Source organism: Mediannikoviicoccus vaginalis, assembly GCF_928097925.1.
In the GTDB taxonomy this organism is placed as follows: Bacteria; Bacillota; Clostridia; order Tissierellales; family Peptoniphilaceae; genus Mediannikoviicoccus; species Mediannikoviicoccus vaginalis.
The window spans coordinates 1-230,686 of the sequence record NZ_CAKMRI010000001.1; the positions used below are offsets into that span (position 1 = coordinate 1).

Sequence of the window (230,686 nt, forward strand, 5' to 3'; positions counted from 1 at the left end):
TGCTGTTTTTATAAATGAGGGAATGGATGCAACTGAAAGGATAGAAAAATTAAATGCAATTGCTATTGAGCAAATGAGGATTCTAACAGAAAGTGAACGTATAAAAAAGTTAAAATAAAAGTTTTGTATATAAATTAGGCGATAGAAATATCGTCTAATTTTATGTAACAATTGCTTGACATTGTAGGGAAAATCAACATTACTTAGGTGCTTAAACCATTTAATACCGGAGTTCTATGATGGGATATTTAATGGCTATATCTTGGTAAATAGCAACAATATAGAAAACAAGAACATTGGAGAAGTTGGAGAATTGATTTCGTCCGTTTTTCAAGATCCAAGAAGTCAATTTTTTACAATGGAAAGCGATACGGAAGTATCTTTTGGACTTGAAAATAAAGGGTTAAGCCAGGAAATAATAAAAAGAAGAACAGAAGAAGCTTTTTCAAAATTTGGCTTGGAGTATTTGAAAAACAGGGAAGTATTCAAACTTTCAAGCGGAGAGCGTCAACTAATAGCGATTATGTCTGCTTGGGCAATGGATACGGATATTATTTTACTTGACGAGCCAACTGCAAACTTAGATTATTTAGCCATAGAAAAACTGAAAAATATCTTATTGCTTCTAAAAGAAGATGGAAAAACTCTAATAATCAGTGAACATAGGCTTTACTATTTGAAAGAGTTGGCTGATGAATATTGGCTTATAAAAAATGGAAGCTTTTATGAAAAGTATGATAAGGACGATTTTAAGATGTTTTCTAAGGATGAATTAAATAATTTGTGTTTACGAGTTACGGATTTGAAGCAGATTGAGGTTCAGAAGAAGTGTTCTAATGTTGTCAATGATAAATTAGAGGTAAAAAATATATCCTTTGGATATAAAAAACAATATATTTTAAATGATTTGTCGTTTACAGCTTATTTGGGAGAAGTGACTTGCTTGATTGGCAAAAATGGTTCAGGTAAAACCACCTTAGGAAAATGTGTATGTGGACTATTGAAACCAAAAAAGGGAAGAGTTTTTTTAAAGGAAAAAGAATTGAGCCATAGGCAGCTATCGCAGGATAGCCTATTTATTATGCAAGAAGCTGAATTTCAATTTTTTACAAATTCTGTATTATCTGAACTGAAGTACGGTGTAAATCGAAACAAATATGATGAGATAGAAGCTCTACTTAAAAAGTTTGATATGTGGAAATATCGTGATAGACATCCATTTTCTCTTTCAGGTGGGCAAATGCAAAAATTAACCTTAATGATGGCGTATCTTTCGGATAAAAGTGTGGTTATTTTAGATGAACCAACCTCAGGAATGGACAAAAAAAGTTTAGATACTGTAGTGGGATTGATAAACGATATGAAAAAGAAAAAAATCGTTATAACAATTAGCCATGACTTAGAATTTATTTCATCAGTTGCGGATAAATGTTTGGAACTTGATGATGGAACGATACAAAGGATTTGTGAAGTAAAAGAGAATAGAGATATTGAAAGCATTAAAAGTATATTTGAAAAAGATTTAGAACATCAACCTCCGGCAAAAAGAGAAAAAAATCTTTTAGATCCGAGAACAAATATTTTGTTTTGGCTTCTTTGTATGGTTGCAGTAGGAATCGACAATAAAAGTTTGATTTTTGAATGCAATTTATTAGCTCTCGTTTTTTCTCTTGCAAATAGAAGATATAAGACTTTAGGAATTACTTCTATCATTATAGGACTTATTTACGGTCTTGAAATCATATATCCGAATGAAATTACAATGTTTACGGCAAATTTGTTTCCTAGATTTATTTTAATATTTCTACTATTTCCTATTATTCTTGGAGGTAGAGGGGCAACAAATATGCTCGCGGGACTTAGAAAAATAAGAATACCTGAGAGGTTATTATTGATTCTTGCAGTTTCTTTCAGGTTTTTCCCGGTGCTAAGGAATGATTTTAAATTACTTAGACAGGTGCTTAGAAATAGAGGAAGTTGCAAGCATAAAAATATAATAAAAGAAAAAATAGATTATCTTGAGGCTCTGATTGTATCACTCATTTTTCGAGTGATAAGAATAGGGGAAACTTTATCAGCTTCAGCAGAAACAAGAGGAATTGCTTTAAATCATAAAAAATCATCTTATGTTACTTTACAGTTCAATTTATGCGATTACATATTGATGATTGGAATGATAGTAATTTTGATGATAAATATTTTATAAAAATAGGAGGACTTAATCATGAACAAAAACAAATTGAAAGCGAAAGATATCATTACAGTTACTTTATTATCATTGTGTAACATTTTGATATTTTCGATTGGAACATTCATGTATGCAACACCAATTACCATACTCTTAACACCGGTGCTTTACTCATTATTACAGGGTATTGTTTTCTATGTTATCGGAGTGAAAGTGAAAAAAAGAGGAGCGTTTTTTATATATTCCCTTATTCAAGGAGTGATAGCATTCTATCCACCATATATTTTGATGTTTGTAATTTCAGGATTGATAGCAGAGTTTTTATTATATAAAAAAGGTTATGGTAATTTAAAAGTTATTGGAGTCAGTTATGTTATTCAGCAAACTTTGGCTTCAATTGGAAGTGTAATTTATCCATATACAATAGCCTTGAATAAAACTATAGGAGCCATGAAACAAAAGGAATTAGCTTCAAATATTATAGCGGCAGGCAAAATGATTTCTTCTTGGGGAACGCTGATTTTACTTGCCTTAGTTATAGTTTCAGCAATCGCAGGAGCTTATATAGGTAGCAAGGTCGTAAGGAAACATATTTTAGAAAAAGAAGCTAATGCATAGGGTGAAGTCATGAAAAAAAAGAAAGAACCAAACTTTTTTAAAGAAATGGATTCGTTTATAAAGCCATACAAAAAAAGATATATTTTATCTGTTATGCTAAGTATGCTTTCTGTTCTATGCGAACTGTTATCCTACGCTTTTGTTGGAATTTTAGCGGGATATATCTTCAAAGGATTTCATGGAAACAACATGATATATGTCTTGATTTTCACTATAATCTGCAAAATATCAGGGGTGCTGCTTTCAAATATTTCAACACTTATATCTCATAAAGCAGCATACTTAACGCTAAAGGACTTAAGATATGCAATTTGTGATAAATTTGTTAGATTGCCGATGGGATATTTTGATATGAATCCTAGTGGAACATTAAAAACGATATTGGTAGATAGGGTGGAAGATATAGAAAAAACATTAGCACATCTACTTCCTGAGATGACTGCAAATTTATTGATACCTATTGCCATGATTGTTTGGATGCTTGCAGTTAATATTAAGCTTACCGGGATTATATTTCTTTGGGTTATATTTGGACTATCAATCGGAATGCTTATGATGATTGGATATAAGAAAAAATATGAGGGACAAGTACAGGCACAAAAGAATATGAATCAAGCGGTTATAGAGTATGTCAAGGGGATTGATGTAATTAAAACTTTCAATATGGAAGATAGCTCCTATGCTAAATATAAAAATGCAGTCATACGCCATGCGGAGTATGCTATAAACTGGATGAAAAGCTCACAGATTTATGCGTCTCTTTCCTATAGCATAGCTCCTGTATCTATATTTCCAACAATTGTTGTGGGATTGATATTTTTTAATAATGGGTTTCTTACTGAGCAAAGTTTATTTTTGTTTATGATGATTTCTCTTGGAATATTTAAACCGATTGTTAAAGCATCCAGTTATGTTGACCAATTGGCACAGATGGGAACTGTTACTAAGGAAATAAAAGGAATCTTAGATTATCCGGAACTTAAGAGAAGTGAGAATTCTAATGTAAAAGAAAAAATGACATACGACATAGCGTTTGAAAATTTACAATTTTCTTATGATGGGACAAAAAATGATGTTGATGATGTGAATTTAACCATTAAAGAAAAAACTATGACTGCAATTATTGGTACTTCAGGTTCAGGAAAATCAACTCTAATGAAACTTTTAGCCGGATTTTGGGATTTTGAGAAAGGAAAAATAAAAATAGGTGGTATAGAGGTAAAAGACCTTTCAATGAATGACCTGAATACTCTTATCTCCTATGTGGATCAAAATACATTTTTATTTGATGATACTATTTTGGAAAATATTAGAATAGGTAAAAAAGATGCAACGAATGACGAGGTGATAGAAGCTGCTAAAAGAGCCGGTTGCCATGATTTTATTGTAACTTTACCTGATGGATATGACACCATCGCAGGGGATAGGTTATCCGGCGGAGAAAAGCAAAGAATAGCTATTGCCAGAGCAATTCTAAAAAATGCTCCAATTATCATATTAGATGAAGCAACTGCAAGTACAGATATTGAAAATGAAGAAAAAATTCAAGGAGCGTTACTGGAATTTACCAAAGGAAAAACACTAATTGTTATTACACATAAAATTAAAACTGTCATAAATGCAGATAAGATCATATATATGGAAAATGGGAAAATCATTTGCGATGGAAAACATGAAGAACTTATTAAGTCGTGTTCTACGTATAAGCATTTATATGAAATAGCAAATTGATTGGAGGTGAGAATATGTTTGAAGCCATAAAAAGTGTATGGAACTTTAGTGAGAAAAGGCAAGGCAGTTTAGTCAAAATTTTAATTCTATCATTTATAGAAGGCATATTCGTTATGCTGAAAATGATAGCAATAATTTTAGCGGTAAACGCCATGTTTAATAGTAATTTAATGGACAATTATATTTATAAGGTAATGATACTCGGAATTGTATGTATCATCGGAGTATTTGGTCTTGGTTATTTCACACAACTGGGTTCTGTATCCGTTGGATTTGAGATGGCGAAAGATAAAAGGTTATATTTTGGCTCATTATTTAAAAAACTCTATTTAGGGTTCTTTAGCAAAAATTCAGTAGGAAATATAAACTCAACACTGACTACATCTATTTCAACTGTAGAACAAGTCGCACCAATCATTTTAATTCATGTGATAGGTGGAATTTTATCTGCTATATCAATAGTTTTAGGATTTGCTTACTATGAATGGCAAGTTTCCGTTGTAATATTTGCAGGCATATTAACATATTTGTTTGTAGTTAATTATCAAATGAAAATTTCAAGAAGCGAAGCTCCCAAAAGACAATTAGCACAAACAAAATTAACGGAAAGTGCTATTGAATTTATACAGGGAATAAGCGTAATTAAGGCTTTTGGTATGGGAGAAAAAGATGAAAGAGTAAAAAAAGATATAGATGGTAGTTGTGTTAATAATATAAATTTATCCGAAAAATCTATTCCCTCAAGCATAGGTGCCGGTCTTACGATACAACTGTTTGAAATTATGATTATTAGCTATGCGTTTTTTATGTGGAATAGTGGAGAAATTTCTCCTCAAAAAGCCATCAATTTATTGATTATGAGCTTTGTAATATTCCAGTCTGTAAGTCAAGCAGGTTCTATTCTTTCTATGATTGGGCTTTTAGATAGTTCACTAAAGGATATAAGCAGTATGGAAAATGCTGAAGAAATAAAGGTATTATCACCTATTCAAAATATAAAATCCAATGAAATAGAATTTAAAAACGTGAGTTTTTCTTACGGAAAAGGAGAAGCTTTAAAGGGAATATCAGTAGCTCTTAAACCGAACACACTTACAGCGATTATCGGACCTTCAGGTTCAGGAAAAACAACGTTTTGCAAGCTTATACCGAGATTTTATGATGTAAGCGAAGGAGAAATTCTGATTGGTGGAGCAAAAATAACAAATATCTCCACCGAAGAATTGATGAAAAATATAAGTATGGTATTTCAAAATGTGTATTTGTTTGAAGATACAATTATGAATAATATTCGTTTGGCAAAGCCAAATGCCAGTGATGAGGATATTATATCCGCTGCAAAAAAAGCGCGCTGTCATGACTTTATAAAAAGCTTGCAAAAAGGATACGAAACTAAAATTGGCGAAGCGGGTAGCACTTTATCCGGCGGAGAAAAACAAAGAATAGCGATAGCTAGAGCAATACTCAAAGATGCTCCCATTGTGATTTTAGATGAATTTACCAGTGCTTTAGATGTAGAAAATGAACGCCATATTTTGCAAGCCATCGATAATTTAGTACAGAATAAAACAGTTATTATGATTGCACACAGGTTAGAAACTGTTAGGAAAGCAGATAACATCATAGTTTTAGATAAAGGGGAAATAGCACAAGAAGGAACGCATAATGAGCTTATAACTCAAGATGGGATATATAAATCATTCATTTCAATAAGAGAGCGAGCAAATAAATGGAGTTTTAAGTAAATACATCTATTTTGATGTTTGACTAAATAGATGAGTATTTAATGGGAGATGACGATGTTTTTTGATAATAAAAGTTTTTGAAAGTAACTTTTAACACAAAAATTAAATAATTCAATAACAATAAGAGTTAATTTGATTGTTATTTTCGGAGGACTTTTTACGCCAAAGTGGAGAAGTCCTCCTTTTTTATTCTCAGAAAACCATGATGTCATACGCAATAAAGGCAGCAAAAGAATCCATAAATCTTGAAAAAGAAATAAGAAAAAAGGTGAATAATATTTAGAAAAAGCAAATGGAGTATGATTTTAAATAAGCCATAGCCAAGGTAAATAAAAAAGAAAAAGAAAGTATCATAGAAAAAATAAAAGAGTATAAGCAAGATAGTGATAAGTTTAATAAAAAAAGACAAATGACTAAAGACTTTTATAAAAATCAAGAAAGATAAGACCTGGTAAAAATATCTTATCCAAGCTATAATATGACCAAGAAAATAAAGGCAGATCTAGGAGGTAATAGAAGATGAATAAAAGGCAAGAGCTAATAGATGAACTCATAAAAGCAGATCAAGATGGAACATACAAAACATATAAAAGCACAGAAGAAATAAAAGAAATGAACAATGAAAAAATACAAGTTTTGTATTCCAACATGAAAAACTATCTATCAGACAAAAGAACACACATAAACTACTAAAGGTGGAAAGGCATTGTAAGCTATTTTAAGGTATAAAAGGTACAAATACCTAAGAAATATATAAAATCATCAAAATAAAGCATTCCACCACCAAGAACAACCAAATAAAAACAATCAAAGGGAAGTATAGAAAAATTAAAGTCTATACTTCCCTTTTTTTAATTCAAAAAAAGGAGATAAAACATGATAAACGAAGAAATAAGCAAAGAAGCTGGTCAAGCAGCACAAACCATAATAACATACACAATAAAAGCAGCAAAAGAATCAATCAACTTAGAAAAAGAAATAAGAAAAAAGATGAATGAAACTTTAGAAAAAGCAAACGGAAACCTAAAAAGTCTTATGGGCGATGAAATGAAAATAAAAGACCTCTACAAAAAAGGACAACTAGAAAATATAAGCATAGATCAAATCGACCTCAAAGACTTAAAAAAAGAACTAAATAAACTTGGAGTAAGTTTCTCAGTAATGAAAAACAAAGAAAGCCAAAACTATGAAATATTCTTCCAAGCCAAAGACATAAAAGTAATGGAATATGCCTTTAAACAAGTCATAGCCAAGGAAAATAAAAAAGAAAAAGAAAGTATCCTAAAGCAAATAAAGAAATATAAAGAGCTATCCAAGAACAAGGATAAGACAAAAGAAAAAGTCAAAAGGAAAGTAAAAGAAAAAGTAAAACCAAGTAAAAAAGATATGACCAGAGAAATTTAAGGGAGTAACGAAAAGTTACACCCTTAGATACTCAAAATAACAAGACTTCCGAAAAGCAGAAGTCCAGAATTCTGAAAATCGGAAATCAAGAATTTCGATTATTGAAAATCTGGAAAATATCAAGGCAGATAGGATATAAAATTGAATAAGTGCAAATTTTATGATAAAATAACACTGATAATTGTTATCAATAGGAGATGAAAATGTAAAAAAAATTTTTTGAAAATGTAAAAAATCCTAAAAATAATTTCGGTGGTCGTTTCATGGTGAAAGGAATGAACGTTGGTCACGAAAAATTGGCGAAATGGGGCAGATCCTTTCTGCATATTAAAACCTCGGATGTAGTTTTAGATCTAGGATGTGGTGGTGGACGTAATGTTCAATACTTCTTAACAAAGGCTAAAAAAGTATATGGAATGGACTACTCTAAAACAAGTGTAGATATAGCAAGTTCAGTAAATAGCGAAGCTATAAGAGATGGCAGGTGTAAAATTATTGAAGCAGACGTGGCTAAGTTACCTTTTGAAGATGGATCCATAGATATAGTAACTGCCTTTGAAACCATTTATTTTTGGAAGAATATAGAAGTATCTTTTAGGGAAATTCATCGTGTTCTAATTAAGGACGGTCAGTTTCTAATATGCAACGAAGGAGCATATAGAGAACATAAAAATATAAAAAAATGGGCGGATATGCTAGATTTTGAAGTTTATTCTCCCGAATATCTCACAGAAACATTGAATAAGATAGGATTTAAATGCGAATACCATCTGGACGAGGAAGAGCATCTAGTATTTTTAGCTAGAAAATTATAAAAAAATTTGTGAATAATGAAAAATAAATTTTAAGGAGAAGTAGAGAAAAAATCTGCTTCTTTTTTTATTGCAAGGAGGATTAGAATGGCAATAAACAAAAGATATTATTGGATAAAATTAAAAGAAGAATTTTTCACAGACAAAAGGATAAAAAGATTAAGAAGAATATCGGGAGGAGATACCTACACGATAATCTATCTAAAACTTTTATTACTAAGTCTAAAAGATGAGGGCAAACTCTATTATGATGGAGTAGAAAGTGATTTTATAAAAGAGTTAGCACTAACCATAGATGAAACAGACGATGATGTAATGGTTACAGTTAATTATTTAATCAATCAAGGCTTACTAGAAGTTGTAACAGAAAATGATGAATACTATTTAACAGAAATACCAAACTTAATCGGATCAGAAACAGCATGGGCAGAGAAAAAAAGAAGATACAGACAAAATAAACAGAGGACATTGTCCTTAATGAGTCCAACACATGTCCGACAAGAGATAGAGATAGAGAAAGATATAGAGATAGATAAAGAGAAAGAGGGAGAGATAGAAAAAGATAAAAAGTCCACCCCCATTTTTTATGGAGAATTCAAAAATGTAAGGTTAAGCCAAGAAGAATATAAAAACCTTAAAGAAAAATTAAACTCACACACAGAAATAATGATAAATAAACTATCCAGATACATGGAAAGCAGTGGTAAGACCTATCAAAACCACTATGTGACAATCTTAAAATGGTATGAAGAAGATAAAGAAAAACTAAGACATCAAGGAGGAAATAAAAAAATGAACTATGATGTAGGAGAATCTTTATAGGTAAAAAGAGGTGGAAAGGCATTATTAAAGACTTTAAGTCTAAAAGGTATCAAAGTATGCCAGAGATAAAAAAATATAAATATGACACTTTAAAGGCGATTAGAAAATTAAAGAAAAGCCAGAAGACTTTTAGATGTAAATGTCAACCCCAAAATGGTCCACAGTTATTATCGGAAAGTGGTCCACATATAGTAAAAAATTGATCACATATCTCTTTCCCCTAGGGGAAAGGCATTTTACACAGTCTCTTACAAAAATTTAAAGACCATCATATTTTATTTAAAATTTATGACAGAATAATTTTTTTCGACTAGACGATAAAAAAAAAGATGATATATTGATATTGATTATCAAATAGCACATAGAAAGAAGGTTAATATGAAACTTTATAAGAAATTATTTTCCTATATGCCTGAAAGAAAAATCCATGGAATACTTGCGGCGATGCTAGCTGTAGTTGGGAATTTGCTACAGTTCTATGCTTATTATTTAATTTGGATTTTGCTTAGAGATGTATTTTGTGGAGAAAATCTAATGAACCTTAAGATTTTCTCTATAAAAATTCTAGTTCTCTTTGCCAGCTGTAGTATCTTCTACTTTGGCGGGACATGGATGAGTCACTTAGCTGGATTTAGACTTGAAACTAGGCTTCGTGAAAAAGGACTTAGGCATTTACTTAGGGCTTCAAATACTTTTTTTGACACCCATAACTCTGGTGAGGTAAGAAAGATAATCGACAACAATGTGGAACAAACACACATGATTGTCGCCCACCTCATAACAGATCAAACTATGGCAGCTTTAACTCCTATACTCATGATAGCCTTGACCTTTGCAATTGACATCTATCTTGGAATATTTTTTGTAATCATCATTCTACTCAGTATGTACTTACTCTACAAAATGATAGGAGACCAATCATTTATGAAGAAGTACATGGAAAAGCTAGATGAAATGAATGCTGGGGCTGTGGAATATGTAAGAGGAATGCCAGTGGTGAAGATCTTCAACACGCCACTTATCGGTTTTACAAAACTTTACGACTCAATCATGGTCTATAAGGACATGGTCTACAAATATTCGATGTCCTGCAGGATTCCCTATGTCCTTTTCCAATGGCTTTTAAATATTTTTATAATCACGCCAGTCTTTCTAGCGATATTTATGGTTTCAAAAGGACAAGATCCTAATATCTGGTCGGCAAAAATTCTATTTTTCACTTTATTTATGGGATTATTTTTCGTAGATCTAATGAAGATTATGTATGTTTCCATGTATGTTTTTCAAGCTAACTCTGCTGTAGATAATCTTGAAAATCTGTTCACAGAGATGAAAGAAAAAGAAATAGTTTTTGGTACACAAAAAGATTTACAAAAGAAGAATATAATCTTTAAAAATGTTGATTTTTCATACGATGACAAGAATAAGATTTTACATAATTTTTCTTTAAATCTTGACGAGAACAAAGTATATGCTCTTGTAGGTAGCTCTGGATCTGGTAAGTCTACCATTGCTAAGTTAATCTCTGGACTATATCCTGTGGATTCTGGAGAAATTTTAATCGGCGACAGAAATATTTCTTCCTACGATGGAGAAAGCTTGATGAAAAATATCGGTATAGTTTTTCAAAATCCTAAACTATTCCAAGGAATTTCGATTTTTGAAAATGTAAAACTCGCAAATAAAGATGCAGATGATGAAGAGGTCTACAAAGCCTTAAAGCTTGCCCGCTGTGATGACTTTATAGATAAGTTCAAAGACAAGTACGATGCGATAATAGGTGCTGAAGGGATAAATCTATCTGGTGGCGAGAAACAGAGAATCTCCATTGCGAGAATATTTTTGAAGGATCCAAAGATAATTATCCTTGATGAAGCTTCTGCTGCTGCAGATCCAGAAAATGAATATGAATTACAGATTGCATTTAAGGAGCTTATAAAAGATAGGACGACAATTATGATTGCTCATAGGCTTTCTTCGATTCGTGGAGTGGACGAAATTCTACTGGTAGAAGATGGAAAAATTCTAGAGAGAGGAAGCCACGATGAACTTATGAGGGAAGATAGCAGATATAAGAAGTTTATTGAAATATACAATGAAGCAAATGAATGGAGGGTTGATCTATGAAGAACTATTTAAAAGATAGATTTGCACTTACAGACAAAGGTGCAGAAGGAACCATCGTTGCAACTAAATATTCTGCCTTAAAGAGTCTATCATACATGCTTCCTATGTTTCTTCTTATGTATGTAATGCAAGGTCTCTTGGGGCTAGGCAAGTTTAATCTTAAGATTTCTGTCATTGCATATATAGTAATTGCCCTTATAATGATTTTCGTAATAAATAAAGATTACATTACAACCTATAATGAAACCTATAAAGAATCTGCAAATTTAAGGATTGAACTTTCTGAAATAATAAAAGATCTTCCCCTTAGTTTCTATTCAAAAAGAGATTTAACTGATTTTTCTCAAACGATTATGAAGGATGTAGAGGCAATGGAGCATGGTCTTTCTCATGCAGTTTCAGGTTTTTATGGCTTTATAATAAACCTAGTTATTATTTCCATTTTGTTGCTAATTGGAAATGTAAAGCTTGGTCTTGCAGTTATAGCTCCAATTTATATTTCTGCTATTTTGAATTTGACTTCCACCAAAATCCAAAAGAAGGCGACGGCGACCTACTACAAAGAACAGAGAAAGTCTTCGAAGATGTTCCAAGAACTAATAGATCTATCCACTGAAATCAAATCCTACAATTTGACTGAAGAAAAGGAAAAAAGTGGCATTGACTTTGTTAGGTCCTTAGAAAAGAAACACATTAAGTCAGAACTGGGACAAGTTATCCCCATTGTTTCTGCAACAGTTGTGGCAAACTTATCCCTAGCCCTTGCAATATATGTTGGATTAAATAGCTTGATAAATGGAGAAATAAATATCTTGTATTTTGCAGGCTACCTATTTGCTTCAGCAAGATTAATTGATGGAGTTGCTGCCTTTAACCAATTTTATGGAGAGTTAATGTACATGGATTCTCCAATAGAAAAGATAAAGGCACTTAGATCAGAAGAAATCCAACCGGGAAGAGAAACAGAATTTAAATCATTTGATATAGAAGGAAAAAATGTAGAATTTTCTTATCTCGATGACAAAAAAGTCATAGATAATATTTCATTCAAGGCTTTGCAGGGAAAAACTACTGCTCTTGTTGGTCCATCTGGTTGCGGGAAGTCCACTCTAATAAAATTGGTGGCAAGGCTCTATGATTATGACAGAGGAGAAATCTTAATAGATAAAAAAGAGATAAATAAGGCGAGGACAGAAGATTTATTTAAACATATTTCCATGGTGTTCCAAGATGTAATTCTATTTAACGGTTCTGTAATGGAAAATATAAGGCTCGGCAGACCTACTGCAAGTGATGAAGAAGTGCTAGAAGCTGCAAGGCTAGCGAGCTGTGACGAATTTGTAAAGAAACTTGAGAATGGATACGATACGGAGATCGGCGAAAATGGATCTAACTTATCTGGAGGAGAAAGACAGAGAATATCCATAGCAAGAGCATTTTTAAAGGATGCAGAAATAATCCTACTAGATGAAATTGCGGCATCACTTGATGTGGAAAATGAAAAATATATCCAAGAATCTCTAAATAAATTAATTAAAAATAAGACGGTGATGATAGTTTCCCATAGGATGAAATCAATCAGAAATGTAGATCAAATCATAGTTATGAAAGATGGAAAGATAGAAGATTTTGGAAAACACGATGAACTTTTAAAAAGTAGCAAAACCTACCAAAAGATGATTGAATCATCTAAAAAATCTGAAGAATTTATATATTAAGGAGGAAAAAATGAATAAATTTGGAATTCGAGATTTAATAAATGCAGGAGTATTTTCACTATTAATTGTAATGACAACCTGGTGTGGAGGTATGATAGGTTTTATACCTGTCCTTATGCCACTAGTTCCATTTGCTTGCGGTTTAGTTTCAGGACCAGTATTTATGCTTTATTCAACAAAGATAGATAAATTTGGAATGGTCTTAATCATGGGAATAGTATTTGGACTTACATTTTCAATGTCAGGTCATGGAACGATAGTTTTTCCTGGAATAGTTGCCTTATCCTTAATTTGTGAGATGATATTAAAAAAGGGAGGCTATAAATCAATAAAAACTGCAAGACTAACCTACACAGTCTTTATGATGTTTGCAGCTGTAAATTTAATACCAATTTATTTTGCTAGAGATGCCTATTTACAATCCTTAATCGACAGAAATTATGGGGCTGAATATGCAGAAAAATTACTATCTGTTATGCCAAACTGGTCCTTTATACCTATAGTTCTACTAGGTATGCTCGGTGGATATATAGGATGTACCATTGGAATTAAAATCTTAAATAAACATTTTAAAAAAGCGGGAATGGCTTAATGAAAATTGATTTTAGGACAAAATTATTTTTGACAATCATCATAGGATTATCTGCCACAGAAGGCTCCATCGGTATGAATTATAAATACCTTGGAATTTTGTTAGCTATATTTCCATACCTACTTGCAATCCTAGATAAAAAATGGTCCCTTATTGGTAAGGGACTTTTTTATACTGGGATAGCGGTAGTAGGACAGATAGTAGCATCCAAGTATCCAAATTCTTATTTAGGGATGGTTTTTAATCTCTACTGCGGAATAATACTTAAAATACTTCCCGGAGTGATGATGGGTTACTACACTGTGACAACTACTAAGATGAGCGATCTCGTCTATTCACTAAAGAAAATCAAATTTCCAGACTATATAATCATACCAATTTCTGTAATGTTTAGATTTTTCTATTCTATAAAAGAAGATTACAAAATCATCGGAGAAGCTATGTACATGCATGGACTTACGATGAAAAACTTCTTTAAAAATCCGGCGAAGATACTGGAATATAGATTTGTGCCATTACTTATGATTGTATCTCAAACAGCGGACAATGTTGCGATATCTGCCATGACAAGAGGCATGAAAATGAATAAAGAGAGGTCTTCCATATCATGTGCAAGGCTTAAAACGGCGGACTATGTCCTACTTAGTTTCGGAATTTATATAATAATATTATTTATAAGGATAAAAATATGCTAGAATTTAAGGATTTTTCTCTTTCATTCAAAGAAGATGAGGGAGAAAATAGAATACTTGAAGATATAAATTTAAAATTTGAAAAGGGATCTATAAATGTCATCACAGGCAGATCTGGATGTGGTAAATCATCTCTAATCAAGACTATAAATGGAATTATACCAGAAGTTGATATGGCAAAGATGGAAGGGGATCTTTTATTTGATGGAGAAAGTATTTTGAAGTTGGATATAACCGACAGATCAAAATTCATCTCAACAGTCTTTCAAAATCCAAAAAATCAATTCTACGCCATTAATTCCCTAGATGAAATCGCATTTGCCCTAGAAAACAGGAATGTTTCTAGGGATAAAATTTATGAAAAGATAGAATATTTTTCAAAACTACTAAATAGTCAGGATCTTTTAGGCAATGATTTATTCAAACTATCAGGAGGGCAGAAACAGCTAATAGCCATAAATTCTGTGGCGGTTATGGACAATGAAATATATATTTTCGACGAACCATCCGCATCCTTAGACAGAGAATCCATAGAAAAATTGACCCACTGCCTAGAGGTTTTAAAATCCTTGGGCAAGATAATAATCATCGCTGAGCATAGACTCTACTATTTAAAAGAAATAATGGACAGACTACTTGTAATTGAAAATCGGAAAATTTTATCCTATAGTAAAGATAGAATCTCAGAAGAAATACTTGAAAAGCACAGACTTAGAACCCTTAAAGACATAGAAAAAGAAGAACTTATAAGTAAAAGCTACGAAGTGAAGAACCTATTCGACCACAGTTTCGATGAAGAAAAATCACTTGTATGTAGAGATTTTTCCTGCCAATATGAAAAAAATCCCAAGCTATTTGATTTTTCAATGAGCTTTGATCCGGGAATATATTTCATAATAGGAGCAAATGGAATTGGTAAATCTTCATTTATAAGAAATCTTTGCGGTCTTAATAAGAAGCAAAAGGGCGAAGTATTTTACAAAAATAGAAGAATAAAAAACCATGGAGACTATATTTCTCTAGTGATGCAGGATGTCAATTATCAGCTATTTACAGAATCCGTTTTAACGGAGATGAAAATAGTAACAGATGACGAAAAAAAGATTGAAGAAATATTAAAGAAACTAGAGCTCTGGGATAGGAGAGAAAGCCACCCACAGAAGTTATCTGGAGGAGAAAAACAAAGACTCGCTCTGGGACTAGCAATGGCAAGTCCAAAGGAAATCGTGGTGCTTGACGAACCTACATCTGGACTGTGTTTTGAAAATATGAAAAGACTAATTGGAATATTAAAAGGGATGAAAGATGAAGGAAAGACAATAATCGTCATAAGCCATGACTATGAATTTATAAAAAATTCGAAAGAAAATATAGTGGAGTTTGTATGAAAGAGAATAGACTTAAATCTTGGGGGTTCGAAGAATTTCCCACAGAGGATCCTAGAATTATAAATTATATAGGCTTAGAAAGCCCTGAAAATAAGATGACCTCTTACGAAATATTTCCGGGGGTCTTTGTACTCTACATCAGTCTAAAGAAGAAATACAACGCCCATAACTCTTCTACGGAGGGAAATAGAGGCTATAGGATAGGATACTGCTATGAAGGCAATCATTTCACTTACATAAACAATAGCAAAGTTCTCATAACTACAAATGAAATATTCGTAGGAAGATCAATACCAAATTCAAAATTTTCTTCCACAACAAGTCATCGAACCACGGCATTTAACATAGTAATAGCAGATAAAATCTTGGATAAAAATTCCCCCTACTTTCCATACATTGGAGAATTTATATATAAATTTAAAAATGTAAAAGACATGGGATGTGCCATTAAAAACGAAGATTTGGTAAAACTTGCAAATGAATTAATTCAAGCACTTAAAGAAAGGGATATGCTATTTATAAAATTAAAATCCTTGGAACTCATATATAGAATAGGAAAAGTTGGCATAAATCCAAGTAAGACCAATTATTTCACGCCCGGAGGGGATAAACTAATGGAAGAAGTAGAGAAATATATGAAAGAAAACCTGGATAAAAATCTAAACTTAGATCATCTAGCGAAAAAATTTAAAATATCAAAATCTACTCTAAACACAAAGTTCACAAGATCCTTCCAATACACACCGATGAAGTATATCCAAAGGTTAAAACTAATATATTCAGAAGATTTGCTTATAAACACAGATAAATCCATACTAGAAATAAGCAATGATCTAAACTTTCAGAATCCATCTAACTTCAACAGAGCATTCAAAGATTTCACAGGACTTAGTCCTAGCCAATATAGAAAACAAAACGAACCTGAATAATAAAATTTAGGTTCGTTTTAGATTTTTCATAACAGAATCCAAAAAATCTCATCTATTTTTTATTTCTAAATATAAAATGGTATAAAGAAGATAAAGATAAATTAAGACATCAAGGAGGAAATAAAAAAATGAACTATGATGTAGGAGAATCTTTATAGATAAAAAGAGGTGGAAATCCACTATTAAAGACTTTAAGTCTAAAAAGATATCAAAGTATGCCAGAGATAATAAAAATGTAAATATGACACTTAAAAGGCGATTAGAAAATTAAAGAAATGCTAGAAGACTTTTAGATGACAGTTACCAAGAGGGTCTAATTTTCACTGCTACTTATGCAGTGGGAATTGGACCTTTTTATATAAGCAAATTCTATTTCAAAATTGGTTACCAAGAAAGACTTCTTTTCACTGTTAAGTATAAGAGGGTAATTTTAAAGAATTTTGTTTCATCAAGATAAATATTTTCTGATGGTCAAATTTTAAAAAGATTAATAACTCTCGATAAATTTTGAACCTTAACAATTGAATAGACCAAGACAAGACGTTAATTATTTTTGGAGCGTAATAACCTATCCGCCAAGATCTTTCTGCTGAATAATTCGGCATAATAAGTACTGCTAAGCTAAAAGCAAGGGAAGAAGAAAGAGAGCGATAAGTAAGAGTTTGAATATAGGGAGGGATACCCTATCCGCTATGAAGAAAATGAGGATAATGATACTTCTAAGGTTGAAGCCGGCTCATCCGGAATAGAGGCGGAGGTGAGATTCCTATGTTGCTAATCCAAAGCACTTGTCAATGTCGTAAAACTTAATTAAACAAATAATTATTAGATATAAAACTTTAGAGAGAGGAGGTATATATTGGACAATGACTGGAATGGATTGGCTGATTTAATAGCAAATCTGATTGCAAAATATGCTGGTGTTTTAGATTTAGATAATCTGCCCGATCCAACGCCAGCAAAAAATCAAGAGATGAAAAATAGTTTAGACATGGCAAAAACACTAATTGAGACGGACTAATAAAAGTGTTATAATATACTTGAAATTATAGTCCAAACTTAAATTCAAAAATCAAAGTTTATATATGATATAGAAAGTTATATTGAGGTTAATGCTATGTCAAAAGAAAAAATAAAAGTATACCTCTATACACGAGTATCTACGTCAATACAGATAGAGGGGTATTCGTTAGAGGCACAAAAATCACGAATGAAAGCTTTTGCTATTTACAACGATTATGAAATTGTTGGAGAGTATGAAGATGCCGGAAAGTCTGGCAAGTCTATTGAAGGTAGAAAACAGTTCAATCGAATGATGGAAGATATAAGATCTGGAAAGGATGGAGTATCTTTTGTTCTTGTGTTTAAGTTATCAAGATTTGCAAGAAATGCCGCTGATGTTCTTTCTACACTTCAGATAATGCAGGATTATGGAGTTAATCTTATTTGCGTTGAAGATGGCATTGATTCATCTAAAGATGCCGGGAAACTAATGATTTCTGTTTTATCAGCTGTGGCTGAAATAGAAAGAGAAAACATTCGTATTCAAACAATGGAAGGTCGAATTCAAAAAGCAAGGGAAGGAAAATGGAATGGTGGCTTTGCTCCGTATGGATATAAACTTGAAGATGGAAAGTTGTTTATAAATGAGGAAGAGGCAGTTGCCATAAGAACGATTTTCGACCAGTATGTAAATACTACGATAGGAGCCAATGGGATATCTAAATACTTAGAGAATCATGGAATTAGAAAAATACCAAGACAAAATGGAAAAAATCCATTGTTTGACGCAGGTCTTATAAGAAAGATATTAAAGAATCCTGTATATAATGGGAAAATAGCATTTGGAAGAAGAACTTTAGAAAAAGTTCATGGTACAAGAAATGAATATAAGCAGGTTGAACAAGATGAGTATCTAATATCTGAAGGGATACATGAAGCTATAGTTTCTGATGAAGTTTGGCAAGCTGCTCAGGTTAAGCTAAAATCTCAAGCAAAGAAATATGAGCATGTGAATAAAGGAAAAGATACACGCACACACTTGCTTTCTGGAATTGTAAAATGCCCGATATGTGGAGTGGGAATGTTTGGAAACAAGTGTACCAAGAAAAAGAAAGATGGCACAAAATATAAAGATTTTTATTACTATGGTTGTAAACATAGGCAGATGATAAGAGGTCATAAGTGTACATTCCGTAAGCAAATTAGAGAAGAATTGTTAGATGATGCTGTTGCAGAGGTGATTGTCAAGATTGTAAGTAATCCGAAATTTGCTTCTATGATGCAAGAAAAAATCAACATGAAGGTGGACACCTCTGAAATAGAAAAAGAAATAGATAATTACCAAAAGGAATTGAGGAAGAGTCATTCTACAAAGTTTAAGCTAATTGAGGAAATAGATAATTTAGATGTTGAAGATAAGCATTATAAGAGAAGAAAACAGGATTTAGACGATAGACTTTATCGCATGTATGACAAAATAGATGAATTAGAATCATCACTAATTGATGCGAAAGCAAAGAAACAGACTATTGAAGCTGAAAAACTCACAGGAGATAACATATATAAGGTTCTGATCTATTTTGATAAACTCTATAAAGTCATGAATGATGTAGAGCGTAGGCAGTTAATTACAGCTTTGATTTCTGAAATTCAAGTTTATGAAGAAAAACAACCTAACGGACAATGGCTAAAATCAATTACTTTCAAGCTCCCAATTATAGACGATGATTTGAATATAAGTTTGGACAATAATGAACAAGTTGAGACTATAGCGTTGATACAAAAGATGTAAATATAGAAATCCTGCATTTTAAGCAGTTTTATAAGCATTTTGTCTTCGATAAAGATGAAGAAGGATACGTCAAAAAGACTCAAAAAAACTACATGGATGTGAGTGTAGTCTTGAGACTAGTATGAGGAAACACAAAAAATATAATTAACTCATTTTGTACTTTCTACAAGAGTAGCGTAAAAGGCTGCTCTTTTTTATTAAAGGGTGTAAGAATTCGTTACATCCTTTTTAAAAATGGAAAACTTATAAGCCAACTTTACATATTCGCTTTTACAATATATAATAAAAGCGAAGACGAGAGGAGGCGGACTATGAATACACTTAAAGAATATATACAAGAAAATTTAGTAATTACTAACAAAGAAGCAGAAGAGCTTGGATATACTAGGCATAATCTATCAGAATTAACAAAGAGCGGACAATTAGAAAGATTAAGACCGGGGCTATATCAATTAAAAGGAAAAGTAATAGACGATTTTGTTTTAATATCATCTAATAGTATTCGAATTATATTTTCCCATCAAACAGCCCTATACCTACACGACATATCAGACAGAACTCCAAATGTATTTCATATATCTGTACCCCAAGGCTATAATGCAAGTCATATCAAAAATAGATATAAAGACCTCCAAGTTCACTATGTAAAAAAAGACTTGTACGAGATTGGCAAGACACAAATAAAATCGCCCCAAGGCAATTTTATCCCAGTTTATGATATCGAAAGAACAATTTGCGACATCATAATCGACAGAGAAAAAATAGATAAGCAAATTTTTACAGATGCCATAAAAAGATACTTTAAATCACCAAATAAAAATCTAAGACGACTCATAAAATACAGTAGACTATTTAAAATAGAAGATGAAATTAGAAAATACATGGAGGTATTATCATGATTAATATCGAGAGTATAAAGGGCAAGATAAGAAGTCTGGCAGAGAAGAAAAATCTAAAGTCGCAAGAAGTTCTTCAAATATATTTTTTCGAAAGATTTTTAGAAAGGCTATCTAAATCACAATACAAAAATAATTTTGTAATTAAGGGAGGATTTCTTATATCATCTTTAATTGGGATTGAAAATAGAACAACTATGGATATGGACACAACCATTAAAGGCATAGCTCTAAAAGAAGAAAAAATAAAAGAAATAGTAGAAGAAATTATTAATATTAATGTAGATGATGGGATAAAATTTGAAATAAAAGACATCTCTTATATAAGAGAAGAGGATGAGTACGAGAACTTTAGAATTTCACTAATAGCAAATGTTAGGAAAACTAAAAACCCAATGAAACTAGACTTAACAACAGGAGATGCAATAACACCAAGGGAAATAGAATATACCTATCCCTGTATCTTTAGCAAAGAAGATATAAAAATAATGGCATATCCATTAGAAACAATATTAGCAGAAAAATACGAAACCATAATCAGAAGAAATATAACAACAACACGAATGAGAGACTTTTACGACTTATACACCCTCTACAAACTAAAAAAAGATGAGATAGATTATGAAATTTTAAAAGAAGCAATAGAGAGAACCTCAAACAAAAGAGGAAGTCAGGAGATAATTAAAGACTATGAGGAAATAATCGAGGACATAAAAGAAGATTCATACCTGAGATCCTTGTGGGAAGTATATCTCATTGAAAATAAATACATTGGAGATTTGATCTTTGATAAGGTAGTTGATGTAGTGACAATTCTATCAGATAGGATTAATGAGCTGTAATTTAACAGACACTGTCTGGCAAATCATAGGCAAGAAAATATTAAAGACTAAAGAAGTGGAATTAATCTAATTCTTTTTTACCTTTTGATCAGAGTATTTAAAACTAAGAAATTGTATGTCAATTGTTCAGCCTAAGTAGATAATAAAAAAGTGTAAACAATAAGGAGGTAGTATGGAAGTATTAAGAGCTCGCAGTTTATATGATTATATTAAAATTCTTAAAGAAAAAAATTTATTGGATGCATATTTTAGGGGAGAATCTAGGAAATATACAAATATTGCAGCATCATGTTATAGAGATAATTTTAATGACTCAGATAGATCTATAATTGATGAGATGATAGATGAATATTTCTATGAGGTTAGTGCACAATTAAGTGATATTGAAAAGTCAAATTTTATATCTTATTCACAACACCATGGATTGCCTACAAATTTAATAGATATTACAAGTTCAGCTTTAGTAGCTTTATACTTTTCATGTTGTGATAACTTTGAATACACAGGATATATCCATGTATTTAAGAAAAATAATTTCATAAAATTTAGTGATGAAATTTCAGGAAGAAAAATACAATACTTTTATAATGATTTAATCGAACAAAATGAAACAAAAGTTATGTTTTATAATAAATTATTAAAATTTTATAAGAATAATAGAAAAGGATTCATAATTTCATTATCTAATAATTTAAATATGATCAAAGTTTTATTAAAAAAAAGTAAACACAATGCATATACGTCTGAAATAATAAAAGCTGTAGATTGGTATGATAAGGGAATTAAAGAAGGATACATTATGGATAGGCCAAATGAATTAAATCAAAGGCTACTTCAAGTATTTCTTAAAAACAAAAATGAAGAGTTGGATATGTGGAGGGATATTTTTTTCCAATTATCAAAATTAAAAAATTATTCATTTGAACTAAAAATACAGAAATTAGAAGATTATGTAATAATATATTTAACAACTTTTATATATTTGTTAATTAAAAAGTATGGTAATAATATTTATGAAGTACCTGATTTTCCAATGATATTATATTACCTAATATTAATTTTGATAGAATGACATTACAATCTGGTAGATTTATTTATCAAAATATTTTATATTCACCATTTAATATTTTGAATAAACAAGAAAAGAGGATTATATACAGAAAATAGTTCTGATATTTCCATAGAAATTGAAAATAAAATAGAAATTGTAAAGATTTAGATTTATTAGGATAAATAGAAAAAATTATTTAACGATCCTGATAACATAGCTAAATATGTGTATAAAAAGAGTAAAGTAAGAAAATCAAAATTTGAATTACTAGAAGATTTTTATATAGAAGAGGTATAAGAAATTATCCTTTTATTTAAATTCTACATTAAACAAAGAAGATATTTAAAATTGAATCAGTGTTGGAGTCAAATACGATACTATAGAAAACTTTAAAGTAAGTAATTTTCAATTATTTATAAAGATGACGATGGAAATAAAGCTTATACCAATTGTTCAGCCTATGGAGATAAGATAAAAGATTTAGAGAATCTTAAACAAGGCGATTTTGTTAAAATCTTCGGACAAGTAAAAACAAGTATTGATAACAACGGGAAAGAACATAAAAATGTTCGTATTTTGTCTTCTAAGCTATTAAAAACAAAAGAACAAGTAAAGAGTCAAGAAAAGATAAAAAGTCCATATTAGGGTAAATAAAGAGCTTTAAGACAGATGACAAAGCTAGGTCAAATAAGAAAGACCATAGCAAAGGTGCAGAAAGATAAATAACGGCGGTCTTCGGACTGTCTTTATTTTTTTGCTCGTTTTAACGCAGTGAATCATATAATTGAAAGGAATCAGTGTTATATGCTATAATTAAATAATAAATCCATACGTTTAGAAAGGTAAAATATAGTATTGGAGAATGATATGGGATTTTCATATAATAAATTAAGGAAGTTATTAATAGATAAAAATATGAAAAAAAGACTTACAATGTGCAATAGCAACTACTCCCAAGACAATAGCCAAGATGGGAAAAGATGAAAATGTAAGTTTAGAAACATTAGGGAAGATTTGTGAGTATTTTCAATGTTATATTGGAGATATTATTGAATATAGGAGAAATGATAGAGATATATCTTAATATAAATCTTGAATATGATTTAGATTGTGCTTTTGATAATAGAAAGTTGTTAAAATTTAATTAGTAGAGGTAGTTAATGATGAAAGATTTTGAAACGCTAGAAATAAGTATTCCAGCGGATTCTGATGGTTATGTTTTATTAAAGTGCCCATCTTGTGGAGAGAGATTTATGCTTCTTGTAGATGATATAGAAGATGACACAAATTTAGATATTTGGTGTCCGAACTGTGGTTTAAAACACCAAGACTATTTAGATGATGAAACAATAAATCTAGCGGAGAGGATGATAGAGAACAAAGTAGCTGATATATTAAATGAATTTTCAGCCACTATGAAAAAAAGTTTCAAAAACTCAGAAATTAGAATTAAAACCGAGAAAATTAAAAAGCAGCCAGAGATACCCATAGGACGAAAAACTGGAGATTTTGAAGAAAAATATTATGAGTGTTGCAAGAAAAAAGCAAAAATTAGTAGCATAAAAAATCTTGAGGGTGGATATTGTCCTTTTTGTGGGGAGATTGTAGATGGAGATTAATAAGAAAGAACTAAGAAAAATCAGTAGAAAATTTAGAGGATTGGGTTCAGATGTAATTAATGCAGATTATAGGGAACAAATCGACCTCCTAAGAGAATTTATAGATTATGTAGATAAGACATCTTTGATAAAAAATTATATTGAAAGTTTCAAATATGATATAGGTGATTTAGAGGAAAGTATAAATAATGTATATTCATCTTATGGTAGACAATGTTTAGATTTGGGAAGTAATACTGGAAAAAGATTGTATCTTTTATACTCTACTTTTAAATACATTTTAGAAAATAATTTAAACACCATTAACTTTGGGTGGTTTTACGCTAATAGCAACAAGTATCAAGATATGGCACAAAGCTTTGGGAATAGAATGGTTTATCCATTTATTTCAGGGATTGAAGAATATATTAAAGATATAGCAACTGATATGGGTTACGATGACAATAATAAATATGAAATTAACATAAATAGTTCTGGTGTTCAGGTAAATTTAGCTAGTGATAATTCATCTATAGATGCAATACAAAATAATTACTTAAATAAGAATGAAATTGATGAAGAAATATCAAAATTGGAAATCCTATTGGAAAATATAGATGACGAAGATAAACGAAGTATTTTAATGGGAAATATGGAGTTGATAAAAGGAGAAGTAGTCAAAGCAAATCCTAACAAAAATCTATTAAAAACGAGCTTTAATTCGTTAAAATTTATGATCGGCTCCATAGCAACACTTCCAGATTTTATTGAAGGTATAAACAAATTAGGTTCATTACTAGGAATTATAAAGTAGGTTTAACTATGCTTAGTTATATAGAAAAAGGATATCTTGATGAATTATTTAATAGAGGTGGCTATGTTCTAGATTTTTCTACGAATGATTTTGATGAGTTTACATTTCAAAGTATAGGGATAAGATTATGTGAAAAATATCATTTGTCAAAAGGAAAGTCACTTAGAGAATTTACAAACGAGGGTGATTCTTATAAAATTGCTAAACTATATAAAGATCTTTTAGAGTTTTACTCTGTTTATTTTAGTGATGAGATAGAAGAAAATAAAAAAAATAATAGAGGAACTTCATTCAAATCTCTATACATTAAGTGTAAAGATATTATTAATCGAGAATTATCAAATAGCTCAAATCTTATGTCAGAAGCAGAAGTTTTGAAAATTAAATTCTCATCTGAATATATTAATTCTCAAATTGATTTAATGCTAGAAATGGTGGATAGAAATCCCACAGAAGCAATAGGAAAGTCAAAGGAACTACTTGAAAGTTGTTGCAAGGAAATTTGCAATAATTTAGGAGAGAATAAAAAAGATAACTTAAAATTAACACAATTAGTTAAAGAAACCTTTAAGTGTTTAAAAATTCCAAATGAAAGCATGATAATTGATGAAACTGAAGACAAAATAGTAAAGCAAATTACAGGGAGTTTAAATGGACTTGCTTCAGGAATTAACGATCTTAGAAATCATTATGGAAGTGGACATGGAAGAGAAAGGAATTTTAAAGCTTTGAGTAAAAAACATGCAGAACTTTCTGTGGGTGCGAGCATAACATTGACTAGATATCTTTGGGATTCTTTTAGAGAAATCGAAAATAGTAAAAATTTATAAGAGAAAGAAGTGAAGATGTTACCTCTCCACCTCTTTTCCATAATAATTTTCATAGTTTTTCCTATACTGAACAAGGTCGGAAAATTGTTCTTTATTCAAAGAATACTCTTGCATAAGGGTGTTCTTTTTTTCTTGCAATTTATCGAGGTTTGCTAGTATTTCTTTTGTGTTTGGTAGTTTTTTATAGTTTTCTAAAATTTCTTTAGCAGCTATTTTGTAGACGGAAAGTTCACTATAATATTCTTCTGCAAATTGTTTATCCTCAGGATTTTTCTTGTGGTATTTATAGATTTCACGATACTTATTTATAGTATTTATATTTTCCATATCTTGAGATAGACTCTTCATTTCAGCTTCAATTTTCTTTATTTCATCTAACAAGTCTTGTCTATCATCTGCAGATTTTTTAATAAGATCATCGAGTTGTGTAATTGAATTAATTCCTTGTTCTCTAAGTTTAATTATTGAATCAGCCATTGTTTTGATATTGTGTTTTCTTGCCCAAACTTCATAACCTTTAGAAGATTGTACTTTTTCATTAGTAGATATATCAATAACATTTCCCACTCGTTTTTTAGTAGGATTAGCTTTGTTTTTAATAGCTAAATCTATTCTTTCTTTGATTTTCTCTTCAGTATAATCTTCACCGATAGTCTTAGCTCTTGTAAATCTTTGCTTATCTTTATGACGAAAAGCAATATGTTTACCAAACTTAATTTCATAATCAAGAGACTTCATATTTTCTAAAAACTCTTCCCACGATTTAGACTTATTAATCATTCTATCTATATCAAATTGCAGTTTAGACTTCCAAGAATTTCCTTTCTTATTTTGGTCATATTCGTACCAAGATTTACCAGCAGTTTTGTATTTTCTTTTGTAAGCTTCATAATATTCATCAATGACTGAAAGCTTATTTTCTTTACATAATTCGTCACTTTGATACCTGATTTTATGGTAAGTTTTTTTGTTAGATTGGTAGCATTTACCAGTCTTGTAATTAACATTATTAAAAATAATATGGTTATGGATATGCCCTCTATCTATATGAGTTGCAAGAACAAATTCATAATCTTCTTTTAAAATTTTCTTACATAATTCCATTCCAATTTCATGAGCTTTTATAGGATCAACCTCTCCTGGTAGAAAAGATTGGATTAAATGTCTAGCTAAGACTGTACCTTTAGTATCATTGTCTTCTCGTGTTTTCATAAATTGAATATGGGCAGTAGATGGATAACATTTAAATGAAGATACCAAGACTTTTTCATTAGTTTTTTCACTCTTAGTTATATAATCTATTGCCAAATTTAGAGTTGATTTTATAGGATGTATTTTTGTAATTGCCATATTAGTCACCATAGCTTTCTTTTGATTTATTAAGAAGTAGGGAATGGATCTGCCATATTTCTCTTGATAAATTTTCTATCCGTTTATTCATCGATTCAATTTCATTTTTGTAAATAACACCAGTTGTATTAGTAGCTTTTGCAATCTGGTTTATATTATTTGTTGCATTCGAAAGTAGCCATTGGAGATCTCTAAATGGTTCTAAATCTACTACATAAATTTCTTTTTCTAATACGCATTTTCTAAGAAAATGGGACATAGTTTTGCAATTAGCAAGTTTCATTTTCTTTTCAAAAACTTCTTTTTCTTCTTTGGTTAGTTTTATTTCGATTCTTTCATTTCTAAATCTATTTGCCATTTTATTCTCCTTTATAAAATATATTTTGGGGTCTTAGGGTTCTCCCTAACAAGGTAAAAATTAAAAAAATGGAGCATTCCGTAAAGGTCTGCTCCATTAATTTTTTCGTAAGTGTCCGTACACTTACTGTGCTTGCTACAAAAGAAAGAATTAGATAGCAAGCATTAAGCAAGTTTTGAATTTATTATTTAATTATAACATAAAAGTCAATGTATGTATATCAATATCTTGACTTTTAAACACAACAAGTGCTATAATATAACTAAGTTATATTTAAAGGAAGGAGGGCAAATCATGGCAAACGGAGATTATGAAGTAACTCATAATAGGATTCTTAATAGCGGTAAGAAAATTTTCAAAGAACAAGGATTTGAAAAGGCAAATTTAAGAGCTATTTGCAAAGAAGCAGGTGTTACTACTGGGGCGTTTTATGGTCATTTTGATGATAAGGAAGCACTTTTTTCTGAGTTAGTTGAGCCGATTATAAGCCGAATACGAAAATACTATGCTATGTATGAGGATAAGAGTTTTGAGACATATAAAAAGGAAGTTCCGCTTGGGAAAGAAACCATTTATAAAATTTTAGACTCTAAAGCACATGGTGCTGTTAAGATGGTCTTGTATTTTTTTGAAAATAAAGATGCGTTTGAGTTATTAGTGTTTGGTTCTTATGGAACAAAATACAGTAATTTTTTAGATGAACTCGTGGAAATAGAAGATAAAAATCACATCAAAATATTAAGCATGATTTATGGTGAAGATGGTGTCGGTAGTGTAATAACCGATATGGGAATTCACTTAATTAACCATGCATATTATTATGCTTTATCTGAAGTTGCTGTTCATTCTAAAAGCAGAGAAGAAGTAGAATTAAATGCCAAACTAATTTCAAAATTCTTTAATGAAGGATGGGGCAAAATAAGAGGTTTGTAAAATGGAAAATTTTTTTGCATCAAATATAACTTAGTTATATTAAAGATTTAATTTTATACAAATTGGCAACATGCTGCTTTACAAGCAGATAAAAAATATTATATGTATTCAAGGAGGAGAAAAATGAATTTAAAAGGTATTGTAAAAATAGCAGTATTTTCTGTTATTGGATTTGTTCTTACGATGGGATTAGGATTTTTGACAGGTTCTTTTGGAATGATTCCGAGTTTGTATTTATCATCGGCACTTGCAACAATTATTGCCGCACCAGTTTTTGTAATAATGTGTAAACAAGTCGCACAAAGAGGAACAGCATTCTTATATTTCTTATTACTCGGCGTGTTCTATGCTCTTATGGGAATGTGGCCTGTAATAGTAGTTTGTGCAATTGCAGGAATATTAGCAGAGCTTGTGATTGGTAAAAAGGAAAATTACTCAGGCAATAATATGAAAGTAGGACTTGGTTTTGGTGCTGGTATGTTTATATATTCGCTTCATGCGATGTATTTCACATTCGTATTTGGAGTAGAAGGTCTTACAAAACAATTCCCTAAGATGTTTACAACAGACTATGCAACATTTCTTTATAATTTTTACACCCCTAAAAACATTGCAATTTGCGTAGTGATCGCAATCGTTGCATCAATTATTGGTGCTAATTTTGGAACATATATTTACAACAAATTCTTTAGCAACAGGAAGAAAAAAAGTGTTTTGTAAAGGTGAAAAAAACTATATAGAAGGATACCAACTATTAGATAAAATCAACCCACTTACTATAGTTGGGTTGATTTTACTATTTTCAGTTATTCTAACTGTTGGAGAGCAATCACAATATTTATTTTCCCTTATTTTTGTCTTAGGACTATTATTCTTATTTTCTATAAGAAAGGCATTTAGAACGATATGTTCATTGCTTATAGTATGGGGACTTATTTATTTGCTGAAACCCCACTTAGGAAATGTTTTGGTTGGTTCTATATATACAATGCTACTTATAGTGTTGAAATTTGCTCCACTTTTCATTTTGGGAAAAGTGCTGTCTTCATATAGTTCTTCGCATCTAATTGCTGCATTTAGAAAAATTGGTATTGATGGTGGAATAGGTATAGGAATCACACTGTTTTTTCGTTTTATTCCGGAAATTTCTATTAGGATGAAGGAAATAAACAATGGCATGAAAATTAGAGGATTTAAAGCAAGTATTTTCAAACCAATTAAAACATTTGAATTATATTTTGTTCCTCTTATGTATAAGTGCATAGATATAAGCGATACCTTAACTTGTTCAATCATATCAAAAGGCATTGAATATGATGGTAAAAAAACAAGTTTCCATGATGTAAAATTTACTTTTATCGATATTGTAATGTTAATGATTGGAATAATTTTGGTTTTGGTGAGTGTATGGAAAATATCTTAGAAGCAAATATACGCAAATTTTCATACGGAGAGGACTTAGTACTAAAAGACTTAAAACTGTCTGTAAAAAAAGGAGAGATAGTTGTATTAACAGGTCTTTCAGGATGTGGGAAAACAACATTTTTAAGACTTCTAAATGGACTCATTCCATATTTTTACGAAGGAAATTTAGAAGGTAATGTTGAGCTTTTGGGAAAAGAAATATCTTCGTATCAGAAAGGTGAACTTGCAAAATATATAGGAAATGTATTTCAAAATCCCAAGGATCAGTTCTTTTGCGATGTGGTTGAAGATGAAGTTGCTTTGGTAGGAGAAAATCTTGGGTTAGATGGGAACTTATTAAAAGAAAAGGTAGATAAAGCATTAAATTTACTGGAGATAGGTCATATAAGAAAAAAATCTATCTTTGAATTGTCTGGTGGAGAAAGACAAAAGGTGGCGATAGCAGGAACACTTATTTATGATACAGACATTATCTTTTTCGATGAACCTTCAAGTAGCCTTGATTATGACAGTATAAGGAAATTTGAAAACATACTTGTTAAGTTAAAAGCGATTGGCAAGACAATTGTAATAGCTGAACATAGATTGTATTACCTTAAAAATATTTTTGATCGTCTTGTCTATATGAAAGATGGAACGGTAGAAAATATTTTTAAAAAAGGTGAACTCGATAACCGGAAGTGTAAAGAACTGGAATTAAGAACATTAAATGAAAAAGAACTTGTGTCGGAAAAAGAGCCATTAAAAACCAGAAGCTATATAAAAGTCGACAATGCAAATATTCACCAAGGAAAAAGAACTTTGATAAAAGATTTGACTTTTGACATTAAAGAAAAAGAAATCATGGGAATTATTGGTTCTAATGGAATTGGGAAAACAGCATTAGCAAATTCTTTGTGTGGGCTTTCAGAAAAAAGATTAGATGTGAATTATGGAAAGAACAAGAAGGAACGATTGAAAAATTCTTATTTAGTTTTGCAAGATGTTGATGCTCAGATTTTTTTAGACACTGTGGAAAATGAGCTGATATTTTGTAAAGAAAAGAATACGGAAAGTGATTTAGAAGAAATACGAGATTACTTAAAGAAAACAAAGTTGTGGCATAAGAAAGTAAGCCACCCACAAAAATTGTCTGGTGGTCAAAAACAAAGACTTGCGATTATTACTTCGTTTTTATCCAATCGAAAATTGATAGTTTTAGATGAACCGACCTCTGGACTTGATTATAGAAGTATGAGTATTATATCTGATTTAATTACAGAAAAATCAGAGGAAGTTCCATTTATAATTATTACGCATGACTTGGAACTACTATTCAAAACTTGCCATTCTGTTTTAATGATTGGCAGAGAAAATTATAAAAAAATATCTGTAAAAGGAAATGAACAAGTCATTATGGATTTTATGGATAATAAAAAATCTTTGATTAAGGAGGAGAATGATGTTAAATAAGGTTTTTGAGTATGCTGGTTCGCATAAGAAAACAATACATTTAGCGAGTTTTATTATGCTATTAAGTGTCATTATGGGAGTTGTGCCATTTCTATTTGCTTATCAGATTATAAATCCTTTGATTTTAGGACAAAATTTGGAATTCAAAAGGTTAGTTATTTTGCTTGCCGGTATTTTGATATGTTTGGTTTTGCAAGCATTATTAGGTGGTTTGGCTCTTAATATGTCTCATAAGGCAGCATATAACACATTATTTGGACTTAGAACATCTCTACAAAAAAAGATGGAGAATCTTCCCTTAGGAGCTATTGAAGAAAAGGGAACAGGTGCTATTAAAAAGATGTTTGTAGATGATATTGGTAGTTTGGAAGTTCTTTTGGCACACTCATTGCCTGAAGGAATTGCCAATTTAATTGTGCCTGTAATGGTATATATTGCAATGTTTTTCGTTGACTGGAGACTGGCACTTATGTCTTTGGCATCCATTCCACTAAGCATTGTCGCTATGATGATTATGTATTCCGCGGGAATGAAAAAAATGGGACCATATTATATGGCGAGTGAAAAAATGAATAATACCATTATTGAATATGTGAATGGTATGGAAGTAGTAAAAGTGTTTAACAAGCAAACGGAATCTTATCAAAGATTTTCTAAAGATGTTGGAGATTATAGAGATTATGCACTCGCTTGGTATAAGACTGCATGGCCATGGATGGCATTGTATAGTGCCTTGCTCCCATGCACGATTATATTAACATTGCCGCTTGGCGGTTACTTTGCTTACATGGGCTATGTTAGTCTTTCTGATTTGATATTGGTATTATGCCTATCTTTGAGTATTGGCTTACCACTCTTAAAGGCTTTGGGATTTTTACCAACAATGCCACAGCTTAATTATAAAATATCTGCATTGGAAGATGCTTTAAATATAGAACCATTAAAACAAGGTGAAAACAGGTTTAAAGGTATAGATCATACTATTTCCTATGACAATGTTACATTTGGTTATCAACTAAGCAAGATGGGAGAAAATGGACAACCTGAAACATACATTAAAAATGTGATTCATAATGTGAGCTTTACAGCAAAAGTTGGAGAAAAGACAGCCATTGTTGGAGAATCAGGCTCAGGTAAAAGCACTTTAGCGAAACTCTTAATTCATTACTATGATGTTTTAGAGGGAAGCATTAGCATTGGAGGACAAAATTTACAGGATATGAGTCTTAAGGCACTGAATAAAGAGATTTCTTATGTATCTCAAGACCAATATTTATTTAATACTTCACTCTTAGAAAATATTCGTATCGGAAATTTGTCAGCTACCGATGAAGAAGTGATAGAAGCTGCAAAGAAAGCTCAGTGTATGGAATTTTTAGATAAGCTCCCAAATGGTATTTACTCTTTGGCTGGCGAGGCAGGAAAGATGTTATCAGGTGGAGAGAGACAAAGAATATCCCTTGCAAGAGCTATCTTAAAAAATGCACCGATTGTTGTACTTGATGAGGCAACAGCCTATGCAGATCCTGAAAATGAAGAAAAGATGGAAGCTGCGATTGCTGAACTTGTAAAAGGTAAAACATTGATTGTAATTGCTCATAAACTTCCGGCAATTGTAGATGCAGACCAAATATTGGTAATGAATCATGGTCGTTTAGTTGCAAATGGAAAACATAAGGACTTGTTAGAATCATCAGCAGAGTATCGTAAATTATGGAATGCGACAATATTTAGTAAGGAATGGAAAATTGATAGAAAGGCAGGTGAAATGAATGTTTAAGCTAATATCAAGAATTTTAAACTTGTCAGGAAAGTATAAAAATAGAATTAAAGGGGCATTTGTTTTTGCCTTTGTTGAATCCATATTAAGTAAAATGCCTATATTTATTGCATTTACCGTTTTGATAGGATTTTATGAAAAAACGAATACCTCCAAAACTTTTCTATATGTAGGAATAGGACTTGTTTTAGTGGTTTTATTACAAGCGGTGGTTCATTTCTTAAGCGATAAATTGCAAAGTGCAGCCGGCTTTCTGATTTTTGCAGACAAAAGGATGGAGCTTGGAAATCACCTTAGAAAACTTCCTATGGGATATTTCACATCAGGAAATTTAGGAAAAATCAATTCTGTTTTAAGTTCAGATATGGCATTCATTGAGGAAGTATCCATGAGTACCATAGCTAATATGATGAGTTATGTGCTTTCAACCGTTGTGCTTACTATATTCATGTTTGTTTTGGATTATAGAATAGGTCTTGTGTCTGTGTGTGTAACTCTAATAGCAACATTACTTGCAAGCAGAATGAATAAAATGTCTTTATCTGAAGCTGTTATCAGGCAAGAGCAAGGAGAGAAGCTAACAGATGCAGTTTTGTCATTTGCAGAAGGAATTAGTGTAATCAAAAGCTATAACCTTTTAGGAGACAATTCAAAGGCTCTTACAGACAGCTTTGCTTCATCAAGAGACACTTCTATAAAGTTTGAAAAGAAGATGACACCTTGGACAAGCGGATTGAACATCATTTATGGTATCGGAATTACATTTATTTTGGCACTTGCTTTGTATCTTCATTTACAAGGAATGTTGAAACTTCCTTATGTGTTAGGACTGATACTATTTGTATTTGACTTATTTAGTCCATTAAAAACTCTTTATGGAGAAGCAAGTAGGCTAACAGTTATGAATGCTGCTTTAGATCGTATTGAAGAATTATTAAACGAAACAGAACTACAGGATACAGGTAAAAAACATATCTTAAAGGCTAGGTTTGGTGAGCCGGAAATTAGTTTTAATCATGTGAAATTTTCTTATGGAGAAAAAGAGGTTTTGCATGATATGAATTTTGAAATGAAAAAGAATACAATGACAGCTTTAGTTGGACCATCTGGTGGAGGAAAATCTACAGTAGCCAACCTTTTAGCGAGATTTTGGGATGTAGACTCCGGTGAAATTTTGATTAGAGGAGTGAATATAAAGGATGTTTCACTATCTGAATTGATGTCGGAAATTAGTATGGTTTTCCAAAGAGTGTATTTATTCCAAGATACGATTTTTAATAATATTGCCATGGGGAAAGAAAATGCGACGAAAGAAGAAGTTATAGAAGCCGCAAAAAAAGCAAGATGCTATGACTTCATTATGGCACTTCCTGATGGATTTGACACAATGATTGGAGAAGGAGGAGCAACTCTATCCGGTGGTGAAAAACAAAGAATTTCTATTGCTCGCTGCATATTAAAAGATGCTCCTATTGTAATTCTTGACGAGGCAACAGCAAGTGTTGATGTGGACAATGAAAGCTATATACAGGAAGCAATCAGTGAATTGGTAAAAAACAAGACATTGCTTGTGATTGCCCATAGATTAGGCACAATCAAAGAGGCTGATAATATTATTGTAATAAAAGATGGGAATATTGCAGAACAAGGAATTCACAGTGATTTAATGACTTTAGATGGAATCTATAAAAATATGGTACAACTGCAAGAAAAAAATAAAGGACTTAAAATTATATAAAATTGGTCTAAGAGAGGAGAAGACGATGAAACAAGATATGAAAGAACAATTATTAACAAAAAGACCAATAGACTTGTTATTTCAATTATCTATACCGGCTGTTATCGGAATGATTGTTATCGGCTTATATCCGTTAATGGATGGAATATTTGCTGGAAAAATCATAGGGCAAACAGCAATGACAGCCTGTGGTGTCGCAATGCCGCTTACATTCTTTAATAGCGGTGTATCTACGCTTCTTGGTGTTGGTTCGGCATCCGTTCTCTCCAGAGCGATAGGAAAAGGAGATCAGAAAACCGTAGATAAAATTATGGGCAACCTAATCTATTGGGTGATTTTCTTCTCTGTAATTATTACGGTTGGAGGAATACTTCTTGCTCCACATTTTTTAGATATGGTCGGTGCAACGGGTGAAATCAAAGCCTATGGTATTAGATACCTTAGAGTGATTTTTATAGGCTCTCTATTTGTAAACTTCACACAGTCCGCAAACATGGTTATGCGTGGTGAAGGACTGATGAAAAAAGCTATGACGATTATGGGATTTGGGGCATTACTGAATATTATTCTTGACCCTATCTTAATGACTGTTATGGGTGAATATGCGATTGAAGGTGCTGCCCTTGCAACCATCACAGCACAATTTGTTCAGGCAGTGGCAACACTACATTATTTCTTGAAGAAGAGTAAAGTTGTTAAAATCCATAAGATAAAGTCTGATCCGGAGATAAAAAAAGAAATGTTTGGGGTAGGATCATCAGCTATGATGATGCAACTTCTGTTTATGATACAGCAGACCATGCTTTATAAAATGGCATTTAAGTATGGCGGAGATACCAATGGAATTTTGATGGCGGCATCACTTCGTGTATATGCCTTTTCATTTATTCCTCTTTGGGGAATGAGTCAAGGATTGCAACCTGTTGTTGGAACAAACTTTGGAGCAAAGCAATATGACAGAGTAAGAGAAGCTATGAAGGTCTTTTCTATTGGCGGTTTAGTTCTTGCAGGAATCTTTTGGGTTCCATCCCTATTGCTGTCAAGTCAGATACTTTCGCTATTTGGTGTAGAAGCAAACATCATTGCACAAGGGGTTGGAAATTTTAGATTGTTCTATTCCGTTTTTATCTTGTATGGAGTAATGGTTATGACTGTTACTTTCTTCCAATCAATCGGAAACGGAAAGAAAGCCGGAACTATTGTTATGCTTAGACAGTTATTCTTATTTGTTCCTGCAATGATCTTTTTGCCAATGGTATTTAGAATAAAAGCTGTTTGGTTCACACAGCCACTTGTAGATTTCATTATGATTGTTGTTGGAATATTTATGATGATTGGCGAGTTGAATAAAATGGGACAAGAAAAAGTTCAAGCATAAAATTTCTTATCAGGTGTTTAGAATTTGAAGCATTAGAAGGATTTTATTTATGGGAAATAGTTAGCTATAAAATGGAGGGATAGAAATGGAAAAGTCTATATATTTATTTGAAAGAATAAACCACAATAAGAATAGTCCTTTTTCCTATAAGCTTTATAGCTATTTATCTTTCCATATGCTTGTCTAAACAATTAAATATAATTAAAGGAAGAACAAGTTTCTTTCGTTTTAGAGGACTTCTCATGCCAAGATGCAGGAGTCCTCCTTTTTTTGCCTGAAAACGCAGACAAAAAAAGAATGGAGGAAACATTATGGCAAGAGAATATTACCTTTATGTCAGAGGAGAAAAGGTAAAAGTCAGTGAAGATATTTATAAAGTCTACTGGCGAGAACGTGAACACGAGAAGTATTTAGAGCGAGTGGACAAGAAAAACCACTTGCTCTTTTTTTCATCCCTAAAGCATGACGGGAATTTTGAAGACAATCTAGAAGATAAAAATGTTGATGTAGAAAAAGTTGTAGCTACACAAATTATGATTGAAGCACTAAGTAATGCTATGTCAAAGTTAAATAAGGATGAACGGGAAATCATTGAAAGATTATATTTCAATGATGAAACACTTCGTTCAGTAGCAAAGACTCAAAATATATCACATCCTGCTTTAATAAAAAGGCGAGATAAGATTTTAGAAAAACTAAAGAAATTTATAGAAGAAATATAATTTCTGGTTACCAAAGAGGGCAAATTTTCCTTTATAAAGTGAGGGGGATTTTGTCCTCTTTCTATTTTAAAAAGAAATCTAAACAATATTTGAACCTTAACAATTGAATAGACCAAGACAAGACATTAATCATTTTTGGAGCGTAATAACCTATCCGCCAAGATCTTTCTGCTGAATAATTCGGCAAAACAAGTACTGCTAAGCTAAAAGCAAGGGAAGAAGAAAGGGAGCGATAAGTAAGAGTTTGAATATAGGGAGGGATACCCTATTCGCTTTGAAGAAAATGAGGATAATGATACATCTAAGGTTGAAGCCGGCTCATCCTGAACAGAGGCGGAGGTGAGATTCCTATGTTGCTAATCCAAGGCACTTGTCAATGTCAAAAAACTTTAAAAATATAAAAATAAATATTTTAAATATATTATTTGGAGGATTTATGATTAACGAAAATATAAAAGGTGTTCGTGTTTCTGAGAAAGCATTTCTAACATTAAAAGAAGCATCTGAATATTTTAATATTGGTCAAGATAAAGTTAGACAATTAACGGATGAAAATGATTGCGATTTTGTATTATTTAATGGTAGTAAGCGTCTTATTAAGAAAAAGTTAATGGAAGAATATTTAAATAGACAGTTCTCTATTTAATCTAAAACTATATATAAAACACGCTTAATGCGGTATAATAATTATAGCGTGTCTTTTATCAAAAAAGGAGAATTTTTATGGTGAAAAGACGCAAAGATAGTAAAGGGGTTGTTTTAAAAGACGGTGAATATCAAAGATCAAATGGCACTTATGAATTTAAGTGGCAAGACAAAATAGGTCGTAGAAAATCTATCTATGCGAAAACTCTAAAAGAATTAAGAGAAAAGGAATTAGATATTTTACGCAATACTATAGATGGAATCAACAACGAAGGAAGTAGCTTATCTGTAAATGATACTTTTAAGCTATGGACAAAGGTAAAAAGAGGTTTAAAAGATAATACCTTTAAAAATTACATCTATATGTATCAACAATTTGTCGAACCGACTTTTGGTCGCATTAAACTATCTGATATTAAAAGATCTGATGTTAGAAGTTTTTATAACAGATTAAAGGAAGATCAGGGATTGATGGTTTCTACCATAGATTGTGTTCATACTGTCTTACATCAGGTTTTAGAATTAGCAGTGGATGACGAATATATAAGATTTAATCCATCTGACAATGCTTTGAAGGAATTGAAAGTAGCTTATCGAAATGAATCTCTGAAGAAAAAAGCCATGACAATAGAAGAACAAGTGCTATTTGAAGAATATTTATCTAATAGTGATGAATATAAAAAATGGTATCCAATATTCATTGTTATGCTTTGGACAGGAATGAGAGTTGGAGAAGTTACAGGATTGCAATGGGACGATCTAGATTTTGATAATGGTCTTATAAATGTAAATAGGACTTTGGTATATTATAGTAAAGGTAAAGGATTAAACAATAGATATGCTATTAATACACCGAAGACAGCATCAGGTAAGCGAAGTATTCCTATGGTTCAAAAAGTAAAAGATGCTTTTCTTATGGAAAGAGAGTTACAAAAGACTTTTGGAATCGAATGTTGTGATTCAATCGATGGATTTAAAGACTTTGTATTTTTAAACAGATTCGGAAAGGTTCACAATAATGGAACACTTAATAAAGCTTTAAGAAGAATTGTTAGAGATTGCAATTTAAGTATAATGGATAAAAATAAATCGAGCTCTAATGATATTCTATTAGTTCCACATTTAAGCAATCACATTTTCAGACACACCTTTACTACAAGGCTTAATGAACAAAATATAAATACAAAAGCAATGCAGTCTATTCTAGGTCATTCTGATATTAGTACAACAATGGATATATATGTAGATGCAACAGAAGATTTTAAGATAGAACAGATGGGAGAATTTGAAAAAGCGATGAAATTTATATTTTAGAATTTACGACAGCTTACGACAAATTTACGACAATTTGCTAGAAATCTATAGGCACTTATAGAGAGTTAGCAAATTGTCGTAAATGGAAAAGTACCATAAAATAGACTTTTATAGAGATTTAGACAATTATCTAAAGTAGAGGGGATTTTCCCAACAATGAAGCCAATAGGCTTAGATAAAGCAGAACATGCCCATGTAGAGTCATCAAATAATGCAACAGTGAATTCAGAAAAACTTGATTTATCAAAGGTAAAAGTTGAGCCGCTATTTGAAAAATTTGTTGACTTTGATACATTTACAAAATCAGACTTCAGAATTGTAAAGGTAAAAAACTGTGAAGAAGTTCCAAAGTCTAAAAAGCTATTAAAGTTCATACTAGACGACGGAAGCGACAAAGAAAGAGTAATTCTTTCAGGTATTAAAGACAACTACAGCGCTGAAGAACTAGTTGGCAAAACACTTCTTGCAATCACAAACCTACCACCAAGAAAGATGATGGGAATCGAGTCTTGCGGAATGCTTCTTTCTGCAATTTGTGAGTACGATGGAGAAGAAAAACTAAATTTAATCATGTTGGACAGTAATATTCCAGCAGGAGCAAAATTATATTAAAGAACACGCTAATTATGAAACTGGGGTTTGGTATGAATCCCAGTTTAATTTTTATAATTGGATTAATGAAATGATTTAGCTATACAATAAAATCAATTTAAAGGAAAATAAATATTAGATAATCTTAGACGATAGAAATTAAAAACTCTATTGTCTATTTTTATACTCAAAAGTTGGAGGGTATGATGATGAGGAAAAAATTCTATATTAGGTCAAATAAAAATCTTTAAGATAGATGACAAAACTAAGTCAACTAATAAAGACCATAGCAAAGGTGCAGAGAGGTAAATATCGGCAGTCTTCGGACTGCCTTTATTTTTTTGCTCGTTGTAACGCGGTAAATCATATAATTAAAAGGAATCAGTGTTATATGCTATAATTAAATAGTTAATCCATACATTTAGAAAGGTAAAATATAGAATTGGAGAAAGATATGGAAGAAAGTGAAATTTATCATCCTTCTTTCGATATAGATTTTTTGTATTCTTATGATTTTAAAACTATCAAGCTAAGTGATATTTCTGCTAATAAGACAGAAAATGAACTTGAATATCTAAAAAAGAACTTTCAACTCAAGTACGTGAAATAATAGTTGTCGATATAAGTAGAGTTGAATCACAAACAAACTGTGTGAAAGTGATAATTCCTGATTTGGAATTTAATCTAGGTCAGGGAAAAGAATTTGGAGATGAAGATTTATCAGGTGGCCAGTGGCAAAGTCTTGCCATAGCAAGAGGCTTTTATAAGGATGCAGGATTAATTATTTTGGATGAACCCACAACCGCAATTGATCCAATCAAAGAGGATAGTTATTATTCACTGTTCCAACAAGAACTAAAGGACAAAACAGCAATATTGGTTACTCACCATTTGGCAAGTGTAAAAATTGCTGATCGAATTATCTATTTAAAGGATGGAAGAATAAAAGAAGAAGGAAGCTTTGACAAGCTTATGTCGATGAAGGGTGAGTTTTATAAATTACATTCTACTCAAGCAAATAAGTATAAAAAATAAATATTAAATTGAGTATTTGTAAAATAATAGTAAAGAAGAATGGGCTTAATAAGCACTATTTTTGTTAAAATCTTTGGACAAGTAAAAACAAGTATTGATAACAACAGGAAAGAACTTAAGAATGTTCGTATTTTGTCTTCTAAGCTCTTAAAAGCAAAAGAACAAGTAAAGAGTCAAGATAAAGATAAAAAGTCCATACTAGGGCAAGTAAATGATTTAAAAAGTAAAGATAAGAAAAAAACAAAAAAGACATAATTTGCAAAGGAGGATAAGATGGACAATAAGATGGGAAAATGGATCGGTATAGGTCTGATACTAGGAACAGCTATCGGTGTAGCTACAAAAAATATAGGACTTGGCGTAGGTATTGGACTAGTACTGGGAGCTGCTATTGGAGCTTCAAAACAAGAAAAGAAAAAGTAATAAATCTATTTATTAAATGCAGGAGTATTTAAATGAAAAATAATTTTACAGACTTTGTAAGAGAATCTGTGATCAGCAAATGGCTAAATTACAAATAAATACTCCCAAAAAATATTTGCTAAATTTAATAAGGATGACTTTTATTATAAAGACTTATTTAGATCAAAATTAGATTTGCTAGTTCGTAAAATAAGTAAGGAGAATTTTAAGTATTACAATAAGAACATTATGGTCGGCATCTCGGGTTTGTATTATTGGAAAATGTTAGATTGGGATATGCAAGAAAAATTAGACATGATATAAAGGAGGATTCATTATTATGGATGAGTATATTATAGAAATCGATGACTTAAGTAAAAGCTATAAGAGTAAAAAAGCTTTAGATGGGATTTCCTTAAATATTAGTAGAGGAAGTATAACAGGACTATTTGGAGAAAATGGTGCTGGAAAGACTACTTTTATGAAATTACTAACAAACCAAATAAAGCCAGATAAGGGTAGGATTATTATCAATGAAGAACCATTGGTTTTTAATTCGAAAATTAACTCAAGTATAGGCTGCCTATTAGAAAAACCTTCATTATATACATATTTAACAGCTCATCAACATTTATTGTTATTTAATATATTAAACTCTGACAATCAAGATTCTTTCATCGAAGAAATTATGGAAGCATATGGATTAAATGAATTTAAAGATGTAAAAGCTAAAGAATATTCCCTGGGTATGAGACAAAGACTAGGGCTTGGACTAGCTGAGTTATCTGGTAGTGAAATATTAATACTTGATGAGCCATTCAACGGTTTAGATCCGGTAAGTGTAAATAAGTTTAGAGAGCGTGTCTTATATTTAAAAAGTAAAGGAATGACCATAATATTATCTAGTCATTTGATTAGAGAACTAGATGACCTTATAGACAATTTGGTGATTATTTCTAAAGGCAAATTGCTAAATGCAATAAGTCTAGATGATTTTATGAAGGATAAAGAAAGTTCTCTTGAAAAAGAAATTTTAAAGATTATGGAGGTTTGATATGGGAAATTTATTAAAATTTGAATTATTTAAAATTAGCAAACAGAAAAAATTAATCATTATGGTTACATCGATTTTGATTTTTCAATTGTTAATGTCTATTTTTATAAAATACAATGAAGATTTTATGTCCTATGAAAAAGGCGTACAATATTCATTTCTGCCGATTTTAGTTAATATAAACATAATATTTTAACTTGTACTATGTTTGCCGAAGATTTTGAATATTTGACTATAATTCCTATCAAAACTAAATATCCAAATATTTCTAAACTTATCTTAGTAAAATTAATAGTGATATTCTTAATGCATGTAATCCTACTATTTCTTTGTGCAAGCTTCACTATGGTTTTATCTTTTGTTTTACTAAAATATAAACCTAGCTTAGATATGATTAAGAGTGTTTACCTTTATAATTTTTCGATGATTGTGCCCATATCTATTGTTGTTATGTTGTCGTCAATTGTTATTATGATAACAAAAAAAGAAAAAACTGGCTTAGTTTTAGGTTTGCTGATTTACATGTTCTATGGATTTGGAACTGGATTTAATTTTTTAATTATAAAGAAATTTCCAATCTTTAAGTATGGCGTAATAAATCTTTTGAATTTACCTAATCAACTAATAGATTCACAATATACAAATTTAACTCAACTAAGTATTTCTAATATGATTCTTACTTCACTAATCTGTTTGATTATTGAAAGTTTAATCTTATATAAAATATCAAAAGAAAAAGAGGTTTAGTTTGACCTTAACCCCAAAATCTGGAATGCGGATAGAGGGGTTTTTGTATGCCAAAATACACAAAAGAATTTAAAGTAAAACTAGTAAATGAATATTTGTCTTGCGATTTGGAGCAGTTCCAAGTGGGACAAATAAAAAACCAGGACTATCTCAATGAATACTAACGAAAGCACAAGTATAAAATAGGCTAAAGTGACTTATAAGCCTATTTATGATATAATATATCTTAACAATAAAACGGATAAGGGGTAATAATATAGTAATTTCTTATATCCATTATGGCACTTATTGGTAGAAAGAAAAATGAACAAAGAAGACTAAAAAAGAGCTGCAACCTGTAGATCCATTGAAAGAGGTATTAGATATTCTGATTAACTATATAAATAATATTTATTTAGACAGGAGGAAATAAAGTGAGTCAAAAAAATAAGATAAATCAATCTTGCTGTGGTTCAATACAAAAAAACACTGGTACAGTGGAAGAAAAAGCAAATTGTCCCAAATGTCACAAAATAGGAGAAAAGGTTAAGAATATAACTGTAAAGCATATGGTATCAGAAAACCTTATGGGAAAGGTTGTAGATGAAGAAACTTACTATTTATGTATGAATGAAGATTGTGATGTCGTGTATTATAACTTAAACAATGAAAGAGTTTTTTATAAGGAAGATGTAAAAGTTCCTATATGGTTTAAAAAGGATGCAAATCCCAAATATATATGCTATTGCAACCAAGTTACAGAGCAACAAATTATAAACGCTGTTTTAGATGATGGTGCAAAGAATATTAAAGATATTATTAGACTTACAGGGGCAATGAAAAATGGAAAGTGCGAAATTAACAATCCTTTGGGAAAATGCTGTGGTCCTTTTATTCAAGAAACCATCAATAAGGCATTAAAAAGCAAACAATAGTTTGCGACACATAATTTATAAAGTACGTCACAACAGTAATAAAATTAAAAATAATAAAAAACTATAGAATTAAAATTTTAACGGTTCAGATGTAAAAGTCTGGCCGCTTTTTTATTTTTCCCGGAAAGGAGGTCACCTATATGGTAAATGATGAAGTTAATAATAAGGCTATAAATATTGAGATAAGAGTGGCTCAGTATTCAGCAAAGGCTATTTTAAAATCTATGAAAAAGATTATAGAATATGCCGATGAAAAAAGCCAACCACTTGCAGATTATATTAGTGAAAAAAGAAAAACTAATTCAAGGAAACTTAAGGATATGGTAAAGAAAGGTCAGCTGGAAAATATTGATGAGCAAATCGAAAATAAATTCTATGCTTTTAAGGATTACGCATATAGGCGTAAAATAAATTGGGGGTTTGTTAGAGATAAAGATACAAGACTTTATATTAACAATACAAACTACACAAAAGAAATGAATAATGAAAACAGGAAAAGGCTAGAAGATTTATTTTAATGAGGTGTTAAATGATAGAAAACAATATTCCAAAAGTATTTATATCATATTCGTGGGAAAGCAAAGAACACTCTGATTAGGTTAAATCTCTAGCAGATAAATTGTTAGCAGATGGTATTGAAGCCATAATAGATAGCTATGATGTAAGTCCAGGGGATAGACTTCCAAAATTTATGGAAAGCTCGATAAGAGATAGTGATTATGTAATTATAATTTGCACTGAAGAGTATAAAAGGAAAGTTAATAATAGAGAAAAAGGTGTAGGTTATGAAAGTCATATAATATCTGCGGAACTCTACAATAATCACAATGATAGGAAGTTTATTCCAGTCATTAGACAAGGAGATTTTAATTCAGCTTTGCCTACTTACCTAGATGGAAAACTTGCAATAGATTTAAGAGGTAATCCATTTAATGAAGATTCATATAAGGATCTTATTGCATCAATATTTAAAGTTAAAAAGAAACCTAAAGTAGATATAAGACCATATTATGTTGATGAATATGAACCAATAACAATTGAGGGAGAGGATATAAAAATAGTGGGCATTATAACAAATGAAGTTACCTTGCCAAAAAATGATGGAACAAGAGGTTCTGCTTTGTATAGAATCCCTTTTAGATTATCTAGCAAACCAACTAGCACATGGTCTGAATTGTTTTTAAGAAATTGGAATTACCAACCAAGTTTTACATCAATGCATAGACCTGGAATAGCTAGAGTTGAATCTGATAAAATCATTTTAGATGGAACAACAATCGAAGAGGTAAAACAATATCATAGAGATACCTTAATCTTGTGTGTAGAAAAAACAAATGAAGAAGAAAAACAATATAGAAGAAGAGAAGAACAATTAAAAAGAAAGAAGCAAGAAGAAATAGAAAATCATTATAGAAATATAGAAGATATTTCAAAAGACTTAAAATTTTAATTGTGACACTTTGAAAGGGATAGCAGAAATGTTATCTCTTTTTTAATACAAGAAAGGAGTGTTATATGAAAAAATTAGAACAACTAAGACAAGAGTCAAAAAAATAAAATTGACCATACAAAAGAAAGATTAAGGCAACTAAAAAATCAAGAAAAAAAGATATTAAAACAAGACATAGTAAAAAGAAGAAAAGAAAGAACTCATAGACTAATAACAAGAGGAAAAGCCTTATAGAAAATGCAGAAGAACTAACAGATGAAGAAATAAAAATCCTACTAGAAGAAGCAACAAAGACAAAAGAATTTAAAGAAACACTAAGAATAATGAGAGAAAATGTAAAAATATTAGCATAGATATATGTAATGACAAATTAGGAAAAGGGAATCAAAAAAATATGAAAAGTACTGATATTCAAACGAAATTATGTTAAACTATAATCAACCAAAGAAAGATGAAATAATGGGAAATAGAATAGAGAAATACCGTAAACCTTTAGGTTTATCGCAATATAGACTTGGGAAAAAGTAAGGATATCAAGGACGAGTATAAACAAAATGATCTTGATTATAAAGATTTATATATAGGACTGTTTCCTCATTAAAGGTATGAAAGGAGATAAGGCTTGAATACACAAAACATAAGCAAATGGATAAAAAATAATAAAATTCAAAAAATTCCGAAGAAAGAAAAAGACAAGATAGAATTATTTAATTATATAGCTAATTTAACCTTTGAAAATAACGTACAATATACTGAAAAAGAAATTAATGAGAAATTAAAAAATTTCTATATTGATTATGCGATATTAAGAAGATACATGGTAGATTATAAAATATTATCTAGAACAAGAGATTGTAAGACATATTGGTATTAGATTATTCTAAAGATTTATCATTAAATTAATGAAGCAACCAAAGAAATTATCTAGGTTGCTTTTTTCTTATCCTTTTTTATAGCAACTAAAAGTTAAGTGAAAATTAAAATATAAAGAAAATAAATAACATAGAAGATAAACCTGGCAAAAAGAAAACAAAGAAATAAAAATAAAATGCTTGAATTAAAGCTATTAGAGATTCAAAAGAAGATTGAAGAAAACTATAAGAAAGTATGTATTGAATCTGGTGAAAAGTTAATAAAAAGATTTTCAGAGATTGAAAAATTTTTCTTAAATGAAGCCAATAGGCTTAGATAAGGCAGAAAATAGAGATTTATCAAAAGAAACTTACGACAAAATTACGACAGAAAAAATCGACTTATCAAAAGTAAAAGTTGAACCACTATTTGAAAAATTTGTTGACTTTGATACATTTACAAAATCAGACTTTAGAGTTGTAAAGGTAAAATCTTGCGAAGAAGTTCCAAAGTCTAAAAAACTATTAAAGTTCACATTAGATTATGGAAGTGGCAATGAAAGAATTATTCTTTCAGGTATCAAAGATATCTACAGCGCTGAAGAACTAGTTGGCAAAACACTTCTTGCAATCACAAACCTACCTCCAAGAAAGATGATGGGAATTGAGTCTTGCGGAATGATTATTTCTGCAATTTGTGAGTACGATGGAGAAGAAAAATTAAATCTAATGATGTTGGATGAAAATATTCCAGCAGGATCAAAATTATATTAAAATTAATAAACAAAATGACCTATGTCAAAAAATTGCTAATGGGTCTTTTTTAGAAATTTACAACAAACCTAATTATATATTTCTGATATAATTAGAGAACAATAAAAATTTTAGGAGGACGGAGAATGATAGAAAAAATAAAATTAGCCTATTCCAACAATAGGAATATTATTAAAATTGTAAGATATATATTTTTGTCTTTTGTGTTTTTACTTATAACTTGGTTTCTTGATATTAAATATCCATATTTAAAAACAGAAATGCCAGAAATATTATTGTTAACACCAGAAGTAACATCATCTTTTTTATCTAATTTAACAGGGACTTTTCTAACGGTTTCCACTTTTACATTAACTACAATTTTGACAGTTTTAAATAAGTATGCGGGGTCATTTACCCCTAGAATAGTTCAAGACTTTATAGATAAGCCAAATGTACTAAGTCTTTTTGGAGTTTTTATAGGAGGATTTTTCTATACTGTCTTATCCTTATTTATGATTCAAAATGTAGATAGTGAAACGCCACTAATTTCAGGTACCCTTGGAATATTTTATGCCATTGCCGCAATGATATCATTTATTTTATTTGTTAAGAGGGTTCTATCTGATATAAAGGCAGAAAATGTAATAGAAAATGTATATAACAATGCTGATAAACTAATTGAAAAAGAATCTAAAAAGAGAAAACTTGCCGAAAGATTTGATAGTGGCGACTGGGAGGAGACTTATAAAATCTATGCCAACGATTCTGGTTACTTATATGGAATAAGTGCTGAAAAACTTCTTAATCTTTTAAAAGATAATAAGTATGAAATTGTTATAAACAAGAGGATTAATGACTATGTATTAAAGGGCATGTATATAGCTAAACTTAAGTTATTAAAAGATTTGGATATGGACCAAGAGGAAAAAGATAAGTTATTTAAAAAAATTTCCTCTAATATCTTAATAAATGTCAAAAAAAATGATACTAAAGACTATCACCATGAACTTACAAATTTAGTAGAAATTTCTCTAAAGGCACTAAGTCCTGGAATAAATGATCCTTATACAGCATCAGAAGCTATAATCAAAATAGGCATACTTTTAGGAAAGTTATTTTCGTCAGAAAACTTTTATCAAATTTTAGAAGAAGATGAGAATGCAAAAATTATTTATAATAGTTATTCAGCTAAAGAAGAGCTTCAGCTGTCATATAATCAGATTTTATTCTATGGAAAAGCAGATCCAGAAATTGCCAAAACAGTTTTAAACAGTATTTATATGGTTTATCTTGTAGCTGACAAGTCTTTACATAGAGAAATTGAAAAGTATTTCACCTATTGCTATGAACTCTGTAAAGAAGCTATGGACAACCAAAGCTATATAGATCAACTTGATGAAATATATAAAGATTTTGAACAAAAAAAAGATGATTCCATGGACAAAGACATAAATAAAGAGGATTAACATTTGGAATGAAAAATTTTAGAAGATTTAGAAATAGAATATTAGCACTTGAATAATATACAAGAACTGAATAAAAGAATTAGCTTTTAGGAAAATAATCCTATAGGCTTATTAAGTGACGCTAAAAACAAGTAGAAAGTGACTATTCAAATAGGTCTTTTAAAAGTAAGTGAATAATGATGTATAAATAAGAGGAGATGCCAACTTTATAGATTAGCATCCCCCAATGGATTCTTTAGAGCCGAAATTATCTAGGTTGCTTTTTTCTTATCCTTTTTTATAGCAACTAAAAGTTAAGTTGAAAATTAAAAAATAAAGAAAATAAATAACGTAGAAGGTAAACCTGGCAAAAAGAAGACAAAGAAATAAAAATAAAATGTTTGAATTAAAGCTATTAGAGATTCAAAAGAAGATTGAAGAAAACTATAAGAAAGTATGTATCGAATCTGGTGAAAAGTTAATAAAAAGATTTTTAGAGATTGAAAACTTTTCCCCAGAAGATATTGATAGTCTTATTGATTTTATCGCTGGTAATACTTATATAAAAAATAAGTATGAATCCATTATGCGATTACAAAAAGAAGGCAATCTAGAGAGGAGAAAAAGAAAGTATCATAGAAAAGATAAAAGAATATAAGCAAGACAGTGATAGTTTTGATAAAAAAAGACAAATGACTAAAGACTATTATAAAAAACAAGAAAGATAAGACCTGGTAAAAATATCTTATCCAAGCTTATAATATGACCAAGAAAATAAAGGCAGGTCTAGGAGGTAATAGAGATGAATAAAAGGCAAGAGCTAATAGACGAACTCATAAAAGCAGATGAAGCTGGAACATACAAAACATATAAAAGCACAGAAGAAATAAACGCGATGAACAATGAAGAAGTGCAGATATTATATTCCAACATGAAAAACTATCTATCAGACAAAAGAACACACATAAACTACTAAAGGTGGAAAGGTATTGTAAGCTATTTAAAAGTATAAAAGGTGCAAATACCTAAGAAATATATATAAACATCTAAAATAAGCATTCCACCACCACAAACAACCAAATAAAAACAAGCAAAGGGAAGTATAGAAAAATTAAAGCCTATACTTCCCTTTTTTTAATTCAAACAAAGGAGATAAAAATGATAAACGAAGAAATAAGCAAAGTTTTTGGTCATTCTTGAAATTATGTTACTTGCTATGTTTGCAATATTTTGGTGAGGATATTAGAAAATTTATAAAAAATGCTTGACTTTATAATCTAGTTGCGGGAAACTATAGATATAGTATTAAATACTAGGTGGAGGCAATATGATAAATAAAAATTTGAGTGGTATTAGCGAATTTAAGCTTCCAAGATATAAGGACTTGCCTGACTTTGGTATATATTTAGAGCAGTTAGTTGAGATTGTTAATAAAACTTTGGAAGTGATGCTTGATGAGGACAATAAATTAACAAAATCTATGGTCAATAATTATGTCAAGCATAAACTAATGCCGAGTCCAATCAAAAAGCGCTATTATCGTGATCATATCGCTTATTGTATAGTTATTACCGTTTTGAAAAACATTTTAACTATGGCTGAGATTGATGATGGAATTTTGTTCGAGCTTAAGAAGAGCTCTATAGAAGAGTCATACAACTACTTTTGCAACAAGGTTGAAGAAGTATTGAGATTAGTCATAAACATCTTGGAGAAGCAAAGCAGCCCTGAGATTAAAGGCACAGCATCTATTAATATAGATCTTGACAATAGAAATGGGTTGACGCTTGCTATAGTCAGTGTTTGCACTAAGATTATTACACAAAAATTATTAGAATACGAGCTTTTAAAAGCTAAGGAGGACAAATGAGTAAATTAGGATTAATTATAGATACGGCTTGTGATGTGCCAAAAGAGGCGTATCAAAAATTAAATATGGCTATGCTGCCTTTGTGGGTTCACTTTTCGGATAAATCATACAGAGATTTAATTGATATAGAAAAGGATAAGTTTTATAACTTACTTGATAAAGAAATTCCTAAGACAAGTACGCCATCACCAACAGAAGTGAAAGAAGCAATTGATAAAGAATTTGCATCTGGTGCTGATGAAGTTTTAATCATCACAGTTTCATCAGGTTTAAGCGGTGTGAATAATCTTTCCAATCTTGCGGCTGCCGACTAAGGCGGCAAGGTGAAAGTTTTCGACACAAAAAATGTTGCTATAGGTGCAGGACTTTACGGCTATAGAGCAGCAAGCCATAGAGATGAAGGCCGCAGCGCTGATGAAATTATTAAAATAATGACAGATGATAGGGATAATATGAAGTCTAAGACTTATTTTGCTATACCAGAATTAACTCACTTAATACATGGCGGAAGGATTGGCAAAGTTTAAGGCGCCGTAGGTCAATTTTTAAACATAAAGCCAATAATCACCTGCAATATGGACGGCATTTACTATGCCATCGACAAGGTAAGAGGTTCTGCCATGGCTCAAATCCTAAGGCTTTGATGCTAGCTAAGGAAGCATTAAAAGATGAAGTTGATAGAGCAAAAATTTATGTTGAAGAGCAGATAGCACCAACACTAGCAACACACACAGGCAGAGGTCTTTTGGGTATTGCATATTATAAATTATAAGATGAAAAGCTTAGGAGATGACTCTTAAGCTTTTTTGTTGGGATTATTGGAGGAAAATATTTGATATTTATTAAGCAGTCTTATTTTGCGGATATAAATTAAAAAAGGCAATAGCGAACAATGAAAAATAAATTATTGAGAAGTAGAGAATAAATCTACTTCTTTTTTTTGCAAAAAGGATTAGAATGGCGACAAACGAAAGATGTTATTAGACAATTTCGCTAAAAAGCAAGAAAGTATTTTCAAATAATTTGAAAAACCATAATAAGCCTTGACGGAAGAAGAAAATTAGTGAATAATATAAGTAATGATTATTATTATCAAAAATAATCAAAAAATATTTCAAGGAGGATATATGTTAAAAAGATTTTTAGCAGCAGGTTTGGCCCTAATCTTAGCCTTAGGACCAGCTAGCCAGGCCCTGGCAGTAGAGCCAGGACAGAACGAAGCTAAAAGAATAGAGGCTTCAATAGAAAATCCAGTAGACAATAAGTCTATGGGAGAAAAAGACAGAGATGATAAAAAAGTCTCGGAGAAAAAAGTTTACATTGTAGACTTTGAGGAAGAAAAAAGAGATGAGATAAAGAAAAGCTTAGAAAAGATTGAATCATTCAAGCTTCTTTATGAATACTTTATAGTTTTTTCTGGTCTATCATTTGAACTAGATCCAGAGAAATTAGATGAGTGTTATGCCATTCCAGGTATTGGCAAAATCGAGGAAGCAGGCAAGATGACTCCTATGATGAACAATGCCAGAAAGGATATTAAGGTTGACCAGGCTTCAGGTTATCTTAAGAATCTAAATCTACCAACAGGAGCTCATTATGATGGTAGGGGCATGGTTATATCATCAATTGACACTGGTATTGATCACAGGCACAAGGACATGAGGCTGGACGATGATGCCAAGGATGTGGCCAAGCTCAAAAAGGGAGGCAAACTTCCAGGATCAGATGCAACCTTAAGCGATACTTATTATATAAATGAAAAGATTCCCCACTCATACAACTATCTGACAGGTGGGAAAATCACAGTAGAAAAATATGACGATGGGTCTCACTACTACGACCCCCATGGTCAGCACATAGCAGGTATCCTGGCAGCCAATGCAAAAAATGAGGAAATTGAAAAGGAAAATGGAATCAAAGGGGTTGCTCCAAATGCGCAGCTCCTTAGCTACAAGACCTACTCCTACCCATCTATGAAGTTCGCAGGAGATGAGACTATGTTCCACGCTATGGAAGACTCCATCAAGCATGGGGCAGACGTAGTTTCGGTTTCTTCTGGCTATACGGGTACAGGCCTAGTGGGTGAAAAATACTGGCATGTAATTAGGGCTTTAAGAAAGCACGACCTACCAGTATGTGTTGCCACAGGAAACTTTGCAACATCAGGCTCCAACACATCTTGGGATGCCTACGCCAACGATGACCTTGGCATGGTAGACACTGGAAACGTAACAAGGACAGCAGCCCATGAGGACACCATAGCAGTTGGGTCTGCCAGAAACTCTAGGATTGAATTTTCAGGAGTTAATATTAACGGTAAGGACGTTAGATATGCACCAATAGGGGCATTTTTCAATAAAAAAGATTTTACAAAAGATAAATACGACTTTATCTACCTAGGCAGATGCCAAGACGAAGACGTAAGAGGCAAGGACCTAAGAGGCAAGATAGTTGTAATGGATAGGATCTTTACAACAGAATTAAAGTATGCCTTCAAGAGGGTAACCGACAAGGGAGCCAAAGGTGTAGTTGTTGTAAATACAGTTTCCTTCTACAATAGGGACGACTGGGAACTATATCCAGCTCTAGGCTACGAATTTGATGAAAAAACTGACGCCCGTGTTATATCCATATCAGGCTATGATGGGCTTGACCTATGGGATGCAATAAGGGGAGAAGAAGTTCCTAACCAAAGAAATATTGGCAAGGAAGAAGACTATAGGATAGACATGAAAGAGTTCAACAAGCACAAGCCAAAGCTTGGTCAAGAAAAAAACCTTTCTTTCAAATTCCTAGACAAGAAACTTTATACTAAGGACTCAAACGTGCCAGCAGGGTCAACTTCTTGGGGACCAAGGACAGACCTTATGCTAAAGCCAGACGTTTCAGCACCTGGTAAAAACATATATTCAACCATGTCTGTAACTACTGACGCAAACGGAAATGAAATTTCAAACTACGGAAATTCATCAGGAACTTCCATGGCTACACCAGTAGTATCAGCATCAACAGTTATTGTAAGACCATTACTAAAAGAACTGGTGAAAACAGACGTACTTACGAAGGCCAACAATGGCAAGGGCATCGACCTGGTTACTCTAACCAAGATAATGATGCAAAACACATCAGACCCTATGCCAGACAAGACAACAGATAACGGGAAAGGCGGACACCTTTATGCCTCACCAAGGCAGCAAGGAGCAGGCCTTATCAATGTGAACAAAGCAGTCCACAACAAGGTTTTTGCCAGCTATCAAGTTAAGGGATCTCTAGGAGAAGAAAACTCCTATGGTGCAATGTCCCTTAAGGAAATAGCAGGTCAAAGCAAAAACTTTGTTATCGATATCCACAATACAAGCGATAGAGACCTTAAATTTAGGGTTAAGTCTACGCCTGTAACAACAGACGGTATTGTTGAAAAGAAAAAACTTGATGAAGAATATAGAGATGCCGACGAAATCCAAGGCGTAAAGATGGTAAGGGAAGTCCACCCTGAAATTGTAAAAGACGCTAGCATGAGCTTCGACCAAGAAGAATTTGTAGTTAAGGCTAATTCTAGCTTCAAACTAGGCGGCTCTATAGATGTTGGTTCTGCAAAGGGACAAAATAAGTTTGTAGAAGGATTTATAAGACTTGAGTCAGAGGAAGAATCCTCAGGAAAAGAAAACCCTCAACCATCTCTATCAATGCCATTTATGGGCTTTGCAGGAGATTGGAACCATGACCCAATAGTAGATGAATGGGCATGGGAAGAAGGGGCTAGGTACAAGGAAGTACAGTATGATGACAGAGGCAACTCGAAAAAACCATCATCAGTTTATGCTGGTCACGGAGACCACCACGGTGTGTCAGATAACGACCTTTACTACCTAGCAGGAACCATCCAAAACACAGAAGATGGCAACAAGAACCTAGACCAGGACCCAAGCCTATTTTCATTAAACAACGACCAAGATGCCAAGGAGCCAAGTTCAAAACTATTTAAAATTGAACCTAAGGGAATCAAATACAACCTTGTGAGGACTCTTCTTCCTTATCCATTTATGTTAAGGACTTCTTACAATGCAGAAGCCAAGGTAGTTGCAAACAAGGACCCAGAAAACCCTGAGAATGAAAAGCTAATTATCAAGCTAACTGATGAAGACTTTGTAAGGGGAGTTCTAAATACAAGAAACCATACAGCCAGAGGCTTTAGAACATCTAGGATAAGGCCAAATGGAAAGTTCGCTTGGAAAGGTCATGCATTTAACCCAAGAATTCCTATAGGTCATGGAGATACAGGCTACGGAGATGACTATGTTGCAGAAGGAGATTACGCATTCAAATTTGAATTTAAGCTCCTTCCCTATGACAACTTCAAAGCCCAAACCAAATATATAGATGTAAAGGTTGATAGGACTAAGCCTGAAATCCTTTCTATAGATTCATCTAACCCAGATGAAATAAAGCTAAGGGTAAAAGACACCTACAATACAATCAAAAAAGAACATGACAAGCCTACCCTATTCTTTATAAGGGACCAAGAAAAAAACCCGAACTTCTTTGAAACTAAACCTAACAAGGTATGGCTTGCCAAGGCAGGTTTTATTGACGATATAGAAGACAGGAATGTAGAAAAAGAACTTAGTGTAATAAGGACTGAGGAAGACCCAACTAGCCTTGAAACGACCTATGCAATCAAGGGAGCAAATAAGGGCCTTGCGGGCAAAATCATAGAGATTGGAGCCCTTGACCCAGCTGCCAATGAGGCAGAAGCTAGGTTTATAAAATTTGCTGACCAAGTAGAAGACGGTAAGCTTAAGTATGAGATAGGAAAAGCAGTTGAAGAGTTAACAGCACCTTTTACCTATGAAACAGTCTTCAAAAAAATCGAAGAAGGCAGCATTGACGAAAAACTCCTAAAAGAAGAGGACGTACCAAGTCCATCCCAACCAGAGAAGAAAGCCCTGGAAGGAAAAGTTGATATTAAGTTCAACAAAGACCTATCTTCCTACAGAGACCTTAAAGATAGGGATGGAGACAAGAAGCTAAAAATCAAGACAGGCACAAGGTATGACTTCGTATCAGACGAAACTATCACTGTTAAACTCTATGGAGACTATGACTGCAACTACGGTCCCCTTGATGACGATGGCCTACCAACCCATTATGAAGACGGCACAAAGGTTACTGAAAACGACTATACCTATGAATCTGTAGCTGACATGAAGGACAAAGGCTATGTTGGCGCTATAGAAGCCAATGACAAGGGTGGCTACAATATCAGGGGTAAAATCCACAATGTTTCAGAAGATGGACAACTTAGGATTGAGTCTAAGGGATGGATAAATGCATCTGAAAAGATGGATACCTTTAACTACAATCCAGAAGATAAGTCCCTAGAATTTGACCTTTACATTAACTTAAAAGATACTTGGAACGGAAAAAGGGTCCAAAGCTATCTAACAATCTTTGCCATGGATGGCAGAAGAGTATCAGATAAATTCATGTTTAAATTGGAAAAGCCTGAGACAAAGAAGGAAAAGGAAGAGCCAAGGTATCTTTCGGAAACAAAGGATATTAACGAAATAGGAAGAACCCTTACAAACGGACAGAGATTAAGCTCAGAAACAGTGAATGGTAAGACTGTATACTACCTAAGCGATGCCATTACCCTGAGCCAAGGCTACGCACTTAAGGCCATTTCCCTAAATCCAGGTAAAAATGACCTAGAGCCAATGAGTACAGAACTTATCTATTGTGACGCATCAAATGCACAAGACGGCAAGCTAAAACAAGATGTTAAATTTGAAATCAGGGAAGGCTTTGGAACTCTGAGATATGAAATCTATGAACTAAAACTTGACAAAAATGGAAATGCCATTAAGGACGGAGATAGTGTTAAGCTAGGAAAAATGGTAGAAGATACAGGCAAGTGTGTATACTTTGATAACACCCTATGTGAGCTTGTCCTTGACAATTCAACCTTCAACCCTAGCAAAAACAACAAACTCTATATCAAGTCCAGCCCTCTAGTCCTTAGGGGACAGGCAGGAGACAAGGGAGCCTTTATGTGGGACTTCTTTGTAAACAGGTCTCTAGTAGACTCCTATCTGATTTATGGAGACTTCAAGACTTCTAACTACAAGGACTTTGAATTCAAGGTTCCAGTAGAGGACAGGGACTGGCTAGATTGGTCAATGGCTGACTATGTTGCCAACGGTATGGACGGTAGGGTTGTTGATAAGGACGGCAACAATGTTGTTGAAGGCCTAGTTAACCAATACCAAATCAGGATAGACAATACTAAGCCAGAAATTAGTCTGACCCTTGATGACAGCCAGTTAGCTGGAGCCAGATCTATAAAGATAGGCGATAAGTTTGTAAATATAGTAATAAAAGACAAGGTAGATGCAGATGGCGAAGACGCTTATAACGGAGAAATACAAAAGACTTCAATAAAAATCAATGGTAAAGACTATGAGCCTGGTAAGGGCCTAGCCGACTACGGTCAAGAACCATATGAAATTGAAGTATCAGCCACAGACTATGCCTTTAATACAAGCCTTAAGAAATTTGAGGTGAGAAAAGATGTAAAACCACAAGAAAAAGGAGCAGAAATTATTAAAATTAGCCTGGACTATGGTGTTGAAGGACAGAAAGAGGATAAAGAAATAAACAAGGGCGAAGACCTAACTCTTCCAAGTCCAGACTTTAAAAACCCTGGCAAGACCTTCTTAGGTTGGGAATACCAGGGTAAGACCTACAAGCCAGGTGAAACAATAGTCTTTAATGAAAAAGCAAGTCTTCTAGGCAAGTGGAAAGACGAGGTAGAAAAAGCCTACACCCTAGTGGAATACAAGCTAGATGGAATCGTAGACAAGGAAAACTACAAGCCATTCAAGGCAGAAAGTGGATCTAAGTTCAAACTTCCAAAGGCTCCAGAAAAACTAGAGGATGGCAAGAGCTTTGAATCTTGGATAGTTGGTGGCAAGTTCTACAATCCTGGAGATGAACTTGAACTAAATGGGGAAAGGATCCTTATCTCTATCAAGTTTAAGGACAAAAAAGATTCTGGAAACCATGGAGGCGAAAGTCCACAAGTAGATCCAGGAAATACAAATGGTGCAGATAATAGGCAAGACCCAGCTAAAGAAAAAGACCAAGCTAGTGATAAGAAAAATGAAGGCAAAAACAAGGAAGCTCTTAAGTTGGAAAAACTATTTAGGACCGCTGGAAAGGACAGGTACCAAACTGCCCTTGAAATTTCAAGGAAAAACTTTGAAAAGGCAGATACAGTAGTTCTTGCAGATGCTAGAAACTATCCAGATGCCTTAACAGCATCGGCCCTTGCGAGGAGCTTAAACGCACCACTTCTTTTAACTAGCGAAAGTGTTAGCAAAGATTTGGAAAAAGAAATAAAAAGACTAGGTGCAAAAAACATTACCATAGTGGGAGGTAGATCATCAGTTTCAAATAAAGAAGCTAAATTCTACCAAGGACTTGGAAATGTTGAAAGGATTGCTGGAGCTGATAGGTATGAAACAGCCATTAAAATAGCTGAAAGGGTCCTAGAAATGAATAAGGGACAAGATAAGCTTATAGTCGCTGACGGATTAAACTATCCAGATGCCCTAGCTGCTGGAGCATATGCAGCAAGAGAGAAAATGCCAATAATCCTTGCAAATGGAAGCGACTTACCAGGAGGTAAAAAGCTAATCAAGACTTACGGCATTAAAAAAGCCCTAGTAGTAGGTGGTTCAAACTCAGTAGGAAATGTGGATAGGTTCTTTGAATCAACTACTAGAATAGCAGGTAAAAATAGGTATGAAACTGCAGTAAAAATTGCAGAAGACCTATTTAAAGGAAGTAAGAAAATTTACTTGGCAAGTGGAGAAAACTTCCCAGACGCCCTGGCTATAGGACCAGTAGGAGGCATGAAAGATGCACCTATACTTCTAACCAGAAAAGACAAGATGCCAAAAGAAGTTAGGGACTATATCCAAAGAAATAAAATAGAAGAAGTAGAAATAATAGGGGGAGAAAACTCAGTATCTCAAAACCAAGTAAAATAATTTTTTCAAAGCAGGAGAAATGATCTGAACCCCTAAACTGGGAATAAACTAATAATTTAAGCGGAATGTAATCTGTAATCAACAGGGGACATTCCGTTTAATTAATGACTTTAGTCAGTTGAGTTCGCTTGCGAACGAAACAATAAACTACCCGCTATGCGGGTAGGTGTTCTTAGGTTATACCAAAAAAATCACCAAGTATTATAATAGAGTTGTTCAGACCTAATATAATAAGAGGTGATTTTATGGCAAATAAAACTAATTCATTATCTCACACAAAATGGATGTGCAAGTATCACATAGTCTTCACCCCAAAGTATAGACGAAAAGTGATATTTAATCAATATAGAGAAAGTCTCATAGAAATATTTAAATTACTTTGCAAATACAAAGGAGTAGAAATAATAGAAGGGCATATGATGCCAGATCATGTACACATGTTAGTAAGTATTCCACCCAAAATATCAGTATCAAGTTTTATGGGTTATTTAAAAGGGAAAAGTGCATTGATGATGTTTGACAGACATGCGAATTTAAAATATAAATTTGGTAATCGTCATTTTTGGGCAGAAGGATATTATGTGAGCACAGTGGGATTGAATGAAAAAACAATAGCAAAATATATAAGAGAGCAAGAGCAACACGATATAGCACTTGATAAGTTGAGTGTAAAAGAATATACAGATCCGTTTGGAAAATAGAAATTAAAAATCCCTTTCAGGGATAAGCTAAAGTGGCAAAAACAGTTAGGTTTGAACGGAGTGAAAACCAGCGCCTTGAGACGCTGGTTGGTATCACTCGGGCTTATAGCCCTTGAACAAACCACCCGTTTTACGGGTGGTCATGATTTTATCCTAATCCTATTTTGGTTATTTTTATTTTTTCAAAAAGAAAAAATAAAAAATATTTAAAAGAAATCTCTTGACAAAAAAATCTAGCCCTGTATAATATATAAATATAAATGCAAAGAAATGGAATATTATAAGTGAACAAATCTTTTCAGAGAGATATTGGTAGGTGAGAAATATCAAGATAGTCCTTAAAACTAGCCATGGAGCAGCGCACTGAAATTATTAGTAGGTGTAGCCGGGAACTCCCGTTACAGAGTTATTCATTCAATTGATATAAGTGCATCGTTCGATGAAGAAGAGTGGTACCGCGGAGTAGGTTATAAATTTATAATACAACCCTTCGTCTCTTTTACCATAGGTAGAAGAGACGGAGGTTTTTTTCTGCCTAAATTATTAAGGAGGAAAAAATGAAAAAGAAATTTGTAGCAATTGTTGTAGCGGCAAGTATTATTCTTGCATCTTGTGGAGTTAATGGGGAAAGTGAATCTACTAAAGTTGATGAGAATACCATTAAATTTGGATCTAGTTTTCCACTAACTGGTCAATATTCTAATTATGGAATTTCAACTGTAAATGGAATAGAAATGGCCATTGAAGAAATTAATGCGAATGGTGGAATTAAAGGTAAAAAAATTACTTTAGAATCATTAGATGATAAGGGAGAATTAACTGATTCAGTAACAACTTATCATAAATTAGTTCAAAATGGAGCACAGGCTGTAATTGGAACAAACACTTCATCACCATCATCTGCAATTGCTGAAGCGTCAATTAATGATGGTATACCAGTTATTACACCTACTGGAACTGAAGAGGCTATTACCGAAGGAAAACCAAATGTATTTAGAACTTGCTTTACTAATCCATACCAAGGAGAATTGTTAGCAATTTTCGCGAAGGACAGTCTAAATGCTAAAACTGCAGGTATTTTAGTAAATACAGCCAGTGACTACTCAACTGGGATTGCAGATTCATTTGAAAAAAAGGCAGAAGAGTTAGGAATTAAAGTTGTGAAAAAAGAATCTTATGGAGAAAATGATACTGATTTCAAGGCACAACTTACAAGTATAGCTGGCAAAAATCCAGATGTTTTATTAATACCAGACTATTATGAAAAATTATCTCTTATTACACCACAAGCAAGGGATGCAAATATAAAATCCACTTTCTTAGGTGGAGATGGATGGGATGGCATATTAAAGACCATGGACTCATCAAGCTATGAACTTATTCAAGATTCATATTTCACAAATCACTTCTCAATAGAAGACACTGATAGTAAGGTTCAAGAATTTATAAATAAATATAGGGAAAAATATGGAGAAGATCCTACTGCTTTTTCAGCATTAGGTTATGACACAGTTTATATTTTGAAAGAGGGATTTGAATCTGCCAATTCCGATTCAAATGAAGATAGAAACGCAGCCATTAAATCATTAGAGTTTACAGGAATAACAGGTTCCTTTAAATTTGATGAAAATAATAATCCTAGAAAAGCAGCATCAATTATGAAGATTGATAATGGAAAATACAAATTTGATTCCATAGTTAATCCTAGATAGCTATATTTATAATCTCGCAATTTTTTTTGGAGATATGAAATTTTAATATTAATTAACTTTAACGAAGCCATTGTTACATAAACGATGGCTTCTATTTTTTTTTGTAATTATTTAAGATAGCAGTTTTAAATTAAAAATATAATAGCTAATAAAAGTATGTTTATTAAGCTTAAGCCTTCATTGGTGGTATAATTATTTAAAGCTGATTAAAGGGGGAAAGATGAAAGAATATAAAAGAATCTACACTGACCAAAGGTTTAGCCTTCATGATTCAAATATTATTGACATAGATTTCGACTACGATAACAATGACAACAAAGATTTAATTTTAAAAACACAATACGGCTTTGTGGATATTAATAAAAACGAGATGGTAGAAGGAGAAATTATTTTAAAGGACGTTTCTCTAGAAGATTCCTATGTGTATATTATGGAATACAAAAATGTTTTAGCGGGGAATGTGGGAAGTTTTGTTGGAGAAAAAATTGATTTACAAAATTTTATTTCTGCCTTTTACACGAAGTTTAAAAACATTGACGTTATTTATGAGTACGACTCTTACAAGACCTATTTACTAACTGGATTTTTATCTCGAGGGGATGAGTATCTTGAAGTTAATATTGAAATTTTTTATTGTGGAGACTTTTTGTATAGGGTTATTGAGTAGATATGAAAGTTTTTATTAATTTAAATTAACAAAACGGGTAAATAATGCGTTAATTTGATATAATAGAAATGTTGGATGTAACAATGTAATTTTTGAAAAAAGCAGCTTAAAAGCTTATACTATAATGTAGAATTAATTTATGGAGGGAAATATGAAGATTGATTTTTCACCACCGGATATATCTCAACTAGAAATTGATGAAGTTGTGGATACTTTAAAGTCTGGTTGGATTACAACTGGACCTAAAACAAAAAAGCTAGAAAAAATGATTACTGAATATATAGGAACAGATAGGACAGTTTGCCTTAACTCTGCTACGGCGGCGCTTGAGCTTAACTTGAGACTGCTTGGAATAGGTGAGGGGGATGAAGTTATTACTTCAGCGTACACCTACACCGCGTCTGCTTCTGTTATAGAACATGTTGGAGCTAAGATTGTACTTGTGGACACAGTTCCTGGAAGCTATTTTATGGACTATGACAAGTTAGCTGATAGTATAAATGAAAATACAAAGGCTGTAATTGGTGTTGACATTGGAGGAGTTCCTGTAGATTATCATAGAATTAGAGGTATTTTAGAAGAAAAGAAAAATCTTTTTAAACCTGCTAACAAAATACAAGAGGCCATGGGTCGTGCTGCCCTTGTAAATGATGGCGCCCATTCATTTGGATCAATTTATTATGATGAAAAGACAGGCTACTACAGTGACTTTATTTCATTTTCATTCCACGCAGTTAAGAACTTTACCACTGGAGAAGGTGGAGCCCTATCTTGGAATACTATTGATGGCATAGATGATGACGAACTTTATAATGAGTTACAACTTCTATCCCTACATGGTCAAAACAAGGATGCACTTTCAAAGATGAAACTTGGTGCATGGGAATATGACATTGTTGGACCATATTACAAGATGAATATGACTGACATTATGGCTGCCATTGGACTAGCTCAATTTGAAAGATATGACTCTTTACTTGCTAGAAGAAAAGAAGTTGTAAAAATATATGACGACATCTTAAAGGACGCTCCTGTGGAAACACTAAAGCATGTGGGAGAACATTATATAAGTAACTGCCACCTTTACCTAACTAGGGTAAATGGAATTAAAGTGGAAGAAAGAAATAAGATAATTGAGGAAATGGCAGATAAGCAAATAGCAACAAATGTCCACTACAAACCACTTGCTATGATGACTGCATACAAGAATTTGGGATTTGACATAAAAGATTATCCGAATGTATATAAGCAATATGAAAATCAAATCACACTTCCTCTTCATAGCAGACTTACAAATGAAGAAGCTGAATATGTGGCTAAGAGCTTTGTGGAAATAGTAAATAAATATGCAAAATAAATTAAGCCCGGAAGCTTTTTCAAAATATATTGATGAACGTCTTAAAAAGAGAAGATTTTCGCTTTTATTAAAGAGGTTCGTGGATATAGTATTATCTCTAATAGGTATTACAATACTTTTAATTCCATTTATTATTATAAGTGTGATTATTAAGCTAACATCAAAGGGACCGGTGTTTTATAGACAGGAGAGAATAAAAAAGGGCGATGTACCCTTTAGGATATTCAAGTTTAGAACCATGGTTCAAGATGCGGACAAAAAGGGAATGCTAATAACCGTTGGAGAAGACAAGAGGATTACGGGAATAGGAAAGTTTTTGAGAAAGTCAAAGATTGATGAACTTCCTCAACTCATAAATGTGTTTATTGGTGACATGAGTTTTGTTGGACCACGTCCAGAGGTGCCAAAGTACACTGCGCTTTACGATGAGTACCAAAAAAATATTTTAAAAATTCGCCCGGGCATTACAGACCTAGCCTCAATAAAATATAAAGATGAGGCGTCGGTTTTAGCAAAGAGTGAAAACCCCGAAGAGACTTATATAAATGAGATAATGCAGGAAAAGCTTAGGATAAATCTTGAGTATATTGAAAAAATTTCGGTTATACAGGATATTAAGCTGATTGTTATAACCATATTAGAAGTAATAGGATTTGAAATAAATGAACAAAAAGATTAAGAATATTTGGATTATAAATCATTATGCAGATCCACCGAACATAGGAAAATTTAATAGACATTACAATTTTGCGAAAAATTTGAAAGATTGTGGATATAATGTTAAAATATTCACAGCATCAACGATTCATACAACACAGATAAATATGATTTCCAATGATGCCACTTATAAAGAGGATAAATTTAATGGCATAGATTATGTTTTTCTAAGGGCCATGTCCTATGAAAATAATGGAATGAAGAGGGTTTTAAATATGTTGCAATACTTTTTTAGAGCTCTTTTTATACCAAAGAGTTTTGGAAAGCCGGACCTTGTATTTGCCTCTGGACCGCATCCTCTAACGTGGATTGCGGGGTATAGACAGGCAAAAAAATACGATGCCAAGTTTATTACGGAGACGAGAGATCTTTGGCCCGAAACCTTTGTGGCCATGGGTAAAATGACTAGAAAAAATATAATTGCGAAAATTCTTTATAAGATTGAAAGGTGGATGTATAATAAGTCCGATATTATTCTGTTCACACTGCCAGGTGGTATTGACTATATTAGAGAGATAGGTCTGGATACTTCAAAGGTTCGATATATAAACAATGGAATTGTACTTAAGGACTACGAGGAGAACAAGAAGAACTTTGAGTACGAAGATGAAGACCTTTCAAATGAAGAAAACTTCAATGTGGTATTTAGTGGAGCCATTGGTAAGGCCAATGACCTTGGTAGGGTTATTAGAGCTTTTAAGATAATTAAAGATAGAGGCTACAAAGACATTAAGTTTTTAATCTTTGGAGACAAGGGCGAAAGAAAAGAACTTGAAAAGTATGTGAAAGAGAATAATATTGATAATGTAATTTTCAAGGGCTGGGTAAATAAGAGGCAAGTGCCTTCCATATTATCACAGTCAAACCTTCAAGTATTATCCCTAGCACACCTACCAGAACTTTTTAAATATGGACTTAGTCCAAATAAATTGTTCGAGTACTTAGCTTCGGGAAAGCCAGTTATATCAAATGTTGAATGTGGATATGACCTTTTACAAAAATACAACTGTGGATTAACTGTTCAAGGGGACAGGGAAGAAAGTATGGCGGATGGTATAATTTATTTTTATAAGTTGTACAAAGAAGAGCCGGGGAAATATTTACAATACTGTGAAAATTCATTAAAGGCTGCAAAGGACTTTGATTTTAAAAACTTATCAACGAAGCTGGTTGAAGTTATTGAAAGCCTGGAGTAGATAAAAAATGATGGAGGATCAATGAATATATCATTAATAGATTTAAAGAGACAATACAAAAATATAGAAGAAGAAGCAGAAGAGAGAATTCTTGACGTTTTAAGAAATGCCCAATATATTATGGGGGAAAATGTTAAGAAGTTTGAATCTGAATTTGCTAGATACCTTGGAGTTAAGAACGCCATTTCTGTAGGTAATGGAACAGATGCGCTAATTATTGCGTTAAAGGCACTGGGAATTGGCCATGGAGATGAAGTTATCACTACAGCCTACACATTCTTTGCCACTGCAGAGGCCATAGCATATGTGGGAGCAACTCCAGTATTTGTTGATGTTGAACTTGACACTTACAATATCGACCCAAAATTAATAGAAGAAAAGATTACTGAAAAGACAAAGGCTATTATAGCTGTTCATATATTTGGTAATCCATGTAAGATGGATGAAATAAATGAAATTGCAAAGAAACACAATCTATATGTGGTAGAAGATGCAGCGCAAGCTGTTGGATGTATCTACAAGGGTAAAATGATCGGTACATTATCAGACATAGCATGCTTTTCATTCTTCCCAACTAAAAACCTAGGTTGTGCTGGCGATGGTGGAATGTTAACAACAAACAACGACGACTTAGCAACCATTATTAAAGCGCTAAAGGTACATGGATCGGGAGAAAATGGATTAAAGGCATATAACCTTTTAAACGACATTGACGAAGAAGTCAAAGTTGATGAATCTGCTGACAATACAGTTTACAATCCATTAAAATATTACAATTATATAATTGGACAAAACTCCAGATTAGATGAAATACAAGCAGCACTTCTAAGGGTTAAGCTTATTCACCTAGAGGGATGGACTGACAATAGAGTTAGAGCTGCAAAGAGATACAACGAAGGCCTAAAAGACGTATTGGTAACACCAATAGAGGAAGAAGAGTCAAGACATGTGTATCATCTATACATCCTTCAATCTGAAAAGAGAGAAGAGCTTACAAACTTCCTAAAGGAAAAGGGAATAGCAACTGGTATTTACTATCCAGTACCAATGCACTTACAAGAAGTTTTCAAACCTTTAGGATATAAACCTGAAGATTGCAAAAATGCATACTATTTATCAAAGAGAACTTTTGCACTTCCAATGTTCCCAGAGATAACAGATGAAGAGATAGACTATATTATCAAATCTGTTTTGGAGTTTAATCATGAGTAAATATTTTGTGCACGAGTCGTCATATGTTGACGAAGGTTCAACAATTGGTGAAGGAACAAAGATTTGGCACTTTTCACATATTATGCCGAATTGCGAAATAGGTAAAAACTGCAACATTGGACAAAATGTTGTTATTTCACCGGGAGTTAAGATTGGCGACAGTGTAAAGATACAAAACAATGTATCTGTGTATACAGGTGTTTGTTGCGAGGAAGGTGTGTTCTTAGGGCCTTCCTGCGTGTTCACAAATGTAATAAATCCACGCTCCTTAATTGAGAAGAAAGATGAATATAAAAAGACGCTTTTAAAAAAAGGAGCTTCAGTTGGGGCAAATGCCACAATAATTTGCGGTAACACAATTGGGCGATTTGCACTTATAGGTGCCGGGGCAGTCATTACAAAAGATGTTAAAGACTATGAAATTGTAGTTGGAAATCCTGCAAGGCCAATCGGTTATGCATGTGAGTGTGGCGAGCGGTTAAAAAAATATCAAAATAATGAGTACAAATGTGAAATTTGTGGTAAAATATATAAGTTGGAAGACGAATTTTTAAGAGAGAAGGAGTAAAAAATGTCAAATATTAAACAAGAACTATTACAAAAAATTGAATCTAAGGAATTAGTAGTAGGGGTTATTGGACTAGGATATGTTGGTCTACCTCTAGCAGTAGAAAAAGCTAACGCAGGTTACAAGGTAATAGGTTTTGATGTACTACCTGAAAAGGTAAAGATGGTAAACGAAGGACACAATTACATAGGTGATGTAGTTGATGAAGAACTAGCTGAATTAGTTGAAAAGGGAATGTTAAGAGCAACAGATAATTTTGCAGAAGTTGCATCATGTGACTTTATCGCCATTGCAGTTCCTACACCACTTGATAAATATCAACAACCAGATATATCATATGTTGAAAAATCAACAACAGATGTATCAAAACACTTAAAGAAGGGTTCAATTGTAGTTCTTGAATCTACAACATACCCAGGTACAACAGAAGAACTAATGTTACCTATCCTTGAAGAAGGTTCAGGATTAAAATGTGGAGAAGATTTCTATCTAGCATTCTCTCCAGAAAGAGTTGACCCAGGTAACAAGATTTATAAAACTAAAAATACTCCAAAGGTAATCGGAGGAGTTGGAGAAGACTCTACAGAAGTTGCAGCAGCTCTTTACAGAAATGTACTAGAAGGAGAAGTATTTACAGTTTCTTCACCTAAGGTTGCTGAAATGGAAAAGATATTAGAAAACACTTATAGAAATGTTAACATCGGCCTAGTAAACGAATTTGCTCTAATTGCAGACAAAATGGGAATAAACATTTGGGAAGTTGTTGATGCAGCAAAGACAAAACCATATGGCTTCCAAGCTTTCTATCCAGGTCCTGGAATTGGTGGACACTGTATTCCACTAGATCCATTCTACCTAACATGGAAGGCAAAAGAATACGATGCTCATATGAGAATAATTGAAGCATCAGGTTCAGTAAACGACTTTATGCCAGAATGGGTTATTGATAGATCATTAAGAATTTTATCAAAGAAATTCAAAAAGGCATTAAACGGAGCAAAAGTTTTAATCTTAGGTATTGCATATAAAAATGATATAGACGACTTAAGAGATAGCCCTGCACTAGTTGTTATAGAACAATTTGAAAAAGAAGGCGCTAACTTAGACTACTATGATGGATACAATCCTTCATATGTTGACCAAAATGGAGAAACAGTTCACTCAATCAAAGAACTTACTCCAGAAGTTGTAGCTTCATATGACTTAGTTGTTATTACAACAAACCATTCAAATGTTGACTACCAAATGGTTGCAGACAATGCTAAGTTTATATTTGATACAAAATATGCAACAAGAGATGTAAAGGACAACAATAACAACATCGAATTATTATAATCGGAGGTTTAATTTGAAAAAGTTAAAAGGCGTTATCATAGGATGCGGAAGAATTTCATATAGACATGTGCAAGCACTGATAGATAACGACAGCAACACAGAATTAGTAGGCCTTTGCGATGTAATTGAAGAAAGAGCTATTGAAAAACAAAAACAATATGCTGAAACTTTTCCAGATAGAAATGTGGAAGTATTCACAGACTATATGGAAATGATAAAAAAGGTTAAACCTGACTTTGCTATGATCTGTACAGAATCAGGATATCATGGAGATATTGCATTACATTGTCTAGAAGAAGATGTTCATGTTCTAATCGAAAAGCCAATGGCAATGACATTGGAAGAGATAGATAAGATAAACGAACTTGCTGACAAAAAGAATTTAAAGGTTGGTGTTTGCCACCAAAATAGATTCAATCCACCAATTCAAAAGCTTAGAAAAGCTGTTGATGAAGGAAAATTCGGCAGACTTATTAACGGAACAGCTAGAATTCTTTGGACAAGAGACCAACATTACTATGACCTTGCACCTTGGAGAGGTACAAAAAAACTTGATGGTGGAACACTTATGAACCAATGTATCCACAACATAGACTTACTACTATGGATGATGGGTTCGGATGTTGTTTCAGTTCAATCAGAGAGAGGTACATTCCTAAGAGATATTGAAATGGAAGACTTTGGTGCAATACTGCTTAGATTCGAAAATGGATCCATTGGTATAATCGAAGGCTCAGCCTGTGTATATCCAAAGAACTTAGAAGAGACATTGAGTATATTTGGCGAAACGGGAACAGCAGTTATCGGTGGTCTTGCAGTAAATGAAATAAAGACATGGAACTTTGCAGATGAAAGCGAAGTTATAGAGAAAAAAGATTCATCAGAAGTTCAAAATGTGTACGGAGACGGACACACACCACTTTTAAAAGACTTTGTTGATGCTATAAACGAAGATAAACAGCCGCTAATCTGTGGAAGAGAGGCGAGAAAGCCTGTGGAAGTTATTTTAAAAGCATATGAACAAAGAAAATTACCATAAACTAAGGGAGTCATTGACTCCCTTTTTGAATACCTAGGAGAGATAAAATGGAAGATAATATTAAAATTTTAATTGAAAAGGCATTAGATGTAAGAAAAAACTCATACTGCCCATATTCAAACTATGCTGTTGGTGCAAGTATATTGGCTGAGGACGGAAATGTTTATGTTGGTGCAAATATTGAAAATGCATCTATTGGTGGGACGATTTGTGCAGAAAGATCCGCAATGACAAATGCCTGTTCAAGCGGAGCAAGGTCAATAAAAATTATTGCTATTGTTGGTGGAAAAGTGGACCAAAATATAAATGAAATGGACTGGGCTTTTCCATGTGGCATATGTAGACAGTTTTTAAATGAGTTTGCAAGTGAAGAAACCATTGTTGTGGTGGCTAAGTCTTCTTATGAGTATAGAATGTTTAAGTTTAATGAACTTCTTCCAAATGCCTTTGGACCGAATAATCTAGAATAGTTTTAAAATGATTTTACTCTAAGCTGTAGTAACCACTTGGACATGGATTTGCTCCTGCTACAAATAGAAAAAGTTATTCGATAATACATTGTATCTCTATATGCCATTATGATAAAATTTATTGAAGAGGAAATTCTTTTAAATTATTTTATTGTAATCGTAGAGGGATATTATGGATTATTTATACAAGTTGGTTTTAATTTTCTTCTTTTATTCATTTTTAGGATGGATTATAGAAGTTGCTTTAAAATATGCGCAGTACCATAGGTTTATTAATAGGGGATTTTTAATTGGTCCCTACTGTCCAATTTATGGTAGTGGTGTTGCTCTTGCAACCTTTTTAAATGACATGTTGGCACCGTTAGAGTCATCTTTCGGAACGAGTTTTTTAATTTCATTTGTATTTTGTGGTCTGCTTGAGTATTTGACATCTTACTTTTTTGAAAAGAAGTATCATGCAAGATGGTGGGACTACTCACAAAAGCCCATGAACTTAAATGGTCGTGTATGGATAGGAAATCTTGTGTTATTTGGACTTGCAGGAATGATTATTACAAGGATTTTCAATCCTATCTTCTTTGCCTTTATGGACAGTTTGAATCCTAAGATTATATATATATTAGCTGGAACATTGTCGGTTATATTTTTATCTGACTACATATTTTCTAGGTTTATAATGGGGCTTCTTAAAAAAGTCGTTGAAAGTAGTGAGGCTGATAATAGTGAAGCCATTGCAAAAGAGGTTAGAGAGCTTCTTAAGGATAAAAATTTACTTTACAGCCGTATAGTTGATGCATATCCAAATGTTCAGTTTAGAACTAATAAAGTTAAAGAGAGACTTGAAAAAATCAAGGAAGAGGGAGAAAATATTCATTTAATGGCTGAGGAAAAGCTAAATGAATTCAATGAACAGGTTAAGAAGAGCAAGGAGATGGCTTCTAAAAACCTTATACTAACAAGAAATCTTCAAAAAAATATTATTGACAACCAAAGTGAGCTTATAGAGTTGTTAATGGATGGAAAAATAAATGATGATGAAAAGAAAAAGCTTTTAGAAAAAATTGAAGAGGATAAAAAAATTCTAGAAAAGAGAATTGTAATCTAATATGATAAGCCAAGGGTGACCTTGGCTTTAGTTAATCATATTTAAAATATAGTTTATAGGGTCTTCCTTTTCATCCAGGGCAATTTCAGGATAGGTTCCGTTTAAGTTATTTAGAAATCCATCTTCGTTTACGCCAGTGCTATATGGAAGTGACAATAGTAGATGTGACTTTGGCAGTTCAACAATTGAATTTATTGGTGCTATGCCACCGCCCTTTGTAAGGGTTCCTATTGTTCTTCCAAATCCAGTTCTGTTTGTGAATTGGCTTATGAAGTCTGCGGCGCCACTGGTCTCTTTACTTTGTATTACAAAGACTTTGCCTTTGAAGTTAGCTTTGTTTGTGCCCATATCTTTAAAGCTATAGCTTTGATAGAATGGGAATTGATCCAGCTGCTCTTTTTTTTGTAAGTTGATATCACCTTTGCTATTTAAGTATTCTTCGTTAACTGATATGCCGGAGATTATATTTAAATCTCTTAAGGCATTTGGAAAGTCCTTTGTTCTTTGAAGTATTTTAAACTCTGCCATGTTGGTGCTATTTGAAAGTGGTTTGATAATATTTTCTATGGCATAGTCTATGGAATTTCCGTGGCTCTTTCTAATGTCGATTGCCACATATGGATATGAGTTAGATTTTTTTAAAAAATCTAAAATCTTTTTTTGGTCTTCCAATTTATATTTACTATTGAAGTTATCTACTCTAATAATTGCAACCTTGTTATCTGCAGTATCAAGAACTAAATTTGAATTGGTATTAAGTTCTTCGTTTTCCTTTTTAAATTCAGAATAAACCTGTTTTACCTTTGGATTATTAACTATATCTTTTAATGTGGAATCATTTCTGTTCGAGTAGTTATTGTAGATGTTTAAGTAATTGTCATATTCCAAGATATATAAATTTTCGTCTTTAAACTCATTTAGGTAAGACTTTATAATGGTTCTATACTCTGGTAAACTCAAGTCTTCTTCTAGTCTTTTAGAATATTTTTCGTTTAAATTATTGAAGTCAAGCTCCCCTGCTGTGCTTAGATAAGGATAGTTGATGTAGTTATGTTCGATTAGAGAAGATAGGTGATTAAACTCCTCTTTGGACTCTACGGAACTAATAAAATTCTTTTCCTTACCTTCAGCATCCTCTTTAGAATTTTTCTTATAAACTCTATTACCTGGAAGGGTTAGCGCAATTATAAAAATTAAAACCGCTATATTTATAACTGCTAAAAATTTTTTTCTATTCATAGCTCCTCCTTTTTTCAAAGTATAATCAACAATAAAAGTATTGTTTTATTTGTACCCAAATTTCAAAATATTATTCTAAAATAAGATTGTAATGATTACAAATTACTTGACTTTAAAAAATATTAACGATACAATTTAATAGTAAGATAATTATAGGGGGTTATTATGAATTTAAAAGGAACAAAGACAGCACTTAATTTAATGGTATCTTTTGCTGGTGAATCACAAGCGAGCATGAGATACAAATATTATGCAAAGGCTGCAAAAAAAGAAGGATATGTTCAAATATCAAATATCTTTGAAGAAACTGCACACAATGAAGACCAACATGCTAAGAGATTTTTTAGATTTCTTAATGAAGGTGGTCTAAAGGATGAAGCAGTTAATGTTAACTGGGACTATCCAGTACTTTTAGGAGACACAAAGGAAAATCTTCGTAAATCAGTTGAAGGGGAACACGAAGAAGCTTCACAAATGTATCCTGACTTTGCAAAGGTTGCAAAGGAAGAGGGCTTTGACGAAATAGCTAGAGTTTGGACTGAAATAGCTGAAGTTGAAGAAGCTCACGAAACAAGATATCAAAAACTTTTAAACAACATCGAAGAAGGAAAAGTTTTTGAAAAAGACGAAGTTGTTAGATGGAAATGTAATAACTGTGGCTACATACATGAAGGCAAATCTGCACCAGAAGTTTGTCCTGCATGTGATCATCCACAAGGTCACTTTGAAGTATTTAAAGAAACATATTAAAACAGAGCCTGCAAAGGCTCTTTTTGTTTATAGATAATTATTGAGGGTATATAAATAAGTAGGATTTTGTAATAATTCCATCGCTGAATATTAAAATTAAGTTTTTAATGGTAAAATATAGATGGTGAGATTATGAAATTTGAAAATATTTTTAAGAATAAGATAGTGATAGCTGCCATAGGTTTTTTAATCCTATTATTAGCGTTTTTTTTCATGAGTAGAGGTGGATATGTAAAGAATTTTACAAATCTTCCCTTAGAAGGCGACTATTCAAATATCGTTATTGGATCTAAACAAGTCTTTATTTTAAAAGATGGATACATTGGCAGTTTTTCCCAAGATGGCAAGGAGATTAAGAGAATTAACCTGCCTCTAAAAGGTGGAAACATCGTTGGGGATAAAGATTTTATTGTGTATTATAGCAATGCAAATATTTATCTCTTGGACAAGTCGGGAAAGATTAAAGCAAGTAAAAAATTAAATTTTCCAATTGAAGACTGCGTTATTAAAAATAATAAAGCTCTGGCGGTTGGGAAGAACTCATATGCCGTTATCGACTCTTCAGAAAATATCATCTGCAAGGGAAAGGTAAATGGAAGGATTATTACTTATGACTTGGGAGATGAAAGAGCCGTTATAACTTCAATTGTAAAAAAAGATGAAGAGAAAAACAATGTAACTTCTTTTATGTATAGTGTAGATTTGAATGATAAAAAGGAAACTGCAATAACCTTTCCAAATGAATTAATCTTCTATAGCGAAGCCTTTCAAGACGGACATATTTTGACGGTGTCAAATATTGAGGCAAGGGTTATGAAGGATGAAGCCATATTGGGAAAGAAAAAGGTAAATGATTTTAAGGCTGCAAGGGGCTATAAAAACAATATCTTTATTCTTGAAGATGACAAATTAGGCGTATATGATTTAAATTTATTAAATCAAAAGAAAATGGAGTTAAAGGGAGATTTTTCTTCCTTAGCTATATTAAAAGACAAGGTCTATTTATATAATTCAAAGGGCTTTGCCATGTATGAAAGTGGAATGGTCAAAGATTTTGTTCAAACTGAAGAAGTGCAAGATGTAATTGTAAATTCTTCGGACATTTTCTTTATACATTCAAATTCAATAAGTGTTGAAAATTAGGAGGTAAAAAATGGAAAAAATTAATGCAAAAGGATTAGCATGTCCAAAACCAGTAATTATTACTAAACAAAAATTAGACGAAATGACTGAAGGAACTGTGGAAGTTCAAGCTGACAACCAAGTTTGTGTAAACAACCTTGAAAAATATGCAAAGGGTCAAGGATTTGAGTTTGACTATAAGAAGTTTGCTGATGATGACTTCCTTGTTACTATAGTTAAGTCAAAGGATTCAGTTGCTACAGAAGTTAAATCAGAAGAAGATTTTACACTAGCTATTACTTCAAACACCATGGGTGGAGGAGATGAAGAACTAGGAAAGATTCTTATTAAGTCATTTGTATATACAGTTTCTCAAACAAAGCCACTACCAAAGACAATTGTATTCTACAACAAGGGAGTATTTCTAACTTGCGAAGGCTCAGAAGTTCTAGATGACTTAAAGGCAATGGCAGATGAAGGTGTAGAAATTGTATCATGTGGAACTTGCCTTGACTACTACAATCTAAAGGAAAAACTTCAAATAGGCGAAATCTCAAATATGTATACAATCTATGAAAGGATTTCAACTCCTAATAAGAATGTGATTATAAGATAATGAAGTACTTGATGTTAACATTTGAATCTGTAAATCATACGATGATGACAGAGAGCAAGTTAAAGGCAGATGGCTTTGATATAAAGACAATACCAACTCCAAGGGAAATATCCAACAGCTGTGGCCTTACCATTAGAATGAGCATGGACGACCTAGAAAAGGTTAAAGCTTACAAAGATAGTCTACCTATAGCGTACTTTTGGGAGTACACCACAGACAGTGATGGAAATAAAGCGGAGAAGATAGATTAATGACTCAGATTAGAGAGTTTTATTTACAGTTAAAAACATTTTTCTATATTGACGGCACAAAGGACCTTAACATATTTGGGAAGTTTGCAGTAAGTATTTTAATATTTCTAATTACAGTATTTTTAGCGAAAGTTGTAACAAAATTTGTTTTTGAAAAATTATTAATGACAGAGACTAAAAAGTTCAAAAATGTAATTGGCGAAACAACTCAGGGTAAAACCATAGCTTCTGTAATGGAAAATACTTTACGATATATAATTTACTTCTTCGGAGTATTACAGATACTAGAAGTATTCAAAGTTGGAAGGAGCTTAACCGTCGGGATTGCCGGAATCGGTGGGGTTGCCATAGGTTTTGGATCTCAGTTTATAGTAAGGGACTTTATATCTGGACTATTTGCTCTAATAGAAGATCAATATGGAATTGGAGACAATGTTTTAATAAATGGAACAATTGCAGGGGTTGTTGAACAATTTGGAATGAGAACAACGAGAATAAGAGGCTTTGACGGCTCTATTACAAATATCGCCAATGGTTCAATACAAACTGTAAAGAATATGTCCAGATCAAACCAAAGGGCCTTTGTGGAAATGACCATACCTAGTGGAGTTTCCGTTGAAGATTCTACAAAAGTTGTGGAGATATTGGGAGATGAGTTAGGTGAAAACAAAAATGTAACGGTAAAACCATATATCTACGGAATAACTGGAGTAGGTAACTTTGACAATATAAAAATAACCGTTGTAGGTTGGGCAAAACCAGGAGAACAATATTGGTTGGAACTTCAAATTAGAAAAAGATTTTTAGAGCTTTGTGAAAATTACAAAAGTTCTAATTTAGAAGGTGGTGCCTATGAAGTATAAAGTTGGAGATATTATAACTTTGAAAAAGGGACATCCATGTGGCGAAAATAATTGGAAGATACTTCGCACAGGTATGGATATTAAATTGGAATGTCAGGGTTGTAATAAGACAATATGGCTAGAAAGACCGGAGTTTGAGAAGAAACTTAGGCGTATTAAGGACTCAACTGGAAAGTTTGTATCCATAGTGCATTATGAACCTGAAGAAAATATAGATGGGGATGTGGAATAGAATGAAAAAATTTAGCAAAATAGTTTTGAGCTTTCTTTTAGCTTTTTCTTTCTTATTGCCTAGTGTTGCATTGGCAGAAGAAACAAAAAAGGATGATGCGGCTGTAGGAGTTACGGATAATAAAAACACTGAAAAGAAAACAGAAAAAACTAAAGAACCTGAAAAAAATGAAGAAAAGAAAGAAGCTACAGAAGCTCCAAAGGAAACATTGGAAAGTAAGTTTCCAGTAGTGAAAGTAAAGAAAATAATTCTAAATGAAAAAGACATTACAGATAAACAAGAAATAGAAAGAATAGTTAAAGAATTAAAATTACAATGGTCTATTAATGATGGAACAACTAAAAGTACAGTTGAAGGACCTGAGTTTAAAGTATTTAAAGCAAATACAAATAACCAAAAAGTAGACTTTGTAATAGGGGATAAATACTATGAATTTGTTGGAGTTTCAGTAAATGGAGATCCAGGTACAGGTGTAGAAGGAAAAAAAGAGTTCTCTTTTAATATTATAAAAAAAGAAAATGATGTTGTTCTAAGAATCCATAGAGATACTTTAAATCTTAAAGTTAAAGTAGATGGACCTAAGATCCAACTTAAGAAATTAAAAGTTAAACTAAATGGAAATCAAATTGAACTTGGTAAAGACATTGCAATATTTGCAGGTTCTGAAAATAAATTAGAATTTACAGGCTTTGATGACAACTTTGTAGTTTATAAAGATGGAAAAGCTATAAAATTACCGTATGAGTTTACTATGGCAAAAAATTCAGATTGGGAATTTGAATTAAAACCAAGTAGAAGTGTTAACAGACTTTCTGGGACAGATAGATTTTTAACGGCATTAGACACTGCAAGGGAAGTTAATGAAAAACCAGAAACTGTTATAGTTGCAAATGGAAGAGATGGATCTGCAGACGCCCTTGCGGCAGGACCATTGGCAAAGGCTCTTAATGCACCAATCTTACTTGTTGAGAAAGATTCTATTAAAAAAGAAGTATTAGACTATATTCACAACGACAATCTTAAGAGGGTGGTTATCGTAGGTGGAAAAGGTTCAGTTTCAAGTAAGATATTTAATGAATTGAAAGGCAACAACTCTACTTTAAAAGTTGATAGAATAGCCGGAGCAAATAGATACGAAACTTCACAAAAAATTGTTAAAGAACTTATTGAAAAACACAAGTACAACAAAGAAGTGATTTTAGTTGACGGAAGACAAAATGCAGATGCTCTTTCAGCAGCGCCTTATGCAGTGCTAAAAAAATCACCAATATTACTTGTATCTCCAAACACAGGCACAGTTCAAGCAAAGAAAATGCTAAAGGATCTAGAAGTTAAAACTTCCGTTGTAATTGGTGGAGATAGCTCTGTAAGCGACTCAACAATAAACGCCTTGGGAGTTAAAAATAGTTTGAGAATTAAAGGAACAAATCGTTATATAACTTCACAAGAAGTTTGTAAAAAGCTTCAAGGAGAAAAGGATTATATTAATTCATTAATCATTGCAAATGGAACAGATAAATATTCTATTGACGCATTAACAGCATCATCACTTTTAAACAAGGTTAATGCACCAATTCTACTAGTAGATGGCAAGTCATATACAGATAGTTTAAAGAAATTTGTTGATGATTTAAAACTTAGTCCATTCAATGCATATTTAGTTGGTGGAGAAAGTGCGATTAGTGCTGAAATTAACAACAATATAGGTTATTAATTACTGAGGGCCGCTTAGGCGGCTCTTTTTTATGAAATTTTTGACATATAATCTCAAATTTAATAACATTAAAAAGAAGGAGGTAATTATGTCTAATTGTAATAGTGGAGGATGTTCAGGATGCAGCCACTCATCTGGATGTGGCCATGCAAAAAATCCTGTTGATTTTAAAATAAACCCTTATGAAACAACAAAGATTAAAAATATTATTGGAGTTGTCTCAGGAAAGGGAGGAGTTGGAAAGTCCCTAGTGACATCAATGCTTGCTAGCGAAATGGCAAGAAAGGGTTACAAGGTAGGGATTATGGACGGAGATATTACTGGACCAAGTATTCCAAAGTACTTTGGCTTAAAGGGTAATGCGACTTCAAACGAAGAAGGAAAAATTTATCCAGTTGTAACTAAGAACGATATAAAAGTAATGTCCATAAATTTACTTTTGGAAAATGAAACTGATCCAGTTGTGTGGAGAGGTCCAGTTGTTGCTGGAGTTATAAAACAATTTTATCAAGAGGTACTATGGGAAGAACTAGATTATTTATTCATAGACTTGCCACCGGGAACAGGTGATGTACCACTAACCATATTTCAGTCACTTCCAATAGATGGAATTGTTGTGGTTACAACACCAAATGAACTTGTTGAAATAATTGTAAAAAAGGCAATTAAAATGGCAAAACTTATGAACGTTCCAGTACTTGGACTTGTTGAAAACATGTCATATTTAAAATGCCCTTGCTGCAATGAAGAAATTTCAGTTTTTGGAGAAAGCAAAATTGAAAAAATTTCTAAAGAATTAAATATTACAACTTTCTCAAAAGTTCCAGTGAATACAGAAATTTCTAAAGCCACAGAGAGCGGAAAGATATATGAATTAAAAGAAGACTTTTTATACGACATAGTTGAAAGAATTGAAATTTTATAAAATGAGGGGGCAATGCCCCTTTTTAATTTATTAAAATAAATTTTTTACTAACAACTTTCACCTTAATATTAATAATTGTTAAAAACTATTGCATTAATTTGCAGTCTATAGTAAAATATAATTGTAAATAAAGAATGATAATATTCATTATCTTATTAGCCTAGTTTAGTTTATTTGAGTTGTTACATATTTTAAGCGACCTACAGTCGCTTAAAATTGTAAGAGAATTATTGCCGATTTTTTAAAAAGCGTTGATTAATTTGACCTGACAATAAAGGGAGGATTAATATGGACTTTAAACAATTGGAGATTTTTGTAGCGCTTGTACAAAATGAAAGCTTCTCAATTGCTGCAAAAGAACTTGGTATATCACAACCAACAGTAAGTTTGCAGATAAAACAATTAGAAGAAGAGTTGGACACAGCTTTGTTCATTAGATCCACAAGAGAGCTAAAGGTAACTGAAGCTGGAACATTGCTTTATAAAGAAGCAAAGAATCTGTTGACAAAAAGAGACAGAGTTATGGAAAAGTTTGGGGAGAAGAATCAAAACAAGATTATTGTTGGTGTTTCAAAAATACCTGCATCACATATTCTTCCAAAGGTATTGCTTAAATACAGACGAGAGTTTCCAAATATCTCTGTAGTAATTAAAGAAACTAATAGTGTTCAAACTATTAAAAAAGTTTCCGACTATATGGTAGATTTAGGAATAGTTGGAATGAAAAAAGACGATGAAAACTGTGACTTTGCACCTATTTTCGAAGATGAATTTGTATTTATCTGTCCAAACAATGACTACTATAGAAAGTTAAAAGAGTCAAAGCCTTCAATAAGAGAGCTAGTTAGACAACCTATGATCTCAAGAGAAGAGGGTTCAGGAATTAGAAATAAGATGGATGCAATTGCAAGTGAAGTTGGTGTAAGTCATGATCAATTGGATGTAGTATTAACAGTTAATGATGATATGTTAGTGAAAAAAATGGTTGGACAAGGAGTTGGAACTTCTTTCTTCTCAAAGATAGCTGTAGAAGATATGATAGAAGATGGATCTATTTTAGCCATTCCACTAACTGAAAGTAAAGAAAGATATAGGAATCTATATGCATGCTGGAACAAAAAGGTAACTCTTCCAGTTCATGTAAGATCATTCTTAGATTTGATTTTGGATTGTGAAAACGAAATGTAATAGAAAATGCCCTCGAGTAATCGGGGGTATTTTAGTGTGGTAAAATACTAAAATGTGTGATATTATATTATTATAATCTATTTAGATTAGTACTGTAATTTTAAATTCAGAGGGGGTAATGTAATGGCAAGTAATATCAACAGTCCTGCTGAAATGGTTGAGATTAATAGAAATTTATCTGTTTCTAAAACCTCAAATGCCACAGTAAAAACTTTGATGATGGGACTGCTTGCAGGAATGTTCATAGCAATTGGTGGAGCAGCTTCATCGCTGGTATCAATGTTAGGGGATGGAATGTCGCCACTTGCAGTAAAGTTATTGGGAAGTGCAATCTTTACAATAGGAATTGTATCTGTATTGGTTGCAGGAGCGGAACTTTTTACAGGCAATATTCTTATATCCATTGGGCTTTATTCAAAAGATATAACAGGAAAACAAGTTTTAGTTAACTGGTGTAAGGTTTGGGTTTTTAATTTAATTGGTTCAATATTTTTTGCATGGCTAATGACAGCTAGCAAAGTATTTCCTGAAAATGCACTGGACTACTTCCAAAACTTGGCAACTAAAAAAGCCAGTCTAGACTTAGGAACTGCATTTTTTAGAGGGGTATTATGTAATATTTTAGTATGTCTATCAGTTTGGACTGCAGCAGCGGGCAAGGATGGAATATCTAAATTTTTCCTATCCGCATTTCCAGTATTTATATTTGTATTTTTAGGTTTCGAACACTGTGTTGCAAATATGTATTATTTTCCTCAAGCAATCTTTTTAGGAGCAAATGTTTCTATGGGAGCAGTTATATCAAGATTATTAATTGTAACTTTAGGAAATATTGTTGGTGGACTTATAATAGCAACACCGTACTATATAACCTATGAAAAAAAAAGAAATTAAAAAAGAGCAAGAGTTTACTCAAGCTCTTTTTATTTTTCTTAATTTAGCCTTCAACTGTAATATCAACTTCAGAAGTCCATAGTCCGTGGATATTACAATATGAAGTTGCAATTAGCTTACCACATTTGTTTAACTTAACTGCTGTTTTAAGAGTTGGTTCAGTGAAAGCATCTCCTTCTCCATGAGCTGTGAATCTTGAGTCTGCAATTTCAACAGCTTTGTCTGAATCTTTTGCAAGATAATATAATTTAATCCATGCAATATGATGTTCCATTGTGTTAGGATGTGCAATCTCTTTACCTACAGCAACTTCTACGTCAAATAAATCTTCGCTTTTAACTTTTTCAGGTGCTGTGATTACTGGAACGTGTTTTTCGTTTTTCCAATCAGCTGTTTGGTATAATTCAGTAATTTTACTCATTTAAATCCCCCTTTAAATTAATACATTTCATATATACCACTCTTTTAATAATTTAAACAAATATGAAAAGATTTTAAAGTTCACCAAGAGTATTATTGATGGCAGTTGAAATAAGAAATATTTTTCGTAAACTTCTATTAATTATTCATGCGATAGGTTATAATTTAGTGTAGGAGAGTGTAAATGATTTCATGAGTGGAAAATTATATGAATTAATTGTTACAACAACCTTCGGACTGGAAGCTGTTGTAAAAAGAGAATTATTAGATATGGGATATGACAATTTAAAAATTTCCGACGGGAAAGTAGAGCTAAAGGGAGATGCAAGGGACATTGCCACAATAAATATGAAGATTAGATGTGGTGAAAGAGTTCTTATTAAAGTTGGAGAGTTTAAAGCCTTAAGCTTTGAAGAGCTATTTGACAAGACCTATGCACTACCTTGGGAAGAATATATCAGCGTGGATGCAAAATTTCCTGTGGAAGGCAAATCCATAAAGTCAAAACTTTTTTCCATTTCCGATTGCCAGAGTATTTGTAAGAAGGCAATTGTGGAAAAATTGAAATCAGTTTACAAAGTGGATTGGTTTGAAGAGACTGGAGACATGTATAAGCTGGAAGTGTCCTTATTAAAAGATATTGCAACAATAACTTTAGACACTTCTGGAGAAGGGCTCCATAAGAGGGGATATCGTGGAAGAGCGGGGGATGCTCCACTAAAGGAAACATTAGCTGCTGCCATGGTACTACTTTCCTATTGGAATCCATCAAGAACTCTTTATGACCCTTTCTGTGGATCTGGGACAATACTAATTGAAGCCGCAATGATAGGTAAAAACATTGCTCCCGGCATAGACAGAAGCTTTGCCTCTGAAAAGTTTCCATATGTGGGGGAGAAAATATATAAAGAAGTTAGGATAAAGTGTTTAAGTGAAATAGATCATGATGTTAAGCTTCATCTTTTAGGTTCGGACATTGACAAGAGGTCCATATTAAGAGCAAGGGACAATGCAGAGATGATTGGGGTTAATGAAGACATTCAATTTTTCATGAAGGACATGAGAAAAGTTGACCTGGAAGACAATTACGGAGTTGTTATTACCAACCCTCCATATGGCGAGAGGATGGGAGAGTTAAAAGAGGTTGAAAAACTTTACAAGGACTTTAATAAAAAGTTTAAAAATTTTAAAACCTGGTCTATTTATTTAATTACATCCTATGAAAATTATGAAAAGTTGGTTGGTAAAAAGGCTGATAGAAAGAGAAAACTTTATAATGGTAGAATTAAAACCTGCTACTATCAGTACTATGGGCCAAGACCTCCAAGGCAAGGTGATTAAATGTTAAAGAAATTAGAGATAATTTTTTCTGAGGAAAAGCTTAGAGTATTTGATTATCTTTCAGATTGGATTAGAATAATCGATATTCACGGAAATATCTTGTTTCAGAATTTGCAGATGATTAAAATGGTTGGAGATCAGATTGGAAAAAACTGTCTTGAAACTGGTAAGGACAAAGATGTTATACCGGGAACTGTTCTTGAAGACTTTAATGGTTTAGGACAAAATACTAGAAACATAGTTATAGGTCTAGAAGAGTTTATGGTAAAGAGTTCAATTGTAATGGACGATAACAAGCCAATTGCAATTATTGAAACCTTTAGAAATGTGACCATGGAGTCCATTGCAATAAAGAGATATCAAAAGATTACACAAAAGACTCAAAAGGAATTAAATGATGCAAGAAAGATTCAAAAGTGCCTTCTGCCAGAAGTTGGAGATCATAGAGGACTTGATATAAGTTATAAATACATCCCTTCAGAGTATCTTTCTGGAGATATGTTTGATGTAATACCTATTGACGACACAAAGACTGCAATCTATATTGCAGACGTGGTGGCCCATGGTATATCCGCATCAATACTTACCATGTTTGTAAGGCAGTCTGTAAGATATCATATTGCGAGAAGTTCCATTACAGGATATACTCCCGACATTATCTTGAGATCTCTAATAAGAAGATTTGGAGAATTAAACCTTGAAGATAGTAAATACTTCACAATTTTTTATGGAGTTTTTGATAAGAGCAAGGGAACTTTTCACTATGCAAATGCAGGGCATAATGCAATTCCCCTAAAGATAAATAAAGAAGGAGAAGTTGAAAAGCTAAAGGGAACAGGTCTTCCAATTTCACTAATAACTTCAAAGGGAAATTATTCGGAAAACATTATTGATTTAAAACTCGGTGAAAAAATATTATTCTACACAGATGGAATAACCGAAACTAAAGATTACTTTGGGGAGTTTTATGGAACGGATAGACTGATTGAACTGGCATCAAAAAATCCTGAAAATATCTTAGATAAAATTGTAAATGAGGTTTCTGGGTATAGATGGGGAAGACAAGAAGATGATATAGCTATACTTTTAGTTGAAAGAAAAGAGGACGAAAATGGCGATTAAATTTGATTTTTCAAAGGCTTATAATTTAAATGAGCTGGAAAAATATTATGGACAAGGTGAAGAAAATTTAGAAAAAGTTCTAAATAAAAACTCTGAAGGGTCAGACTTTTTAGGTTGGGTTGAACTTCCTAAAAACTATCCAGAAGAAGAATTAAATAAAATAAAAAAGGCGGCAGAAGATATAAGAAAAAAGGCAAACTACCTAGTTGTAATCGGCATAGGTGGATCATATCTTGGTACAAAGGCTGTTGAAAACTCTTTAAAGCCTTACTTTGAAGCTGACGATGAGTTCAAACTCATATATGCAGGTCATCATCTAAGCTCAACCTATTTAAATGAATTGGTTAAGTTTTTAAAGGATAAGGAGTATTGTATAAATGTAATTTCAAAATCTGGAACTACTACAGAGCCTGCAATTGCCTTTAGAATTTTACAAAGAGAACTTGAAGAAAAGTACGGAGAAGACGCAAAAAATAGAATTTATGTTACAACCGACAGAGAAAAAGGCGCTTTAAAGAAGCTTTCACTACAAGAGGGCTATGAAACTTTTGTAGTTCCCGACGATATTGGTGGAAGATTTTCTGTAATAAGTCCAGTTGGGCTTTTACCACTTGCAGCTAAAGGTGTTGACATAGACAAACTTTTAGATGGCTTTAAAAAGGGTCAAGAGCTTTTCACAGTTGTGAATGGAAAAGAGAACCCTGCCATTAAGTACGCAATAATAAGATATCTTCTTCATAGTGAAGATAACAAAGACATTGAAATACTTGTAAATTACGAACCATCTCTAACATATATCTCCGCATGGTGGAAACAACTATTTGGAGAGTCTGAAGGTAAGGATGGCAAGGGAATTTTTCCAGCAAGTGTAGACTTCACTACCGATTTACATTCAATGGGTCAGCTTATTCAAGAGGGCAAGAGAAATATATTTGAAACGGTTATTGAAGTGGAAAATCCTATGGAGGACATTGAAATACCATTTGATGAACAAAATCTTGATGGATTAAATTACATTGCAGGTAAAACTTTAGACTATGTAAATAAAAAAGCTACAGAAGGAACAAGAACTGCACATGTTAAGGGTGAAGTTCCAAACATAAGCATAGTTTTGGATAGAATAGATGAAGAAAATTTAGGAAAGCTTTTATACTTTTTCGAAATTTCTGTAAGCATTTCAGGATATTTATTGGGAGTAAATCCATTTAATCAACCAGGTGTGGAAGAATATAAGACACAAATGTTTAAGTTATTGGGAAAACCAGGATTTAACTAGGAGGTGTAAAATGGTTGTAAGGGAATATTTAGAAGGATTTTTATCTGAGATACTATTTAGAACAAAGAAGGACAAGAAGACCTTTGGTTTATGGTACTTGGGATATGGACTTGCAGTAGCGATTATATCCATGATTGGCCTTAAAATAATTGGAATTCATGGAGTGATTATTAAGGGAATATTAATAGGGCTATTTAGTTTAATTCCATTTATGGGTTCAGGAATAATGATGATACCATGGATATTAGCAAGGGTCATAACAAACGAAAAGATGTTAGGAAGTCAGCTTGCAATTTTATTTATTATACTTTGTATCTTAAAAGAGATAGCCTATCCTTTCTTAATAAAAATAAAATTTAATATAAGACCTATAATTCTCTCTGTTGTATTTTTAATCTTTTTCACAATTGGTAAAGAGACTGGAGCAATCTGGGCAAGTGTAATTATCTTTATAATAACAACGCTTTTTGATGCCATAGATATACAGTCATACTATAGAAAAAATAGATCTAGAGTAAGAAGAATGGCAAGATATTAGAAAAGACTCTTAGGAGTCTTTTTTCTTGGAACAAAATAATAAAATTATGGTAAACTATTATATAGAAATAGGAGGAATTATGATAGATTTGCATAATCATAGTGAGTTCTCAGTTGACAGTAGAACTCCAATGGAAGAAAATATTTTATCTGCAATTAATAATGGACTAAAATACATTTCAATTACAGACCACATGGAAATAGTAGAAGTTACTGATGTATATTCTGACACCCTTGATGTGGAAGGGTATTTTAATAAATATAAGAAGTTAAAAGAAACTTACAAAGATGATATAACTGTTCTCTCAGGAGTTGAAGTGGGAATACAGGAATGTACTGCAAAGATTGTAGATGATTTTGTAAGTAAATTTGACTACGACTTTGTAATTGGTTCTGTGCATTCGCTATTTGAAAAAGATCTTTACCATGGTGGTTACTATAAGAACTTGACCACAGATGAACTTTATAAAACATATTATGAAGAGATGTATAAGGCTGTAAAGGCCACTAGAAACTTTGATGTGCTTGGACATATTGACTATATTGACAGGTATTTAGATAAGGGAGTAAAGGTTCCAAGGCAAGAGAACAATAAAGAAACCATACTAAAGATATTTAAAGAACTTATAGACTCAAATAGAGGAATTGAAATAAACACCGGTGGATATAGAAGGGGACTTCCATATCTTCATCCACATGAAAAAATTCTTAAGTGGTATAAAGAAGCCGGTGGAGAGATTATAACCATAGGATCCGACGCCCATATATCAAAGGATGTTGGTGCAAACTCAAAAGACGCTGTGGACTATTTAAAGGCAAATGGATTTACAGGAGTTTATATTTTTGAAAATAGAAAACCAAGAAAGTTGAAATTTTAATGAAAAATATTTTAATGATATCCACTGGAGGCACTATTGCATCCATAAATAAGGGCAAGGGCCTTGCTCCAGGACTTAACTCAAGGGAATTGGTTGAGTATTTAAATCTTGATAAAAACAAAGTTATCATAGACACCTTGGATCTAATGAGCATTGACTCAACGGACATACAGGTGGAGGACTGGCTTAAGATAAGTACTGCAATTAGGAATAACTATAATGACTACGATGGCTTTGTTATAACCCATGGAACAGACACATTGGCCTACACTGCATGTGCAATTTCCTATCTTATACAAAACTCGAAAAAGCCAATTGTACTTACTGGGGCACAAAAGTCAATATTTAGCGATATAACAGATGCAAAGCTAAACCTGACAGATAGTATAACCTATGTGTGCGACGACAGGTCAAGCGATGTAAATATCGTGTTTAACGGCAAGGTTATTGCAGGAACAAGGGGAAGAAAGGAAAAGACTAAGAGCTATGACGCCTTTACAAGTCTAAACTATCCTGTGCTTGCAACTGTCCATGACGATAAGATAATAAGATATCTTCACAAGGACTTTGAAGGGGAAGTTAAGTTTTATGACAAGCTAGACGACTCAATATTTTTATTAAAACTAATACCGACCATTGAACCGGAACTTTTGTCATATATTTTCAAAAAGTACAAAACAGTTATAGTTGAGTCCTATGGCGTTGGTGGAATACCATCCTATCTTGTAGATGCATTTAAAGTTGAACTTGAAGAGGACAGAAAATTAAATATCGTAATAACTACACAAGTTCCCATGGAGGGCTCGGATATTTCGGTATATGAAGTTGGTAGAAGGCTTGATGATTTAAATATAATGGAGTCCTTCGACATGACCCTAGAGTCAACTGTGGTAAAACTTATGTGGGCCATGGCGGAAAGCGGTGGCGACTTTGAAAAGTTAAAAAAACTTTTTTACACACAGATAAATTACGATACACTATACGAATTATAAGGAGATGAATAGATGAAAGATACAATAATATCCTTTATAAAATCTATATTACTGGCACTTGTTCTTGCAATTATTATTAGAACATTTATTTTTTCCGTCACAGAAGTGTCCGGTCAGTCCATGTATCCAAACTTTGACACTGGAGACAGGCTTATAGTAAATAGATTGGGAGTATGGATAAGAGATGTGGAAAAGGGAGAAGTAATAGAGTTTCTTTCCCCAGATATAAAGCCGAATGGAAAGAGGGACCACTTTATAAAAAGAGTTATAGGAACTGCAGGAGACACTGTAAGTTTAAACGAGGGAAGAGTTTATCTTAATGGAGAAGAGCTTAAAGAAGATTATATTTCTTATGACATAGAAACATTTCCTGAAATTGACCAGTCAGAATGGGAAGTAAAAGAGGGAGAGGTTTTTGTTCTTGGTGACAATAGATATAACTCAGACGACGGAAGAAGATTTGGAACCATCCCGACAAATACAATAAAGGGAATAGCGGTATTTAGATTTATTCCATTTAACAAATTTGGAAAAATAAAATAATGACTCCTTCGGGAGTCTATTTTAATACCCTTAAGTTTTACAATTTCAATATAAATTGTTAAAATAGGTGAAGGAGGAGCAATGGATAGAAGAAAAAGAACTCGAAGTGCAAAGAGAAAAAGACAAATTTTTAGAAATAGATTATTCCTTTCCATTTTTCTTGTGTTTCTTATTTTATTAATAAAAAATGCATTTTCTTTAGGGGGAAGGATTGAAAAGGCTTCTGAAAACCTAGATTTAATTGGAACTGCTAAGGACTATTCGGAAAGGTTTGATTCTACAGATAAAACACATCAACAAGATATAGAATATTCCGATGCAACTACAGTTGAAGGCTATATTGCGAATATTGAAAAAGCGGCAAAGATGGATAAAAACGCCAAGCTAATACTTGATAATTTAGATGAACTTCCAGAGTCCATGATTAAAATGGCGGGAAGAAATCCCGATACAATAGACTTTATTGCAAAGTATATTGACAACAGAATAAATTATACTTACCGATATCCAAAGAAGATTTATAAAAATCTTAGGTACCCATATTATATTCAATGGGATCAAAGTTGGGGATATCAAGAGTATGGTTCTGGAATAATTGGCGATACAGGTTGTGCGCCTACATCAATTGCAATGATGCTTTCAGGAATTACTAATAGAAGGATTACCCCAAGTGACATAGCAAAACTATCCCATGACAATGGTTATGTAGGAGACTATGGAACAAACTGGGATGTGTATCCATTTATTTCAAATGAGTATGACTTAGAGCTTAAGGACTTACAAAATAGCAAAAACAAAATAACAGAAGCGCTGGACGATGGTTATTCTGTAATTATTTCAGTTGGTCCTGGAGTTTTTACAACGGTGTCCCATGTTATGTTAATAGTAGACTATGATGACCAGGGAAGATTTTTAATTTATGACCCAAATAGTTTACAAAATTCTGAAAAAGCTTGGGACTATGATGAATTTAGTCAAGATATAAAGAAGATGTGGGCATTTAAGTAATGACAAGATTAAAAAAATATAAAAAAGATTTTGAATATTCATATGTGTTGGGACCTTTCCCAACTCTTGAACTAATTGATAGCAAGCCTGACATAGTTGAAAAGGTATATATATCGCCGGACTTCAACGAAATTTCAAAAGTTACAAAAAAACTTGATGAACTTTCCATAGCATATGAAATTTCACAGGACAATTTAAATAGAATTTCATTAAAGAAGAAAGAATACATGGCGGCTACATTTAAAAAATATGCCAGCCAAATAAAAAGGGGAAGTAATCACATTATCCTCGATAGGATTTCAGACATGGGTAACCTTGGAACCATTCTAAGAACCATGACGGGATTTGGATACAAAGATGTAGCCCTAATTGGAAATTGTTGTGATATATATAACCCTAAAGTAGTAAGGGGCTCCATGGGATCATTTTTTAAAATTAATTTTGAAAACTTTTCGAACCTTGAAGAGTATCGTAGTCTTCATGAAAATAAAATATATGCATTCATGCTAGACGAAAGTGCAAAACTTTTGAAAGATGTAAGTTTTTCGAAAAACTATGCACTGGCATTTGGTAATGAGGGCAGTGGCCTTGGAGAAGAATATGAAGCTTTTGATATAAACAAAGTGATTATTCCTCAAAGTGAAGAGGTGGACTCTCTTAACTTGACAATTGCTGCAGCTGTTGCAATGTATGAAGCAAAAAAATAATTCCCTCATGCGAGGGAATTTTTTTATAGCATTTCTATGAAAGCTGCTATTCTTGTATTTAATTGACCGATATCTGATTGGCCGTAGTCTGTTTCAACGGAGATGTAAGGTATATTCTTTTCGTTATTAACAAAGTTTTTAATACTTAGCGATTCAACTTGGAATGGTTGGCAAGCTTGAAGGTGCATATCAACTACTCCATCAACTTTGAATTGGTCAATAAGTCTTGATAGAAGTTCCTTTCTATTTGGATTAGGCGACATACATGCACAACCTATTTGTAAATATTTTTCTGCCATTGCAGCAATTGGGTCACCAGTATCTTCTTCAACGTTCTTGTCGATTGCCTTTGCGCCGCCGCAGTTTTCATATGAAACTACGATACCACCGTTATTTTCAACGGCTTCAATTACTTTTTCAGTTGCTCCACCAATAGGACATCCTGTAATTAATATTCTCTTCTTACCAGTAATCTTTTTGCTTTCAGCTAAAACTTGTTCCTTTAGAGCTTTAATTTCTTTAGGTATCTTATGTTTATCAAATTCAAAAGTAATACCATTTAGTACATGCCAAAGCTCAAGGCCAGTACATGGAAGTTCATCAGCTTCCATTATTTCGTAAAAATCTTTTACAGCAGATCTTTCTGCATTTTTAACCTTTATAGCTTCTTCTAGATCTTCGTCAGTAATTTTTACATCAAAAGTATTTTCAATAATCTCCTTGGTTTCCCTTATTTGGTTTGCCCAAAGTTTTAATCCATCTTCGGAATACTTGTTTGGAAGTTCCATAACATGAGTTGGTCTAATCTCACCAAGATATTCGTACATCTTCTTTTTACCATCACAAGTAGTTTCTCCAATAATCATGTCAGAGAAAAAGAAGAAAGGACATTTGTCAGTCATAGCAAATCCATAACTTGATTTAATAAGTGGACAAAGATTTGAAGGTAAATGTCTTTCCGCATCTGAAATAGTCTCATCAGAAGTAGAACATAGAGAAACAGAAGTTGCTCCTGCTGCTACAGCTAGTTCTTGTGGGAAAAATGTACAGAAAGTTCCAATTAGAGGAATCCCTTTTTCCTTTTGTTCCTTTACCTTTATAAATGCATTTTGTCTACCTTCCGCGAAATCTTTAAAAATTTCGGGTAGTTCTTTTCTTATATCTACAGTCATTTAAAACACCCCTTTTCATTATTACAAGAACATTATATAACAAATATTAAAAAAATCAATAAAAACAAAAGTAGGTTATTGTGCTAAACTATTATTGAGGAGGTAGTGATGTATAAAGCATTTGTATTTGACTTAGATGGAACTTTAATTGATAGCCTTGAAAGTATAGGCAATTTATTTAATACTCATTTAGAAAAAATGGGTTACGCTCCATGCGATATGAAACTCTATAATGAATTTGTCGGTGGGGGAGCAAAGGTACTTGCCATAAGAGCATTTAATTACATTAATGAAAGAGATAATTTAAACTTAGATGAAGAGGGGATAATGAAAAAGGTTGAAGAAATTCTTCCAGATTATCTATATGATTACAATAATAGAGATGATAGAACAACAAAACCATATGAAAATATAGTCCAGTCCTTGACAAAACTTAAAAAAGAGGGAAAGGTATTAGCAGTTTGCACTAACAAACCATTATCTGCAGCGGTGAATGTTTTAGATAATATTTTTGGGGAAAATTTCTTTGATTATATCTTTGCAGATAATAAAAAAATAAAACTTAAACCAGAAACCGATATGGTAGATGAATTAAAAAGAGTTTCGGGTTTGAAGGATGAAGAGATGATTTACTTTGGAGATACCTGCACAGATATGAAGACGGCAGTTAAATCAAATATATTTCCAGTGGGAGTAACATGGGGGTTTAGAACAGAAGAAGAGCTTTTAGAAAGTGGAGCAAAGGCAATAATACACAAACCAGAAGAAATTTTAAAATTTTTAAAATAAATTTTAAAAAGGTATTGACAATCATTATCAGCGATGGTAATATAAATACAGATAATAATTCAAAACACCCCTTTTGAAAATATCTTATGGATTTATTTAATCCAAATACAGGCGGAAACCCCTTAACCGCCTGTTTTTTTATTTCTAATTTCTAGTCTTCAAACTTTCATCAGATATACATGAGAGATGTAGTGAGTCGAAGTTTCTTAATGAAATGACAACATTTTTAGAATCCATACGTGTAATAAAATGTAAGCCCACAAAACAAAATTAAAAAAATAGAAGAAAATCTACAAGATTTTCTCCATCTTTTCTAACCTCTCACTTCTTTTATTATATGCTAATAACTTCTATTCCATTTTCTTGAAGTATTCTAGTTGCAATGCCATTTCCATCTACTAGTACTCCAGAAAAACTTCCGTCATAAATCTTTCCCTTACCGCATGATGGGCTCTTAGCTTTTAAAAAGGCTTTTTTTATTTTATACATTTTGCAAAGTTTTAAAGCTTCGTTGGCTCCATATAAAAAATCTTCTGTTAAGTCAACGCCATCAATATTATAAACCTTTCCATCTTTTATCTCACAAGGTTTTCGTGGTGTTGGGAGTCCTGCAGCCTGTTCGGGACAAAATGGAATAACATTGTACTTGGAATTTAATTCATCAAAAATATTTTTTGAACTTTTCTTATCATATCTGGTGTTAAGTCCAATTAAGCATGAACTAACTAGTACATTTTCCTTCATAGCTTTATACTCCTTAAAATCTTTGTAATGGGAAGTCCCACAATATTGTAATAGTCTCCATAAATTGAGTCTATAAGAACTTTGTCCACTTCCTTTATATTGTAGGAACCAGCCTTATCTAGTGGTGATTTGGAATTTACATAATCTTCTATAAATTTATTTACAAAATCACTTTCTTCTACAAACTTAACCCCAGAGACAACATAGTAGAGCATATAGTCCTTAGGATTATTTAATAGACATACGGCGGTACAAACATAGTGGAGATTACCGAGAAGGGAATGGATTGTGTCTTTAGCGTCATTTAAGTCATGGGGTTTACCTAAAATTTTATCTTCAGTAACCACAACGGTATCAGCAGATAGAATTAAACCGTCATCTTTCTTTTTGTGCACAGCAAGGGCCTTTTGGAAAGAAACCTCTGCAGTTGTAAGAAAACTATTTTTTAGAAAATCGTAATTTAATGTTTTTGAAAAATTTTCTATTATGGAATTTTCGTCAATCTCTGGTTTTATTATTTCGAAGTCGTCTATAAATTTTGACATGAGTTCAACACGCCTTGGAGAAGATGATCCAAGAATAAAATTGTCGAATTCAAATCCATCATGGTTTTTAATTATAAAGGTACCAATATTGTCTAAATTTAAATTCATTACTTGAGATCTCCTTGAAATTCTTTTGAAATTCTTAAAATGTTTTGAAATAAATCTTTAGAGTACTTAAAATACTCTTCAGGAGTTTCACTTTTTAATTTCGAAAAAATTTTATCTTCTCTATTTTTATCTAAAATATCTATCTTGTTTAATTTTTTTTCTTCTCGTATATGACTAACTACTTCCAGTCTTTTTATAAATAGTTTGTTGAGTTCTTCGTCAATTGAATCAACTTCAGCTCTTAAGTTTTCTAAATTTTTCATAGCGGCCTCCTAAATAAATTATAACATAGTCGGTGTTTTGATTGATGTAGATTTATCCGGGGTATGTTATGATATAGTTAGAAAATATTAGGAGGTAAACATGTTAGTATCAGCAAAAGAAATGTTAGACAAAGCTTATAGCGAAAATTATGCAGTTGGACAATTCAATATTAACAACTTGGAGTGGACAAGAGCAATTCTTGAAACTGCAGAAGAACTTAAATCACCAGTTATCTTAGGAGTATCTGAAGGTGCTGCAAGATACATGGTAGGATTTAAAACAGTTGTTAAAATGGTTGAAGGAATGGTAGAGGAATTAAATATTACAGTTCCCGTTGCGATTCACCTTGATCATGGTACTTATGAAGGAGCAAAAAAAGCTATTGAAGCAGGCTTTACTTCTGTAATGTTTGATGGATCTTCCTATCCAATTGAAGAAAATGTCGAAAAGACAAAAGAAATAGTTGAAATTGCACACAGCCAAGGTATTTCTGTGGAAGCAGAAGTAGGAGCTATTGGTGGAGAAGAAGATGGAGTTGTAGGAAGCGGAGAAATCGCCGACCCTAAAGAATGTAAGATGATAGCAAATCTTGGAATAGATTTCTTAGCTGCAGGAATTGGAAATATCCACGGAGTTTATCCTGAAAACTGGAAGGGACTAGACTTTGAAGCTCTAGAAAATATTAAGACAGAAGTTGGAAAGATGCCACTAGTACTTCATGGAGGTACTGGAATACCTGCTGATATGATTAAAAGAGGTATCGAACTTGGAGTTTCTAAAATAAATGTAAACACTGAATGCCAATTAGAGTTTGCAAAGGAAACTAGAAAATATATTGAAGATGGCCTGGACAAAGTTGGTAAGGGATTTGACCCAAGAAAATTGTTAAAACCAGGTACTGAAGGAATAAAAAGAGTAGTTAAAGAAAAAATGGAACTATTTGGTTCAGTTAACAAAGCATAATCTTAAAAATAAATATAAATTAACAAATTCTAAAATAACTGATATAATTAAGATGTGTAAAATAAAATTATATCAGGAGGATTAAGATGAAATACGAAAAAGAGTATGAAGAACAAAATCAAAGAATGGGTTATTTAATGGAAAACTCCAAACTTACATCTGCAGTTATGGGTTCAGTTGGTGCAAACATGAAAGATGGAGCACTAAGCTTAAAAGAAAAAGAATGTGTTATGTTAGGTATTGCAATAGCAATTAGATGCCATGACTGTATAAGAGCACATGCTAAAAACTGCAAGGACGTAGGACTTACTGAAGAAGAAATAATTGAAGTTGTAGAAGCTGCAGTTGCCATGGGTGGAGGACCTTCTTTTGCATTTGGCTCATATGCATTAGATGTATTTAGAAATTTATAAAAATAAAAACGGCTCTCATATGAGGGCCGTTATTTTAATGCTGATTTAAACTTTCAAGTTCAATCTCTTTATTCAACAGTTTTAATTCTTTTAGCATAAATGCAAGGGTCAATAAAAACGAAATCACATCTGAAATCGGATAGGTCAACCAAACTCCATTAAGTCCTAAAAATCTTGGGGCAATTATTAAAACTGGTAAAAGTACTAGTAACTGACGTGACAGTGATAAAACAATTCCTCTAACTGCCTTGCCCGTTGCTTGGAAGTAGTTTGCAGAAATAATTTGGAAACCTACAACTGGATTTGCAAGGGAGCTTAACCTTAAACATGAAACCGCTCCTGGCATTACCTTGTCGATGTCCTTTGCGTTCATTATAAATGCCTTTATCAACGTTTCTGGTATAAACATCATGGCAAGGTAGGTCAATGTCATATAAATTGTTGCAACTATGCAGGCGAGCTTAAAGGCCTCCTTAACTCTGTCGTGCTTCTTGGCACCGTAGTTAAATCCGATAATAGGTTGACTTCCCTGGTTAAGTCCAAACACCGGCATAAAGGCTAGTGTGGAAATACTATGCATTATTCCCATGGCTGCAATTGCCTGGTCATCGCCATAGTGATTTACTTGAAGGTTAAACACTACAATTACTAAAGACGCTGCAATTTGCATTCCAAATGGTGCAAGCCCCAGGGCTACTATCTCTTTCACAACAGGAAGTTCAAATCTTAAATTCTCTCTCTTTAGTTTTAGTGAAGTCTTCTTTCCTAAGAAGAATGCAAATACCCAAATCATTGATAGGAATTGACCAACAATAGTTGCTAGGGCCGCACCCTTGACACCCATGCCCATCACAATTACAAATACATAGTCTAGAATAATATTTGTAATGGCACCGATTAACATGGTACCCATGGCAGTTGAAGGACTACCTTCACCCCTTATGAAGAAGTTCATACCAAAGCCAAGCAACTGTGCTGGTATACCTATTGCTAATATTGACAAGTATTCAGTTGCTATTGGAAGAAGTGCTTCACTGGATCCAAGTTTTCTAAGGATTGCTTCAGGAAATAATAATAGTACAGTAGTTAGTACAACCGATAGTACAAATTGAAGCGTGAAGGACTGTCCAAGTATCTTTTCCGATTGCTTTATTCTTCCCTGTCCCATTCTTATTGATGAAAGGGAGTTACCTCCCATACCAATTAGCATTGAAAATGCCATTATAATTAAACTTACTGGATAAGTTAGATGAACTCCTGCTATTGCAAGAGAGCTTACCTGTCCTAAGAATATTTTATCAATTACATTGTATAGGGCGTTGACCAACATCCCTACAATGGCAGGCACTGAAAACTTTATTAATAACTTTTTTACATCTTCCTCACCAAGTAATTTATTTTTATCAATTTTCTCCATAATTTCACCCCACAAATAATAAAATTCTCCTATAAAACACAATAATAAATTCTATCACAAAGTTTGGTATATTACAAAGAAAAAGGGTAATAATAACAATAATAATGGAGGGTTAATAAAATGAAATTATTATTACAATCTAGCAATGATTTTTTGATTACAACTGTTAAATCAATTTTAAAAGATAATATGATTAACTACGTCGATAGCGAGGGTAACCTAGATGGTTATTTAAACATAATGGGAGCAGGAGTTATAAAAAACGAAAGTATCTTTGTAAATGAAATTGATTTTGAAAAAGCCTATTCACTAGTACAAGAGTTTTTAGAGTATAAACCAGATGTGGAAAGTATATTTTCTGATGAAGATGGATTGGAAGAGTATTAATTTATAAATGAAAATAAGAAAATGATAAGAAAAATCATAATTTAATTATTGCTATTCACAAATTCATCTTTATAGTATATGATTAATATGAAACGAATACAAAAAAATAAAAAAATCGTTTTCAACAAAGGAGGATTATATGAAAAATAAATTTTCAAAATTTTTAGCCCTTACATTAGGAGCAACAATGCTTTTTACAGCATGTGGTAAAAAGACAGGCGGCGCAGGGCAAGATTCTACGGCACAGGTGCAATCGGAAGGTGTTAAAGCTGAAATAACTGTACAGGTGGAAAAGGATTGGATGGACTACTATCAAAAAGCTGTTGATAAAGTTCTTGAAAAAAATCCTGATTCAAAAATCAACCTAAAAGAAATCGGTTCATTTGACCACTTAGACATATTAAAGAGTACAGATGCTACAAACCCTGACTTTGCAGATGTGTTTGCACTACCACTAGACAGATTTACTGACCTTGTAAGTCAAGATGTACTAGGAGCTGTAAATGCACCAGCAATGGCAAAGGAAATTGGTGGATATGATAACTTTGACGATAGTCTTGGTGGATTCTTTAAAGATGGAGAAGACTATTTAGGATTTCCTTTAAACATCGAAACACTTGTAACATATGTTAATAAGGAAAACGCAGAAAAAGCAGGTATCGATTATGAAAATGCTATCGAATTAAACGATATAAAAGATCCTGCAAATGTTCTACTACCATTCTTTGACGCTTGGTTTGGTGTTGCATCTACAAACTCAGCTGGAATTTCTCTATTAAAAGAAGAAGACGGCAAGTTTGAATCAGACATGACTAAAGAATTTAAAGACCTTAGCGAAGATCAACAAAAATTATTTGAATCACTATTCGAATACTGGAAGAAACACAACGAAGCTAACTCACCTCTATTCTCAGGAGAAGATGAAGGTTGGGCATATATCGGTGACGAATTCACAACAGGTGGTTCAGGCGTTATTAGACTTGGTGGACCATGGGAATTAAATGATAATGTTGAAAAGGCTGGAGACAATCTTGAAATTTATCCAATTGACCATATAACAATAAATGGAAAACCACTTTCACACTGGCAAGGTGGATGGGCAATGGCAATAAATGCAAGAATTGAAGAAGATGCAGACAAGAAGGCACTTGCTGAAAACTTCATAATGGAACTTGTTAATCCTGAAAATGCTGCAGAATTATTTAAAGCTACAGGAAAGATACTTCCAAATGTGTCTGCAGAAGACTATGAAAAGACAGACCTTCCTGAACTAGACAAAAAGGTTATTAAAAATGTTATAGACTCATATGCTATATCAGAACCAAGACCAATCTTCAAAGAGTATGGAAATGTTTGGGACACTTGGAAAAATGCAATTCTTTCATGGAACAATGTTAAACCTGCAAACGCTGAAGAAGCTTACAAGGAACTTAACGCATCATTCAAATCTATGATGGAAAATATAGGTAACTAATATGACAAAATTAGCCGGGGATTTTCCCCGGTTAATATTTAGGAGTGAAATTTGAAAAGTGAAAAACATATTACAAAAATACTAATAACAGCCATATCAATAATAATACTCTCCTCATTTGAAGCATTTATTAAGGGAAAGTCAATTGCACTTTTTAATTTATTTCAGACCAAAACAGGTGGAGACATAGGAGATTATCTAAACTTTATTATGCTCAATTATTTTTTAGATATAATTGAACCATTAATCATATCTTTGTTTTTAGTATTTGCCATGAAAAAGCTTCGAGTAAATAGACTTATGAAGTTTGTACTTGGAGGAATGGTGGTGGCGAAGCTTATACTTAAAATCACCAAGTTGGAATTTAACTCCATATTTTTCTACTTGGAAATTTTATTATATCTATTGTTTTTTTACTTTATCGTAACAATACCAATCTATAGTGAGGATAAAAATGAACTATAAATTAGAAATTAGGGATAGTTTTGGGAATGTCCATGAGAGAAAAAATCAATATATTTTAGACTCTATAAAAAGTGGAGATGGACATGTGGACAAAAAATCACATCCCTATACAAAAAAACTAAATGAGTTTAAAAGGTCGGAAAAAACTTTTCTCAATTCCTTAAAGAGTGTTGATGCCCATATTAAAGATGGTGACAGCAATATCATTAAAGAATTGAAGAAAAGACTTTACAAAGCTTCTTTAAAAAAAGATTTTTATAGCAAATATCTTGACCTAACTTATTCTGCAGTTCTTAGATATGAAATTGCAGAGGCAGAACTAGATCAAATTCCTGCAATAATAAATCATTATGACGAACTAAATGAAAAACTTATTGAAAGTGAAGAAAGACTTAAAAACTTAGATCCTAACGAATTAAAAAAAGTAGAACAAGAAATTGAAGAAAAGAGAAAAGAACAAATAAAGAAATTTCATCAAAAGACAGATGAGATAAATAGAAAGTATAAAGAAGGACTTATTTCTAAAAAAGCGCAAAAAACTGAAGGTAAAATTGCCATAAGAGAGCATAAGGAAAAGCTAAATGAAATTGAGCTTTTAAATGAGAGTAAGTCTTTAAAAGAAACAATTGAAAATTTAAAACATAGAAAAAAAATAGACATAAAGTCTATGGACAATGTACTTGAGTCCTACATTTCAAATATTAGAAGAAAGACTCCAGTGGAAACTGAACAAAAGAAACCATTTTTAAGCTATGTAACAGCTGTTTTACCAGGACTTGGTCAACTGCTAAATGGACAAAAGATGAAGGCATTTTTGTTTTTCCTAGGAAGTTTATTTATATATTTAATTGCAATACCATATGCCCTTGGCTTTGGTAACTATCAAGGAGATGGAATTGCAGGCTTAATCACCTTAGCTGAAGGTGGAAGAAGGCTGGACAGATCAATTATGTTTATGATTGAAGGAATTATTGCCATAATTTTAATGGTTTTAGCCATAGGCATATTTGTAATGTCCTTTAAAGATGTATACAAAGTCGAAAAAGATAAGATAAAGGGAATAAGACCAAGAAACTGGTTTGAGACCAAAGAGATTATTGGAACAGATGGTTTTCCATACTTGGTATCTTCACCGGGATACATCCTTACAATTTTCATAGTTCTTATTCCAATTATTACAGCAATACTAATTTCATTTACAAATCTAGATCCAAATCATCAATCAAAATTCACTTGGATTGGAATTGAAAACTATAAGATTTTATTCCTAGGTAGGGGAGTAGCTGGAAAGGCCTTCTGGTTAATCCTATTCTGGACACTGGTTTGGACTCTTGGAGCAACAACTCTTGCAATAGCACTTGGATTTATTTTGGCGCTTCTTGCAAATCAAGAGAGAATTAAAGGAAAGCCTATTTTTAGAACAATTTATCTACTACCATGGGCTGTGCCTGCATTTATTACAATAATGTTCTTCTCTTTAATGGTTGGAAGGCAGGGGCCAATTACAGAGCTATTTAAAAATGTATTTAATATTACGCTGGATGTAAAATCAAATCCAACACTTACAAGAATTTCCCTAATATTGTTACAGGGATGGCTTGGTTCATCATATATATTCCTATTATCCACAGGGGTATTACAGGGAATTCCAAAGGATTTATACGAAAGTGCAGATATTGACGGAGCCACAGGTCTTCAAAAGACTTGGAGAATTACAATACCACTTGTACTATTCCAAACAGCTCCACTACTAATTAGTCAATACACCTTCAACTTTAACAACTTTTCCATTATCTATCTCTTTAATGGAGGAGGGCCATTCAATCCAAGTAAGTATGGAAACCTTGCAGGGTCTTCGGACATTTTAATTTCATATATTTACAAGCTTACTATGGAATCAAATTATCAGGCCCTTGGTGCTGCCATAAGTATATTGATTTCATTGGTGTTAATGTTCTTTGCCTACATTGGATTTAAGAACACCAAAGCATTTAAGGAGAGTTAAGTTATGAAGAAAAATAAAGAAAAAAAACTACATCTTTCTGATAGTCAACCGCTGGACACCATTGGAGTTATATGTTTAGTACTCTCTTATATTATTTTAATAACTTGGGCGATACTAATTATATGGCCACTTGCCATAATGGTTATATCCAGTTTTAATGGCGGACAGAGCAGATATATTTCCCTTTCAGGAAATTTCCAGTTTTCATTTAGACATTTTCAATATCTATTCAAGGAAACATATTTTTTGAAATGGGTTAAAAATACAATTGTAATAGCTGTATCAACCTCAATCTTAACCTTGATTATAGTTTCATTTACAGGCTATGCCTATTCTAGATATAGATTCAAAGGTAAAAGAGGAAGTTTAATGGCAATTATGTTGATTCAAACTATACCTGCATTTGCGGGAATAACAGCCTACTATGCAATCCATTCAATTGTAAGTGGAATTATTCCAGTATTTTCAAGAACTGTGATGCTTATTTTAATCTACTCCGGTGGAGGAATTGCATCAAACACCTTTATACTAAAGGGTTACATCGATTCGATTTCAAAGGAACTGGATGAAGCTGCAAAGATTGACGGATGTTCAAACTTTAAATTGTATAGACTTATAATCATGCCAATTGCAAGGCCTATGCTTGCCATTATAGCACTATGGTCATTTATTGGTCCATTTATGGACTATATGTTACCAAAAATACTTTTGACAAATCCATCAGAGTACACTTTGGCAACGGGACTATACACATTGATAAGTGACGTTAGAACAATGAACGCACCTGCCTTTGCTGCAGGAGGGCTATTAACAGCTATACCTATAATTATTTTATTTATCAGCCTACAAAATCAACTTGTATCTGGATTGAGTAGTGGTTCAGTTAAAGGCTAGGAGGAAATATGAGAGTATTATTAAAAAATATTGGTAAAAAATATGAAGGTAGAGATAAATTTACCATTAGAAATATAAGCTTAGAGATTAAAGATAAAGAATTTTGTGTAATTCTTGGACCATCAGGATGTGGTAAGTCAACTCTTTTAAGAATGATTGCAGGGCTTACTTCAATTACAGAAGGGGAACTTTACTTTGGAGACAAACTTATGAATAGAGTGCTTCCAAAGGACAGAGATATTGCAATGGTGTTTCAATCCTATGCACTTTATCCTCACTTAACAGTTTATGACAACATGGCCTTTTCCCTTAAGATGAAAAAGGAAAGAAAAGAAGTTATTCATGAAAGGGTTATGGAAGCTGCAAAGATTCTTCAAATTGAAGATTATCTTTACTCAAGACCGTCAGATATCTCCGGGGGACAAAGACAAAGGGTTGCCCTTGGTAGAGCCATGGTTAGAAAACCAAATGTATTCTTGATGGACGAGCCCCTTTCAAACCTTGATGCAAAATTAAGAGAGCACATGAGAGTTGAACTTGTTAGACTACATCAAAGACTTGAAACTACTTCAATATATGTAACCCACGACCAAACTGAAGCCATGACTATGGCGGATAAAATAATCCTTTTGGATAAAGGTAAAATTCAACAATTTGGTACACCAAAAGAATTTTATGACAAGCCCCAAAATCTATTTGTAGCAGGATTTATCGGATCACCTACCATGAATATAATCAAGGGTAAGATGGATGGTGAAAAGTTTGTTTCTGAATATAAGAATGTTGTGGTTACTCCAAGTGAAGAAGACCTTAAATATCTAAAGGAATATGACGGAAAAGATGTTTATATGGGAATAAGATCTGAAAGGTTTTTAGCGAAGAAGTCTGAAGAGAATTCCTTTGAAGCAAAGGTGGAAGTAATAGAGATGCTTGGAAAGGAAAAGTTACTTCATATAAGAACAAAGGGAGACCACGAAATGGTTGTGTCTCAACCTGGTCACTTCCAATACGAAGTTGGAGAGTATCACAACTTTACCTTCGACTTAGATGCACTTCACTTCTTTGATTATGAAACGGAAGAAAGAATTAATTAATAGCAGGAAGGTGTTATGCTAGACGAAAAATATAATTTTAAAAAAATTAGCGAAAATAGAACTTCAGGTGTTCTTCTTCATATAACTTCACTACCAAATGAATTTGGTGTTGGAAGCCTTGGAGAAGAATCTAGAGAATTTATTAGAAAGCTAAATCAGGCGGGACAAACTTGGTGGCAAATACTACCAATAGGCCCGACTGGTTACGGTGACTCACCATATCAATCTTTTTCAAGTTATGCAGGTAATCTCTATTTAATAAATTTAGATTATTTAAAAGAATGTTCTCTACTGACACGTGAAGAGATAGAATATGTGAAGTCTCTATATGATAATGAAAGAGTTGACTTTGGAAAGTTATATCATGAAAGATATGAAACTTTACAAAAGGCCTATGAGAGATTTGATACTTCATCACTAACATTTGAATCCTTCTGTAGAGAAAATAGCTTTTGGTTAAATGACTATGCACTATTTATGACCTTGAAAGATATAAATGAAGGAAGGCCTTGGCAAGAGTGGGAAGACAAATATAAATTTAGGCATGAAGAGGCATTAGAAGAGTTTGAGAATAATAACTTTTCAAAGGTGAACTTCTATAGATTTTTACAATTTCAATTCTTCAGTCAATGGGACGGGCTAAAGCAATACGCCCATGAACATGGAATAAAAATAGTTGGTGACTTGCCCATATATGTTGCAGAAGACAGCTGTGACTGTTGGGCAAACCCAGAACTTTTTTCACTGGATGAAAATTTAAAACCAGTTTGGGTTGGGGGATGTCCTCCAGATGGTTTTTCAGATGACGGACAGCTTTGGGGCAATCCTTGTTACGACTGGGACTACCACGAAGAAACTGAATACAATTGGTGGGTAAATAGATTCAAGTGGTTATTTGGTCTATTTGACTGCATTAGAATTGACCACTTCAGAGGTTTCGAATCCTATTGGAGAATACCTGCGGGAGACGACACTGCAAGAAATGGTTCATGGATACAGGGCCCGGGCATGAAGTTATTTTCAAAACTAAAAGATGAACTTGGAGAACTTCCTATAATTGCAGAAGACTTAGGCTATATGACCAAAGAGGTCTATCAATTTAGAAAAGACACGGGCTTTCCTGGCATGAAAATATTATTATTTGCCTTTAGTCCCGACGCATCATCAGACTATCTTCCACATAACATAGAAAGAGACTTTGTTGTGTACCCGTCCACCCACGACTCAGATACAATAATGGGATGGATTAAAGATCATGACCAAGCTGAAGTTACGTTTGCAAGGAGATATTTAAACCTAACTGATGAAGAAGGTTTGAATTGGGGAATGATTAGAGGTGCAATGACCTGTGTTGCAGACATGGCAATTTTTCAAATGCAAGACATTTTAGGCTTCGACAATGGAACTAGAATGAACTATCCAGGAACTGCATCGGGAAACTGGACTTGGAGAATGAAACATGGAGAGTTTTCTGATGAACTAATAGAAAAATTAAGATTTTATACCCACATGAGTGGAAGAATTAAAAAATAATAAAAAACTGTTGGATGACTTTTATCATTCAACAGTTTTCTTTTTATAGGTTTAAAGATTTAAATGTCCAATTCTTTAAGCTGTGATATACTGGATCAGATTCTAAAAATTCTGCAACAATAAGTGATATTGATGAAACTATTACCAGTGGAAGTAGCGACATGGCACCTCCAGTCATTTCAAATACCAAAATCACCGCAAGTATTGGCGCCCTTACTACAGATGCAAGAATTCCTGTCATACCTAAAACTATAAGGGCAGGGGCAAGGTTTATAAAAGACGGTCCCAATATCTTTGAGAATACACTTCCAGTTAATGCCCCTAGAACAAGGATAGGTAAAAATATTCCACCCTGTGCACCTGTTCCATAGCAAAAGCAAGTAAATATTAGTTTTACAGCAAGCATTGCTAGTAAAATTCCCAATGAATGGTCTGACTCTAATAAACTTTCTATTACATTATGTCCTCCACCTAGAAGCCCAGGCATAAAGATAAATAAAATAAATGCAAATACAGATGCAAACATGGGCTTATATCTCTTTTTTATTTTGATTTTACTAAACATCTTTAGATTAAACATTAAATTAGAATTAAAGATAACTCCAACAAATCCAGTTAATACACCTAAAATCATAAATAGGATTATTGCCTTTCCATCAAACATAATATCTGAAACTTGAGAAAAGGAGTTTTTATATCCAAAGAACTGTTTACTAATGAAATCTGCAACTACACATGCAATCAACATAATAACTAAAAGCCTTTGTGTAATCTTTTTGTACATCTCTTCAATTGCGAACAACACTCCCGATAGTGGAGCGTTAAATGCAGCGGCTATACCTGCTCCAGCGCCTGCAGCAACAAATATTTTTGTTTCAGTATCTCTTTTTGTTTTGTCTGACACCAGTTTTCCACATGAACCACCTATTTGAATACATGGTCCTTCCATACCAAGGGAATAACCAATAAAGGCTCCAAGGGATCCACCAATGAACTTTGCAAAGATTACCTTGAGTGGGTTCATACTCACCTTCGATTCAATTTCCAATTGAATTTGAGGTATGCCTGAACCTGAAGATAGTGGCTCAAATTCAAGTAGCAGTCCGATTATGTATCCAAGGACTAGTGCAACAATTAAAAAAATAAAATAAAATTTAAAATCTTTTTCGGCAAACAGATTTCCTCGAAGCTTTCCAAGTAAAGTTAGGGAGTATCTATAGGCGGAGCTAAAGACTCCCGCTAAGACACCTATAATAAGTCCATAAAAACCTGTTACCAATGCTTTCTTTTTCATATAATCACCTAGTATAATTTTACCATATTTTTAAAATATACAAGACGTAATAAAATAATGGGGTAAAATATAAAGAGATAAAGGATGGAGGAATTATGGATTACTTAGAAAAATTAAAAAATAGAGAAGAATTATTTTGGAAAAATCCGAAACTTGGCAATAAAAGTAAAGATGATTTTAGTTTAAGTTTTGACGGTGTTATTGAAGCGGAGATGCTTTTAAAAAAAATTGCACCTTTCATTATGAAAAAATTTCCAGAAACAGTTGAAAGAAATGGAATAATTGAATCAGAATTAACTGAAATACCTAATATGAAAAAACTTTTAAATGAAAAGTATAAAAGTGATGTGCCTGGAAAAATATTTTTAAAACAGGATAATGAACTTGCCGTTGCTGGATCTGTAAAAGCAAGGGGTGGAATATATGAAATTTTAAAATATGCCAAGGAGCTTTTAGTTGATAATGGAATAATAAATGAGGACGATGATTACTCTGTAATAGCGTCACGAGAAGTAAATAACTTTTTATCAAAATACACAATCCAAGTTGGCTCCACTGGAAATCTAGGACTTAGCATTGGAATAATATCAAGAACTTTAGGTTTCAAAGTTGTGGTCCATATGTCCAGGGACGCTGCCCAGTGGAAAAAAGATTTACTTAGAAGCTATGGAGCAGAAGTCATAGAATATGAAGGTGACTATGGAAAGGCGGTTGAAAGGGGAAGAAGGCTTTCAGAACGAAATCCATATTCATACTTTGTGGATGACGAAAACTCAAAAAATTTATTTTATGGCTATGCAGTGGCTGCCATTAGACTTGAAAAGCAATTGGAAGAATTAAATGTACAAGTGAATGAAGAAAATCCATTATTCGTATATATTCCATGTGGAGTTGGAGGAGCACCTGGAGGAATTGCCTATGGACTAAAGGAGATGTTTGGAGAAAATGTTCATGTATTTTTTGTTGAGCCAACCAACTCTCCATGTATGTTACTGGGAATGGCCAGTGGTAAGCATAGAGACATTTCAGTTTTCGACATAGGCTTAAGTGGACTTACAAAGGCAGATGGACTTGCAGTTGCTAGACCTTCAGGCTTCGTAGGCAAGGTAATGGACGAAATACTTTCGGGAGTTTTTACCATTGATGATGAATTTCTCTTTGAATACATGAATGACTTATACTCCAGCGAAAATATTTTTATAGAACCTTCTGCTGCTTCTTCTTTCCAGGGAGTCGGAAGGCTTTTCAATGATAGGGAGTTTCAAAGTTATATAACTGGAAATATAAAAGCAAAACAGGAGAATATAAACCATGTTCTATGGTCAACTGGTGGGTCCCTTGTGCCAATGAGCGTAAGAGAAAAGCTCTTAAAAAAATAGAAAAAATCTCTTGTATTAAATCGAAAAATAAAAAAGTGAAAATTTTAAAAAAATACTTTACAACTACAATACAATGAAGTATAATAGAATTATCATCTTAAGATTTCTTCTATTCATATTTCTCTTTGAATAAGAGGCAAGTAAAGTCAGGGCAACCTGACTTTTTTGTCGTTTATATATTTTACATATAAGGATGTGGTAAAATAGTTTTAAGGAGTTGAAAATGAAAAGATTTTTTAAATTTATAATACCGTCCATAATATCCATGTGGGTCTTTGCACTTTATACCATGGTAGACGGTTATTTTGTATCGAATTATGTGGGGGAAATAGAATTCTCCGCCGTTAACATATCGATGCCAATTATTACTCTGTTCTTTGCAATAGGAATACTTTTAAGTATTGGAACGCAGGCCAGGGTTGGAATGTGCCTTGGACGAGGTGAGAAGCAAAGGGCAAATACTATTTTTACCACATCGGTTTTAAGCTTATTAATTATTGGAATTATTGTTTCACTGATTTTATTTCTTTCATTGGAAAAAGTTGTTAATATACTTGGAGTTACCGATACAACTGTTTCATTTGTAAAAGAGTATTTGAGTACGGTAATACCATTTGGTGCCTTCTTTATGCTTAGCTATCAACTTGAAGTTATGGTAAAGGTAGACGGATCACCACATATAGCCGCATTTTCTGTGGCGCTGGCTGCAATTTCAAATATGAGCTTGGATTATTTATTTATAGTTGTATTTCATATGGGGATATTTGGCGCGGCACTGGCAACGGGAATTGCACAGACAGTTAGCACCGCCGCTTTTTTTATTCACTTTTTAAAGAAGACAGGAAGATTAAAATTTACAAGGAAGTTAGATTTTTCTGTTTTAAAAACAACTATACCACTTGGAGTAGGGGATGCTATTTCAGAAATAGCACTGGGCTTTACAGTGTTTTTGTTTAACACCAACCTATTGAAGGTGTTTGGAGAAGACGCCCTTGTGGCCTACACTGTTATTTCATATATATCGGTGTTTGCCTCCGTTACAATGACTGGAGTTGCACAAGGACTTGCGCCACTTTTTTCCTTTAACTATGGACACAAGGACTATAAAAAAATAAAGTTCTATGTGCTAAATGGAGTTATAAGTATAATTGCAATTGCCGCTTTCTTTATAATAATTTTAAACTTCTATGCAGAGCCAATTGTAAATTTATTCTTAGACGAAGGATCATCATTAATGGATAAGACCTTAGAAGCATTGGGAAGATATTCATGCGCATATCCTTTTATTGGACTAAATGGATTAATGGTTACATTTTTTGCAAGTCTTGGCAAGGGAAGAATGGCCACTGTGTTATCAGCACTTCGTACACCAATTGTAATTAGTGTAACGATGTATTTAACGAGACATTTTTTACCAGATTATATGATTTGGTATGTGCTTGCCTTTGCAGAAGCCATAGTATTTCCTATAGGACTTTATTTCTTAATGAAATATATTGTAAGACCACTTAGATATAGAAAAGTAGAATAAAAATAAGGAGCCAATGTTTACAGGCTCCTTTTTAATTATTTTATCTTTACTTTTTGGAAAACTTTCTTTCCTTTTTGAATTATTATTTCGCCGTCTTTAAAGTCATCTAATGTAACTTCCTTTTTGAAATCTGCAACAGCTTCTCCATTTAACTTAACACCATTTTGTTGAACGAGTCTTCTAGCTTCTCCGTTTGACTTGGTTAACTCTAAATTTGTAAGAAGATTTAAGATACCAATACCTTCTTCAAAAACGGCACTTTCCATTTCAGTAGTTGGCATATTTTCATCAGATACATGACCTTCGAATAATGCTCTTGAAGTTTCAAGGGCCTTCTTGGCCTCTTCTTCACCATGAACTAGCTTAGTGATTTCATATGCAAGAATTTCCTTTGCTTCATTTATCTTTGATCCTTCTAAAGAACCAAGTCTCTTACACTCATCAGTTGGTAGGAAGGTTAGCATTAATAAGAATTTTTCCACATCAAGGTCATCAACATTTCTCATGTATTGGAATAGTTCGTATGGACTTGTCTTCTTTTCATCTAACCAAACTGCACCTTTTTGTGACTTACCCATCTTAACACCTTGAGCAGTGGTAAGTAGTTTAAAGGTCATTGCATATACCTTGTCTTGCTCAAGCTTTCTTACAAGGTCATAACCACCAAGTATATTTGACCATTGGTCTGATCCACCCATTTGAAGTTTAACGCCATGGTCTCTGTATAGTTTCAAGAAGTCATAGGACTGCATAAGCATGTATGAGAATTCGAAGAATGTAAGACCATCTTTCATTCTATTTTTATATGCATCTAGTGTAAGCATTTGGTTTACATTGAAGTGAACGCCAATTTCTCTCATAAAGTCAAGGAAATTTAAGTCCAATAGCCAGTCGGCGTTGTTTGCAATAATTGCCTTTCCATCTTCAAAGTCAATGAATCTTTGGAATTGATTGTAGAAGCACTGTGCATTATGATTTATGGTTTCTTTTGTCATAATAGTTCTCATGTCCGATCTTCCTGAAGGGTCACCGATTAAAGTAGTTCCTCCACCAAGTAGGGCAACAGGTATGTGGCCATGTCTTTGCATACGCATCATAACCATTATTTGTATAAAGTGACCAATGGTAAGTGAATCGGCAGTGGCATCAAATCCAATATAGAATTTAACAGGTTCTTTACCAAGAAGTTCTTTTAGTTCATCTTCATAAGTGGCTTGTTCAAAATAACCTCTCTCCACTAATTCATCAAAAACATTGTCGTGTTCTAATTTGTAATCTATCATTTTTACCTCCAAAATAAAAAATCTTCCAATTGAAAGGACGCTAAACCGTGGTACCACCTTTCTTCACTGGAAGTCTCGTTGCAATATAGGCTACTGCAGGCCTTGGACAAAGCAAGTTGTAATTCCCTTAAACTCCGTTACGAGTCAAGGTACTGGAAATACTATAAGTCCATATTTTGTTAATGATATTGTATCACATAAATAAAAAAACTCAAGCATGGATGCCACACTTGAGTTAATATTATTTTCTTTAAAGTTTTTCTATTTCAGAAACAAGTCTATCAAGATGCTCCTTTAATATCTTTGTAGGTAATGCCACATTAAATCTTTCATAGCCTTCACCTTCTGGACCAAAGTTCTTTCCAGGATTTGTAAAGATGCCTGCTTTTTCGTATAGGAATTTATGAAGAGTTTCTTCGTCCATACCAAGTGGTCTAAAGTCAACCCAGAACACATAGGTTCCTTCTGCCTTTGAGTATGGAAGATTTAATTTTGAAAATACCTCTTCACATAGTTTAAAGTTTTCATCAATAACTTGAAGTAGTTCCTTTAACCATGGAAGCCCTTCGGTATATGCATATTCACATGCTTTGTAGCCAAGTACATTGATTGAATTTAAATGCATCTTTATAAGTTCATCCCTTAAAGCTTCCCTAAGTTCCTCGTTGGCAATAATAATATTTGAATTTTTTAGTCCTGCAATATTAAAGCTCTTTGATGGAGCGGTGCAAGTGATGATTATATTTTGTAACTCCTTTGAAAGGCTTGCAAATATATGATGTTCATTTCCCGGTCTAATTAAGTCCATCCAAATTTCGTCGCAAATAATTTTAATATCATTTTCAAGGCAGATTTTTCCAACTCTTTCAAGTTCTTCCTTGCTCCAAACCCTTCCAACTGGATTATGTGGTGAACAGAATAATAGAGCCTTGTTATTTGGATCCTTTGCTACCTTTTCAAGGGTATCGAAGTCGATTTCATATCTTTCATTATGATTTAAAAGAGGTACATTTACTTCTTTAAAATTATTATTTTCAATTGCAGCAATCATTGGAGGGTAAATCGGTTTAAAAATTATTACTCCTTCTCCTTCTTTGCAAACTGCTTTTAGTCCTGCGATAAATCCATCAACCACTCCTGGACTTTGAACAATCCATTCCTTTTCAATATTGTAATCATGTTGTTCCTTAAACCAATTTTTTACAATTTCTAAGTAAGAGTCGTAGGCCATGGTATAACCTAAGATACCATCGTCTAAAAAGTTTTTAAGTCCTTCTACTATGCAAGGTGGTGTGTGAAACTCCATGTCTGCCACTGAAAGTGGGACTATGTCGTCACAGACTTTGTCATAGCATTTATACATTAACTCCCATTTTGCGGAGCCAGTGTTTTTTCTAGATATTTTTGATTCAAAATCGTAATTCATAATGCCTCCTTAAAGTTTTTCTATAATTTTATTCTATCACAAATAATTGAAGTTTGATTAACTTTTGTTTTATTTTAGAAAAACCTCAATAGATGATAAAATAGGATTAGTATATCAGAGATAAAGGAATTAGATATGATAGTAAAATTAAAACAAGAATTTGATAAGCAAAATGTAATGAATTTAATTTCTTGGTTTGAAAAAAAAGATTTGCAAATTGTAGAGACCAAGGGAGAAAATTCAATAGTGTTGTCTATTATTGGTGACACTAGAATGATTAATGAAACCTCAGTTAAGGCCTTTGACTGTGTTGACTCGGTTTATAGAATTCAAGAGCCATACAAAGAGGCAAATATAAAGTACCACAAGGACAAAGCCGTAGTAAAAGTAAAGGACATTGAAATTGGTGGAAAAGACTTTGTTGTAATGGCGGGGCCATGTTCCGTTGAGTCAAGGGAGCAGGTTTTAGAAGTTGCAAAAAAAGTTAAAGAGTCCGGTGCAAATATCTTAAGGGGTGGCGCTTTTAAACCACGAACTTCACCTTACTCATTCCAAGGTATGGGTCAAGAGGGCATAGAGTACCTTTTAGAAGCAAAGGAAGCTACGGGGCTACCAATAGTTTCTGAAATAATGGACATAGATGACCTTCCATATTTTGAAGACGTGGACATCCTTCAAGTTGGTGCAAGGAATATGCAAAACTTTTCTCTATTAAAAAAACTTGGTAGTGTAGACAAACCCATTCTTTTAAAGAGAGGACTTTCTGCAACCTATGAAGAGCTTTTAATGTCCGCAGAGTATTTAATGGCATGGGGAAACGAAAATATTATTCTTTGCGAAAGGGGAATAAGAACTTTTGAAACCGGGGTGAGAAATATTTTAGATATTACCGCTGTGCCATATTTAAGAACAAGAACGCAGCTTCCAATTATTATAGACCCTTCACATGCCAGTGGTGCATGGGAGCTGGTGGAGCCACTTTCCATGGCTGCAACTGCAGTTGGAAGTGATGGACTAATTGTGGAAGTTCACAACAATCCAGAAAAGGCGCTTTGCGATGGATCGCAGTCCCTAAAGCCAAAAAAATTTGATCATATGATGAAGAAAATTTCAATTATGAAAAAAGCATTAAAAGAGATAGAAGAGTTAGATGAATAAGATTATAGATATAGAAGTTTCTAAGAGCTACAAGGTCCACCTAGGACATGAAAATTATAAAGACATAGTACAATATGTCGATGGAGGAAAAAAAGTTTTTATTATTACAGATGAAAACTTGGAGAAACTTCATTTAAAAGAACTTACAACAATTTTAGATAAAGAAGACATTAACTATTTCAAATTTGTTTTAAAACCGGGAGAGGACTCTAAGAGTTTAGAAGTTGTAGAAAGAATAATGAACGCCATGGCAGCACAGAAGATGAGTCGCTCGGACATAGTAATTGCCTTTGGTGGGGGAGTTGTGGGAGACATTGCAGGCTTTTGTGCATCCATATACCAAAGGGGAGTGGAGTATATACAGATTCCAACAACACTACTTGCAGCCGTGGACTCTTCCGTTGGTGGAAAAACCGCAGTGAATTTAAAAAGTGGTAAGAATTTAGTTGGTTCATTTAAACAACCCCTTGCAGTTTTATGTAATCTAGATACTTTTAAAACACTTAGTAAAGAAGAGTTCAACAATGGTGTATACGAATGTATTAAATATGGAATTCTATTTGAAAGAGAATATTTTAATATATTTTTACAAGAGGACTTCGATGTAAATTCAAACAGGCTCCTGGAAGTTGTCGAAAGGGCAATAGAGTTTAAGGCCAAAGTGGTAATAGAAGATGAGTTTGACTTTGGAATGAGAAGGCTTTTAAACCTTGGACACACATTTGGCCATGGTATTGAACAGGCTTCAAATTATAAGATAAAACATGGTTTTGCAGTGGGCCTTGGAATGGAAATTGTCTCTAAGATAAGTCGAAGTCTAAATGAAATCACAGAAGAAGAACTTGAAGAAATTTTAGCTGTGATGAAAAAGTATAGAAATATAAAACTACCTACAATTTCATCGCAGGATATTCTTTCATATGTGCTTGTGGATAAAAAAATATATGATGGAGTTATCAATATGATTATTCCGAAATCCATTGGAGAATGTGAAATTAAAGAAGTTGAACTTGATAAATTAAAGGAGCTTTACTACCTTGGAACGAATAATAGTTAAACCAAATAGTTTAAGTGGAAAAATAAAGGCCATACCATCAAAGACCTATGGTCATAGAATGATAATACTTTCTGCCCTCTCTGGAAAAAAATCAAGGCTTATTATAGATGAGTATAACGATGACCTGTTTGCAACGTTAAACTGCATAAAAGAACTTGGCGCAGATTATAGTATAGACGGAGAGGTTTTAACAATTTTTCCAATAAAGAAAATAAATTCAAAACCATTATTAAACGCAGGGGAGTCGGGTTCAACACTTAGATTTATAATTCCAGTAGCAACGGCGCTATATGAAAACACTGTTATAGATGCAAAGGGTAGTTTAAAAAATAGACCTATAGAGCCATTACTAGATGGACTAGCAGGGACCGGGGTGAAATTTTCAAACACAACTCTTCCCATGGAGACCTTTGGAAAATTTATTGGTGGAGAAATAGAACTTCCAGGCCATGTGTCCTCACAATTCATTACGGGAATACTAATAGCCGCTTCAGTCTTAGAAAAAGATACAAGAATAATCTTAACCAGTGAACTACAGTCTAGGGCATATGTAGATGTAACCATTGACGTGCTTAAAAGATATGGTATAGACGTGGAAAAGTTCAGTGACGGATTTTTTGTAAAAGGTTCACAGTGTTTAAATCCACCGGAGGAAATTCGAGTTGAAGGTGACTGGTCAAATGCAGCCCCGTTTCTTGTGGCAGGAGCGCTTCATGGCGAAGTTGAAATTACTGGAATGAATAGTGAGTCCATTCAGGGGGACAGAGTAATATTAGATATTTTAAAGTCCTTTGGAGCGGATGTTTCAATTTCTGACACAATCAAAGTGAAATCTAAGGACAAGATCCCACTTAACATTGACATAAATGAATGCCCCGACCTACTTCCAGTGCTTTCCATACTTGCATGTGGAGCAAAGGGGAAGTCTATTTTCACAGGTTGCCATAGACTAAAGATAAAGGAGTCGGACAGACTTACAAATTCCATGGAAATTATAAATAATTTAGGTGGAGAAGCCCTCATAAAAGATGACAGTTTAATTGTAAATGGAAGAGGATACCTTTTTGGTGGAGTTGTTGAAGGCTACGGAGACCATAGAATGGTTATGGCAGCAACAATAGCGTCATTAATTTCTGAAAATGAAATTGAAATAGATGGATTTTCTGCAATAAATAAATCCTATCCGAGATTTTTTAAAGACTTTAAGTGCCTTGGAGGTGAAGTGGTTGAGTTCGATAATTGGAAATAAATTTAAAATATCCCTATTTGGCGAGTCCCATGGCAAATGTGTCGGCGTTGTAATTGATGGAATGCCACCAGGATTTGAAATAGACATGGAGAAGCTAAAAAGTTTTTTGGATAGAAGGCGCCCAGGTTCATCAAAACTTGCGACGGCAAGAAGTGAAAAAGATAAACCAATTTTTATGTCGGGGCTAAAGGAAAATATATCAACGGGATTTCCTCTATGTGTAATAGTGGAAAATGAAGATAAAAAATCTTCAGACTACGACAACTTAAAAGAACTTCCAAGGCCATCACACTGCGACTACACCGCACTTTTAAAATATGGAGGCTTTGCAGATTTAAATGGATCCGGGCATATGTCGGGAAGACTTACGGCGCCTATTTGCATTGCCGGTGGAATTGCAAAGCAGATGCTTGAAAGCATGGGGGTTTTTGTAGGAGCCCATCTATATGCAGTTGGAGATATTAAAGATGTTTCATATGACTTTGTGGACTTGGATATAGAGGATTTGAAAAAAACTGACAATTCAAATTTTCCTGCTATAGATGAAAAGCAAAGTCAAAAAATGAAAGAGCTTATTCAAACTGCGAAGGATGACAAGGACTCCATTGGGTCTATTATAGAAGTTGGAGTTATAGGAATTCCAAAGGCAGTTGGTAAACCGATTTTCAACACTGTAGAAGGAAGGCTTTCACAAATGGCATTTTCTATTCCAGGAGTTAAGGGAGTGGAGTTTGGTCTTGGATTTGACTGTGTAAAGTTAAAGGGGTCAGAACATAATGATGACTATATAGTTGTAGATGGAAAGATAAAAACTTCAACAAATAATAGCTCTGGAATAGTTTCTGGAATGACCAATGGAATGCCTATTGTGTATAGATGCGCTTTTAAACCTACGCCATCAATTGGAAAGGTTCAAACTTCAGTTAATCTAGAAACCATGAAAGAGGAAGAACTTTTAATCGAAGGAAGACATGATCCATGTATTGGAGTTAGGGCAGTGTCTGTAATGGAAGCTGCAACAAGTCTTGTATTAATAGATATGATTATGGAGGAAGGACTATGGCAAGAAATAAATTTGGACTTATAGGTAAAACTTTGAAACATAGTTTCTCACCGAAACTTCATAAGTACCTTGGAGACTATAGCTACGAACTATTTGAGTTGGAAGCGGAAGAACTGGAAAGTTTTTTTAAACGTGATGACTTAAAGGCAGTTAATATAACCATGCCTTACAAAGAAGAGGCCATGAAGTATTGCAATAAATTTTCTCCAGAAGCTCTAAGAATGGGCTGTATCAACACGGCTATTTGGGATGGAGAAGATATTATTGGATATAACACCGATTACTATGGCTGCATGGAGATGCTAAAAGAGATTGATTTGGAGATAAAGGGAAGCTCCGTTGCCATACTAGGTGACGGATCAACATCTAAAACAGTAAGAGTTGCCCTTGAAGACATGGGAGCAAAAGAAATTATAAATATCTCCAGAAGAGGAGAAATTAAATTTGAAGAAATTGATAGATATAACCTCGTGGAAGTAATTGTAAACGCCACTCCTGTGGGAATGTATCCTAACAATCTTGAGTCCCTATTAAATTTAAAGGACTTTCCAAAATTAAAAGCCGTTGCCGACGTTGTGTATAATCCCCTTCGAACAAAATTGATTTTAGATGCAAAAAGGCTTGGCATAAGAACTGCAACGGGACTTAAAATGTTAGTGTATCAAGGAATAAAGGCCAACGAACTATTCTTTAATAGAGAGTTTGAAGAAGAAGGGGCCGAAAAAATCTACAACAAAGTCTACAGAGACGTTTCCAATATAGTACTAATTGGAATGCCAGGCTCTGGCAAGACATCCTTAGGACGTTCCCTATCAAAAAAACTTTCAAGGGGCTTTATTGACCTTGACAGAGAGATTGAAAAAATAAATAACATGAGCATAGAGGACATCTTTAAAAACTATGGAGAAGAGGGTTTTAGAGAATATGAAAGTGCTGCATGCAATATATATGGCAAGGAGACTGGGATTATTATTGCCACCGGTGGGGGAGTTGTGGTCGACAAAGAGAACTTTAATCCACTTAAACAAAATGGGATAATAGTTCAAATAGATAGAAGACTAAATAAACTTGCCACCAAGGGAAGACCTCTATCAAAGGGAGGCTATGAAAGTTTAGTTAAACTACAAATGGAAAGAACGAAAAAATATCAGGACTTTGCAGATTTCAAAGTTGTAAATGTGTATCACCCTGACTGTGTGGAGGCTATAATAAATGAGTTTAATGAAATTACTGGTTGTTAATGGCCCTAATATTAATATGCTTGGAATAAGAGAGCCGGAAGTTTATGGTAATGGCACATATATTGACCTTTGCAATCTCGTAGACAACTACTGCAGAGAAAAAGATATTGAAGTGGAATTTTTTCAGTCGAACCACGAAGGGGACATTATAGATATAATTCAAAATGCCCATGACAACTTTGATGGAATAATAATTAATCCCGCCGCCTATACCCACACCTCCATTGCAATACTAGATGCATTAAAAGCTGTGGACATACCTACGGTTGAAGTTCATATTTCAGATGTGAGCAAGAGGGAGGACTATAGACAAGTTTCTTTTATAAGGGATTACTGTAAAAAATCAATTATGGGATTTGGATTTAAAGGATATTTAATGGCAGTTGATTATTTTGTTGAATTAGTAAAAAAATAAGGTTCACATTTTGTGAACCTTATGGTATTTGAATTGGATTGCTTTGTCTAAAGTCATCTACAAGACCATCTTTAGTCATGCGAATTTCAGACTTCAAATCTTGACTTCCTATATTCTTATCATCTTTTTGATATTCTATTGTGTATGAAGCTTCGTAATATTCAAATTCATCGGAAGCCTTATCTTTTTTTACTTCATCAATCTTTAAATCTTTAAGTACTATTTCCAATCCATCTTCATTATGTGCAGTTCCTAACCAGATTAATGGGTTCACACCTGCAAAGTTTTCGTAGCCTGTTTCTGTCATAAGTGGTTTAAACATATCTTCTAAATACTTATCTAATTCAGTTTTTTCATTACTATCTTCATCTACACCTTCACCGAGAGCTTGATTTTCAGCTGAAGAAAATACATCACTATCCTCTGGTTCTGGTACATAAGCTTTTTTTATAAAGTTGTCAACTTTATCTACGTTAGAACTACTTTTTGCACAGCCTACAAATAAACTTAGTGTCAGTGCCATAGCCATGATGAAAATACTTTTCCTTAAACTTTTTTTCATAAAGACCTCCTTATTATATTTATAAGTATTATAACATAATCTCAAAAATAAATCTAACTCTTTGTAATAAAGTCGTGGCCGCAGTTTTTACAATGGACTTTTATTTTTCCCTTACCTCTAGGAACCTTCATTTCAGTTTTACAATTTGGACATTTTAAATATTTATAATCTTTTAAGTTTTTCATTTTATTTTTCTTTTTGCCAAAAAATCCTAAAAATATTCTTCTAAGAGCAAGGTAGTCTTGATTTTCTTTAGCCCTTTGCACTTTGTTTCTTGAAAAGATTATATAATTTGAATAAAACACACATGCAAATCCAAATAGTAGAATGAAATTTCCAAAGGTGTTTCGTATAAGGAACAGCGAAATGATTAATAAAACCGTTCCCAATGTGGATAAAAATCTTGAAAAGTGATTTATTCCATTCCGTCCCTGCATGAATTTATAAAACCAATCTTTCATTTTTGCTCCCTTCATTTAATTATGTTAAAATTATTATCTCAAGTGGAAGTTAATTTTTCCTTAAAATAATTTCGTTTACAATTTAATTATATCAAAAAAGAAGAAGATTATAATATTGAAAACAAGTGAAAAAATATTTGACATTTAAATTGGTTTAGTATATAATATCATGGTGTTAAAAAAGACTGTCCCGGTCCTTTTTAACAATATACAAAAATCGCCTGGTGGCCAAGGGTGCGATTCATAAATGCTTGGTGGGAAAATAATCGCCATTTGACAGCGATGTCGAAATAGTCAAAATATTGTAAAAAGGAAAGGAAGACAGAATGAAAAGCTATAATGTAAAAGCGAAAGACATACAAAGAAAATGGTATGTTGTTGATGCTACAGACAAAGTTCTTGGAAGACTTGCAAGTGAAGTTGCAGCTATTCTAAGAGGTAAGAACAAGCCTATATTCACTCCAAATCTTGACACTGGTGACTATGTAATAGTTATCAATGCTGACAAGGTTAGAGTAACAGGAGACAAGAACAAAAAGAAAATCTATAAGAAACATACAGGTTACCCTGGTGGACTAAGGACTACTACTTTCGAAGAACTTTTGGCAAGAAAGCCAGAAAGAGCAATCGAACTTGCAGTTAAGGGTATGTTACCTAAGAACAGATTAGGTAGAGATATGTACAGAAAACTTAGAGTTTATGCCGGTGAAGATCACGGACATGAAGCTCAACAACCTGAATCTATAGATTTAGCATAGGAGGAGAATAGATGGCTGATATACAATACTTGGGAACAGGCAGAAGAAAGACTTCTGTTGCAAGAGTAAGATTAGTTCCAGGAAATGGTAATTTTGTTATAAATAAAAAACCTATCGATGAGTACTTCAATTATGAAACATTAAAGGTTATTGCTAGAGAACCTCTAACACTAACTGAAAACTTAGACTCATACGATGTTTATGTAAATGTTAAGGGTGGTGGATACACTGGTCAAGCAGGAGCAATCCGTCACGGAGTTTCAAGAGCACTTCTTAAAGTTGATGAAGAATTAAGACCAACTTTAAAGAGAGCTGGATTCTTGACTAGAGACCCTAGAAAAGTTGAACGTAAAAAATACGGTCAAAAGAAAGCTCGTAAGAGCCCACAATTCTCAAAAAGATAATATTTCAAGCCTTGGACTTATGTCTGAGGCTTTTATATTTTTATTTGGGCTTTAAGTTTTAAAAAACATTTATAAAATGATACAATAAAATAAGTAACTGTAAAGAGTTAATGATTTTGAAATTTTATTAAATTGATAATCATGTGATTACTATTTATTATTTTAATATTGTACTATGGAGGATGTAATGAAAGCATTGGTGGTTGGTGCAGGAAAGCTTGGTTTCAAATTGGCTTCTGCCCTTGTGGATGAAAACTGTGATGTTACAGTTGTTGATAATGATGAGAGTGTAATTGAAAATATTTTAAACACATTGGATGTACTTACGATAAATGCCAATGCCCTTGATATTGAAGTTTTACAAGAACTGGATATCTCTTCTTATGATGTGGTTTTGGCGACTACGACCAATGACGAAGCGAATGTAATTTTAAGTACAATTTCAAAAAAACTAGGTGCAAAGTATGCCATTGCCAGAGTTCGTGACCCAGAATACAAAATGCATATTGAATTTATAAGTAAGGAATTAAATATCGACAAGATTATAAATCCTGATAACGCCGCTGCTCGTAGCATTGAAAAGTATTTACTAAAACAGTATAAACTCTACTCCGATAGCTTTGCAGATGGGAAGATTAAACTTGTGGAGTTTAATATTGGCGTTGACGAAGACTTTGTTGGCAAAAAGGTAATGGACATAAAGGCATTTGAAAACTTACTAATAACTGCCATATCAAGAAAGGGCGAGGCCATTGTACCAAATGGAAACACACTTCTTTGTGAAAATGATGTAATACTACTTGGTGGAAAGTCAGAGGACATTGAAAAGTTTGATAGGGAACACTCTGGAGTTAAAAAGGCTAAGAGTATAAAAAAAGTTCTTATTGTTGGCGCAGGTAAAACAGGATTTTATCTTGCACAAAACCTATTGAACGATGGACTTGATGTAACCATTGTTGAAATTGACAGGCAAAAGTGCTACGAAATAAAAGAAAAACTTCCCCGAGCAGAGATTATTAATGGGGATGGAACCAACTTAAGCGTACTTGAAGAAGAGATGATACAAACATTCGATGCCTTTGTTGCCACCACTGGTATAGACGAAGCCAATTTGCTTATAGCCCTAGTGGTTAAACAATTTGGAATTTATAAATCAGTTGCCAAGGTTTCAAGGACAAATTACGATTCGATTCAAGATAGACTAGATATTGATGCGGTATTTAATACATCATATATAATGGCTGCGGAAATTTTGAAACATTTAAGAGGAGGTCAGGCAATTTCAGTTAACCTCTTACTAAATGGACAAGTTGAAGCAACGGAGTTAATTATACAAAAAGATGCATTGGTTTGTAATAAGAAACTTAAGGAATTAAATCTTCCGGCTGGAATTTTAATTGTAGCCGTTGTAAATGGTAATAAAATTATTATTCCTAATGGAGAAACTATATTGAATGAAGAAGATAGAGTGGTTTTATTTAACACCCATAGTGAAACTTCTGCTATGAAAAAATATTTCCACATAGACAACAATAAAAAGTCCCTATTTAATAAGATTAGATTTACAAAGTAGGTATTTATATGAATAAAAAACTGATAGTTAAAATTTTAGGCATAATACTCTTGATTGAAGCTGCATTTATGCTTCCATCACTTATAATTTCATTTTATATGAAGGATCTATCCCATACTGGATTTTTAGTTGCCATGTCCATGCTTATTATTCTTTCTTTGGCAACCCGACTTATAAAAATCACAGACTATACACTGGCACCTATGGACGGGCTATTCATAGTTGGGTTTTCGTGGATATTGGTTTCTATTTTTGGAGCCATACCATTATATATAAATACGGAACTTGATTTTGTTTCATCTTTTTTTGAAATAGTTTCAGGCTTCACCACAACTGGGGCGTCTGTTATTTCAAATATTGAAGCATATCCAAAGTCCGTGATATTTTGGAGAAGTATAACCCACTGGATAGGTGGAATGGGAATTTTAGTGTTCACCGTTTCCATACTTCCGCGTCTTGGAGTTGGAGGTTTTCAAATTTACAAGGCAGAGTCGCCTGGACCAATTGCAGGAAAGATTCAGTCCACAACTTCAGGTTCGGGTAAGATACTCTATAGAATTTATTTGCTTATAACATTGTTAATATTTTTGGCCCTATTGGCAACTGGTATGACTGTGTTTGATGCGGCAATTCATACTTTTGGGGTAACGGGAACGGGAGGCTTTTCATCCCATAGCGACTCCTTGGCAAGGTATGGAACACCAACCATAGTGGTACTAAGTATTGCCATGTTTATATGTGCCACAAACTTCAATGTATATTTTTTAATTTACAAGAGAAAATTTAAAGAAATTATAAATAATGATGAACTAAAAATTTGGATTATATTTATAGCTGTTGCTATTATAACCATTGCGGCATGTTTATTTAAAAATGGATATGGAAGCTTTGGTCTTTCCCTTAGGGACTCGGCACTTCAAGTTACATCCATATCTTCCACATCGGGATTTGCCAACACCGACTTTGACCTGTGGCCAAGTTTTGCAAAGACGATACTATTTTTGCTTTACTTCATGGGAGGATGCGCAGGATCAACGGCGGGAGGATTAAAAGTTGTAAGAATAACGGTGCTATATAAACTAGTTAAGAGAGAAATCAAAAAGACAATTCACCCTAAAGCAGTAGTTCCCGTAAGGCTTAACGGAAAGAACTTAAGTGAACAAGTGGTACTTGGGATTTGTGCCTTCGCAGCTGTTTACTTTTTTGTATTTTCATTTTCGACTGCCATCATAACACTTGATGGCCATGACATAAGAACCAGTATGTCCGCGGTTGCAACATTTTTATCAAATGTTGGACCTGGTTTTTCAAAAGTTGGACCAACAAAGAACTTTACATTTTTTAGTAGTGGATATAAACTCTACTTTAGTTTTTTAATGCTTTTAGGTAGACTTGAATTCTTTACGCTAATAGCGTTAATATCTCCACGAAATCCTAAAAAGGAATTGATAAGAATATAAAACTTAAAACAGTAAGTCGAATAGATTTACTGTTTTTGTTTGAAAAAAAAGAACGAGATGGGGCTAACATCTCATTCTCTTAGAAAGGGTATGTGTTGAAGTAACACTTGTACATGATTTGATATTAATAGGATTGTTTTAATATCTATTACATTATACAATTAAAAAGAAAGAATTGCAAACTATTATTGAAAAAATTGTTAAAATTTATGATAAAATTATAATAATATTAGCTGACAGGAGAAATAAAATGAAAATTACAGTAATAGGCTGTGGAAGATGGGGTTCTTGCATAGCCTGGTATTTAGATAAAATTGGAAAAGATGTAACTTTATATGGGAGAGAAAATTCTAAGAACTTTCAAAGATTTTTAGAGTGCAGAGAAAATGATTTTTTAAAATTGTCAGAGAGTTTAAAACTTTCTTCAAATCTTGAAGAGGTTTTAAATTCGGAAGTAATTGTTATATCAGTTGGAGCTCAAAATTTTAGAAGTTTGTTAAAAGAACTTTCTGCTTTAGGTTTAAAGGATAAGAAGATAGTTCTTTGCATGAAGGGAATTGAAATAGAGAGCAGAAAGAGATTGTCACAAGTTGCCAAGGAAGAAATTGATCCTTCTAACAAGGTGGCGGTGTGGATTGGACCTGGTCATGTTCAAGAGTTCTATAGGGGAGTTCCAAATTGCATGGTTATTGATAGCGAAGATGAAGAACTAAAAAATTATTTAGTTAAAGAATTTTCATCGCCATTAATCAGATTTTATTATGGTACAGATATAATTGGAAACGAAATTGGCGCAGCACTTAAAAATGTAATAGGAATTGCGGCGGGGGCGTTGGACGGCCTTGGCGTAAGTTCATTAAAAGGGGCTTTAATGAGTCGTGGCACTAGAGAAGTTTCAAGGCTAATTGACGCCATGGGTGGAAATCCATTCTCCGCATATGGACTATGTCACTTGGGAGATTACGAAGCTACTGTGTTTTCTGAGTATTCAAACAATAGAAAATTTGGTGAAAGCCTTGCAAAGGGAGAAGAGTTTTCGAAACTTGCAGAAGGATATTACACAGCAAAGGCAGTTATGAAATTAAAAGAAGAATATAATGTGGATATGCCTATAAGTACTGCTGTTTATAATATATGCTATGAAAATAAAAGCGCTGAAGAAGAGATAGAAAATCTATTTTTAAGATCGCTTAAGGACGAATTTACAAAGGGAGAGTTAAATGAATAATAAATTTATACCAATAATACTTGGCACAGACATAAATGCATATGGAGTTGCAAGGTCCTTTCATGAGGCCTATAAAGTTAAATCCATAGCCCTTGGAATGAAGCATCTGCCATTTACGGCAAATTCAGATATTGTTGAAGTTAGAACTTTCGAAAACTTTGATGAAAATGAAGTTTTTAAGAGGGAGATGGAAAAGTTTGGAAAGGAAATGAAAGGCCACACACTTCTTTTAATTTCCTGTTCCGATGGATACACTTCACTTTTAACTGAAAACGCAGAAATGTTAAGTAAGTATTTTAAGTTCAATTACATCTCTAAAGATTTACAAAAGAAACTTGAAAATAAAAAGGATTTTTATGAAATCTGTGAAGAGTACAATTTAAACTATCCGAACACCTATATTATAGATAGGGAAAATAAGGATTCATTTAATATTCCCTTTGATTATCCAGTTGCAGTAAAGGCCAATGACAGCATTGAGTTTTTACATTTGAAATTTCCCGGAAAGAAAAAGGCCTATAAAGCGAATAATATAAATGAACTAACAAGAATAATTCAAGATGTTTACGAGGCGGGTTATACAGGAGAGATGATTGTACAGGACTTTATTCCTGGAGACCACTCTACCATGGGAGTTTTAAATGCCTATGTGAATAGCAGTGGCGAAGTTAAGATGATGTGCTTTGGAAAATGCCTATTAGATGAATGTTTGCCTGAGGGAATAGGAAACTATAATGCATTAGTAACGGAAAATAATGAAGAGCTTTACGCCATGGTTAAAAACTTTTTAGAAAAGATTAACTATAGGGGATTTGCGAACTTCGACTTCAAATACGACAGAAGAGATGGAAAGTACAAAGTTTTTGAAATAAATATTAGACAGGGAAGATCAAGCTACTACATGACAGCAGGAGGATGTAACTTTGTTACCTTCTTAGTAGATGACTTGATTGATAATGCGGACAAACCACTTTACAAACACGTGGAAGAAGGATTGTGGTTATATGCAGACCCGTTTGTGCTAAAAAATTATTGCAACAAAGAGGACCTTCCAAGGGTAAAAGAGCTTTTAAAAAAGGGTTTCGGATTTACAATGTGGTATGAAGAGGATAAAAACTTCAAGAGATTTTTAAATTATTGGAGAAGGCGTCTTGCAACGATAAAATACTATCCAAAGTTCCAACCGGAAAGGGAAGAGTTATAAGAACGAAAAGCGGTGCTAAATAAGCGCCGTTTTTTATTTCAAATTTTTCTTCTAAGGTTTCAAATGAAAATTATTGAAATAATAAAGACGCAGAAAAATCTGCGCCTTAATATTTTTATTTACTTATGGTTTTTAACAAAGTCGTAAAGTGTCTTTACTGGAACTCCTGTTGCACCAAAAGGTATATAGTCATATGCTGACTTTGTATATGCTGGCCCTGCAATATCTAAATGAGCCCATTTCTTATCTTCCACGAAGTGTTCTAAGAATAGTCCAGCAGTCATTGCGCCACCGTAAGGGCCTGTGGAGTTTATAATATCAGCTCTCTTTGATTTTAGTAAATCCCTTAATACGTCAAATGTTGGTAACTTCCAAACGTATTCGCCAACTTCCTTTGATGACTTTTCAAACTCATCATATAGGCTGTCTTCATTTGTAACAATACCAGTTGTTCTTTCACCAAGGGCAACCACACATGCTCCTGTCAGTGTAGCTAAATCAACTATAGGTTCAGCATCAGTCTTTGTAGCTGCATAGTAAATTGCATCTGCTAAAGTTAAACGGCCTTCAGCATCGGTGTTGTCAACTTCGATAAAAGTTCCCTTCATTGAACCAATAATGTCACCATTTTTATATGCACGTCCAGAAACCATGTTTTCACATGCTGCAACAAAACCGATTACATTTCTTTGAACTTTGTTTTTCGCAAGAGCATAGATAGAACCGATTACAGTTGCAGATCCACCCATATCACCATGCATTGTTGCCATACCCTTAGCAGGCTTTATAGCATATCCACCAGAGTCATAAGTTAGACCCTTTCCAACAAGTCCGATTGGCTTTTGTCCTTCCACAGGAAGGTATTCCATAATAATAAACTTAGGTTCTTTATCTGATCCTTCAGCCACTGCTAAGAATGCCTTCATGCCAAGTTTTTCAATTTCATCCTTATTTAATACCTTTACATTTACACCTACTGAAGAAAGATTTTCAGTAGCGGCCTTAGCTAAAGTTTCTGGATACATATCTATTGCAGGAGTATTAACTAAAAATCTAGTAAAGTTAACTCCTTCTACAATATTTTCTCTATATTTAAAATCGTCTATTGTTAAATCTTGTTTAACCACAAAATTTATTGAAAGTTCTTTGCATTCTTCATCATCTTTTGTCTTGTAGTCATCAAATTTATATTCAGATTGCTTTATACCTTCAAATATGTTTAAAACTACATCATTTGAAAAACTTTCATTAAAGACAACCTCTACATCATAAATATTAAACCTTTTAACTTCATTAATTGCCTTAAAGCCAAGGGTAATAAGTTTTCTTGGTTCTTGATTTTCTTCATCTACTACAATGCAATATTCATTAACTTCAGAATTTTTTACTCTGTAAGCTTTAAAATCGCCTAGCTTAAAATAAACATCTTCATCTACAGAACAGCACTCTGTGTTTTTGCAAAAATTAATAATGGATTTTTTCTCGATTTCTTCATTTAATTTATATTTCATAAAATCCCTCCTTACAATTATTGTACACTATTAATGATTGATTGACACTACCATTTATACTTGTTAATATTTAACAAGGTGAGATCATGAAGAATAAAATAAAAATTATGACATTCATTTTATTGATGCTAATTAATCTAAATGGATGCAAGAAAATAAATAAAGCTGGAACATACGAAGATTATGGAAATGGTAGAAATGGAAAGATAAAAGTTTCAGTTACAATAAATTCAGATGGAGAGATATCAGATATAGAGTTGCTTGAACACGAAGACAATAAAGAGTTTGTGGAAAAGGCATTTAAAGAGTTGAAGCCAAATATTATAGAAAAAAATAGCGCTGATGTAGATGTGTCATCAGGAGCAACAGAGTCATCAAAAGGGATTTTAGAAGCGGTTGAAAAGGCTGTAGAGCAATCAAATAAAAAATAGAAAGAACTAGGACTGATAATATGGCGATTTTAGAAAGAAAAGACGCTGACAAACTTGCTGTACTAGTAGCCAATGTAGCAAAATTACTTGTAAAAAACGGAGCTGAAATCTACAGGGCAGAAGATACAGGCAGAAGGATGTGCGAAAAATATCAAAATATTGAATATATAAATGTGTATGCCACTTACAACTTGGTAATGGTTAGCTTTTCATTAAACGGAGAGGAATTTTCTACCATGAGAACATTCCATGGAGTGGAATACAACTTGAGCAAAGTAGCGAATATAAATGAATTTTCCAGGAGATTTACAACGGAGGGTATATCTGTAGATGAAGGAATCAAGGCCATAGAAAATATCTATTTTGAAAATGAAGAAAAAATGTTTCGTATGTCGCTTTATGCGGCTCTTGGATCCGCTTTCCTAATAGTAAACTTCAAAGGTGGTATACAGGATTTTATAATAACATTAATAGCTGCCTTTATAGGAGAACTATGCTTTATTAGAATAAGCAAGAGAGAGATACCAATATTTATAAACACCATAATAGGTTGCTTCATAGCATCAAGCATATGTCATTTAACAATGATGCTTGGATTCGGTACATCAATAAATATAGTTGTAATGGGTTCCATAATGCCATTCTTGCCAGGAGTGTCCTTTACAAACTCAGTAAGGGATTTCTTGTCTGGAGAAGTCCAATCAGGACTAATGGCCCTAGTGCAATCACTTATAATAGCATCAGGAATGGCCCTCGGTGTAAGCTCTTCATTTTTATTATTTTCATAGGAGGGGAAAAATGAATATTATAATTAACGCTATAATGTCAGGACTTTCCTCCATAGGATATGGACTTATGTATAGAGTTCCAAAAAAAAGTGTGTTGGGAAATTTCTTTGCAGGAACAATCGGCACCTTAACCTATGGCATACTATGGAATAATTTTGGAATGACATTTGGAGCGTATTTAATAGCTTCTTTAATGATAGGAGTAATGGCAGAAGTATTTGCTAGAATAAATAAACTTCCAGCAACAGTGTTTTTAGCACCGGGCCTAATACCACTTGTGCCAGGAATTGCTATATTCAACATGATGAATGCCTTTGCAAAAAAAAGTTATGCAGAAGCTTTATCAAACCTATCCAATGCTGCAAGCTATGCAATGGGAATAGCGCTGGGTATAGTGGTGTCATCATTATATTCAAGATCACTTAAAAACTATAGAACCTATTTTAAACTTGTAAAGATAAAAAGAATAAGTAAAAAGAAAAAAGAAACAGACAATAGAGATATCTTACAATAAATAAAATAAGAAATAGGATTATTTTACAAAAAATTAAAGAAACCTTAAAAAAGACTTGACAATGATAAATAAAGTTGATATTATAATTAGGCACTCAGTTGAGTTGCCTTTTTTTAATACAAAATTTTCGAAAGAAAAAAATAAAAAAAGCTTGACAACAAAAAATCTACACGCTAGACTATAGAAGTTGTCACTCAAAGCGAGTGCAAAGAACCTAAACAAGTAAAAAGTGTAAAAAACTTTTGAGTAAGTACAACCAAACAATTTCGGTGAAAAAAATAAAAGTCAGCGAGAGCTGATCAAACATTTAATAGAGAGTTTGATCCTGGCTCAGGACGAACGCTGGCGGCGTGCTTAACACATGCAAGTCGAACGATGAACCTCGAAATGACATCTTCGGAAGGATTTTTGAGAGGATTAGTGGCGAACGGGTGAGTAACGCGTGAGCAACCTGCCTTAGACAAGGGGATAGCCTCGGGAAACCGTGATTAATACCCTATGAGACTCCACTTACGAGTGTAAGAGAAGTTAAAGCTATTGCGGTCTAAGATGGGCTCGCGTCTGATTAGCTAGTTGGTGAGATAAAAGCCCACCAAGGCGACGATCAGTAACCGGCTTGAGAGAGTGAACGGTCACATTGGAACTGAGACACGGTCCAAACTCCTACGGGAGGCAGCAGTGGGGAATATTGCACAATGGGGGCAACCCTGATGCAGCGACGCCGCGTGAGCGATGAAGGAATTCGTTTCGTAAAGCTCTGTCCTTGGAGAAGATAATGACGGTAACCAAGGAGGAAGCACCGGCTAAATACGTGCCAGCAGCCGCGGTAATACGTATGGTGCGAGCGTTGTCCGGAATTATTGGGCGTAAAGGGTACGTAGGCGGTTTAACAAGTCAGATGTTAAAACTTGAGGCTTAACCTCATGTTGCATTTGAAACTGTAAAACTTGAGTAGTGGAGAGGAAAGTGGAATTCCTAGTGTAGCGGTGAAATGCGTAGATATTAGGAGGAATACCAGTAGCGAAGGCGACTTTCTGGACACAAACTGACGCTGAGGTACGAAAGCGTGGGGAGCAAACAGGATTAGATACCCTGGTAGTCCACGCTGTAAACGATGAATGCTAGGTGTCGGGAGTCAAATCTCGGTGCCGAAGTTAACACATTAAGCATTCCGCCTGGGGAGTACGGTGGCAACACTGAAACTCAAAGGAATTGACGGGGACCCGCACAAGCAGCGGAGCATGTGGTTTAATTCGATGCAACGCGAAGAACCTTACCAGGGCTTGACATATGGGTGAAAAGTATAGAGATATACTCCTCTCTTTTAGAGACATCCATACAGGTGGTGCATGGTTGTCGTCAGCTCGTGTCGTGAGATGTTGGGTTAAGTCCCGCAACGAGCGCAACCCCTATATCTAGTTGCCAGCACTAAGGGTGGGGACTCTAGATAGACTGCCGGTGACAAACCGGAGGAAGGTGGGGATGACGTCAAATCATCATGCCCTTTATGTCCTGGGCTACACACGTGCTACAATGGCAAGTACAGAGGGAAGCGAAGCAGCAATGTGAAGCGAATCTCAGAAAGCTTGCCCCAGTTCGGATTGTAGGCTGCAACTCGCCTACATGAAGTCGGAGTTGCTAGTAATCGCGAATCAGAATGTCGCGGTGAATGCGTTCCCGGGTCTTGTACACACCGCCCGTCACACCATGGGAGTTAGTAATACCCGAAGCCAGTGACCTAACCAATGGAAGGAGCTGTCGAAGGTAGGATTAATGACTGGGGTGAAGTCGTAACAAGGTAGCCGTATCGGAAGGTGCGGCTGGATCACCTCCTTTCTAAGGAGTACAATAGAGTTTTTTACACTTAACTTAGGTTCAAAAGAACATTGAAAAGAGAATACAGAGACAAAAGCAAGAAAATGGAAAAGTAAAAATATTTCCGGTCAAGCGACAAAGGGCATAAGGCGAATGCCTTGGCACTAGGAGGCGAAGAAGGACGTGACAAGCAACGAAAGCGACGGTTAGGAGCAAATATCCAGCGAGCCGTCGGTATCCGAATGGGGAAACCCACTTAGACAAACTCTAAGTATCTGTAGCCCAACCAATTAAGCTACAGAAGCGAACCGGGCGAACTGAAACATCTAAGTAGCCCGAGGAAGAGAAAGAAAACTCGATTCCCCCAGTAGCGGCGAGCGAAGAGGGAAGAGCCCAACTTAAGGAAAAGATAGGAAGAAGTTAGAAGAATCAGCTGGAAAGCCGAGCCAAAGAGAGTGACAGCCTCGTAATCAAAAACAGACACCTACACCTTAGAAAGAGTACCACGGAACACGAGAAATTCCGTGGGAATACGGGAGGACCACCTCCCAAGGCTAAATACTACCTAGTGACCGATAGCGAATAGTACCGTGAGGGAAAGGTGAAAAGAACCCCGGGAGGGGAGTGAAATAGAACCTGAAACCTTATGCCTACAAGCAGACAAAGTTTAGTACTTTCGAGTACTGGATGATGTCGTACTTTTTGTAGAACGGGCCAGCGAGTTACGATATGCAGCAAGATTAAAGATTTAAGATCTGAAGTCGTAGAGAAATCGAGTCTTAATAGGGCGTAAGTTGCATGTTGTAGACCCGAAACCAGGTGATCTATCCATGTGCAGAGTGAAGTAGAGGTAAAACTCTATGGAGGCTCGAACCGGGTAACGTTTAAAAGTTATCGGATGACATGTGGATAGGGGTGAAAAGCCAAACGAACTTGGAGATAGCTGGTTCTCCTCGAAATAGCTTTAGGGCTAGCCTTATCGTAGTAATTGAAGGGGGTAGAGCACTGAATAGTCTAGGGGCATATAATGTTACCGAAACTTATCAAACTCCAAATACCATCAAATTAGCGATAGGAGTCAGACTATGAGGGATAAGCTTCATAGTCGAAAGGGAAAGAGCCCAGACCACCAGCTAAGGTCCCAAAATATAGATTAAGTGGAAAAGGATGTAACACTACTCGGACAACCAGGATGTTGGCTTAGAAGCAGCCATACATTTAAAGAGTGCGTAATAGCTCACTGGTCAAGTGGTGATGCGCCGAAAATAAACGGGGCTAAAATCTAATACCGAAGCTGTGGATGCGCATAAGCGCGTGGTAGAGGAGCATTGTGTAAGGAGCGAAGACAAGCTGCAAGGCGAATTGGACCAAACACAAGAGAGAATGCTGGCATGAGTAGCGAGAAGGTGAGTGAGAATCTCACCCGTCGAAAGCCAAAGGGTTCCTGGGGAAGGCTCGTCCACCCAGGGTAAGTCGGGACCTAAGCCCAGGCCGAAAGGCGTAAGCGATGGACAACAGGTAGAAATTCCTGTACTATCTCAAGCGTTAAGAGAGAAGTGTTGACGCAGGAGGATATGTGAAGCGTGCGAACGGTAGAGCACGTTCAAGTAAGTAGGAGGTAGAAGTAGGCAAATCCGCTTCTACAAAACTTCGAGATACGATGAGGAGCGAAAAACAAGTAGTGAAGTCACAGATTCCACACTGCCAAGAAAAGGCACTATCCAGCAAAGAGATACCCGTACCGTAAACCGACACAGGTAGGCGAGGAGAGAATCCTAAGACGCGCGGAAGAACCTTTGTTAAGGAATTCGGCAAAATGACCCCGTAACTTCGGGAGAAGGGGTACCGAGAATTGTATATGTTAAACACAAAAAGCAAAACTTGGTCGCAGAGAATAGGCCCAAGCGACTGTTTACCAAAAACACAAGTATCTGCTAAATCGAAAGATGAAGTATAGGTGCTGACACCTGCCCGGTGCTGGAAGGTTAAGGGGAAGACTTAGCGCAAGCGAAGGTTAGAACTTAAGCCCCAGTAAACGGCGGCCGTAACTATAACGGTCCTAAGGTAGCGAAATTCCTTGTCGGGTAAGTTCCGACCCGCACGAAAGGTGTAACGATTTGGGCACTGTCTCAACAAAGGATCCGGTGAAATTGTAGTAGTCGTGAAGATGCGACTTACCCACGGTAGGACGGAAAGACCCCGTGGAGCTTTACTGCAAGCTGACATTGGATTTTGGTATTGAATGTACAGAATAGGTGGGAGACTGAGAAGTTAGGTCACAAGACTTAATGGAGTCCCAAGTGGGATACCACCCTTTCAATGCTAAAGTTCTAACTTGGCACCTTGAAACAGGTGTGAGGACACTGTCAGTTGGGCAGTTTGACTGGGGCGGTCGCCTCCTAAAGAGTAACGGAGGCGTTCAAAGGTTTCCTCAGAATGGTTGGAAATCATTCAAAGAGTGCAAAGGCAAAAGGAAGCTTAACTGCGACACCGACAAGTGGAGCAGATACGAAAGTAGGACTTAGTGATCCGGTGGTACCGAGTGGAAGGGCCATCGCTCAACGGATAAAAGCTACCCCGGGGATAACAGGCTTATCTCCCCCAAGAGTTCACATCGACGGGGAGGTTTGGCACCTCGATGTCGGCTCGTCTCATCCTGGAGCTGGAGAAGGTTCCAAGGGTTGGGCTGTTCGCCCATTAAAGAGGCACGCGAGCTGGGTTCAGAACGTCGTGAGACAGTTCGGTCCCTATCCACCGTGGGCGTAAGAAATTTGAGAGGAGCTGCTCCTAGTACGAGAGGACCGGAGTGGACAGACCGCTGGTGTATGAGTTGTACCGCCAGGTGCACAGCTCAGTAGCTACGTCTGGAATGAATAAGCGCTGAAGGCATCTAAGCACGAAGTCAACCTCAAGATGAGATTTCTTTGTAGAAATACGAGAGAAACCAGGAAGAAAATCTGGTAGATAGGTCAGAGGTGTAAGAGTAGTAATACTTTAAGCTAACTGATACTAATATATCGAAAGCTTGACCGGGAATATTGTTACTTTTCAAAAGTTGCAAAAAATGGGCGAAGATAGCGGAAGGGATACACCTGTTCCCATCTCGAACACAGAAGTTAAGTCTTCTAGCGCCGATGGTACTATGGGGGAGAGCCCATGGGAGAGTAGGTATTCGCCCGTCAGACTCTACATTGTAGAGTCTTTTTTATTAATGACTTTAGTCTGTTGAGTTCGCTTGCGAACGAAACAATAAACTACCCGCTATGCGGGTAGGCGTTCTTAGGTTATACCAAAAAAATCACCAAGTATTATAATAGAGTTGTTCAGACCTAATATAATAAGAGGTGATTTTGTGGCAAATAAAACTAATTCATTATCTCACACAAAATGGATGTGCAAGTATCACATAGTCTTCACCCCAAAGTATAGACGAAAAGTGATATTTAATCAATATAGAGAAAGTCTCATAGAAATATTTAAATTACTTTGCAAATACAAAGGAGTAGAAATAATAGAAGGGCATATGATGCCAGACCATGTACACATGTTAGTAAGTATTCCACCCAAAATATCAGTATCAAGTTTTATGGGATATTTGAAAGGAAAAAGTGCCTTAATGATGTTTGACAGACATGCAAATTTAAAATATAAATTTGGTAATCGTCATTTTTGGGCAGAAGTATATTATGTGAGCACAGTGGGATTGAATGAAAAAACAATAGCAAAATATATAAGAGAGCAAGAGCAACACGATATAGCACTTGATAAGTTGAGTGTAAAAGAATATACAGATCCGTTTGGGAAATAGAAATTAAAAATCCCTTTCAGGGATAAGCTAAAGTGGCAAAAACAGTTAGGTTTGAACAGAGTGAAAACCAGCGCCTTGAGACGCTGGTTGGTATCACTCGGGCTTATAGCCCTTGAACAAACCACCCGTTTGACGGGTGGTCATGATTGGTTACAATTTTTTTACATATTTTTAATTTGCAATTCTCATTTTATTTTTATAGAATTAAAATAGGGGGTGTGAACATGGACGATAAAGTTAATTTTAATTCTATTTTTATATTTAGGTATCTTGAAGATGAAGTAATAAATAAAGTTTATAATCTTGACATGGATCATGTGAAATTTAAGTCTGGAGATTTAGTAGTTTCTAGAGGGGATAAACTTAATAGCCTTGTTGTTATAAGATCAGGACTTTTAAAACAGGCAAAGTACTTAAGCGATGGAAGCGAAAAGGTAGTGGCATACTACTATGAAAATGAAGTTTATCCACTACATTTATTCTATGCAGGTATTAAGCATTGGCCTTATGATATATATGCTGAGACAGAAAGTGATGTTTATTTTATTCCATGGGATGATTTAAATAGTATTATTTCTTCAAGCGAAACTCTTACTAACAATGTTCTAAGGTTTACAGCAAGTTGTACCTGTCACACTAAAATTATATTAAATGCCACAAGATATAAAAAAATTCAACAAAGACTTGCTTATTGGCTTGTAATGAAAAAATATGTGGATACTTGTAAAATACCGATGACTCAAAAGATGTTGTCTGATACTTTAAGAGTTACAAGACCTAGCCTTAATCAGGAATTAAAGAGACTTGAGAGCTTAGGTGTAATTAGTATTGATGTTAATGAAATTGAAGTTTTAGATGAGGAATATTTAGAAAATATCATTGAAGATGTGTAAAAAACCTTTTCATGTTCGAATACGAACTTGAGACATAGCAAAAAGGCTGTTAATATAGAATCAGAAAGCAAATCCAATAGAAAAAGAAAACGATAACAAATCTGATTGGATTTTAAGCTTTGAAGATTAGTCTTTATTACGAGCTCAAATGAAGATATTTAGAATGTATGAAAACGATACTTAGAAAAAACAAAGGAGAATATTATGACTGAAAAAATGAACCCTGATTTTAAATTTGTTGACGGCTATGGATTTAACGAAGATTTACTTAAAGAAGCATTTGCTGAAGCTAGAAAGATCTATAAAGAAAGAGGCTTCATGAGAGAAATGGGTCAAGGTATAGCTCCTGCTATAACTACTGTAGATATGGCTAAGGCTTGGATGAGTGAAGGTCACCCATTTACATGTGATAAGTCTGAAGAAGTTTGTGCAAACGCATTAAAGGTTCTTGAAGCTGGTAGAAAAGCAGGCGTTCCAATATTCCACACAACTACAGGCTATACTGGAGACAAGCAATGGGATTTACCTAGATGGGATGAAAAAATACCTATGAGTGCATTAGACATAGATAGTGAATGGATGGAAATTGATCCTAAATTAAAACCACAACCAGAAGAACCAGTTATCCATAAGAAATATGCTTCTAACTTCTTTGGTACACATCTTGCTCATATTCTTACATTCTTAGGAGTAGATACTCTTATAGTTATGGGTGCAACTTCTTGTGCATGTGTTAGACATACTGTAATGGACTCTACTGGATATGGATTCAAGACTCTTATTCCTGAAGGAACAGTTGGAGATAGAGTTCCAGGAGTTGTTGAATGGAATATGTTTGATATGGAAGCTAAATTTGCTGACGTACTTCCTGTAGATGAAGTTGTTAAATACTTAGAAGGTATTGATAGCTCTGTTTATACTAAGCACGAAAGAAAACTTGACAAGTAATTGAAATAAAACGCTGTGGCAATTTAGGGCATTATGCATTAAATGCCCAGCGTTTTTTCATAAGGAGATGCTATGAAAAAATTAATTAAGAATGGTACTATTATTTCCGCTACTTCTGAATATGTTGCAGATATATTAATTGATGGCGAAAAAATTGTAGAAATCGGATTGAACTTGCCTGAAGATGGATGTGAAGTTATAGACGCTACTGGAAAATATGTTTTTCCAGGCGGAGTAGATGAGCATGTTCATATGGGACCTTTCGGATCTTATTCTTTTGAAACATCTCATGCTGCACTAGTTGGTGGGACTACTACAATCGTGGACTTCGCTCCACAATTTAAAGGAAAAACTCTTATTGAGTCTTTAAAAGAGCATGAAAAGGAAAATGCAATAGGAAAAGCATCTTGTGATTATTCTTTCCATACAATGGTAATGGATAATGATGAGGACTTACTCATGAGGAGTATTCCTGAGCTTGCCAAAAATGGCGTTGCAAATTTAAAATTCTTTATGGCTTATAAAGGCACTCCTTTTTATGCCAATGATGAATTGATTATAAAGGGAATGACTGAGGCGAAAAAATATGGTCTTACATCTATGCTACACTGTGAAAATGGAGACTTTATTGAAGCTTTGGCTAAAAAATATAAAGAAGAGGGAGTTAAAGATCCTATAGGACACTCTCTATCTAGACCACCAATTGTTGAAGATGAAGCAACTTTTAGGGGGATTCAAATGGCAAAAATTGCTGATTGTCCTCTATATGTAGTGCATGTTACAACTAAAAATGCAATGAGGTTTATTAAAGAAGCTAGAGAAGAAGGATATAGTGTATATGGTGAAACTTGTACCCATTATTTAACTCTAGATGAATCTAATTTCTTAAAACCTAATTTTGAAGGTGGAAAATATGTATGTGCTCCAGCATTGAGAACAAAAGATCACTTAGAGGCTTTATGGGATGCTGTTGACAAAGGATATTTGAAAGCTATAGGTTCAGATAATGCGGCTGTTAAAGGTGGATTTGAAGCTAAGAAAAAAGGTATTGATGATTTTACTAAAATACCTAATGGATGCCCTGGAATGCAAAATAGACTTTATATGATTTGGACTCAAGGAGTTATGAAGAATAGAATTACTAGACAAAAATTCGTGGAATTAACTTCTACTAATCCAGCTAAGGTTTGTGGATTCTATCCACAAAAGGGAGCCATACTTCCAGGATCAGATGCTGATATAGTAATATATAATCCTGATGTTAAAGGAACTATTACCTTCAAAGATAATTATGAAGGTAGTGATTATGATACTTACGAAGGATTTGAAAGAGATGGTATTTGTGAAAAGGTATTCTTAAGAGGAAAACTTATGGCAGAAAATGGTAAATTTGTTGGTGATAAGGGAACTGGTCAATATATAAAACAAAAACCATATGCTCTTCCATATGATAGATATGTTCCAAGAGAAAAATAAAAATGAATTAACTTTATAAAAAGGGGGGAGTGTATTCTCTCCTTTTTATAATGCTTTCAATTATTCAAAGCTAATAAATACCAATAAAAAGTTATATATCTAAAACTGTTGTCTTCCTAACATAAAAAAATTTTCAAGTGTTGTCGAAACAACTTTATTAAAATAAATTAAATGATAGACTATAGATGAAGGAAAATGATATTTAAAAAAGGTTTTCATAGAGGAGAATAAATGGAGATTTTAACTGTAACAAATAATAGCAAAATTGAAGATGATGCAAATGTTATTAGGGTTTCTGGTGACTATAGAGACGTACTTATCAAGGTAAGGGACTTGGTCTATGTTGGACATGAACTTATTTCTTATCCATTAAACGCCAGTATAAAAATGTTTTTTTCTCCAGTAAAGTCTATCCTTATTTCTAAAGAAAAAGGTAGTATTTCAGAACACTCGGTAGAGTTAATTGAAAACAGTATTTTGAAATATGATTTTACTTTAGGGGAGAGAAAACCCGAATATAGACATACAAAAGATTATGAATTACTTGATTTTGAACTTTACAAGTCTGCTTTAGAGGAGGCTTCAAGGTTTAATTTTATAAGAAAGGGTGAATAGCTTGAGACTTGAATTAAGAAAAGTCGAAATAGAGGATATCAACTTTGGCGATGAGACAATTGTTAAAGATAAATGTCTATACATCAACAAAGATGCCTTTATTGAAGAAATGAAAAAAATATCTGGTGTAAAAGATATTAAAGTTGATCTAGCGAGACCCGGGGAAAAGAAGAGAATAATTCCTGTAAAGGACGTTATTGAGCCAAGGTACACAGTAGAAGGTACTAAGGGATTCCCAGGGGTAACTACTGATGTTGGACCATGTGGTGATGGAATAGTAAATGTACTTTCTGGAACTGCAATTGTTACTATTGGAGATATTGTTGGTTTCCAAGAGGGAGTTATAGACATGTGGGGAGAGGGAGCTAAATGGACTCCATTCTCAAAGACAATGAATGTTGTTGTTGATATAACACCTGTTGAAGGTTTAAATCCACATGAGCATGAAGAAGTTTGTAGAATTGTTGGATTAAAGGCTTCTGAATATGTTGGTGAAGCAGCTAAAGATATTGAAGACTTTAAAGAAGTTCAAGTTTTCGAAATGGGCGATCATGCTGAAGAAAACGAAAAGTATCCTGATTTACCGAAGGTAGTATATGTTGAGATGTTAATTTCTCAAGGTCTACTACATTCTGGATATATCTACGGCACTGACTCTGCTCATATTTTACCAACTTTCTTACATCCAAATGAAGAACTTGATAATGCTGTTATTTCAGGTAACTGTGTTGCTGCATGTGACAAGATAACAACATATCAACATCAAAACAATAATGTTATTAGAGAACTTTATAATAAACATGGTAAAGAGATAAACTTCCTAGGAGTTGTAATGACACCTGAAATGACTACTCTTAATGGAAAGTTTGTATCTTGTGATTACACTGCTAAACTATGTAAGATGGTAGGAGCTGATGGTGTAATAATTTCTGAAGAAGGTTATGGAAACCCTGACTCAGACCTTGTAATGATTTGTTCAAGGCTTGAAAAACAAGGTATCAAGACAGTACTTATTACTGACGAGTGTTCAGGATGGGACGGTACAAGTCAACCACTTACAGATACTGCTAAAGAAGCTGTTGCAGTTATTTCAACAGGAAATGTAAGTCATATTGTTGAACTTGAAAAGGCTGACCAAGTACTTGGAGACCCTGAAGCTATAGCTAACTTAGCTGGTGGTTGGGCAGGAGCTTATGACCCTGAAACTGGAACTATGAAATGTGAACTTAACGCTGTTATCGGAGCTACTTCTGAAATCGGCTATCACAATGCAACTTGTAAATTATATTAGGAGGAGAAGATGAGTAAAAAAGTTATTTATTATATCAACCAATTCTTCGGCCAAATCGGTGGAGAAGAAATGGCGCATATACCTCCTGAATATAGAGATGGAGGAGTTGGACCTTCAGATGCTTTTGGAAAGAAAGCTGAAGGAATAGAATTAATTGGAACTATTATTTGTGGTGATAACTACTTTAATGAAAATAGAGAAGAAACTATGGCTTTTCTTGAAAAGACATACGAAGAACAAAAACCTGACATCGTAGTGGCAGGACCTGCTTTTAACGCTGGTAGATATGGTGTTGCATGTGCTGAAGTTTGTAAGTTCTTCAACGAAAAGGGAGTACCATGTATAACTGGTATGTATGAAGAAAACCCTGGTCTTGATGAAGCAAGAAAATATGCTTACACAGTTGCAACTGGAAACTCTGCAGCGGCAATGAGAAAAGCGATGCCTGCAATGGTTAAGCTTGTTAATAAGCTTGCAAAAGATGAAGAACTAGATCCATCTGTTGATGATTATTTTCCACAAGGTCAAAGACGTACTATTCTTGTTGACAAGATAGGTTCACAAAGAGCTATAGAAATGCTTATGAAGAGACTTAATGGCGAAGAATTCGAAACAGAATTACCAATGCCAGTGTTCGACTCAGTAGAACCTGCAGAAGCAATTAAAGATCTTTCTAAAGCTACTATTGCACTTGTTACTACAGGTGGTATCGTACCGAATGGAAACCCAGACAGAATCCAATCTGCATCTGCACAAAAATGGGGCAAGTATGATGTATCAGGAAGAGAAGATCTTAACAACGATTACTACACAATCCATGGTGGTTATGACCCTGTATATGCAAATGCAAAACCTGACAGAGTTGCTCCTCTTGATATGTTGGAAGACTTAAAAGAAGAGGGAGTTATAGGAGATGTTTACACATATTTCTATACTACTACAGGAACTGGTACTGCAGTTGCTAACTCTATAAGATTTGGTAAAGAAATCGGTAAAGAGTTAAAAGAAGCCGGCGTCGATGGCGTTATTCTTACTTCAACGTGAGGTACTTGTACACGTTGCGGTGCAACTATAGTTAAAGAAATTGAAAGATATGGCATTCCAATAGTACACATGGCTACTATTACAACTATATCTCAATCTGTTGGTGCTAATAGAATCGTTCCAACAGTAGCTATCCCATATCCTGTAGGAAATCCTGATTTGGGAGAAAAAGAAGATGCTTTCAGACATGAAATGGTAGAAAGGGCTGTTAAGTCACTGGCTACTGATATTACAGAAAGTACAATATTTAAATAAAATATAAGCAGAGCCAAGGCTCTGCTTATATTTCAATTGAGTGTAAAAAATATATGTAAACGTAAAAATAATTGGAGGGTATTATGAGTAACGAAAAGAGAAGTAGTTGGAATAGCCGGTTTGGTTATATAATGGCAGCGGCTGGATTTTCCATTGGACTGGGAAATATTTGGAGGTTCCCGTACTTAGTAGGAACAAATGGAGGAGGGGCTTTTGTTTTAATATACATGTTAATTTGTATTTTAATAGGTATACCTCTATTTTATATGGAAGTAACACTAGGTAGAAAGGCTCAAGCCAGCCCAATTGTTGGAATGAGAAAACTTACTAAAAAAGGAAGTCCTTGGGTAAGTTTTGGATGGCTTGGAGTTCTTAGTGCCTATTTCATATTAACTTACTACATCCAAATAATGGGATGGATTGTTGCATATTTACTTAAGATGCTCACAGGAAGTATGAAAGGTTTTACTTCTGAAGAGTATGTTACGTCTTTTAATGATTTAATGCTTAATCCAAAAACGCTAATTTTATTAACATTAATCTGCGTTGTGATAATTGCATTTATATCTGCAAAAGACTTGAGTTCAGGACTTGAAAAAGCTTGTTCAGTTATGATGCCAGCCCTTTTCGTAATGCTTATATTGGTGGTTATAAGATCTTTAACTTTACCAGGGGCTATGGAAGGTGTTAAGTGGTATACAAGAGTTGATTTTTCTATTATTAACGCGAAAACGTTTTTAATAGCTTTAGGTCAATGTTTCTTCTCAGTAGGTATTGCCAGTGGTGGAGCATTTGTATATGGCTCATACTTGAAAAAAGATTCAAATATACCTGCAGATGGACTAATGGTTATAGGATTTGATACGTTGGCGGCATTAATTGCTGGTTTTGCAATATTCCCCGCAGTATTTGCTCTGGGACTTAAACCAGATTCTGGATCCAATTTACTATTCATAACAATGAGTAATGTATTTATGAATATGCCTTTTGGTAGATTATTTGGTGTGTTATTCTTTATGCTAATGTTTTTCGCAGCGCTGTCATCATCGCTGGGATACTTAGAACCTGTTAGCTCTTCATTTTCAGAACTACTAAAAGTTTCAAGAGCTAAAGGTGTATTATATGCATTAACTTCTATTTTTATAGTTGGTCTACTTACCATATTTGGACATAATATATTAGCTGATGTTCAGATAGCTGGAAGAAATTTATTTGACTTTGCAGACTTTCTATCAGGTAATATTTTAATGCCTCTTGGTGCAATTTCTCTAATCCTTTATGTTTTATTTCATTGGAAATTTGATGGATTTAAAAATGATATTGATGAAGGTGCAACCAGCTTTAAAATCCCAATTGCAATGAAGTTTATATCTTATTTGCTTCCTATAGTACTAGTGATAATTTTCATTACTGGTCTATTCTAGACTGATTGTTAAAAAAGTCTACATATTGTAGGCTTTTTTTCTTGTTATAAACAAAAGTATGCTGTAGAATAGAAATTGGATGTAAATATAAAATAAAATTTAGATTAGCATTTTATTAAATTAATGAAAAGAGGTCTTATAATGATATGGAGTAATGATATATTAAACAGACCGCTATTTGAAAATATTTCTACTGAGTCTATAGCAAAACTTTTAAGAACAAATTCTATTATGGAAGATTATGAAACGAATGAAATTGTTTTTAGAAAGGGAGAGGATTTAAATTACTTTTGCATAGTTGTAAAGGGGCTTTTAAAGTCTTCTGAGTTTACAACAAAGGGAAAGGAAATAAGCTCATCTTACTTTTATTATTTAAAAGATATGGGAAGGGACTATGCCTTTGCAATTGATGCGTTTCCATTTTATTTAATTTATCTTGGTCATGGAAAACACACTATGGATACATATGCTGTAAAAAAATCCACTATAATTAAAGTTCCAGTAAGGGAGTTAATGCCCATAGTGGAATCTGATCCAGTCTTCATGAAAAATGTTTTAACATTTGTTTCAAAATTTGCCTACTATAGTCAAGTTATGTTAAAAACCGTTGAGTATAGACGTATAGAGGAAAGGTTAGCCTACTGGATGCTAGAAGTGAATGAGTCGCAAAATAGCATCAGGATACCTTATTCACAGGAAGTTTTAGCGGGAATGTTACATGTTAATAGAAGTACTTTAAATCAAGAGCTTGGTCGGCTTAGAGAAGAGGAACTCATTACTATTTCCAACAAGAGAATAATAATTAAAGATGTAGAGTATTTTAAAAATTTGATTTAATTATTTTACAAAGTGCTAACAGTATATTTACACAAAAGGAACAATGTTATAAAATTCAAATATAATATATCTTAAAGGAGTTTTTATGAGTATTACATTTTTAGATTTTATCAAAGAGATTACTGTCAATACTCCATTACTTATTACGGCAATTTTGACCTGTGCAGTAATTTTTGTAAATGGTTGGACAGATGCACCAAATGCTATTGCTACTATGGTTTCTACTCGTACTATGGATGTGGATAGGGCAATAATAATGGCTGCTATTTGTAACTTTTTTGGAGTTTTAATCATGACTTTTGTCAATGCAAATGTTGCAGAGACACTTTACAACATGGTTGACTTCGGGGATGATGCAAAAATGGCATTGGTAGGATTGTCGGCGGCACTTTTTGCCATAGTTTTGTGGGCTACTGCTGCTTGGTACTTCGGTATACCAACTTCTGAATCGCATGCATTAATTGCGGGGATATCGGGAGCGGCCATAGCAATTCAAAGTTCAATCGATGGTATTAACGGATCTGAATGGATGAAGGTAATCTATGGTTTAGTTATGTCCACTATATTGGGATTTGGACTTGGATACATAGTTGTATCAATCGTTAAGCTATTATTCTGGAAAGTGGATAGGAGAAAAACTCAAAATCTATTTAAAAATGGACAAATTTTTGGTGGAGCTGCCATGGCTTTCATGCACGGAGCACAAGATGGCCAAAAGTTTATGGGGGTTTTCCTTTTGGGAGTATTTTTATCTCAAGGACAAGCTCATGTAGATAGTTTTCATATACCTATATGGTTAATGATATTATGTTCTCTTCTAATGGGGATAGGAACATCTATAGGTGGTAAAAAGATAATAAAATCAGTAGGGATGGACATGGTAAAGATGGAAAAATATGAAGGTTTTTCTGCGGATCTAGGAGCTGCACTATGTTTACTTATGTCATCACTGCTAGGAGTACCAGTAAGTACAACTCATGTTAAGACAACTGCTATAATGGGAGTGGGAGCTTCTAAAGGTATAAGAAATGTAAACTTAGAAGTTGTTAAGGAAATGGTATTAACATGGGTATTGACATTTCCTGGTTGTGGTCTAATTGGTTTTATTATGGCTAAAATATTTATGAATATATTTTAAGGAGAAGTTATGTCTGTTTACAATTATTTTGATGGATTTATTAAAATGTCTGAAAAGGCAAAGGAATGTGCTGATTATTTAAGCAAGTCAATGAACTCTTATGATAAGAATACACTGGAAAAACAAACTGAAGAAATTCATGATATAGAACATAGAAGTGACCTGATTAAACACGAAATCATGGCAAATCTTGTAAAAGAGTTTCTTCCACCAATTGAGAGAGAAGATATTACTAATATTATTCACTATCTTGACAATGTAGTTGATAACATTGAAGATATTCTTGTTAAGATGTATATACTTAACTTAGATTCTGTAACTGATGAAGCTCTTGAATTTAGTAAGCTAATCGTTAGCTGTGTAGATATGCTATCTAAATGTGTAGAGGAGTTTTCTAATTACAAAAAGTCTAAAAAGTTAAAGGAACTTATAGTTGAAGTTAACTCAATTGAAGAAGAAGGGGATAGACTTTATATAAAGACTATGAGAGATCTTTACAAAAATGATAATACTGATTATATAATAAGATGGAGCAAGATATATGGATTAATGGAAAAGTGTCTTGACTCATGCGAAACAGTTGCTGATGAATTAGAAGTTGTAATGCTAAAGAACTTATAATAGGAGAAGATATGAAATTTTTTATTGATACTGCAAATATTGACGAAATAAAGGAAGTGGCATCTTGGGGAATCGTTGATGGAGTAACTACAAATCCATCCCTAATTGCAAAAGAAGGAAGAGTTTTTGAGGATGTTATTAAAGAGATTACAGAAATTGTAGATGGACCTATATCTGCAGAAGTTGTTAGTCTTGAATGTGAAGGTATGCTTGAAGAAGCAAGAGAACTTGCAAAGATTCATAAAAATATCGTAATCAAGTTACCTATGACAAAGGAAGGTATTAAAGCTTGTAAGAAACTTACAGATGAAGGCATAAAGACAAATGTTACTTTAATCTTCTCTGCATCACAAGCGCTTATTGCAGCTAAGGCAGGGGCTACTTATGTAAGTCCATTCCTTGGTAGACTTGATGACATTAGTAGTGACGGAATGATTTTAATAGACGACATAGCACAAATATTTTATAATTATGATATACAAACAGAAATAATTGCAGCTTCTGTTAGACATCCTATTCACTTAGTAGAATGTGCTAAAGCTGGTGCAGATATTGCGACTATTCCTTATAAAGTATTTAATCAAATGTTAAAACACCCATTAACAGATATAGGAATTGAAAAATTCTTAAAAGACTGGGAAAGTGTTAAAAATTTATAAAAATATGAATATCTGCCTAAGGGCGGATATTTATTTTTTCATTAGTAGGAGGAAATTTTGGATTTATCAGTTTTAAATGAAAAAAAATTAGAAGACCTAAAAGTTATTGCAAAGGCTTTAGGAGTTGCTGGAATTTCAAAATATAAGAAGAGCGAACTAATTGAAGAGATTGAAAAGCAAGCAAAGATTAACGATAGAATAAATTCAAAAGATGACAGCGTAGAAATGGAAGATGTATCTGAAGACAGAAATGAAAAGAATTCTGAAAACTCTTCTGGAGAAACTAGAGAGGTTAAAGGTATATTAGATATTTTACCCGATGGATTTGGTTTTTTAAGATCCGACGGATATGACTCTGGAGATGATGATATATATGTACCTCCAGTTCAAGTTAGAAGGTTTAGACTTAAGACGGGAGATTTTGTTGAAGGGCTAACAAGAGAAGTAAGCGACAAGGAAAAATTTTCTCCACTTATCTATGTGAACAAAGTCAATTATGAAACGCCTGAAAATTTGAGAAATAGAAGAAACTTTGAAGACCTGACGCCAATCTACCCTAAAGAGAGATTTGTACTTGAAAATAACAAGGACGACCTTGCAACCAGGGTAATTGATTTAATTTGTCCCATAGGTAAAGGACAAAGGGGCATGATAGTTGCTCCACCTAAAACAGGTAAGACAACTCTACTAAAAAAAGTAGCAAAGGCTTTAAAGAAAAATAATCCCGATATATTTTTAATTGTACTTCTTATAGACGAAAGGCCAGAAGAGGTTACGGATATGAAGAGGTCCGTTGATGGTGAAGTAGTTGCATCCACATTTGATGAGATGCCACAAAACCATACAAGGGTTGCGGAAATTGTTCTTGAAAGGGCAAAGAGGATGGTAGAACATGGCCATGATGTTGTAATTCTTATGGACAGTTTAACTAGACTTTCAAGGGCCTTTAACATAACGAGCCCATACTCTGGAAAGACCCTTTCAGGAGGACTTGACCCAATGGCACTAAACCATCCAAAGAGATTTTTTGGTGCAGCAAGAAACCTAGAAGAGGGAGGCTCTTTAACAATACTTGCCACAGCACTGGTTAATACGGGAAGCAGAATGGACGATGTTATCTTTGAAGAATTTAAGGGAACAGGTAATATGGAAGTTAAGCTTGATAAAAATCTTTCCGAGCTTAGAATATTTCCTGCAATTGATATTGCATCTTCAGGAACGAGAAAGGAAGAACTGCTTTTAAGTGAAGAAGAGCTTGATGCAGTAAGAAAACTTAGGAGATCTCTATCGGAAGATTCAAACCAAATTGTCGTTGATAATTTCTTTGAAATGTTAAGTAATACTAAGAGCAATAAAGATTTTGTTGCTGCCATGAATAAAATTAGCTTTCGCAGTTGAAATGAATAACTTACTGTGATATACTTATTAGGCTAAATGTTTAATTGTGTTGAAAGAGGTGAAATAAATGAAAGAAGGAATTCATCCAGAATATCATAAAGCTACAGTTACATGCACAACTTGTGGCAATACTTTTGAAACAGGATCAACTAAAGGAGATATAAAAGTTGAAGTTTGCTCCAACTGTCATCCATTCTACACAGGCCGTCAAAGAACAGCTGAGCGTGGTGGAAGAGTTGAGAAGTTTAAAGAAAAATACAATATTAAATAGTGTTAAAAGGGCAGACGTATTGTTCTGCCTTTTTGATTTTAATATTGTCCTGTAAACGAAGGTATAAAAATGACATTAAAAGAGATATTAGAAAAGTTTGGTAAAGTTGATGGAAGTTTTGTTATAGAAAATATGATGGGATTAAGTCAGACGGAAATATTTTTTAATCAAAATGAAACTGTACCAAAGGATATTGAAATTAAGATAGATGAAATTTATGAAAATTACTCAAAGGACTACCCTATAAATTATTTAATCGGTAAAAAGAATTTTTATGGAAGGGATTTTTATTTAGAAGATGGAGTTTTGATTCCCAGGTTTGAAACGGAAATTCTAATTGAAAACATACTTAGCCTAGGCGTGGATTTTGAAAACATTTTAGATATAGGCTGCGGCAGTGGCATAATATCCATTACACTTGCCTTAGAAATGCCAAAATCGAAAGTATTAGGAGTTGATATATCGGAGGTGGCACTAGATATATCAAATAGGAATAGAGAGCTTTTAGGGGCAAGAAACTCAGAATTTAAAGAGTCTAATCTTTTTTCTTCCATTGGTGAAGAAAAATTTGACTTAATCGTTTCTAACCCTCCATATATAAACAGAGAAGATATGAAAGCTCTTGATGAAAGGGTAAAAAAAGAGCCAGAGCTTGCACTTTTTGGTGGAGAGGATGGACTTGATTTTTATAAAGCTATTATAGAAAAATCCCATGAACATTTGAATGAAAATGGATACATTGCATTTGAAATAGGATATAATCAGGGAGAGTCTGTTAAAGAGTTATTGAGTAATAATGAATACGGTGATGTTAATTTGATAAAAGATTACAATGGATTTGATAGATGTGTTATAGCAAGGAGTATGATATGATATTTTTACAGCTATTCACTACATTTTTTAAAATAGGTTTATTCAGCTTTGGTGGTGGTTATGCAATGATACCGCTTATAATGCAAGAGGTTGTAACAAACCATGGCTGGATAGAAAAATTGGACTTTATAAACATAATCTCCATATCCCAAATTACTCCAGGGCCTATTGCAATTAACCTTGCCACATTTATAGGCTATAATTTAAATGGGATACTTGGGTCTTTGGCAGCTACAACATCGGTGGTACTTCCATCTATAATACTTGTGAGTTTGATGTATGTGTTTATAAAAAAATTTAGGGACAATGAGTATTTGAATTTATTTTTAGATGGAATTAAAGTTGTTATAATAGGACTTATAGGCGCAGGGTTTCTTTCCCTAGCAAGCGAAGGGCTAACATCAATAGTTGGAATTATAGTATTCATTTTATCCTTTTATGCAGTGGGCATAAAAAAGATAAATCCAATTCCTGTTATACTTGTGGCGGGAGTCATTGGAATATTCACTAATTAGGAGGTATTTTGTTTTACTTTGATTTATTCAAAACTTTTTTTATGATAGGTGCCTTTACAATTGGTGGAGGAGTTGCAATGATACCTATTATAGAAAGAGAAGTAGTCGATAATAAAAAATGGTTAAATGATGAAGAGTTTATGGAAGCTCTAATGGTGGCACAGGGGATGCCAGGAGTTTTAGCTGTAAACATGTCCATATACATAGGACTTAAGATTAAAGGTGTAAAGGGAGCGTTCTTCTGTTCTCTAGGCGCAGTGCTTCCATCATTTATAATGATTACGGTAATAGCACACTTTTATAAGGTGGTTGGCAGTCTCGACATTGCTCAAAAGATTTTCAAAGGTGCAATCCCTGCAGTTGCAGCAGTTATTGCCGCATCTGTATATAGCCTTGGAAAGAAGTCGGGATTTAAAATAGTAGAATTTTTAGTAGCCATTGCCATAGCTATATCGGTGGAACTATTTAATATAAGTCCAATAGTACTAATACTTAGTTTTGGAGTTTGCAATATTATTTATAAAAAGTTTATAAGAAAAAACGACGAGGTGTTTTAGATGTTTGAAAACTTAGATGCAGTAGAAGAAAAATATAAAAAACTTGAATTTGAAATAGCCGATCCCGAAGTAATGAAGGATATGGATCATTGGCAAAAGTTAATAAAGGAACATGCGGATTTAAAACCGATTGTTGAAAAATATGATGAGCTTAAAAATGCAAAGGAGACCATGGAAGAAGACAAGGAACTTTTAAATGAAGACCTTGACGATGAAATGAGAGAGCTTCTAAAAGAGGAAGTTTCAAAGCTTGAAAAAGATATTGAAACTTTTGAAGATGAACTTAAAATTCTTTTACTACCTAAAGATCCAAATGACAACAAGAACGTGTTCTTAGAAATCAGAGCTGGGGCTGGTGGAGACGAAGCCGGGCTCTTTGCTGGAGAGCTTTTAAGAATGTATAAGATGTTTGCAGACTCAATGAACTGGAAGACAGAGATAATGGAAATTTCAGAGCAGGGAGTAGGTGGAATTAAAGAAGCCGTTGTTATGATAACAGGAGAAGGTGCTTACTCAAAGTTAAAATATGAATCTGGAGTTCACAGAGTTCAAAGGGTTCCCGAAACAGAATCCGGTGGTAGAATTCATACTTCTGCTGCAACAGTTGCAGTTCTTCCAGAGGCGGATGACGTTGATGTTAAAATCGACCAAAATGATTTAAGGGTTGACGTGTTTAGATCTTCAGGTAATGGTGGACAATCTGTAAATACTACAGACTCTGCCGTAAGAATTACACATATTCCTACAGGCATTGTAGTTTCTTGTCAAGATGAGAAGTCACAGCTTAAAAATAAAGATAAGGCAATGAAGATATTAAAGTCACGTCTATATGACAAGATGTTGGAAGAACAAAATAAAGACATTGCCGATGCGAGAAAGTCTCAAGTTGGTTCAGGAGACAGATCTGAAAGAATAAGAACATATAACTTCCCTCAAGGAAGGGTTACTGATCATAGAATAAATATGACAATTTATCAACTTCAAGATTTTCTAGACGGAGAGATTGGAGAGATGATTGACGCACTTATAACCTATGATCAAACTGAAAAATTAAAATTAGTTGGGTAGCTTTTAGCTATCCTTTTTTATGGCAAAATATGTAATTTCATATGGTATAATTTAGTAGGTGAACTATGAAGAATAAAGAGATTTTAGATATTTCAAATGATAAAAAAGCATATAATGGAGCTAAAAACATAGAAAAAGTACTTGAACTTTTAGGAAATCCTCAAGATGAATTAAATATAATTCATGTTGCAGGAACAAATGGCAAGGGATCTGTTTGTAATTTTATATCCAATGCCCTGGAAGAAAATGGATACAAGGTTGGACTATATACTTCTCCTGCAATCTTTTCAAATAGTGATAGGTTTCAAATAAACCACAATAACATAGATGATAAAAGACTTCTAAGGTACTACGATGATATAAAGAGCTTGGCAAAAGAAAATAACATTACCATTCATGAGTTTGACATTGCAACCATAATTGCATTTTTGTATTTTTATGAAGAAGAATGTGACTTTGCAGTGATTGAAGTTGGAATTGGTGGACGTGTTGACTCTACCAATGTAATAAAAAAATCTGTAGCTTCAGTTATTTTAAAAATAGGAATGGACCATATGGAACTTCTAGGCAATAGCTTAGAAGAGATTGCATATGAAAAAGCGGGTATAATAAAAGAGTCGGGCGTTGTGGTTTATTATCCACAAGAAATAGAAGTAAATAAAGTTATTGAAAAAGAGGCTAGTATTAAAAATGCAAAAGTTATAGTCCCTGACTTTGAAAATATAAAAGACTATGAAATTTCGAGAGACTCTCATAGATTTAGCTATGATGGATATGAGTTTAAATTAAACCTACATTCAGAGGTACAGAGATATAATGCGGTGGTCGCTTTCGAAGTTTTAAAGGAATTAAAGATAAGTTTTAATATCTCTTTGGAGCGTGCCATTAAAGGCATTAATAAGACCACTGTGTCGGGACGATACGAAATAGTAAATAGAGACCCAATAGTTATTATTGACGGAAGTCATAATCCACAGGCGGTAAAGTCTTTAAGAGATACTTTATTAAAGGACTTTCCAGATAGTGAATTTGTGTTTGTTGTTGGATTTTATAAGGACAAGGACTATAGAGAGCTTCTAGATATAAATAGTGATATTGCTTATGGAATAATCTGTTGTGACAGTGGAAGTGAAAGGTCCCTGCCATCACATAAGCTTTCTAATGTGGCAAGGGAGTTTTCAGATAGAGTTTACGATATGAAAACCGTTGAAAAGGCGCTAGACTTTGCGAAAAATAAATTTAGTGACAAGATTATTGTAGTATATGGATCATTTTCTTTAGTATCGAAAGGGGTCAAATATTTTAAAGGAGTAACAAATGACGATTAATTATAAAGATATTTTTTCAAATGTTGACGTAGGAGAAGTGCTTTATGACGAGCCTATGAAAAATCACACCACATTTAAAATAGGAGGACCATGTGATGTCCTTGTAATGCCAAATACAATAGAGCAAATACTAAATGTTTTAAATCTTGTTAAAGAAAATGATTTGGCATATATGATAATTGGAAATGGGAGTAATTTATTAGTTTCAGACCAAGGTATTAGAAAGGTTATTGTAAAGTTACATAAGAACTTTTCTAAAATAACTTTAGAGGAAAATAAAATAACTTCACAGGCAGGGGCAACGTTAAAAGAGATTGCAGACTTTGCCCTTGAAAATAAACTTCAAGGTTTTGAATTTGCATCTGGAATTCCGGGAGACCTTGGGGGAGCTGTGACGATGAATGCAGGAGCCTATGGCGGTGAGATGAAGGATGTGCTTGAAAGTGTAAAAGTCATCGACAAAGACTTAAATGTGATAGACATTGATGCTAAGGATATGAACCTTAGATATAGAAACTCAAGGGTACAAGACGAAGGGCTAATCGTTCTTGAAGCTGTAATAAACCTTAGTGAAGGGGATTACGATAAAATTAAAGAATATCAAGATGAATTGACTTTTAAAAGAGAGTCAAAGCAACCACTTGAATTTCCATCTGCTGGCTCCACATTTAAGAGACCTGAAGGCTATTATGCAGGTAAATTAATTGACGACTGTGGCCTTAGGGGATACAGATATAAAGACGCCATGGTTAGCGAAAAGCATTGTGGATTTGTTATAAATGCAGGAGATGCAAACTGTGAACAGGTACTATATGTGATTAACCATGTTAAAGAAGTTGTTTTTGAAAAGTTCGGTGTAAATTTAGAACCGGAGGTTAGAATTATTGGAGAATTTAAGAAGTAAAGTAATTGCAGACTACCATACTCATACCATATATAGTAAAAATAATCATGGAAAGGGAACCATAAGAGAAAATGTTGAAGCCGCAATAGACGCTGGACTAAAGGAAATTTATATTACAGACCATGGTCCAGGGCATTATCTTTATGGAATAAAAAAAGATTTAATCAAGACCGCAAGGGAAGAAGTGGATAGACTTAAAGAAGAGTATAGTGACAGAATAGACATCTTTCTTGGAGTTGAGGCAAATGTGGTAGGATATGACGGAACTTATGATATTCCCGAGGATTATGAAAAATATTTTGATATTATAAATTTAGGATTTCACAATGGAGTCGTGTTTAAAGATTTTTATAGTTACGTCCACTATCGCTTTATAAATAATATTAAGTTTTCAAAAAAGATAAGAGATTATGTAACTAAGAAAAATACAGAAGCACTAATAAAGATAATTGAGAAAGAAAATATCTTTACTATTACACATCCAGGGGACAAGGTTCCAGTGGACATAGAGATGTTAGCAAAGGCATGTGAAAAAACTGGCACTGCCCTTGAAATAAACTCTTCACATAAGAATCTTACAGTGGAACAGTTAAATCTTATTAAGGACTACGACATAAACTTTACACTTGGTTCCGATGCCCATAGACCGCAATATGTGGGCAATTTAAAATCTGCCCTGGAAAGGATGGAAAAAGCAGGAATAGATAGTTCAAGAGTGTTAAACTTCAAAAGGAGAAATGATCAATGAAAGTAGTCATTGTAACAGGAATGTCTGGAGCAGGTAAAACTGCTGCGTTAAATGCCTTGGAAGATATGGGATACTATGCAGTGGACAATCTTCCACCGGATTTAATAAAAGACTTTATCAAACTCTTAAGTAACAACAAATCGAATATAACAAAGACTGCCATAGTGGTTGATATTAGGAGTGGCGTTTTGTTTAGCAAGCTATATGAAGAAGTTTTACTTCTAAAAAATGCGGGAGAGGACATTAGCATTTTGTTCTTAGATGCAAGGGATGAGATTTTAGTTAGAAGATTTAAACAATTACGAAGGCCTCATCCACTGGGAAACACTGGAAACATCCTTTCAGAAATAGCTGAAGAGAGAGATAGATTAAAACAGTTAAAGGACAATGCCACTCATATTATTGATACCTCAACCCTTACACTAGGAGAACTAAAGAGTAGAATACTATCTTTTTATGGCAGTGAGATTTTAAAAAATGAAAATATAAATATAACGATTATGTCATTTGGATTTAAAAATGGAACATTACTTGACGCCGACTTAGTATTTGACGTTAGATTTATTCCAAATCCATACTATGTAGATGAACTCAAAGAAAAGACCGGGGAAGACGAAGACGTTAGAGAATTTGTTTTTAAATACGATAGAACTAATATCTTCTTGGACAAAGTTAAGGACTTAGTTAATTATCTACTTCCATTTTACAAGGAAGAAGGAAAGTCCAATCTTGTAATTGGAATAGGTTGTACCGGTGGAAGACATAGATCGGTGGCCATAGCAAATGAACTTGGAAGGCAATTTGAAGAAAAAGGAGAAACTGTCTATGTATCCCATAGGGATTCTAGATATTGGTAAATATGAAAATAGTAACTATTGGTGGAGGGACGGGAAACTCCACAATTTTAAAAGGATTAAAAAAAATAACAAAAGATATTGTGACCATAGTAACCGTTGCTGACGATGGTGGAGGCTCGGGAGTTCTTAGAAAGGACATGGGGATTCTGCCTCCTGGTGACATTAGAGCATGCTTAATTGCTCTGGCAAATGCAGAGCCACAGATGAAAGAGCTAATGGATTATAGATTTAAAGAGGGAGGACTAAAGGGACAATCCTTTGGGAATTTATTTATAGCAGCTATGGTAGACATTTATGGCGACTTTGACAAAGCCATAAAGGAAGCGTCAAATGTACTTGCCATAACTGGAAAAGTTCTTCCAATGACCTTGGAAGATGTAACTCTTTATGCTCAAATGAGTGACGGCACAACCATCAAGGGAGAATCGAATATAGGAAACTCTACAAAGGATAAAGATGTTTCCATAGAGAGGGTCTACCTAAAGCCCGATGGACCAAAGCCTATGGAGGAAGCAGTAGATGAAATTTTAACTGCGGATATAATTCTAATTGGCCCAGGAAGTCTATACACTTCCATTATGCCAAACCTACTTGTAAAAGATATTGCAAGGGCGTTAAAGGAAACAAAGGCTACAGTGTACTATGTGTGCAACTTAATGACTCAATATGGAGAGACAAAAGATTATTCTGTTTCAGATCATGTTAAAGCTATCAATTCACATATGGGTTATTCGGTAATCGACAAAATAATAGTGAACAAGGAACAAATTCCAGACAATGCCTTGAAGAGATATAAGAGCACGCCAGTATACCTACGGGATGAAGATAGAGAGTTTTTAAAGGACTATGAAATTGTAGAACTGGAATGTTTTAATGACTATAAAGACAAGGTTCGCCACGACTACAATCGAATAGGAAAATATTTAATAGAAGAATACGAAAAAAGGGATTATTAATTTAGTCCTTTTTTTAGTATATATTTGTTTAACCAAAAATTGGGGGGGGTATATTATAAATACAAAGAAAGATAAATTGATATACATGGGGGTGCAAAATGAAAAAGAAAAATATAATTATATTACTTTTAGTTTTAGTGATAGCTGCAGCAATTTATTATTTTGCTGGACAAAACAAAAATGATTCTATGGAAAGCAGTAGAATTTCTGAAATTACTTCCCTAGAAGAAAATTCTGAAGAGAGATATTTAAAGGCAAAGGAAGTGACTAAAGCTATTCCTGATTTTAAAGTTGATGAAGAAAAGGATAATCTTAATGAAATAGAAGAAGAACTTAAGTCGCAGTACGAGGGCAAAGAGATAAAAATAGGTTATAGAACTTTAAAGGAAGATATTTCCATACCAACGGAAAAAAGTGGAGGCATAAATATAACCATGTACTCTGAAGTGATTGTACTCGAAAATATTACCGACAATGAAGTTTCCATAGTGGACCCTGGCTGCCAATACATCTATGGAGAAAGTCCATTTATAGAATTTAGAAATGGTGGATTTAATATAAATGAACAAAGCGACAAGAGTTTTAGAGCTTCCGCTACTGGTGAATTTATTTTTGACAAATCCGTAGGCAAGGTGTTTGGAGAAGACTCTTCGGGCGACAATTCAAAATCAAATGTAATGACAATTGCAAAAGTTTTTAAGTTAGATTAATTAAATATGAAAGTGAAGACGGCGATAACCAGGCGCCGTTTTTTATTTTGAAAATTTTCAAGAAAATGGTTTAGAAAATAAAAAGAGGGTAATATATCTATGTAGATAATATCTAACTAGATATAATTCCTCGGGAGGCGATTATGATTAAAACAGAAATGAAGATTCTAATTGGACTTCATAGAAATATAAATGATATAGATAAAAAGACATTAAAGATTGCTACGGAACATGGCTTGACCCTTAGTCAGTTTATGGTTTTAGAAGCTCTTTATAGCAAGGGAGATATGAGCGTTGGAGAAGTTAGAGAAAAAATTCTAAGCAGCGTTGGAACCATATCTGTAATAGTTAACAATTTAGTTAAGATGAATTATATTGAAAGGCTTCCCGATGAAAGGGACAGACGTGTATGCATATTAAGTTTAACTAAAGAGGGAAGGGATGTCATAAGCAAAGTTGTTCCTAAAAATGAAGCCATGATAGTGGATAGTATGAAGGTTTTGACAACGGAAGAAAAAGAAGAACTTTTATATCTTTTGAAAAAGATGGGAGGAAGATTAGATGACTAGAAGAGTTAAGACAAAAGTCAAAGGATTTAATACGAGAGACGGAGCTGGTGTAAACTTAGTAAGAGTTTTAGGAAGGGACACTGCAAAGGAGTTTGATCCAATTTTAATGCTTGACTCATTTGATAGCACAAACCCTGAAGATTACAGGGCAGGCTTTCCAATGCATCCTCATAGAGGGATTGAAACCATAAGTTATTTATCTAGAGGAAACATGGTTCATAGAGACAGCCTTGGCAATGAAGAGGCAATTACCGATGGAGAAGTGCAATGGATGAACTCTGGCTCTGGTATTATGCACGAAGAGATGATTCCGGATTCAGAAAGGCTTTTAGGTGTACAGATGTGGCTAAACCTACCATCAAAGGAAAAGATGAGTAAGCCAAGTTATAACAGCATTAAAAAAAGTGAAATAAAAGAGATTGATATTGAAGGTGGAAAAATTAGACTTATAGCAGGAAGTTACAAGGGCCACCAAGGATACAAGGGAGACCATCTTCCATTAAATTACTATGATATTCACCTAGAACCTAATGCTGAATTTACAATTGATACAAAGGAAGATGACTCCGTTATGGTATTTACTTTATTAGGTGATATCAATATTGGTGATGAATTTATAGAAGAAAAAACAGCTGTTAAATTAACAGATGGCGACAGTCTTACAATTAAGAACGGTGACAAAAAATCCCAAGTGCTATATATTAATTCAAGGGCACTAAATGAACCTATTTCATGGGGCGGACCAATTGTAATGAACACACCAAGAGAAATGCAAATGGCATATTTAGAACTTAGAAATGGAACTTTTATAAAGGAAAAAGTAGATTATTAAATAAATTATAAAATATTAGGAGGCAGAAATGAGCATTATTAAATCATTAGAAAAGAGAAGAACATATTACAACATTAACAAGGACTTACCAGTTTCTGAAAGTGAAATTGAAGAAAAGATTAAAGAAGTTACAGAGCTTGTGCCAGATGCGTTTAATATGAAAAGCGCAAGAGCAGTTGTTTTATTTGGTGAAGAGCATGATAAACTTTGGGATGAAATCTATAATGTATTTGAAGGTAAAGTTTCAAGAGAAAAGATAGATTCATTTAAAGCGGGAGCTGGAACAGTTTTATACTTGTATGATGAAAATACTGTTAAAAAAATGCAAGAAGAATTCAGCACCTATGCTGACAATTTTCCAGTTTGGGCAAACCAAGCAAATGGAATGTTACAAATTTCAGTTTGGTCAATGCTAAAGGAATTAAATGTAGGAGCGTCCCTACAACATTACAATCCAGTAATTGATGAAAAGGTGAAGGAATTGTTTGATATACCAAAGGAATATAAACTGCTTGCTCAAATGCCATTTGGTGGAATTGTAAGTGAACCTGAAGCAAAGGAAAAAGAAAATATAGACGAGAGAGTAAAAGTTATAAAATAAATTTAAAGGCATAACATGGTTGAAATGTTATGCTTTTTAATTTTAAATTCAATAGCAAATTATAACGTCTCAATAATTTTTTTAAATTTTAGAAAAGGGGTATAATAAAGATATCTTATGAAAAAGAAAATATTTTAAAAATGTTAAGGAGAATTTTATGAAGTGGCAAGGTAGAAGGCAATCTAAAAATATTAGCAATGCAGGAAGAGGAGGCGGAGGCCGAGGCGTAGCAATTGGTGGTGGAGGATTAATCCTTGCACTACTGGTATACCTTTTGACAGGGGACCCACAGGCTGCCTTGGACACAGCTGCACAAGGTGGTAACTCTAATCAACCACAAAATCAGCAAGAATATAAATTAAGTCCTGAAGAACAACAGCTTTATGATTATTCAGCGGTGGTGCTTGCAGATACTGAAGATGCATGGGAAGAGATATTAGGTGAAGAAGGTATTGATTATAGACCTGCACAGATGAAGGTGTTTAAAGATTCCATAAGGTCTGGATGTGGTCTTGCAAGTTCAAGAACAGGTCCCTTCTATTGTTCAAGAGACAACGCTCTTTACATGGATTTATCTTTTTATGATGAACTAATAAACAGGTTTGGAGCGAAAGATGGAGACTTTGTTTTATCATATGTAATAAGCCATGAGATAGGCCACCACGTTCAAAACGTAACGGGGATAATGAGTCAGTATCAAAAGCAAATGGCTAAGTTATCCAAGGAAGATCAAAACGCCCTTACGGTAAGACTAGAGCTACAGGCGGACTACTTGGCAGGAGTCGTTGCAAGGTATCAAGAAGACAAGGGTTATCTAGACCCAGGCGACCTTGAGGAAGCAATTTCCACAGCTTGGGTAATTGGTGATGACACCATTCAAAAGAGGGCCACTGGAGAAGTTAGACCGGAGTCACACACCCATGGCACCAGTGAACAAAGGGCAAAATGGTATAAAAAAGGATATGACAAAGGAGATTTATCTGGATGGGATACATTTAGTCTTGATAGCTCAGAACTTTAATTAAAGTATAAAGACGAGGGTTTCCTTGTCTTTTTTATTGCAAAAAAAGAGAGGTCTCCCTCTCTAATTATTCTAAAAACATCGGCAAAATTATTTTTCTTATAAACATCCATCTATTTCTTGAGTCCCTAATAAAAGATGAACTAATGGACACTACCATGTCCAGTTTCGGTATTACACATACGCATTGACCTCCGATGCCAAGGGCGCAGTACGCATCATATTGTTTGTATCTATAAATCCACCAAAGATATCCATAGTCATATTTTTCTTTTTTAAAGGACTCCTTAACAAAACTTTCGGAAATAACCTGTGTTCCATTCCAGTTTCCATTGTTGAGATATAAAAATCCAAACCTGGTCATATCTCGAAGGCTCATGTTTATTCCGAATCCACCGATGGAGTTTCCCTGTGGATCGTGAATCCAACCTCTCACATATCGACCGAATAAATTGTCGAAACCAAATCCAGTCATTGGGTAGTATGGAATTAAATCCATTCCAATTTTTGAAAAAAGATTTTTATTTGCATAGCGCCTTAGGGAAATCCCAATAGCTCTGGTTAAAATAACCGCAAGAAGATGTGTTCCAATGGTTGAGTACTTAAATCTCTCTTTGTTTTCTTCCTTTGAAAGCAAATCAAGGGCGTACTTTGTCCAGTTGTCAGAACTTACGAATTCTCCCAAGGGCTCATCCCAAGCCTTAAAGTCAAAGGGAGCAGTCATGTTCAAAATATGTTTTAAAGTAATCTTTTTTAAATTTTCATCTTCAATATTATAATCTGGGAAGAATTTATAAATTGGTGTGTCAACGGACTCAATATAGCCTTGGTCCATGGCAATTCCAAAAAGTGCAGACAAAATGGATTTGCTAACAGAGGCAAGGGGTTTTTTGTCCCTTTCATTAATTCCATTATAATATTCTTCAAAGACACAATAGCCATCTTTAACAATCATAATTCCAGTTATATTATTGTATTCATTTTGAAGTGCTGTATTTAATTTTTCTAATTTTTCTTTATCAAAATCATAAGTCTTATATTTAAAGCCATCATAGGGCCAATAATCACGATCCATAATATCACCTAATAGAATTTTATCATATTTTTCAATAGTAGGAGAAATCTAATCAATATTCTCATAATAGTTATTTTTGATTTAATAAGTATAATTAATCCCTGGACGTGGTATAATAAATAATAGTTTAATATTTTAAGGAGGACATATGGAAGAAACAAGTGGCGGCGGAGTAATTGTCCGTAATGGTAAAGTTGTCGTTTTAAGAAAATTCCGTGGAGATTGGGTCCTTCCAAAAGGTCGTTTAGAGAAAGGAGAAACTAAAGAAGAGGCAGCACTTAGAGAAGTTAAAGAAGAAGCGGGAGCTGATGCTTCCATAGTGCGTTATATTGGCTATGTTAAGTATTGGTATCGAAACTTTAATGGTGAAAAGGTACAAAAGACAGTTCACTATTACTATATGAAAAGCGATACTCAAAAGCTTAAGCCACAAAAAGAAGAAGGTTTTTCCGATGCGGTATACATGCCTTTTGATAAGGCTATAAGATTGGTTAGACATAATGCGGAAAAGAATATGATTCGCAAAGTTAAAGAATTTTATAGAAATGAAGGAAAGGGATAGACTTGTCGTTTTCAACAGAGGTAAAAAATGAGGTAAGCAGGCTCGCTTTTGAAACAAAAGGCGAGACGCTTTCATTTCTTGCTGGACTCTACAGAGTTAACGGTTCTCTTTTATATAATTTTGAAAACACGAAGGTACAATTTTCTACGGAGACAAATGCAATAGCAAGACGCATATTTGCAGATATAAAAAATTTATACAAATATGAATGTAGTATAGAGGTGGTTAAAGGTTCTGCTTTTAGAAGAAAAAATCTTTACAAGATTTCAATTGAAAGTCCAATTTCAAAAAAGTTCTTGGAAGACATCGAACTAAATGCCGATCCTTTTTTCATTAATACGAATGATGTGCCAAAAAAACTTACTCAAGATGATAGCTTGAAAAAAGCCTATATTGTAGGAAGCTTTTTAGGTGCCGGATCCATAACAAGCCCCGACAAGGGCTATCATATGGAGATTGTCGCAGGAAATTCGAACTATACGAGAGAACTTGGCGAGATTTTAGAACATTTTAATATATATCCTAAGATAGCAAGTAGAAAGGACGACAACTTTTTATATCTTAAAGAAGGAGAGTCCATAGCGGACTTTCTTGCCCTTATAGGTGCATATCAAAACATGTTTAAATTTGAAGACATTAGAGTTTTTAAAGAGATAAAAAATAATGTCAACAGAGTTATGAACTTTGAATCTGCAAATATGGACAAGACTATAAACGCGTCCATTAAGCATGTGGACGATATAGAATTTATTATCGACAAAAAGGGACTGGACTATTTAAACGAAAACTTAAGGGAGATTGCTATTGCAAGGCTTGAGTACCCAGAGGACACATTAAAGCAACTGGGAGAAAGACTGGAACCACCGGTGGGAAAGTCGGGAGTTAATCATAGACTTAAAAAGATACATGAAATTGCTGAAAGTTTGAGGTAATTGTTGATATATTGTAATAATTTCAATGGATTAAATCATAAAATTATTGATATAATGAATTTAGGGTGATTATATGTATAATATTTTGGTTTGCGATGATGAAAGAGATATAGTTGAAGCTATAGAATTTTATTTAGAAGAAAGTGGATATAAAGTTTTCAAAGCCTACAATGGAAAAGAGGCTTTAGATTTAATTTTAAAAGATAATATTTTTGATTTAGTTCTTGCGGATGTAATGATGCCGGTAATGGATGGTATTGAACTGACAAGGAGAATAAGAGAGATATCTTCTGTGCCAATTTTAATGTTGTCCGCTAAGGGAGAACTGGAAGATAAGGTAGATGGCTTGGAAAGTGGTGCAGATGACTACATAACCAAGCCCTTTGACTCTGTAGAGCTACTGGCGAGGGTTAAGTCTGCCCTTAGAAGAGTGGAGCTACAAAATAAATTTAAAGATGTTTCGGGGCATGAGGTGTATAACGCTGGAAGAATAAGACTTGACCACACTAAAAAGGAAGTCCTAATCGACGGTGAGCCTATTTCCATAACGCCATATGAATATGGAATATTACATCTTCTAATATCAAACAAGGGAAGGGTATTTTCATCAGAAGAAATTTATGAAAATGTATGGAATGCACCACCATATGATGTTAAAAAAATAGTGTCAGTTCATATATCAAGACTTAGAGATAAAATAGAAATTGATTCTAAAAGTCCGGATTGTTTAAAATCCGTTTATGGAATGGGATATAAAATTGAATAATATGGATAAAAAGGACAACATTTTTAAAAGGGCAATAAGATATTACAAAAATCTCTTTATGGGAATTGACGGATACTTAGAAGAGCAAATGGTTATAATTGCAATTCACTTAGGATTTCATTTTTTAATATACGGTATCATCGTTTCCATATTTGGGATTTATGGAAGAAATTTAAAGCTTCTATTTATAATCTACTCTTTGATTCTTATAGGCATCAAAGTTGTACAAAGTGTAAAAAAATATGGAATACATGCGTTTTTAGTTGCAGACTTAGTTTATGGTTTTAAAATAAAGTATATAAGCGTTTATTTTGAAGCCTTTATTTTGGTTGGACTCTTAGTTATATTTTACTTCTATCTGATGAAGGACAATGAAGACCCAATTGGACTTATCTTTATGGGAGCCCTTGTGTACAAGGTTTCAGTTTCAATATTAAAAAACTACCTTGGCAAGGTGCTACTAAATAGAAAGATAGAATCACTATATAATGGTGAGTACGAAAAAATATATATAAATGACTCCACATTCAACAACTCTATTTTCTTAATGGACAATCTCTATTCTGCAATGAAAAATTCAATAGACGCCGAGTATAGGAGTGAAAAATTAAAAACAGAGCTTATTACAGGCGTAAGTCACGATATTAAAACGCCTCTTACCTCTATAATAAACTACGTAGACCTTGTCAAGAGGGCAAAGACAGAGGAAAAGAGAAATGAATACCTTGACACCCTAAGCTATAATGCAAAGAGACTAAAGGCAATGATTGTAGATTTAATCGAAGCTTCAAAGACAGGCTCTGGGTCAATTGACCTTCATATGCAAGTTATTGAACTTAACGAACTCATACTTCAAACCTATGGGCAGTTCGACGAAGACTTTGAAAAGAATGGATTAAAACTGGAATATAATTCATTTAAAGAAAATATTTTTATAAAGCTAGACGCCGATAGACTGAATAGGGTATTTGAAAACATATTTTCAAATATCATAAAGTACTCAGAAAAAGATAGCGTTGTAAATTTAGACATAACTAAAGATAGTGACAAATTAAAAATAAGCATAAAGAATAAATCTAGAATAAAGTATGGAAAGGACATTAAAGATCTTCAAGAGAGATTTATAAGAGCTTCTGATGCTGACGACATAGAAGGGTCAGGCCTTGGATTATATATAGCAAAGGCGTCAATTGAACTGTTAAATGGCGAGTTTCAAATAAGGCTTGAAAAGGATTACTTTATTGTAGAAATATTTTTTGCTATTCGAGTTAAAAAATAGTTTAATGGGTATAAATCGAAATAAGGAATAGTGATATTTGAAAAAACTTTAGTTATTTATATTACTATCCCTATTAAGTTGTAAAAAACTTGATTTTAAACTATAATCATTGTGAGGGTAGTTTCTTAAACTTTATTATGCTATTCTTAAGGAGGAATTAAATGAGCGCAAAAAAGACACCGTTATATGAAAAACATATTGAACTAGGTGGCAATGTTGTTGACTATGCAGGTTGGATGTTACCTGTAGACTATGTAGGTCTAAGGGAAGAACACAAAGCTGTAAGGGAAAATGTTGGTATTTTTGACGTATCTCATATGGGAGAATTTGAAGTTAAGGGTAAAGATGCTCTTAAGTTCTTAAATTACGTTTTCACTAACGATTTTTCAAAAGCAAATGATTTCCAAATCACCTATACGCTTGTAGGTAACGAAAATGGTGGAATCATTGACGACTTGCTAGTGTACAAGTACAATGACGAACATTTCTTAATTGTACCAAACGCAGCAAATACTCAAAAAGACTGGGATCACTTAAGCCCAATCGCTGAAAAGTATGACGTTGAACTTACAAATATCTCTGACGAAGTTGGAGAAATTGCAATTCAAGGTCCAAACTCTCAAAAGGTATTACAAAAAGTAGTTGACTACGATCTTGACAAAATTGAATATTATCACTTCGCTGCTGATATTGATTTCAAAGGTCACAAACTTCTTATTTCAAGAACAGGTTATACCGGAGAAGACGGATTCGAAGTTTATACTACAAGAGAGGGAATCGTTGCTGTTTGGGATGCGATTTTAGAAGCAGGTAAAGAGTTTGATATTCAACCATGTGGACTTGGATGTAGAGATACTCTAAGATTTGAAGCTTCAATGCCTCTATATGGAAATGAAATGGCAGATGACATTTCTCCATTAGAAGTAGGACTTAAATTTGCAGTTAAATTTGATAAAGATGACTTTATCGGGAAAGCTGCAATGGAAAAAGTTTTAGAAGAAGGACCAAGGAGAAAATTAGTTGGTCTTGAAATCTTGGGCAAGAGACCTCCAAGACAAGGATATGAAATCGAAAAAGATGGTAAGAAAATAGGATATATTACCACAGGTTATCTATCACCAACTTTAAACAAGAGACTTGCAAATGCTTTAATCGACATCGAAGAAGCAGAAATGGGCAATGATCTAGAAGTTGTTGTAAGAAACAAAAAAGACCCAGCTAAAGTAGTTAGCAGAAGATATTTAAAGAACAAATAAATTAGCTTGTAAAAGTTTTTTTAAAAGCTTTTAGAATTATAAAAATCAAATTTATAGGAGGATTAAAATGGACGCAGAAATTAAAGTAGAAAAAGGATTATTATACACAAAGGATCATGAATGGGTAAGAGTTGACGGAGACGTTGCAGAAATCGGTATCTGTGACTTCGCACAAAACCACTTAGGTGACATCGTATACGTTGACCTACCAGACGAAGATGACGAATTTGACGCTGAAGATGAAATTGCATCAGTAGAATCAGTTAAGGCTGCTTCAGAAGTTATGGCTCCAATAGGCGGAACTGTTGTTGAAGTTAACGAAGACTTAGATGACGACCCAGCACTTCTAAACAAAGCACCTTACGAAAACTGGATTTGCAAGATCAAAGTTGCTGACAAGGCAGAACTAGACAACTTAATGTCTGACGCAGAATACGAAGAATTTGTTAAGGAGGCATAATATATGTCCAAATATCCATACATCCCTAACACCGACAACGATGTTAGGGAAATGTTGGATGTCATAGGTGTTGATTCACTGGAAGATCTTTTCTCAGATATTCCAAGTGAATTAAGAGTAAAGGGCGAATTAGACTTGCCTAAGGCTAAATCTGAAGGGGAAGTACTTTCATATTTAGGTCGTTTAGCAAAGAAGAACAAAACAATCAACGACTTAACATGCTTCCTTGGAGGAGGAGCTTACGATCACTATATTCCTACTGTTGTGCATCACATTACAGGAAGATCTGAGTTCTATACAGCTTATACACCATACCAACCAGAAATCAGTCAAGGTACTCTTCAATATATATTTGAGTTCCAAACATTAATGACAAGACTTACAGGTATGGAATACTCTAATGCATCACTATATGACTCACAAACAGCAGTTGCAGAAGCTGCAATAATGACGGTATCAATGTCTAAGAAGAACAAGATAGCTGTATCTGAAACAGTAGACCCACAAGCTATTAGAGTTCTTAAGACATATGCACATGCAAGAGGATATGAAGTTGTTATTATCCCTAGCAAAGATATGGTAACTGACTTAGACAAAGCAAAAGAGATAGTTGATGATACAGTAGGTACTGTTATAATTCAAAGTCCAAACTTCTATGGTTACTTTGAAGACATGCCTTCATTTGTTGAACTTGCTCATGAAAAGAAAAAGAGATATATCGTTCAATCCACATCTGCTCACGCACTTACAAACATGAAAAAGCCAGGAGAAATGGACGTAGATGTTGTAGTTGGTGAAGGACAAGGATTAGGTATTCCTCTAAGCTTTGGTGGACCATATTTAGGATTATTAGCTTTCAAGAAGGATTTCCTTAGAAAGATTCCAGGAAGAATAGTTGGAGAAACTACAGACCTTGACGGAAAGAGATCCTATGTATTGACACTTTCAGCAAGAGAGCAACACATCAAGAGAGAAAGAGCTACTTCAAATATCTGTTCTAACCAAGGACTTAACGTTCTTGCAGCAACAGTTTATATGACAATCTTAGGAAAGAAGGGCATGAAGGAAGTTTCTGCTCAATGTATTGCTAAGTCTCACTATCTATTTGATGAACTTAAGAAATTAGACAAGGTAAAAGTATTAACTGACAAACCTTTCTTCCAAGAATTCACAATTGGTTTTGATGCTTGTGATAAGGAAGTATTAGACAAATTAGAAGAAAATGGAATACTAGGTGGAATCAGACTTTCTAAGATAAACAAAGACTTAGGAAACGGTTTAATTATTGCTGTTACTGAAAAGAGAACTAAGGAAGAAATGGATAAGTTCGTTGAAGTTATGAAGGAGGTACTATAATGTTAATAGATTATGATAAATTAATATTTGACCTATCTTCAGAAGGAAAAACTGGATATATGCTTCCAGAATCTGAATTCGATACTAAAGACTTATCTTCATATATTCCTGAAGAATATCTTGCAGAAAAAGAATTAGACTTTCCTGAAGTTAGTGAAGTAGATGTTATAAGACATTACACTGCACTATCAACAAAGAATTATGGTATTGATACAGGATTCTATCCACTAGGATCATGTACAATGAAGTACAATCCTAAGATAAATGAAGACGTTATCGCTATGGACGGATTCTCAAACATCCATCCATACCAACCAGAACACACTGTACAAGGTGCTTTAGAGCTTATGTACAACGTTGCAACTTCTCTTACAGAAATTGCAGGAATGGACTGTATGACTCTACAACCAGCGGCAGGAGCTCATGGTGAAATCACTGGTGTTATGCTTATGAAGGCATATCATGAATCAAGAGGAGATAATCAAAGAAATAAGATAATCATCCCTGATTCAGCACATGGTACTAACCCTGCTACTGCAGCAATGGCTGGATACCAAACTATTGAAATTAAATCTAAACCAAACGGAATGGTTGACTTAGATTTATTAAAATCAGTAGTTGGCGATGACACTGCAGGTCTTATGATTACAAACCCTAACACACTTGGTATTTACGATGAAAACATTAAGAATATCACTGATATAGTTCACGAAGCTGGCGGATTAGTTTACTACGACGGAGCTAACATGAATGCTATCATGGGATATAGTCAACCAGGAAAGATGGGCTTTGACATTTTACACTACAATGTTCACAAGACTTTCTCAACACCTCACGGTGGTGGAGGTCCAGGTGGCGGACCAGTTGGAGTTAAGAGCTTCTTAAGAGAATTCTTACCTACTCCAATTGTATCTAAGAAGGAAAATGGCGAATACTATCTAAACTATGACTTAGATAAATCATATGGCCAAATGAAAGGATTCTACGGACACTTTGGAATTTTAGTAAGAGCATACACTTATATTCTTACTTTAGGTTCTGATGGACTTAAGTATGCAAGTGCAATGGCAGTTCTAAATGCTAACTATTTAGCACAAAGACTAAAAGGCGCTTACAACTTACCAATCGATAGAATTTACAAACACGAATTTGTTTTAGCTGGTATTAAGGATGATACTCATACTGTTACAACATTAGACGTTGCTAAGAGAATTCTTGATAAAGGATTCCACGCACCTACAGTTTACTTCCCATTAATTGTTCCAGAAGCAATGATGATTGAACCAACTGAAAGTGAATCTAAACAAACACTTGATTCATTTACAGATGCGTTATTAGAAATAGCAGAAGAGTTAAAAGAAGATGTTGAAATCCTTAAAGAAGCACCTCACGATACACCTGTGAGAAGACCGGATGAAACAAAAGCAGCAAAAGACTTAATCTTAAAATATGAAGGGGATTTGAATGCCTAAAATAGTAGTTATAGGCGCAGGACCTGGCGGATATGAAGCAGCCATTAGGGCTGCTCAGCTAGGTGCTGACGTTGTTTTAATAGAAAAAGGAAGAGCAGGGGGAACTTGCTTAAATATTGGATGTATACCAACAAAAACACTTTGGAAAATTGCAGAACTATATGATCAAGTAAAAGAAGCTTCAACTTTCGGAATTAACTTGGAAAACCCAAGCATAGACATGAAAGCTGTAAGAGAAAGAAAAGATTATGTTGCAGACAGAATGAACCAAGGTGTTAATTTCTTAGTAGACTCATATCCAAACCTTGAATACATTCAAGGAACAGCTTCTTTCAAAGACGAAAAGACAGTTGTAGTTAAAAAAGAAGATGGTGAAGTTGAAGTAACAGGAGATAGCTTTATAATAGCTTCTGGTTCTATTGCATTAGTTCCAGGATTTGAAGGAGCTACTCTAGATGGAGTTTTAACTTCAACTGAATTACTTGATTTAGATTACTTACCAAAGAGCCTTGTAGTAATTGGAACTGGAGTTATAGGTATGGAATTCGCTTCAATCTATAATTCATTTGGTACTGAAGTTACAGTACTAGGTTCTGACGTACTTGCTGCAAGTGATGGAGAAATAACTAAGAGAATTCAATCTTTATTCAAACAAAAGGGAATGAAGATAAATAAAGGATATAGAGCAGAAAAAATTGAAAAGACTGAAAATGGTCTAAAAGTTTTTGCTAAAAATAAAAAAGGCAAAGAGCTTGAAGTTGAAGGAGAACTTGTTCTTATGGCTATAGGAAGAATTCCTTATACTGAAGGTCTAAACCTTGAAAGCATAGGAGTTGAAACCGACAGAGGTGGAATAGTTACAACTGAAGGTTGTAAGACATCAGTTCCTAACATCTACGCAATCGGTGACTGTGTAGCTGGCAATAACCAATTAGCTCACGTAGCTTCAAATCAAGGTCTAAACCTTGTTGAAACAATAATGGGCAACAAGCCACATATTAACGAAGAAGTTGTTCCAGCAGCTACATTTACATTACCTGAAATAGCTCAAGTTGGTAAAACTGAAGAGCAATTAAAAGAAGAAGGAATTGAATACGATAAGTCTAAATTCTTATTCTCAGGGAATGGTAAAGCTGTTTCAATGGGAGAAACTGATGGATTCGTTAAGATTCTTGCTACAAAGGATCACAAGAAAATTCTTGGAGTTCATGTATTTGGACCACATGCCAACGACTTAGTTCACTATGGTGCAATAGCAATGGCAAATGATTTATCAGTAGCAGATTTAAATAAGACTATTTTTGCTCACCCAACATTATCAGAAACTTTCATGGAAGCTTCTCATGCAATGTTAGGTGCTTCAATTCACACTGCAAACATAAACAAATAAACAGTGATTAGGGAAGTCTAGAAATAGGCTTCCTTTTTATATTTAAAAAACTTACATAGAATGGATAAAGTAATAAACTCTGTTTATTAAGAGAGTTTGTGATAAAATAATAGTATAGGTGATAATATGAAAAAAATTAGAGTTGAAGATGCGATAGGACATGTAATTCCACATGACTTAACTAGAATTATTAAAGGGGAATTCAAAGGACCTGCATTTAAAAAAGGACATATAATTGAAGAATCAGATATACCTGTACTTTTAAAAATGGGCAAGGAGCACATCTATGTACTTGAAATAGATGAAAATATGGTACATGAAGTTGAAGCTGCTGAAGTTCTTGGAAGTATTTGTAAGGGAGAAAACATGAGCCTTACAGGTGTTTCAGAGGGAAAGATTGGATTAAAGGCAGATATTGACGGATTCTTTCAAGTTGATAGAGATAGACTTTTAAAACTTAATATGATAGATGATGTGGCTATTGCTACAAGACATGGAAACCTACCAGTAAAAAAAGGAGACAGTTTGGCAGGAGCAAGAGTAATTCCGCTGCTTGTTGAAAAAAATGTCTTAGATGAAGCTGAGGCAATTTGGAATAAAGAACCAATTTTAAGCTTAAAACCATTCATAAAAAAGAATATTGGGATTATTACAACAGGATCTGAAGTTTATCATGGAAGAATCAAAGATCAGTTTACGCCTGTAATAAAAGAAAAGGTTGAAGCTTTTGGGTCAGAAGTGAAATTCCATAAAACATGTGATGATGATTTAAACCAGATAAAGGACGCCATACTTGAGGCTGTTGAGTCCGGATGTGATTTTGTTTTATGTACTGGGGGAATGTCTGTGGATCCAGACGACTTAACTCCTGGAGCCATTAAAGAAACGGGAGCAAACATAATTTCCTATGGCAGTCCAATGCTACCTGGGTCAATGTTTTTAGTATCCTATTTAAAAGATATTCCTGTTTTAGGACTACCGGGTTGTGTAATGTTTATGAAGACGACGGTTTTTGATGTCATATTGCCATTTATAATGTCAGACACAGAAGTTACTAAAAAAATTATTGCAGAACTTGGTTATGGTGGATTTTGTTTAGGATGTGACAACTGTCACTATCCTAATTGTCAATATGGTAAGGGGATTTAATGAAAAAGCGAGACAAAACTGTTATGTTTTTTGCCTTTGCATGGCTAATAATTTTAATTGTTTCTTTTAAGTTGAATACGAATTTTTTTGAAAATTACGACTATCATATACTAAGTTTTATTAGAAACAACACTCATCTCACAAGTCTTTATAAATTTATAACATTTTTTGGAAACACCACTACCTACTTCTACATCTTTATTCCCGTAGGAATATGGATGATTTATAGAAAGAAAGGTAAGAAGTTTCTATATATTTTAGCTGCAATTCTAATTGCAACTTTGATTATGGTGACAATAAAAAATACTGTAAGAAGGATTAGGCCCATAGATTTCTTTGTTATTAATCAAGGAGGTTATAGCTTTCCAAGTGGGCACTCCATAGTTTCTGCTGCAACCTATTGGACTATTTATAGAATAAATGACTTAAAGAATACTTTCTACAAAGTGTTTTTAATTATTTTTCCACTATTAATAGGATTTAGCAGGCTTGCACTGGGGGTACATTGGCCTACTGATGTTGTAACTGGATTATTACTTGGCTATTCCGTTTCTTCAGTTGTAAAATATAAATATAAGAAGGACTTAATATGATTAAAAATTTACCTACAACAATAACAGTGCTACTTATTTTAACGGTACTTACAGTTGGTATAATTGGAAGAAGATCAAATGGTTTTAAATTTGATGTAAAGGTAAGAGATTTTTTAGTGGCTAAGACTACAAAAAACACGCGAGAGGTAATGGAGACGGTAACCAACTTGGCAAATGTTGACTCAATTTGGATTATGACGCTACCGATTGTGTTTTACTTAGTTTCTGAAAATAAATATGAAGCAGCATCAGCTATAATTCTTTCAATAATCACTGCGGTTATAGCAAGTCAAGGTCTTAAGATATTATTTAGAGTCCATAGACCGGAAACTGCGAAGGAGTTTTATGACCTTGGTTACTCATTCCCAAGTGGTCACTCCACAGTTGGGATGAGCTACTATCTCACTTTGGGATTTGTACTTTCTGACATGACGGGAGGAAGCCCCATCATCGTAATAGGAATGGGGATTTTGGGAGTTATGATAGGACTTTCAAGACTTGTACTGGGAGTACATTGGTTTACCGATGTGGTTATAGGACTGTTACTTGGAGCCTTTTGTTGTTATTGGGTAATATTTCTTTTCAGTACAGGCTATTATATTAAATTATTATTTTAAAAGGGGGACATTATGAGTTTTTTAGAAAATTTAAGAAAAGATAAAATGCAAGCGTTAAAGGATAAAGATAAATTAAAGGTTAATGTTATAACATTACTTATGTCATCAATATCATTGGAGGAAAAAGAATCTAAAAAAGTTTTAACCGACGATGAGGCTATTAAATTCGTTCAAAGGGAACTTAAACAACTTAAGGATACTTTGGCACAAACTCCAGAAGATAGAAAAGATATTATTGATGAAACAAATGCAAGAATTGAAATTGTTGAGTCTTACTTGCCAGAACAAGTTTCAGACGAAGAAATAGAAAAGGAAGTTAGGAATTTTATTGAGCAAGAGGGTTTAGAGATTTCACCTAAGAGCAAGGGATTAATAATTAAACATGTTCTAGGAAAATATGGTTCACAAACCGATGGAAAGACTGTAAATGGCGTCGTAGATAAAGTTTTAAAAGGTTAGAAAGTAAAGGTGTATTATGGGGCAAGAGGCAAGTAGATTATTAGAAGCCATATCATATATAAGAATACGAGATGTTATTGACATTATAATTGTAGCTTTAGCAATTTATAAGATATTCGTTCTTATAAAACAGACTAGAGCAGAGCAGCTAATGAAAGGTGTTCTAGCTATTTTCACATTTGCAATTATAAGCAAGCTTCTTAATCTCTACACTGTAACATGGATACTTGGTAGAGCCATGACTGCAGGTCTAATACTCTTTATTGTTGTATTTCAACCTGAACTTAGAAGGATGCTTGAGTATATTGGAACCAGCAATATCTTTAGAAAGTCGTTTATAGACTTGCAATATGAAACTATTAACGAAGTGACTTCAGAAGTTGTTTCTGCAATGAGCTCCCTATCAAGACAGAAGATAGGAGCACTTCTTGTGTTTGAAAACAAAACGGGATTAAATGAGGTTATTGAAACTGGAACAAAGTTAAATTCAGATATATCCAGTGAGTTATTGATAAATATTTTTATTCCAAACACGCCATTACATGATGGAGCGGTAATCATAAGAAAAGATAAAATTATTGCGGCGTCATGCTTTTTACCAATGTCTGACAGCCAAGCAATTTCAAAGGAGCTTGGAACAAGACATAGGGCTGCCCTAGGAATGTCAGAAAGATCAGACTCCCTATCTGTAATAGTATCGGAAGAGACAGGAAGTATTTCCGTTGCAGAAAAGGGCGAACTAAAAAGATATGTGGATGAAGATACTTTAAAAGAAATTTTATTGAAGTTCTACAATTATGAGGATGAAAAGAAAGGGGTTTTAGATGGAGAAGATTAAAGAAAATTGGCCATTCAAATTAATCTCTTTGATTTTCGCCATAGCACTTTGGTACTATGTTGTTTCAGAAACCAATCCAAATATAAAGAAAGAATACAAGGCAATTCCTGTATCTTACAAAAACGAAAGTGTTTTAAAGAGAAAGAATATGGCGATTATAGATCCTATAGACCCTGTGGTTAATGTTACATTAGAGGGTAAGAGAAATGTTATTTCAAGAGTGAGTAGAAATGACATTCTAGTTTATGCTGATATGAACGAATTAAACGAAAATGGAGAAGTTAGTTTGAACTTTTCAGTACCACAAGGCACTTCTATTATAGAAAAATCAGACTATAAACTGACTTTAAAACTAGATGAAATAATGACTCTTGTAAAAAAAGTAGAAGTGAAGCGAATTGGAGAATTGCCATCGGACAACACCACTGTTACAGATATTGAAGTGGTGCCAGGAGAGGTTAAGATAACGGATCAAAAGGAACTTATAGACAAGATTGCTAAAGTAATTGTACCAGTTGATTTGTCGGTCATCACAAAAGATACTTCTATTTCTAAAAAGATTCAAATTCTAGACTCCAATGATACGGAGATTAAAGAATTAGATGCAGAGAACACAGATGTAACTGTAAATGTTTTTGTTTCATCTACAAAACAGGTTCCAATTAAATTAAGTTACAAAAATCAACCCTTTGACTTTAAGTCGGAGGATTTGAAGGCTAGCAAAACAAAGATGACAATAATTGGACAAAAGGAAAAACTAGATAAGATAAAAGAGATTAGTACAGAAACTGTGGACCTTTCAGACTTTATAAATAATACAACTAAAAATATAAAGATGGAATTTCCAGAAGGAATAGCGCCACTTTCAGCTGAAGATAAATTTATAGACGTAACCTATTCTTCAAATGTAGGAGAGGGAAAGCCTAGTAAATTATTTAATGTAAGCACTGAAAATATTGAAGTTTTAAACAAAGCTAGTGGAAAAGCGCTGATTCTTCCTTCTGACTTATCAGAAGTATCCGTTAGGGTATTTGGTGATGAAAAAGTTGTTGAAAACATAAGGCTTAAAGATTTTAAACTACAGATAGATTTAAAAGATTTAACCGATGGAGAACATGATGTTCCTATAATTATTGTGTTAGATAAAGAGGGAATTGACAATACATTGGTATATCCATCAACGATAAAAATTAAAATAGTTAACGAATAGTGGAGGAAATATGGGTAGATATTTTGGAACAGATGGAATAAGGGGAGTTGCAAATAGTGAACTTACTCCAGAACTTGCGTATAAGCTTGCTAGAGCTTCCGCGTATAGATTGGAAGAAGACAATAACAAGTTGATAATAATTGGAAAGGACACTAGAATTTCAGGCGACATGCTTGAAGCTGCACTAGTAGCAGGTTACACTTCCATGGGATTTGATGTAAAACTATTGGGAGTAATACCTACACCGGCTGTTGCCCATCTAGTTTTAGAGTATAACGCAGAAGCGGGTATTGTAATTTCTGCATCACATAACTCCTTTGAATTTAATGGAATTAAATACTTTGGTAGCGATGGATATAAGTTACCTGACGAAGTTGAAGCGGACATTGAAGATTTAATAGATAATTACAAATCAATTGAAGAAAGACCAGTGGCAAAAGATTTAGGTAGGGTAATATATGACCATGAGGCAGCAAGCAAATATAAGGAATATTTAGAAAAATGTGCCTCAATAAAGCTTGATGGATACAAAGTTGCCCTTGACTGTGGAAATGGTGCCACATATAAGATAGCACCTGAAATATTTAAAGAACTTGGTGCAGAAGTAATTTCCATAAATACAGAGCCAAATGGAGTAAACATCAATGACAAATGCGGCTCTACACATCCTGAAGACTTGCAAAAGTTAGTTGTAGAAAATAATTGTAACATTGGATTTGCGTATGATGGCGACGGAGACAGATTAATAACCGTTGATGAAAAGGGAAATCTTTTAGACGGAGACCATTTCCTAGCAATTTTATCAATGCATCTTAAAGAGATAGGAAAGCTAGAAAATAATGGAGTAGTTGGAACTGTCATGACCAATATTGGCCTTGGAGAGTTCTGTAATACACAGGAAATAAATTTAATAAAGGCTTCCGTTGGAGATAGATATGTATTAGAAAAAATGTTACAAGAGGGCTACTGCATCGGTGGAGAACAATCGGGACATATAATCTTTAAAGAACATGCAACCACTGGCGATGGAATATTATCATCACTTATGTTGATGCAAGTTGTTGTAGAATCTTCAAAAAAGGTTTCTGAGCTAAATGATTTAATGACCACATATCCTCAAGTACTAGTTAATGCAAAAGTTGAAAATGAATTTAAAAAGTCTTATGAAACAGACGAGGAAATACAAGAAGAGATTAAAAGAGTTGAGGCGATCTTTGAAGGACAGGGACGAGTTCTTATTAGACCGTCAGGAACAGAACCTTTAGTTAGAGTTATGATAGAAGGAAAGGATTTGGAAATTTTAGAAAGAGAAGCAAACAAGATTGCCTTATTAATAGAATCCAAATTCTTCTAGGAGGTTTTATGACAAAGAGATTGATACTAGCGGATTCCGCATGTGATCTTAACGATAAAATAAAAAAGAGACTTAATATTGAACTTGTTCCATTTCATATAGATATTGATGGAGAAAGTATTTTAGATAACCTTGAAGTAAATAGGGAAGATTTTTTAAAGCAAATGGAAAAAACATCTAAGCCAATCGGTTCAGCTGCTCCATCACCAAATCAATTCATGGAGAAGTTTAAGGACTATGAAGAGATTTTCATTATAACTATTTCAAAAAAACTAAGCGGAACATACAATAATGCAGTTCTTGCAAAGAATATGTTTGAAGATAGTTCTGATGCAAAAATTCATGTATTCGACTCAAAGTCCGCAGGATCAGGAGAAACTGCTGTTGCCCTAAAGATTCAAGAACTTATTGAAGAAGAAAAGTCTTTTGAAGAGATAGTTTCAGAAACAGAAAAGTTTATTTCAAATTTGAAAACTTACTTTATCTTAGATAATTTTGACAATTTAATTAAAAATGGACGAATGTCTTTAATAAAGGGTAAACTTGCTAAGTTTTTATCTTTTAAACCAGTTATGCATGGAGTTGACGGTGAAATAGAAGTGTATGCAAAGACAAGGGGATATTTAAATGCACTAAAGGAGCTTTATAGTGCAATATCTTCAGAAACTAATTTAGATGAGAGAAATTTTGTCATATCTCACTGCGAAGCTTTAGACATTACTAAAAAGATTAAAAGCCATATTGATCACAATTTTAAAAATAAGAGCATAAATGTTGTAGAGACAGGTCTTTTAACTTCGGTGTATGCAAACCTAGGTGGGGTTATAGTATGCTTTTAGAAAATAAAAATATTGGGATTATTTGTGCAATGGAGTCTGAATTAAAATTCTTTTTAGATAGAGTTGAAATAAAAAGTACTTCAGAAATATGTAAACGTAAAATATATGAAGGAAGTTACAAAGGTAAGAATATTTACTTTACCGACTGTGGAGTGGGAAAAGTAAACGCGGCAATGCTAACCCAGGGGATAATAGATAAATATAATCCAGGCATTGTGATTAATTCAGGAATTGCAGGAGCCTTAGATAGTAGACTTAAACATCTTGACATGGTAGTTGCAAATGAACTAACTTACCATGATTATGAGCTAAGACTTTTAAAAAAATATTCTCCATTTGTAAGCTCCTTTAAGGTTGATAAAGAGATACTTTCGAAATTTGAAGGGCTTTTAAAAGACAACTCATACTACGAAGGCCTAATAATCACTGGAGATAAGTTTGTAGTAGATAATGATATAAAGAATGAGTTAAAAAATAATTTTAACGCCCTATGCGTTGAGATGGAGGGAGCGAGCATTGCACATGTTTGCTACTTAAACGATACAAAGTTTTTAGTAATTAGATCCATCTCCGATATGGCAGATAACTCTGGAGACGAGGATTATGATGAATTTGAATTCATTGCAGGAAAAAGAGCTGCAGAGTTAACATTAAAATTCATAGAAGAGATATAAAATAACCTCTAATGATTCTTCTAAAAAGAAGAATGGTTAGAGGTTTAAAATTTTTTATATTTTAAAATAATCTTATACCAAAAATCGATTAATGGGCCTGTGAAGAATGCAGATATAATTGTACCTACGCCAATAGGGCCTCTAAAAATAAAAGCCACAAGGGTAAAGGTAGTGTCTTGAATCACCCTGAGTACTCTATACTTAAGACCGGTCTTTTCTTCGATAAATAAAGTCAATCCATCATAGGGAGCAACTCCCAGTCCAGAAATGATATAAACGCTTATTCCAAGTGAAAAGATGGAACAACCTAAAATCAAAGTAATGGCTTTAAAAAACAAATTAGATTGGTACACCGTAAGGCCGCTTAGTAAACCAGTAAAGAACTCAACGCTATAACCAATCATCACCATGCTAATAACGGTACCAAGGCCGAGGAACTTCCTTCCAAACAAAAGTAGTATCACAAGCATTATGGCATTCATAAGCAGTTGAAAGTTTCCAAGGGTTATTTTAAAAGCGCCTCCAACACCGATATTAAAAGCGGTAAATGGATCAACGCCAACATTTCCAATATTTAAAATAGCAACTCCAAAGCTCAGTATAAAAACACCAACTATAGAAAACAAAGTATTATAAATAATTTTTTTATTTTTCATAACAACCTCTTATTCCATAGATTTCTCAATACATTTTTTTGTTAAAACGTCCATTGCATCTATATAATGAAGACTTGAATCTGAAAACTTTAAACAACTTAGTTCTGTGCACGCAAGTATGGGCATAATGTCCTTTTCGTTTAAATCCCTAATCAGTTTTTCAAACTTCTTGGAACTAGTTAAACCATCTTCCTTAACACTATAAATAGTTTGCATTGAAAGTTCTTTTTCTCCGTCAGATAGCAAATAGGATTCAAGTTTATATTTACTTATATATCTTTCATACACCTTTGAATTCAAAGTGCCGTAGGTTCCAAGAACTGCAATTTTATTAAAATTAGTTTCCTTTGCAATAAAAGCCACCGTCTCTTCAACCATATTAATAATATTTATATCAGTCATTTTTTTAAATTCATCAATAAAAAAATGGCTAGTGTTGCAAGGTATAGCAATATTATCCACCTTAAGCTTATTCATTATTTCAAAATCTTTTTTTATTGCATCTAGAAAGATATCATAATTTTTTTCTTCAATTACCTTAGTTCTATCTGGAAGAGAAGCATGGTTTAAAATTACCATATCTATATGATCTTGATCTCTATGAGCATCAGTATTTTTAACTATTCTTTCAAAAAATCTAACAGTGGCAAGGGGACCCATACCACCAATAATACCTAATTTTTTTATTTTTAACACCAACTTTCTTAACAAGATTATTATATATAATCTTCAGGGGCTTGGCAATTTTTTAAAATGTAGTATAATAATAGCAGTGCCAAAAAATTTTACTTGCATTTTAAGATATTTTAAAAAAATTTAAAAACATTTCAAAAAAAGCTTGCAAAATAATTTTATTGGTGCTATACTATAATAGTCGTTGAAAAAGAAACGACATTTCGGGGTGTAGCGCAGTCCGGTAGCGCACGTGGTTTGGGACCATGGGGCCGGGGGTTCAAATCCTCTCACCCCGACCATAAAGACGTCTGATTTATCAGGCGTTTTTTTATTACCCTTTTACGGATTATGAAGTGTTAAATAGATTTGTGGGAAAACAAAAATGAAGTATAAATATATGGGACTAAAACAGTAAATAAAATAAAAACATAGCGAACATAAGGTTAAATGTTACAAAAAAGTTACAAAATAGTAAAAAAATTGGCAAAAAGGGCCTATAAATTGGAATAGTTTTCATCTTTAAGATATAATTTTATTAGATTTGGGAGGAAAAAAAGGAGAGAGGAAAAGAATGAGCAAAAAAATTGTTAGAAAAGTTTCTTTATTGATGGCTTTAACAATGATGATTACCACTTTGTTTTTTGGTAATGCATTAGTTTCGAAGTCACTAGCTAATGAAGCGGTAAATATAAGTAGTATAGAAGGGGTAAAAAACATACCTCTATATATTAAAGATAGTAGACTTGGAAGCATCAATGGAAATACAAAGGTAACTTTTAAAAACGAAGACGGTGTCGTTAGGGAATTTAATTCAAGTTTCGATGAAGATTTAGGTCTTTATTATCTAGAACTTAACTTCGATACAGCTGGACAATGGAAGCTTGTGAACGAAAATATTTCTAGCGACATAGACGCAGAAGAGTTTTCTGTTAACATCTATGAAAACTTAAATGAAATGACAGGATTTTCCGGTGGATATGTTTCAACAGAAACTTTGGAAAATAATTCTTCAATAATTGGTGAAAAGTTAGAAGATTTAATTTCAACCTTAATTGGATACGACAGCACTGGAAATTATACTGATGTTCAATTAGGTTTTTCAGGACAGGCAAATACAACAATAAATGTATTTAATAACGGAATGTCTTCCTCAATCACTGTTCCAGAAAATACAAGTTTACCTGCAGGAAGATACAATGTAAAAGTACAATCAGGTTCATTTACAAAAGACATTACTATAAACTTACTATCTGACTACAGCAACATAGAAGATTTAGAAAATATTGAAGCGGTAAGTGCTTTAAGTGGAGAGTCTTCTCTATCGGCAACAGTTACAGCAGATAGACTATCTGGTAGAAGTAGATATGAGACAGCTGTTGCAATATCAAAGAGTCAGTTTTCAAATTCAAAATACGTAGTTCTTGCAAATGGACAAGCACCAAATGACATATTAGTAGCTTCAAGCCTTGCAGGAAATTTAAAAGCGCCAATATTAATAACTGAAAGAAATGCATTAAATGCATCAATAAAGGCAGAAATACAAAGACTTAATGCAAGTAATATTATAGTCGTTGGAGGAAGTTCAAAAATTTCTTCAGCTGTAATAAACGCATTAAAGGCAATGGGAAAGAATGTTGAAGTTATAAATGGATCATCAGATGCAGACATGTCTGTAAAAGTTGCAAACAAGGCATTGGAATTTAAATCTGCAAACACAGTTATACTATCCAGCGAAAAGAGTCTACCAGACTCATTATCAGCTTCAGCACTAGCTGCTAAAAATGGATACCCAATAATATATACAGGAAAAAATGCGATTTCAGGAGTTGCAAAGAGCTTTATAAAAAATGGCAACATCTCCAATGTAATCATTGTTGGTGGAGATTCAACTGTAAGTAATGGAGTTTTAAACTCAGTTAAGTCCATGGGCAAAGCAGTAAGCAGAGTTTCTGGAAGATCCAGATACGACACTTCACTTTCAATCGCAAAAACTTACTTTAATAATAGCTCCACAGTGGGACTTGCTACAGGTGCAGAATTTGTGGACAGTCTAACTGCAGGACCAGTAAGTGGATTAAACAATCAAGCAATTTTACTTGTTAGTAACAATACATTATCTTCAGGAATAAAGGACTATATTAAGAGTACCGGTGCAAAGAGTGTATACCTATATGGTGGAACATCTTGGCTTTCTGAAAAATTTAGAGGAGAAGTTGTAAAGTATTTAAATCAAATCCACAACATTTCTCAAACACAAAATGTAGCAACAAATCCTAAACCTACTAAGCCTAATAATGGTAAGGTAAGAATTTTATTAGACCCGGGCCATGGCGCAGGATCAAAACATAACAGAGGTTATGTTGGACCTAAATGGAAAAATGAAGGAGATGGAAACTATAACTATTCCCTTCTTCTAGCAAAAGAGCTAAGGGCCTATGGAATTGAAGTAGCTACTACAAGGGACAATATCTATAAAGATCCAAGTCTTCAAGCAAGAGGAAGAATGGCTAGAGGATACGACCTATTTATATCACTTCACACAAATGCATTTAAAGGCGAAACAAGTGGTGTGGAAATATATGAAGATGTTAACAACAGAGCTCCTGCTCTTACAGCTGCACTAACCAATACTATTTCCCAAACGCTAGATATTCCAAATAGGGGAGTTAAACATAGATATTACGGAAGCAACACATCTGGAGTAAATCCGAATTCAAATTATTATGGAGTGCTAAGGGCAAATGAAGCAACTGCAGGAATGTTAATTGAACATTGCTACCACGACTACGAAAGTGATGTTTTAAAATATGAAGCAAGGGCAGACCAACTTGCTAAAAACATGGCAAGAACCATTGCAAAATATTACGGTCTAATTTAAAATAATTAGTGAAATGGGCTACCTAAGGTAGCCTTTTTTATGCAAATTTTAAGAAAATATGATATACTAAAACAATGTTGATATTTTAATTATAATGGAGGAATATAATGAGCGCAGTATTAGTAAGTAAAGAAAAAAACAGAGCGGTTTTTACTGTAGAACTTCCAGGAGAAAAGCTAGAAGAAGCAATACAAAAAGCCTATTTAAAAAATAAAAGCAGATTTTCAATTCCTGGTTTTAGAAAGGGACATGTTCCAAGAAAAATTATCGAAATGAACTATGGAGTTGAAATCTTCTATGAAGACGCAGTAAATATTTTATTGCCAGATGCATACGAAGAAGCTATAGAAGAACTTGATCTTGATCCAGTGGCACAACCAGATGTAGATGTGGATGAAATTGGAAATGGTGGCCCTGTTAAGTTTAAATTTGAAGTAGATGTTAGACCAGAAGTTGAACTTGGCGACTACTCAAAACTTGAAGCAGAAGTAAACAAATATGAAGTTTCAGAAGAAGATATTAAGAGAGTAATAGATAGAGAACTTGATCAAAACTCAAGAATAATCTCTGTTGAAGACAGAGCTGTTAAAGACGGAGACATTGTAAACATAGACTTCGTTGGTAAGCTTGACGGAGAAGAGTTTCCAGGTGGAGACGCGGAAGGCTACGACCTAGTTATAGGATCAGGTGCATTCATTCCAGGCTTTGAAGAACAAATAATTGGAAAAGAAATTGGCCAAGAGTTTGATGTTGATGTAGTATTTCCAGAAGAATACCATGAAGAAAGCCTTGCAGGAAAGAATGTTATATTTGAAGTTAAACTAAACTCAATTCAAGAAAAAGAATTACCTGAGTTAGATGATGAATTTGTTAAAGACATTTCAGAATTTGACACATTAGAAGAATACAAAAACAATGTTAAGATAGATCTTGAAGAAGAATTAAAGAAACAAGCTGACGTTGAAAAGGAAAACAAGGCTGTAGAAGCTCTTATTGACGTTATGACAGTTGACATTCCAGAGTCTATGATAGACATGGAAGTAGAAAGAGAATACCAAAACTTCCTTTACAGAGTTCAAGGTATGGGAATTACACTAGACCAATACTTTGCAATTGCAAACTCTAACGAAGAAAAGACAAAAGAAGAGCTTAGACCTGCTTCAGAAAAGAAGCTTAAGGGAGAACTTGCTCTAGATGAATTTATAGTAAAAGAAAATATTGATGCAACAGAAGAAGAAATAGACAAAGAAATTTCAGAACTTGCAGAACAATATGAATTAAAAGATGTAGATTCATTTAAAGACACATTAAAAGAGTCAGGAGACTTAGACTTTATAACAGATTCAGTAAAGAGAAGAAAAGCCTTAGAAAAACTAGTTGAGATGGTAAATTATAAAGAAGCTTAAATAGTTAGGAGGTATTTTATGACTTTAGTACCTATGGTAGTTGAACAAACTAATAGGGGAGAAAGATCTTACGATATTTATTCCAGACTTTTAAAGGATAGAATAATCTTTGTAAGTGGTGAAATAAACAACCAAATGGCAGACCTAATCGTTGCCCAATTATTATTCTTGGAATCTGAAGATCCAAACAAGGACATTCAGATGTATATAAACTCACCAGGAGGATCAGTTAGTGCTGGATTTGCAATATATGACACTATGCAATATGTAAAATGTGATGTAAACACAATTTGCATTGGCATGGCCGCAAGTATGGGAGCTTTTTTACTTGCAGCAGGAGAAAAGGGAAAGAGATTTGCACTTCCAAACTCAGATATAATGATTCACCAACCTCTTGGAGGAGCCCAAGGACAAGCGGAAGACATTAGAATACATGCTGAAAAGATTATAAAGATTAGACAAAAATTAAATCAAATTTTATCTGAAAGAACGGGACAACCTCTTGAAGTTATTGAGAGAGACACCGACAGAGATAAATTCTTAGAAGCACAAGAAGCAATGGAATATGGATTAATTGACAAGGTAATAGAAAAGTCAAATTAAGGGGGTCCTATGACAAAAAAAGAGGAAAATAGAATCAGTTGCTCTTTCTGTGGAAAAACCTCCGATGAAGTCAATAGATTAATTGCAGGACCAAATGTCTTCATCTGCGATGAATGTATTAAACTATGTAATGACATAATCGATGAAGAGTTTAGAACTGCACAGAAAAAAGAGTTAAAAGAGAGTAAGTTTTATAAGCCGGCTGAGATAAAGTCCGTTTTAGATGACTATGTTATACAACAGGACCAGGGCAAGAGGGCCTTGGCAGTTGCAGTATACAATCACTATAAAAGGCTTAACAGTAACTTAGACGACTCCGATGTAGAACTACAAAAGTCCAACATATTATTAATTGGGCCTACTGGTTCAGGAAAGACTCTCTTAGCTCAAACACTGGCCAAAACTTTAGAAGTGCCATTTGCCATAGCAGATGCAACTTCACTAACAGAGGCTGGCTATGTGGGGGAAGATGTTGAAAATATAATACTAAAACTCGTTCAAGCGGCGGACTACGATATTGAGAGAGCTGAAAGAGGTATTATATATGTGGATGAAATCGACAAGATTTCAAAAAAATCTGCAAACCCTTCAATCACTAGAGATGTTAGTGGCGAGGGAGTTCAACAGGCTCTTCTAAAGATTATTGAAGGAACAATTGCCAATGTTCCACCACAAGGTGGGAGAAAACACCCTAACCAAGAATATATCGAAGTGGATACTTCAAATATCCTATTTATTTTTGGTGGCGCATTTGACGGTGTTGAAAAAATTGTTGAAAAGAGAAAGGAAACTAAGTCCATTGGATTTGGTGCCGACACCCTTGGAAGACATGGCAAGAAGATAAATGAACTTCTTAAGGAAGTAAAACAGGAAGATTTACTAAAATATGGTCTTATTCCCGAACTTATAGGTAGAATTCCTCTAATAGTAACTTTAGATGAACTTGACGTGGATTCACTGGTTAAGATACTATGTGAACCAAAGAATGCAATAGTTAAGCAATATCAAAAGTTATTTGAAATGGATGGAGTTGAGCTAGAGTTTACAGACGAAAGTTTGAGGGCAATAGCTCAAAAAGCCTATGACAGGAAAACCGGAGCTAGGGGACTGAGATCTATAATAGAAGAACTATTACTTGATTTGATGTTTGAAATACCTTCAATGAAAAACATTAAAAAGGTAATAATTGAAGAAAAAACTGTAGTTGATGATGAAAAACCAACTTTAGTATATAATGAATAAAAGGCTCACTTTAGTGAGCCTGTTTTTATGAGAGGTAAGATATGGATAAAGAGAAAAATAATTCCCTTGAAAAGATAATTCCGGTAATACCTTTAAGAGGAGTTTCCGTTTATCCTCACACAATAATGCATTTTGATGTGGGAAGGGAAAAATCAATAAATGCTTTAAATACATCCTTATTAAAGGACGAAAAGATTTTGCTTGTACCACAAATTGAAGCAATTGAGGAAAATCCAAAGTTTGAAGACCTTTATGACTATGGAGTGGTTTCTCAAATAAAACAGACCTTAAAGCTTCCTGGTGGCAACACTAGAGTTCTAGTTGAAGGAGAATCTAGATGTAAGGTCCTTGAGTTAGCAAATAGGGATAATTACATTGTGGCAAGGGTTGAAATAATAGAGGAAGAAGAAATAAAAAATCCTACAGAGGAGATGGAAGTTTTAAGAAGACTTCTTTTAAAAGACGTAAATGAATATGTGAGGAACAATCCACTAATAACACAGGAGATGGTTCTTCCGTTAATGGAGATAAATGATCCAATTCTTTTAACAGATACAATAAGCTCCTATTTGGATTTAAAGACTGAAGACTATTACACACTATTAAAAGAAGTGGACATAGTAAAAAGACTAAAAACCTTACATGAAATCTTCTTAAAAGAGATAGAGTACCTAAGAATCGAAGAAGAGATTAACAAAAAAGTAAATGTTCAGATAAACAAGTCACAAAGAGAATACTTTTTAAAAGAACAGCTTACTGCAATTAGAGAAGAGCTTGGAGAAGAGGAAGACGAGTCCCTTGTTGACAACTACATCAAAAAGATAAAAAAACTTAAGTTGGATAAGGACTCACAAAAACATCTTCTTAAAGAAGCCAATAGACTTAAGACCATGTCCATGGGAAGTCCAGAGATAAATGTCATTCAGTCATATCTAGATGAAGTATTGTCACTTCCTTGGAAAAAAACTTCAAAAGAGAGTTACGATATAAAAAAGGCTAGGGAAGTACTAGACGAAGATCATTATGGACTTAATGATGTAAAGGAAAGAATTTTAGAATATATCGCCGTAAGAAAACTTACGGAAGGACTAAAGGGACCAATACTTTGCTTTGTAGGCCCTCCAGGAGTTGGAAAGACATCCATAGTAAAGTCAATTGCAAATGCAACCAATAGAGAGTTTGTAAGCATGAGACTTGGTGGCGTCAGGGATGAAGCTGAAATAAGAGGACATAGAAAGACCTATATAGGAGCAATGCCAGGAAAGATTATAAAGCTACTTGAAAAAGCTGACACAAAAAATCCTGTGTTTTTACTTGACGAAATAGACAAGCTCTCTTCAGACTTCAGAGGAGACCCAGCTTCGGCATTACTGGAAGTTTTGGATCCTGCACAAAATGACAGCTTCATAGACAACTATATTGAGATTCCATTTGACTTGTCCAAGGTTATGTTCATTACAACTGCAAACTCACTTAACACAATTCCACCGGCACTTTTAGACAGAATGGAAGTTATTAGAATTGCAGGCTATACCGAGTTTGAAAAGTTTAATATTGCAAAGAAATATTTAGTTCCAAAACAAGTAGAGGAGCATGGGCTAAAAGAAGAACAATTTAGCATTTCTGATGCAAGCATTAGAAAAATTATTTTAAACTATACCAGGGAGTCGGGAGTTAGAAATTTAGAGAGATTGATTTCAAAGGCCGTTAGAAGAGCCGTTGTTGAAATAGTGGAAAATGAAAAAGATACAATAAAGATAGATGGCAGAAACCTTGAAAAGTATATCGGACACGAAAAGATTATTGATGACGACATTCCACAACAGGACATGGTAGGCGTTGTAAATGGATTGGCGTGGACTTCCGTTGGTGGTGAAATCCTTACAATCGAAGCAAATGTCATGAAGGGTAGCGGAAAGCTAAAGCTAACTGGAATGTTAGGGGATGTTATGAAGGAGTCAGCACAGGCTGCTGTTTCATATATAAGAAGTAATCAAGAAGCCCTTGGCATTGAAGGTGAATTTTATAAAGACAAGGACATTCACCTACACTTTCCAGAGGGAGCAGTACCAAAGGACGGACCTTCAGCAGGTATCTCCATAACAACAGCCCTAGTATCCGCACTAAGTGGCAAGAAGGTTGATCATGAACTTGCCATGACAGGAGAGATTACCCTAAGGGGAAGAGTTTTACCAATTGGTGGAGTGAAAGAAAAGGTGCTTGCAGCAAATAGATATTCTATGAAGAAGGTTTTATTACCGCTGGCAAATAAAAAGGACCTTGACGAAATACCAGAAAATGTTAAGAAGAATATTGAAATAAAATTTGTTGAAACTATTGACGAAGTATTGGAATTAGCTTTAATAAAGTAATATCTGTTTATAAACTTGTAGATAGCTTAAGCTATGGTTATAATAATAGATAGGAATAAGCAAAGGAGTTTTATATGGATAATAGACAGTTGGCAATTAACACTATTAAAGTTTTATCGGCTGAGGCCATTCAAAAGGCAAACTCAGGACATCCTGGATTACCACTAGGAGCAGCGCCAATGGCGTTTACTCTTTGGAATGATGTACTAAAGCACAATCCGAAAAATCCAAATTGGATTAACAGAGACAGATTTATTTTATCTGCGGGGCATGGTTCAATGTTATTATATTCCCTATTACATCTATTTGGATATGGTGTAACTATTGATGACATAAAAGATTTTAGACAACTTAACTCAAAGACACCTGGTCATCCAGAGTATGGCCACACCATTGGAGTTGAAGCTACAACAGGTCCACTTGGGCAAGGTATTTCCATGGCTGTTGGAATGGCTATGGCAGAAGCGCACTTGGCTGCAAAGTACAATAAAGAAGGACTAGACATTATTGACCACTACACCTATGCACTTGTGGGAGATGGTTGTTTAATGGAAGGTATTTCAAACGAAGCATCTTCATTTGCAGGTACAAATGAACTTTCAAAACTAATTGTACTTTACGACTCAAATAACATCACCATAGAAGGTGACACTGAAATAGCTTTTAAAGAATCTGTTATAGACAGATACAAAGCACTAGGCTGGGAAACTTTCTTAGTGGAAGATGGAACAGATTGTGAAGAAATTCTAAAGGCCATAAACCAAGCAAAGAAATCTTCAAAGCCTTCACTAATTGAAATCAAAACTAAAATTGGTGCAGACAGTCCAAGGGAAGGCATGGCAAAGGCACATGGTGAAGCCCTGGGAGAAGACGGAGTTGTTGCTTTAAAAGAAAAACTAAACTGGAATTATGAAGAAGAGTTTTATGTTCCAAGTGAAGTAATAGATAGTATAAACAAGGACAACGAAAATAGACAAAAAGACGAAGATGAGTGGAACGCTCTCTTTAAAAAATATGAAAGAGAATATCCTGAAGAAGCAGCTCAACTAAAGAGTTCCTTTGAAAAGGAGTTACCTTCAAATCTTTTTGATGAAGACTTCTACAAATTTGAAAAAGATGACGCAACAAGAGGATACTCAGGAACAGTTTTAAATAGAATTGCCGAAAAAGTTCCTTATCTATTTGGTGGATCAGCAGACTTATCACCATCAAACAAATCTGTTATGAAAAATTCTGAATTTTTCAGTCCAAAAAATAGAGGAGCATCCAATATAAACTTTGGTGTTAGAGAGATGAGCATGGCTGCAATTGCAAATGGAATCAGCCTACATGGAGGACTACTTCCATATGCTGCCACATTCCTAGTATTTAGCGATTACTTTAAGCCATCCATAAGATTATCTGCCCTAATGAATCAACAGGTTCTATACATCTTAACCCATGACAGCATTGGAGTTGGAGAAGATGGACCAACACATCAACCTATTGAACAGATAGCAATGCTTAGAGCTACACCAAATACAACTGTATTTAGACCAGCGGACGGAATGGAAACAGCAGCGGCATATGAATATGCACTTACAAATAAAACAGGACCTACAGTATTTGCCCTATCAAGACAAAAATTAAAAAATCTTGAAGAGACATCTAAAGACGCAATGCATGGTGGATATGTACTAAAGGACCTTGGAGAAAGAATAGATATTATTCTAATGGCTTCAGGATCAGAAGTTGAACTAATTTGTGAAGCTGCAGAAAGACTTAACAAATTAGGCCATGGAGTAAGGGTAATTTCAATGCCAAGCTTAGACCTATTCTTGAAACAACCAAAGTCATATAGAGAAGGTGTACTACCAAATGAAATTAGAAGGAGAGTTTCAGTTGAAGCCCTTTCCACATTTGGATGGGACAAGGTTGTTGGCTTAGATGGAATCACAATAGGAATGGAAGGCTTTGGGGCGTCAGCTCCAGCTGAAGAGCTATTTAAAAAGTTTGGATTTACAGTTGACAATATAGTAGAAAAATCACTTGAACTTTTAAAGTAAGGTTTGATAATTAAGATGTCTATTGACGATAGAATAGACATCTTCCCTTATTTTTTACTTGATAGGAATGTATAATTATGATATTATCGTAATTGAACTTATGCACGGGAGGTGGCAAATGAATACTTTTTTACAAGTTCTACTTGGATTAGCAAGCATAGTTATTATAGTTGCAGTTTTATTACAAGAGTCTAAGTCAGATGGATTAGCATCATTAACAGAAAGCTCTAATACTGCAGGATATGGTAGAAAAACTTCAAAGAATTACTACATTGATAGAATAGTTATAGTAGCATCAATCATATTTTTACTTTCAGCATTGATATTGGCTATGATATCAAAGTAATATTGTAAATTTAGCGATTAAAGAAATCGCTTTATTTTTGTTATTATTAAAATTTATAGGAGGAGAAAATGGAATCAAATATTTTTGGTTATGTTGCCATATGTGCAGGAGTATTAGCATTAATCTTTGCTTTTATTAAACTTAATTCAATAAACTCTATGCCTGTGGGAACAGATAGAATGAAAGAAATATCTTCTTTTATTCACGAAGGGGCAATGGCTTACCTTGGAAGACAAAACAAAGCCATCTTTATATTCTTAATAGTAGTAGCAATAATACTAGGTGTTGCAGTTGGATATAAGACAGCTATCTGCTTTATACTAGGTGGTCTTTTATCAATGACAGCAGGATATATCGGTATGGTTGCTGCAACAAAGGCTAACGTAAGAACTGCAAATGCTGCTAAAGAAGGCGGTATGGCAAAGGCTTTAAACGTTGCATTCTCAGGTGGAGCAATCATGGGTATGTGCGTAGTAGGACTTGGTATTATAGGTATTACAGCAAGTTACTTAATCTTTAAAGACGCAACAATCGTAACAGGATTTAGTTTTGGTGCTTCATCAATCGCTCTTTTCGCAAGAGTTGGTGGTGGTATCTACACTAAGGCAGCAGACGTTGGAGCAGACCTTGTAGGTAAAGTTGAAGCAGGTATTCCAGAAGACGACCCAAGAAACCCAGCAGTTATTGCAGATAACGTTGGAGATAACGTAGGGGACGTTGCAGGTATGGGAGCTGACCTTTTCGAATCATATGTAGGATCAATCCTTTCAGGTATTACACTTGGAATGGTAGCTTATGGTGCACAAGGTATCTATTACTCAATCGCAGTAGCAGCACTAGGAGTATTAGCATCAATCATAGGTATCCTAACAGTTAGAGGAGACAAAGACCCTCAAAAGGCATTAAACGGCGGTACATTAATTTCAGCAGTATTAGCTATAATCGGTGCGGCAGTACTTTCAAAGATGATTCTTGAAAGCTTACAACCATTCATAGCTGTAGCTATAGGTATTGTAGTTGGAGTATTAATTTCACACTTCACTGAATACTATACATCAGGAGACAAAAAACCAGTACAAAAAATTGCAGAAGAATCAGAAACTGGTTCAGCTACAAATATCATCTCTGGTCTTGCAGTTGGTATGATGTCAACAGCAGCTCCAATCATTATAATTGCAATCGGTATAATCGTTGCATTTATTTCAGCTAACGGAGCACAAAACCCACAACAAGGACTATACGGTATAGCAGTTGCTGCAATCGGTATGCTTTCAACTTGTGGTATGACTATAGCAGTTGACGCTTATGGTCCTATTTCAGATAACGCAGGTGGTATTGCAGAAATGGCAGAGCTACCAGCAGAAGTTAGAAACATTACAGACAAGCTAGACGCAGTTGGAAACACAACAGCAGCTATAGGTAAGGGATTTGCAATCGGATCAGCAGCCCTAACAGCATTAGCTCTATTCGCATCATATAACGAAGTTGTACAACTAGAAGCAATCGACGTTTCAAAACCAGCAGTAGTTGCAGGTATGTTAATCGGTGGTATGCTACCATTCCTATTCTCATCACTAACAATGGATGCAGTAGGAACAGCAGCTAACGACATGATTATTGAAGTTAGACGTCAATTCAAAGAAATTCCTGGAATAATGGAAGGAAAAGCAACTCCTGACTATAAGACATGCGTAGACATTTCCACTTCAGCAGCTTTAAAACAAATGGTCGTTCCTGGAGTTCTTGCAGTAGTATCACCAATCCTTATAGGATTTTTATTAGGAGCAGAAGCTCTTGGTGGCTTACTAGCAGGTTCATTAATCACAGGTGTACTAATGGCAATATTCATGTCAAACGCAGGTGGAGCATGGGACAATGCAAAGAAATACATTGAAGATGGTAACCACGGTGGTAAAGGTTCACCAGCACATGCTGCAGCTGTTAATGGAGATACAGTTGGAGACCCATTCAAAGATACATCAGGTCCTTCACTAAATATCCTTATTAAGTTAATGACAGTAGTATCATTAGTATTCGCTCCACTTATTTACCAATACGGTGGAATCATTATAAACTCATTTGGAAAATAAAATAAATTAGCTTACTAGAGGGAGTGCGAAAGCATTCCCTTTTTACATATAAAGATTAATAAAAGTTTAAATTAAATAGATATTCTTTAAGTTTTTTTTAATGAAACTCTGTTACCATGATATATAATGAGGTGAAGTGAATGAGAATTTTGATTGTTGAAGATGAAGTGAGACTTGCAGAGGCAATCTCTGAAATAGTTAAAGAGGAAAAGTATGACTCGGACATGGTCTATACAGGTGTAGATGGACTATACTATGCTTCATCAGAAATATACGACTGCATTATACTAGACGTTATGCTTCCAGAGATGGACGGCTTCGAAGTTTTAAAAGAGATTAGAAAAAAAGGAATAGAGACACCAATACTTATGCTCACAGCTAGAGATGAAGTGAAGTCAAAGGTCAAAGGACTGGACTATGGTGCCGATGACTACATGACTAAGCCCTTTGATGTAGAAGAGCTTCTAGCACGAATTAGGGCCATTACCAGGAGAAAGGGACAGGTTATACTAGACGAACTTAAGTTTGAAGACTTGGTACTAGATTTAAACAACTATAGTATCTCAACCAATTTTAAATCCATCAACCTAACGGCAAAGGAATTTGAAATTATAAAATTACTAATGTCAAATGCAAATATAGTGGTTACCAAGGACGATTTAATTTCAAAAATTTGGGGATACGATTCAGACGCAGAAGATAATAACGTTGAAGTTTACATTTCCTTTATAAGAAAGAAACTTAAATTCATAAAGAGCAAGGTAGAAATAACCACCTTGAGAAAGTTAGGATACAAACTTGAATATACTGGATAAACTAAAGAAAAAATTTTTAATAATTTCAATATCATTGGTGGGAGCAGTTCTTCTAATTGTTTTCTCAGGTATATTTTTTTACTTTTATAAAGTTATAGACATAAGCACCGACGACTACCTGCAAAATGTAGTTTCAGAACTATTTACAGGGGGAGATATATATGGGGTGCCTTTTTTTGCAAGGGGAGATAACAAGAGTCAACCTACATTTGTCTACGAATTAGACGGCAAACCAAAATTTATAGCTAGTAATATAAATAGAAAATTAAAAGACGACGCTATAAAAAAGATTGTCCAAGGAATTGACCCTGAAAAATCCACAAATGGATTTATTTTAAACGAAGAATTTAAATATCAACTTGTTAAGACAACTGAAGGCAATCACATACTATTTTTGGTAAACATCTCACCACAAGTAAATATGATTAAGCTTTTGGCAAAGTCCCTAATAAGTTCCTTTGTCTTTACCATGATAATAATAGGATTTATTTCAAAATATTTAATTGATAAGGCCTTAGAGCCGGTGGAACAGTCTTGGAATGACCAAAAGCAGTTTATTGCAGACGCATCACACGAACTAAAGACACCACTTACAGTAATCCTTGCAAATCTTAAAATACTAAAAAAATACGACAACTACGACGAGAATCAGATAAAGTGGATTGACAATACAGAACATGAAACCAAGAGGATGAAGGGCCTTGTGGAAGAGATGTTATTCTTAGCAAGAAGAGACTCAGGTAACATGATACTAAACTTCGAAACAGTTAACTTTTCAGAACTAGTTGAAGAGGTGGCGCTTACCTTTGAATCCATCGCCTTTGAAAATGATTTGAACATGATATTTGAAGAAAAAGAGGATAACTTAACACTTGAAGGAGATAAAAAGCAGCTTAAAAGACTTGCCATAATACTAATAGACAATGCCTGTAAATATGCAAAGCCACATAGCGACATATTAATCAGACTATTAAAAAGAGAAAAAAAGATTATATTTTCCGTCACCTCCATGGGAACACCGATTGACGAAGACTGTGCAAAGAGAATTTTTGAACGCTTTGTCAGGGAGTCCAAGTCAAGATCTAGGGATTCACAGGGGGGATATGGGCTGGGCCTTGCCATTGCAAAGAGCATTACAGAAAGTCATAATGGAAAGATATATTGGAGAAATTTTGAGGATAGAGGCAATACATTTGTCGTAGAATTACAAGCTTAGCACTTTTTTTAAAGGCATATATGTGATATATTTAATAATAATGAATTATTTAGGAGGAAACATGGAAGGCACTATACCGGACGTCTCGAAGCAGATAATAATTTTACTCATCCTTACTGCAATCAATGGATTTTTTGCAGCAGCAGAGATGGCAATAGTATCTGTTGACAGAAAAAAAATAACATATCTCGCAGAAGAGGAAGGAAACAAAAGAGCTAAAACATTATTAAAGCTTATAGCCGAGCCGTCAAGGTTCTTATCAACCATACAGGTGGGTATAACTTTGGCCGGTTTTTTCAGTGCAGGTTCCGCATCAGTAGGACTTACACAACAACTTGCAAAAGTATTTGCAAATTTAGGAATACCATACTCAGCTAAGATTTCATTTATTGCAATCACAGTAATACTAGCCTACTTCAACCTAGTATTTGGAGAGCTAGTACCAAAGAGAGTTGCATTACAAAATGCAGAAAAATTTTCTTTAGCTTCAATAGGCGTTGTTCACTTATTTTATAAAATAATGAGACCCTTTGTATTTTTGCTATCTGCAACCACAAATGGAGTACTTAGAATAATAGGACAAGACATTAGCGACATGGAGGCAAAAGTCACCTTAGAAGAGATAAAGTCAATTGTAGAAGTAGGGCAAGAGCAAGGAATTATAGACCCTGCAGAAAGAGAGATGATAGACTCTGTAATTGGCTTTGATGATACCCTTGCAGAAGACATAATGACCGCAAGAACAGAGGCCTTTTGCATCGACATAACAAGCCCAATCGAAGACTATATAGACCAGATGATGCAACTGAAGTACAGTAGAATTCCAGTTTACGAAGAAGAAATAGACAACATCATCGGCATACTATACATCAAAGACTTTATGAAAGAAGCCTACTCCCATGGATTTATGAATGTTGACATTCGTAAAATTTTAAAACCTGCATTCTTCGTGCCAGAGAGAAAAAACATAAACGAACTCTTTTTAGAACTACAAGAGGCCAAGGTGCACCTTGCAGTACTAATTGACGAGTACGGAGGATTTTCTGGAATAGTTACCCTAGAGGATCTTATAGAAGAAATAATGGGAGAAATCTATGACGAGTACGACTTCGACGAACCAGACTTTAAAGTAATAAACGAAAACACCTTCTTAGTTAAAGGTAACCTAGAAATAGACGAACTAAACTATAGGCTGGGAAGTGAATTTGACGAAGAGACAGAAGATTACGACACAGTTGCAGGACTAATAATATTTCACCTAGGCTATATACCAAGGGACGGAGAAAAACCTACACTGGAACTAGATGGTGTTAAGTTCAATGTTGAAATAGTTAAGAACAAGAGAATAGAATTAGTTAAAGTTATTTTAACAGAAGATTTCAACTCAGATAAAAATTCAGAGGAGAATGAAGATAATTGATTTACATTAAAAATTCTAAAGAGATAGACGCAATGTATAAATCTGGGCAGATAGTTGCACAGATGCATAAAGAACTAAGAGATTTTATAAAACCTGGAATAACCACAGGAGAAATAGACAAATTCTGTGAAAAATTTATAAGAAGTCAGGGAGGAATTCCTGCACAAATTGGCTACCAAGGCTATCCATATGCCACATGTACATCAGTTAACGATGTAATATGCCATGGCTTTCCAAGTGACCAAGTTCTAAAAGAAGGAGATTTAATTACCGTAGACACAGTAGTTGAATACGAGGGCTTTATGGGAGACTCCGCATGGAGTTACAAAGTTGGAGAGGTGTCCGACAAGGTAAACAAACTTATGGACATAACAAAAGAATGTCTCTACCTTGGAATAAAAGAGGCAGTTATAGGAAACCGCCTTGGAGACATTGGTCATGTAATCCAACAACATGCTGAAAAAAATGGCTTTTCAGTAGTAAGGGAGTTTACAGGCCACGGCATAGGTAGAAGCATGCACGAAGACCCAATGGTACTTCACTATGGACAAAGCGGAAGAGGACAAAGACTACAAGAGGGAATGGTAATAACCATCGAGCCTATGATAAACACCGGGGACTGGAGAAGTAAAATAGACGAAGACGGATGGACCGCAAGAACAAAGGACGGCAGTCTGTCATGTCAGTACGAACACACCTTGGCAATTACAAAAGATGGTCCAAGGGTTTTAACAATTCAAGACGGAGAGACAATATAAATATTACCCCTAAGTTTGAAAGTTCAATTTAGGGGTAATATAATGTTGTTTAAATAAGTATTTATGATGAATAAATTCCTATTTAAAACCTAGGAAATATTCGAAGATACTCATCATAAAAGAAAAAAGAAATGATTATATTACCATATTGAATTATGATATGTATTTGAGGGATCTTAGAAATTTATATATAATATAACTATATTAGATGAATCTTAAGAAAGGAAATGAAAATGGATAAATTACAAAAAATCGTAGATGAAAAAAAGAAAAAATCTGCAAACACGAAACCCAGATACGACATGCGTAAGCTAAATGTAGGGTTTGTGTCTGTATTTTTAGGACTTTCGATTCTGTTGTCCTCAGTGGTGTCATTCGCCCAAGAACTAACAGGAGTTAGTGGTGAACAATTAGGAGAGCTTAAGTTACAGGCAATTGCAAATGCAATGAATGCAGCTGGAACAAATGAGCCAAACTATAGCGAAGATGAAAAGAAAATCCAAAACTACAGTGGATCTGAACGTTATAGGGAAACGGATTTACAACCGGGAGATCCAAATCAGACTCAATATAAAACTGATGAGAAGCAGGCAAAAGACGGCTTTAAATTTGAACTTAAAAACCCATCCGCAACATCACCAAGTAAGACTGAATGGGGTTATCAAATTACCATAGACAAGAAGACTGGTCAAAGAACCTATACTAAGGTTTCTGTTAGTGATGCTGGACTTGTACCAGCACAATTAGGCGAAAAACCTATGATGGATGCAGGAGATAAATTGACTGATCAGTCTCCTAATGTAACATTCAAGCCAGATGAAAATGGAAAAATGACTGCCGCTGGACGACAAAGAAACTATAACTATGAAGCCAGTGCAGAAACCCTAAAGCATATCAACAGCAAGGATAACGACTCTACTTCCTTTGGTATGAAGGATAATTACACTAAAGAAAATCCAGGAACGAAGTTTTTTGGAGATAACTTCGTTTTAGGTTACAAGGTAAACCCATGGCCAAATGAAAATGACAGCCTTAAGCTAATGAAACTCAATGGAGAGTACAATGAAAAAGTCTTTGTTCAAGGTCAAGATATAGACACTGGTATTAAGGTAGAAAATATAGATGAAAGTGCCAGGGAAAGATTAGCTGGCCAAGTTTACCATCCAGTAACTGGCAAAGTTGTGCCAGGAGCTAGTGCCTATATTGACGATAATGGCAAGGTACATGTAAAGATGCCAGCAGGCGCTCTAAAATTAGAGGGTGGCAAGTATGTAGTAAATGAAGATTCTATTTTTGCTAAAGATCCAGATTATAAGGGCTTAACACACTTAGATGTTAAATTCTTCGCCCGCCCAAGAACAAAAGATGAATTTACAAATATAGCAGAAACACCAGATAAATTCGGTTACACAGGAACTTACACAGAAACAGGTGCAGGATCTGCTACCATCAACCATAAGGGAACTAATGTCACAATCGACAAACAAGGCATCGACCGTTACGACCATTACAATCTAATTGGTGATTTCAAACTAAACCTAGACGACACTAGGTACTATGACCAAGAATTCAAAGATGAAGAAGGGAATAAAATTGATTCAAATGATTCTACAAGTGTAGGCCCTGGAAAAAAAGCTACTATAAGAATTTTAGATCCAAGTACACCTGGTGGAACTCAAAAAACTGGAGATGAAATGGATGCTGCATATAAAGCTGGAGAAGCCACAGGAAAACTTAAGGAAGAATACCTTATAGCAGCAAATAAAAAAATTGCTAGAGAGTTAGGAATAACTTACGAAGAATTGATGAAGGAAGAAAACAAGGACAAGAGATGGGTTATTGATGGTAATCCTGACAATATATCACATTTTGATATAACTGCACCAAAAAACGCAAAAGCTGGAGATACTATAGCCCTACCTGTTGAATACACCTATACCAACGGTTCAACAGATACACGTTGGTTCCACTTTGTAGTTCAAGAGTCAGTCTTAAACAAACCAGAATACGAGGCACAAGTTAACTTTCCATCAGAAGAACAAACATCACCAGTAAAGGTTACTGAAGATGAGAAGAAACTAAGCCCAAAATCATATTCTATAAAAGATGGCTTTGATTATAAGGACGACCATGGAAACGAATGGACTGTTTCTATTGACGAAACAACTGGCCAAGTAACAGCTAAGCCAAAGAATAGTGGCAACTTTAATGGTGGTGAAAAGATCAAGGTTCCAGTAGAAGCCCATTATGAAGATCCACTAGAACCAGATGAAGATATCACCGAAGAAACAACTGCTGAATTTATCATCAAAGAAAGAGCTAATATGACTCCTCGTTACAATGCCAAAGCAGGTAAGGCAGGAGATAAACTTTCTTCTGATGTTATACTAAACGAAGAAGATAAATTCAACAGAAGACCAACTAAGTTTACTATTAACACAAATGCCTATACAGATGATAAGGGCAATATTTGGCAAGTGTCAATCGATGAAAGTACAGGTAATGTGACTGCAACTGTTCCAGATGGAGAAAATATTGACGGAGCTTTATTAAACGTACCTGTAACTGCTCATTATTACGATGGAGATACAGAAAAAGGTACAAGAGAAACTGAAGTTCAATTTATAGCTTCAGGTACAAAAAATGCCATTGTTCATGAGCAAGAAATCCCATTTGAAACAAAAGTTGAAGTTGCTGACGACCTAGCAAAAGGCGAGTGGAGATATAAAAAAGTTGGGGACGTTGAGCTTAAGGGTAAGCCTGGAAGCAAAAAAACAACCTATACAATAAGAGACTCTAAGATTGTAGACACTAAAGTGGATGAAACAAAACCAGAAGATGCTGTTATCGAAGTTGGTAGCAAAGACTTTGTAGATGAGTTTAAACACGTTGAAGAAATACCTTTCGAATATCAAGTCAAAGAAGTAGACACCCTTAAAAAAGGAGAATACGAAATTGTAAAACCAGGTAAGGTTGGAACTAAGACTACAACTTGGAAGATTGTAAACTCTAAGGTTGAAGGTGAACCTACTATCACTACAGTTGAAGCGGAAGATGCAATCATCAATGTCGGTAAGGGAACGAATAGCGGTACTCATGAAGTTATAGAAAAAGTTGAAGTGCCATTTGAAACTATTATAGAATTTGACGACAGCTTAAAACCAGGGGAACAAAAAGTCACACAAGAAGGTGAGTTAGGTGAAAAAACTAGGACAAATACTCTCACTATAGAAGATGGCCAGGTAACAAAAACTGATGAAGGCGAATATACTCAAACAAAGGCGCCTGTAAATAGAATCATCAAAGTAGGTAGAAATACTGAAGGTACACACACTTACGAAGAACAAATTCCGTTCAAATACAATATTTCTTATGATCCAAATCTAAAATCTGGTGAATACGTAATAGATGTAGAGGGAAAAGAAGGAACAAGAAAGACAACTTGGACTATCAAAAACTCTGAAATAGTTGGAGATCCAAGTGTAGAAACAACAAAACCTGTTAATGCTGTAATTAGAGTGGGTAAAAAAGACTACACTGGAGAATTTTCTCACGAAGTAACAGAAGCAATTCCATTTACAGTTAAAATTATAGAAGATGAAACACTTGAAGCTGGTAAGAGTGAAGTAGTAACTCAAGGTAAGCCAGGCTCCAAGACAACCAAATACACTCAAGCTATAAAAAATGGAGAAGCTGATGGTGAACTAAAATCAGAAGAAACATCAAAGACCGAGCCTGTAGAACACGTAATAAGAGTAGGTAAGAAACCTGCTACAAATAGTGTGACAAAAGAAAGCACTGTTCCAGTAGATATTGTTTATAAATACGACCCTAATTTGGATGTAACTGTTGCCAAACAAGGTACATTTACTCCAGGTGAAGTAAAGACAGTTGTAACTAATGAGTACAATCCAGAAACTGGCAAGATTGAATCTAAAGAAGAAACAGTAGTTAAAAATGCTACTCAAGAAATAATAATAGGTACTAAAAAGTACACTGGTGTCTTTGAAAATGAAATCACGGAAGTTATTCCTTATGAAACAAAGGTAAAATTTGATGAAAATCTTGAACCAGGTACTGTTATAGTTGATGCACCTGGAAAACTAGGCGAACAAAGAAAGAAATTTATCCAACATTTTGAAAATGGTGTTCAAACATCTACAGAAGAACAAGATTTAGGAAAAACTGAACCAGAAGATAGGATAGTTAGGGTTGGATATAAGACAGATGGAACTCATACTCACAAAGAAAAAATTCCATTTGGATACAAGGTAGTATATGATCCTGAATTAAAAGCTGGAGAATACCAAGAAGTAACTCCAGGTCAAGTAGGTGAAAGAATTACCACTTGGACAATTGTAAACTCTAAAGTTGTTGGAGAACCAAAAGTTGTAGAAACTCAACCAGTCAATGCTGTTATTAAAGTTGGAAGCAAAGACTTTACAGGTACTTTTGAAACTAAGAAGACTGACTTTATAGAATTTGAAACAGAGTACATTGTAGACAACACTATGGAACCAGGTACAACTGAAATAATTCAAGAAGGTCAGCATGGTGAGATAGAAACAACAGTTACTCATACAATCAAAAATGGAGAAGTTATAGAGTCAAAAGAAGGAGACCCAGTACAAACCAAGGCTCCATCAAAGAGAATTGTAAAAGTAGGCGCTGCAAAATCCAACGGAACATATGAATATACCAACAAGGTTCCATATGATGTAGAAGTTAGGGTAAATCCTAACCTTAAAAAGGGTGAGTATAAGGTCGTTCAAAAAGGAGAACCAGGAGAAGAAAAATATACCCTTACTATAGAAAACTCAAAGGTAACTAATACTTCTGACCCATCAATAATAAAAACACCAGTTAAAGAAATTATTGAAGTAGGTAATGCTGATTTCGCTGGTACAGTGGAATATGTTGACAAAGATCCAATACCATTTGAAACTGAAATTATAGTTGACCCAAGCCTAGCACCAAATGAAATTGTAGAAGACCAAAAGGGTGAACTTGGTGAACAAGAAACTAAGGTTACAAGAATAATTACAAATGGTGAAGCAGGCGAAGAAGTACGTGGAGAAACTAAAGTAACAAAAGAACCAGTTACAAGGAAATTAAGAATAGGCTCAAAGACTAATGGCCAATACAAGGAAACAGAAACAATTCCATTTGAAGTTGAAGTTAGAAAAGACCCATCACTTAAAAAAGGTGAGTGGAAATATAACGAAATTAATGGAGTACCACAAACTGGAGAAAGCGGCCTAAGAGAAAGAACACTAACTATTGAAAATTCTCAAATAACAGAAACATCAGAATACAAAACAGTTAGAGAGCCTAAGAAGGCAGTTATACTTGTAGGTGACGAAGACTTTACAGGTGTGGTAAAACACACTGAACACTTTGAAATTCCGTTTGAAGTGGAAGTTAGATACAACAGTGAACTTCCAGCTGGAACCAGCAAAGAAATTCAAAAAGGTGTCCAAGGTTCTTATGATATAGAATATAACCAAAAGATTAAAAATGGTTCTCCAGATGGTGAATTGCTCAAAGTTGAATCCAACAGAGTAAATCCTAAAAAGCACATTATAGAAATAGGAACAAAGGTAGAAACTCCTGAAAATAACTACTCCAAAGATGTGGAAGTTGAAATCGAATATGTTTATGACGACACAAAAGACAAGGGAGTAGTAGAAACTGGAGAGCTAACACCTGGTAAGGTAGAAACTAAGGTAGTTGATAAATACAATCCAGAAACAGGCAAGATAGAACAAACTACAGAACAAGTGGTAACAAAGGCTAAGCAAAAAGTTATCGTAGGTACTAAAGACTTCACAGGTAAGTACGAATATAGCAAGACTTGTCCAATACCATTTGAAGTAGAAATTATCGAAGATGATACTTTAGAAAAAGGTAAAAGTGAAGTAAAACAAAAAGGAGTACCAGGTTCTAAGACTACAAAATATGAACAAGACATTAAAAATGGCCAGCCAGATGGTGAAGCTAGGAAAATCAGCGAAGAAACAACTAAAAAACCTTTAAAACACATAGTCCGTGTAGGTACAAAACCAGCTGATCCAACTGAAGGCGAAACTACAAAGACCATCGAAAGAGAAATCCCTTATGAAACTAAGGTAATCTATGATGATACTCTTGAAGCAGGTAGTCAAATAATTGAAAATAAAGGTAAACCAGGCAAGGAAGAAGTAACCATTACTCAAAAGGTTAAAGACTCTAAACCAGTTGGAAAGCCAACAGAAACAACAAATACTATCACCGAAAAAGAAGATAGGGTAGTAAGAGTAGGTGTGAAACCTGTTGAAAAGATTGTTGAATTAGGTAACGATACTGAATACAAACACAACCCAAAACTTAAAGCAGGTGAAGAAAAAGTCATCGAAGAAGGCTCTAAGGGATCTGTAAAATATACCACAACCTTCAATAAGGAAACAGGTAAGCTTGAAGTAAAAGAAGAAAGAACTGAACCAAAGAACGAGGTTGTAGAGTATGGAACTAAGACTGATGGTGAATTCACTTACGAAAGTGAAAAAGCTTTTGACATCAAGGTTATAGAAGATCCAGACCTAGAAGCTGGTAAGGTTGTAGTTGATAAAGAAGGTGTGGTAGGAAAGACAAAGACAACTGTTAAAATTGTAAACAGTGAAAAAGTTTCTGAAGAAACTGAAACTCTTGTAGAGAAACAAGATAAGATAGTTAGAGTAGGAACTAAGAATGTCTGCCCAATCCCAGGAGAAGATCCAAAGGATCCAGAAAAGCCAGGTAAAGAAGATCCAAAGGATTCGGAAAAGCCAGGTAAAGAAGATCCAAAGGATCCAGAAAAGCCAGGTAAAGAAGATCCAAAAGACCCAGAAATACCAGGTAAGGAAGATCCAAAAGATCCTAAACCAAACGAACCAGGTAAACCAGGTGAAGATAAACCAAATGAACCAGGAACACCAGGAGAAACTCCTGAAAAACCTGCTAAGCCAGGAGAAAAGGATCCAAAGACTCCAGGTAAAGAAGATCCAAAGACTCCAGGTAAAGAAGATTCTAAGACTCCAGGTAAAAAGGATTCTGGAGACCAAAATGCTGACAATGCAAGTGTAAAAATTAAAAATAATTCAAATGGTAAGTCAAAGGCTCCTCAAACTTATGATCCAGGAGTTGCTGGATATATAGGTGTAGCAGCAATTGCGGCTTCAGCCCTAGCGTTCTTACAAAAGAAAAAGGACGACGACGAAAAATAAAAACTAACGAGGAGGACTAAATGAAGAAAAGAATTATAAGTATCATCCAAGTCCTTCTTGTAATAGTACTTGCGTGGAGCGGATATAAAATTTACTCATATCAAAAGGACAATCAAGCTTATAAAGTCATTGACAATGATTATAAGGCCATGCGTGATAAGAGTATTAAAAATAATAAAGAGCAATCGAATAAGGAGGAGGTAGACCCTGAAATAGAGGCTGCTATACTCTTTGTTCGAGAGCTTAATAAATCTTATCCACAGGTTAAGGCAAGGCTTTTGATTGAAAATTTGGATATGGATTACCCAATAGTTCAAGGAGAGGATAATTCTTTTTATCTAAACCACGACTATATGGGAAATTATCATCCATTTGGTGCGGTTTTTATGGACTCTAGAAATTCATCTGACCTTAGTAATCAAAACACAATTATATATGGGCACAATGTAAAGTCGGGACATGTTTTTAATCCACTTAATAAGTATAGGGATGAAAAATATGTTGATGACAATCCATATATAATCATTGACAGTCTTGAAGGAAGATTCACATATGAAATCTTTGCAGTGTATGAGACAAATCAGTACGAAGACTATAGAGCTGTGTCTTATGACGAAAAAGATTTTGAAGAATTACTTTCAAGAATTGAAGAAAAGAATTTTTTGAATAGGGAACTGCCTAATGCAGATGATAAAATATTGACTCTGTCCACTTGTTCCGATGTGAATGACAGGATGGTAGTTCAAGCAAAGTTAATAAAAATTGAAAAGTAATAAAAACGGCCATAAGGCCGTTTTTTTGTATGGTGAAATCATATTATGAAGCTTTAGCGTGAACTTTCTAATAGAAAGTTCACGAGGTCGCCTTCTGACACTTTCCTGTCGGAAAGTGAAACGAGATCGACATTTGACCTACAACGAAGACTTTCGTCTTCTGTTAGGTCAAGAATTCTTCGACTTCAATTTTTTGTTCCAAAAAAATTTATGCTCAGAATAACATAGGGGATGCAATATTTCTAACTTCTATTTCCTAACAATGGGAAAATATTCATACTCAGACTTGGTTTCGCCGCTAATTATATTATAAAGTGTGGTTGCTCTTTCTTCCAATTGAAATAATTTTTTTGAAAGTTCATCTTCTAAGTTGAAATCTTTTTTGTTTACTATCAAAGAGACATGTGAATTTTCAACTATCTTTTTTAGTATTTCTTTACCATTTTCATTAAAACCCAGCACATTTACAAATTTTGGTCTTGTGGAAATGGCTTCGTCGACAAAGTCCTTTCTTATATTCAATAGGCTATTTAAAATAAATCTCTTTATTCGTCCTTCTTTAAATCTTTTGCTCTTTGAATTTTCTATAAACTCTTCAAAGTTATTTGACGACTTCAAATTTTTTATGAGCATATCATCGAGACCCTTCTCATAGCCTGTAATGGTAGCAAATTCTGGTTTTTGTAAAAGGAAGTGGTATTTTATTATGTCGTAGTAGTCGTAGTTATAATGGACGTTTTTAAGGCTTGTGGCAGTGGACTCTGGAACGAATCTATTCACGAGTTCAAATTTGTTTTGGTTTACCATTTTTCTTATGGCAGTTGCTGATGGCTGTAAATCTTTTTTATAATCTTCGCTTAGGTATGAAGATCCCTTTCTCTTTATTGGCAGGAGTTCTATGGATGAATTATTTTTCAATTTTGATTTTATATATTCCAATGCCAAAATATTATTTGACTGAAACACATCCACTTCCTCATTAAAAAGCTTCTTTGTTGCAAGTTCAAAGGCCTTTGGGTAAGAATTTCCTCTATTCATGTAGTCTATAATAACTTTTTCGAGTTTCTCTTTATTTTCATATTGAAACTTTGCAATTTCGAAAAGTTTTTCAAAGTCTTCTGTCTCAACTCCAAAGGACAACATGTCAATTACATTTAATTCTTCTAAAATATTGTATGGTCCCAGGGCAAAGTTCTCTGCAGACTGTAGGGAGTAGATGGTTGGTATTTGTAGTACTAAATCAACTCCTGAATAGATTGCATTTTTACATCTTTCGTATTTGTTAAGTATTGCAGGTTCTCCTCTTTGTACAAAGTTTCCCGACATTATTGCTGTAATTGTAGCATTTGGATATATTTTTTTTATTTCTTGTATTTGATATATATGGCCATTATGAAATGGGTTATATTCTGAAATTATCGCGATATTTTTCTTCAAAGCTAATGGGAACCTCCTTATTTATTTTAATACTGTCCTTTGTAACTATAGAGTTGTAGGCTTTTAGTAAAACATTATTTTCTTTTGCTCTTATTAGTGCCCTGGAAAAGTCTTTGTCCATATTGTAATTAGGAACAAGTAAACTAGCCGTTTCTAATTGTATTAAGAATACAACTACTGCTCCATAACCTTCTCCAACTGCATCTACCAGCTCATCTAGATGTTTCTTGCCCCTTGTGGTAGGTGCACCCGGAAAGGCGGCTATTCCATTTTCTTCCAAGGACACTCCCTTTACTTCAAGAAAATATTTTTTCTTTTCACTTTGGGAATAAAAGGCTATGTCAAACCTAGAAGACTTATAACTCACTTCCCTTTTTACATCTACTGGATTAAGATTAGATAAAATTTTCCCTTCTACAATTGCATCATAAATAACTTTATTCGGTATCTGTGAATCTAAATTAATTATCATTCCATTTTTTTCTGCAGATATTAATGTGTATTTCGTCTTTCTATTTGGATTTGAAGATTTTTCTAAATAGCAAATTGCACCGGGAATAAATATTTCATCACATCTTGATGTATTTTTAATATGAACATTTTCTATTTTTCCATCTATTTCAACAAGGGCTAAAAAGCGATTAATCCTCTTTAAAAAATGCCCTTTAAATATATTTTTATACATTTAAACTCCTTATTGATTTTCTATTATGCTTATTATATACTAAAAAAACAAGGGTGGTCATATGGATATTAGAATTACTTTTGAAGATATTTTTGAAATTGAGTCAGATGGGCTTGTCTTCTTTTCAGACAATGCTCTTTTAGATGAAGGCTCAAATAGTTTAATAGAAAATGCAGGGGAGAGAGTTCTTCTTCCACTATCAAAGGTTCAGGGTGTAGCTACTGGGGATGTGAAATTAATTCCCGGATTCGATTTGAAGCAGCTATACATTTTTTTAACTGTACTTCCTGAAGATATTGAGTCAAAGTTAAACCAAAAATTATTTAAGGACTCTTTTAAAAAGATTATTGAACTTTCAAAGGAATATAACTTGGAGTCAATTGCAATAAATTTAAATTATTTAAAAGAGAGATATGGAGAATACTACATCGACTGTTTAAACAGGGTTTTACGCAGTGACGACTATAAATTTGAAGATTTAATAGTGTTTTTATGCGGCTAGTTCCATTGACTTTTTATATTAATTTTGGTAGTATTTAATAGCAGTTAATTTAAAATTAACATAAGGAAAGGATGTTTTACTATATTACCAAATACACATGTTATAATAGCAAATAAACTTCATGATACTCTTAAAAGAGATCATGGTATTAAATTAAATAAAAAGTGGCTTGCTTGGGGAGCTGTTTCTCCTGATGTATTGCCACAGTATAAAATTGTAAGACATTACAAGGAATATAGTATTGATTTCTTGGTAAATGAAATAGTTAGTCTTATTTACCTAGCTAAGATTTTCGACTTTAAGAACTTGGATAGGGTAAAGAGAAAATATTTATCTAAAAAGCTAGGAGTTATTAGCCATTTTCTATGTGACTACATGTGCTTGCCACATAAGGAGAATATGACTTTTAAAGGTTCTTTTAGAGAACATTGTAAATACGAAAAAGATTTAAATAAATTTGCAAAATCACATGTTTTTACAGAAAATGTGATTGAACTGGAACCAATTGACTTATTTGAGTTTGAAACTGTCAATCTTAAGCAATTGGTAATTAATTATATCGATAAGGTTGAAGAAGAATATTCAAAGGGTGCATCTTTTGAAAGGGACTTGGACTTTGCATTAAACTTAAGTTTAAATATGTCCTGTTTCATAGTAGAAGTTGCGGAAGCTCTAGCAGCAGAAAAGGATTTGAGACACTCTTATGTATTCTAATTAAAAGTATGAAAAGGAGGGGCTATGCATCTTGCTAGAAAAAAAGAAGACAAGTTAAAAGATGAATTGAAGTCGAGATTTCTATATCAAGATGACCTAGACTCCCTATACCTTTTACTTTCCGTTATTGAATCTGAGTACAGATGTAACACTCTAAGACCTAAGTACTCTTGCACAAAGCGAGCCTACAATGCCTTGGGTAAGTTTTTTATGGACAGGGAGGATGTTGAGGAGATAAAGGCCGCTGGTGTCAAAATTTTAAATGACGACCTTTCAAGATTAGAGTTTGCAATATACCTTGAAGCTTATACTCTAGGCTATGAAAACTTACAGTCAGTAAATATGGCAGAGAATTATATTCTCACCAAAATTTCCCCAAAGGACATCAAAGGTAAGAAGAAGTTACTTCACACTTACAAAGATAAGGAAACTAGACAGGTTAAGAAGTGCATTGTAGAAAATCTAAAGGATTATAAAGAGTTTGAAAAGAACACTGAAATACTTGTGAGAAAGTTTTTCGACAGGATTGTTAAAGACAAGATATATTATTTAAATAAATACTTAGATAAGCAATTAATCTTTAGATATGACGGTGTCAACACCTATATCGTAGAAGAGAGATTTATAACTTTAAAAGAACTGGAATTATTATTTGACAAATTATTAAAAACTTATATGCGCTCAATCAAGTTCCTAAGTAAGGAAGCCATATGGTATGGCGTAAATGATAGAGTTCTAAGTAGATATTAAGAGGGGATACCCTCTTTTTATTTGGAACAAAAGAAACTGTTGGGGGGTATGAATAAACATACCACCTCAACAGTTTTTTAATAAAAAAATTGCACTTACTCTACAAATCACCTAAAATAAAGTCACCACAACTCAAAAGGAGGTAAAGTAAGTGCAAATAAATAATATCACAAAGCTTGTGGGAATAAAAGGTATAAAATTAGAAAAAGTAGAAGAAACAGAAGACAAGATAACAATAACAGGTAAATGCAAGAAAAGACCTAAAACATGTCCTTGTTGTGGATCAAAAAAGATAGAAATACATGACCATAGACATCAAAACATAAGAGATCTACCATATAGAGATAAACAAGTAGTATTAAAAATAGACGTACGAAGATTTAAATGTAGACAGTGCAATAAAAGATTTACAGAATCTAAACCATTCGTATCAAAACATTGCCAAATAACAACAAGACTCAAAAGAAGAGTATTAGAAGAATTTAAAAATAAAATATCCATCAAAGATATAGCTAAAAAATTTTATATTTCACCCAAAACAGTTACAAACATAATAGATACCATAGAAATAAAAAGATTAAAACTAGGAGAAGTACTAAACATAGACGAATTCAAAGGAGACTCAGGAGGAGAAAAGTATCAGACAATAATAGCAGATAGTCAAAATAAAAAGATATTAGACGTACTACCAACAAGGAAATTTGAATACCTAGATAAATACTTCAGTCAAATACCAAAAGAAGAAAAAGATAAAGTAAAAATCTTCGTAAGCGATATGTATAGACCGTATAGAGATATAAAGAAAAAACACTTTCCAAACGCAAAACATCTAATAGACAGATATCACTTCATAAGACAGGTAACATGGGGATTTGAAAACACAAGAATAGCAGAATCAAAAAAGATGAAAAAACAAGAAAGAACACACTTTATGAGAAGTAAATCCCTACTGACAAAACCAATGATAAAACTACACGAAGATGAAAAAATAAAAGTATCAATAATGTTAGAAAGAAACGAAGAAATAAGAAAAGCATACCTAACAAAAGAAACCTTCTACAATTTAGTAATGAAGAGCGAAAACAAAGAGAAAGCTCAAAAAAACATACAAGGTTGGATAGAATACCTGTTAAAAGACGGATCCATTAAGTGGAGAGCCTGTTTAACAGCCTTTAAGAACTGGATAGAACCAATATCCAATAGCTTTGACTACGAATTCACCAATGGGTACGTAGAAGGAATGAACAACAAAATAAAAGTATTAAAGAGAATAACATTTGGAATGAAAAATTTCAAAAGATTTAGAAATAGGATATTAGCACTCGAATAATATACAAGAACTGAATAAAAGAATTAGCTTTTAGGAAAAATAAGCCTATAGGCTTATTAAGTGAACCTAAAAACAGTAAAAAAGTGACTATTTAGTTAGGTCTTTTAAAAGTAAGTGAATAATGATGTATAAATAAGAGGAGATGCCAACTTTATAGGTTAGCATCCCCCAATGGATTCTTTAGAGCCTTTTATTTTGCCACATAGATGTGAAAATGCTAATGGATTATATGGTAAAATTATAATGAGGTGTTATTTTGAGAGTTTTAGGAATAGATCCAGGAATAGCAATAGTTGGATATTCTATTTTGGATTTTGAAAACAATAAATTTAAATTGGTTGAATATGGATGTATTACCACTGCTTCAACTTCTCCTCTGACCGAGAGGCTGAAGTTTATATATATGGAGATGGAAAATATTATAAAGGAATTTAAACCAACTGACATGGCTATAGAGGAGCTGTTTTTTAATAAGAATGTTAAAACTGCCATTACTGTTGCCCAGGCCAGAGGCGTGGAAATTCTTGCGGGAATAAATAATGGACTTTCCATTTATGAATATACTCCCCTACAGGTTAAGCAGGGGATTGTAGGATATGGCAGGGCGGATAAATTTCAAGTTCAACAATCGGTAAAAAACATGTTGAGACTTGACCACATACCAAAGCCCGATGACGCTGCAGATGCTATTGCAATTGCTATTTGCCATTGTTTCAGTAGCAAGTTTAAAGATTTATACGAAATGAGGTAAGAGATTGTACGCTTATATTATTGGAGATGTTAAATCCATTTTACAAGGTGAAGTTATAGTTGAAAACAATGGAATAGGTTATAGAATTTTTACAACTGCCAGTACAATTGCAGAGCTAAATACTTATGAGACCTTTAAGTTATACACAGAATATATCGTAAGGGAAGATGGAGTATATTTATATGGATTTGCCACTGAAGAAGAGCTTGATCTGTTCAAACTACTTATAAAGGTTTCTTCAGTTGGACCAAAGGTTGCCATAGGACTGCTTTCAACTTTAAATGCAAATGATATTAAATACTCTATTCACAACAATGACATAGATCTTTTAACAAAGGCTCCTGGCATTGGAAAGAAGACTGCAGGAAGAATAATTCTGGAACTTAAGGACAAGATTGGACAGGACTTTGAACTTCCTACTGAAAATGAAGGAACAAATTCCCTTGACGATGACGACACCTTTGCACTGGAAGCATTAATAAACCTTGGATATATGAAGAATGATGTGGAGAAGGTGCTAAGAAAACTTGATCCTGAGCTTAGGCTTGAAGACAAGATAAAACTTGCCATGAAAAATTTAGAGAGTAAGAGGTGATAATGGTGGAAGATTCTAATGAGAGAATAGTGGGAAGAAATTTTATTTCCCAAGACGAGGTCATCGAAAACTCTTTAAGACCCAAGTGGATGGGTGACTACATTGGCCAGGACAAGGCAAAGGAAAAATTGGATATATTTATAAAGGCTGCAAGGGAGAGAGGAGAAGCCCTGGACCATGTGTTATTACATGGACCACCGGGACTTGGTAAGACCACACTTGCAAATATAATTGCAAATGAAATGGGAGTAAATCTTAGAATCACCAGTGGACCGGCAATAGAAAAGCCTTCTGACTTGGCATCTATTTTAACGAATTTACAAAAGGACGATGTTTTATTTATAGATGAGATTCACAGAATCAATCGCTCCGTTGAAGAGGTTTTATACCCTGCAATGGAAGACTTTGCCCTTGATATAATCGTTGGAAAGGGACCTTCTGCAAGGTCTTTGAGAATTGACTTGGAACACTTTACATTAATAGGTGCAACCACAAGGGCGGGACAGTTAACTTCGCCATTAAGGGATAGATTTGGAGTTTTACTGAACTTTGAACTCTATTCCAACTCAGACTTGGCAAAGATTGTAAAGCGTTCTGCAGGTGTCTTAGATGTTGAAATTGACGATGAAGGAGCACTGGAAATCGCTAGACGAAGCAGGGGGACTCCAAGAATTGCAAATAGACTTCTAAAGAGGGTTAGAGACTACGCACAGGTTCTACATGATGGCAAAATAGACCAGGATGTTGCAAATCATGCACTGGATATGTTAGAAGTGGACAACTTGGGTCTGGACAGCGTAGATAAAAAGATAATCCTAACCATTATAAATAATTTCAATGGAGGGCCAGTGGGAGTGGACACAATTGCCGCTTCAACGGGAGAAGAGAGTATTACAATAGAAGATGTTTATGAGCCCTATCTACTTCAAATTGGATTTTTAAACAGGACCAGTAGAGGTAGAATGGTTACTAAGAGGGCCTATGAACATTTTGGAATAGAGTATGAGGAGTAGGTATTGAAAACAGATGATTTTGATTTTGACTTAGATGAAAGTCTCATAGCCCAACATCCCATTAAGAACAGGGATGAGTCAAGGCTTATGGTCATGAGTCGGTCAAGTGGAGAAATTTCACATAAAAAATTTTATGATATTATAGATTATTTAAACCCAGGGGATGTGCTGGTGCTTAACGACACCAGAGTTATTCCCGCAAGGCTTTTTGGAAACAGACCTGGGAAGGACGAAAAGATAGAAGTCCTTCTAGTACAAAGAGGCGACGATGATGTTTGGGAGACTCTAGTAAAGCCAGGTAAGAAGATGAAACTTGGGGCAGAGATTATATTTGGAGACGGTCTATTAAAAGGCGAAGTGGTTGATATTAGTGATGAGGGAAATAGGTTTGTAAAGTTTTATTATGATGGAATCTTTGAAGAGATACTTGATGAACTTGGAAACATGCCCCTTCCACCATATATAACTGAAAAGCTTGAAGACAAAGAGAGATACCAAACTGTGTATGCAAAGCATGAAGGCTCTGCTGCAGCACCAACTGCAGGACTACATTTTACAAAGGAACTTTTGAAAAAGATAGAAGAAAAGGGCGTTATTGTAAAATTTGTCACTCTTCATGTTGGCCTTGGTACCTTTAGACCGGTTAAGGTTGATGATGTGGAAAAGCATAATATGCACTCTGAAATGTATATTATGCCAAAGGACACGGCGGATGCAATTAATGAAGCGAAGAAAAACAACAATAATGTAATTGCAGTTGGAACCACCTGCATCAGGACTTTGGAGTCGGTTTATAAAAAGCATGGTGACATAAGAGAAGACAGTGGATGGACGGATATATTTATATATCCTGGATTTGAATTTAAAGTTGTGGACAGCTTGATAACAAACTTCCATCTACCTAAGTCAACGCTTTTAATGCTGGTTTCAGCATTTTCAACTAAAGAAAATATTTTAAGAGCATATGACATTGCAGTTAAGGAAAGATATAGATTTTTCTCATTTGGCGATGCTATGTTTATAAAGAGGGATTAATATGATAAGTTATGAAATAGAAAAGAAGTCGTCTAATACCAAGGCAAGGGCCGGTGTAATTCACACTCCCCATGGAGATATAAAGACACCTGTGTTTATGCCAGTTGGTACTAGAGCGACTGTTAAGACAATGACTCCAGAAGAGTTAAAGGACATTGGAGCACAGATTATACTTGGGAACACATACCATTTGTACTTAAGACCAGGACAAGAGGTTTTAAGACAGGCTGGTGGACTTCATAAGTTTATGAACTGGGATAAGCCCATACTAACTGACTCTGGTGGATTTCAAGTATTTAGTTTAAATAAAATTAGAACAATAACTGAAGAGGGAGTGGAGTTTCGTTCCCATATTGATGGATCAAAACATTTTATATCTCCTGAAAAGTCCATGGAAATTCAAAATGACATAGGATCTGACATTATGATGGCCTTTGATGAATGTGCACCATATCCATCAACCTATGACTATATAAAGAACTCCACTGAAAGAACTCTTAGATGGCTTGAAAGATGCAAAGAGTATCACAAGAACACCGACAAGCAGTCGCTATTTGGAATCGTTCAAGGTGGTATGTACAAAGATCTTAGAAAGTTTTCTGCAATTGAATCGGCAAAGCTTGACCTACCTGGCTACTCAATTGGTGGTTTATCTGTGGGAGAGCCGAGAGAACTTATGATTGAGATGTTAAATTACACCACTCAATTTATGCCGGAAAATAAACCGAGATACCTAATGGGTGTGGGAACTCCTGACTATCTTTTCGAAGCCGTAGAAGCGGGAGTTGACATGGCGGACTGTGTTCTTCCTACAAGGATTGCAAGAAATGGAACGGCAATAACAACCCATGGTAGATTGGTTGTTAGGAATGCTAAATATAAAAATGATTTTAGTCCACTGGACAGTGAATGTGACTGCTATACATGTAGAAATTACTCAAGGGCCTATATAAGACATTTAATAAGTGTAAATGAAATATTGGGAGCAAGGCTATTGACAATTCACAACTTATCATTTTTAATAAATATGATGGATAATATTAGAAATTCGATTCTTGAGGATAATTTCCTTGAGTATAAAAATGAATTTTATGAAAAATATGGTTATGAATACCATAAATAAAGGAGGATAGTATGCCACAACAACAATTATTTAGCTCAATAGGTTTTATGGTAATCGTCTTTGGTGCCATGTACTTTTTTATGATTAGACCTACTCAAAAGAGAGAAAAAGAAGTTAATAAGATGAGAGCAAACCTAAAAGTAGGTGACAACATTATTACAATTGGTGGAGTCAAAGGAAAGGTAATAAAAATCGGAGATGACTTTGTAGTAATTGAAAGCTCTAACTCAAAGACAAAATTAGAATTTGTTAAGTCTGCAGTGGGAACAGTTATTGCTGATGGAACTGTAGCAACTGAAAAAGAAGAAGAAAAAGAAGAGAAATAATAAAAGAGGGAAAGATAAGATATTTTTTAAAATAACTTATCTTTTTTTGGTGAAAAATGAATAAGTGGTTAATTAAAGCGGCAAATAAAGAATATAAAAAAATTGCTAAGGATTTTGAAATAAATGAAGTACTAGCAAAGATTATTGCAAATAGAGATGTTCCATATGAAGATATACCAAAATATATAAATCCCACCGCTGAAAACTCAATGCATGATCCATTTTTAATGAAGGATATGAAAAAAGCGGTGGATATGCTAATTGAAGCAATAGATTTAAATAAACACATAAGGATTGTGGGAGACTATGACCAAGACGGAAACTCTTCCACCATGACACTACTGGACGGTTTAATGCTCTTTACTGAAAATATTTCATACGCCATTCCCCATAGAGTTGAAGATGGATATGGAATTTCAAAGAGAATTGTGGAGAAGGCAAAAGAAGAGGGCGTTGATTTAATAATTACCTGCGACAATGGAATCAGCTCCTTTGAGCCGGTAAAATATGCTAGTGAACTTGGTATGGATGTAATTGTAACAGACCATCACCAAGTCAATAAGGACGAAAATGGCGAGGACATACTTCCAGAGGCAAATGCTGTGTTAAATCCAAACAGAAGTGACTGTGAATATCCCTTTAAAAAACTTTGCGGCGCTGGAGTTGCCTTTAAATTTATGTATGGCTTATACCTTAAATTGGACGCAGACCTGGATTACCTAATGGACTTACTTGAATATGTTGCCATGGGTACCGTAGCAGATATTGTGGATTTATTAGATGAAAATAGATTTTTTGTTATGGAAGGCCTTAAAAAAATTCATAAGACCAATAACTACGGAATCAAAGCCCTTATTAGGGAAACAAAACTAGAACAGGAAAGTATTGACGTATATAAAATTGGTTTTATACTTGGACCATGTATTAATGCTGCTGGAAGACTTGACACAGCAACGTTGGGAATAGAACTCTTCTTGGAAGAAAACCTTGAACGTATTGACGAGATTGCAAAGAGACTTGTGGAGTTAAACAACGAGAGAAAGGCTTTGACGGAAGAGGGAGTAAAGCTTGTAATGGATAAGGTGGAGAGTGAAGAGCTTTACAAAAAAGATATAATCCTAGTATGTGAGAAGTCCATTCACGAGTCATTGGCAGGTATAATTGCAGGACGTGTTAAAGAGTTTTACAACAGGCCTACAATTGTGTTTACTGCCGCAAGGGAAGAAGGAGTATTAAAAGGCTCTGGAAGAAGTATAGCTGAATACGACATGTATAAAAATATTTTTCCTTTTAAAGGTTTGTTAAAATCCTTTGGAGGGCACCCAATGGCATGTGGCCTTTCGGTGTATGAAGAGAATTTCGACTTGCTTTATTCAAGTCTATTAGACTCTTCGAAGTTAACGAAGGAAGATTTAATTCCAAAAAAATATATTGACAGTCAACTTTTTATAGACAAGATTACATTTGAAATCGTAGAACTTATCAGTACTTTGGAACCCTATGGCGCGGGAAATCCAAAGCCTGTCTTTGGAGATAGAAATATTGAAGTGCTTGATATGAAAATTCTTGGAAAAAATGAAAACACTTTAAAACTTCAACTGAAGGCCAGGGGAAGAAAGCTTGATGGGATTATGTTTTCAAACAAGGAAAAGATAAAAGTTATATACGATTATGTTTCTTCAAAGGCAAATAATAAAAATCCTTTCATAGATATAATCTACTATCCTGACATAAATGAATTTATGGGAAACAAAAATTTACAAGTAAGAATTGTAGACCTTCGTTAAATTGAAGATTAAGTAAAAATATGATACTATAATGGTATTATTTAATGCGATGGAGATGTGTAAAATGCTTGATGATTTGCTTCAAAAAATAGAATCCTACAACCCGGATGTGGACAAAGAACTTATAACAAGAGCATATGATTTGGCTGAAAAGATGCATGAAGGACAGTTCAGAAGTTCCGGTGAACCGTATTTTATACATCCGGTTGCAGTTGCCAACATATTGGCGGACTTGAACATGGACGATGAAACCATAGTTGCAGGTCTTTTACATGATGTTCTTGAGGACACAGAGGTTACTGAAGAAGAGTTAACGGAAATATTTGGTGAAGAGATAACTCTTTTGGTTGAAGGTGTAACAAAACTTAATAAAATCTATTATAAGTCCAAACAGGAAAACCAAGCAGAAAACCTTCGTAAGATGGTTTTGGCTATGTCAAAGGACATAAGGGTTATAATTGTAAAGTTAGCTGACAGGCTTCACAACATGAGAACTCTTGAGTACATGGAGAGGACAAAACAGATTGAAAAAGCCACTGAGACCTTGGAGATCTATGCGCCACTGGCACATAGACTTGGTATTAGTACTGTTAAATGGGAACTGGAAGATCTTAGTTTAAGATATTTGGAACCAAAGATATATTACGATTTGGTTGAAAAGGTAAAGCTTAAACGAAGAGAGAGAGAATCTTTTATTCAAGATATAATTTCAGTTTTGAACCTAGCCATGGAAGAACTTGGAATTACTGGTGAAATAAGTGGTAGACCTAAGAGTATCTATAGTATCTACCGTAAAATGTATCAACAGGGAAAGGCCTTCGAAGAGATTTTCGACCTTTCTGCAGTAAGGGTAATCACCGATAGCGTTAAGAGCTGTTATGGAGTTCTTGGTGCAGTGCATACCCTATGGAAACCAATTCCTGGTAGATTTAAAGACTATATAGCAATGCCAAAACCAAATCTATACCAATCACTTCACACCACTGTTATAGGGCCACGTGGAGAGATATTTGAAGTGCAGATTAGAACCTATGAAATGCATAGAACTGCTGAATATGGTATCGCAGCCCATTGGAAGTACAAAGAGGGAACTAGCGGAAAGAAATCGTCTCTTGATGAAAAGTTGGCATGGATTAGAGAACTTATGGAATGGCAAAAGGACATGTCCGACTCCAGAGAGTTTATAAACTCCTTTAAAGAGAATTTCACTTCAGACGAAGTATTTGTGTTCTCACCAAAGGGAGATGTGATTGAACTTAGGGAAGGATCAACTCCAATAGACTTTGCATATAGAGTCCACTCTGCGGTGGGAAATAAATGTGTAGGTGCAAAGGTGGATGGAAGAATTGTACCTTTGACATATAAATTAAAGACGGGAAATATTGTAGAGATACTAACCTCAACAACTTCTTCAGGACCTAGCATGGACTGGCTTAAAATTGTACAGACATCTCAGGCTAGACAGAAGATTAAACAATATTTCAAAAAGAAGGAAAGAGATAGCAACATCGTTAAGGGTAGAGATATGCTTGAAAAGGAAGTTAGAAAGCAGGGCTACACCTTTAATGAGATTTTAAAAGAAGACTGGCTTAATAATATTATGGAGAGGATGAAGTTTAACTCTCTTGACGACATGTATGCATCCATTGGCTTTGGAACAACACCTTTAACACAGATAATGCCTAAGCTAAAGGAGCTTCATAAGGAATATTATAAGACAGACGAAATAGAAGAAGAAAAACATGATATTGAGTTAAAGAACATACCTGAGAGTTCAGAACATGGAATCGTACTTAAGGGCGTGGACAATATTCAAATCAAGATTGCAAAGTGTTGTAACCCTGTTCCAGGGGACGACATCGTAGGTTATATTACAAGGGGTAGAGGAGTTTCCGTTCATAGAAAGGACTGCTCCAATATTGCAAATATTGATCCAAATAGACTTATTGATGTGTATTGGGATGCTGATGATGAATCCACTTACAATGTTGAAATTCAAATTATTGCATTTGATAGATTTGGATACTTGGCTAACTTGACATCAAAAATATCAGAACTTGGCACAGACACCAAGGGTATGAATGTAATTAAGAATAAAGACAAGACATATACTATAAATATAATTGTAGAAGTAAGTCACACTCAACAGGTGAAGGACATTCTACAGGCACTTAGAAGTATAAAGGGAACATTGGATGTTTATAGGGTGACAGCATAATGAGAGCAGTTATACAAAGAGTTAAAAGAGCTTCAGTAACTGTAGAAGAGGAAAAAATAGGAGAAATTTCAAAGGGATTTTTAATTCTTCTTGCAGTTCATGAAGAAGATACAAAAGATGATATGGACTATATTTTGAAAAAGGTTTCAAAGCTTCGTGTGTTTGAAGACGAAGAAGGCAAGATGAACCTTTCTATTCAAGATATTGCTGGAGAATTTTTGGTAGTTTCGCAGTTTACATTATATGGTGATGCGAGAAAGGGAAATAGGCCTAGCTTTATAGAATCTGCAAAACATGAAAAGGCGAATGAATACTATGAAGAGTTTGTTAAGGAATTGAGAGACTTAACTGGATTAAAAGTTGAAACTGGAAAGTTTGCAGCAGATATGCAAGTGGAACTTGTAAATGACGGTCCAGTAACTATTCAACTTGATAGTAGCAAAATATATTAGGAGAGAATATGGAAGTATTAAAGATTGAAACAAGAAGACTTGTGGAAAATATTTACATTATAATTGAAGGTGATGGAGCAATTATTATTGATCCAGGATATGAATTTGATTCACTTGTGGATTTAATTGAAAATAGGGATTTAAAACTTGAAAAAATTCTCTTAACCCATGGACATGGGGACCACATAGGTTCTTGTGAGCAGCTTAGAGCAAAGTACAACACACCTGTTTATGCCCATGAAAAGGAAAGGGAACTATTACTAGACCCAAACCTCAATTTAAGTGCTGCAATGTATGGTGATATAAGTCTAGAAGCTGACTTTTATGTAAATGAAGACAGTGAAGTTTATTTCAATGACCACAAAATAGAATTTATCTATACACCTGGTCACACCATAGGAAGTCAATGTATCAAGATTGGACAAAATCTTTTCACTGGAGATACACTATTTAGAAACTCCATAGGAAGAACAGATCTACCTACAAGTAATCCAGAAGATATGAAAAATTCGCTTGAGAAAATTAAATTACTTGATGATGAACTAATAGTTTATCCAGGACATAACTCAAGTAGTACCATTGGAGATGAAAAGAAGTACAATCAATTTTTAATTTGATATTTCCATTAAAATATGATAATATTTCTATAAATTTGATATTTACGTTGAAGAAGAGGAGTAAATTAAAATTATTTTTCAGAGAGGAAGAGTTTGGTGAAATCTTCTAAATGTTTTAATTGAAGGTTGCTTCGGAGTAAAGTTGATTACTTTATAATCATTTGAGTGTCATTGAATAATGAAAATTAGGTGGTAACACGGAACCTTTCGTCCTAAGTGGATGGAAGGTTTTTTTATTATAATCATAGACAAAAAAGATAAAACTTTAGAAAAAAGGGGAGTACAGAATGAAAAATTTGGAAAAAACTTATGATCCCAAATCATTTGAAGAAAAAATTTACAAGACTTGGAAGGATAATGGATATTTTAGAGCTGAAGTGGATAAAAACAAAAAGCCTTTTACAATTGTTATGCCACCACCAAATGTTACAGGTGTACTACATTTAGGTCATGCACTAAATAATACATTACAAGATATTCTTATAAGAAGAAAGAGGATGCAAGGTTACAGCGCCCTTTGGATTCCAGGAACGGACCATGCAAGTATTTCAACTGAAATGAAGGTTGTTCATAAGATTGAATCTGAAGGCAAGAGCAAGAAAGATTTAGGAAGAGAAAAGTTTTTAGAAGAAGCTTGGGACTGGACCAGAATTTATGGAGGAAATATAAAGAACCAACTTCAAAAACTTGGTGTGTCATGTGACTGGTCAAGGGAGGCCTTTACACTGGACGAACACCTTTCTGATGCGGTACTAGAAGTATTTATAAAGATGTATAATGAAGGCCTTATATACAGGGGGGACCGTATTGTAAACTGGTGTGTGTCATGTGGTACAGCAGTATCCGATGCGGAAGTTGAACATGTTGATGAAGATGGAAAGCTTTGGCATATAAAATATCCTTTCAAAGATGGGGATGATTATATAGTTATTGCCACCACAAGACCAGAGACAATGCTAGGAGACTTGGCTGTTGCAGTTAATCCTGAGGATGAAAGATATAAAGACATTGTTGGAAAAAAACTAATACTACCACTAGTGGAAAGGGAAATTCCTATAATTGCCGATGATTATGTGGAAATGGAATTTGGTACTGGTATGGTAAAGATTACTCCATCCCACGACCCTAACGACTTTGAAGTTGGAGAAAGACATAATCTTGGTCAATGTATCGTAATAGATGAAACAGGTCATATATCTGAAGGTTATGGAAAATACTCTGGCATGGAGAGAATTGAAGCTAGAAAAGAAATGATAAAGGACCTTGAAGAGCTTGGTCTAATTGAAAAGATTGAAGACCACAATCACGCAGTTGGTCACTGTGAAAGATGTGGAACTGTTATTGAACCTGTTGTATCAAAACAATGGTTCGTTAAAATGGAAAAATTTGCCAAGGAAGCCCTGGAAGCCTATGAAGATGGAAAGCTTAATCTAATTCCAAATAGACTTGGAAAGACCTATGAAAACTGGCTTACTAACACAAGGGATTGGTGTATATCAAGACAACTTTGGTGGGGACACAGAATCCCAGTTTACTATTGTAAAGACTGTGGTGAAGTGACTGTATCTAAGGAGCATGTTGATACTTGTCCAAAGTGTGGAAGTTCAAATGTAGTTCAAGATCCGGACACATTGGACACTTGGTTTTCATCTGCACTATGGCCTTTCTCAACTTTAGGTTGGCCACATAAGACAGAAGATTTAGAATATTTCTTCCCTACAGATGTACTTGTAACAGGATATGACATAATCTTCTTCTGGGTAATAAGAATGGTATTCTCATCAATACACAATATGGGAGAACTTCCATTTAAGGATGTATACTTCACTGGACTTATTCGTGACTCTCAAGGAAGAAAGATGTCTAAGTCACTTAACAACGGTATCGACCCTTTAGAAGTTATTGACAACTACGGTGCAGACGCCCTTAGATTTACCCTTGTAACTGGTAACTCTCCAGGTAATGACATGAGATTTTACATGGAAAGAGTAGAAGCTAATAGAAACTTTGCAAACAAACTTTGGAATGCAACTAGATTTATCTTTATGAATTTAAAAGAAGAAAAGATTAAAAATATTAAAGATGTAAAGTTGGAAGTAGAAGACAAGTGGATAATATCAGAATTAAATAGCCTGATTAAAAATGTGGATCAAAATATTGACAAGTACGAAATAGGACTTGCTGCTGATAAGATATATGACTTTATTTGGAATGAATTCTGTGACTGGTATATTGAACTTGTAAAGCCAAGGCTATACGAAGATGGCAATGAAGAGTCTGAAGTGGCAGCACAGTCAACTTTAATCCATGTGTTAGACAATGTTATAAAACTACTTCATCCATTTATGCCATATATCACAGAGGAAATTTACTCCATCATGCCAAATAAAAAAGATATGTTAATAAATGAAACTTGGCCTGAGTATGACGACTCCTTTAGCTTTGAAAAAGAAGTTGAAGAAATAGAAATCTTAATAGAAACTACAAAGTCAATTAGAAATGCAAGGGCAGAACTGGATATTGCACCAAGCAAAAAGGCAGAGTTATTTATACTAGTTGAAGAAGATGTCGTAAAATCAAAACTTGAAAATATTTCACATCATTTCAAAACAGTTGCTTCTGTTTCAGAAACACACTTTGCAGACAAAGATTTGACTTCAGAAGACTCTATATCAATAGTACAAAATGGATTTAAAGGTTTTATACCTCTTGATGAACTTATTGATTACAATAAGGAGCTTGACAGACTTACTAAGGAACAAGATAGACTAGCTGGAGAAATTAAGAGGGCAGAAGGAAAACTTTCTAACAAAAATTTTGTGGACAAAGCTCCAGAAAAAGTTGTTGCTGAAGAGAGAGAAAAGCTTGAAAAGTATATTTCAATGAAAGAAGAAGTAGATACAGCACTACAAAAAGTGAGAGAAAAGGTAAATGAAATATAAACAAGCTCTTGATTTAATAGAAAATGTTAATTATGGGCATAGTGAGGACTCTTCTAATTTTAAAAGAGTCCTTGCAAAGCTTGAACTTAACATAGATGAAGGAAAAACAATTCAAATCGCTGGCACTAATGGCAAGGGATCCGTTGGAACTTTTTTATCCACGCTTTTAAAAGAACAGGGATATAAGGTAATGCACTTTTCATCTCCCCATTTAGAAAAGTATGAGGAGAGAATAAAAATAGATTTAAAACCAATTTCACAAGAACTTTTAATTAAAAATGTGGAAGAGATTTTAGAAAAAATAACAATCCAAGACTTAAAGAATTTAAATTATTTTGAAGTTTCATTTTTGTTGGCATTAAAGGTATTTGATAATGAAGGGCCTGACTACTTTATTATTGAAACTGGTATTGGTGGAAGATTTGATATAACAAATATCTTTGATTCAAACCTATTAAGTATAATAACTACAATTGACTTTGACCACCAGGATAGGCTTGGAAATACTTTGGAAGACATAGCCTACCACAAGGCTGGAATAATAAAAGATAACGGAAAAGTGATTTCATTTGAGCATAAAGACTTTGTAGATGAAGTTATTTTGAAAGAAGCAAAAACTAAAGATGCAAATATTAAATTTTTGAAATCATCCGACTACTTTGCAAAAGAAATATCACCTGCAGGTTCAAAGTTTCAGTACATGGGTATAGATTTTGAAACGAAGGTTTTAGGAAGTTATCAAATATCAAATATTTGCCTGGCTATTTTAGCCCTTAATGAAATAATTAAGAGTCCAAATATTGAAAAAATAAAATCTGCAGTCAAAGAGCTTTACTTTGAAGGTAGAATGGAAGTCTTGAAAAAAAATCCCCTTATAATAGTGGATGGTGCCCACAACTATGAAGGCATAAGAGCGTTAAAAGAAAATGTTGAAAGGCTTAACTTAAAAGATTTTAATCTCGTTATTGGATCCATGAAGGATAAAGATATTATCTGCCATCTGGAAGATATTATAAAGTTTTCAAAGAGGGTTATAATAACTAAAATCGATTATGAAAGGGCAATGGAGCCAAAAGAGTTTGCCAAGAAGCTCAAAGAGTATAATAAGGAAATTGTAATAACAAAAAGTGTTGAAGAGGCTTGTAACTATATTAGAGATAGAATTTTATCAGAAGAAAAAATAATCATAACCGGTTCCCTTTATTTAATCGGAGAATTTAAAAAAATTTTAAAGGATGAGTAATAATGGAAAATAAAAAAGAAGTTGTACTTTTTAGTCGTGAAGAAATAGCAAAGAGAGTTAAAGAGCTGGGAAGAGAAATAACAGAACATTATAAGGGGGAAGAGGTTATAGTAATCCCTGTTTTAAGGGGAGGATTTGTATTTGCAGCAGACCTTATAAGAGAACTTGAAATTCCAGTTGTTGTCGACTTTGCAATAACTTCATCATATGAGTCGAGAGAGGAAAGCTCAGGACAGGTAAATATAATCAGTGACATTAGAGAAGATATTGAAAATAAACATGTACTAATTGTAGATGATATTATGGACTCTGGTCACACGCTTAAAAATTTAAAGGAAATATTTGGGCATAGAAATCCTAAGACATTAGATGTTTGTGTGCTACTTGATAAGCCAAGCAGAAGACAAGTGGAACTAAAACCAGATTTTAAAGGCTTTGAAATTGAAGATGTATTTATTGTTGGTTATGGTCTGAACTATGGTAAAAACTACAGAAATATTCCTTATATCTTCAGCTGGGAAGATATAGATGTATAATGAGTTTTCAAATGTCTATGATAGACTTGTCTTTGACATCGACTATGAAAACCATAGCAGAATAATAAAGGAAAATGTGGACTTCAAAGAGAATATGAACATCCTTGAAATAGGCATTGGAACGGGAAATATGACAAGGTACTTTATAGAAAATTCAAAAGAGTATTTTGGCCTGGACCCAAGTGTGGAGATGTTAGAAATTGCTTCCAATAAGCTAATAGATTACTCAAATATAAGATATCTAAACATAGGCATAGAGGATTTAGACAGTAAAGACTATTTTGATTTTGCATTTTCTACACTAGACACCATAAACTACTTAAAAGATTATGAGACTGTGAAGAAAAGTTTTGAAAATATTTATAACTCCTTGAAACATGGATCCTACTTTTCTTTTGATGTAAACTCTTTGGACAAAATAGAAAATGTTCTGGGAGACAATAGCTATGTGTATGAATACGAAAATATTTTTTACACATGGCAAAACGAATATGACTTTGAAAATAAAGAAGTCGATATGATACTAGACTTCTTTGTGGAAGAAGAGGGAGTTTATAAAAGAACTACTGAATACCAACATCAAAAATATTATTCTCCTGATATTTTAAAAGAGATGCTTTCAGAAATTGGATTTAATAATTTTAAAATAAAAGACTTTGATACGGGAGAAGATATAGAAGAATTTACTCAGAGAATACTTATAACTTGTCAGAAATAAATTTAAAGGGACACTTAGGTGTCTTTTTATTTTGCAAATTTTTGTAATTGGCATTTGTTTCATTGAAACTATTAAATAATGTTATATAATTAAATTACATATAGAACTGAAAAACGAAATTATTTATCTAGATAAGAATCAGATAGGAATGATGATATGAAATTAGGATTTGTTGATGTAGGTGGAGGAACAAGAGGAATATATGGTGCTGGGGTCTTTGATTATTTGATGGAAGAGGGAATAAGCGGAGATTATTTTATTGGAGTTTCTGCTGGAGCTGCCAATGGAGCCTCCTTTCTTGCAAATCAACGAGGCAGAAATTTTATTTTTTATGATGATTATGCCTTTAGAAAAGAGTACATGAGTATGAAAAACCTAATAAAGAATGGCTCCTATATAGATCTTGATTACGTGTATTACACACTTAGTAAAAAAGATGGAGAGAATCCACTGGATTATAAAATGATGATTGAAAATAAAATGGAGTTTGAAATTGTAGCAACTAATGCAAATACGGGAAAGCCAGTATATTTTAATAAAGCTAATCTTTCACAGGATAACTACGATCCAATTAAAGCTTCTTGCTGTGTACCGGTTTTATGTGAACCATACAATATAGATAACATTCCATACTTTGATGGTGGAATGAGTGATCCAATTCCATATAAGAGAGCATTTAATGCAGGATGTGACAAGGTTATAGTAGTGTTAACCAGGCCAAAAAATTATTTTAGAAACTCAAAAAAGGATAAAAAAATTGCGAGAATTTTAAAAAGAAAATATCCAAAATCTGCACAGGCTCTTAAGAATAGGGCGCAAGTTTACAACAAGTCATTAAAGGAAATTATTGAACTGGAAAAACAAAATAAGATAATTATAGTTTCGCCAGATGATATTTCAAATTTAAAAACGTTGACGCAAGATCATGAAAAACTGGAAAATCTTTATGAAATGGGAAGAAATGACGCAAAGAAATTATTAACTTTGGAAAATATAAATAAGGGTTGTTGTTAAATTTGGAAAGGAAGAATAATGAGTAATTTGAAGGAAAAAATTATTTCTTATAAAAATAAAATTTTTGAAAAAAATGAAGATCTTAACTTTGACGAGTCGGATGTAAAAGTATCGAAGAGAGTACGAAAGATTCAGACCGTTGCTCTGATTTGTTTTGCTTCGGCTATAATAGTTCTTTTACTTACGAGAAGTGGAAATTTCAGTGTCGAATCAATTACTGAAAATGCAAAGGGAAATCCAAGAAAGTCAATAACATCACTTATGTTACTATTTGCAATAAAAAGTTTAACCATTGTAATACCACTTCCATCGCTTTATGTGGCCAGTGGAATATTATTTTCTCCTGCAAAGGCGCTACTTGTAAGTTACTTGGGGCTTACAATAACACTTACCATACCATTTGTACTAGGTAGATGGTCTGGGGCTGAAGAGATGGATTATATAAAAAAGAAATATCCAAAAATAGATAAAGTTATCGAAATGCAAAAGAGAAATGAATTCCTGGCAAACTTTGTAATTAGATTAATTGGCTGGTTTCCATGTGATGTACTGAGTTTTTACTTTGGAGCCTGCAAGACAAATTATATAAAGTACATAACATCATCACTATTAGGATGTTCCATAGGTGTTGTAACAAATACTCTTCTAGGAGATGTTATTTTAAATCCACTTTCATGGCAGTTTATAGTTTTACTTTTAATAAAAATAGCCATATCTGCATCGGTGATTGCAATAACATATCATATGAATAAAAAAAGACGATTAAAAACTAGGGATGAAATAATTTAGGATTCAAAATATAGTTCTTGATATATAGAAAGATATATGATATATTGTAGAAGTACAGTAAATAAAGCTGTTAGTTATTTATTGGTTAATTTTTTTGGAGGAACAAAATGGCAAAAGGCAAAGTAAAATGGTTTAATGCAACTAAAGGATTTGGATTTATTTCTACAGATGAAGGCGAAGACGTTTTCGTTCACTACACTGCTTTAGAAGACAATGGTGAATTCAGAACTTTAGACGAAGGACAAGAAGTTGAATTCGAAGTAGTAGAAGGAACTAAAGGTCCACAAGCTTCTAATGTAGTAAAATTATAATATAAATTTTTTTAGAAGTACAACTTAGCCCCTGCAAAGGGGCTTTTGCATTTTTGAAATAAAATTAATTAAATAAAGGATGATAAAATGGTTCAGCTATATAGATATTTAAATGAAAAAGAGACTTTGAGTTTCTTTATAATAAATTCAAAAGAGCTTGTTGAAGACATGAGACAGGTTCATGAAACTTCTACAACTGCAACTGCAGCTCTAGGGAGGCTTTCAACAATGGCTTCATTAATGGGCTCAGAGATTAAAAACGAAAAAGAAAGAATAATATTAAAAATTCAAGGAGATGGCCCTGCAGGACTACTGGTTTCTGAAATAAATTATAAAGGTGACATTAGATCCTACATTCAAAACCCTAAGATAGACATACCTTCTGTGGAAGGAAAGCCAAAGCTTGATGTTGGTGGCTTTGTAGGTCATAATGGTAATCTAGTTGTAACGAGAGACCTTGGATTTGGACAGCCTTATAATGGCTATACAGAGCTTGTGAATGGAGAAATCGCAGAAGACTTTGCGAAGTACTTCTATTCATCATATCAAATGCCGACGGTGGTTAGTTTAGGTGTGCTTGTTGACGTTGACTACAGTGTAAAGTCAGCAGGAGGACTATTTATTCAAGCTCTTCCAAATTATGATGATGAAGATTTAGATATGCTTGAAAGTGCATTAAAGGACTTTCCTGCAATAAGTTCGCTATTTGTTGAAGAAGAGAATCCACAAGCTGTAATTGAAAAGTATTTTAAAGAGTTTAATCCAAAGTTAGTTGGAGTTGACGAGAGAAGATATAAATGTTCTTGCAATCGTGAAAAGATTGAAAAATTAATAATTTCCCTTGGAGACGAAGAAGTTAAAGAGATTCTTGAAGAAGAGGGAAAAGTTGAAATAAAGTGCAGCTACTGCAATAAGATGTATGAATTTTCAGAAGATGAAGTAAAGGAAATCTATGATAATGTAAAATAAAATGGCGCACCAGAGAGGATTCGAACCCCCAACATGCGGTTCCGGAAACCGATGCTCTATCCCTTGAGCTACTGGTGCGTATAAAATTATTTTATCATAGTGAAAAAATAATTACAGCATTTACGTTTTCGTGATATAATAAGCCTAATAGGGCAAAGGAGATATTATGAGATCGATTTTAGAAATGATAAATGACAATATGGATAAAGTAATAAAAGTTCCGATGTTTTGTGTTTTTGCAATGCTAATTGTGATTGTTGTTTTCTTTTTTATAAAACGTGAAGGAATTGTTAAGTACTTATTTGGACTATTATTACTGGCGGCAGCTATGATTACATTTATTGTAGCTATAACAAATCTTACGGATCCAGTGGCACTATCTATGCTGGAATATTTTGTATTGTCCCTTGCAAGTGGAATAATATCATTATGCACTGCATGGTTTTTAGACATATTTTTTGTGAAAAAGAGAAAGAGAAGACAGCAAAAGGGCTAGAAAATTCTAACCCTTTTTTATTGGAACAAAAGAAACTGTTGGGGGGTATGAATAAACATACCACCTCAACAGTTTTTTAAATAAAAAAATTGCACTTACTCTACAAATCACCTAAAATAAAGTCACCACAACCAAATAAAGGAGGTAAAGTAAGTGCAAATAAATAATATCACAAAGCTTGTGGGAATAAAAGGTTTAGAATTAGAAAAAGTAGAAGAAACAGATGATAAGATAATAATAACAGGTAAATGTAAGAAAAGACCTAAAACATGTCCGTGCTGTGGATCAAAAAAGATAGAAATACATGACCATAGACATCAAAACATTAGAGATTTACCATATAGAGATAAACAAGTAATACTAAAAATAGACGTACGAAGATTTAAATGTAGACAGTGCAATAAAAGATTTACAGAATCTAAACCATTCGTATCAAAACATTGCCAAATAACAACAAGACTCAAAAGAAGAGTATTAGAAGAATTTAAAAATAAAATATCCATCAAAGATATAGCTAAAAAATTTTACATTTCACCCAAAACAGTCTCAAACATAATAGATACCATAGAAATAAAAAGACTAAAACTAGGAGAAGTGCTAAATATAGACGAATTCAAAGGCGACTCCGGAGGAGAAAAGTATCAGACAATAATAGCAGATAGTCAAAATAAAAAGATATTAGACGTACTACCAACAAGGAAATTTGAATACCTAGATAAATACTTCAGTCAAATACCAAAAGAAGAAAAAGATAAAGTAAAAATCTTCGTAAGCGATATGTATAGACCGTATAGAGATATAAAGAAAAAACACTTTCCAAACGCAAAACATCTAATAGACAGATATCACTTCATAAGACAGGTAACATGGGGATTTGAAAACACAAGAATAGCAGAATCAAAAAAGATGAAAAAACAAGAAAGAACACACTTTATGAGAAGTAAATCCCTACTAACAAAACCAATGATAAAACTACACGAAGATGAAAAAATAAAAGTATCAATAATGTTAGAAAGAAACGAAGAAATAAGAAAAGCATACCTAACAAAAGAAACCTTCTACAACCTAGTAATGAAGAGCGAAAACAAAGAGAAAGCACAAAAAAACATACAAGGTTGGATAGAATACCTGTTAAAAGACGGATCCATTAAGTGGAGAGCCTGTTTAACAGCCTTTAAGAACTGGATAGAACCAATATCCAATAGCTTTGACTACGAATTCACCAATGGGTACGTAGAAGGAATGAACAACAAAATAAAAGTATTAAAGAGAATAACATTTGGAATGAAAAATTTCAAAAGATTTAGAAATGGGATATTAGCACTCGAATAATATACATAAATTGAATAAAAGAATTAGCTTTTAGGAAAAATAAGCCTATAGGCTTATTAAGTGAACCTAAAAACAGTTAAAAAGTGACTATTTAGATAGGTCTTTTAAAAGTAAGTGAATAATGATGTATAAATAAGAGGAGATGCCAACTTTATAGGTTAGCATCCCCCAATGGATTCTTTAGAACCTTTTTATTTTGCATTTTTTATCTCTCTTATAAAGACGGAAGGATTGACCTTCTTATACATTCTTTTTTTAGGGACCAATAGAGTTAAGTGTTTCTTAGCTCTTGTTATGGCCACATAAAAAAGTCTTCGCTCTTCTTCGCTGTCAATAACCCTCTCATCATAAATCGGAAACTCACCATCCACCAAGTCGGTTATGATTACATGGTCATACTCTAGTCCCTTTGATTGATGTACTGTGGATACATAGATTGGGTTTTCGTTGGTGGGGTTTATTAGACTCTTACTGTTTATATTTTCAATAAAACACTTTACTTCATGTAGATTTTCGTAATTCTCCGAGAGATTTAAAAGTATTTCTTGAACTAAGTCCAATGAAAAGTTTTCGTAATGCCTTTTTAAATATTCTAAATATCCTGTGTTAAAAAATATTTCTTCAAGCTTTCCCTTTAAATTTAATTTCTTCATCCTATTTAATGAATTGGAAAATTCAACCATAATCTTTTTTTGGTAATCAGGCAGTGAATAATCTAAAATAATTGTCTTAACAATGCCTTCAGAGCTATCGGGAATTATAGAGTAGACATAGTCTTTTCTCAGATATAAATTTAGCTTATAATAAATTCTCTTAAATGCATCCATGTTGTTTTTGTCCATGGAAAGGTCAACTATATCAATTAAGTCTCTTAAAATCTCGTTTAAAATATCAGCTTTAAAGTTTAGCTTCTTGGTGTATTTTACATTATTCTTTTCAAAAAAATTTATAATGCTAATTGCATTAATATTATTTCTAAAAAGTATTCCAAGGGTCTCTCCATCTTTCATATCTTTGATATAGTCTAGTATATATTTATTTTGAACATGTAAATTTTTAACCTTGGCCAATGTAATGGGAAGATTTTGATTGCTATTTGACTTAACATCTTTTAAATATCTATTTTTATTCTTCTGGATAAGAAAGTCTGAGAGGCGTACAATATCATTTGAGGATCTATAATTAACATTTAGGTACATCATGTTGATATCTGGGTATATATTCTGTATGTCAAGGAGATATTTTGGATTGGCTCCCCTAAACCCATATATGGATTGGTCATCGTCAGCTACTATGAAAAGATTATTCTTTGGTTTAGCAATCTCTTCTAATATTTTAAACTGAATCAAAGATGCATCTTGGCCTTCATCCAGTTGAATATACTTATAAAATCTTCTAACTGAATTTAAAACTTTTTCTTCAGATAATAGGATTTTATATGCGAAGGAAAGCATATCATCAAAGTCAATAAAGTGATTTGCCTCTTTAAAGGCGTCGTACTCATTTGCGATTTCTTCAAAATAATTATTGTTTTGGAAATCATAGCCGAGCAAATTATTTTTTACATAGGAGTAATTGGTAAAGAAGGTGTCTAAGTCTTCCTTACTAAGATACCTATTGTGACTTTGGGCGGAGATTCTGTTTACAAGTGCATACTTATTAAATTCGTGACTTCCTTCAATAAGTCTGAAATTTAATTTCATCTCCTTTGCATAGAATCTTATGATGCTATAGCAAAATGCATGTATGGTAGAAAAATTTGGTTTTAAAGATGTATTTAGTCTATAAAACCTACTTTTCATGTCAAGAGCTTGAGTTTTTGAAAAAGTTAGATTTAATATTTGATTATCCTTTATTTTAAAGGTATTATTTAAGTAAACGATTCTATTTAATAGCACAGTGGTTTTTCCCGAACCAGGTACTGCAAGTACCAGTGCGGGACCTTCATTGTGTTCAATGGCATTTTTTTGCTGAATAGATATCTTCATTTAATCACCTGAGTTGATTATAACAGAAAAAATATAACGGAGGAATTATGGACTTAAAAGAATTTTTAGAAAAAAGAAAATCATGCAGAAAGTATGAAGACAGAGAATTAACTTCTCAAGTGTTGGACAAGGTTAAAAAACTTTTAGAAGTTGAAAATGAAAAGGCTTTAAAGCATAATGTGGAATATAAATTATATGGAGATTCTATATATAATGGCCTTGAAGGCGTTGGTGGATATTCAGGAGTTATGATAAAGTCACCTAACTACATTACAATGAACTATAAGGTTAAAGATAAAGAATCTTTAATTTATGGTGCTTATTATTTGGAAGAGATTGTGGGAGAGCTTTCTCAAATGGGTCTTGGAACTTGCTGGATTACACTTTTTGGAGTTGATGAAGAAATTAAGTCAAAAACCTTTGGAACTCAAGACAAAATAGACTTTGTACTTGCGTTTGGTTATCCAGAAAGCAAACCTACTTTTGAAATAGATGAATACTCTGCAAGACATGGTATCGAAGATTTTGTTTACTTTGAAGACTTTGACACACCTTGTACCGTTGAACAACTTTATAGCTATGGTATTGATGAAATATTTTACTACATCAAAAATGCTCCATCAGCATATAACAGTCAACCATGGAGATTTTTAATAAAGGGTGGAAATATTTATCTATACATTGAAGACTTTAAGGGCGATGCAAATTACACAGACTCAGGAATTGTAATGTACTACTATACAAAGATGGCAGAACTTTCAAGCATAGATGCTACATGGCACTTAGATGATGCACCTGAAGTTGAAACTAACTTCAAATACATTGGAAGTACCAATTTCTAAAAATGAATAGATATAGAAGAAGCGATAATTATATTAAATTAGCGCAAAATTTCTATTTAAACGGTGAATACAAAAAATCTGTTGAAGCACTTAATAAGGCTTTAAGGTTTGAAAATACTGAAGAAAAATATATTGAAATATATCTCGACAAGGCTCAAATATATTATGAGGTGAAAAACTATTACAATGCAATAAAAGTTTACAATGTCATAATTGAGAGATTTGGCGAGATTCTTCAGGCATTTTATGGCATAGGGGTTATGTATGACTTTTTAGACGAATTTTATTTAGCTGAGAAGTATTACAAAAAATCCATTGCCATAGATGAAAACTTTAGGGAAGGGTATTTTTTCCTTGCAGATTTATATGACCGTTATGGATTTACGGATAAAGCTATTTGCTATTATAAAAAAACGATTGAAAAATTTCCCAAGGATTATATGGCATATAATAACTTGGGAAGTATTTTTGAGATGCAAAAAAACTATGAAGAGGCTCTAAAATATTTTAAGG

General features: G+C 33.8%; 213 protein-coding genes, 2 tRNA genes, 3 rRNA genes, 7 pseudogenes and 2 other annotated features (1 of these 227 cut by a window edge). Of the genes and pseudogenes, 203 read left to right on the forward strand and 22 right to left on the reverse strand.

The features are described from left to right. Nucleotides 1-199: 199 nt before the first annotated feature. The 25 genes and pseudogenes from L6651_RS09450 to L6651_RS00125 all read left to right on the forward strand — a co-directional run. Nucleotides 200-565 (forward strand): annotated as a pseudogene (locus L6651_RS09450) (ATP-binding cassette domain-containing protein); the annotation flags it as partial. Continuing rightward, nucleotides 539-2,206 (forward strand): ATP-binding cassette domain-containing protein, encoded by a 1,668-nt coding sequence (locus L6651_RS09455; RefSeq protein ID WP_416389098.1) that lies wholly within the window; start codon nt 539-541, stop codon nt 2,204-2,206. The pseudogene L6651_RS09450 and the gene L6651_RS09455, both read left to right, overlap by 27 nt. Nucleotides 2,207-2,224: 18 nt before the next feature. Beyond that, the gene (locus L6651_RS00015) at nt 2,225-2,806 is read left to right on the forward strand and encodes an MptD family putative ECF transporter S component (RefSeq protein WP_068455225.1); all 582 of its coding nucleotides are present in this window, start codon (nt 2,225-2,227) and stop codon (nt 2,804-2,806) included. A gap of 9 nt (nt 2,807-2,815) precedes the next feature. Continuing rightward, complete coding sequence (locus L6651_RS00020; RefSeq protein ID WP_237036027.1) at nt 2,816-4,537, forward strand: ABC transporter ATP-binding protein; 1,722 nt, start codon at nt 2,816-2,818, stop codon at nt 4,535-4,537. 14 nt (nt 4,538-4,551) lie between these two features. Continuing rightward, nucleotides 4,552-6,282: an ABC transporter ATP-binding protein gene (locus L6651_RS00025; RefSeq protein ID WP_237036028.1), complete on the forward strand. Its 1,731-nt coding sequence runs from the start codon at nt 4,552-4,554 to the stop codon at nt 6,280-6,282. A 519-nt stretch (nt 6,283-6,801) separates the two neighbouring features. Further along, on the forward strand, nt 6,802-6,975 hold the full coding sequence (locus L6651_RS00030) for a hypothetical protein (RefSeq protein ID WP_173655971.1): 174 nt from the start codon (nt 6,802-6,804) through the stop codon (nt 6,973-6,975). Nucleotides 6,976-7,158: 183 nt separating this feature from the next. Then, nucleotides 7,159-7,686: a PcfB family protein gene (locus tag L6651_RS00035; protein ID WP_237036029.1), complete on the forward strand. Its 528-nt coding sequence runs from the start codon at nt 7,159-7,161 to the stop codon at nt 7,684-7,686. A gap of 263 nt (nt 7,687-7,949) precedes the next feature. Beyond that, a complete protein-coding gene (locus L6651_RS00040) occupies nt 7,950-8,501 on the forward strand; it encodes a class I SAM-dependent methyltransferase (RefSeq protein ID WP_237036030.1) in 552 nt (183 codons plus the stop codon). Between the two features lie 84 nt (nt 8,502-8,585). Further along, nucleotides 8,586-9,320, forward strand: coding sequence for a phage replisome organizer N-terminal domain-containing protein (locus L6651_RS00045; protein WP_237036031.1), 735 nt, complete (start codon nt 8,586-8,588; stop codon nt 9,318-9,320). A 378-nt stretch (nt 9,321-9,698) separates the two neighbouring features. Next, the gene (locus L6651_RS00050) at nt 9,699-11,447 is read left to right on the forward strand and encodes an ABC transporter ATP-binding protein (protein ID WP_237036032.1); all 1,749 of its coding nucleotides are present in this window, start codon (nt 9,699-9,701) and stop codon (nt 11,445-11,447) included. Beyond that, entirely contained in the window at nt 11,444-13,165 is a 1,722-nt protein-coding gene (locus L6651_RS00055) for an ABC transporter ATP-binding protein (RefSeq protein WP_237036033.1), read from the forward strand. Before L6651_RS00050 ends, L6651_RS00055 begins: the two co-directional genes overlap by 4 nt. Before the next feature lie 10 nt (nt 13,166-13,175). Further along, entirely contained in the window at nt 13,176-13,757 is a 582-nt protein-coding gene (locus L6651_RS00060) for an MptD family putative ECF transporter S component (protein ID WP_237036034.1), read from the forward strand. Beyond that, nucleotides 13,757-14,452: an energy-coupling factor transporter transmembrane component T gene (locus L6651_RS00065; RefSeq protein WP_237036035.1), complete on the forward strand. Its 696-nt coding sequence runs from the start codon at nt 13,757-13,759 to the stop codon at nt 14,450-14,452. The genes L6651_RS00060 and L6651_RS00065 overlap by 1 nt, the downstream gene beginning before the upstream one ends. Then, nucleotides 14,446-15,837, forward strand: coding sequence for an ATP-binding cassette domain-containing protein (locus L6651_RS00070; RefSeq protein ID WP_237036036.1), 1,392 nt, complete (start codon nt 14,446-14,448; stop codon nt 15,835-15,837). Before L6651_RS00065 ends, L6651_RS00070 begins: the two co-directional genes overlap by 7 nt. Continuing rightward, nucleotides 15,834-16,766, forward strand: coding sequence for a helix-turn-helix domain-containing protein (locus L6651_RS00075; RefSeq protein WP_002836989.1), 933 nt, complete (start codon nt 15,834-15,836; stop codon nt 16,764-16,766). The genes L6651_RS00070 and L6651_RS00075 overlap by 4 nt, the downstream gene beginning before the upstream one ends. Before the next feature lie 859 nt (nt 16,767-17,625). Next, nucleotides 17,626-17,787, forward strand: coding sequence for a hypothetical protein (locus tag L6651_RS00085; RefSeq protein ID WP_237036037.1), 162 nt, complete (start codon nt 17,626-17,628; stop codon nt 17,785-17,787). Between the two features lie 96 nt (nt 17,788-17,883). Next, a complete protein-coding gene (locus L6651_RS00090) occupies nt 17,884-19,560 on the forward strand; it encodes a recombinase family protein (protein WP_237036038.1) in 1,677 nt (558 codons plus the stop codon). A gap of 311 nt (nt 19,561-19,871) precedes the next feature. Then, entirely contained in the window at nt 19,872-20,459 is a 588-nt protein-coding gene (locus tag L6651_RS00095; protein ID WP_071125868.1) for a type IV toxin-antitoxin system AbiEi family antitoxin domain-containing protein, read from the forward strand. Then, nucleotides 20,456-21,298: a nucleotidyl transferase AbiEii/AbiGii toxin family protein gene (locus L6651_RS00100; RefSeq protein ID WP_237036039.1), complete on the forward strand. Its 843-nt coding sequence runs from the start codon at nt 20,456-20,458 to the stop codon at nt 21,296-21,298. Before L6651_RS00095 ends, L6651_RS00100 begins: the two co-directional genes overlap by 4 nt. A gap of 172 nt (nt 21,299-21,470) precedes the next feature. Next, a complete protein-coding gene (locus L6651_RS00105) occupies nt 21,471-22,370 on the forward strand; it encodes an FRG domain-containing protein (RefSeq protein WP_237036040.1) in 900 nt (299 codons plus the stop codon). A 381-nt stretch (nt 22,371-22,751) separates the two neighbouring features. Beyond that, nucleotides 22,752-23,071, forward strand: a pseudogene (locus L6651_RS09335) (DNA-binding protein); the annotation flags it as partial. A 145-nt stretch (nt 23,072-23,216) separates the two neighbouring features. Then, nucleotides 23,217-23,433: pseudogene (locus L6651_RS00110) on the forward strand (helix-turn-helix domain-containing protein). Nucleotides 23,434-23,512: 79 nt separating this feature from the next. Beyond that, nucleotides 23,513-23,968, forward strand: coding sequence for a hypothetical protein (locus tag L6651_RS00115; protein ID WP_002836919.1), 456 nt, complete (start codon nt 23,513-23,515; stop codon nt 23,966-23,968). Continuing rightward, the gene (locus tag L6651_RS00120; RefSeq protein ID WP_002837011.1) at nt 23,958-24,761 is read left to right on the forward strand and encodes a hypothetical protein; all 804 of its coding nucleotides are present in this window, start codon (nt 23,958-23,960) and stop codon (nt 24,759-24,761) included. Before L6651_RS00115 ends, L6651_RS00120 begins: the two co-directional genes overlap by 11 nt. A gap of 8 nt (nt 24,762-24,769) precedes the next feature. Beyond that, nucleotides 24,770-25,591, forward strand: coding sequence for an abortive infection family protein (locus tag L6651_RS00125; protein WP_002836907.1), 822 nt, complete (start codon nt 24,770-24,772; stop codon nt 25,589-25,591). A gap of 18 nt (nt 25,592-25,609) precedes the next feature. On the opposite strand, the gene L6651_RS00130 is transcribed toward L6651_RS00125, so the two are convergent. Both L6651_RS00130 and L6651_RS00135 read right to left on the reverse strand, forming a co-directional pair. Beyond that, nucleotides 25,610-26,941, reverse strand: coding sequence for a relaxase/mobilization nuclease domain-containing protein (locus L6651_RS00130; RefSeq protein WP_237036041.1), 1,332 nt, complete (start codon nt 26,939-26,941; stop codon nt 25,610-25,612). 1 nt (nt 26,942) lies between these two features. After that, entirely contained in the window at nt 26,943-27,299 is a 357-nt protein-coding gene (locus tag L6651_RS00135; protein WP_237036042.1) for a plasmid mobilization protein, read from the reverse strand. Nucleotides 27,300-27,593: 294 nt separating this feature from the next. On the opposite strand from L6651_RS00135, the gene L6651_RS00140 reads away from it, so the two are divergent. From L6651_RS00140 to L6651_RS00345, 42 genes and pseudogenes are all read left to right on the forward strand, one after another. Next, entirely contained in the window at nt 27,594-28,232 is a 639-nt protein-coding gene (locus tag L6651_RS00140; protein WP_237036043.1) for a TetR/AcrR family transcriptional regulator, read from the forward strand. Nucleotides 28,233-28,355: 123 nt separating this feature from the next. Next, nucleotides 28,356-28,952, forward strand: a complete 597-nt coding sequence (locus tag L6651_RS00145; RefSeq protein WP_237036044.1) for an MptD family putative ECF transporter S component — start codon at nt 28,356-28,358, stop codon at nt 28,950-28,952. After that, nucleotides 28,942-29,655: an energy-coupling factor transporter transmembrane component T family protein gene (locus tag L6651_RS00150; protein WP_000458692.1), complete on the forward strand. Its 714-nt coding sequence runs from the start codon at nt 28,942-28,944 to the stop codon at nt 29,653-29,655. The genes L6651_RS00145 and L6651_RS00150 overlap by 11 nt, the downstream gene beginning before the upstream one ends. Next, nucleotides 29,640-31,109: an ABC transporter ATP-binding protein gene (locus L6651_RS00155; protein WP_237036045.1), complete on the forward strand. Its 1,470-nt coding sequence runs from the start codon at nt 29,640-29,642 to the stop codon at nt 31,107-31,109. Before L6651_RS00150 ends, L6651_RS00155 begins: the two co-directional genes overlap by 16 nt. After that, complete coding sequence (locus L6651_RS00160) at nt 31,099-32,889, forward strand: ABC transporter ATP-binding protein (protein ID WP_019192375.1); 1,791 nt, start codon at nt 31,099-31,101, stop codon at nt 32,887-32,889. Before L6651_RS00155 ends, L6651_RS00160 begins: the two co-directional genes overlap by 11 nt. Further along, nucleotides 32,882-34,627 (forward strand): ABC transporter ATP-binding protein, encoded by a 1,746-nt coding sequence (locus tag L6651_RS00165; protein WP_237036046.1) that lies wholly within the window; start codon nt 32,882-32,884, stop codon nt 34,625-34,627. Before L6651_RS00160 ends, L6651_RS00165 begins: the two co-directional genes overlap by 8 nt. A gap of 25 nt (nt 34,628-34,652) precedes the next feature. Continuing rightward, complete coding sequence (locus L6651_RS00170) at nt 34,653-36,005, forward strand: MATE family efflux transporter (RefSeq protein ID WP_117521142.1); 1,353 nt, start codon at nt 34,653-34,655, stop codon at nt 36,003-36,005. A gap of 311 nt (nt 36,006-36,316) precedes the next feature. Next, complete coding sequence (locus L6651_RS00175; protein ID WP_117520747.1) at nt 36,317-36,727, forward strand: sigma-70 RNA polymerase sigma factor region 4 domain-containing protein; 411 nt, start codon at nt 36,317-36,319, stop codon at nt 36,725-36,727. Between the two features lie 436 nt (nt 36,728-37,163). Next, nucleotides 37,164-37,373: an excisionase gene (locus L6651_RS00180; RefSeq protein ID WP_009345237.1), complete on the forward strand. Its 210-nt coding sequence runs from the start codon at nt 37,164-37,166 to the stop codon at nt 37,371-37,373. A 77-nt stretch (nt 37,374-37,450) separates the two neighbouring features. Next, nucleotides 37,451-38,686: a tyrosine-type recombinase/integrase gene (locus L6651_RS00185; protein WP_237036047.1), complete on the forward strand. Its 1,236-nt coding sequence runs from the start codon at nt 37,451-37,453 to the stop codon at nt 38,684-38,686. A gap of 156 nt (nt 38,687-38,842) precedes the next feature. After that, complete coding sequence (locus L6651_RS00190) at nt 38,843-39,298, forward strand: methionine--tRNA ligase (protein ID WP_237036048.1); 456 nt, start codon at nt 38,843-38,845, stop codon at nt 39,296-39,298. A 651-nt stretch (nt 39,299-39,949) separates the two neighbouring features. Next, on the forward strand, nt 39,950-40,312 hold the full coding sequence (locus L6651_RS00200; RefSeq protein WP_237036049.1) for an ATP-binding cassette domain-containing protein: 363 nt from the start codon (nt 39,950-39,952) through the stop codon (nt 40,310-40,312). A gap of 60 nt (nt 40,313-40,372) precedes the next feature. Beyond that, nucleotides 40,373-40,567, forward strand: a pseudogene (locus L6651_RS00205) (single-stranded DNA-binding protein); the annotation flags it as partial. Nucleotides 40,568-40,585: 18 nt separating this feature from the next. Beyond that, the gene (locus tag L6651_RS00210; protein ID WP_237036050.1) at nt 40,586-40,735 is read left to right on the forward strand and encodes a glycine zipper domain-containing protein; all 150 of its coding nucleotides are present in this window, start codon (nt 40,586-40,588) and stop codon (nt 40,733-40,735) included. Between the two features lie 319 nt (nt 40,736-41,054). After that, the gene (locus L6651_RS00215) at nt 41,055-41,768 is read left to right on the forward strand and encodes an ABC transporter ATP-binding protein (protein ID WP_237036051.1); all 714 of its coding nucleotides are present in this window, start codon (nt 41,055-41,057) and stop codon (nt 41,766-41,768) included. Nucleotides 41,769-42,239: 471 nt separating this feature from the next. Further along, a complete protein-coding gene (locus L6651_RS00220) occupies nt 42,240-42,515 on the forward strand; it encodes a hypothetical protein (protein WP_237036052.1) in 276 nt (91 codons plus the stop codon). Nucleotides 42,516-42,928: 413 nt separating this feature from the next. Continuing rightward, entirely contained in the window at nt 42,929-43,429 is a 501-nt protein-coding gene (locus tag L6651_RS00225) for a Csac_0668 family 2Fe-2S cluster-binding (seleno)protein (protein ID WP_237036053.1), read from the forward strand. Between the two features lie 140 nt (nt 43,430-43,569). Next, nucleotides 43,570-43,947 (forward strand): PcfB family protein, encoded by a 378-nt coding sequence (locus L6651_RS00230; protein WP_237036054.1) that lies wholly within the window; start codon nt 43,570-43,572, stop codon nt 43,945-43,947. 92 nt (nt 43,948-44,039) lie between these two features. After that, nucleotides 44,040-44,879, forward strand: a pseudogene (locus tag L6651_RS00235) (toll/interleukin-1 receptor domain-containing protein); the annotation flags it as partial. A gap of 65 nt (nt 44,880-44,944) precedes the next feature. Continuing rightward, nucleotides 44,945-45,232 (forward strand): annotated as a pseudogene (locus tag L6651_RS00240) (DUF3847 domain-containing protein). Nucleotides 45,233-45,501: 269 nt separating this feature from the next. Further along, nucleotides 45,502-45,753 (forward strand): DUF2087 domain-containing protein, encoded by a 252-nt coding sequence (locus L6651_RS00245; RefSeq protein WP_237036056.1) that lies wholly within the window; start codon nt 45,502-45,504, stop codon nt 45,751-45,753. Nucleotides 45,754-45,927: 174 nt separating this feature from the next. Next, nucleotides 45,928-46,071 (forward strand): hypothetical protein, encoded by a 144-nt coding sequence (locus L6651_RS00250; protein ID WP_237036057.1) that lies wholly within the window; start codon nt 45,928-45,930, stop codon nt 46,069-46,071. Beyond that, nucleotides 46,049-46,504: a methionine--tRNA ligase subunit beta gene (locus L6651_RS00255; protein WP_237036058.1), complete on the forward strand. Its 456-nt coding sequence runs from the start codon at nt 46,049-46,051 to the stop codon at nt 46,502-46,504. The genes L6651_RS00250 and L6651_RS00255 overlap by 23 nt, the downstream gene beginning before the upstream one ends. 125 nt (nt 46,505-46,629) lie before the next feature. Then, on the forward strand, nt 46,630-47,952 hold the full coding sequence (locus L6651_RS00260) for a DUF2254 domain-containing protein (protein ID WP_237036059.1): 1,323 nt from the start codon (nt 46,630-46,632) through the stop codon (nt 47,950-47,952). Between the two features lie 376 nt (nt 47,953-48,328). Next, on the forward strand, nt 48,329-48,589 hold the full coding sequence (locus L6651_RS00265) for a hypothetical protein (protein WP_237036060.1): 261 nt from the start codon (nt 48,329-48,331) through the stop codon (nt 48,587-48,589). A 144-nt stretch (nt 48,590-48,733) separates the two neighbouring features. Beyond that, a complete protein-coding gene (locus tag L6651_RS00270; protein WP_237036061.1) occupies nt 48,734-48,907 on the forward strand; it encodes a hypothetical protein in 174 nt (57 codons plus the stop codon). 351 nt (nt 48,908-49,258) lie between these two features. After that, complete coding sequence (locus L6651_RS00275; protein WP_237036062.1) at nt 49,259-49,801, forward strand: DUF1836 domain-containing protein; 543 nt, start codon at nt 49,259-49,261, stop codon at nt 49,799-49,801. Next, nucleotides 49,798-50,328, forward strand: a pseudogene (locus tag L6651_RS00280) (DegV family protein). The gene L6651_RS00275 and the pseudogene L6651_RS00280 overlap by 4 nt, the downstream one beginning before the upstream one ends. A 116-nt stretch (nt 50,329-50,444) precedes the next feature. Further along, a complete protein-coding gene (locus L6651_RS09340) occupies nt 50,445-50,573 on the forward strand; it encodes a hypothetical protein (RefSeq protein ID WP_255784597.1) in 129 nt (42 codons plus the stop codon). Nucleotides 50,574-50,928: 355 nt separating this feature from the next. Continuing rightward, nucleotides 50,929-57,855, forward strand: a complete 6,927-nt coding sequence (locus L6651_RS00285; protein WP_237036063.1) for a cell wall-binding repeat-containing protein — start codon at nt 50,929-50,931, stop codon at nt 57,853-57,855. A 245-nt stretch (nt 57,856-58,100) separates the two neighbouring features. Next, the gene (gene tnpA, locus L6651_RS00290) at nt 58,101-58,556 is read left to right on the forward strand and encodes an IS200/IS605 family transposase (RefSeq protein ID WP_237036064.1); all 456 of its coding nucleotides are present in this window, start codon (nt 58,101-58,103) and stop codon (nt 58,554-58,556) included. Nucleotides 58,557-58,812: 256 nt separating this feature from the next. Beyond that, nucleotides 58,813-59,057 (forward strand) — a binding site (T-box leader). A 56-nt stretch (nt 59,058-59,113) separates the two neighbouring features. Beyond that, nucleotides 59,114-60,268 (forward strand): ABC transporter substrate-binding protein, encoded by a 1,155-nt coding sequence (locus tag L6651_RS00295; protein ID WP_237036065.1) that lies wholly within the window; start codon nt 59,114-59,116, stop codon nt 60,266-60,268. A gap of 220 nt (nt 60,269-60,488) precedes the next feature. Further along, nucleotides 60,489-60,935 carry a hypothetical protein gene (locus L6651_RS00300; RefSeq protein ID WP_237036066.1) on the forward strand — a complete coding sequence of 149 codons (447 nt, stop codon included), beginning with the start codon at nt 60,489-60,491 and terminating at the stop codon, nt 60,933-60,935. 151 nt (nt 60,936-61,086) lie between these two features. Further along, on the forward strand, nt 61,087-62,292 hold the full coding sequence (locus L6651_RS00305) for a DegT/DnrJ/EryC1/StrS family aminotransferase (RefSeq protein WP_237036067.1): 1,206 nt from the start codon (nt 61,087-61,089) through the stop codon (nt 62,290-62,292). Beyond that, complete coding sequence (locus tag L6651_RS00310; protein WP_237036068.1) at nt 62,282-62,971, forward strand: sugar transferase; 690 nt, start codon at nt 62,282-62,284, stop codon at nt 62,969-62,971. Before L6651_RS00305 ends, L6651_RS00310 begins: the two co-directional genes overlap by 11 nt. Further along, on the forward strand, nt 62,955-64,205 hold the full coding sequence (locus L6651_RS00315; protein WP_237036069.1) for a glycosyltransferase family 4 protein: 1,251 nt from the start codon (nt 62,955-62,957) through the stop codon (nt 64,203-64,205). Before L6651_RS00310 ends, L6651_RS00315 begins: the two co-directional genes overlap by 17 nt. Before the next feature lie 21 nt (nt 64,206-64,226). After that, entirely contained in the window at nt 64,227-65,417 is a 1,191-nt protein-coding gene (locus L6651_RS00320; protein ID WP_237036070.1) for a DegT/DnrJ/EryC1/StrS family aminotransferase, read from the forward strand. Continuing rightward, complete coding sequence (locus tag L6651_RS00325; RefSeq protein WP_237036071.1) at nt 65,410-65,985, forward strand: acyltransferase; 576 nt, start codon at nt 65,410-65,412, stop codon at nt 65,983-65,985. Before L6651_RS00320 ends, L6651_RS00325 begins: the two co-directional genes overlap by 8 nt. Before the next feature lie 3 nt (nt 65,986-65,988). Beyond that, complete coding sequence (locus tag L6651_RS00330; protein WP_237036072.1) at nt 65,989-67,320, forward strand: nucleotide sugar dehydrogenase; 1,332 nt, start codon at nt 65,989-65,991, stop codon at nt 67,318-67,320. Between the two features lie 13 nt (nt 67,321-67,333). Next, nucleotides 67,334-68,359 carry a Gfo/Idh/MocA family protein gene (locus L6651_RS00335; RefSeq protein ID WP_237036073.1) on the forward strand — a complete coding sequence of 342 codons (1,026 nt, stop codon included), beginning with the start codon at nt 67,334-67,336 and terminating at the stop codon, nt 68,357-68,359. Nucleotides 68,360-68,406: 47 nt separating this feature from the next. Next, nucleotides 68,407-68,829 carry a cytidine deaminase gene (cdd, locus tag L6651_RS00340; RefSeq protein ID WP_237036074.1) on the forward strand — a complete coding sequence of 141 codons (423 nt, stop codon included), beginning with the start codon at nt 68,407-68,409 and terminating at the stop codon, nt 68,827-68,829. A gap of 172 nt (nt 68,830-69,001) precedes the next feature. Continuing rightward, nucleotides 69,002-69,934, forward strand: coding sequence for a putative ABC transporter permease (locus L6651_RS00345; RefSeq protein WP_237036075.1), 933 nt, complete (start codon nt 69,002-69,004; stop codon nt 69,932-69,934). Between the two features lie 27 nt (nt 69,935-69,961). On the opposite strand, the gene L6651_RS00350 is transcribed toward L6651_RS00345, so the two are convergent. Beyond that, complete coding sequence (locus L6651_RS00350) at nt 69,962-71,173, reverse strand: S41 family peptidase (protein ID WP_237036076.1); 1,212 nt, start codon at nt 71,171-71,173, stop codon at nt 69,962-69,964. A 165-nt stretch (nt 71,174-71,338) separates the two neighbouring features. Here L6651_RS00350 and rbr point away from each other — a divergent pair, with 165 nt between their 5' ends. The 10 genes from rbr to L6651_RS00400 all read left to right on the forward strand — a co-directional run bounded on the left by rbr (nt 71,339) and on the right by L6651_RS00400 (nt 79,728). Then, the gene (gene rbr / locus L6651_RS00355) at nt 71,339-71,923 is read left to right on the forward strand and encodes a rubrerythrin (RefSeq protein WP_331473678.1); all 585 of its coding nucleotides are present in this window, start codon (nt 71,339-71,341) and stop codon (nt 71,921-71,923) included. Nucleotides 71,924-72,055: 132 nt separating this feature from the next. Further along, nucleotides 72,056-73,066 (forward strand): hypothetical protein, encoded by a 1,011-nt coding sequence (locus L6651_RS00360; RefSeq protein WP_237036077.1) that lies wholly within the window; start codon nt 72,056-72,058, stop codon nt 73,064-73,066. Between the two features lie 10 nt (nt 73,067-73,076). Then, entirely contained in the window at nt 73,077-73,661 is a 585-nt protein-coding gene (yedF, locus tag L6651_RS00365; protein ID WP_237036078.1) for a sulfurtransferase-like selenium metabolism protein YedF, read from the forward strand. A gap of 11 nt (nt 73,662-73,672) precedes the next feature. Beyond that, the gene (locus L6651_RS00370) at nt 73,673-73,912 is read left to right on the forward strand and encodes a putative Se/S carrier protein (RefSeq protein WP_237036079.1); all 240 of its coding nucleotides are present in this window, start codon (nt 73,673-73,675) and stop codon (nt 73,910-73,912) included. Then, entirely contained in the window at nt 73,912-74,775 is an 864-nt protein-coding gene (locus tag L6651_RS00375) for a mechanosensitive ion channel family protein (RefSeq protein WP_237036080.1), read from the forward strand. The genes L6651_RS00370 and L6651_RS00375 overlap by 1 nt, the downstream gene beginning before the upstream one ends. Further along, on the forward strand, nt 74,765-75,007 hold the full coding sequence (locus L6651_RS00380) for a DUF951 domain-containing protein (RefSeq protein WP_237036081.1): 243 nt from the start codon (nt 74,765-74,767) through the stop codon (nt 75,005-75,007). Before L6651_RS00375 ends, L6651_RS00380 begins: the two co-directional genes overlap by 11 nt. Before the next feature lies 1 nt (nt 75,008). Beyond that, nucleotides 75,009-76,721, forward strand: a complete 1,713-nt coding sequence (locus L6651_RS00385) for a cell wall-binding repeat-containing protein (protein WP_237036082.1) — start codon at nt 75,009-75,011, stop codon at nt 76,719-76,721. 88 nt (nt 76,722-76,809) lie between these two features. Next, nucleotides 76,810-77,646, forward strand: coding sequence for an Mrp/NBP35 family ATP-binding protein (locus tag L6651_RS00390; protein ID WP_237036083.1), 837 nt, complete (start codon nt 76,810-76,812; stop codon nt 77,644-77,646). Nucleotides 77,647-77,934: 288 nt separating this feature from the next. Then, the gene (locus L6651_RS00395; RefSeq protein WP_237036084.1) at nt 77,935-78,834 is read left to right on the forward strand and encodes a selenium metabolism-associated LysR family transcriptional regulator; all 900 of its coding nucleotides are present in this window, start codon (nt 77,935-77,937) and stop codon (nt 78,832-78,834) included. Between the two features lie 123 nt (nt 78,835-78,957). Then, nucleotides 78,958-79,728 carry a formate/nitrite transporter family protein gene (locus L6651_RS00400; protein ID WP_237036085.1) on the forward strand — a complete coding sequence of 257 codons (771 nt, stop codon included), beginning with the start codon at nt 78,958-78,960 and terminating at the stop codon, nt 79,726-79,728. 43 nt (nt 79,729-79,771) lie between these two features. Here L6651_RS00400 and L6651_RS00405 read toward each other — a convergent pair whose 3' ends face one another. Continuing rightward, nucleotides 79,772-80,149, reverse strand: coding sequence for a class II SORL domain-containing protein (locus L6651_RS00405; RefSeq protein WP_237036086.1), 378 nt, complete (start codon nt 80,147-80,149; stop codon nt 79,772-79,774). Between the two features lie 191 nt (nt 80,150-80,340). Between L6651_RS00405 and L6651_RS00410 the strand changes: the two genes are divergently transcribed. The 9 genes from L6651_RS00410 (at nt 80,341) to L6651_RS00450 (ending at nt 88,552) form a co-directional block, all read left to right on the forward strand. Beyond that, the gene (locus tag L6651_RS00410; RefSeq protein WP_237036087.1) at nt 80,341-81,489 is read left to right on the forward strand and encodes a THUMP domain-containing class I SAM-dependent RNA methyltransferase; all 1,149 of its coding nucleotides are present in this window, start codon (nt 80,341-80,343) and stop codon (nt 81,487-81,489) included. Then, nucleotides 81,490-82,611 carry a PP2C family protein-serine/threonine phosphatase gene (locus L6651_RS00415; RefSeq protein ID WP_237036088.1) on the forward strand — a complete coding sequence of 374 codons (1,122 nt, stop codon included), beginning with the start codon at nt 81,490-81,492 and terminating at the stop codon, nt 82,609-82,611. It begins immediately after the preceding gene. Beyond that, entirely contained in the window at nt 82,601-83,887 is a 1,287-nt protein-coding gene (locus tag L6651_RS00420; protein WP_255784598.1) for a glucose-6-phosphate isomerase, read from the forward strand. Before L6651_RS00415 ends, L6651_RS00420 begins: the two co-directional genes overlap by 11 nt. A 10-nt stretch (nt 83,888-83,897) precedes the next feature. Beyond that, nucleotides 83,898-84,425 carry an AI-2E family transporter gene (locus L6651_RS00425; protein ID WP_237036089.1) on the forward strand — a complete coding sequence of 176 codons (528 nt, stop codon included), beginning with the start codon at nt 83,898-83,900 and terminating at the stop codon, nt 84,423-84,425. 79 nt (nt 84,426-84,504) lie between these two features. After that, a complete protein-coding gene (locus L6651_RS00430) occupies nt 84,505-85,302 on the forward strand; it encodes a histidinol-phosphatase HisJ family protein (RefSeq protein ID WP_237036090.1) in 798 nt (265 codons plus the stop codon). After that, a complete protein-coding gene (locus L6651_RS00435; protein ID WP_237036091.1) occupies nt 85,302-86,294 on the forward strand; it encodes an asparaginase in 993 nt (330 codons plus the stop codon). Before L6651_RS00430 ends, L6651_RS00435 begins: the two co-directional genes overlap by 1 nt. Nucleotides 86,295-86,306: 12 nt before the next feature. Further along, complete coding sequence (gene lepB, locus L6651_RS00440; protein WP_237036092.1) at nt 86,307-86,837, forward strand: signal peptidase I; 531 nt, start codon at nt 86,307-86,309, stop codon at nt 86,835-86,837. 81 nt (nt 86,838-86,918) lie between these two features. Beyond that, nucleotides 86,919-87,845 carry a C39 family peptidase gene (locus L6651_RS00445; protein WP_237036093.1) on the forward strand — a complete coding sequence of 309 codons (927 nt, stop codon included), beginning with the start codon at nt 86,919-86,921 and terminating at the stop codon, nt 87,843-87,845. Next, nucleotides 87,845-88,552 carry a TrmH family RNA methyltransferase gene (locus L6651_RS00450; protein WP_237036094.1) on the forward strand — a complete coding sequence of 236 codons (708 nt, stop codon included), beginning with the start codon at nt 87,845-87,847 and terminating at the stop codon, nt 88,550-88,552. The genes L6651_RS00445 and L6651_RS00450 overlap by 1 nt, the downstream gene beginning before the upstream one ends. A 23-nt stretch (nt 88,553-88,575) precedes the next feature. Here the strand turns inward: L6651_RS00450 and L6651_RS00455 are convergent, their stop codons facing one another. Beyond that, entirely contained in the window at nt 88,576-89,724 is a 1,149-nt protein-coding gene (locus L6651_RS00455) for a double-cubane-cluster-containing anaerobic reductase (protein WP_237036095.1), read from the reverse strand. Between the two features lie 108 nt (nt 89,725-89,832). On the opposite strand from L6651_RS00455, the gene L6651_RS00460 reads away from it, so the two are divergent. Then, on the forward strand, nt 89,833-90,513 hold the full coding sequence (locus L6651_RS00460; protein WP_237036096.1) for an HAD family hydrolase: 681 nt from the start codon (nt 89,833-89,835) through the stop codon (nt 90,511-90,513). 333 nt (nt 90,514-90,846) lie between these two features. Here L6651_RS00460 and L6651_RS00465 read toward each other — a convergent pair whose 3' ends face one another. From L6651_RS00465 to L6651_RS00475, 3 genes are read right to left on the reverse strand one after another with little or no spacing between them, the layout of a single operon-like run. Further along, nucleotides 90,847-91,257, reverse strand: coding sequence for a 2-thiouracil desulfurase family protein (locus tag L6651_RS00465; RefSeq protein ID WP_237036097.1), 411 nt, complete (start codon nt 91,255-91,257; stop codon nt 90,847-90,849). Further along, nucleotides 91,254-91,910 carry a nucleoside triphosphate pyrophosphatase gene (locus L6651_RS00470; protein ID WP_237036098.1) on the reverse strand — a complete coding sequence of 219 codons (657 nt, stop codon included), beginning with the start codon at nt 91,908-91,910 and terminating at the stop codon, nt 91,254-91,256. The genes L6651_RS00465 and L6651_RS00470 overlap by 4 nt, the downstream gene beginning before the upstream one ends. Then, nucleotides 91,910-92,173 (reverse strand): chorismate mutase, encoded by a 264-nt coding sequence (locus L6651_RS00475; protein WP_237036099.1) that lies wholly within the window; start codon nt 92,171-92,173, stop codon nt 91,910-91,912. Before L6651_RS00475 ends, L6651_RS00470 begins: the two co-directional genes overlap by 1 nt. A 100-nt stretch (nt 92,174-92,273) precedes the next feature. Between L6651_RS00475 and fba the strand changes: the two genes are divergently transcribed. Together fba and L6651_RS00485 are read left to right on the forward strand one after the other, a co-directional pair. After that, nucleotides 92,274-93,137 carry a class II fructose-1,6-bisphosphate aldolase gene (gene fba / locus L6651_RS00480; protein WP_237036100.1) on the forward strand — a complete coding sequence of 288 codons (864 nt, stop codon included), beginning with the start codon at nt 92,274-92,276 and terminating at the stop codon, nt 93,135-93,137. A gap of 86 nt (nt 93,138-93,223) precedes the next feature. Beyond that, complete coding sequence (locus L6651_RS00485; RefSeq protein WP_237036101.1) at nt 93,224-93,550, forward strand: carboxymuconolactone decarboxylase family protein; 327 nt, start codon at nt 93,224-93,226, stop codon at nt 93,548-93,550. Between the two features lie 34 nt (nt 93,551-93,584). Here L6651_RS00485 and L6651_RS00490 read toward each other — a convergent pair whose 3' ends face one another. Further along, complete coding sequence (locus tag L6651_RS00490) at nt 93,585-94,967, reverse strand: MATE family efflux transporter (RefSeq protein WP_237036102.1); 1,383 nt, start codon at nt 94,965-94,967, stop codon at nt 93,585-93,587. A gap of 120 nt (nt 94,968-95,087) precedes the next feature. On the opposite strand from L6651_RS00490, the gene L6651_RS00495 reads away from it, so the two are divergent. The 7 genes from L6651_RS00495 (at nt 95,088) to malQ (ending at nt 102,819) form a co-directional block, all read left to right on the forward strand. Beyond that, the gene (locus L6651_RS00495) at nt 95,088-95,354 is read left to right on the forward strand and encodes a putative signal transducing protein (RefSeq protein ID WP_237036103.1); all 267 of its coding nucleotides are present in this window, start codon (nt 95,088-95,090) and stop codon (nt 95,352-95,354) included. A gap of 139 nt (nt 95,355-95,493) precedes the next feature. Continuing rightward, nucleotides 95,494-96,828, forward strand: coding sequence for a sugar ABC transporter substrate-binding protein (locus L6651_RS00500; RefSeq protein WP_237036104.1), 1,335 nt, complete (start codon nt 95,494-95,496; stop codon nt 96,826-96,828). A gap of 51 nt (nt 96,829-96,879) precedes the next feature. Next, nucleotides 96,880-97,293 carry a hypothetical protein gene (locus tag L6651_RS00505; protein WP_237036105.1) on the forward strand — a complete coding sequence of 138 codons (414 nt, stop codon included), beginning with the start codon at nt 96,880-96,882 and terminating at the stop codon, nt 97,291-97,293. Continuing rightward, nucleotides 97,283-99,298: a carbohydrate ABC transporter permease gene (locus L6651_RS00510; RefSeq protein WP_237036106.1), complete on the forward strand. Its 2,016-nt coding sequence runs from the start codon at nt 97,283-97,285 to the stop codon at nt 99,296-99,298. The genes L6651_RS00505 and L6651_RS00510 overlap by 11 nt, the downstream gene beginning before the upstream one ends. 3 nt (nt 99,299-99,301) lie before the next feature. Next, nucleotides 99,302-100,192 (forward strand): sugar ABC transporter permease, encoded by an 891-nt coding sequence (locus tag L6651_RS00515; RefSeq protein ID WP_237036107.1) that lies wholly within the window; start codon nt 99,302-99,304, stop codon nt 100,190-100,192. A gap of 8 nt (nt 100,193-100,200) precedes the next feature. Next, the gene (locus L6651_RS00520; protein WP_237036108.1) at nt 100,201-101,286 is read left to right on the forward strand and encodes an ABC transporter ATP-binding protein; all 1,086 of its coding nucleotides are present in this window, start codon (nt 100,201-100,203) and stop codon (nt 101,284-101,286) included. A gap of 15 nt (nt 101,287-101,301) precedes the next feature. Further along, nucleotides 101,302-102,819, forward strand: a complete 1,518-nt coding sequence (gene malQ / locus L6651_RS00525; protein WP_237036109.1) for a 4-alpha-glucanotransferase — start codon at nt 101,302-101,304, stop codon at nt 102,817-102,819. Between the two features lie 43 nt (nt 102,820-102,862). Here malQ and L6651_RS00530 read toward each other — a convergent pair whose 3' ends face one another. Beyond that, nucleotides 102,863-104,113, reverse strand: a complete 1,251-nt coding sequence (locus tag L6651_RS00530; RefSeq protein ID WP_237036110.1) for a ClC family H(+)/Cl(-) exchange transporter — start codon at nt 104,111-104,113, stop codon at nt 102,863-102,865. A gap of 95 nt (nt 104,114-104,208) precedes the next feature. Here L6651_RS00530 and L6651_RS00535 point away from each other — a divergent pair, with 95 nt between their 5' ends. Further along, complete coding sequence (locus tag L6651_RS00535; RefSeq protein WP_237036111.1) at nt 104,209-105,492, forward strand: D-serine ammonia-lyase; 1,284 nt, start codon at nt 104,209-104,211, stop codon at nt 105,490-105,492. A 223-nt stretch (nt 105,493-105,715) separates the two neighbouring features. Then, a complete protein-coding gene (locus L6651_RS00540; protein WP_237036112.1) occupies nt 105,716-107,023 on the forward strand; it encodes an MATE family efflux transporter in 1,308 nt (435 codons plus the stop codon). 35 nt (nt 107,024-107,058) lie between these two features. Here the strand turns inward: L6651_RS00540 and tyrS are convergent, their stop codons facing one another. After that, complete coding sequence (tyrS, locus tag L6651_RS00545) at nt 107,059-108,306, reverse strand: tyrosine--tRNA ligase (RefSeq protein WP_237036113.1); 1,248 nt, start codon at nt 108,304-108,306, stop codon at nt 107,059-107,061. A gap of 250 nt (nt 108,307-108,556) precedes the next feature. Beyond that, nucleotides 108,557-109,732, reverse strand: a complete 1,176-nt coding sequence (locus tag L6651_RS00550) for a MalY/PatB family protein (RefSeq protein ID WP_237036114.1) — start codon at nt 109,730-109,732, stop codon at nt 108,557-108,559. Nucleotides 109,733-109,867: 135 nt separating this feature from the next. On the opposite strand from L6651_RS00550, the gene aroF reads away from it, so the two are divergent. From aroF to aroQ, 6 genes are read left to right on the forward strand one after another with little or no spacing between them, the layout of a single operon-like run. Then, complete coding sequence (aroF, locus tag L6651_RS00555) at nt 109,868-110,890, forward strand: 3-deoxy-7-phosphoheptulonate synthase (protein ID WP_237036115.1); 1,023 nt, start codon at nt 109,868-109,870, stop codon at nt 110,888-110,890. Beyond that, nucleotides 110,883-111,947, forward strand: coding sequence for a 3-dehydroquinate synthase (aroB, locus tag L6651_RS00560; RefSeq protein WP_237036116.1), 1,065 nt, complete (start codon nt 110,883-110,885; stop codon nt 111,945-111,947). Before aroF ends, aroB begins: the two co-directional genes overlap by 8 nt. Continuing rightward, entirely contained in the window at nt 111,928-113,196 is a 1,269-nt protein-coding gene (aroA, locus tag L6651_RS00565) for a 3-phosphoshikimate 1-carboxyvinyltransferase (RefSeq protein ID WP_237036117.1), read from the forward strand. The genes aroB and aroA overlap by 20 nt, the downstream gene beginning before the upstream one ends. Then, nucleotides 113,174-114,283 carry a chorismate synthase gene (gene aroC, locus L6651_RS00570; protein WP_237036118.1) on the forward strand — a complete coding sequence of 370 codons (1,110 nt, stop codon included), beginning with the start codon at nt 113,174-113,176 and terminating at the stop codon, nt 114,281-114,283. Before aroA ends, aroC begins: the two co-directional genes overlap by 23 nt. Next, the gene (locus L6651_RS00575; RefSeq protein WP_237036119.1) at nt 114,256-115,500 is read left to right on the forward strand and encodes a shikimate kinase; all 1,245 of its coding nucleotides are present in this window, start codon (nt 114,256-114,258) and stop codon (nt 115,498-115,500) included. The genes aroC and L6651_RS00575 overlap by 28 nt, the downstream gene beginning before the upstream one ends. Continuing rightward, nucleotides 115,472-115,915 carry a type II 3-dehydroquinate dehydratase gene (gene aroQ, locus L6651_RS00580; protein WP_331473679.1) on the forward strand — a complete coding sequence of 148 codons (444 nt, stop codon included), beginning with the start codon at nt 115,472-115,474 and terminating at the stop codon, nt 115,913-115,915. Before L6651_RS00575 ends, aroQ begins: the two co-directional genes overlap by 29 nt. A gap of 19 nt (nt 115,916-115,934) precedes the next feature. Here the strand turns inward: aroQ and L6651_RS00585 are convergent, their stop codons facing one another. Together L6651_RS00585 and L6651_RS00590 are read right to left on the reverse strand one after the other, a co-directional pair. Next, nucleotides 115,935-116,477 (reverse strand): hypothetical protein, encoded by a 543-nt coding sequence (locus L6651_RS00585; RefSeq protein WP_237036120.1) that lies wholly within the window; start codon nt 116,475-116,477, stop codon nt 115,935-115,937. Between the two features lie 53 nt (nt 116,478-116,530). Next, entirely contained in the window at nt 116,531-116,938 is a 408-nt protein-coding gene (locus L6651_RS00590) for an FYVE zinc finger domain-containing protein (protein WP_237036121.1), read from the reverse strand. A 326-nt stretch (nt 116,939-117,264) separates the two neighbouring features. Here L6651_RS00590 and rplM point away from each other — a divergent pair, with 326 nt between their 5' ends. The 6 genes from rplM to L6651_RS00620 all read left to right on the forward strand — a co-directional run bounded on the left by rplM (nt 117,265) and on the right by L6651_RS00620 (nt 123,565). Further along, the gene (gene rplM / locus L6651_RS00595; protein WP_237036122.1) at nt 117,265-117,696 is read left to right on the forward strand and encodes a 50S ribosomal protein L13; all 432 of its coding nucleotides are present in this window, start codon (nt 117,265-117,267) and stop codon (nt 117,694-117,696) included. 11 nt (nt 117,697-117,707) lie between these two features. Next, a complete protein-coding gene (gene rpsI / locus L6651_RS00600) occupies nt 117,708-118,100 on the forward strand; it encodes a 30S ribosomal protein S9 (RefSeq protein ID WP_237036123.1) in 393 nt (130 codons plus the stop codon). A gap of 187 nt (nt 118,101-118,287) precedes the next feature. After that, the gene (gene trkA / locus L6651_RS00605) at nt 118,288-119,673 is read left to right on the forward strand and encodes a Trk system potassium transporter TrkA (protein ID WP_237036124.1); all 1,386 of its coding nucleotides are present in this window, start codon (nt 118,288-118,290) and stop codon (nt 119,671-119,673) included. Between the two features lie 8 nt (nt 119,674-119,681). Next, nucleotides 119,682-121,133 (forward strand): TrkH family potassium uptake protein, encoded by a 1,452-nt coding sequence (locus L6651_RS00610; protein ID WP_237036125.1) that lies wholly within the window; start codon nt 119,682-119,684, stop codon nt 121,131-121,133. A 250-nt stretch (nt 121,134-121,383) separates the two neighbouring features. After that, nucleotides 121,384-122,361 (forward strand): NAD(P)H-dependent glycerol-3-phosphate dehydrogenase, encoded by a 978-nt coding sequence (locus L6651_RS00615; protein ID WP_237036126.1) that lies wholly within the window; start codon nt 121,384-121,386, stop codon nt 122,359-122,361. Next, nucleotides 122,354-123,565 carry a carboxylate--amine ligase gene (locus L6651_RS00620; protein ID WP_237036127.1) on the forward strand — a complete coding sequence of 404 codons (1,212 nt, stop codon included), beginning with the start codon at nt 122,354-122,356 and terminating at the stop codon, nt 123,563-123,565. Before L6651_RS00615 ends, L6651_RS00620 begins: the two co-directional genes overlap by 8 nt. 119 nt (nt 123,566-123,684) lie before the next feature. On the opposite strand, the gene L6651_RS00625 is transcribed toward L6651_RS00620, so the two are convergent. Further along, nucleotides 123,685-125,076: a leucyl aminopeptidase gene (locus L6651_RS00625; protein ID WP_237036128.1), complete on the reverse strand. Its 1,392-nt coding sequence runs from the start codon at nt 125,074-125,076 to the stop codon at nt 123,685-123,687. A gap of 86 nt (nt 125,077-125,162) precedes the next feature. Here L6651_RS00625 and L6651_RS00630 point away from each other — a divergent pair, with 86 nt between their 5' ends. From L6651_RS00630 to ypfJ, 34 genes are all read left to right on the forward strand, one after another. Further along, nucleotides 125,163-125,507 carry an FMN-binding protein gene (locus L6651_RS00630; RefSeq protein WP_237036129.1) on the forward strand — a complete coding sequence of 115 codons (345 nt, stop codon included), beginning with the start codon at nt 125,163-125,165 and terminating at the stop codon, nt 125,505-125,507. 20 nt (nt 125,508-125,527) lie between these two features. Beyond that, entirely contained in the window at nt 125,528-126,295 is a 768-nt protein-coding gene (locus L6651_RS00635; RefSeq protein WP_237036130.1) for a threonine/serine exporter family protein, read from the forward strand. A 10-nt stretch (nt 126,296-126,305) separates the two neighbouring features. Beyond that, nucleotides 126,306-126,809 carry a threonine/serine exporter family protein gene (locus L6651_RS00640; RefSeq protein WP_237036131.1) on the forward strand — a complete coding sequence of 168 codons (504 nt, stop codon included), beginning with the start codon at nt 126,306-126,308 and terminating at the stop codon, nt 126,807-126,809. 307 nt (nt 126,810-127,116) lie between these two features. Next, nucleotides 127,117-128,645 (forward strand): 16S ribosomal RNA (locus L6651_RS00645). Between the two features lie 105 nt (nt 128,646-128,750). Beyond that, nucleotides 128,751-131,657 (forward strand): 23S ribosomal RNA (locus L6651_RS00650). 31 nt (nt 131,658-131,688) lie between these two features. Continuing rightward, nucleotides 131,689-131,805, forward strand: a 5S ribosomal RNA gene (gene rrf, locus L6651_RS00655). Together the 16S, 23S and 5S rRNA genes form the textbook arrangement of a ribosomal RNA operon. A gap of 171 nt (nt 131,806-131,976) precedes the next feature. Beyond that, nucleotides 131,977-132,432, forward strand: a complete 456-nt coding sequence (gene tnpA, locus L6651_RS00660) for an IS200/IS605 family transposase (RefSeq protein WP_255784599.1) — start codon at nt 131,977-131,979, stop codon at nt 132,430-132,432. Between the two features lie 224 nt (nt 132,433-132,656). Continuing rightward, a complete protein-coding gene (locus L6651_RS00665) occupies nt 132,657-133,325 on the forward strand; it encodes a Crp/Fnr family transcriptional regulator (RefSeq protein ID WP_237036132.1) in 669 nt (222 codons plus the stop codon). Nucleotides 133,326-133,529: 204 nt separating this feature from the next. Further along, the gene (locus L6651_RS00670; RefSeq protein ID WP_237036133.1) at nt 133,530-134,273 is read left to right on the forward strand and encodes an isochorismatase family protein; all 744 of its coding nucleotides are present in this window, start codon (nt 133,530-133,532) and stop codon (nt 134,271-134,273) included. 72 nt (nt 134,274-134,345) lie between these two features. Continuing rightward, nucleotides 134,346-135,749, forward strand: a complete 1,404-nt coding sequence (hydA, locus tag L6651_RS00675) for a dihydropyrimidinase (protein ID WP_237036134.1) — start codon at nt 134,346-134,348, stop codon at nt 135,747-135,749. Between the two features lie 231 nt (nt 135,750-135,980). After that, complete coding sequence (locus tag L6651_RS00680; protein ID WP_237036135.1) at nt 135,981-136,364, forward strand: GrdX family protein; 384 nt, start codon at nt 135,981-135,983, stop codon at nt 136,362-136,364. Beyond that, nucleotides 136,357-137,655, forward strand: a complete 1,299-nt coding sequence (locus L6651_RS00685; RefSeq protein WP_416389096.1) for a glycine/sarcosine/betaine reductase component B subunit — start codon at nt 136,357-136,359, stop codon at nt 137,653-137,655. The genes L6651_RS00680 and L6651_RS00685 overlap by 8 nt, the downstream gene beginning before the upstream one ends. 9 nt (nt 137,656-137,664) lie before the next feature. Then, on the forward strand, nt 137,665-138,954 hold the full coding sequence (locus L6651_RS00690) for a glycine/betaine/sarcosine/D-proline family reductase selenoprotein B (protein ID WP_255784600.1): 1,290 nt from the start codon (nt 137,665-137,667) through the stop codon (nt 138,952-138,954). A gap of 83 nt (nt 138,955-139,037) precedes the next feature. Then, the gene (locus L6651_RS00695) at nt 139,038-140,378 is read left to right on the forward strand and encodes a sodium-dependent transporter (RefSeq protein WP_237036137.1); all 1,341 of its coding nucleotides are present in this window, start codon (nt 139,038-139,040) and stop codon (nt 140,376-140,378) included. A gap of 141 nt (nt 140,379-140,519) precedes the next feature. Further along, nucleotides 140,520-141,215, forward strand: a complete 696-nt coding sequence (locus tag L6651_RS00700; protein ID WP_237036138.1) for a Crp/Fnr family transcriptional regulator — start codon at nt 140,520-140,522, stop codon at nt 141,213-141,215. A gap of 85 nt (nt 141,216-141,300) precedes the next feature. Next, a complete protein-coding gene (locus L6651_RS00705; protein ID WP_237036139.1) occupies nt 141,301-142,353 on the forward strand; it encodes an inorganic phosphate transporter in 1,053 nt (350 codons plus the stop codon). Between the two features lie 9 nt (nt 142,354-142,362). Continuing rightward, the gene (locus tag L6651_RS00710) at nt 142,363-142,974 is read left to right on the forward strand and encodes a DUF47 domain-containing protein (protein WP_237036140.1); all 612 of its coding nucleotides are present in this window, start codon (nt 142,363-142,365) and stop codon (nt 142,972-142,974) included. An 11-nt stretch (nt 142,975-142,985) separates the two neighbouring features. Continuing rightward, the gene (fsa, locus tag L6651_RS00715; protein WP_237036141.1) at nt 142,986-143,633 is read left to right on the forward strand and encodes a fructose-6-phosphate aldolase; all 648 of its coding nucleotides are present in this window, start codon (nt 142,986-142,988) and stop codon (nt 143,631-143,633) included. Between the two features lie 57 nt (nt 143,634-143,690). Continuing rightward, nucleotides 143,691-145,031, forward strand: a complete 1,341-nt coding sequence (rho, locus tag L6651_RS00720) for a transcription termination factor Rho (RefSeq protein ID WP_237036142.1) — start codon at nt 143,691-143,693, stop codon at nt 145,029-145,031. A 67-nt stretch (nt 145,032-145,098) separates the two neighbouring features. Further along, nucleotides 145,099-145,302 (forward strand): 50S ribosomal protein L31, encoded by a 204-nt coding sequence (gene rpmE, locus L6651_RS00725; RefSeq protein WP_237036143.1) that lies wholly within the window; start codon nt 145,099-145,101, stop codon nt 145,300-145,302. A 69-nt stretch (nt 145,303-145,371) separates the two neighbouring features. Next, nucleotides 145,372-146,175 carry a peptide chain release factor N(5)-glutamine methyltransferase gene (gene prmC / locus L6651_RS00730; protein WP_237036144.1) on the forward strand — a complete coding sequence of 268 codons (804 nt, stop codon included), beginning with the start codon at nt 145,372-145,374 and terminating at the stop codon, nt 146,173-146,175. Beyond that, on the forward strand, nt 146,172-146,690 hold the full coding sequence (locus L6651_RS00735) for a chromate transporter (protein ID WP_237036145.1): 519 nt from the start codon (nt 146,172-146,174) through the stop codon (nt 146,688-146,690). Before prmC ends, L6651_RS00735 begins: the two co-directional genes overlap by 4 nt. Nucleotides 146,691-146,698: 8 nt before the next feature. Further along, nucleotides 146,699-147,247 (forward strand): chromate transporter, encoded by a 549-nt coding sequence (locus L6651_RS00740; RefSeq protein WP_237036146.1) that lies wholly within the window; start codon nt 146,699-146,701, stop codon nt 147,245-147,247. Continuing rightward, nucleotides 147,248-148,315, forward strand: coding sequence for a peptide chain release factor 1 (prfA, locus tag L6651_RS00745; RefSeq protein WP_237036147.1), 1,068 nt, complete (start codon nt 147,248-147,250; stop codon nt 148,313-148,315). Nucleotides 148,316-148,380: 65 nt separating this feature from the next. Beyond that, nucleotides 148,381-149,643 carry a bifunctional folylpolyglutamate synthase/dihydrofolate synthase gene (locus tag L6651_RS00750; protein WP_237036148.1) on the forward strand — a complete coding sequence of 421 codons (1,263 nt, stop codon included), beginning with the start codon at nt 148,381-148,383 and terminating at the stop codon, nt 149,641-149,643. Then, nucleotides 149,633-150,547, forward strand: coding sequence for a UDP-N-acetylmuramate dehydrogenase (murB, locus tag L6651_RS00755; protein ID WP_237036149.1), 915 nt, complete (start codon nt 149,633-149,635; stop codon nt 150,545-150,547). Before L6651_RS00750 ends, murB begins: the two co-directional genes overlap by 11 nt. Further along, nucleotides 150,528-151,295 (forward strand): PHP domain-containing protein, encoded by a 768-nt coding sequence (locus L6651_RS00760; RefSeq protein WP_237036150.1) that lies wholly within the window; start codon nt 150,528-150,530, stop codon nt 151,293-151,295. Before murB ends, L6651_RS00760 begins: the two co-directional genes overlap by 20 nt. Then, complete coding sequence (gene rapZ / locus L6651_RS00765; RefSeq protein WP_237036151.1) at nt 151,292-152,152, forward strand: RNase adapter RapZ; 861 nt, start codon at nt 151,292-151,294, stop codon at nt 152,150-152,152. Before L6651_RS00760 ends, rapZ begins: the two co-directional genes overlap by 4 nt. A 2-nt stretch (nt 152,153-152,154) precedes the next feature. Beyond that, nucleotides 152,155-153,108 carry a gluconeogenesis factor YvcK family protein gene (locus tag L6651_RS00770; RefSeq protein WP_255784601.1) on the forward strand — a complete coding sequence of 318 codons (954 nt, stop codon included), beginning with the start codon at nt 152,155-152,157 and terminating at the stop codon, nt 153,106-153,108. A gap of 98 nt (nt 153,109-153,206) precedes the next feature. Continuing rightward, nucleotides 153,207-153,818, forward strand: coding sequence for a hypothetical protein (locus L6651_RS00775; protein WP_237036152.1), 612 nt, complete (start codon nt 153,207-153,209; stop codon nt 153,816-153,818). Between the two features lie 143 nt (nt 153,819-153,961). Further along, on the forward strand, nt 153,962-154,387 hold the full coding sequence (locus L6651_RS00780) for a MarR family winged helix-turn-helix transcriptional regulator (protein ID WP_237036153.1): 426 nt from the start codon (nt 153,962-153,964) through the stop codon (nt 154,385-154,387). Further along, nucleotides 154,380-155,219, forward strand: coding sequence for a pirin family protein (locus tag L6651_RS00785; RefSeq protein ID WP_237036154.1), 840 nt, complete (start codon nt 154,380-154,382; stop codon nt 155,217-155,219). The genes L6651_RS00780 and L6651_RS00785 overlap by 8 nt, the downstream gene beginning before the upstream one ends. Nucleotides 155,220-155,247: 28 nt before the next feature. Continuing rightward, nucleotides 155,248-155,820, forward strand: coding sequence for a nitroreductase family protein (locus tag L6651_RS00790; RefSeq protein WP_237036155.1), 573 nt, complete (start codon nt 155,248-155,250; stop codon nt 155,818-155,820). Between the two features lie 157 nt (nt 155,821-155,977). Beyond that, the gene (gene ypfJ / locus L6651_RS00795) at nt 155,978-156,841 is read left to right on the forward strand and encodes a KPN_02809 family neutral zinc metallopeptidase (RefSeq protein WP_237036156.1); all 864 of its coding nucleotides are present in this window, start codon (nt 155,978-155,980) and stop codon (nt 156,839-156,841) included. A gap of 67 nt (nt 156,842-156,908) precedes the next feature. Here ypfJ and L6651_RS00800 read toward each other — a convergent pair whose 3' ends face one another. Then, nucleotides 156,909-157,916, reverse strand: coding sequence for a serine hydrolase domain-containing protein (locus L6651_RS00800; protein WP_237036157.1), 1,008 nt, complete (start codon nt 157,914-157,916; stop codon nt 156,909-156,911). Between the two features lie 148 nt (nt 157,917-158,064). On the opposite strand from L6651_RS00800, the gene L6651_RS00805 reads away from it, so the two are divergent. From L6651_RS00805 to L6651_RS00890, 18 genes are all read left to right on the forward strand, one after another. Further along, nucleotides 158,065-158,478, forward strand: a complete 414-nt coding sequence (locus L6651_RS00805) for an NUDIX hydrolase (protein ID WP_237036158.1) — start codon at nt 158,065-158,067, stop codon at nt 158,476-158,478. 2 nt (nt 158,479-158,480) lie between these two features. After that, nucleotides 158,481-159,410 carry a DNA-binding protein WhiA gene (whiA, locus tag L6651_RS00810; protein ID WP_237036159.1) on the forward strand — a complete coding sequence of 310 codons (930 nt, stop codon included), beginning with the start codon at nt 158,481-158,483 and terminating at the stop codon, nt 159,408-159,410. A 73-nt stretch (nt 159,411-159,483) separates the two neighbouring features. Further along, nucleotides 159,484-160,176 (forward strand): response regulator transcription factor, encoded by a 693-nt coding sequence (locus tag L6651_RS00815; protein WP_237036160.1) that lies wholly within the window; start codon nt 159,484-159,486, stop codon nt 160,174-160,176. A gap of 1 nt (nt 160,177) precedes the next feature. Beyond that, nucleotides 160,178-161,455 (forward strand): sensor histidine kinase, encoded by a 1,278-nt coding sequence (locus L6651_RS00820; protein ID WP_237037612.1) that lies wholly within the window; start codon nt 160,178-160,180, stop codon nt 161,453-161,455. A gap of 161 nt (nt 161,456-161,616) precedes the next feature. Further along, nucleotides 161,617-162,711 (forward strand): glycine cleavage system aminomethyltransferase GcvT, encoded by a 1,095-nt coding sequence (gcvT, locus tag L6651_RS00825; RefSeq protein WP_237036161.1) that lies wholly within the window; start codon nt 161,617-161,619, stop codon nt 162,709-162,711. 67 nt (nt 162,712-162,778) lie between these two features. Beyond that, nucleotides 162,779-163,171 (forward strand): glycine cleavage system protein GcvH, encoded by a 393-nt coding sequence (gene gcvH, locus L6651_RS00830; RefSeq protein ID WP_237036162.1) that lies wholly within the window; start codon nt 162,779-162,781, stop codon nt 163,169-163,171. 3 nt (nt 163,172-163,174) lie between these two features. Then, nucleotides 163,175-164,527, forward strand: coding sequence for an aminomethyl-transferring glycine dehydrogenase subunit GcvPA (gcvPA, locus tag L6651_RS00835; RefSeq protein WP_237036163.1), 1,353 nt, complete (start codon nt 163,175-163,177; stop codon nt 164,525-164,527). After that, a complete protein-coding gene (gene gcvPB, locus L6651_RS00840; RefSeq protein ID WP_237036164.1) occupies nt 164,527-165,999 on the forward strand; it encodes an aminomethyl-transferring glycine dehydrogenase subunit GcvPB in 1,473 nt (490 codons plus the stop codon). The genes gcvPA and gcvPB overlap by 1 nt, the downstream gene beginning before the upstream one ends. Continuing rightward, nucleotides 165,992-167,389 carry a dihydrolipoyl dehydrogenase gene (lpdA, locus tag L6651_RS00845; protein ID WP_237036165.1) on the forward strand — a complete coding sequence of 466 codons (1,398 nt, stop codon included), beginning with the start codon at nt 165,992-165,994 and terminating at the stop codon, nt 167,387-167,389. The genes gcvPB and lpdA overlap by 8 nt, the downstream gene beginning before the upstream one ends. Before the next feature lie 126 nt (nt 167,390-167,515). Beyond that, nucleotides 167,516-168,538 carry a molybdopterin-binding protein gene (locus L6651_RS00850; protein ID WP_237036166.1) on the forward strand — a complete coding sequence of 341 codons (1,023 nt, stop codon included), beginning with the start codon at nt 167,516-167,518 and terminating at the stop codon, nt 168,536-168,538. After that, nucleotides 168,538-169,131 carry a phosphatase PAP2 family protein gene (locus L6651_RS00855; RefSeq protein ID WP_237036167.1) on the forward strand — a complete coding sequence of 198 codons (594 nt, stop codon included), beginning with the start codon at nt 168,538-168,540 and terminating at the stop codon, nt 169,129-169,131. Before L6651_RS00850 ends, L6651_RS00855 begins: the two co-directional genes overlap by 1 nt. Beyond that, the gene (locus L6651_RS00860) at nt 169,128-169,748 is read left to right on the forward strand and encodes a phosphatase PAP2 family protein (RefSeq protein ID WP_237036168.1); all 621 of its coding nucleotides are present in this window, start codon (nt 169,128-169,130) and stop codon (nt 169,746-169,748) included. Before L6651_RS00855 ends, L6651_RS00860 begins: the two co-directional genes overlap by 4 nt. Nucleotides 169,749-169,760: 12 nt before the next feature. Continuing rightward, nucleotides 169,761-170,207, forward strand: a complete 447-nt coding sequence (locus L6651_RS00865) for a GatB/YqeY domain-containing protein (protein WP_237036169.1) — start codon at nt 169,761-169,763, stop codon at nt 170,205-170,207. 16 nt (nt 170,208-170,223) lie between these two features. Continuing rightward, the gene (cdaA, locus tag L6651_RS00870) at nt 170,224-171,045 is read left to right on the forward strand and encodes a diadenylate cyclase CdaA (protein WP_237036170.1); all 822 of its coding nucleotides are present in this window, start codon (nt 170,224-170,226) and stop codon (nt 171,043-171,045) included. After that, nucleotides 171,032-172,255, forward strand: a complete 1,224-nt coding sequence (locus tag L6651_RS00875) for a CdaR family protein (RefSeq protein WP_237036171.1) — start codon at nt 171,032-171,034, stop codon at nt 172,253-172,255. The genes cdaA and L6651_RS00875 overlap by 14 nt, the downstream gene beginning before the upstream one ends. A gap of 10 nt (nt 172,256-172,265) precedes the next feature. Continuing rightward, nucleotides 172,266-173,609: a phosphoglucosamine mutase gene (gene glmM / locus L6651_RS00880; RefSeq protein WP_237036172.1), complete on the forward strand. Its 1,344-nt coding sequence runs from the start codon at nt 172,266-172,268 to the stop codon at nt 173,607-173,609. A gap of 8 nt (nt 173,610-173,617) precedes the next feature. Further along, nucleotides 173,618-174,448, forward strand: coding sequence for a DegV family protein (locus L6651_RS00885; protein WP_237036173.1), 831 nt, complete (start codon nt 173,618-173,620; stop codon nt 174,446-174,448). Then, entirely contained in the window at nt 174,439-175,122 is a 684-nt protein-coding gene (locus L6651_RS00890; protein ID WP_237036174.1) for a 5'-methylthioadenosine/adenosylhomocysteine nucleosidase, read from the forward strand. The genes L6651_RS00885 and L6651_RS00890 overlap by 10 nt, the downstream gene beginning before the upstream one ends. 44 nt (nt 175,123-175,166) lie before the next feature. On the opposite strand, the gene L6651_RS00895 is transcribed toward L6651_RS00890, so the two are convergent. Both L6651_RS00895 and L6651_RS00900 read right to left on the reverse strand, forming a co-directional pair. Further along, the gene (locus L6651_RS00895) at nt 175,167-175,778 is read right to left on the reverse strand and encodes a YczE/YyaS/YitT family protein (RefSeq protein WP_237036175.1); all 612 of its coding nucleotides are present in this window, start codon (nt 175,776-175,778) and stop codon (nt 175,167-175,169) included. 9 nt (nt 175,779-175,787) lie between these two features. Next, the gene (locus tag L6651_RS00900) at nt 175,788-176,474 is read right to left on the reverse strand and encodes an aspartate/glutamate racemase family protein (protein ID WP_237036176.1); all 687 of its coding nucleotides are present in this window, start codon (nt 176,472-176,474) and stop codon (nt 175,788-175,790) included. 201 nt (nt 176,475-176,675) lie between these two features. Between L6651_RS00900 and L6651_RS00905 the strand changes: the two genes are divergently transcribed. The 15 genes from L6651_RS00905 (at nt 176,676) to srtB (ending at nt 201,658) form a co-directional block, all read left to right on the forward strand. Continuing rightward, a tRNA-Pro gene (locus L6651_RS00905) sits at nt 176,676-176,752 on the forward strand. A gap of 272 nt (nt 176,753-177,024) precedes the next feature. Next, nucleotides 177,025-179,331: a cell wall-binding repeat-containing protein gene (locus L6651_RS00910; protein ID WP_237036177.1), complete on the forward strand. Its 2,307-nt coding sequence runs from the start codon at nt 177,025-177,027 to the stop codon at nt 179,329-179,331. A 107-nt stretch (nt 179,332-179,438) separates the two neighbouring features. Next, nucleotides 179,439-180,737 (forward strand): trigger factor, encoded by a 1,299-nt coding sequence (tig, locus tag L6651_RS00915; RefSeq protein ID WP_237036178.1) that lies wholly within the window; start codon nt 179,439-179,441, stop codon nt 180,735-180,737. An 18-nt stretch (nt 180,738-180,755) separates the two neighbouring features. Continuing rightward, nucleotides 180,756-181,340, forward strand: coding sequence for an ATP-dependent Clp endopeptidase proteolytic subunit ClpP (gene clpP / locus L6651_RS00920; RefSeq protein WP_237036179.1), 585 nt, complete (start codon nt 180,756-180,758; stop codon nt 181,338-181,340). A gap of 9 nt (nt 181,341-181,349) precedes the next feature. Then, nucleotides 181,350-182,582 (forward strand): ATP-dependent Clp protease ATP-binding subunit ClpX, encoded by a 1,233-nt coding sequence (clpX, locus tag L6651_RS00925; protein ID WP_237036180.1) that lies wholly within the window; start codon nt 181,350-181,352, stop codon nt 182,580-182,582. Nucleotides 182,583-182,623: 41 nt separating this feature from the next. Then, on the forward strand, nt 182,624-184,954 hold the full coding sequence (lon, locus tag L6651_RS00930) for an endopeptidase La (RefSeq protein ID WP_237036181.1): 2,331 nt from the start codon (nt 182,624-182,626) through the stop codon (nt 184,952-184,954). A 74-nt stretch (nt 184,955-185,028) separates the two neighbouring features. After that, on the forward strand, nt 185,029-186,999 hold the full coding sequence (gene tkt / locus L6651_RS00935) for a transketolase (RefSeq protein ID WP_237036182.1): 1,971 nt from the start codon (nt 185,029-185,031) through the stop codon (nt 186,997-186,999). A gap of 118 nt (nt 187,000-187,117) precedes the next feature. After that, nucleotides 187,118-187,345 carry a preprotein translocase subunit SecG gene (gene secG / locus L6651_RS00940; protein ID WP_237036183.1) on the forward strand — a complete coding sequence of 76 codons (228 nt, stop codon included), beginning with the start codon at nt 187,118-187,120 and terminating at the stop codon, nt 187,343-187,345. A 68-nt stretch (nt 187,346-187,413) separates the two neighbouring features. Continuing rightward, nucleotides 187,414-189,435, forward strand: coding sequence for a sodium-translocating pyrophosphatase (locus L6651_RS00945; RefSeq protein WP_237036184.1), 2,022 nt, complete (start codon nt 187,414-187,416; stop codon nt 189,433-189,435). 140 nt (nt 189,436-189,575) lie between these two features. Then, nucleotides 189,576-190,250 (forward strand): response regulator transcription factor, encoded by a 675-nt coding sequence (locus L6651_RS00950; RefSeq protein ID WP_237036185.1) that lies wholly within the window; start codon nt 189,576-189,578, stop codon nt 190,248-190,250. Next, nucleotides 190,234-191,466 (forward strand): sensor histidine kinase, encoded by a 1,233-nt coding sequence (locus tag L6651_RS00955; protein WP_237036186.1) that lies wholly within the window; start codon nt 190,234-190,236, stop codon nt 191,464-191,466. Before L6651_RS00950 ends, L6651_RS00955 begins: the two co-directional genes overlap by 17 nt. A 61-nt stretch (nt 191,467-191,527) precedes the next feature. After that, complete coding sequence (locus tag L6651_RS00960) at nt 191,528-192,886, forward strand: hemolysin family protein (RefSeq protein WP_237036187.1); 1,359 nt, start codon at nt 191,528-191,530, stop codon at nt 192,884-192,886. Further along, complete coding sequence (map, locus tag L6651_RS00965) at nt 192,883-193,644, forward strand: type I methionyl aminopeptidase (protein WP_237036188.1); 762 nt, start codon at nt 192,883-192,885, stop codon at nt 193,642-193,644. Before L6651_RS00960 ends, map begins: the two co-directional genes overlap by 4 nt. A 233-nt stretch (nt 193,645-193,877) precedes the next feature. Further along, entirely contained in the window at nt 193,878-200,885 is a 7,008-nt protein-coding gene (locus L6651_RS00970; RefSeq protein WP_237036189.1) for a G5 domain-containing protein, read from the forward strand. Between the two features lie 20 nt (nt 200,886-200,905). Then, nucleotides 200,906-201,658 (forward strand): class B sortase, encoded by a 753-nt coding sequence (srtB, locus tag L6651_RS00975; protein WP_237036190.1) that lies wholly within the window; start codon nt 200,906-200,908, stop codon nt 201,656-201,658. A gap of 249 nt (nt 201,659-201,907) precedes the next feature. On the opposite strand, the gene L6651_RS00980 is transcribed toward srtB, so the two are convergent. Then, on the reverse strand, nt 201,908-203,095 hold the full coding sequence (locus tag L6651_RS00980) for a tRNA(Met) cytidine acetate ligase (RefSeq protein ID WP_237036191.1): 1,188 nt from the start codon (nt 203,093-203,095) through the stop codon (nt 201,908-201,910). Continuing rightward, the gene (sfsA, locus tag L6651_RS00985) at nt 203,061-203,780 is read right to left on the reverse strand and encodes a DNA/RNA nuclease SfsA (RefSeq protein WP_237036192.1); all 720 of its coding nucleotides are present in this window, start codon (nt 203,778-203,780) and stop codon (nt 203,061-203,063) included. Before sfsA ends, L6651_RS00980 begins: the two co-directional genes overlap by 35 nt. A gap of 61 nt (nt 203,781-203,841) precedes the next feature. Between sfsA and L6651_RS00990 the strand changes: the two genes are divergently transcribed. From L6651_RS00990 to hslO, 22 genes are all read left to right on the forward strand, one after another. Further along, nucleotides 203,842-204,282, forward strand: coding sequence for a macro domain-containing protein (locus tag L6651_RS00990; RefSeq protein ID WP_237036193.1), 441 nt, complete (start codon nt 203,842-203,844; stop codon nt 204,280-204,282). Between the two features lie 105 nt (nt 204,283-204,387). After that, nucleotides 204,388-204,996, forward strand: coding sequence for a zinc dependent phospholipase C family protein (locus tag L6651_RS00995; protein WP_255784916.1), 609 nt, complete (start codon nt 204,388-204,390; stop codon nt 204,994-204,996). A 24-nt stretch (nt 204,997-205,020) separates the two neighbouring features. Next, a complete protein-coding gene (locus L6651_RS01000) occupies nt 205,021-205,746 on the forward strand; it encodes a hypothetical protein (RefSeq protein ID WP_237036194.1) in 726 nt (241 codons plus the stop codon). 151 nt (nt 205,747-205,897) lie between these two features. Beyond that, nucleotides 205,898-207,076, forward strand: a complete 1,179-nt coding sequence (locus L6651_RS01005) for an ISL3 family transposase (RefSeq protein ID WP_237036195.1) — start codon at nt 205,898-205,900, stop codon at nt 207,074-207,076. 256 nt (nt 207,077-207,332) lie between these two features. Beyond that, entirely contained in the window at nt 207,333-207,827 is a 495-nt protein-coding gene (gene ruvC / locus L6651_RS01010) for a crossover junction endodeoxyribonuclease RuvC (protein WP_237036196.1), read from the forward strand. A 4-nt stretch (nt 207,828-207,831) separates the two neighbouring features. Further along, nucleotides 207,832-208,422, forward strand: coding sequence for a Holliday junction branch migration protein RuvA (gene ruvA, locus L6651_RS01015; protein WP_237036197.1), 591 nt, complete (start codon nt 207,832-207,834; stop codon nt 208,420-208,422). Nucleotides 208,423-208,424: 2 nt separating this feature from the next. After that, nucleotides 208,425-209,435: a Holliday junction branch migration DNA helicase RuvB gene (ruvB, locus tag L6651_RS01020; protein ID WP_255784602.1), complete on the forward strand. Its 1,011-nt coding sequence runs from the start codon at nt 208,425-208,427 to the stop codon at nt 209,433-209,435. Nucleotides 209,436-209,438: 3 nt separating this feature from the next. Beyond that, entirely contained in the window at nt 209,439-210,470 is a 1,032-nt protein-coding gene (gene queA, locus L6651_RS01025; protein ID WP_237036199.1) for a tRNA preQ1(34) S-adenosylmethionine ribosyltransferase-isomerase QueA, read from the forward strand. A 1-nt stretch (nt 210,471) separates the two neighbouring features. Continuing rightward, nucleotides 210,472-211,593, forward strand: a complete 1,122-nt coding sequence (gene tgt / locus L6651_RS01030; protein WP_237036200.1) for a tRNA guanosine(34) transglycosylase Tgt — start codon at nt 210,472-210,474, stop codon at nt 211,591-211,593. An 11-nt stretch (nt 211,594-211,604) separates the two neighbouring features. Further along, nucleotides 211,605-211,919, forward strand: coding sequence for a preprotein translocase subunit YajC (gene yajC / locus L6651_RS01035; protein ID WP_237036201.1), 315 nt, complete (start codon nt 211,605-211,607; stop codon nt 211,917-211,919). Nucleotides 211,920-211,975: 56 nt separating this feature from the next. Continuing rightward, nucleotides 211,976-213,706 (forward strand): single-stranded-DNA-specific exonuclease RecJ, encoded by a 1,731-nt coding sequence (gene recJ / locus L6651_RS01040; RefSeq protein WP_237036202.1) that lies wholly within the window; start codon nt 211,976-211,978, stop codon nt 213,704-213,706. Nucleotides 213,707-213,770: 64 nt separating this feature from the next. Continuing rightward, on the forward strand, nt 213,771-215,924 hold the full coding sequence (locus L6651_RS01045; RefSeq protein ID WP_237036203.1) for a RelA/SpoT family protein: 2,154 nt from the start codon (nt 213,771-213,773) through the stop codon (nt 215,922-215,924). Beyond that, the gene (gene dtd / locus L6651_RS01050) at nt 215,924-216,376 is read left to right on the forward strand and encodes a D-aminoacyl-tRNA deacylase (RefSeq protein WP_237036204.1); all 453 of its coding nucleotides are present in this window, start codon (nt 215,924-215,926) and stop codon (nt 216,374-216,376) included. Before L6651_RS01045 ends, dtd begins: the two co-directional genes overlap by 1 nt. An 8-nt stretch (nt 216,377-216,384) precedes the next feature. Then, nucleotides 216,385-216,993 carry an MBL fold metallo-hydrolase gene (locus L6651_RS01055; protein WP_237036205.1) on the forward strand — a complete coding sequence of 203 codons (609 nt, stop codon included), beginning with the start codon at nt 216,385-216,387 and terminating at the stop codon, nt 216,991-216,993. Nucleotides 216,994-217,031: 38 nt separating this feature from the next. Continuing rightward, nucleotides 217,032-217,211 (forward strand) — a binding site (T-box leader). A 69-nt stretch (nt 217,212-217,280) separates the two neighbouring features. Then, the gene (locus tag L6651_RS01060) at nt 217,281-219,935 is read left to right on the forward strand and encodes a valine--tRNA ligase (RefSeq protein WP_237036206.1); all 2,655 of its coding nucleotides are present in this window, start codon (nt 217,281-217,283) and stop codon (nt 219,933-219,935) included. Further along, nucleotides 219,925-221,178: a bifunctional folylpolyglutamate synthase/dihydrofolate synthase gene (locus L6651_RS01065; protein ID WP_237036207.1), complete on the forward strand. Its 1,254-nt coding sequence runs from the start codon at nt 219,925-219,927 to the stop codon at nt 221,176-221,178. The genes L6651_RS01060 and L6651_RS01065 overlap by 11 nt, the downstream gene beginning before the upstream one ends. A gap of 2 nt (nt 221,179-221,180) precedes the next feature. Beyond that, nucleotides 221,181-221,714 (forward strand): hypoxanthine phosphoribosyltransferase, encoded by a 534-nt coding sequence (hpt, locus tag L6651_RS01070; RefSeq protein WP_237036208.1) that lies wholly within the window; start codon nt 221,181-221,183, stop codon nt 221,712-221,714. Then, nucleotides 221,707-222,432 carry a class I SAM-dependent DNA methyltransferase gene (locus tag L6651_RS01075; RefSeq protein ID WP_237036209.1) on the forward strand — a complete coding sequence of 242 codons (726 nt, stop codon included), beginning with the start codon at nt 221,707-221,709 and terminating at the stop codon, nt 222,430-222,432. Before hpt ends, L6651_RS01075 begins: the two co-directional genes overlap by 8 nt. A gap of 156 nt (nt 222,433-222,588) precedes the next feature. Beyond that, nucleotides 222,589-223,446, forward strand: a complete 858-nt coding sequence (locus tag L6651_RS01080; RefSeq protein ID WP_237036210.1) for a patatin-like phospholipase family protein — start codon at nt 222,589-222,591, stop codon at nt 223,444-223,446. Between the two features lie 18 nt (nt 223,447-223,464). Next, nucleotides 223,465-224,235 (forward strand): TVP38/TMEM64 family protein, encoded by a 771-nt coding sequence (locus L6651_RS01085; RefSeq protein WP_237036211.1) that lies wholly within the window; start codon nt 223,465-223,467, stop codon nt 224,233-224,235. A 107-nt stretch (nt 224,236-224,342) separates the two neighbouring features. Further along, nucleotides 224,343-224,546 carry a cold-shock protein gene (locus L6651_RS01090; protein WP_237036212.1) on the forward strand — a complete coding sequence of 68 codons (204 nt, stop codon included), beginning with the start codon at nt 224,343-224,345 and terminating at the stop codon, nt 224,544-224,546. 87 nt (nt 224,547-224,633) lie between these two features. Further along, complete coding sequence (gene hslO / locus L6651_RS01095; protein WP_237036213.1) at nt 224,634-225,515, forward strand: Hsp33 family molecular chaperone HslO; 882 nt, start codon at nt 224,634-224,636, stop codon at nt 225,513-225,515. 2 nt (nt 225,516-225,517) lie between these two features. Here hslO and L6651_RS01100 read toward each other — a convergent pair. Continuing rightward, nucleotides 225,518-225,593 (reverse strand) — tRNA-Arg (locus L6651_RS01100). Nucleotides 225,594-225,681: 88 nt separating this feature from the next. Between L6651_RS01100 and L6651_RS01105 the strand changes: the two genes are divergently transcribed. Both L6651_RS01105 and L6651_RS01110 read left to right on the forward strand, forming a co-directional pair. Further along, complete coding sequence (locus tag L6651_RS01105) at nt 225,682-226,011, forward strand: hypothetical protein (protein ID WP_237036214.1); 330 nt, start codon at nt 225,682-225,684, stop codon at nt 226,009-226,011. Nucleotides 226,012-226,164: 153 nt separating this feature from the next. Then, on the forward strand, nt 226,165-227,343 hold the full coding sequence (locus L6651_RS01110; RefSeq protein WP_237036215.1) for an ISL3 family transposase: 1,179 nt from the start codon (nt 226,165-226,167) through the stop codon (nt 227,341-227,343). 191 nt (nt 227,344-227,534) lie between these two features. Here the strand turns inward: L6651_RS01110 and L6651_RS01115 are convergent, their stop codons facing one another. Then, on the reverse strand, nt 227,535-229,331 hold the full coding sequence (locus tag L6651_RS01115; protein WP_237036216.1) for an ATP-dependent helicase: 1,797 nt from the start codon (nt 229,329-229,331) through the stop codon (nt 227,535-227,537). Between the two features lie 47 nt (nt 229,332-229,378). Between L6651_RS01115 and L6651_RS01120 the strand changes: the two genes are divergently transcribed. Both L6651_RS01120 and L6651_RS01125 read left to right on the forward strand, forming a co-directional pair. Further along, complete coding sequence (locus L6651_RS01120) at nt 229,379-230,173, forward strand: nitroreductase family protein (RefSeq protein ID WP_237036217.1); 795 nt, start codon at nt 229,379-229,381, stop codon at nt 230,171-230,173. Between the two features lie 2 nt (nt 230,174-230,175). Next, nucleotides 230,176-230,686: the 5' portion of a tetratricopeptide repeat protein gene (locus L6651_RS01125; RefSeq protein ID WP_237036218.1), read on the forward strand. The gene runs 413 nt beyond the window's last position; the window shows 511 of its 924 coding nt (coding positions 1-511); the start codon lies at nt 230,176-230,178; its stop codon lies beyond the right edge, outside the window.

Coding starts and splice junctions, on each gene's coding strand:
- trkA (WP_237036124.1), top strand. CDS start 118,288: ATGAAAGCATTGGTGGTTGGTGCAGGAAAGCTTGGTTTCAAATTGGCT.
- fsa (WP_237036141.1), top strand. CDS start 142,986: ATGAAATTTTTTATTGATACTGCAAATATTGACGAAATAAAGGAAGTG.
- L6651_RS00040 (WP_237036030.1), top strand. CDS start 7,950: ATGGTGAAAGGAATGAACGTTGGTCACGAAAAATTGGCGAAATGGGGC.
- L6651_RS00815 (WP_237036160.1), top strand. CDS start 159,484: ATGTATAATATTTTGGTTTGCGATGATGAAAGAGATATAGTTGAAGCT.
- ypfJ (WP_237036156.1), top strand. CDS start 155,978: ATGAAGTGGCAAGGTAGAAGGCAATCTAAAAATATTAGCAATGCAGGA.
- L6651_RS01085 (WP_237036211.1), top strand. CDS start 223,465: ATGAGTAATTTGAAGGAAAAAATTATTTCTTATAAAAATAAAATTTTT.
- L6651_RS00375 (WP_237036080.1), top strand. CDS start 73,912: ATGACTCAGATTAGAGAGTTTTATTTACAGTTAAAAACATTTTTCTAT.
- L6651_RS00635 (WP_237036130.1), top strand. CDS start 125,528: ATGGCGATTTTAGAAAGAAAAGACGCTGACAAACTTGCTGTACTAGTA.
- lpdA (WP_237036165.1), top strand. CDS start 165,992: ATGCCTAAAATAGTAGTTATAGGCGCAGGACCTGGCGGATATGAAGCA.
- L6651_RS00285 (WP_237036063.1), top strand. CDS start 50,929: ATGTTAAAAAGATTTTTAGCAGCAGGTTTGGCCCTAATCTTAGCCTTA.
- L6651_RS00450 (WP_237036094.1), top strand. CDS start 87,845: ATGACAAGATTAAAAAAATATAAAAAAGATTTTGAATATTCATATGTG.
- L6651_RS01045 (WP_237036203.1), top strand. CDS start 213,771: ATGCTTGATGATTTGCTTCAAAAAATAGAATCCTACAACCCGGATGTG.
- cdaA (WP_237036170.1), top strand. CDS start 170,224: ATGGGGCAAGAGGCAAGTAGATTATTAGAAGCCATATCATATATAAGA.
- L6651_RS00390 (WP_237036083.1), top strand. CDS start 76,810: ATGTCTAATTGTAATAGTGGAGGATGTTCAGGATGCAGCCACTCATCT.
- L6651_RS00190 (WP_237036048.1), top strand. CDS start 38,843: ATGAAGCCAATAGGCTTAGATAAAGCAGAACATGCCCATGTAGAGTCA.
- secG (WP_237036183.1), top strand. CDS start 187,118: ATGAATACTTTTTTACAAGTTCTACTTGGATTAGCAAGCATAGTTATT.
- hslO (WP_237036213.1), top strand. CDS start 224,634: ATGGTTCAGCTATATAGATATTTAAATGAAAAAGAGACTTTGAGTTTC.
- L6651_RS00700 (WP_237036138.1), top strand. CDS start 140,520: ATGATATGGAGTAATGATATATTAAACAGACCGCTATTTGAAAATATT.
- L6651_RS00230 (WP_237036054.1), top strand. CDS start 43,570: ATGGTAAATGATGAAGTTAATAATAAGGCTATAAATATTGAGATAAGA.
- L6651_RS00945 (WP_237036184.1), top strand. CDS start 187,414: ATGGAATCAAATATTTTTGGTTATGTTGCCATATGTGCAGGAGTATTA.
- yajC (WP_237036201.1), top strand. CDS start 211,605: ATGCCACAACAACAATTATTTAGCTCAATAGGTTTTATGGTAATCGTC.
- tyrS (WP_237036113.1), bottom strand. CDS start 108,306: ATGATAGATTACAAATTAGAACACGACAATGTTTTTGATGAATTAGTG.
- L6651_RS00670 (WP_237036133.1), top strand. CDS start 133,530: ATGACTGAAAAAATGAACCCTGATTTTAAATTTGTTGACGGCTATGGA.
- L6651_RS00695 (WP_237036137.1), top strand. CDS start 139,038: ATGAGTAACGAAAAGAGAAGTAGTTGGAATAGCCGGTTTGGTTATATA.
- L6651_RS00315 (WP_237036069.1), top strand. CDS start 62,955: ATGAACAAAAAGATTAAGAATATTTGGATTATAAATCATTATGCAGAT.
- clpX (WP_237036180.1), top strand. CDS start 181,350: ATGACAAAAAAAGAGGAAAATAGAATCAGTTGCTCTTTCTGTGGAAAA.
- lon (WP_237036181.1), top strand. CDS start 182,624: ATGGATAAAGAGAAAAATAATTCCCTTGAAAAGATAATTCCGGTAATA.
- L6651_RS00680 (WP_237036135.1), top strand. CDS start 135,981: ATGGAGATTTTAACTGTAACAAATAATAGCAAAATTGAAGATGATGCA.
- L6651_RS00055 (WP_237036033.1), top strand. CDS start 11,444: ATGAAGAACTATTTAAAAGATAGATTTGCACTTACAGACAAAGGTGCA.
- aroB (WP_237036116.1), top strand. CDS start 110,883: ATGAATAAGATTATAGATATAGAAGTTTCTAAGAGCTACAAGGTCCAC.
- L6651_RS09340 (WP_255784597.1), top strand. CDS start 50,445: ATGCTAGCTAAGGAAGCATTAAAAGATGAAGTTGATAGAGCAAAAATT.
- L6651_RS01105 (WP_237036214.1), top strand. CDS start 225,682: ATGAGATCGATTTTAGAAATGATAAATGACAATATGGATAAAGTAATA.
- L6651_RS00550 (WP_237036114.1), bottom strand. CDS start 109,732: ATGAATTACGATTTTGAATCAAAAATATCTAGAAAAAACACTGGCTCC.
- L6651_RS00170 (WP_117521142.1), top strand. CDS start 34,653: ATGAAACAAGATATGAAAGAACAATTATTAACAAAAAGACCAATAGAC.
- L6651_RS00265 (WP_237036060.1), top strand. CDS start 48,329: ATGTTTGAATTAAAGCTATTAGAGATTCAAAAGAAGATTGAAGAAAAC.
- L6651_RS01080 (WP_237036210.1), top strand. CDS start 222,589: ATGAAATTAGGATTTGTTGATGTAGGTGGAGGAACAAGAGGAATATAT.
- L6651_RS00860 (WP_237036168.1), top strand. CDS start 169,128: ATGATTAAAAATTTACCTACAACAATAACAGTGCTACTTATTTTAACG.
- L6651_RS00165 (WP_237036046.1), top strand. CDS start 32,882: ATGTTTAAGCTAATATCAAGAATTTTAAACTTGTCAGGAAAGTATAAA.
- prfA (WP_237036147.1), top strand. CDS start 147,248: ATGTTTGAAAACTTAGATGCAGTAGAAGAAAAATATAAAAAACTTGAA.
- L6651_RS00970 (WP_237036189.1), top strand. CDS start 193,878: ATGGATAAATTACAAAAAATCGTAGATGAAAAAAAGAAAAAATCTGCA.
- lepB (WP_237036092.1), top strand. CDS start 86,307: ATGAAAGATACAATAATATCCTTTATAAAATCTATATTACTGGCACTT.
- L6651_RS00500 (WP_237036104.1), top strand. CDS start 95,494: ATGAAAAATAAATTTTCAAAATTTTTAGCCCTTACATTAGGAGCAACA.
- L6651_RS00665 (WP_237036132.1), top strand. CDS start 132,657: ATGGACGATAAAGTTAATTTTAATTCTATTTTTATATTTAGGTATCTT.
- L6651_RS00855 (WP_237036167.1), top strand. CDS start 168,538: ATGAAAAAGCGAGACAAAACTGTTATGTTTTTTGCCTTTGCATGGCTA.
- L6651_RS00785 (WP_237036154.1), top strand. CDS start 154,380: ATGACTAGAAGAGTTAAGACAAAAGTCAAAGGATTTAATACGAGAGAC.
- L6651_RS00455 (WP_237036095.1), bottom strand. CDS start 89,724: ATGACTGTAGATATAAGAAAAGAACTACCCGAAATTTTTAAAGATTTC.
- L6651_RS00710 (WP_237036140.1), top strand. CDS start 142,363: ATGTCTGTTTACAATTATTTTGATGGATTTATTAAAATGTCTGAAAAG.
- rpsI (WP_237036123.1), top strand. CDS start 117,708: ATGGCTGATATACAATACTTGGGAACAGGCAGAAGAAAGACTTCTGTT.
- L6651_RS00325 (WP_237036071.1), top strand. CDS start 65,410: ATGAGTAAATATTTTGTGCACGAGTCGTCATATGTTGACGAAGGTTCA.
- dtd (WP_237036204.1), top strand. CDS start 215,924: ATGAGAGCAGTTATACAAAGAGTTAAAAGAGCTTCAGTAACTGTAGAA.
- L6651_RS00260 (WP_237036059.1), top strand. CDS start 46,630: ATGATAGAAAAAATAAAATTAGCCTATTCCAACAATAGGAATATTATT.
- tig (WP_237036178.1), top strand. CDS start 179,439: ATGAGCGCAGTATTAGTAAGTAAAGAAAAAAACAGAGCGGTTTTTACT.
- L6651_RS00075 (WP_002836989.1), top strand. CDS start 15,834: ATGAAAGAGAATAGACTTAAATCTTGGGGGTTCGAAGAATTTCCCACA.
- tkt (WP_237036182.1), top strand. CDS start 185,029: ATGGATAATAGACAGTTGGCAATTAACACTATTAAAGTTTTATCGGCT.
- hpt (WP_237036208.1), top strand. CDS start 221,181: ATGGAAAATAAAAAAGAAGTTGTACTTTTTAGTCGTGAAGAAATAGCA.
- L6651_RS00090 (WP_237036038.1), top strand. CDS start 17,884: ATGTCAAAAGAAAAAATAAAAGTATACCTCTATACACGAGTATCTACG.
- L6651_RS00135 (WP_237036042.1), bottom strand. CDS start 27,299: ATGGCAAATAGATTTAGAAATGAAAGAATCGAAATAAAACTAACCAAA.
- L6651_RS01115 (WP_237036216.1), bottom strand. CDS start 229,331: ATGAAGATATCTATTCAGCAAAAAAATGCCATTGAACACAATGAAGGT.
- L6651_RS00310 (WP_237036068.1), top strand. CDS start 62,282: ATGCAAAATAAATTAAGCCCGGAAGCTTTTTCAAAATATATTGATGAA.
- L6651_RS00875 (WP_237036171.1), top strand. CDS start 171,032: ATGGAGAAGATTAAAGAAAATTGGCCATTCAAATTAATCTCTTTGATT.
- L6651_RS00250 (WP_237036057.1), top strand. CDS start 45,928: ATGCTTGAATTAAAGCTATTAGAGATTCAAAAGAAGATTGAAGAAAAC.
- L6651_RS00410 (WP_237036087.1), top strand. CDS start 80,341: ATGAGTGGAAAATTATATGAATTAATTGTTACAACAACCTTCGGACTG.
- L6651_RS00775 (WP_237036152.1), top strand. CDS start 153,207: ATGAAAAAGAAAAATATAATTATATTACTTTTAGTTTTAGTGATAGCT.
- L6651_RS00950 (WP_237036185.1), top strand. CDS start 189,576: ATGAGAATTTTGATTGTTGAAGATGAAGTGAGACTTGCAGAGGCAATC.
- L6651_RS00160 (WP_019192375.1), top strand. CDS start 31,099: ATGTTAAATAAGGTTTTTGAGTATGCTGGTTCGCATAAGAAAACAATA.
- L6651_RS00990 (WP_237036193.1), top strand. CDS start 203,842: ATGGATATTAGAATTACTTTTGAAGATATTTTTGAAATTGAGTCAGAT.
- fba (WP_237036100.1), top strand. CDS start 92,274: ATGTTAGTATCAGCAAAAGAAATGTTAGACAAAGCTTATAGCGAAAAT.
- L6651_RS00060 (WP_237036034.1), top strand. CDS start 13,176: ATGAATAAATTTGGAATTCGAGATTTAATAAATGCAGGAGTATTTTCA.
- gcvT (WP_237036161.1), top strand. CDS start 161,617: ATGAGCGCAAAAAAGACACCGTTATATGAAAAACATATTGAACTAGGT.
- rapZ (WP_237036151.1), top strand. CDS start 151,292: ATGAAAGTAGTCATTGTAACAGGAATGTCTGGAGCAGGTAAAACTGCT.
- L6651_RS00070 (WP_237036036.1), top strand. CDS start 14,446: ATGCTAGAATTTAAGGATTTTTCTCTTTCATTCAAAGAAGATGAGGGA.
- L6651_RS00095 (WP_071125868.1), top strand. CDS start 19,872: ATGAATACACTTAAAGAATATATACAAGAAAATTTAGTAATTACTAAC.
- srtB (WP_237036190.1), top strand. CDS start 200,906: ATGAAGAAAAGAATTATAAGTATCATCCAAGTCCTTCTTGTAATAGTA.
- L6651_RS00120 (WP_002837011.1), top strand. CDS start 23,958: ATGGAGATTAATAAGAAAGAACTAAGAAAAATCAGTAGAAAATTTAGA.
- L6651_RS00615 (WP_237036126.1), top strand. CDS start 121,384: ATGAAAATTACAGTAATAGGCTGTGGAAGATGGGGTTCTTGCATAGCC.
- L6651_RS00370 (WP_237036079.1), top strand. CDS start 73,673: ATGTTAACATTTGAATCTGTAAATCATACGATGATGACAGAGAGCAAG.
- L6651_RS00890 (WP_237036174.1), top strand. CDS start 174,439: ATGCTTTTAGAAAATAAAAATATTGGGATTATTTGTGCAATGGAGTCT.
- L6651_RS00020 (WP_237036027.1), top strand. CDS start 2,816: ATGAAAAAAAAGAAAGAACCAAACTTTTTTAAAGAAATGGATTCGTTT.
- malQ (WP_237036109.1), top strand. CDS start 101,302: ATGCTAGACGAAAAATATAATTTTAAAAAAATTAGCGAAAATAGAACT.
- L6651_RS00585 (WP_237036120.1), bottom strand. CDS start 116,477: ATGAAAAAAAGTTTAAGGAAAAGTATTTTCATCATGGCTATGGCACTG.
- clpP (WP_237036179.1), top strand. CDS start 180,756: ATGACTTTAGTACCTATGGTAGTTGAACAAACTAATAGGGGAGAAAGA.
- L6651_RS00270 (WP_237036061.1), top strand. CDS start 48,734: ATGAATAAAAGGCAAGAGCTAATAGACGAACTCATAAAAGCAGATGAA.
- L6651_RS01075 (WP_237036209.1), top strand. CDS start 221,707: ATGTATAATGAGTTTTCAAATGTCTATGATAGACTTGTCTTTGACATC.
- L6651_RS00330 (WP_237036072.1), top strand. CDS start 65,989: ATGTCAAATATTAAACAAGAACTATTACAAAAAATTGAATCTAAGGAA.
- rpmE (WP_237036143.1), top strand. CDS start 145,099: ATGAAAGAAGGAATTCATCCAGAATATCATAAAGCTACAGTTACATGC.
- L6651_RS00215 (WP_237036051.1), top strand. CDS start 41,055: ATGGATGAGTATATTATAGAAATCGATGACTTAAGTAAAAGCTATAAG.
- L6651_RS00865 (WP_237036169.1), top strand. CDS start 169,761: ATGAGTTTTTTAGAAAATTTAAGAAAAGATAAAATGCAAGCGTTAAAG.
- tgt (WP_237036200.1), top strand. CDS start 210,472: ATGATAAGTTATGAAATAGAAAAGAAGTCGTCTAATACCAAGGCAAGG.
- L6651_RS00025 (WP_237036028.1), top strand. CDS start 4,552: ATGTTTGAAGCCATAAAAAGTGTATGGAACTTTAGTGAGAAAAGGCAA.
- L6651_RS00030 (WP_173655971.1), top strand. CDS start 6,802: ATGAATAAAAGGCAAGAGCTAATAGATGAACTCATAAAAGCAGATCAA.
- L6651_RS00510 (WP_237036106.1), top strand. CDS start 97,283: ATGAACTATAAATTAGAAATTAGGGATAGTTTTGGGAATGTCCATGAG.
- L6651_RS00130 (WP_237036041.1), bottom strand. CDS start 26,941: ATGGCAATTACAAAAATACATCCTATAAAATCAACTCTAAATTTGGCA.
- L6651_RS00445 (WP_237036093.1), top strand. CDS start 86,919: ATGGATAGAAGAAAAAGAACTCGAAGTGCAAAGAGAAAAAGACAAATT.
- L6651_RS00305 (WP_237036067.1), top strand. CDS start 61,087: ATGAAGATTGATTTTTCACCACCGGATATATCTCAACTAGAAATTGAT.
- L6651_RS00735 (WP_237036145.1), top strand. CDS start 146,172: ATGATATTTTTACAGCTATTCACTACATTTTTTAAAATAGGTTTATTC.
- L6651_RS00620 (WP_237036127.1), top strand. CDS start 122,354: ATGAATAATAAATTTATACCAATAATACTTGGCACAGACATAAATGCA.
- L6651_RS00275 (WP_237036062.1), top strand. CDS start 49,259: ATGATAAATAAAAATTTGAGTGGTATTAGCGAATTTAAGCTTCCAAGA.
- L6651_RS00820 (WP_237037612.1), top strand. CDS start 160,178: ATGGATAAAAAGGACAACATTTTTAAAAGGGCAATAAGATATTACAAA.
- L6651_RS00910 (WP_237036177.1), top strand. CDS start 177,025: ATGAGCAAAAAAATTGTTAGAAAAGTTTCTTTATTGATGGCTTTAACA.
- hydA (WP_237036134.1), top strand. CDS start 134,346: ATGAAAAAATTAATTAAGAATGGTACTATTATTTCCGCTACTTCTGAA.
- L6651_RS00895 (WP_237036175.1), bottom strand. CDS start 175,778: ATGAAAAATAAAAAAATTATTTATAATACTTTGTTTTCTATAGTTGGT.
- L6651_RS00535 (WP_237036111.1), top strand. CDS start 104,209: ATGGATTACTTAGAAAAATTAAAAAATAGAGAAGAATTATTTTGGAAA.
- L6651_RS00185 (WP_237036047.1), top strand. CDS start 37,451: ATGGTGAAAAGACGCAAAGATAGTAAAGGGGTTGTTTTAAAAGACGGT.
- L6651_RS00320 (WP_237036070.1), top strand. CDS start 64,227: ATGAATATATCATTAATAGATTTAAAGAGACAATACAAAAATATAGAA.
- L6651_RS00490 (WP_237036102.1), bottom strand. CDS start 94,967: ATGGAGAAAATTGATAAAAATAAATTACTTGGTGAGGAAGATGTAAAA.
- L6651_RS00425 (WP_237036089.1), top strand. CDS start 83,898: ATGGTTGTAAGGGAATATTTAGAAGGATTTTTATCTGAGATACTATTT.
- L6651_RS00395 (WP_237036084.1), top strand. CDS start 77,935: ATGGACTTTAAACAATTGGAGATTTTTGTAGCGCTTGTACAAAATGAA.
- L6651_RS00465 (WP_237036097.1), bottom strand. CDS start 91,257: ATGAAGGAAAATGTACTAGTTAGTTCATGCTTAATTGGACTTAACACC.
- L6651_RS00210 (WP_237036050.1), top strand. CDS start 40,586: ATGGACAATAAGATGGGAAAATGGATCGGTATAGGTCTGATACTAGGA.
- rbr (WP_331473678.1), top strand. CDS start 71,339: ATGAATTTAAAAGGAACAAAGACAGCACTTAATTTAATGGTATCTTTT.
- yedF (WP_237036078.1), top strand. CDS start 73,077: ATGGAAAAAATTAATGCAAAAGGATTAGCATGTCCAAAACCAGTAATT.
- L6651_RS00350 (WP_237036076.1), bottom strand. CDS start 71,173: ATGAATAGAAAAAAATTTTTAGCAGTTATAAATATAGCGGTTTTAATT.
- aroQ (WP_331473679.1), top strand. CDS start 115,472: ATGAGTTTAATGAAATTACTGGTTGTTAATGGCCCTAATATTAATATG.
- L6651_RS00180 (WP_009345237.1), top strand. CDS start 37,164: ATGATTAACGAAAATATAAAAGGTGTTCGTGTTTCTGAGAAAGCATTT.
- L6651_RS00420 (WP_255784598.1), top strand. CDS start 82,601: ATGGCGATTAAATTTGATTTTTCAAAGGCTTATAATTTAAATGAGCTG.
- L6651_RS00360 (WP_237036077.1), top strand. CDS start 72,056: ATGAAATTTGAAAATATTTTTAAGAATAAGATAGTGATAGCTGCCATA.
- L6651_RS00035 (WP_237036029.1), top strand. CDS start 7,159: ATGATAAACGAAGAAATAAGCAAAGAAGCTGGTCAAGCAGCACAAACC.
- L6651_RS00295 (WP_237036065.1), top strand. CDS start 59,114: ATGAAAAAGAAATTTGTAGCAATTGTTGTAGCGGCAAGTATTATTCTT.
- gcvH (WP_237036162.1), top strand. CDS start 162,779: ATGGACGCAGAAATTAAAGTAGAAAAAGGATTATTATACACAAAGGAT.
- L6651_RS00780 (WP_237036153.1), top strand. CDS start 153,962: ATGATTAAAACAGAAATGAAGATTCTAATTGGACTTCATAGAAATATA.
- L6651_RS00705 (WP_237036139.1), top strand. CDS start 141,301: ATGAGTATTACATTTTTAGATTTTATCAAAGAGATTACTGTCAATACT.
- L6651_RS00140 (WP_237036043.1), top strand. CDS start 27,594: ATGGCAAACGGAGATTATGAAGTAACTCATAATAGGATTCTTAATAGC.
- L6651_RS00155 (WP_237036045.1), top strand. CDS start 29,640: ATGGAAAATATCTTAGAAGCAAATATACGCAAATTTTCATACGGAGAG.
- L6651_RS00485 (WP_237036101.1), top strand. CDS start 93,224: ATGAAATACGAAAAAGAGTATGAAGAACAAAATCAAAGAATGGGTTAT.
- recJ (WP_237036202.1), top strand. CDS start 211,976: ATGAATAAGTGGTTAATTAAAGCGGCAAATAAAGAATATAAAAAAATT.
- L6651_RS00960 (WP_237036187.1), top strand. CDS start 191,528: ATGGAAGGCACTATACCGGACGTCTCGAAGCAGATAATAATTTTACTC.
- L6651_RS00255 (WP_237036058.1), top strand. CDS start 46,049: ATGAAGCCAATAGGCTTAGATAAGGCAGAAAATAGAGATTTATCAAAA.
- rplM (WP_237036122.1), top strand. CDS start 117,265: ATGAAAAGCTATAATGTAAAAGCGAAAGACATACAAAGAAAATGGTAT.
- L6651_RS01065 (WP_237036207.1), top strand. CDS start 219,925: ATGAAATATAAACAAGCTCTTGATTTAATAGAAAATGTTAATTATGGG.
- L6651_RS00515 (WP_237036107.1), top strand. CDS start 99,302: ATGAAGAAAAATAAAGAAAAAAAACTACATCTTTCTGATAGTCAACCG.
- L6651_RS00610 (WP_237036125.1), top strand. CDS start 119,682: ATGAATAAAAAACTGATAGTTAAAATTTTAGGCATAATACTCTTGATT.
- L6651_RS00100 (WP_237036039.1), top strand. CDS start 20,456: ATGATTAATATCGAGAGTATAAAGGGCAAGATAAGAAGTCTGGCAGAG.
- murB (WP_237036149.1), top strand. CDS start 149,633: ATGACGATTAATTATAAAGATATTTTTTCAAATGTTGACGTAGGAGAA.
- L6651_RS01120 (WP_237036217.1), top strand. CDS start 229,379: ATGGACTTAAAAGAATTTTTAGAAAAAAGAAAATCATGCAGAAAGTAT.
- L6651_RS00045 (WP_237036031.1), top strand. CDS start 8,586: ATGGCAATAAACAAAAGATATTATTGGATAAAATTAAAAGAAGAATTT.
- L6651_RS01060 (WP_237036206.1), top strand. CDS start 217,281: ATGAAAAATTTGGAAAAAACTTATGATCCCAAATCATTTGAAGAAAAA.
- L6651_RS00405 (WP_237036086.1), bottom strand. CDS start 80,149: ATGAGTAAAATTACTGAATTATACCAAACAGCTGATTGGAAAAACGAA.
- L6651_RS00015 (WP_068455225.1), top strand. CDS start 2,225: ATGAACAAAAACAAATTGAAAGCGAAAGATATCATTACAGTTACTTTA.
- L6651_RS00575 (WP_237036119.1), top strand. CDS start 114,256: ATGGCAAGAAATAAATTTGGACTTATAGGTAAAACTTTGAAACATAGT.
- L6651_RS00625 (WP_237036128.1), bottom strand. CDS start 125,076: ATGAAATATAAATTAAATGAAGAAATCGAGAAAAAATCCATTATTAAT.
- L6651_RS01090 (WP_237036212.1), top strand. CDS start 224,343: ATGGCAAAAGGCAAAGTAAAATGGTTTAATGCAACTAAAGGATTTGGA.
- L6651_RS00850 (WP_237036166.1), top strand. CDS start 167,516: ATGAAAAAAATTAGAGTTGAAGATGCGATAGGACATGTAATTCCACAT.
- L6651_RS00430 (WP_237036090.1), top strand. CDS start 84,505: ATGATAGATTTGCATAATCATAGTGAGTTCTCAGTTGACAGTAGAACT.
- prmC (WP_237036144.1), top strand. CDS start 145,372: ATGACATTAAAAGAGATATTAGAAAAGTTTGGTAAAGTTGATGGAAGT.
- L6651_RS00300 (WP_237036066.1), top strand. CDS start 60,489: ATGAAAGAATATAAAAGAATCTACACTGACCAAAGGTTTAGCCTTCAT.
- L6651_RS00530 (WP_237036110.1), bottom strand. CDS start 104,113: ATGAAAAAGAAAGCATTGGTAACAGGTTTTTATGGACTTATTATAGGT.
- L6651_RS09455 (WP_416389098.1), top strand. CDS start 539: ATGGATACGGATATTATTTTACTTGACGAGCCAACTGCAAACTTAGAT.
- L6651_RS00590 (WP_237036121.1), bottom strand. CDS start 116,938: ATGAAAGATTGGTTTTATAAATTCATGCAGGGACGGAATGGAATAAAT.
- cdd (WP_237036074.1), top strand. CDS start 68,407: ATGGAAGATAATATTAAAATTTTAATTGAAAAGGCATTAGATGTAAGA.
- aroF (WP_237036115.1), top strand. CDS start 109,868: ATGATAGTAAAATTAAAACAAGAATTTGATAAGCAAAATGTAATGAAT.
- L6651_RS00415 (WP_237036088.1), top strand. CDS start 81,490: ATGTTAAAGAAATTAGAGATAATTTTTTCTGAGGAAAAGCTTAGAGTA.
- L6651_RS00495 (WP_237036103.1), top strand. CDS start 95,088: ATGAAATTATTATTACAATCTAGCAATGATTTTTTGATTACAACTGTT.
- gcvPA (WP_237036163.1), top strand. CDS start 163,175: ATGTCCAAATATCCATACATCCCTAACACCGACAACGATGTTAGGGAA.
- L6651_RS00175 (WP_117520747.1), top strand. CDS start 36,317: ATGGCAAGAGAATATTACCTTTATGTCAGAGGAGAAAAGGTAAAAGTC.
- L6651_RS00750 (WP_237036148.1), top strand. CDS start 148,381: ATGAAGAATAAAGAGATTTTAGATATTTCAAATGATAAAAAAGCATAT.
- L6651_RS00630 (WP_237036129.1), top strand. CDS start 125,163: ATGAAGAATAAAATAAAAATTATGACATTCATTTTATTGATGCTAATT.
- L6651_RS00800 (WP_237036157.1), bottom strand. CDS start 157,916: ATGGATCGTGATTATTGGCCCTATGATGGCTTTAAATATAAGACTTAT.
- L6651_RS01000 (WP_237036194.1), top strand. CDS start 205,021: ATGCATCTTGCTAGAAAAAAAGAAGACAAGTTAAAAGATGAATTGAAG.
- L6651_RS00345 (WP_237036075.1), top strand. CDS start 69,002: ATGGATTATTTATACAAGTTGGTTTTAATTTTCTTCTTTTATTCATTT.
- L6651_RS00475 (WP_237036099.1), bottom strand. CDS start 92,173: ATGAAAAATTTAGAAAACTTAAGAGCTGAAGTTGATTCAATTGACGAA.
- ruvB (WP_255784602.1), top strand. CDS start 208,425: ATGGTGGAAGATTCTAATGAGAGAATAGTGGGAAGAAATTTTATTTCC.
- L6651_RS00435 (WP_237036091.1), top strand. CDS start 85,302: ATGAAAAATATTTTAATGATATCCACTGGAGGCACTATTGCATCCATA.
- L6651_RS00400 (WP_237036085.1), top strand. CDS start 78,958: ATGGCAAGTAATATCAACAGTCCTGCTGAAATGGTTGAGATTAATAGA.
- L6651_RS00145 (WP_237036044.1), top strand. CDS start 28,356: ATGAATTTAAAAGGTATTGTAAAAATAGCAGTATTTTCTGTTATTGGA.
- L6651_RS00460 (WP_237036096.1), top strand. CDS start 89,833: ATGTATAAAGCATTTGTATTTGACTTAGATGGAACTTTAATTGATAGC.
- L6651_RS00385 (WP_237036082.1), top strand. CDS start 75,009: ATGAAAAAATTTAGCAAAATAGTTTTGAGCTTTCTTTTAGCTTTTTCT.
- L6651_RS00520 (WP_237036108.1), top strand. CDS start 100,201: ATGAGAGTATTATTAAAAAATATTGGTAAAAAATATGAAGGTAGAGAT.
- L6651_RS00050 (WP_237036032.1), top strand. CDS start 9,699: ATGAAACTTTATAAGAAATTATTTTCCTATATGCCTGAAAGAAAAATC.
- glmM (WP_237036172.1), top strand. CDS start 172,266: ATGGGTAGATATTTTGGAACAGATGGAATAAGGGGAGTTGCAAATAGT.
- L6651_RS00065 (WP_237036035.1), top strand. CDS start 13,757: ATGAAAATTGATTTTAGGACAAAATTATTTTTGACAATCATCATAGGA.
- L6651_RS00805 (WP_237036158.1), top strand. CDS start 158,065: ATGGAAGAAACAAGTGGCGGCGGAGTAATTGTCCGTAATGGTAAAGTT.
- L6651_RS00790 (WP_237036155.1), top strand. CDS start 155,248: ATGAGCATTATTAAATCATTAGAAAAGAGAAGAACATATTACAACATT.
- L6651_RS00885 (WP_237036173.1), top strand. CDS start 173,618: ATGACAAAGAGATTGATACTAGCGGATTCCGCATGTGATCTTAACGAT.
- L6651_RS00220 (WP_237036052.1), top strand. CDS start 42,240: ATGATAACAAAAAAAGAAAAAACTGGCTTAGTTTTAGGTTTGCTGATT.
- L6651_RS00105 (WP_237036040.1), top strand. CDS start 21,471: ATGGAAGTATTAAGAGCTCGCAGTTTATATGATTATATTAAAATTCTT.
- L6651_RS00125 (WP_002836907.1), top strand. CDS start 24,770: ATGCTTAGTTATATAGAAAAAGGATATCTTGATGAATTATTTAATAGA.
- gcvPB (WP_237036164.1), top strand. CDS start 164,527: ATGTTAATAGATTATGATAAATTAATATTTGACCTATCTTCAGAAGGA.
- sfsA (WP_237036192.1), bottom strand. CDS start 203,780: ATGTATAAAAATATATTTAAAGGGCATTTTTTAAAGAGGATTAATCGC.
- L6651_RS01055 (WP_237036205.1), top strand. CDS start 216,385: ATGGAAGTATTAAAGATTGAAACAAGAAGACTTGTGGAAAATATTTAC.
- L6651_RS00380 (WP_237036081.1), top strand. CDS start 74,765: ATGAAGTATAAAGTTGGAGATATTATAACTTTGAAAAAGGGACATCCA.
- L6651_RS00540 (WP_237036112.1), top strand. CDS start 105,716: ATGAAAAGATTTTTTAAATTTATAATACCGTCCATAATATCCATGTGG.
- L6651_RS00115 (WP_002836919.1), top strand. CDS start 23,513: ATGAAAGATTTTGAAACGCTAGAAATAAGTATTCCAGCGGATTCTGAT.
- L6651_RS00640 (WP_237036131.1), top strand. CDS start 126,306: ATGAATATTATAATTAACGCTATAATGTCAGGACTTTCCTCCATAGGA.
- L6651_RS00470 (WP_237036098.1), bottom strand. CDS start 91,910: ATGAATTTAAATTTAGACAATATTGGTACCTTTATAATTAAAAACCAT.
- tnpA (WP_237036064.1), top strand. CDS start 58,101: ATGGCAAATAAAACTAATTCATTATCTCACACAAAATGGATGTGCAAG.
- L6651_RS00770 (WP_255784601.1), top strand. CDS start 152,155: ATGAAAATAGTAACTATTGGTGGAGGGACGGGAAACTCCACAATTTTA.